A 228,263-nucleotide genomic window follows, 5' to 3' on the forward strand; every position below is an offset into this window, starting at 1 on the left:
CGAGGAAGCCCGCGCGCGGGCCGAACTGGTCCGCACCGATGCCTACCGGGTCCTGGTCGACCTCACCGGACGGGCCCCCGACGGTTCCGGTCTCGCCGACCCGGAGGCCACCTTCGTCTCCCGGTCGACGGTCTCGTTCAGCAGCGGCGCCGGCGAGACGTGGATCGACCTGATCGCCGAGCAGGTCCTCGAGGCGACGCTCGACGGCCAGCCGCTCGACACCGGCGCGTACGACGGGGCGAGGCTCCCACTGATCCTCGGCGAGGGCACCCACGAACTCACGGTCGTCGGGTTGTGCCGCTACTCGCACACCGGCGAGGGGCTGCACCGCTTCCTCGACCCCGCCGACCAGCACCTCTACCTCTACACGCAGTTCGAGGTGGCGGACGCCCGGCGGATGTACGCCAACTTCGAGCAGCCCAGCCTCAAAGCGACGTTCCAACTGTCGGTGGTGGCACCGCAGAACTGGACGGTCATCTCCAACGCGCCGTCCACCGACCCCGTGGTCGTGCCCGAGGACGATGCCCTGCACGGCTGGGACGTCTGGGGCCAGCCGTACGCGCGTTGGGACTTCGCCCCGACCGTACGGATCTCGACGTATCTCACCGCCCTGGTCGCGGGCAACTACCACCGCGTGCACGACACGTACTCCGGCCCGAACGGCGACATCCCGCTGTCCCTGCTCTGCCGCGAGTCGATGGTCCCGCACCTCGACGCGGACCGGATCTTCGCCACCACCAAGCAGGGCTTCGCCGTCTTCGAGGCCGCCTTCGGCACGCCCTACCCGTTCGGGACGTACGACCAGTCGTTCGTCCCCGAGTTCAACGCCGGCGCGATGGAGAACGCGGGCTGCGTCACCCACCGCGACGACTACCTCTTCCGCTCCCGGGTGACGGCCGCGGCGTACGAGAACCGCGACAACACGATCCTGCACGAGATGGCCCACATGTGGTTCGGCGACCTCGTGACGATGTCGTGGTGGGACGACCTGTGGCTGAACGAGTCGTTCGCCGAGTGGGCCTCGCACTTCGCGATGGCCGAGTACCACGAGCACCCGGAGCAGCCGTGGGTGACGTTCGCCAACCAGCGCAAGACCTGGGCCTACCGGCAGGACCAGTTGCCGACCACCCACCCGATCGCCGCGGACATGGTCGACCTGCTGGCGGTCGAGTCCAACTTCGACGGCATCACGTACGCCAAGGGCGCCTCCGCCCTGCGCCAACTCGTCGCGTACGTGGGCCGCGACAACTTCCTCGCCGGGGTCCGCCGCTACTTCGCCGATCATGCATACGGCAACACCACGCTGCAGGACCTGTTCGACGCTCTCGAAGTCGCCTCCGGCCGCGACCTGTCCGGCTGGGCCGCCCAATGGCTGCAGATCCCCGGCGTGAGCACCCTGGCGGCGGATTTCGATTGTGACGCCGAGGGCCGCTTCACCCGCTTCGCCGTTCGCCAGTACGTGCCGCAGGCCTACCCCGTGCCCCGCATGCACCGGATGGCGATCGGCCTCTACAACCGGGTCGACGACCACGCCATCACCCGCACCTCGCGGGTGGAGATCGACATCGATGGCGAGGTGGTCGATGTCGTCGAGCTGGTGGGCGCCCAGCGCCCCGATCTCGTCCTGCTCAACGACGACGACCTCACGTACGCAAAGGTCCGCCTCGACGGTCAGTCGCTGGCGACGGTCGTGCACCACGTCGGCGAGATCGATTCGGCCCTGGCGCGCGCCGTCTGCTGGGGGGCCGCCTGGGACATGACGCGGGACGGCGAGATGCTCGCCGCCGACTACCTGAGCATGGTGCTCGGGGCGGTCGGCCGGGAGACCGATCCGACCGCGGTCCAGCGGACCCTCGGGCAGGCACTCACCGCGATCACCTTCTACACGCCCGCCGAACAGCGCCCCCGGCTCACCCGGGACCTGGAGGTCGGGCTCGCCCACCTCGTCGCCGGCGCGGAGCGGGGCTCGGACCCCCAGCTCACCTTCGTCCGGACCCTGGCCGCCTCGGCCACCAGTGACGCGGCCGCCGAGGTGGTCCGGGCCTGGTTCGCCGGCGAGGAGCCGGTCCCCGGCCTGGAGATCGACACCGATCTGCGCTGGCACCTGCTCACCCAACTCGCGCGTCTCGGCGTGGTGGGCACCGCGGAGATCGACGCGGAACTCGAGCGGGACCGCACGATCAGCGGCGAGCAGAATGCCGCCGCCGCGCGGGCGGCGCTGCCGGACGCGACCGACAAGGCCGAGGCGTGGCGTCTCGCCACCGCCGCCGACATCCCGAACGAGACGCAGCGCAGCATCTGCCTGTCCTTCTGGCGCCCCGGGCAGGAGGAGCTCCTGCGTCCGTACGCCGAGCGGTTCCTCGACGTCATCGAGCTGATGGGCGCCGGCTCGGCCGGTTGGGACAAGAAGGGCATCGCCCTGCGCGAGAACGTGCTCAAGCACCTCTTCCCCTCCCTGATCGCTGATGAGGCGTTCCTGGCCCGGCTGGACGCCTTCCTCGCTGAGCACGAACTGACGACGCCGATCCGCCGGTCCTTGTCGGAGTCCCGCGACGACGCGCTGCGAGCGCTGCACGCCCAGTCGGTGGCCCGTGCCCACCTGGCCACCCGGCAGCCCCACGAGGAACCCTCGCAGCTCGCCATCGGGGAGGAGCCGGGCGACGGATCGGGGGCTCCGGCGGAGGACGTCCCGGCCATCGGCGAGGAATCGACCACCATCGCTGGGCTCCCCCGCGGTGCCGCGGGGGAAGGAGACGGGACCCCGGAGCCCGAGGTCGACGACGATCCCACCAACCAGAACCTGCGCCCGATCACCGAGCCGATCAACAGCGAGGACTGACCGCCGTGCCCTCGCTCGACCGGGTCGTCGCCACGTTGGAGTCGTGGTACCCCCCGGCGACGGCCGAGTCCTGGGACAGTGTGGGGCTTGTCGTGGGCGACCGCAGCCGCCCGGTCACGCGCATCCTGTGCACCGTCGACGTCACCCTGCCCGTCGTCGAGCAGGCGATCAGCACCGGCGCCGATCTGATCGTCGCGCACCACCCCCTGCTGCTGCGCGGCGTCCACCAGGTCACCGCCGACGACCCCAAAGGGGCGATGGTGCTCCGCCTGGCCGAGCACCGGATCGGGCTGTGGGCCGGACACACCAACGCGGACATCGCGCCGGGCGGGGTGGGCGAGGCCCTGGCCGAGGCACTCGGCCTGGTCGACCTGCGCCCGATGGTGGACCGCCCAGCGCGAGGACTCGACAACCTGGTGACGTTCGTGCCACCCGATCACCTCGAGGCGCTCGTCGCCGCCCTCTCCGCCGCCGGTGCCGGGCACGTCGGAACGTACGACTCCTGTCACTTCGCCGCGCCGGGCATGGGATCGTTCCGGCCGCTGGAGGGTTCCTCGCCGTTCATCGGCAGCGTCGGGGAGGTCGAGCACGTACCGGAGATGCGCCTGGAGATGGTGCTGCCCCGGTCACGGCGTGCGGACGTGATCACCGCCCTGCTGGGGGCCCATCCGTACGAGACACCGGCCTGGCACATCGTCGAGACCGCGCCGGGGCTGGCCACGTCGGGCCTCGGCCGCGTCGGCGTCCTGGCGCGGGAGATGTCGCTGGCGCTGTTCGGACAGCAGGTCGCCGACGCGATCCCGGCCACCGCCGGCGGGGTGAGGATCGGCGGCGATCCGCAGCGGACGATCCGCCGGGTGGCGGTGCTCGCGGGAGCCGGGGATTCGCTGCTGGAGGAGGCCCGGGGACTGGGTGTCGACTGCTACGTGACGTCAGACCTGCGCCACCACCCGGCCGGGGAGTTCCTGGAACGTACGCAGCTGGACCCGCATGCACCGGCGCTGGTCGACATCAGTCACTGGGCGGCGGAGTGGACCTGGCTGCCGGTGCTGGCCGAGAGGCTGCGGGGCGCGTTCGACGACGTCGGCGTCGAGGTCAGCACGCTGGTCACCGACCCCTGGTCGGCGACCTTCCATGCCGGGGGCTGAGGACCGAGGGCCGATTCAGCGGTCGACGCTCGGCCGCAGGTGCTGACTGGCCTGGGAGCGCGCCGCCTCCCCGAGCTGGATGATGCCGCCCACCAGGCCGCCGGCGAGATCCCCCGCAGCGAAGCTGGAGGCCATCGTGGCGGTGGCGAAGGCGCACGAGGAGTCGGCCAGGGTGCGTGCCGCCCGGACGCCGGTCACCACCGACACCTCATGGAGCTGCGGGTCGACGTACACGAGAACGGCGCGGTCCCGGTCGGCCAGGGTGGCGTGCAGAGCGCGGGCGCGCCCGTCGACGCCACCCTCGGCCCCGTGCTCGGCGAGGTAGGCGACGAAGGTGTACCCGGAGATCTCCTCGGCCTGCTGGATGGCCCAGGCCACCCGCTTGACGTCACTCGGGGAGAGTCGGTCACCAATGAGCATGGCTACCGCCGGCGCCTTCCTCGGTGTCGGACCCGCTCGTCACCGCGGGGGTCTGCCGTCCGGAGCCGCCGATCATCAGCGGCTCGGTCGGCGGATGGAGGGAGCGATCCTCCTTGCCGATCATCGAGGCCAACTGGATGACCGCGATCACGATGAAGACGGCGGCCGGCAGGAAGAGGATCCAGACCAGCTCGTGCACCAAGGGGACGGCAGGGGCCTGCGGCCAGCCGGGGAGGTTGTCCAACGGGACGAGTCCGGCCGTCAGGGGGGCGATCACAGTCACGAGGTCACTCACGTAATCTAACGTACTGCAGTCGGTGGTCCCGCGGGTGATGCCGATCCAGATCGGCACCCGTGCGGAACCCGCACATGACGATGACGCCCGGAGATGGGTGGGGACGGAGGAGCCGGTGGCTGCGGAGGAACGTACGGAGGCCCCTCCGCGGGTGGTGATGGACGCGGACGAGATCTCCCGAGCCATCATCCGGATGGCGCACCAGGTGCTGGAGAACGACCACGACGTTCCGCGCCTGATCGTGGTGGGCCTGCCCACCCGCGGTGTCCCGCTCGCCCGGCGTCTCGCCGCCGCGATGGAGGACATCGAGGGCCACACCGTGCCCATCGGTGAACTGGACGTCACCTTCTACCGTGACGACCTCCGCCGCCAGCCCACACGCTCCATCGGCCCCACCCGGATGCCGGGCCCGATCGACGACGCGGTCGTCATCCTCGTCGACGACGTGCTCTATTCGGGCCGTACGGTGTCCGCCGCCCTCGAGGCCCTGAAGGACATCGGGCGACCCCGGGCCGTACGGCTCGCCGTCCTGGTCGACCGTGGCCACCGCGAGCTGCCGATCCGGGCCGACGTCGTCGGCAAGGAACTCGCGACCGCCTCCGACGAAAGGGTCGGCGTCCAACTGGAGGAGACCGACGGCGTCACCCGAGTGACCATCTCCCGGCTGCGCAGGGCTCCTGACCCGCTCCCCTGACCGCCCGGTCCCGAACGCCCGGTCCTGAGGGCCGGGTGCACGCCTCGTCCCGTCCGGATCGCCGCCGGGCGCGCGCCGTGGTGATAGCGTGCTCTACCACCTGCTCGGCGGTGGCACGCCCGCCTCTCGCGGCGACTCGACCCTGTCGGCTCAGCCGGCGGACAGGAAGGACCCGACCCACATGACTGTCACGGCACTCAGCGCCAGTGTCCCGGCCCAGCTGCTCATCACCGGGGTGACCCTCCCCGACGGATCCACCGCGGACGTGTACGTGGACGGCCCGGTCTTCGGTGACCCCTCCTCGGCGCCGGCCGACGTGGCACGACTGGACGGTTCCGGACTGATCGCCCTGCCCGGGCTGGTCGACCCCCACGTCCACCTGCGCGAGCCGGGCCGCGAGGACGCCGAGACCATCCGCACCGGCACCGCGGCGGCCGCCCGGGGCGGGTTCACCGCCGTCCAGGCGATGGCGAACACCTCCCCGGTGACCGACACCGCCGAGCTCGCCTGTGCGATGGCCGCGACCGCCGCGGAGCACGCCGCCTGCGTCGTGATCCCCTGTGGTGCGATCACCCAACGGCTGGCCGGTGAGCACCTCGCCGAGCTCGAACCGATCCACCGGGCGGCCGGCACGATGTGCTTCTCCGACGACGGGAAGTGCGTCGCGGACTCCCAGCTCATGCGCGAGGCCTTCGAAGAGGTCCGGGCCTTCGACGGGGTGCTGGCCCAGCACGCCCAGGATCCGCGGCTGGCCGGCCCTGACGCCTGCTGTCACGAGGGTGAACTCTCCGCCCGGCTCGGGCTTCCTGGCTGGACGACGGCTGCCGAGTCGGCGATCGTCGCCCGTGACGTCGAACTCGCCGCTCTCACCGGAGCCCGCTACCACGTCTGCCATGTCTCCGCTCAGCCGACCCTGGACGTGATTCGCGCGGCCAAGGCCCGCGGCGTACGGATCACGGCCGAGGCCACGCCGCACCATCTGCTGCTGACGACCGACCTGCTCGCCGACCTCGACACCACGTTCAAGGTCAACCCGCCGCTGCGGCCGGCCGAGCATGTCGAGGCCCTGCGGGCCGCGGTGGCCGACGGCACGGTCGACATGATCGGCACCGACCATGCCCCGCACGCACCCCAGGACAAGGCCAAGGCCTTCGTCGCCGCCAGCCCTGGGATGGTGGGTCTCGAGCAGTCCCTGGCCGTCGTGATCGACACGCTGGTCCGCCCGGGCCGGCTGGACTGGGCCGGGGTCGCCGACCGGATGGCGCACTCCCCGGCCGCCCTGCTCGGTCTGACGGACCAGGGCCGCCCGGTCGCCCCCGGCGAGCCCGCGAACCTCTGCCTGGTCGATCCCGAGGCCCGCCACGCCGTCGATCCGACGGACACGGAGTCGCGCTCCCGCAACAACCCCTACGCCGGCCGCGATCTGCCCGACCCCGTACGCCTCACCGTGTGCCTCGGGCACGTCACCTACCGCCGCTGACCCTGAAGGGATCCCGATGAGCGAGAACGCCACCCCCGAGAACGAGTCCGTTCCCCAGCAGTCCGCTCCCGAGCCGCCGCAGGACACCCGCACCCCGTACGAACGCATGGGCGGCGCGGAAACCTTCCGGGCGATCGTGCACCGCTTCTACGAGAACGTCCGCACGACCCCCGATCTGCACGCCATGTACCCGGAGGAGGATCTCGGCCCGGCGGAGGACCGGCTGAGGATGTTCCTCGAACAGTACTGGGGTGGCCCCGGCACGTACTCCGAGCAGCGAGGCCACCCGCGCCTGCGGATGCGCCACACCCCGTTCAAGGTGACCCCGACCCAGCGGGACAACTGGTTGGAGTGCATGCACGACGCCGTCGGCTCGGTCGAGATGGACAAGGCGGCCCGCGACGAGCTGTGGAACTACCTGGTCCGCGCCGCCGACTCGATGATCAACGCCTTCGAAGGCGAGGACATGACCCCGCCGCAGGGCCGCAATCTGCTCTGAGAGCCGCTGCTGGCCCGGGACCGGAGGGCCGGAAGCCTTGGGTCCGGGCCCCCGGTGCTCCTAGGCTCGCGGTGTGAGCCGATCAACCGTCCAGTCAGCCGAACGCGTGCGCTCGACCGCCGATCCGGACTGGTGGCGCAGTGCCGTGGTCTACCAGATCTACCCCCGCTCCTTCGCGGACGGCAGCGGTGACGGCCAGGGCGACCTGACCGGCATGCTGCAGCACCTCGACCATCTGGTGTCGTTGGGGATCGACGCCATCTGGATCTCGCCCTGGTACCCCTCGCCGCTGCACGACGGCGGGTACGACGTGGCCGACTACTGCGACATCGATCCCCGCTACGGCACCCTCGCCCAGGCCGACACGCTGATCGCCCGCGCCCACGACAACGGGCTGCGCATCATCATCGACCTGGTGCCCAACCACTGCTCGATCGACCACCCCCTCTTCCGGGCGGCGCTGGCGGCCGGGCCCGGGTCGCCCGAGCGGGACCTGTTCATCTTCCGGGACGGACGCGGGCCCGACGGTGACCAGCCCCCGAACAACTGGCCGGCCCACTTCGGCGGCTCGGCCTGGCAACGCGTCGTGGGGCCGGACGGGATGCCCGAGCAGTGGTACCTCCACCTCTTCGCCCCCGAACAGCCCGACTGGAACTGGACGAACCCCGCGGTCCCCGCGTTCTTCGACGACGTGCTGCGCTTCTGGTTCGACCGCGACGTCGACGGCTTCCGGATCGATGTGGCCGACTCCTGCGCCAAGGACATGGCGCTGCCGGACCTGCCCGCCGGGACCGGCGGGGACGTGGCCGGCGAGACCAAGTACCCCGGTCACCCCTTCTTCGACCGCCCGGAACTGGAGGCCATCCACCGCCGCTGGCGGATGGTGGCGGACGAGTACGCCGACACGCCGCAGGGCCCCCGGATCTTCGTCTCGGAGGCCTACCTCGGTCCCACGCACCGGCTGGCCGCGTACACCACCGAGGGCAGACTGCACATGACGTTCAACTTCGACGCCCTGCTGACCGAGTGGTCGTACGCCTCCCAGCGGGCCATGATCGAGGCGACGCTGGCGGGTTACGGCGCCGTCGGGGCGCCGTCCACCTGGGTGCTCGGCAACCACGACCAGCCGCGGGTGGTGTCCCGCTACGGCCGGACCGCGACGGGGGCCCTGTTCACCGCCGAGGACGGCCTGGGGCGACGCGCCGCGAAGGGACCGGACCGGGACGAGGACCTGGCGCTCGGCCGGCGCCGTGCCCGCGCCGCGGCCCTGCTGGAGCTGGCCCTGCCGGGCGGCGCGTACGTGTACCAGGGCGACGAGCTAGGGCTGCAGGAGGTCGACCTGCCCGATGAGGTGCTGCAGGACCCGATCTGGGAACGCTCCGGCCACACCGTGAAGGGCCGGGACGGCTGCCGGGTGCCGCTGCCCTGGTCGGGCGACCGGCCACCGTACGGCTTCAGCCCCGAGGACGCGACGTCGCCACCTTGGCTGCCGCAGCCCGACTGGGCGGATCGTACGGTCGCCGCCCAGGCCGGTGATCCCGCCTCGTTCCTGACGCTCTACCGGGAGGCCCTGGCGATCCGGCACCGGCATCCGGCCCTGGGCGACGGCACCCTGCGGTGGTCAGCGGACGCACCGGCAGGTGTCCTGGCGTTCGACCGGGAGCCCGGCTTCTCCTGCTGGGTCAACTTCGGGCCCGCTCCGGTGGCGCTCCCCGCGGGGGTGACCGTGCTGCTCACGTCGGCACCGTCGGTCACGGGCGACCTGGCGCCCGATCAGGCGGTCTGGTTCACCTACTGACCGTCGGCCGACGCCCGGCTCAGTGCCCGTACGGACCGCCGGGGTGCACCGTGATCGGGCGCAACGCCTCCCGGACCTGGGCCGAGATCGGCCGCGGGCGGCCCTCTGCGTCGGCGCAGACGAGCACGACCCGGCCGACGCCGTACACAATGCCGCTGCCCGGATCGCCGATGCGGATCTGCAGGCTCATCGACGAGGTCCCGACCCGGAGCACCACGAGCTCGGCCCGGTAGGGCTCGATCCGATAGTGCATCTCGGTGCGGTACTCGATCTCCTGGGCGGCGACGAGCCAGCTCACGTCGGCACCGGGACGTCCCCAGCCCTCGCTGGTGCGCACCTCGTCCAGGGCGGCGACGCGCGCCTCCTGCAGGAAGGTCAGGAAGGCGACGTTGTTGATGTGACCGAAGGCGTCCACCTCGGACCAGCGCACGCGTACCGGGTAGGCGAAGCCGAAGCCCTCCACCCATTCCGCGCTAGGCAGTTCACGGAAGTGCAGCTCCGGCCCGGACCAGTCGTCCAGCCAGCCGCGTTCGGCCTCGGTGAGGCGGCGTACGGTCCCCGTCTCCAGGTCGTAGGGCGCGCAGTCGGTGGTGGCGCGGGCCACCAGGGTGTCGCCCTGGCTGATCTCGTACGCCACCGTGAAGCGGGCGCCGCGCACCTGGGCGATCCACAGCCGGATGACGATCCCTTCCCCGCCGAAGTGGGCCGGGGACAGGTACTCGACGTGCTGGCCGGCGATCGCGATCCCGTGGTCGAGCAGTTCGGGATGCGGGCCGTCGAGGATCCAGTCGACCCGCGCCTCCTGCAGGTAGTCCACGTACACGACGTTGTTCACGTGGTGCTGCGCGTCCTGGTCGGCCCAGCGGACCCGGGCCTGGTAGATGTACTGCGTCACCACGTCCTCGCCGGGTCAGGCGATCAGCGTCAGCGGCCGTAGCCGTTCGCGCAGGATCGCCGGCAGCGGCACCGGGGTGCCATGGGCATCGGCATGCACCAGCACGAGGTGGCCGACGGCGTACGTCACGTCGACGTGCTGGTCGCGGATCCGCAGCTCGAAGGTGACCGACGTCGAGCCCACCCGGAGGATGACGACCTCGCCCAAGTAGGGCTCGATCTGGTAGGTCATCGGCAGCTTGTAGGTCATGTCCTGAGCGGCCACCACCCACGTCCGGGCGTCCCCGGGACGGCCCCAGGGCAGGTCGCGCCGCGGCTCCTCCATCATCGCGATGGTGGCCTCCTGCAGGTACGTCAGGTAACTGACGTTGTTGACGTGGTCGTACGGATCGAGCTCCGACCAGCGCACCCGCAGCGGGTGCTCGTAGCCGAAGCCGGACACCCAGTCCACCGCCGGCTGGGGCAGCGGCCGGAAGTCCATCGGCTCGCCGAGGAACTCCCGCAGCCAGGCGCGTTCCTCGTCCTCCAACCGGCGCAGTCGCTGACCCGCGACGTCATAGGTCGCCAGGACCGTCTTCGCCCGGGCGACGTGGGTCTCCCCCTGGTAGATGTCGTACGCCACGGCGAACCGCGCACCACCCAGATCGGTCACCCACAGGCGGATCATGATCGGGTCGGCGCCGAACATCGACTGCGCGAGGTACTCGATCTGATGCGAGACGACCAGCACCCCTTCGCTGAGCATGGACGCGTGCGGCCCGTTGAGGATCCAGTCGACGCGCGCCTCCTGCATGTAGTCGAGGTAGGCGACGTTGTTCACGTGTCCCTGCGGGTCCTGGTCGGCCCAGCGCACCCGCGCCCGATAGACGTACGGTGTCACGTCAGTCCTCGGGGTCGTAGAGCTTGCCGAGCTTGTCGGCGAAGGCCTCGGCCACCGCGGAGCGCCGGACCTTCAGGCTCGGGGTCACCTCCCCGTCGGCGACGGACAACTCGCGGTCGAGGATCTCGTACCGCTTGACCGTCTCCCACCGCTCGAGATGCGTGTTCGCCCTGGCCATGTAGTGGTCGATCATCCCGCGGACGTCGGAGTTCTGGGTGAGCTCGGCGTACGAGAGCCCCTCGAGGTTGTGGCGCTGCGCCCACTTCATGATCGCCTCCTCGTCGAGGGTGATCAGGGCCGAGATGTACTTGCGCCCCTCCCCCTGGACGAACACCTGGGAGACGTACGGGTTGTTGTTGACGATCGCCCCCTCGACCTTCTGCGGCGCGACGTACTTGCCGCCGGAGGTCTTGATCAGGTCCTTCTTGCGGTCGGTGATCCGCAACCGGCCACGCTCGTCGAGCTCGCCGATGTCGCCGGTCGCGAACCACCCGTCGTCGCTGTACGCGGCGGCGGTCTCCTCGGGCAGGTTGTGGTAGCCGCTGGCCAGTCCCGGGCTCCGCACCAGGATCTCGCCGTCCTCCGCGATCCGGACCTCACTGCCCGGAGTGGGTGCGCCGACCGTGCCGAGGTCGGGATCCCGCGGAATGTCCAGGCAGGCGATCGCGGAGGTCTCGGTCAACCCGTAGCCCTCGATCAGGGGATGCCCGCCGCCCAGAACCAGTTCTGGACCTGCGGATTGAGCTTCGCGGACCCGGACACGAACCAGCGCACCCGCCCGCCCATCGTCGCATGCAGCTTGGAGAAGACCAGCTTGTGGGCGACGGCGTAACGGATCGCCAGCGGCCGCGGCATCGGCCGGTGTGTCGTGATGTAGGGCAGGGCACGCTGCCCGACGGAGAAGGCCCAGCGCGGGATGCGGGAGATGAAGCCGCGGTTCTTCAGGATGACGGCGTTGCGGACCTTCTCGAAGATCCGCGGCGCCCCCGCCATGATCGTCGGCCGCACCTGCCCGAGGCCCTCCACGATCCGGCCGATGTCCCCGTCCACGGCATGGACCAGTCCGCTGCCGAGCTGGATCGCGATCAGGCACTTGCCGAACACGTGGGAGAGCGGCAGCCAGAGGAAGTGGATGTCGTCGTGCGCGAGGATGCCCATCTCCTGGCCGACGCGGTAGGCCTGGTGGGTCCACACGCGATGCGGGAGACGTACGCCCTTGGGCCGCCCGGTGGTGCCGGAGGTGTAGATCAGCGTGGAGAGGGTGTCCGGGCCGGTGGCGGCGATCGCCTCCTCCACGCAGCCGGGGTGCTCGGCGAGCCAGGCGGCCCCCCGCGCGCGGAAGGCGGACCAGGAGATGATCGGGCCGCCCGTGTCGAGGTCCCGGACACCGTCGGGGTCGAGGACCACGACTGTCGTGAGGGCACCCAGCGAGTCGTGGTGGAGCCGGATCTTGTCGACCTGCTCGGCATTCTCCGCGAAGGCCACCCGCGACTCGGAATCGCCGAGGATGTGGGCGACGTCCTGGTCATGGGTGTTGGGGTAGACGGTGGTGGTCGCCCCACCGGCGCACATGATGGCCAGGTCGACGAGGATCCACTCGATCCGGGTGCTGGAGGCGATAGCGACCCGATCCTCGGTGCTGATGCCCAGAGCGAGCAATCCGGCGGCCAGTTCGAAGACGCGATCCCGCGTCTGGTTCCAGCTCAGGGTCGTCCACGCGTCGTCGTCGCCCCGATAGAGATAGGCGGGACGGGAGCCGAACTCCTCGACCGCGGCAAGGAGCATGGTGCCCACCGAGTCCTCGCGGCGGGCCTGGAAGGCCGCGGACAGCGGGTGCAGCTGCTCCATCACAGAGTCGGCCAGATCGGGCATCTCTACTCCTTGACGGGGGCGATCGTCGCACGAGGACACGAACCGGCCCGGACGTGCTCACCGGACCGGCTCTGGCAGCCTATCGTCCGATCGCGCGCCCGGGCCGGGACGCCCCGGGTCCCCCGCCGGATCACCCCGCGATTTGTGGGGCTCCGACAAGGGGACCGTGGTCGGTTTGGAGAATCCGGCCCCTCGGGCCGGACTCGGAAGTCAGCGGTTGAGGGTGGCCTCGAGGGTGACGGAGATGGTGACCTTGTCGCCGAGCATGACGGCGTCGCCCTGCAGCGGGATGTTGAACTCGATGCCGAAGTCCTTCTTGTTGATCACGGTGGTGCCCTCGGCACCCATCCGGAACAGGCCGAAGGCGTCGGGGTCCATCGCACCGTTGAAGGTGGCGTCGAAGGTGACCGGCTTGGTGATGCCCTTGATGGTCAGGTCACCGTTGATCTTGTAGTCGTCGCCGTCGCCGACGATGGAGGTCGAGGTGAAGTCGAAGGTGGGGTGCTCGGCGGCACCGAGGATCTCCGCGGTGCGGATGTGCTCGTCACGCTGAGCCTGGTTGGTGTCGATCGAGGCGACCGCGACATGGGCTTCCACGGTGGCGTCCTTCGGGTCGGCCGAGCCGGTGACGATCGTTCCGCTGACGTCACCGAAGTGGCCGCGCACCTTGCTCATCATGTGACGGATGGTGAAGGCCACCTCGGAGTGCGCGGGGTCGATGGTCCAGGTGCCGGGAACGAGTTCAGTCATGGCGATTCCTTCAGGGTGAGAGGCGTTTCCTGCGTTGCGGTCCAAGACGTTGAACCCTCAACACCAGAAACTCTAGGCGCAAACTATTGAACCGTCAACCGTAAGCGTCGTCGGACAGCCGCCCCGAAGAGCCTGCCGATCGCCCACGAACGACCAGCGTGACGAGTTCCACACCCAGCACCCTCACAGGATCTGGGGCGTCAACTATTGAACAGTCAACGTATCGCCTATGATGAATCCATGACCGCATCCCCACTGACCGACTGTCCGCCCCGCTGGCTGGACGAGCAACAGCAGCAGATCTGGCGCAACTACCTGCGCGGCGTCCACCGGCTCGACGAGTACCTCGACCGGGCGCTGCGACCCTTCGACCTGTCCCTGGCCGAGTACGAGATCCTCGTCTCGCTGTCCGAGGCCGAGGATCATCGGATGCGCATGTCGGACCTGGCGGACGCCGTCCACCAGTCCCGCTCGCGGCTGACCCACACCGTCAGCCGGATGGAGTCGGCCGGCCTGATCGAGCGACTGGCCTGCCCCAGCGACCGGCGCGGGGTCTGGGCCCAGCTCAGTTCCCGGGGTTACGACCTGCTGGTCGAGGCGGCCCCGTGTCATGTGGCCTCGGTCCGGCGCGCCCTGGTCGACGCTGCCGACCCGGACGACTACGAGGCCCTCGGCCGCGTCTTCGCCGCCGTCCTCGCCGTCCCCGACATCACTCCGACCCGCGGCAAGCAGGTCTGACCGGCGCCGCACCCGGCCCGACAGCGGTCAGCCGCCTCGGCGTGGGGCTGAGGCGGCACCCCGTACGGCAGCTCCGTACGGCAAGATGAGCCCATGCGTCTGTCGTCCGTGTTGTCCCGTCGCCGCTCCGTCGCCTCCTCCTCGAAGAGTGGATCGCCGTCGCCGGCGGACCGGTTCGCCGCAGGACTGGAGCGCGAGCGGATCGCCGACCGGTACGACACCAGCACGCTGACCCGGGGCCTCTACTCCTCCGACGGGTCGATCTATCGCCTCGTCCCGACCGGCGTCGTCAGGCCGCGCAGCGTCGACGAGCTGGAGCGGGTCCTCGCCGCGGCACGGTCCGCTGGTGTCACCGTCACGGCACGCGGAGCCGGTACGTCCTGCGCCGGCAACGCCGTCGGCCAGGGCATCGTCATCGACACCCTCAAGCACCTGACCCGCATCGTGGAGGTGGACCCGGGGTCCCGCACCGCGGTGGTCGAGCCCGGCGTCGTGCAGGAGTGGTTGCAGAAGGCGGCGGGACCGTACGGGCTGCGATTCGGACCCGATCCCTCCACCAGCCCCCGCTGCACCATTGGCGGCATGATCGGCAACAACGCCTGCGGCCCACGGGCGCTCGGCTACGGGCGTACGGCCGACAACATCGTCGCCCTCGAGGTCGTCACCGGCACCGGGGAGAAGCTCGTCCTGGGCCCGGCCGATGACCCGAGCACGACCCGGGTCGAGGACTCCCCCACCCTGACCGCCCTCAAGCGGCTCGTCGACACGAACCTGGCCACGATCCGCACCGAGTTCGGCCACTTCTCCCGGCAGGTCTCGGGCTACTCGCTGGAGCATCTGCTGCCCGAGAACGGCTTCGATGTGGCCGCCTTCTTCGCTGGCACCGAGGGAACGTTGGGGATGGTCACCAAGGCGCGGGTCCGCCTCGTCGCCGATGCCCCGTACAAGGTCACCGTCGCTCTGGGCTACCCGACGATGCCCGAGGCCGCCGACGCCACCCCCTCCTGCTCGAGCATCGGCCGGTCGCCATCGAGGGTCTCGACCGGCGGATCGTCGACGTCGTCGCCGAGCGCCAAGGCCCCGCCGCGGTCCCCGAGCTGCCCGGTGGTGACGGCTGGGTCTTCATCGAAATGGTCGGCGACGACATCGACGAGGTGCGGCAGCGGTCCCAGGACCTCGTCGACGCCGCGTTGGCCGCCAACCCCGCCGCACGGGGCGGGATCGTCGAGGATCCCGCGCTGGCCATGCGGTTGTGGAAGATCCGGGCCGACGGCGCCGGCCTTGCCGGGGTCGCCTTCGACAAGCCAGCCTACGCCGGCTGGGAGGACTCCGCCGTTCCGCCCGCGCGACTCGGCTCCTACCTGCGCCACCTCGACGACCTGCTGCACCGTCACGGACTGCGGGGACTGCCGTACGGCCACTTCGGCGACGGCTGCGTCCACTGCCGGATCGACTGGCCGCTGACCGAACCCGGGGGCGCGCAGGCGTACAAGCAGTTCATCGAGGAGGCCGCCGACCTGGTGGCCCGCTACGGCGGCTCGATGTCGGGAGAGCACGGCGACGGCCGGGCCCGGTCCGCGCTGCTGCCGAAGATGTACTCCCCCACGGCGATCGAGCTGTTCGGCGCGGTGAAGCGGATCTTCGACCCGGAGAATCTCCTCAACCCGGGCGTCCTCGTCGATCCCGCCCCGATCGAGGCGGACATCCGCGCCGTCGCGGCCGGCCCCACCCCCTTCCGACGCGACAACCTGCACTTCGCGAACGAAGCACACCGCTGCACCGGGGTGGGCAAGTGCATCGCCGACAGCACGGCCGGTGGCAGCGTGATGTGCCCGTCGTACCAGGCGACCCGCAACGAGAAGGACTCGACCCGTGGCCGCTCGCGGGCACTCCAGGAGATGGTGAACGGCGACCTCTTCACCGACGGCTGGCGCTCAGTCGAGGTCCTCGAGGCACTGGACCTCTGCCTGTCCTGCAAGGGCTGCCGGCGCGACTGCCCGACCGGCATCGACATGGCGGCGTACAAGGCCGAGTTCCTCGACCACTACTACGCCGGCCGGCTGCGGCCGCGCGACCATTACCTGATCGGGCTGCTGCCGATGTGGGGGCGCCTCGTCACCAGCATCCCCGGGCTGAACCGGCTCGCGAACGCGGCGTTGGGGCTGGCCCCGCTGGCCGCCGTGGCGAAGTGGGTCGCCGGCGCCGACCAGCGCCGCACCATCCCGACCTTCTCCCCCGGCCGGTCCACCCGGGCCGCCCGTCGCCAGCTGCACCTGGAGAACGTGCAGCGCCCGCGCACCGCCCGTCACGGTGAAGTGGTGATCTGGACCGACTCGTTCACCGACGTGTTCGCGGGCGGCGCTCTGCCCTCGGTCATCAAGGTGCTGCTCGATGCCGGCTACGCTCCCCGGCTGCTCGGACGCGAGGCGTGCTGCGGGCTGTCGTGGATCTCCACCGGCCAGCTCGACGGCGCGCGCCGGCGGATGCGCCAGGCGATGGACGCCATCCACCCGATCCTCGCCGCGGGCACCCCCGTGATCGGCATCGAGCCCTCCTGCACCGCCGTATGGCGCAGCGACGTACGCGACCTCCTGCCGGACGATCCGCGAACCGCCGACATGGCCGGTGTGCTCACCCTCGCCGAACTGCTGGCCCGCACCCCGGACTACCAGGTGCCCGACCTGACCGGCACCACCCTCGTCGCCCAGCCCCACTGCCACCAGAAGTCGGTGATCGGCTTCGCCGCCGACACCGAACTGCTGCAGCGAACCGGTGCCAACCTGCAGATTCTCGGCGGGTGCTGCGGTCTGGCGGGCAACTTCGGATCCGTCACCGGGCACTACGACGTCTCGGTCAAGGTGGCCGAGCATGACCTGCTGCCGGCGATCGAAGCGGCCGGTCCGGAGGCGTTGGTGCTCGCCGACGGCTTCTCGTGCCGTACGCAGGTGGCCGACCTGGCCGACCGGACCGCCGTCACCCTCGCCGAGCTGCTCGCCGGAGGGCCGCGGCGGGGTTGAGCGTCGGCGGTCGGGCACGGCTGCCGTCGCAACGGGAGCCGTGGGGACGCTCCGACCCCACCCGCCCGCCCCACGCAGACGCTCCAACCACCGGACAGGCCCTCGCGGACGTTCCAGTACCTCGCAACGCTTATGAGGTCCGCGAGGTACTTGACCGTCCGCGAGGGGCGACACACCTGCCAGAACAGCCGCGAGGCCGACCCGACCCGCTGACGCAGCACGCCTCGAGCTCTCGGCCAGCCCCAGAGCCAAGCCCAGGCCCTGGGATGTCGCGCTCCGCGGGGCCCTCGCTGCGTGCCGGGCTCCGGCACCGGGTGCCGCTCGTTCCCACCTGGGGAACACCGGCGCTTGGCACCACCCCCATGCCGTCGACAACTTTTCCCCGCCGGATGTGGCCCGCCAGGGCCGATCTCGAAAGGGTGTCGAGGGACGCCCGCGGACGCCGCCAAGGGCCCACCGCCAGTACTGGCGCGCGGTCTGACCAAGAAGCTCAGCCCGGACATTCCCCTAGGATTGGGCCGGGCAATGGTCAGACCCTGGAAGCCGCGTCATTGCGCGGATCGGCCGGACCAATGTGACGCGGTTCACGGTCCGGCACGAACTCTGCGCGCGCCCGTCGGCCACGACCTACCGTGGAGGAACCGCACGCGTCACCGGCCGAACGGGCAGCACCCGAGGCCAACCTCCGACGCTTCACGGGAGCGTACGTCGATGTACGAACGCTGCCGCGCACCGCTCTCACAGCGGGGCATCCGGAGGACGGACGAGGGCGCCTGTCCCCTGACCCGAAGGACCATCTCGTGTCGAAGAAGTACACCGCAGCCATCGTGGGTTCCGGCAACATCGGTACGGACCTGATGTTCAAGCTGCTCCGCAAGAGCGAGCACATCCAGCCCACCTACATGATCGGCATCGATCCGGAGTCGGACGGCCTGAAGCGCGCGAAGCGCGTCGGCCTCAAGACGTCCGCCGAGGGCGCCAAGTGGCTCCTCGAGCAGGACGACAAGCCCGACTTCGTCTTCGAGGCGACCAGCGCCAAGGCGCACGCGGCCTGGGCCCCGGCCTACAAGGAAGCCGGCATCCACGCGATCGACCTCACGCCGGCCGCCGTCGGGCCCTTCCTCTGCCCGCCGGTCAACCTCGAGTCGCTCACCGACGTGATGAACGTCAACATGATCACCTGTGGCGGCCAGGCCACGACGCCGATGGTGGCCGCCGTCTCCCGCGTGGTGCCGGTCGAGTACGCCGAGATCGTCGCCTCCATCGCCTCGAAGTCCGCCGGCCCCGGCACCCGGGCCAACATCGATGAGTTCACCGAGACCACCTCGGCCGCTCTCGAGGCCGTCGGTGGCGCCAAGAAGGGCAAGGCGATCATCATCCTCAACCCGGTCGAGCCGCCGATGATGATGCGCAACACCGTGTACGCCTCCCTGCCGGCCGAGGCCGCCGAGGCGGGCGACCTGCAGGACGCCGTCAAGGAGTCCATCGCCCGGATGGTGGAGACCGTCCAGTCGTACGTTCCGGGCTACAAGCTCGTCGCCGAGCCGCAGTTCGACCACGCGCGTCCCGAGTGGAACAACTGGGGCCGGGTGACCTGCCTGATCCAGGTCCGCGGTGCCGCCGACTACCTGCCGGAGTACGCCGGCAACCTCGACATCATCACCTCTGCCGCCACCCGCACGGGTGACCTCCTCGCCGAGCGCATGGAGGCCGGCAAGACCCAGGAAGGGGTGCGGGCATGAGCTCCGCGAAGCAGACGCTGGACCCGAACAAGACGTACGCCACCCGCATCATCGACACCACGCTGCGCGACGGCTCGCACGCGGTGCGCCACCAGTTCACGCTCCAGCAGGTCAAGGACGTCACCCGCGCCCTCGACGAGGCCGGCGTCGACATCATCGAGGTGACGCACGGCGACGGCCTGGCCGGCTCATCCTTCAACTACGGCTTCTCCAAGGTCAACGAGATGGACCTGATCGAGGCCGCGAAGGGTGAGGCGAAGCACGCCAAGATCGCCGCCCTGATGCTGCCGGGTCTGGGCACCCTGCACGAGCTGCGCGAGGCGAAGGAGCGCGGCATCGACGTGATCCGCATCGCCACGCACTGCACCGAGGCCGACGTCTCGATCCAGCACTTCCAGGAGGCCCGCAACATGGGCCTGGAGACCGCCGGCTTCCTCATGCTCTCGCACATGATCGAGCCCGACCAGCTGGCCAAGCAGGCCCGCATCATGGCCGACGCGGGTTGCCAGTGTGTCTACGTCGTCGACTCCGCCGGCGCGATGATCCTCGACCAGGTCGGCGAGCGCGTTCGCGCCCTGAAGGACGAGCTCGGTGACGACGCCGAGGTCGGCTTCCACGGGCACCAGAACATGAGCTTCGGCGTGGCCAACTCGGTCTACGCCGTCGCCGAGGGCGCCACCTGGATCGACGGCTCCCTGCGTGGCCTGGGCGCCGGTGCCGGCAACTCCCCGACCGAGGTGCTGGCCGCGGCGTTCGAGCGCCTCGGCATCAAGAACAACGTGGACATCATCAAGATCCTGTCCGCCGCCGAGGACGTCGCCGCCCCGATCATCCCCCGCCAGCCGATGATGGACCGCGCGTCGATCATCCAGGGCAAGGTCGGCGTCTACAACTCCTTCCTGTTCCACGCCGAGCGCGCCTCCGATCGTTACGGCGTCCCGGTGCAGGACATCCTCGTGGAGGCCGGACGCCGCGGGTACGTCGGTGGCCAGGAGGACATGCTGATCGACGTGGCCGTCTCGCTGGCGGCCGGCGGCACCGCCGCCTGATCAGCAGGCCAGATCCCCCGGTCCACGCCAGGACCTGAAGCGCCCGGAGCCGCCTCGGCTCCGGGCGCTTCTGCCGCGAACGACTTGACAATCCCCTCCTGATGACCCTCGCGTCTGAGGGCCACGCCGGCACCCCTTCCCACAAGGTCGCGTCCCGCCTCTCGGGACCAACCCAGAGCCACCACCCCCGCATCTCGTAGTACGACAAATGCCGTAGACCTCCAGTCCAGCCGCCGGACGAAATGTGGCGTAAGTCTCATCCCCTGCCATTGCGCGGATCTACGCGCCTTTCGGGGGCTCGGAGCGGCGCTGAGGGCCCGCAGGGGCGGCCGATGTCACCAGACCTCGCTATCGACAGGTAGTGTGTGCCCCACGGTGCCACCCTGCGGCACTCTTTCCTGTTGAATGCACCATAGAGGGTGCAACTCCGGAGGTGAATGGATGACAACGGGCCAGCGCGACAGCCGTACTGCCGTCGACAAAGCATTAGCGCTGCTTCGGGCCTTCGGCGACGAAGCAACGACGGGTGTCGGCGTGAGCGAGCTGGCGCGCCGTACGGAGCTCAGCAAGTCGACCGCCTTCCGTCTACTCGGCATCCTGGAGCGCAACGGAGCGGTCGAGCGGGCGGGGAGCAACTATCGGCTGGGGCCGATGATCCACGACCTGCCGACCCCGGAGTCCGCTCCGGAGATCGACATGCTCCGCGACGTACTCACGCCGTTCCTCTCGATCCTGTACGAGCAGTCGCGCCAGACGGTGCACCTGGCCGTGCTCCAGGGCAGCGAAGTCGTCTACCTCAACAAGCTGCACGGCTTCCACCGGGTGCCCTCGCCGTCCCGCATCGGCGGCCGGGTGCCGGCGTACTGCACCGGTATCGGCAAGGCGATGCTCGCGTACGACCCCGTGCTCATCGACCAGGTCTGCAGCGGCGAGCTGCCGGCGATCACGCCGCACACCATCACCGATCCGGACAAGCTGCGCCGCCAGCTGGCCCGCGTCAAGGAGCAGGGCATCGCGTTCGACTTCGAGGAGGTGCGGCGCGGCCTGAACTGCGTCGCGGCTCCGGTGATGTCGCCCACGCACACCCCGGTGGCGGCCCTCAGCATCTCCGGTCCGGTCGGCAAGTTCGACCCCCGTCGCTGGGCCACCCCGCTGCGCCAGATCTCCTTCGAGGCCTCCAAGGTCTACGCGGCCCAGCTGCGGGCGCGCCGTCAACGCGCCGCAGTGATGAAGTCGGCCTGACCCGGCCGGCGAACAAGCCTGACAAGCAGAGGGCTCCGCACCGAGATCGGTGCGGAGCCCTCTGCTGGTCCCTGGGTGCGTCCCCGCAAACCCACTGTGGGGTCGTCCCCCGACCGGCAGGATCGGGGGACGACTGAGCTCAGTCCCTGGTGAGACGGCGATGGGTGGCGCGGTGCGGCCGGGCGGCCTCGACACCGAGTCGCTCGATCTTGTTCTTCTCGTAGTCCTCGAAGTTGCCCTCGTACCAGAACCACTCGGCGGGGTCCTCCTCGGTGCCCTCCCAGGCGAGGATGTGGGTCGCGACACGGTCGAGGAACCAGCGGTCGTGGGAGATCACGACCGCACAGCCGGGGAACTCCAGCAGCGCGTCCTCGAGCGACTGCAGCGTCTCGACGTCGAGGTCGTTGGTCGGCTCGTCGAGCAGCAGCAGGTTGCCGCCCATCTTCAGGGTGAGGGCGAGGTTGAGGCGGTTGCGCTCACCTCCGGAGAGCATGGACGACTTCTTCTGCTGGTCGGGGCCCTTGAAGCCGAAGGAGGCCACATAGGCCCGCGAGGGCATCTCGAAGTTGGCGACCTTGATGAAGTCGAGCCCGTCGGAGACGACCTCCCACACGTTCTTGTCGGGATCGATGCCGGCACGGCTCTGGTCGACGTAGGAGAAGGAGACGGTCTTACCGAGGTCCAGCGTGCCGGTGTCGGGCGTCTCCTGGCCGACGATCATCTTGAACAGTGTCGACTTGCCGACACCGTTCGGGCCGATCACCCCGACGATGCCGGCGCGAGGCAGCTCGAAGCTGAGGCCGTCGAACAGCTCGCGCTCGTCGAACGCCTTGTGGACCTGGCTGGCCTTGAGGACATCGTTGCCGAGGCGCGGGCCCGGCGGGATGTTGATCTCGGACGTGTCCAGCTTGCGGTTGCGCTCGGCCTCCGCCGCCAGCTCCTCGTACCGGGCGAGTCGGGCCTTGTTCTTGGCCTGACGTGCCTTCGGGCTGGAGCGGACCCACTCGAGTTCCTTCTCCAGGATCCTGGCCCGCTTCGCGTCCTTCTGGCCCTCGATCTGCAGACGCTTGCGCTTGGTCTCCAGATAGGTGGAGTAGTTCCCCTCGTACGGGTGGAGCTGGCCGCGGTCGACCTCACAGATCCAGCTGGCGACGTTGTCGAGGAAGTATCGGTCGTGGGTGACGGCCAGCACGGCGCCCGGGTAGGACTTGAGGTGGCTCTCCAGCCAGGCGACGGACTCGGCGTCGAGGTGGTTGGTGGGCTCATCGAGGAGCAGCAGGTCGGGCTGCTCGAGCAGAAGCTTGCACATGGCCACGCGGCGACGTTCGCCACCGGAGAGCACGTCGACGATCGCGTCCGGCGGCGGGCAGCGCAGAGCGTCCATAGCCTGCTCGAGCTGGGAGTCGAGGTCCCAGGCGTTCGCGGCATCGAGGGCGGTCTGGAGGTCACCCATCTCGGCCATCAGAGCGTCGAAGTCGGCATCCGGATCGGCCATCTCCATGCCGATCTGGTTGAAGCGGTCGAGCTTGCCCTTGATCTCGGCCACGCCCTCCTCGATGTTCTCCAGCACGGTCTTGCCCTCGGTGAGGGGCGGCTCCTGCAGGAGGATGCCGACGGTGGCGTCCTTGGAGATCATCACGTCGCCGTTGTCGGCCTGGAGGAGACCGGCCATGAGCTTCAGCAGCGTCGACTTGCCGGCCCCGTTGGGGCCCACGACGCCGATCTTGGCGTCAGGGAAGAACGACATCGTGACGTTGTCGAGAACGACCTTGTCACCCAGCTTCTTGCGGACGTTGTGCATCGTGCAGATGAACTCAGCCACGAATCACTCCAGCTTTCTCACGAACGGACCCGGACACGGTCCGGAAGGGCGGGACGGCCCGAGGGCACGCCGTCGCCAGTATGCCAGCGAGAGTGGGGTCGCCCCAATCCTCGCGCCATGCGAAAGGCCGGCACTCGCGCCCGTCCCGGGGTCCGGCATGACACAGCATCGCCAGACCCCGCCCCGCCCGGTCGGCTCAGGCGACCGCCTCCTGGTAGGCGTCCGATCCGCCTGGGGACGCCTCCTCCACCTCCGTCGCCCGCCCCTCGTAGGAAAGGTCGGCGCCCGCTTCCTCGGGCGAAACGCGCTCAAAGGGAGATCCCTCCAACGCGGCCGCCTCGAACGCAGACCCTCCGGGGTAGCCGGAATCGAGGTCCTGCGGGTCATGCTCGACACCGTCCGCCGCGACCGGCGCCGATTCCGTAACGGGCCGGGACTCTGCGTTGCGGCTGCGGCGGATCACCACCACCGTCCCCCGGTTGAGGTCGGGCCCGATCGACAACGCCTCGACCACGTCGCGGGTCTGCACCACCCCGTCCTTGTCCGCCCACTCGTGGGTGCGCACCCTGCCGTGGACGATCACCCCGTCACCGCGCCGCAGCGAGTTGAATGCATTCTCGGCCAGCCGCCGCCAGCACGTGATGCGATACCACGTGGTCGTCCCGTCCTGCCAGGCCCCGTCGCGCTGGACCCTGGGAGTGTGGGCGATCGAGAACTCGGTGAACAGGTGCTGCTCGGTGCCCACCGCGCGTATCCGCGGATCGGCACCCAGGTTTCCGGTGACGGTGATGGTGGCGTCCATGTCTTCCTCCGGTCAGGTCTGCCCCGCATGGGGAGTGGTCTCCCCCGGAGGATGGGACCGGCGACCACGGATCGGCCGGGTCGGACCCGACGTGTGGACACGTGGGTTCGGCAGCCGGCGACCTGTGGACAACGACTCAGTCGGAGGCGACGAGCAGATTGGCGCGCACCCTCTCGTAGCGGTCGAGTTCCTCGTTCACGGGCTGGACGACCAGTTCGCGGGTCACCGTGTCGATCTTGCCCAGCAGCGCCCGGCGGGCCGTGGCGACCTTGCGACGCGCGCCCACCTCGACGCCGATGCGACTCAGCCCGGCGACGACGAGACCCAGGACGACGCCCCCGCCGACCAGTGCGGTGGGCAGCGGAACACCGCGCCACGCCAGGTCGGGCAACGCCGGCATCCGCAGGTAGAGCAGCCCGAAGTCCGCCGCGAGCCAGCCCAGTCCGCCGAGCACGGTGGCGATGAGGAGCCACTGGAGGATCCTGACCACCGTCCACCACCGACGGTTGCGGTGCATCTGCAGGTTCGTCGAGCCGATGGCGCGGTCAAGTTCCTCGGCGAGGTCATCGGTGCGGGACCGCGCCGCCTCCCGGACGGCATCCGCCCACCCGCGGGTCAGTCCCACCGACGCCTCGTCCGCGAGTACGCGCAGCGCCGTGTCGACGCGGGCAGCGGGGACGCCCTGGAACGCCGTGACCGAGGTCCGGGCCACGCCCGTCGGCGCGTGCCGGGTGTCGAGCCCGGACTCGATCTCCCGTCGGGACCGGCGTCGCGGGATGAGGTCCAGGTGGAGTCGGCGCAGCGGGTCGGGACGCAGGGTCGCGATCCAGGACACCGGCGGCCAGCCGGTCGCTCCCCGGCCCGCCGTCGCCACGCCTGTCCGACGGCCTCGGTCACAGCGGGGACGCCGGCCGCGTGAGCGCAGGCCTTGTCGAGGTCGGCGACGGTCCGATCGGTCACTCGTGCGGCGGCCGCGGTGCCGGAGGCCTCGCGCAGGCGGGCCACGATGCTGGCCAGGTCGACCCCGACCCGCTGGGCCGCGGCCTGCTTGTCCCGGACCCTGCCGGCGAGGATGGCGCGCAGCTCGGCCAGGCCCTCGCCCGTGGTGGCCGAGACCGGGTGGATCGGGACGTCCGCCAGCCCCTCGCGGTCCAGCAAGGCCCTCAGGTCGTCGACGGTCCGGCGCCGATCGGCCGGCGACAACCGGTCGACCTGATTGAGCACGACCATCATCACCGGCGCGTACTCGCGCAGCGGGACGAGGTAGTTGTCGTGCAGCGCGGCGTCGGCGTACTTCTGCGGGTCGACCACCCAGACGAGCATGTCGACGAGGCGTACGAGCCGGTCGACCTCCATCCGGTGGCTGACCTCGACGGAGTCGTGGTCCGGCAGGTCGAGCAGCACCAGGCCGTCGAGGCCGTCGTCCTGCCCGCCCCCTCGACATGGTGGCGTCGCTGCACCGCCAGCCAGTCCAGCAGTTCGGCGGTCGGTTCGTCACCCCAGGTCGCGGCCGCCGGATGGGCGGTCGTGGGGCGGCGGACACCGGGCGTGGAGATCTCACTGCCGGCGAGGGCGTTGAAGAGGGTGGACTTGCCCGAACCGGTGGCACCGGCCAGCGCCGCCACTGTCGCCGCCCCGGAGAAGCGCAGCCGCTGCCCGGCACGACCGACGATGGCACGGGCTTCGGAGAGGATCGCCGGATCGACCCGGCCGGACGCGGCGTCCACCGCGGCGTCGAGGGCCCGCAGCCGGTCGGCGAGTCCGGTCTTCGGCGGTCGGGACATCACTGCTCCTCATCGTGGTGGGCCGCATCCGCGGGCTCACCCGGCTCACCGGTGTAACGGGTGTCCGCTCCTGTTGACTCGCCCGCGCTCAGCGCGCGCGGCTCTCCCGGGCTGAGCGAGGCGCGCTCGGGGGCCGCCTCGACGTACGCCCCCTCGATCGGCCCACCGGCAGCGGCGGCCGCGACGTTGCGTGCCGCGTCTCGGATCTCGTCGGCCTGCTGGGGCCGGACCTGGAGGACGACCAGGGCCTGGTGGTAGCGCAGCAATTCCGACGACATCAGGACCTCGATCCGCTCGTCGAGGTCCTCCTTGGCCTTCTTCGCCATCCGCCGGACGTTCTCGTCCCCGAAAACCGCCTCCAGCAGGCTCTGGGCCAGGGCCACCGATCCGCCGGCGATGCCGACCTCGGCCCCGGTCAGGCCGCCGGTCTGGGTGAAGACCAGCACCATCAAGGTGGCCGCGATCCCGTTCACGCCGAGGGCCAGGTAGCGGGCCGCCAGCCGTCGCCGGCCGCCCTCCTCGCTGACCGTCTCGAGGACGGCACGCTGCCACTCCCGGATCATCCGCGCGACCTGGTCATCGAAGTCGTGTGAGGTGCCGGCCAGGTCGACCGACGACCGGTCGAGGACGAACCGCCCGGCAGGATCGCCCCGCCAGGCCGCCTCGGCGCGCTCGGCGGCGGCCCGGCCCTCCTCGATCACCAGAGCCTCCAGCCCGGACTCGACGGCGACCTTGACCTGGTCGGCCTCGGGCGGCTGCCCCCGCAGGGCCGCCATCATCCGGTCGCGCAGCAGGCTGATCCGCTTCTCCACCGCCCGCATGAACTCACCGGTGCCGACGAACTCGTGCCAGCGGGCGAGGACCTCGCCGCGCAGCAGCGTGCCGTCGGCGGTGCGGACGGTCACCGCCTTCACCGCCTGGTCGTACGCGGAGTTGGCGTCGTCGCGCAGCCGGGTGATGGCAGCGACCTGCTCATCCACGGCTGCGGCGATCGCGGGGGCCCTGCGGGTGGCGTCGGTGATCGCGCCGGTCAGCGTGGCGCGGACGACCTCCTGGCGGGACTGCTCGTCGGTGACGAGGCTCGCGAGCCACCCACGGATGGGCGCCACAGCGGCGTTCGGCAGGATCCCCTGGGCGTCGACAGTCGTCTCGGGCACGGCGAACAGCGGCGAGCGGCCCAGACCCCGATGCGCCATCATCTGCCCCAGGTGTCCGGGGATGTCGCGCATGCCGGCAGGGGGCACCCGGTCGAGCACCACGCCGACGACGACCTGACGGTGCGCGGCGTCGTTCAGGAAATCCCAGGGGACGGCATCCGCGTAGCGGGCCGCGGACGTGACGAACAACCACATGTCAGCAGCGGCGAGGAGTTGCCCGGCCAACGCCCGGTTCTCGTCCACCACCGAATCGATGTCGGGTGCGTCGAGGATCGCCAGGCCGCGCGGCAGGGTCGGCTCGGCAACCAGTCGCAGCGCACCCCCTTCGTGCCCCTCACCGGTGGTGCGGGCCAGGCCGGGCAGAATGCGCTGATCGGTGAACCAGTGGGCGTCCTCGGAGTTGTGCACCAGGACCGGGTGCCGGGTGGTCGGACGGATCACTCCGGAGGTCGAGACCTGCCGCCCGACGAGCGAGTTCACCAAGGTGGATTTGCCCGCTCCCGTCGACCCGCCGACCACGACGAGCAGCGGCGCGTCCAGACGGGCCAACCGCGGCAACACGTAGTCGGACAGCTGGTCACCGATGGCGTTGGCCTCGGCCGACGCGCGCTCGGCACCCGGGATCGGCAGCGGCAGGTGGACGTCGGCCACCGCGGTCCGCAGCTCCTCGAGTGCTTCCGCCAGCCGTCCTGTCATGGATCCCTCCTACTGCTCAGGTGGGCCCCAACGCGGATCCACCGGCGAGTACTCGATGCCTGATGATCCTAGCGGGAGGCCGTCGCTCCCCACGCCCAGCGGTTCCGGCCCGGCGGGACGGGACCTCAGTTCGCGCAGGGCACGCCACCAGCGCTGCCAGGGGTACTCGAGTGCCCCCTCACCGACCAACACCGCCGTCGGACGCAACGCCCGCAGCTCCTCGAGCAGCTCGGCTTCACGGCCTTGGGCGGTGGCGTCGACCAGCCCCCGACCCACAGCGTCACGCAGGCCGGCCAACTCGGTCGCCAGGTGCTGCAGGCGCCAGGTCGCGACGTACGTCCCAGGCCCCCGCCACAGCGCGTACCACCGCGCCCGCAGCCGGACCCGCCACCGGCTCAGGGCCACCGCCTCCCGCTCATCCAGCCAGCCGAACCGGACATAGTCGGCGAGCCTGGCGCGCAGGAGCGCCCGTTCCCGGCGCATCCGGGTGATGATCACGCCGACGACGGTGCCCACGAGTGACAGGGCGACGAACCACAGCATCAGCCCGACGGGCGAGTCCGCCGACGCGGTGAAGTTGAAGACCATGTGGAGGAGGGCCGCGACGAGGAAGCCGGTCAGCGGCGCCAGCACCCGCACCCTCTTGCTGCGAGCGCCGAGGGCGGTCGCCAGGCCGATGCCGGTCATCAGGGTGAACAGGGGGTGGGCGAAGAAGGTCATCCCGCCGCGCACCAGGGCGAGCTGGTCCATCGCCTGCTGAGCGTCGACGCCCGTACCGGACGTCACGGACACGTAGCGATAGACGCGGGCGTAGTAGACGATGTTCTCGACGAAGGCGAACCCGGTGCCCGACAGACCCGCCAGTGCCACGGTGGAGAGCCACGAGGTGACCCGGTTGCGCAACAGGATGGCGAGCCAGAAGACAACCGTCGCCTTGGCCGCCTCCTCGACGAAGGGGGCGATGAAGACGGCACCGCGCAGGCTGGTCGCCGGATCGCCGTCGCCGACGACGGACAGGTGGGCCGAGGCCCACGTGTTGATGGGTGCGGCGATCGCCGTCGAGACCAGCCCACCCCAGACGAGCGCGATGGTCCACAGCCACAGTCCCTGCGGGCGCAGCCGGTCGGCCAGGATGAAGAGCACCGCCAGCGGTACGGCGGTGTAGGCCGCCAGCCGTGCCGCCTTCGGGATCACGGCGGTGCCGAGCCCCTGGATGGTTCCCCCGCGGTGGCGTGCTCGGGAACGAAGAGCAGCCAGTTGACCTGGAACGCCGCGACGAAGAGGGCGATCGTGGCGAGGGACATCCACAGCCGCCAGTCACCGAGGACCCGTCGCGGGAGGGGGACCGTACGATCCACCGGCGCCGGCAGACCGTTGCGCCGCCGCTCACGGCGAACCAGGACGTCGCCTCCCGGCTCAGGCACCGCGCCGACCACCACCGTGGGTGGGCGCTCTCCGGCCGGGGGTGGGACGTCGACGGACATAGGGCCAGGCTACCCAGGCAGGAAGAGTTGCCGGGTCGGCGCTGCTGCGGGGAGGCCGTTACAATCGAGCGCACTGCCCCCATAGCTCAGCTGGATAGAGCAGCAGCCTTCTAATCTGCCGGTCGTGCGTTCGAGTCGCACTGGGGGCGCCACAACGGCGCCACGACCGGGATCCCTCCCGGGTCGTGGCGCCGTCTTCGTCACTGATCAGGCGGACCTGATTACAGCTTTGCCCCCACGGTGACGTTCAAGCTCGAGGTCGGATGGCCCTCGACGGCCTGCTCGGCGATGGTCGGCGACTCGTACGGATCGAATCCCTTGTCGCCCTCGATCTCGCCGTGGCCGATGACCATGGCCTCGTCGAACGGATCCTGCTTGGAGAGGACCGCCCGGGCCTTGGCGACGTCGAACTCGCCGACCCACTTGCCGAGGGCCAGGGTGGCCACGGCATTACCGGTGAAGTTGGTCAGGGCGCGAGCCTCGGACATGAACTTGTCGATGCCCACGATCACGCCCATGCCGCCCAGCAGCGCGGGCTGGTGCGACTGCAGGCCGGCGGCGAGCGTCGCCAGACCGGCGCCCGTCACACCCGCGGCACCCTTGGAGGCGATGATCATGAAGACCAGGAGTCCGACCTGCTCACCCAGGGACATGTGCATGCCCATGGCGTTGGAGACGAACAGGGCGGCCATGGTCAGGTAGATGGCGGTGCCGTCCAGGTTGAAGGAGTAGCCGGTCGGCACGGTGACACCCACCACGGGCTTCGAGACGCCGGCGTGCTCCAGCTTCGCCATCAGGCGCGGCAGCGCCGACTCCGACGACGACGTCGCGAAGATCAGCAGGTACTCCCGCGCCAGGTAGCGCAGCAGCGCGAAGATGTTCAGGCCGGTGACGACCTTCAGAATGGTCCCGAGGACGACCACGATGAACAGCACGCAGGTCAGGTAGAAAGCACCCATCAGCAGCGCCATGGCACCGATCGCTGCCCATCCGGTCGCGCCGACGACTGCGGCGATGGCACCGAACGCACCGATCGGCGCGACCCACATCACCATCATCAGGATGCGGAACACGACGCCCTGGACCAGCGACACGAGGTTGAGCAGCGGCTTGCCGGCCTCCCCATCTTCTGCAGCGCGAACCCCACCAGCAGGGCCACGAACAGCACCGGCAACACGGGCAGTGACCCGGGGATGATCTCGAGGAGGAAGGCCGCGGTCGGGTCCATCGTGGCCTTGGCGGACGGGTTGTACGGCGTGAGGTGCAGTCCCACACCCGGGTGGATCACGTTGCCGACCACGAGCCCCAGGGCGAGGGCGAACGTCGACATGGTCAGGAAGTAGATCAGTGCCAGGCCGCCGACCTTGCCCACCGTGGCCGCCCGCGCGATCGAGCCGATGCCCAGGACGATGGTGCAGAAGATGACCGGCGCGATCATCATCTTGATCAGGGCCACGAAGCCATCGCCCAGTGGCTTGAGCGACTTGCCGAACTCGGGGAACAGCAGGCCGACGGCGGCACCGAGCACCACCGAGGTGATCACGGAGATGTAGAGCCAGTGCGTACGATCCCGGGTCTTCTCGGCTTCGGGCTTCGCCGCTCGGGGGCACTTGTGGGAGTCAGCATGCGACATCCTTGTCGTGGCAGGGGACGGGTGGAGGGAGATGACGACGCTCACGGGCGAGGTACTGAGCCGATCTTCGCGGTCGCTGTGGTCTCGGTCACGTTTGCGGTCATAAAGTTCATGACTCGCGTCACAATGGCCCCGCGCCCCCGGTCTGCCGGACCGAGAGCGTGGACAGGCTTGGTCGGATCGGGATGACGGGCCGGAGGGGAGGAACGGTGCGCGCCTGGAGCCTGGCTCGCCGACTGGCGGCCGCGCAGTTGCTGGGCCTGGTCATCCTGACCCTGCTGGCCAGCTGGATCAGCTTCAGCTACACCCGCGAGGGCGTGTACCGGGCCGAGAGCGACCGGGTGCTGGCGACCGCTCGCCTGCTCGCCCAGGAGCAGGAGGTCGTGGCGGCGTACGAGTCGTCTGACCCGTCGCGTGTCCTGGAACCGCTGGCCCTGGAGGCCGCGGATCGAGCGGGCATCAGCTGGGTGACCTTCCTGACCCTTGACGGCACCCGGCTGTCGCATTTCCGCCCCGACTGGGTGGGCACGCACTATCCGGGTCAGCTCGAACCGGCCCTGTCGGGGACAGACTTCGTCGAGACGTCCACCACCGGCACCGCCGGGCCCTCGGTCCGCGCCCTCGTCCCCATCCGGGCTCGCGAGGCGCAGGGAGGAGGGGCTCCGGGACGGGTGATCGGCATCGTCTCGGTCGGCCAGACCGTCTCCCGGCTGGACATCGCCGCCCGCGCCCAGATCCCCACGATCCTCGGGCTGGCCGCGGCGGTGGCAGCGGTGGGCCTGCTGGCCAGTTGGGCGCTCAACCGCTACCTGGACCGTACGACGTTCGGGCTGGGACCGCGGCAGTTGGCGGAGAACTTCACGTTCCTCGACACGGCCCTTCACAACGTCAATGTCGGGATCGTCCTGCTGGCGCCGGACGGGAGCCTGGGCCTCTACAACGATCGCGCCGCGGAGCTGCTGGGACTGCCACCCTCGGCCGGGACCGGGGGCCTCCCGACAACAGCCGAAGTGACGGCTCCGCGGTGGCGGCGCGGGTGGCCGATCTGGACCTGCCGGCTCCGCTCGCCGACCTGCTCCGTTCCCGCCGCGAGGCTCGTGACGAGCTCTTCCTGGCCGGTGAGCGGATCCTCGTGGTCAACCAGCACCGCACCCGCCCCGCCGCCCGGCCCGGACTGCTGCCCTGGCGCCGGGGAGGCACCGCGACCGCCGACAACGGCACCGTCGTCACCCTCTACGACCGTACGGACGTCCAGCGCATGAACCGCGAGTTGGAGTCCACGCGGTCACTGACCGATGCGCTGCGCTCCCAGACCCATGAGCACGCGAATCGGCTGCACACGGTCCTGTCCCTGCTCGAGCTGGGGCGCGCGGACCAGGCGCGGGAGTTGCTGACGGACGGCCTGCACACGGTCGGCACCCCCCTGCACGCGCCGGCGGCCAGCGACGCCGAACCCGCCGTGAGCGCCCTGCTCCTGGCCAAGGCGGCGCAGGCCCGGGAGCGAGGGGTGCGGATGGAGCACCGCGTCGAGATCGACGCCCCGACCGGGATCTCCCCCGGTGATCTGGTGACCCTGCTGGGCAACCTGCTCGACAACGCCATCGACGCGGTGGCCGGCCCCGACGTGCCCGACGGGGACCGCTGGGTCGATGCGGAGGCGAGAGTGGACGGTGACTGGCTTGTCCTTCAGGTCGCCGACGGTGGCCCAGGACCCTCGCCCGCCGACCGGGAGAGGATCTTCGACCTGGGCTGGTCCACGAAACCGGCCGGGCCGGCCGGCCGCGGCATGGGGCTGGCACTGGTGCGCCAGACGGCCCGCCAGCTCGGGGGCCGCGTGGAGCTGGTGCAGGACTCGGGCACCGTCTTCACCGTCGAGGTCCCGATCCGGTCCACCGCTGCCCTCGACGTCGGTCGCTCAGCCTCCGGGAGTGATGACGATGCGTGACAGTACGGTGCTGATCGTCGAGGACGACCGGCTCACCGCCGAGACCTATGCCGAATACCTGGCCCGCGCCGGCGCGTTCGAGGTGGCGCACACCTCCCCCAGCGCCCGCGATGCGTTGGCGTTCCTGGCCGAGCGGCGACGCCGCACCGGCTCCTTCGGGATCGACATGATCCTGCTCGACATGAACCTGCCCGATGGCCACGGCCTCGACGTGCTGGGGCAACTGCGATCGGCCGGCTTCACCGGCGGGGTGCTGGCGATGACCGCTGACACCGAGCTCGAGACGATCCGCCGCTCGATCGCGCTCGGGGTGGTGCAGTACCTGGTCAAGCCCTTCGGATACCAGCAGTTCGCCGAGCGCGTGCGGTCCTTCCGCGACCTCGCCATCGAGATCGAGGGGCCGGGCCGGGTCGACGGCCAGGAGGAGGTCGATCGCGCCTTCGCCAGGATGAGGGCGACGGGACCGAGCGACCTGCCGAAGGGGCTCACCGAAGAAACCCTCACCGCGGTCGTGGCGGTCCTGCAGTCGGCGCAGAGCGCCCAGAGCGCCGGTGAGGTGGGGACCGCGGTGGGCACCTCGCGAGTGACGGCACGCCGCTATCTGGAGCACCTGTACCGGGCGGGCATGGTGGAGCGCTCGCCCCGCTACGGGTCCCCGGGGCGACCGGAGAACGAGTATCGCTGGAGCGGCGCCCGACGAGGACACTCCACCCGCTGAGCCCACACATCGCAGCACCACGCGGGCTGTCGGCGCCCGGGGTCGCACTTTCGCGCCTGCCTCAGGCCGGGGCGGAGGTGGGGTCGAGGTGCTGGGCCAGGTAGTTCTGGGCACCGAGGCGGGCGATCGAGTCGAGCTGGCTCTCGAACCAGTCGGCGTGTGCCTCCTCATCCCGGGCCATCGCCTCGAAGAACGCCGCGGAGGCGTGATCGCCGAGGGCATGGCACCCCTCGGCCCCGTTGTTGAACAGGGCGATCGCCTCCTTCTCCCCCTCGAAGGCGAGCTGCAGGATCTCCTCAGGGGTCTCGCCGATCTGGATGGCGTTCATCTTCTGGACGTTCGGGTGCCCGTCGTACATCAGGATCCGCTGGATGAGTTCGTCGGCGTCCTTCATCTCCGCGATGGAGAGGTCATAGAAGACATGACCGAGTCGGGGCAGACCCCAGTTGTCCAACATCCTGGCGTTCAGGAAGTAGGTGTTCACGACGGTCAGTTCGAGGGTGAGACTGGTGTTCAGCAGTTCGATGACGCGAGGACTAACTGGCTTCACTGACGGCCTCCGACCCTGATGTGACGAGCGTCACAACATGGTCGCACACCACCTTCTTGACGGTAAAGATGCACCCGCCACAGTCCGTCCCCACCCCGGTGGCCCGGCAGACCTGGGCGACAGTCCGGGCGCCACGGTCGACAATGGCGGCGACATCGCGGTCGGTCACGACCTTGCACTGACACACGATCACCGCGTCACACCCTCCGATGTCCATCAACCTCAACCAGAGGTTAGGTTAGCCTAAACTCAGGGTGCGGATCGGAGAGGGTGGGGCTCAAGGGTTCGTGCCGCGCTGCGGGCCGGCCGGGCGGTACGCATCCGGCAGGACGACGCCCTGCGGATCACCCGATCAGGACCTCGACCCCGGTGTCCGCCAGCCGACGGATCACCTCCTTGGGCACCAAGTCGTCGACGACGACATGGGTGAAGTCGGCAATGTCCCCCAGCCGGTGCAGCGCCCCCTGCCCAATCTTGCTGTGGTCGAGCAGGAGCACCCGACGCCCGGCCGCACGGATCATCGCCTGCTTGGCCGTGACCACGCGCTGGTCCTGGTGATAGAGCACGGTGTCGCGCAGGGCGGAGGTGGAGGCGAACAGGACGTCGGCGTACAGATCGGCCAGGTTGTTCTCACACAGCACCCCGAGGAAGGCTGCGTACCGCTCCTCGTACAGTCCGCCCAGGGCGATGAGGCTGATCTCGGGATGCCCGACCAGAGCCTGCATGGCCGGCAGGAAGTTGGTGATCACGGTCATCGGGCCACGTTGGCCGAGCCGCGGCACCACCGCGAGTGCCGAGGTGGAATCGTCGACGAGCACGACGTCTCCCCCGTTCGCGAGTTCGGCCGCCACCGCGGCCATCCGGCGCTTCTCCTCGACGGCCGAGGCGAGACGGTACTGCAGGTCGCTCTCGAAGCGGGTCGAGCGCTGGGCCGAGGCGCCTCCGCGCACCTTGCGCAGCGTGCCGAGGCTCTGCAGCTCGTCGAGGTCACGGTGGACCGTCATCCGGCTGACGTTGAGGGAATCGGCAAGGTCCTCGACGTTGACGAAGCCTTCCCGGCGGACAGCCGCACTGATGTACGCGAGCCTGGCGGCCTTTGTGGGTTGTTTGTCCCCGGACGGCCTGGCCGCCCCGGCTCCCGCCTCGATCGTCATGCGGACCTCCTTGTCTGGCGCCTCGGCCCTCGATGCCAGGCCCCCGATCAGGCGGGCAGTCGCGGCTGGGTGGTGCGGAAGCGCTCGACCTGGTCGAAGTCGACGATGCCGGCATCAGATCCGAGCCCGGTCGCCACCAGGCTTCCACAGGCGAGGCCACGTTCCGCGGCCGTGACCAGGTCGAGGTCGTCGAGCAGGCCGGAGATGAACCCCGAGGTGAAGGCGTCGCCGCAGCCGGTGGTGTCCACGACATCGATGGCGTACGCAGGCAGGACGATCTCGTCCTCGCCACGGACGGCGATGCTCACTCCCTCACCGCCCATGGTCAGCACCGAGCATCCGACGCCCTGGGCGTGCAGCCACGCGATGATGGCCGCACGGTCCTCGGTGCCGACCAGCCAGCCCGCCTCCTCGATGTTCGGCATCAGGTAGTCGATGTAGGGCAAGGAGGGACCGATCAACTCCTGGGCGTCCGGGCGTGGGCTCATCAGGAAGTCGACCGTGGTGATGCAGCCCAGACTCTTCGCCCGCCGGAGGATCCGGGCCATCGGCGGGCCGTCGATGCCCGGCAGGATGAACGCGCCACCGAGGTGGAACACCGTCGCTTCGGCGACGACGTCCCACGGGATGTCGTCCTCACTCAGGGCCGCGTTGGCACCGATGACGTGGAGGGCGGGGCGGGAGCCGTCCCTGCGGATGGGCAGGAGGCTGGAGGACGTCTGCAGCCGTGGATCCACGGTCAGGTGGGTGGTGTCGACGCCGTACCGCTCCATCGTGGTGCGGACGAACTCGCCGATGGAGTCGTCGCCGATCCGGCCCACCGTGGCCACGTCGACGCCCAGCTTGGCCAGATTGACCGAGGGTGCCGCGGCGGTGCCAGCCACCGTGAACTTGATCCTCTCGAGGATGGCGAGTTGCTGTCCCGGCGGGACCTCGGTGAACGGCCACCCCAAGGCGTCGGCGATGTGGGCTCCGAATGAGACGACGTGGGCCATCGGGCTTCCTCCAGGACACGGGCGCCGCGTGGGCGCGAGGCCGCGGGTGGTGCGTGATCCGTCTCCCGACGGCCTCACGGAGCCGCACCGCCGGCCTCATCGCCGTGCGACATCCACTGACCCGAGATGTTATCAACTGAGATAATCACAGGGAAGGAATGTCGGGAATCTCACTCTTCACCCAGGCCGGTCCTCGCTTTAGCGAGCGGTCGCGGGCCAGAGGGGCAACTCGTCATGCCATCGGGAACGACACACCCATCCTGGTTGCATACGTGACAAGTTGTTGTTTACTGTGATTTGTGCGCCGTTCGACGACGAAGGGATGCCCTCATGGCCGCCAGCACCACCCCTCCCCCTCGGAGCCAGAGGTACGCCGTCTGATGGTGGACATCGGACAACGCCTGTGGCGCCGCAACCTCGTCGCCGCCAATGACGGCAACCTGTCGGCGCGTCTGCCCGACGGGACGATCCTCTGCACGCCCACCGGCGCCAGCAAGGGGGCGATGACGGAGGGGATGCTCGCCGTCGTGACCACGGACGGCGATGTCGTCAGCACCGGCACCGGCCGCGGACCGTCCTCGGAGATCGCGATGCACCTGCGCGCCTATCGGGTGGACCCGGCCATCGGTGCCGTGGTGCACGCCCATCCCCCGTACGCCACCGCCTTCGCGATCCGCGGCGAGTCGCTGCGCGGCGACCTGATGACGGAGACCCTGACAGAGCTCCCCGAGGTGCCCCTCGCCGGCTTCGCGACACCCGGCACCGCCGAGGTACCCGATGCCATCGCTCCCCTCGTCCCGGGCCATCGGGCCTGCCTGCTGGAATTCCACGGTGCGCTCACCTGGGGCGCCGCGCTCGAGGAGGCCTATCTGACCATGGAGCGTCTCGAGTCCCTGGCACAGACCACCGCCACCCTGAGGATGATCGGCGGGGAGCGGCGGCTGGGGGCGGAGCGGATCGACCACGTCCGGCGGGTGCTCGCCGGCCGGTGAACCGCTGGCCGTGACCAGACCCACCTCCGGGTGGGCGCCCGCTCCTCGAGGGCCGAGCGGCTGCCACCGGCTCGCGGACTAGGATCGACGCGTGACGAACGAACTGGTATGGATCGACTGCGAGATGACGGGCCTGGACCTGGCCCACGACGAGTTGATCGAGGTGGCCGCGCTCGTCACCGATGCGGAGCTCAACGTCCTCGGCGAGGGCGTGGACGTGGTCATCAAGCCCTCCGAGGCTGCCCTCGAGCACATGGGCGACTTCGTCCGCGAGATGCACACCAAGTCCGGCCTGCTCCCCGAGCTGGCCGACGGCCTCGCGATGATCGACGCCCAGGAGCAGGTGCTGGACTACCTGCGCCAGTTCGTCAAGGAGCCCCGCAAGGCCCCGCTGGCGGGGAACACGATCGGCACCGACCGGGCGTTCCTGGCCAAGGACATGCCCGAGCTGGAGGCGTACGTCCACTACCGCAACGTCGACGTGTCCTCGATCAAGGAGCTGTCGCGGCGCTGGTACCCGAAGACCTACTACTACGCGCCGGCCAAGAACGGGAACCACCGCGCCCTGGCCGACATCCAGGAATCGATCGAGGAGCTGCGCTACTACCGGGAGGCCGTGTTCGTCCACAAGCCGGGACCGGACACGACCACCCTCAAGCGGATCGCCCGTCGGCACCGGGGCACCCTCACCGGTCTTCCGGAGAACGGGGTCGCGGCAGCCGAGTCCGATGCCGATCGGGCCGTGGCCGCCGACGCGGAGTGATCGGCGTTCCCACTCGAGCAGGGGCCACGAAAGGCATCGATCGGCGCCATCGCGTCGATTGGCGTCCGTGATCCAAAGCTGGCTATACTGCTCAAGTTCGCCCGGCCGGGAGACCGGACGGCGACGACAATGGTGGGTATAGCTCAGCTGGTAGAGCACCTGGTTGTGGTCCAGGATGTCGCGGGTTCGAGCCCCGTTACTCACCCCGAAGGTAGGGGCCGTCCCGACACACGTCGGGACGGCCCCTTCGTCATTCCGTCCGATCGCCCGCCCCCGGGCCGATGCGCCGGGTACCGTGGAGGCAGCAGGGTGCGCTGACGCGGAGGCGGTCATGACCACACAGCAAGACATCCGTCCGATCAATGGCGACGCCGGCCCCACCGAACGTGAGGCCCGCAAGGTGACTGAGGCAGCCCGGGAGAAGGAGTGGACGCGCCCCAGCTTCGGGCGCGAACTCTTCCTCGGACGGCTGCGACTGGACCTGATCGAGCCCTGGCCGACGCCCGCCCCCGAGCAGCAGGCGGTCGGGGAGGCCTTCCTCGACCGGTTGGCCTCCTACCTGCGGACCATCGATGCGGATGCCATCGAACGCGATGACCGGATCCCCGACGAGGTGTTCGCCGGGCTGGCGGAGATCGGGGCGTTCGGCATGAACGTCCCCGCCGCCTACGGGGGCCTCGGGCTGGCCCACATCTACTACACCCGGGCGCTCACCCTCGTCGGCTCCGTGAGCCCCTCGTTGGCCGCCATGCTGAGCGCCCACCAGTCGATCGGGGTCCCCCAGCCGGTGGCGATGTTCGGCTCGGAGGAGCAGAAGCGGACCTACCTGCCCCGGGTGGCTGCGGGAGAGGTGTCGGCCTTCATGCTGACCGAGCCCGACGTCGGCTCGGACCCGGCCCGGCTCGCCACCTCGGCGACCCCGACACCGGACGGCAGAGGGTATCTCCTCAACGGCGTGAAGCTGTGGGCCACGAACGGCCCCATCTCGTCCCTGCTGGTCGTGATGGCCAGGGTGCCGGCCCTGGAGGGACACCGAGCCGGCATCACCGCCTTCATCGTCGAGGCTGACTCCCCCGGTATCACCGTGGAGAATCGCAACACCTTCGTGGGCCTGAAGGGACTGGAGAACTCGGTCACCCGCTTCCACGACGTCTTCGTCCCTGCGGAGAACGTCATCGGGGGTGAGGGCCGCGGACTGAAGATCGCCCTGACGACACTGAACACCGGCCGGCTCTCCCTGCCGGCGCTGTGCGTCACGAACGCCAAGTGGGCGGTCGCGACGGCGCGGGGCTGGGGCGCCAACCGGGTCCAGTGGGGTCGCCCCGTGGGCGGACATGAGGCCATCGCCACCAAGATCGGATTCATGGCCGGCACGGCGTACGGCCTGGAGTCGATGCTCGACCTGTGCGCGATGCTCGCCGACGAGGAGTCCAACGACATCCGCATCGAGGCCGCCCTGCTGAAGCTGTACGCCTCGGAGATGGCCTGGCGGGTCACCGATGAGGCAGTCCAGATGCGCGGTGGCCGCGGGTACGAGACGGCGGAGTCGCAGGCCGCCCGCGGCGAGCGCGTGGTCAAGGCGGAGCAGATGCTGCGCGACATCCGGATCAATCGGATCTTCGAGGGATCCAGCGAGATCATGCACCTCTTCATCGCCCGGGAGGCGGTCGACGCCCATCTCAGCGTGGCGGGCGCGATCATCGATCCCGAGGCGACCCGGGAGGAGAAGCTACGGGCCGTCGGTCACGCCACGGGGTTCTACGCGGCCTGGTTGCCGACACTGGTCGCGGGCCCGGGAATGGTCGCCACGGCGTACTCCCGCTACGGGACGCTGGCCGGTCACGTCCGCTACGTCGAGCGGGCGACGCGTCGCCTGGCCCGTTCGATCTTCTACGGCATGGCGCGCTGGCAAGGGGGCATGGAGCACCGGCAGGCAGTGCTGGGGCGCATCGTCGACATCGGCGCCGACCTGTTCGCGATGGCGGCCTCCTGCGTCCGGGCGACAGCGGAGCGGGACGTACGACCCGAGGGGGTCGAGTTGGCGGACCTCTTCTGCCGGCAGGCCCGGGTCCGCGTCGACGCGCTCTTCACCGCCCTGTGGACGAACTCGGACGCCGACGATCGCGCGGCCGCGAAGAAGGTGCTGGCCGGGGAGTACCTGTTCCTCGAGGAGGGCATCCTCCAGCAGGCCGATGACCGGCCCTGGGTCACCACCTGGGAGCCGGGCCCGTCGACCAAGCCGGACCGGCGCCGCCGGCTCCCGCGCCCGAAAGCTCAGTCGAACTCGAAGGTCGGGTAGGAGCGTACGGCACCGCGTCGGGCGACCGTCCGGGTGGCTTGCCGTACGGCCACTGCCGTCGCCTCCTGGACGCCCATGCCGACGGCCAGACCAGCGGCCAGCACCCCCACGAACGCGTCACCCGCTCCGGCGGCATCGACCACGTGGGTCTGCGCGGCCATCACCACCTCCACCGGGCGGCGGGACGGTACGACGACGGCGCCCTCGGCGCCCATGCTGACCACGACCGAGCGTCCACGGCTCGCCAGTTCGACCGCCAGGTCCTCGATGTCACCGACGTCGTGGGTGACCGGGACCCCACACAGGGCGGCGGCCTCGTCCTCGTTCACCACCAGGACCGCGACCTCGGCGTACAGGGCCGGGTCGATCGGCACCACGGGTGCCGGGTTGTACACCAGCCGGCCGGGCCAGTCGCGGGCCAGCCGGATCGTCTCCTCGATGACGGCCGGGCCGACCTGCCCCTGCAGCAGCACGACGGCCGCGGTGGCGAGCCGGTCCGCCACGTCGCGGACCGCCTCCACATCGGTGAGGGCGTTCGCTTCCGGGACGACGACCGTACGCGGTCCGTCGGGGGCTACCACGCGATAGCTGTGACCGGTGCGTGCCTCTGGGTGGACCGCCACGAGTTCGGTGGAGACGCCGAAACCGGCGAGTTCGGCGAGGATCTGGCGCCCGTCGAGATCATCACCGATCGAGGCCACCAGCCGGACCTCCACGCCACTGCGGGCGACGGCCACGGCCTGGTTGGCACCACGGCCCCCGAGCCCGGGCGCTGCGGGGACGGCGGCGACGACCTCCCCCCGATCCGGGACGTGGTCCACGGTCAGCACGGTCTCCACCGACACGCCTCCCACCACATCGACGCGCGTGGCGGTCTCGATGGTCACGGTCGGCCCCCTTAGGTCACAGTGAAGCGGAGTTTAGCCCTGCCTGGTGGCGCTGCCATGGGGGGTTCCGGCAGCGGGAAAGGTCGCTGGACGGACCCGCTCCGACGGTGGTGGAGAATAGGCCCCATGGCTTCCACTCTCGAGCGCCCGGCGACACCACCCCGGCTGAGCGCCACCTCCCGGCTGCGCCTCGCGGCGGCGGTGGGGGCGGGGCAACTGGCCGCTACCCTGTCACGGATCGCGGGCAAGGGATCGGGTGTGTCCGTCCGTGGCCAGGTGATGACGCGGATCGACCCCGACGCCCTCACCAAGCTGCTGCAGGGCCGCCGGATCGCCGCGGTGTCGGGCACCAACGGCAAGACGACGACCACGCACCTGCTGGCGGCGGCGGTCCGCGCGGGGCTCGGCCCGCGGGACGCGGACCGGGTCGTGACGAACGCCGATGGCGCCAACCTGCACTACGGCATCGCCTCGGCCCTGTCGCAGTCGCCCCGCGCGGACATCGCCATCCTCGAGACCGATGAGCGCGTCGTCGCCGACATCGTCCGGCTGGGCCGGCCCGAGGTCCTCGTCCTGCTGAACTTCTCCCGCGACCAGCTCGACCGCAACCACGAGATCAAGAAGCTGGCCCGGTCCTGGCGCGACGCCCTCGCCGCGGCCGGTGACGACGGCCCGGTGGTCGTCGCCAATGCCGAGGAGCCGCTCGTGGTCTGGGCCGCCAAGGCCGCGAAGCACGTCATCTGGATCGACACCGCCTCCACCTGGCAGGAGGACGCCATTATGTGCCCCGAGTGCGGGGCGATCCTCCTGCGTCGCAACCCTCACCCGGAGACCGGCGATCCCGGCGACTGGGACTGCCCCGCCTGCTGGATGAGCGAGCCGATCGCGGTGATCCGGGTGGAGAACGGTCAGATCGTCGACCGCCATGGGGTGGCCCACGACCCGCAGCTCCAGGTGCCCGGCGGCTTCAACGTCGGCAACGCCGCCTGCGCCCTGGCCGCCGCCGAACAGCTCGGCGTGGGCGTGACGGACGCTCTGGCCGGGATGCGGACGGTGACCTCCCCCGCCGGCCGGTTCGCGACGACGCACTTCGGCACCACCTCCGCCCGGCTCCTGCTGGCGAAGAATCCGGCCGGCTGGCACGAGGCCCTGCCGCTGTTGCAGTCCGACACGGTGGTGCTCGCCATCGATGCGGTCGCCGCGGACGGCCGGGACCTGTCCTGGATGTGGGACGTCAACTACGAGCAGCTGGCCGGCAAGAAGGTCATCGCGACCGGCCCACGCGCCCAGGACCTCGCCGTCCGACTCGCCTATGCCGAGGTGGAGTGCACGGTGGTGCCCGACCTCGCCACCGCGCTGACCGATCGCGGTGAGCACGTCGACGTACTCTCGACCTACACCCCGTTCCAGAAGCTGCGCAAGCTCGGAGGCCTGGCATGACCCGCCCCGTCCACATCGTCCTCGTCTACCAGTCCCTGCTGGGGATCTACGGGGACCGCGGCAACGCCACCGTGCTGATGAAGCGCCTGCAGTGGCGCGGCTTCGAGCCCCGACTGACCGTCGCCGAACCGGGCCAACCGCTGCCGGACGATGCCGACATCTACCTCCTCGGCGGCGGAGAGGACGGCGCGCAGACCACGGCCGTCCGCCTGCTCAGCCAGGAGGGGACCCTGCACCGCGCCGCAGAGCGGGGTGCGGTCGTGTTCGCGGTGTGTGCCGGCTACCAGATCCTCGGCACCACGTTCACCATCGGTGAGCGTGAGGAGGTGATGCCCGGACTGGGTCTGCTCGACATCACCACCCGACGCGGCGACGTCCGCGCCGTCGGTGAGATCCTCACCCGGCTGCGGCCGCTACCGGGCGACGTCACGCCGCTGAGCGGGGACGACGCGCTCGTCACGGGGTTCGAGAACCATGGCGGGATGACCACCCTGGGCCCCGACGCGTCGCCGCTGGCCGACGTCGAGATCGGCATCGGCAACGGTGACGGTTCGGCCACCGAGGGGGCGATCCAGGGCTCCGTCGTCGGCACCTACCCGCACGGCCCGATCCTGGCCCGCAACCCCGGCTTGGCGGACTTCCTGCTGGAGACCGCTCTGCGTACCCGTCTCGATCCCCTGCCGGTCGTCCCGATCCCCGGCCTGCGCCGGGAACGGGTCGCGGCCATCCGTCAGGGCGCCCGGGGCTGACCGTCCGACCGACCCAGGAAGACCGCCGTGGACGAGCCCGACGAGGCATTGCCGCCAGTACCCGAGTCCGAGCTGATCGCGCTCTCCGCACTGGTCCTGACCCGGGCCCGACACCGGGAGGCCGCCGCGGTCGTCAGTGACGGGGACGAGCGCTACGAGGTGGCGGTGGCCCCCGGTGACCGGTGGGTGGTGCAGTCCTCGAGCATCGAGTGGATCGGCAACGGCCCCTCGATCCGGGCGTACGACGTCCAACCGTCGGCCGGGGCGCGCCGGCGGATCGAGGAGTACCCGCCGGGCTGGTTCCACCCGGCGCTCTACCTGCTGTGGCCGCACCTGTTGCCGCTGTGGGGACGCCCCGGCGACGAATACCGCCCGATCCGTACGATCGACGGCCTGCACGGCCCGGCCGGCTTGGTCTTCGAACACGTCGACGCGCCGATGGTCGGCGGGGAGTCCCTCGGCCCGTGGGCCCACGTCCTGCTCAACCAGGACCACCAGGTCACCCTGCTCGACTGGGACGGCAGGGTCTGGACTCTGCTGGACATCAACGAATGACCGCGGTCGTCCCGCGCTGTCAGGTCGGTGCCGTTCAGCTGCGTACGGCCCGCAGGTCGGCGGACTCCAGGCCCAACTCGGCGATCTGGGCGAGGTAGAGCTCCGCCGCCGCCAACGCGTCGTCCAGCGCGTCGTGGGCTCCGCTGGGCGGCAGCCCGTAGCGGGCGCGGGCGTTCCACAACCGCAGGTCGTCGCCGCGCGGCTCGTCGTCGAACCCAGGGGCGATCACCCGCCGGTGCAGGCGCATCGTGTCGACGACCGGGGGATCCGTGCGTACGCCCCATAACCGCTGGCAGGCAGCGACCAGGAACCCCACCTCCAGCGGGGCGTGGTGGGCCAGCAGGACCCGCCCGGCGAGGGCGCCGAGCAAGCGCTCGAGTGCCACGGCGAGGGGAACCCCCTGCTGAAGGCGGTCGTCCGTGAGCCCGTGAACGGTGGCGCTCTGACCGACGCCGGTCTCCCCCAGTTCCTCCCCGGAGACGAGGACCTGCCCGGCGCCGCCGAGCCGGATGACCACGCCGTCGATCGGGACCCAGCCGATGCTGAGGATCCGGTCGTGCCGAGGGTCCAGGCCGGTGGTCTCCATGTCGACCGCGAGCAGGGGCAGGTCGGCCAGTGGCGTACGCGCCCCCGGCGGTGGCGTGGTGAGGGCCGTACGCAGGGACCCCTCCGGCAGGGCCGTCGCTGTCCTGCGGAGTCGGCCCTCCGCGCTGAACGGCCAGGCCATCAGGACATCTCCCGGCGACCGGTGGGCAGCGTCATGACACCGCGTGCAGCTGATAGGTGAAGGCCAGCTCCTGCTGGGCCTCCTTGATGATGCGGAACGCGTCGCGCAGGCTGTGCTGGTCGATCGTGGACAGGGAGCCCGGATCGATCACGTTGTCGGCGGGTTCCCCGCGCTCGGCCTGCTCACTATGGTGCTGGTGACGCAAGTGGCTGATGAGTTCGTACGCCCCACGCAGGTCGTCGGCACGTCGCTGCGAGATCCCACCGGTCGCCGCTGCGGCGGACAGCCGGGCGGCGGTGTTGACCTCGGGAAGGCCGGCAGCGAGGGCGTGAACGCGCGCGATCTGCACGATCGGGGCGATACCACCCGCCTTGAGGTCGAGCCCCTTGGTCCCCTGGCCGGCCCGGTCGAGCACGAAGCCCCGGAAGAACCCGATCGGAGGCACCCAGGAAACGGCCTCGCGGGCCAGGCGGGCGAGGAACCGCTGGTTGTCGGCGGTGCCCCGGTGCACGGCGTCGAGCAGCGGTTCGACCAGGTCGGCGCCGGTGATCGCCCGCATGTCGAAGAAGGTGTCGGCGTGCAGGACCGCATCGGAGTCGGGCTCGCTGATCCACCGGGTGAAGACCTGGAACCACTGGGACCGGGAGAGCCGCCAGGCGGGGTTGGTCGCCATGATGTCGCCCGGGCACAGCGGGTAGCCGCACGCGGCCAGCCCGGCGGTGACCCGCTCGGCGAGGGCGGCGAACCATTCGTCGACGGCGGGATCGGGATCCGCGGCCGGATCGGGAGGGTCCGGGAGGACGAGGGCGTTGTCCTGGTCGGACGACAGCCCGAGCTCAAGGCGGCCCTGCGATCCGAGCGCCACCCACGCGTACGGCACCGGTGCGGGGCCGAGATCCGCCTCGGCGAGCCGCAGGAGCGTACGCGTCACGGCATCGCCGACGGCGGTGACGATCCGGCCGATCTCGGCGGCGGAGGCGTCCTGGCGGACGAGTTCGCGGACCACACCAGGCAGCCGGCCCCGCGCGACGATCAGGCTGTCCAGGTCGTCGCAGGCCGCGATGGCGCCGACGATGGCGACCGGGTTCGCCTGCTGCAGGCGCATGATATCGCCGCTGGTGACCATCCCGACGGGGCGGCCGTGCTCGACGACGGGCAGGTGGTGGAAACCCCGCTGCATCATCATCAACATCGCCTCGACGGCCGGGGCGTCGGGGTCGATGGTGATCGGGTCGGCGGTCATGATCGACGACACCGGCCCCTCGGCGGGCAGTCCCTCACCGACGATGAGACGACGCATGTCCCGGTCCGTCACGATGCCGCTCAACGCGTCCCCGGATTCCCCACCGGGCCGGGTGACGAGCAGAGCGGAGACGCGATTCGCGGTCATCAGCCGGGCGGCATCGCGGACGGTCAGGTTTTCGTCGACGCTGACCGGGGCGCGGGAGACGATGTCGCGCAGCGTGGTCCGCAGCACCTCGTGGCCGGCCTCGGGGAGCCTCAATGCCTCGACGGCGGCCTGCAGGCGTTCCGCGGACTGTTCGTCGAAGAAGCGGGCGAAGTCCCGGTACGACGCGAGCAAGCGACGGAAGTCCTCGGGCGTCATCAGCAGCGCCAGACTGTCCTCCAGCGCCGTCATGGTGAACCGCGAGGGCCCGTCGTCGCGGGCGGCGGAGACGCCGAAGGCACCACCCTCACCACAACGGTCGGCCAGTGCCCCGTTGGCGTCGGTGATGTCGACGGCACCGCTGCGGAGGATGTAGACCGCCTCGGTCGGGCGTCCGGCGGGAAGAATGACGGTGCCTCGACGGAAGTAGCGGCCGGTCAGCCGCGCCGGCAGGCTGTCGAGCTCCTCGGGGGGCAACAGGTCGAAGGGGTGATGGGCGGCCAGGAAGTCCCGGATGCCGGTGAGCTCGACGTTCATCGTCCTCCCGTCGCGGTCGCTGCTGTCGCGAGGGGGCCCGGCGCGGGCCCCGTGTCCGCGTCGTGGTCAGCATGACATGCCGGACCACCCGCTGCCACCACTTCGGCAGATCCGCCACTCCGCCCGTCACGACGCACACATGACGGGATCCCGATCAGCGCTCGAGGACGGGCGCTCCTTCGGCAGGGACCCCAGGGAACAGGACGATGACGTCGTCGCGGACCTCGACGCGATGCGTCGGAGTCGGCCAGGTCGCGGGGAAGCAGGTCGGCATCCCGTCAGACAGGCGGAACCTCGCGAGGTGCAGCGGACAGACCACCTCACCCTCCTCGACCCAGCCACGGGACAGCAGGGCCTCCTGATGGGTGCACATGTCGTCCAGCGCGAAGTAGTCGTCGCCGACACGGAAGACGGCGATGTCCTCCTCCGTATGAGTGGTGGACTTCGGCACGACCAGCACTCCCCCATCGGCGACCTCGCCGACGCCGGCGATCACGATGCCCTCGCCCATGTCCTCACACTCCCGCTCCGGCCCCTCCTCGGGGCCCTGTCGCGATCGTACGTGTCCCTGCCGCCAGGCCGTAGGGACGGCTGCACCGTCCGGAACGCACTGACCACCCCCGCCCCAGCCTTGTCCCTTACCCTGGGCGCGCGTCGACCAACGTCAGTCGACCGGCCCCTGGGAGGGGTCCGGAACGTCGAGGACGGCCATGGTGCACCGGCTCACACAGACGAGCTTGCCCGCCTCGTTGGTGATCCGGATGTCCCAGACCTGTGTCGTCCGGCCCAGGTTGATCGGTGTCGCGACCCCGTGGAGAAGGCCCGGCAGACCGGGGCGGACGTGGTTGGCGTTGATCTCCAACCCGACTGCGTACTGCCGGGACTGGTCGAGGGTGTAGGTCGCGGCCCAACTGGCAAGGGTCTCCGCGAACAGGACGCTGGCCCCGCCGTGCACCACGCCGAAGGGCTGCACCGTACGTTGGTCGACCGTCATGCTGCCCAGCAGAGAGTCGTCGGTGGCGCCCGTGATCACGATGCCGAGATGCTCGACGGCTGAGCCGCGGCTGCGTTCGTTGATCACATCGACATCGATCGCATCCTCGTACCAGATCGTCATGGCCCCAGCCTGCCAGCCTGAGGCGGCCACGCGATCACGCTGATACGGAGTTCCGATGACCGGAACTTACCCGGCGTGACAGATCACACGTTCCTTACCGTTGACACGTGACCCTCCTGGACCGCCGCCCTGTCGCCACCGAGATCGAGACCGACTCCACGGTGGTGACCCCGGCACCGTTCGCACCGGTTCGGCCGCAACGGCGGGCCTGGGTCCCGGCGGCCCTGGCGACGGTGACCGTGGCCTGGGGCGGGAACCAGTTCACGCCCCTGCTGGGGCCGTACGAGACGCTGCGGGGATTCGACCAGCTCACCGTCAACATGCTGCTCGGGGCCTACGTCACCGGGATCGTCCCGGCACTGTTCGTCTCGGCGCGGCTGCAGCGACGGTGGCGGCTGCGGACGTTGAACATCATCGCGGTGCTGCTGAGCCTGGCCGGCAGCATCCTGCTGGCCACCGCGGGCGACCACGTCGGCATGCTGGTCGCGGGTCGGGTCCTCAGCGGTCTCGCGCTCGGCGCCGGCATGGTCAACGGCAGCGCGTGGGTCCGCCGGTTGGTCCTCGGACGGGGGCCACTGGATTCCCGGCGGCTCGCCGCAGCGGCCCGGGTGTCGGCGCTGAGCCTGACCACCGGCTTCGGCCTGGGATCGACCGCCGCCGGCCTGCTGGCGTACGCCGCGCCGGCGCCGCTGGTCTCCGCGTACGTCCCGCACATCCTGCTGGCCGTCGTCACCCTGGTCGCCGTCCCGGTCACCAGCCGTGGCGCCGAAGCCGCCGGGGCTCCGGTGCCCACATCGTCGCACAGGACCGTTCCCGGCAGCGGCTCCGGCGCCGGTCAGCGCCGGCTCCTGCTCGCCGTGCTGCCCGTGGCACCGCTGATCTTCGGCTCGCTCGGCCTGGCGTACGCCATCCTCCCGCAGCGCCTCGCCGCGGTCCACGGCCCTGTCTCGGTGCTCTACCTGACGCTGCTCTGCGCCACCGCCCTCACCTTCGGCTTCGGCATCCAGCAGGCGATCCGCCGGGTCCACTCCCCCCTGCGGATGCCCGCCCCGACGATCGGCATGGCGCTGATCATCGCCACCACGGTGGTCGCGGCGTGGCGCCTGCACCAACTCGACCCCTGGACGGTGTGGGGCATGTCCGGCGTCCTGGGCACCGGCTACGGCCTGGTGATCAGCGGATCCCTGGTGCGGATCCAACTGGTCGCCTCCCCGCGCGCCGAAGCCCTCCTCTCCGCCCTGCTCTACGCCCTCGCGTACGCGGGCTTCGGGCTGCCATTCCTCCTGGCCTGGGGCCACGCGGCGTACGACTACGACGTCCTCTTCTACGGCCTGGCCGCCCTCTGCGTCCCGCTGACCGTGATCTCCCACCTCGCCGGACGCGGGCTCCACCCGTACGGCACCGGCGTCGGTGCCCGGACCGCCGGACACTCCCGTCCTGGGCGATGATGGGAGGGTGACCTCGAGGGTGCCCTGATGACCGTCCCGATCCCCGCCACCGCGGTGCCGACCGAGCACGGCCGGACCACGTCGACGCCCTCGATCCTGTCGAAGGCGTTCCTGCTGCTCGAGTGCTTCTCGGCGGAGGACCGCGTGCTCACCTTCACCGAACTGGTGGAGCGCAGCGGGCTGCCGAAGTCGACCGTGCACCGACTGCTCAGCCGGTTGATGTCGCTGGACATCATCGAGGGCCACGACCGCGCCTACCGGATCGGCATGCGGCTGTTCGCCATCACCACCTCGATGCCGGCCTCGAACCTGCGCGACCTCTGCCTGCCCCATCTCGCACGCTTGAACGCCTGGTCGGGCACCACCGTCCACCTGGCCGTGCTCCGCGGCGTCCGGGTCGCCTTCGTGGAGCGGTTGACTGGGCGTGATGAGCTGCCCGCGCCCAAGGCCGGCGACGTCCTGCCGGCACACGGCACCGCCCTCGGCAAGGCCCTGCTGGCCTGGCTCACGGTCGAGGAGCGCGACGGCATCCTGCCCGACCCGCTGCCCCGGTTCACGTCCGCGACCATCACCGACCGCACGGAGCTGGAACGCCAGCTCCAGGCCGTGCGGCACAGCAACATCGCCCTCGACCTCGCCGAATGGCATCCCGGCGTCTACTCCGCCGCCAGTGCCCTGGTGGTGCACCGGCGACAGGTCGGGGCCATCGCGGTCTCCACCCGAAGCGCGGCCGGACTGACCGACGAGCTCAAGGCGGGACTCCTCCAGACCGCCAGAACTCTGAGCGAAGGGGTCCAGGCGCGCATCGACGCCGGCGAGGCCGGATGGACCCCGGTCGAGGACATCCGTCCCTGACGCGGCAGCGGCGGGCCCGGCTCAGCGGTCCTTCAGGCCACGACGGACTCCCAAGCGGGCCCCACAGCATTCACAGAACCGGCAAAGAGTCCCGTCGTTGTCTTGGTGGTGCCAGCACATCACGACTGGAAGGCATCACCATGAAGATCGTCAAGCCCGCTGCTATTGCCGGCGCCACCATTGCCGCCGTGGCGGGCGTCCTGGCGTTGAACCCGACGTCCAGCACGACCACTGCCCAGGGAGGCACCACCGGCTCATCGGGCACGACGCCGTCCGGCTCCAGCTCTGGCAGCTCAAGCAGCTCCGGCTCAGGCAGCTCCGGCTCGTCGCCGAGCAGCTCCGCTTCCTCATCCGCGAGCAGCTCCGGCTCCTCGTCCTCGAGCGGGTCGTCCAGCTCGGGCACCAAGACCGTGACCGGGACAGCGGTTTCCTCCCCCTACGGTGCGATGCAGGTCAAGACCACCATCACCGGCGGCAAGATCACCGCTATCACCTGGGTGCAGCTGCCGAGCGACGGGCACTCGCAGCGGATCAACAGTTATGCCGCCCCGGCCCTCGTCCAGGAGGCACTGCAGGCCCAGTCGGCCAACGTCGACGCGGTCTCCGGGGCCACCTACACCTCGGCGGGGTTCCAGCAGTCGCTGCAGTCCGCACTGACCAAGGCGGGCTTCAACGCCTGACCCGGTCCATCAACGGGCCCGCAGCGAGAGCGCTCAGCGCCCCTCGACCAGCGCCACCAGTGCGTCGGTATCCAGAAGGTCGATGTCGCGGGCGCCATGAAGGGCGATCAGGCCGTCCTTGGCCATCCGGGCCAGTGTCCGGCTGAGGGTCTCCGGGGTGGTCCCGAGCAGCGAGGCGACGTCCTTCTTCGCCAACGGCAGCGTGAGGCGGACCAGGTCACCGCTCCGCTGCGAGGGCAGGTCCAACAGGTAGTCCGCGAGGCGGACATCGATCTCCGCGGAGGTCGAGGCCGCCAGCCGGCGCTCCGTCTCCGACAGTCGCCGGCTCACCGTGTTGAGCATGACGAGCCCGATCCCGGGATGGCGGGCGACCAGACCGGCGAGATCCTCGTGGCGGAAGACGCACATCCGGCTGTCCGTCATCGCGGTGGCCCAGTGATCAGGTCGTTCGCCGGTGAGGAAGGCACCCTCGCCGATGAAGTCCCCCGGCCCGAGGACGCGGATCAGCCGCTCCTGGCCCCGGGGAGTGATGCGGACGACCCGGATGCTGCCGCGGTGCACCACCATCAACTGGGACACGGCCTGACCGGCCCGGTAGATGACCTCGCCCTTCGCCACCGAGGTCGGCACGGCGAGTTCGGCGACCGCTGCCTGGTCCTCCGCCGACAGAGCCTGGAAGATCGGTACATGGCTCACGCAGGTGTCACCGCCTCCGGCCGACGTCGTCATACCTCCAGCCTCCCACCCGGGCTCCGCCACGGTGGTCCGATCAACCTCGGACCCGTTCTGACCGTCGATTGGCCAGCCGCCCCCTGGATTTATACACTACTTCCGTGACTAAAAAGGGAGGCGCGGTGCGGGGCACCGACCTGAGGGCGCTGCGGCGCACCCGACTGGCGATGCTGGTGCCCAGTGGGATCGCGCTGCTCCTCGGTCTCGACGCGGGGCTCCTGCTTCTGGGCCTGCCCGCTCCCCTGGTGGTGACCCGCCTCGCGGACGTCCACGGCATGGTGATGACGGTCGGGTTCGTCGGCTCGCTGATCTCGCTCGAGCGTGCCGTCGCCTCCGGAAGGCGCTGGGCGTACGCCGCCCCGCTGGGCATGTCGCTCGGCGCGCTCGCCGTCCTCAGCCCCGCCCCCTGTGGATCGGCCGCGCGCTGATGCTGGTCGGCGCGGCCACCCTGCTCGCGGTCTACCTGCCGCTGTGGCGGCGCTCGTACGATCCGGCGGTGGCCATCCAGTTCTCCGGCGCCTTCCTCGGCGTCGGCGCCACCGGACTGTGGCTGACCGGCGTGGACATCCCCCGCCTGGTGCCGTGGCTGACCGGCTTCCTGCTCCTCACCATCGCCGGTGAGCGCGTCGAACTCGCCCGGCTCGGCCACCTGACCCTCGACACGGAGCGTCGCGAGCGCCGGGACGGCCAGGCGCTGCTGCTGGCCCTGCTGGTCGTCCTCGTTGTCGCCTTCGCCACCCTCTACCCGGACGGCGGGCTGCCCGCGTTCGGAGTGGTCCTCATCCTCGTCGCGGCCCTCTACGGCAGCCGGGACATCGCCCTGCGCACCGTACGTTCCACCGGGCTGCCACGGTTCAGCGCCGCCTGCCTGCTCGCCGGGTACGCCTGGCTGATCGTTGCGGGGCTGCTGTGGCTGCGGCCGGCGCTGTCAGGTCTGCACTACGACGCCGTGCTGCACGCCACCTTCCTCGGGTTCGTGATGTCGATGATCCTCGCCCACGCCCCGGTGATCCTGCCCGCCGTGTTGCGTCGCCCCTTGCCCTACACCCCGCGTTCTGGGGCGTCGCGGTGCTGCTGCACGCGTCGCTGCTGGTGCGGGTGGTCGCCGACCTGGTCGGCAACGAGCCGGTGCGCGCCGTCGCCGGCACCCTGAATGTGCTGTCACTGCTGGCGCTCGTCGCCACAACCATCGCCAGCAGTGCCGGCGCAACAACCACCATCGCCCGCGGCCAGGAGGCCTGACAGTGCAGATCTCGTCGCCGGACACCACCGCACCGGGCCCCGAGCGGCGCCCGACCGGACGCCGCCGTCGGATGCTGCTGCGCTCGGTGCCGATGTTCGCCTGGCTGGTGGCCGACGTCGCGATCGTGCTGTCCCACCGGTTCGTCCCCGAGCCGCGTTGGCTGATGGTCCATCTGCTGCTGCTCGGCGCGGTCTCCAACGCGATCATCGTCTGGTCCGGCTACTTCACCGACGCCATCCTGCGCGGAACGGGCGACCACGGCCGCCGCGACACCGCGATCCTGGGCCTGCTCAACCTCGGCGCGATCGGCGTCGTCGCGGGGCTCGTCGCCGACAATCGACCGTCGTTGTGGATCGGAGCCACACTGGTGGGGCTCGCCGCGGTCGCCCACGCCGTCACCCTGGCATTCAGGGTGCGCGCCTCCCTCCCGGCCCGGTTCACCATCACCGTGCGCTACTACGTGAGCGCCGCCCTGATGCTGCCCGTGGGCGCCTGGCTGGGAACGCGGCTGGCAGCCGTGCCCGACATGGGTGCGGAGCACGCCCGCTACCTGCTGGCGCATCTGGCCCTCAACCTCCTCGGCTGGGTCGGCCTCACCATCGCCGGCACGGTGATCACGCTGTGGCCGACCATGCTGCGGACCCGCGCCGACGACGCGACCGTCACCGTCGGTCGTCGCGCCTGGTGGCTGCTCGCTCCGTCGACGGTGCTGCTCGCCGCGGGGTCCCTGGCGGGACTGCGCTGGGTCGCCGTTCTCGCCGCCCTCGGCTACCTCGCCGGCCTGGCCCTGATCGCCGTGCCGCTGACGCGCGAGGCCCTGGCCAAGCGTCCGTACGACTTCGGCACCTGGTCGATGCTCGCGGGGCTGCTCTGGTGGGCCGGCTGCGTCGCTGCCGTAGCGGTCGACCTCACCACCGCGAAGGACCTGGCTGCCGGCGTCGAGGGGCTGCACGCGCTGACCGGACCGTTCGCCGCCGGCTTCGTCGCGCAGGTCCTCTTCGGCGCCCTGAGCTACCTGCTGCCCGTCGTCGTCGGTGGCGGCCCGTCGATCGTCCGCAGGACCACAGCCGTCGCCGACCAGGCCTCGGTGGCCCGGGTGGTGCTGGCGAACGCCGCCGGACTGGTCTTCCTGCTGCCGGTGCCCAGCCTGGTCAAGGTCACCACGTCGATGACGGTCTACGTGGTGATGGCCTGGACGATCGGTGTCCTGATCGCGACTGTCATCACGGGTGTCCGACGGGTGCGTCGGCGCGACGGGGTGGCCCCCGAGCCGCCGCGTCCCGAGGACGCGCTCACCCGCCGCCGGCGGGGTCAGGGCCAACTCGCCGCCGCCGTCGGCGTCCTCGCTCTCCTCGTCATGGTGGCCGGCATGGTCGACCCCGTCGCGGTGGTCCGCGCGCCGAAGCAGGCCGCTGTTCCGGGGACCGCGAATGTCACCCCCACCGGGCACACGACCACCGTGGGCGTGACGGCCGCTGACATGAAGTTCACCCCCTCGACGATCCCCGTGCCCCTGGGTGACCATCTCGTCCTCCAGGTGACGAACTCCGATTCCAAGGGCCAGACCCACGACCTCACCCTGGCCAACGGCTTGACCACCGGTCGGGTCGCCCCCGGCCAGACGGCGACCCTCGACGTGGGTGTCGTCAGTGGCTCGATCGCCGGGTGGTGTTCGGTCGCCGGTCACAAGCAGATGGGGATGACCCTGAGCATCACCACCACCGGGGGGTCGGCGTCCTCGACCGGTTCTCCGGCCGCCTCGGGATCGGGCGGGACGGGATCGACCGGGTCGATGGGGTCCATGACCATGGGCCAGACGGCCGCCACCGCCGGTCCCGACGCGGTGTGGAACCGCAACGCCTCCCCGCGGCCGGGTGGACAGCGTACGATCCGACGCTGCCGCCTGTCGGGGAGGGCACCATCCACAAGGCCACGTTCACCGTCAAGGAGGCCCAGCAGGAGGTGGCGCCCGGGGTCACCCAGCAGGTCTGGACCTTCAACGGGACCGTACCCGGCACCACGCTGCACGGGCGGGTGGGCGACACGTTCGAGATCACCCTCGTCAACGACGGCAGCATGGGCCATGGCATCGACTTCCACGCCGGGGCACTCGCGCCGGACGAGCCGATGCGGACGATCCAGCCCGGCGAGAGCCTCACCTACCGTTTCACCGCGACGAAGGCGGGGGTGTGGATGTACCACTGCTCCACCATGCCGATGTCGCTGCACATCGCCAACGGCATGTACGGCGCCGTAGTGATCGATCCGCCGGACCTGCCGCCGGTCGACCAGGAGTACCTGCTGGTCCAGGGCGAGCAGTACTACGGACCGGCGGGCGCCCCGGGCAACGCCGACAAGATCGCCGCCCGCACGCCGGACGCCGTGGTCTTCAACGGTTACCCGAACCAGTACGACCGCACGCCGCTGACGGCGAAGGCGGGACAGCGGGTGCGGATCTGGGTGCTGGATGCCGGACCCAACGAGTCCTTGGCCTTCCATGTCGTCGGCGCGCAGTTCGACTCGGTGTGGAAGGAGGGCGGCTGGTTGCTGCGCTGCGGTCAGGCGCCGGGCCAGGCGAGCGGTGCCTGCACGAAGCCGGGCATCGGCGGCAGCCAGACCCTGGACCTGCTGGCCAGTCAGGGTGGCTTCGTCGAGCTGTCACCTCCGGCCGCAGGCCACTACTCCGTCGTCAACCACGAGATGACGCTGGCGGAGCGCGGGGCCCACGGGGTGCTGGCGGTCACCGGCTGAGGGGCTGGCCGGTCCTCACCACCCCTCGGTGTGCCACCCTTGACGCAGAGGGAGCATCCCGAGGATCGAGGACGCCATGGATCTGCGAGCCTTCTACGTCCTGATGGCCGCCACCAGCTTCACCCTGGTCGGCCTGTGGTGGACGGTGATCCAGAAGCATCCGGACTGGAAGTCCTCCCCTCGGCAGCGGGCTCTGGCGGGTGGCACCTACCTGTCCTTCCTGCTGCCCGGGCTGATGGCGACCTTGGCGCAGGTCGCGCCGGGCACGCCGGCCCTGTGGCGGATCAGCTTCGGCGCCGCCGCGCTCGTCGGCCTCTGGTCGACCGTCCGTCTCCTCCGGACCGACAAGGCCGGGTCCCGGGGCCCGTTCCGTCGCCACCGCTGGGTCGTCACGCTGATCTACCTGGCGATCCTCGTCCTGGGGGTGGCGCCCGAGCTGGCACGGCGGGCGGGTCTGGCACCACTGGCCGTCGGCGGTGTCCTCCTGGTGCTCCTCATCGTGTTGGCCCATGGGCTGACCTGGGAGTTCATGATGGAGCCCGACGAGCCAGTGGACGCGGCTCCGACGCCCCCGAGCCCGACGCCCGGTCCTGACCGGTGATGCCGGTCGCTGCCGGTGCGGACCCGGCCCCACCCGGGAGGTCCTCTGGCATGCTGGCCCCATGCCAACGTCGTCCGTCCTCGCCATCGTCGCCCACCCCGACGACGAGTCCTTCGGCCTCGGAGCGGTCCTCGACACCCTGGTCAGTGGGGGCGCCGAGGGCGGGGTGCTCTGCTACACCCGCGGTGAGGCGTCGACTCTCCACGGCGTGGAAGGTGACCTGACTGAGCTGCGGGTCGGCGAGCTGACCGCGGCCGCTGAGAAGCTCGGCCTGACCCACGTACGGCTCTGCGAGTACCCCGACGGGGACCTCGCCTCGATCGACCGTACGGAACTCGCGGCTGTCGCCGTCGAGCAGGCGCGCGCCCAGCGGGCCGACCTCGTCCTGGTGCTGGACGAGTCGGGCATCACCGGCCATCCGGACCACCGGGCCGCCACCGCGGCCGGCCTGGCCGCCGCCGACGAACTCGGCCTTCCGGTGCTCGCCTGGACCCTGTCACCCCCGATCGCCGACGCGTTGAACGCGGAGTTCCCGGCGGGATTCATCGGCACCGAGGGCGATGAGGTGTGGCAGGTGTCCCGGGAGCACCAGGTGGAGGCCGCCAAGGCTCATGCCAGCCAGGCCCTGCCGACGTCGGTGCTGTGGCGTCGGCTGAAGCTGATGGGCGACGAGGAGCACGTCCGCTGGTTGCGGCGCGCTGCGCGCTGAACCGCACCGGGCCGACGGGCTACGCAACCGCTTCGGCATGAGGCACTCTGGAACGGTGATCAGAGCCCAGGGCCTCACCCGGACCTTCCGGCGTGGCAAGGACGTCATCGAGGCGGTCAGTGCGATCGACGTCGACGTCCGAGGAGGTGAGCTCGTCGCGTTCCTGGGACCCAACGGCGCGGGGAAGTCCACCACCCTGCGGATGCTCACCACACTGCTGCGCCCCACCGCGGGCACCGCGAACGTGGCCGGCTATGACGTCGTCGACGAGCCCGCCCAGGTCCGGGCCCGGATCGGCTACATCGGTCAGGGCACCGGTGGCGGCTACTCGTACCGGGTCCTCGACGAGCTCCACAACCAGGGCCGCTTCTACCACCTCCCGACGTCCGAATACCGGGCCCGTGCGGCCGACCTGATGGAGTCCCTGGAGCTGACGGGATTGGCGAAGCGCAAGGTGCAATCGCTGTCCGGGGGCCAGCGACGCCGGCTGGATGTCGCCCTCGGACTGATGAACCGCCCTCCGCTCCTCTTCCTCGACGAACCGACGACCGGCCTCGACCCGCAGTCGCGGGCCAACCTGTGGCACCACATCGTCACGATGCGGGAGCACTACGGGATGACGCTGGTGCTGACCACCCACTACCTCGACGAGGCCGACAACGTCGCCGAGCGCGTGGTGATCATCGACCACGGCCGGATCGTCGCGGACGCCTCGCCGGCCACCCTCAAGCGCGACCACGCCGACGACCTGATCACGCTGCAGGTCGCGACCGGCGACGGCACGATCGTCCGCGAGGCGCTCCTCGGATTCCCCGGCGAGATCACGGTGGACCCTGGCGCCGACCCGGCCGGCCAGGTCCGCGCCAGGATCTCCACCATCCACGGTGACCGGGTGCTGCCCGCCGCCATCGAGCGTCTCCGGGACCACGGCCTCGCGGTCCAGGCGGCGGACCTGAAGAAAGCGACCCTCGACGACGTCTTCCTCAACCTCACCGGGCGCAGCCTGCGCGAGGAGGCCCGGGCATGAACGAGGGGACCGTGCAGAAGTTCATTGGCGACACCACCGCGGTGTTCGTCCGCGAGATCATGCTCTTCCTTCGCGACCCCTTCTCGCTGGTGTTCTCCCTGCTGCAACCCCTGATCTTCCTGGCCCTCTTCGGACCGCTGCTGAGTGGCGCCGTCGGCGGGATGGGTGGGCCGGTGGCCCTCGGCACCAGCCCGCTGCAGTGGTTCGTGCCGGGGGTGATCGTGATGATCAGCCTCTTCGGGACGTCGATGACGGGATCCAACCTGCTCTACGAGCTGATGACCGGATCGTACGAGCGGGTGCTCGCCACCCCGCTGGACCGCTCGGCGATCCTCGTCGGCCGGGCCCTCAAGGAGTTCGCGCCGCTCTTCGTCCAGGGCCTGATCATCGCGATCGCCTGCGTCCCGTTCGGCTTCCGCCTCCATCCGTTGCACCTGCTGGCGGGCCTGATCCTGCTGGGCGTCTTCGGCGTCGGCATCGGTGCCCTGTCGTACGCGCTGGGGCTGGCCAGCAAGGGACGCGAATGGGTCTTCTGGGGCGTCCAGCAGACGCTGTTGTTCCCGTTGCTGATCCTGTCCGGGATGATGCTGCCGCTGGAGGCCGGGCCCGCGTGGATGCAGGTCGCCTCCCGGTTCAGTCCCCTGACGTACATCGTGGAGGCCGAACGCGCGCTGGCCAGCGGCACCTTCGCCAGCGGCGCCGTCCTGTGGGGCGTCGTCGCCGCGGCGCTGACGGCGGCGGTCGGTCTGGCCGTCGGCATCCGCAAGACCCGGACGACGATCTAGCCGCGCCCAACCGCGAAAGAATCACCGCCGCGAGGGAGGACCACGAAGGAGGACCATGGTGTCCATGCAGACCCTGTACGAGGCCGCAGGCGGCGCGGAAGGAATCCGACGACTGGCCGACGCCTGGCACCTGCGGGTGATGGCGGACGAGGTCGTCAGCCACGCCTTCAGACACGGATTCCATCCAGAGCACACCGAACGGCTTGCCGCCTACTGGTCTGAGGCCCTCGGCGGCCCGACCACCTACACCGATCTCTACGGCGACGAGACCACTGTGGTCCGCCTCCACAGCGGAAACGGGGACCACGAGGAGATGGACCAGCGCGCGATCGCGTGCTTCGACCAGGCGCTGGCGGACACAGGCATCACGGACGCGCCACTCGCGAGGGCGCTGCACGACTACTTCGCCTGGGCGACGACCACCTCGATGGCCGCCTATCCGGTGTCCCCTGATGAAGTGCCCGAAGGATTGACGATCCCCCGCTGGTCCTGGGAGGGACTTCTCCCCTGAAGGTCCCACCCTCGCAGTCCCCCACTCCCTTCACTGGAACGACAGTAGGGGCGGGCGCAGACGGCCCAGTCGGAACCGATCTCAGTCTTCGCCGATCTGGACCTTGATGAAAAGGTCCGTACCGTTCTGATGCGGCCAGCGTGGGTAATCGTGGTAGTGAAGATGCTGGAGCACGACGCCGGGACTGACCCCGATCTTCATCGCGAAGACCTTCACATCATGCTTGGATTTCAGCTGATTCAGCTCCGGTCGGTAGCGCGCTGGAACAAGCGCGTCCTCTGCGAAGCGGTTGGCCTCTTCCTCACGGACATCGACGGCCTCCACCCCGTCCCGCTGTTCCACGAAACCCTCGTTGGCGTGAAGCAGGACGTGACCCAACTCGTGGAAGAGAGTGAACCAGAGGGCGCCATCGTTCTTGCCGCGAGCACTCAGGACCAGGATCGGCTGTCCGCCACTCCAGTAGGTCGCGCCATAGGCCCGGCACCCCTTCACTTCGGCCAGGGGAATAACGTGTACGCCAACGCCCGCCAAAGCCCTGATCCACGCGCCAGGATCGCTCTGCAGTTCCCGAGAAAGGCTGCGCAGGCTGGGCAGCAGCTCTTGGAGCCCGTCGCGGTCAAACGGGGTATTCAACGGCTCATGCAAGCGATGAAGCTCGGCTGTCCGAAGCCACGTGCTCACGCTGGCCTCGTTGACCTGAATGGCAGCGGACTGCCGGAAGGCCAAGGCGAAGTGGTTCCGCGGCGCGAGCAGCGCGTCCGGGTCGGCAACCTGGAAATACGCCATGAGCTGGAGGATGAGTTGACCCGGCTTCCGACGGTTCCCCTTGATTACCTCGCGCTCACGCAGGTACGTAAGGCTGGGACCGAACAGATCCAGGATGTCGCTCCGTAGGGCGTACTTCTCCTCCAGGCCAAGCCGTGCAAGCTCACTCCGATACGTCGCCTCGAGGGCCAGCCACCGTTCGGCCGGCACCCCGGTGACCAACTCCAGCTTGGTCGCGAACTCCGTGCTCACGGGCGCCCCAGAGATCACCGTGCTGATGTGCTTGCGAGATACGCCAGTCCGACGTGCCAGCTCGGCCTGCGTCATCTCATGATCCTCGAGCCACTCCTCGACGTACTCACCCGTCGGCACGGCGAGGTCCGGCTCAACCTCGTAGTAGTCCACTGATTCATCCATGTCATTCACCCCCTAGTGCTCGTATGCGTGGCCGATCTCCTTGATCAGCCAGTACGGTTCGCCGTCGTTCATCAGTTCCACGATGATCCGGAAGTCACCACTCACCCTTCCAGCCAGACAGCCCGGCCAGTCGTGGAGCACTGGGTGCCAGTTCCCAGGTCCAGCCCTAAGCTCCGCCTCCGACGAGCAGGACTTCAACTCGTTGATCCGGAGCAGAAGGCGTCTCGCAGCTTGAGCACCGAGCTGCTTGGTCCGTGCCGCATCGTCATTGGCAAGGCGCTCAAGGCGCTTGTCGACAGCCCTCACTCTTACCACCATCGGGCTGCCTTGTTACCCGATAGGTAACATTGTGCCACCTTCCACTCGGTGTCACTCGGCGTAGGCGCTGACGGTTGCCCGGAGTGCGTCGACGTGGTTGTAGATCTCTTCGACTCGATCGATCGGGATGCGGGTCTCGTTCTTCTCGCCGTCGAACAGGCCGAGGTACTTCTGCTTGCGATTGAAGTGCAGGCGGCAGATCGGCTTGCGGTTGTTGTCGTCGAGCAGGACCCCGAAGTACGACTTCGTGTCGCGGTGGGCGATCCGGTCGATAGGGACTTGGGCGGCGACGATAGCTCGGACGATGTTGTAGGCCTCGATCTCCTCAAGGGTCGTCTCGATCCCCCGGTCCACGTCGGCTTCATCCTCGGTGTCGTCGAGCGTCGTCGTGGTGTCCGGGACGGGAACGGCCGCGCCAATGGCAGGCCCTTGGCCTTGGAGGGCGGACTTGAGCCGCTCGTTCACCCGGTCGTTGATGTATTGCGTCGCGGCCTTCCGGGTGATCCCGAGGAAGAACTCGCGCATCTTCGCGGTCAGCGACCCTTCGTAGACCCGTGTGGCGAACAGGCGCATGAAGTCCTCGTCGGGGTCGGCAAACTCGCGAGCGATCTCGGCCTTCAATGCCGAGACGTACTTCAGCTCCTCTGCCGCAATGAGGACGGACTCCAGGTCGAACGTGGACTTGGTGAGCTTCTTCAGCTCAGGCAGCGTGTACGGGTCGACGTCGAAGAGGTTGAGCCGGAGGAACGGCTTCTCGTCCATGATGTTCGACTTGTCGAGGTCGGTGTAGAAGTTCCAGTACTGCCCGTTGGTGAGGACCCCGATGCGAGCGTTCGACACGTGGAAGTAGCGGACCAGCTGCCCGGCGTTCTCCAGGGTCAGCGGCGTGCCGATCTGCTTCGCCTCGATGAGCATCTGGACCACGCCATCGCGCATGATCGCGTAGTCGATCTTCTCGCCCTTCTTGATCCCGATGTCACAGATGAACTCGGGCACAACCTCGGCCGGGTTGAACACGTCATAGCCAAGCACGCGACTGATGAACGGCATGACGACCGCGTTCTTCGTCGCTTCCTCGGTCTGCAGTGTGTCCCGGTACTCCGAGACCTTCGACGCCAGATCGCTCAGTGCATCCTCGAACGCCACGATGCGTCCCCCTTGTGTTGTACTCAGCCCGGACAGTCCGGCCTGCCCTGGTCTCTTCTCCGGCCTCATCCTGCCCCTGATGGGGCCGTTGCTCCTGCGCCTTGGGCGGGCGGCGCGGGCCTGGTGACCGGACGTCACCTCGTACGGAGGATCATCGTCATTGTCTGGATCCTCGTCCGCTGGCTGGCGCTGTCCGGTCACGTTGGTGCTGGTGGGGCGGAGTCTCCGCTCCGACCACTTCCCTGCCGCGTGTCTCGCGTGAGGAGTTGCTGGACGAAGGTCACCGACCCGTTGTCGTGTCGGCGCCGTGTCGTACGCTCATCGAGCATTGCCCCGCCGCCCGGGGGATCGAAGGCATAGGCTCTTCTGATCGGAACTTCGTGATGGAGGGCTGTCCATGCCGGAGACCCAGGAGACGCATCTGCGTCAGGGACGCCAGACGGTCAAGCTCGGCCTGATCAAGGCGGCACACGACCTGTTCCCCGAGGAGCGGCTGAAGACCTCGTACTCGATCCTGGAAAGCATCTTCTGCCATCTCGTCGACTCGGACCTGTCCACCCGGGAGGTGGCCCGGATCGACGAACTGCTGCGGGCCTGGGTGGCGCGGGACGAACCGATCCCCCTCGTCGGGCGTGAGGGTGGCTTCTACGTGTACGACGTCGACGGCCTCGTGGTGCACACCCTTTACCCGCCCTCACCCGCCCTTCGGCGGTCGAGCCGTTCACCCTGGTCCCGTTCTCGCACGGCTTCATCGTCGACTTCGGCGACATCGACAAGGGCGCCGACGCCCCGCTGATCCCGCCCGTCAAGCTGGAGGCGGCCTACGCCGAACGGCGCAGATGGCTCACCCTGGTCGGCATCGAAGTGGTGGCCGACGTCAACGCCTTCATCCGGTCCGGACGGCACCTGGAGCTGATCGGGATCGCCGAGGCCCTGCACGAGAAGAAGATCTCTCTCATCGCCGATTCGATCCTCACCCAGCAGCGGGCGCTGCGCGCCCTGCTCATCGCGGGCCCTTCCTCGTCGGGCAAGACGTCATTCCTGAGCCGGCTCAACACCCAACTGTTCGTCAACGGCTTCCGGCCGGTCGGGCTGTCGCTGGACAACTACTACCTCGACCACGACCGGACCCCGGTGGACGCCGATGGCCTGCCCGACTTCGATGTCCCGCAGGCCTTCGACCTGCCGCTGCTGCGTGACCACATCCGCCGACTCGTCGACGGTGAGCCCGTCGACGTCCCGGAGTTCGACTTCGTGACGGGGCGCCGCACCGACCACCGTACGACGCTCCAGGTCGGGCCGAACGAGATCCTCGTCATCGAGGGCATCCACGCGCTCAACCCGGCCCTCGTCGGCAGGATCGACCGCAATCGGCTGTACAAGATCCACGTCAGTGCGCTGGGCGGTCTGAACGTCGACCTGGTCAATCGGGTGCCCACCTCCGAGATCCGGCTGATCCGCCGGATCGTACGCGACGACCGGGACCGCGGGACCCCGGCCGAACAGACCCTCGAGCGATGGGCCAGCGTGCGCCGCGGGGAGTATCGCAACATCTTCCGCTTCCAGGAGGATGCCGACGTGATGTTCAACTCGAGCATGGTCTACGAGCTGAACGCCCTGCGTCGCCCGGCCGAGGCGGTGCTGCAGCGGATCGGAGACGACAGCCGGGTGCGGGACGCTCGCGACCGCCTGCTCAACCTGCTCACGTTCTTCGACCCGATCGACAGCTCGAAGGTGCCGTTCAACTCGCTGCTGCGGGAGTTCATCGGCGGCAGCATCTACTTCGACCCGTGACCCTGCCGGGACCGACCCTCAGCGGTGCCGCCCGGCGATGTCGCGGCCGATGAGGTCCTTCATCACCTCGGTGGTGCCGGCGTAGAGGGTCTGCACCCTGCTGTCCCGGAAAGCCCGGGCGATGGGGTATTCCTCCATGAAGCCGTAGCCGCCGAAGAGCTGCAGCAGTCGCGACACCGCGGCGACGGCATGCTCACCGGCCCACCACTTGGCCTTGGCCGCCTCGACAGGGGACAGCACCCCTCGTTGAGCCGTTCCACACACCGCTCGAGGTAGCAGCGCGTCACGTCCAGATCCGTCTCGATCTCGGCGAGGGTGAACCTGGTGTTCTGGAAGTCGCCGATCCGCTGCCCGAAGGCGCGGCGGGCGAACACGTGCTCCTCGGTCCAGCGCAGCGCTCCGGTCGCCTCGGCCCAGCTGATCGCTGCCTGCGCCAGCCGCTGACGGGGCAGCAGGCCGCGCAGGTGGGTGCGGCCCTCCCCCACTCCTCCCAGGACGTTGTCGCCCGCGACCCGACAGTCGGTGAAGAAGACCTCGACGGTGTCGGCTGCGTGCAGGCCGAGCTTGTCGAGATGGCGGCCACGCTCGATCCCCGGGGAGTCGCCGTCCACCGCGAAAAGGGTGAGGCTCTGCCCGCCGTCGGTGCTGGCGGCCACCACCAGGACCTCCGCCGCGGCGCCGTTGGAGACGAAGGCCTTCTGTCCGTTGAGCACCCAACTGTCGCCGTCGGCCACCGCCCGCGTCCGGATGGACCCCAGGTCGGAGCCCGCCCCCGGCTCGGTCAGCGCGGTCGCACCCACCGCCTCCCCCGCGGCCATGCTCGGCAGCCATCGCCGCCTCAGGTCCTCCGAGCCGAGCGACATGATCGCCGGCAGGGTCAGGTCGTCGTGGGCGGCGAACGCCGTGTTGAGCGACGCGGCACCGGCGACGCCCAACTCCTCGATCACCACCAGGCGGAACCGCCAATCGCGCAGCCCCATCCCGCCGTACTCGGGGTCCACCTCCAGGCCCAGCAGTCCTCGTTGCGCCGCCGTCCGCCACATAGCCGGGTCGACGCGCCCGTCGGCCTCCCACTGCGCGTAGTGCGGGCGCACCTCATGGTCGACGACATCGCGCACCAGGTCGCGGTAGTCGTCCTGTTCGGGTTCGAAGAAGGGCATGAGACGAGGCCTCCGGGGGAACGGGCTAGCGGGTGACGCGGCCGGTGAGCCCGGCCAGACTGCGGAGAATGACCGGGCGTGCCGCCGCGACGGCCGCGGCGCTCACGAGGAGGACGCCCACCAGCACGTAGACCCCGGCCAGCGACTCGCCGTCGCGGGCGGCGAACATGTGGTCAAGGGCGCGGACGACACCGGTCGAGGCCACCAGCGTGACGTGGATGACCACGAAGAGGACGAACAGCACCATCACCGCGGCGTGCAGCGCTCTGGTGCGTTCGACCGTGAACCAGCGGTCGAGCTTCGGCCGGGGCGGCCACCACAGTGACATCCGCAGTCCGGTGAGGGCCGCGACCGGCGCCAGCACGAAGACGACGCCGCCGTAGGCCAACTGCTGCAGGGCGTTGTAGACCAGCCAGCCGTTCGGCTCCGGCCAATGTCCCGACAGGTACTGCAGGGCGACCGACAGCGCGTTTGGGACGACGTCCACAGTCGTCGGGACCAGCCGGACCCACCGACCGCTGAGGATCAGCAGGACGACGAACACCAGGCCCGTGAGCAGCCACACCAGGTCGAGCGCGACGTGGAACCACTGCTCGACGGTGACCCGCTCCCCCTTGCGGCGGCCGGTACGCGGGGTCCAGTGCCCGCAGGGACGACCACCGCGGCGCAGCACCAGACCCGAACGGATGATCTGCACGAGGAGGAACAGGTTCGCCGCGTGCAGGACCGCCACCCAGGCGGGCGTCCCCCGGTACGACGATCCGGCGGCGACGCCCGGGTAGCGTCGCACGAAGGCCGCCACCGCCGGCCAGGTCCAGACCCATCGTGCCGCCACCACCGCGAGGACGAGCGCCCCGAGGCCGACACCGACCGCTGCGAGGATCCGGACCCGGGCGGCGCGCCGCGTCCCGGCAACGGTCGTGCCGATCATCGCAGGGCCTCCCGGCGGGCGCGGATCTCGTCGATCAGGGCCGGGACCACAGTGTGCACGTCGCCGACCACCCCGAAGTCGGCGACCTCGAAGATGGGGGCCGTCGGGTCGAGATCGACCGCCACCACCGTCCGCGACCCGGACATCCCCGCCTGGTGCTGCATCGCGCCGGAGATCCCCAGCGCCACGTACAGGTCCGGGGTGACGGTCACCCCGGACTGACCCACCTGCAGGGCGCGGGTCGCGTAGCCGGCGTCCACCGCGGCCCGGGACGCCGCGACGGCGCCGCCCAGCTCGTCCGCCAGTCGCCCGGCGAGCGCGAACCCGTCGACGGACCCCATCCCCCGCCCGCCCGCGACGACCACGGGGGCCGAGCGCAGGTCCGGACGCGAGGCGACGGGGGCGGTCGGCGCGACCAGCCGCACCTCCTCGATCAGACGTGGATCGGGATCGATCTCCACCCGTACGACGCGGGGGCGCGCAGCGGGCAGTACCTCGCCCAGCGAGCCCGGGCGCAGCGTGATCACGGCCGGACCGGACACGACGCCCGCGACGACCCTCCAGGCACCGCCGAGGACGGACTGGGTGGTGGTGAGAGCGTCGCCGCCGGCGATGTGGACCACATCGGTGAGCAGGCCGCCGCTCAGATCCAGGGCGACCCGGGCGGCGACCTCACGTCCGCACCGGGTGTGCGGGAGGATGACGGCCGCGGGCGTGGCGAGGGCCGCGGCCGCCAGGATCGTGGCGGCGGCGGGGACCGCGGTCCCGGGCCTGGCCAGCGGGTGGGTGGCGAGGACCACGTCGGTGGCCCCCGCCTCTGCCAGGCGGGCCAGGAGGGGATCCGGGTCGCCGTCGGTGGCGACGACGGCGACCGGCTCTCCCACCCGGGCGGCGCCCGCCAGGACCTCGGCGGCGTCCGCGGTCACCCGACCGCAGGCGTCGAGCTCGATGAAAGCCAATGCTGTTGGCACGTTCTCCCCTCAGATGAGTCGACGATCGGCCAGGAAGGTCGCCAGGCGCGCGGCCGCGGTGCCGTCATCGGTCACCTTCACGCCGGCGGCCCGTCGGCGGCGACGCTCGAAGGAGAGGACGACGGTCCTCGGATCCGGGCCGCCGATGCCCAGGTCCGCCGCATCGGTCGTGGTGAGTCGCTTCCGTCTGGCTCCGAGCACGCCGCGCAGCGTCGGCGGGCGGCCCTCGGGCAGTTGGTCGGTGATGGTGATGACCGCCGGCAGGAGGACCCGCAGGGAGACGGTCCCGAGGTCGGTCAGCCGGGTTCCGGTGACCTCCCCCTCCCCCAGGTCCACCGACGCGAGGTCGGACAGGACAGGCCACCCCAACAGGTGCGCGACCAGCGCGGGGACCACCCCACCGGCCCCGTCGCTCGACGCCCGGCCCGCCACGACAAGGTCCGGCTCCTCGCGGCGCACCGCTGCGGCCAGCACCCTGGCCGTGCGGATCTGGTCGGCGCCGGCCCACTGCTCGTCACAGAGGTGGACACCCCGATCGGCCCCCATTGCGAGGGCGGATCGTACGGCGTCCCGGGCACCGCTCGGACCCATCGCCATCGCCACGACCTCCCCGGAGCGGGTGGCCTCGCGATGACCGAGCACCAGTTCCAGCGCGCGCTCGCCGATCTCGTCGAGGACCTGCTTACCGCCCGTGCGCAGCATCCTGCCGCCGGGATCGAGATCGCGGGAGTCGTCGCTGTCGGGCACCTGCTTGATCAGGACGACGCTACGCATGGTTGCGGCTCCTTCCGGGACGACGTCGTCAGCTGCCGCAGCAGGGCGGGAACCACGGCGTGCAGGTCGCCGACGACGGTGATGTCGGCGCCGGACACCACGGGGGCCCGTACGTCGCTGTTGACGGCGACGATGAGGCCGGCGTCGCGGACACCGATCATGTGCTGGATCTCCCCCGAGATCCCGAGCATCAGGTAGAGCCTCGGGGCGATCCGGCGCCCGGAGACCCCCAGGTAGCGGTCGCGCGGCAACCAGCCGAGGTCTTCGGCGACCGGGCGGCTGCAGGCGACCTGGGCTCCGAGCGCCTCGGCGAGGCGTTCGACGTCGGTGAGGAAGGCCGGGTCGCCCAGTCCGCGCCCGACGCCGATCACGCGGTCGGCGCTGGCCAGGTCCCGTTCGATCCGGTCGGGTGGGGCGTTGACGGAACAGCTGATCGCCAGCGGGGTGGCCTCGACGCGGTGGACCTCGACCGGCCCGTGCACGTCGGCCGGCCCGTGCACCTCGCCCAGAACGTCGTCCGTCTCGGCCGACCGTGGGGTGCTTCCCTCCACCACGAGGCAGGCCGGTCCCGCCGCTTCGTCATGCTCGACGGCGATCCCGCCGTACACCAACCGCGTCGCCACGACACCCTCGCGGGTGGCGCTGACGTCGACCACCGGCGCCAGCAGGGGCGCCCGCAGGCGGGCCGCCACGGCGCCCAGGACGGTGCGGGAGGTCGGACCGTTGCCGGCCAGTGTGACGCGGGCCCCCTCGGTGGCGAGCAGGTCGGCCACGGCGATCGACCAGGCCTCGGCGGGGATCTCGGGTGTGGTGGGGAACCACTCGACCCGGTCGGCGGTGCGGGCCACCCGACGGGCCAGGTCCGATGTCCCGACCACGACGGCCGAGACGACGCCGCCGAGTCGGCGGGCCGCTTCCAGCAGTGACTCGGGGGCGCAGTCCTCGGCCACGACGAGCCAGGCATCGATCCTCACAGCATCCCCCTCGTCGCCAGCTCGGCGATCAGTTCGGTGGCCGCCTGGTCGGCGTCGGCGGCGGGGATCACCCGTCCCAGGCGGTGCCCGGTCTCGACATGGGCGCGACCGCGGACGACCACGGGGGCGATCGGCGGCACGGCCAGAGCCTCGGCGGTGACCGTACGGGACGGGCGGCGCGACGCGGCCAGGATGTCCGCCAGCCCCATCTGGCGGGGCGTACGCGACGCGACCGAGACGGACAGGACGGCGGGGCCGTCGACGCGGTAGCGGCGGGAGGTCCCGTGGGCCTCGCTGACGACCCACAGGCCGGCATCGTCGAACCCGGCGTCCAGCACGTCGACGAGCACCGGCCAGCCCAGGGACCCGGCCAGGCACGGCCCGAACATCCGGGTCCCGGTGTCGGAGGCGGCGCTGCCGATCACCACCACCCGGACGTCCCCGAGGTCGCGGACCGCCGCGGCCAGGGCGGTGGCCGCCTGCGTGGTTCCCGGCGCCTGGGGCATCCGTACGATCAGCGCCTCGTCCAGTCCGCGGGCCAGCCCCGCACCCGCGGCCTGGGGTGCCGCGGTGAGGTCGTCCCCGACCGTGATCCCGACGAGGCGATCCCCGCTCGCCTCCGCGAGCTCCTGGGCGAAGGCGATCGCGACCCTCTCGCTGTCCCCGACGACGCGGTGTGCGCCCGGCCAGCTGACGGTGCCGTCCGCTGCCACCGTCGCTTCCTTCGGCGGGGCCACCCAGAGGTAGCCGACGACGACGGTCATCGAGCCTCCCCCTGACAGTCCTCGGGAAGGGGCCCCTCCTGGGCGATCAGGGCGGCGATCTGGGCCCGCAGGACGGCCTTGCGGACCTTGCCGCTGGGCGTCATCGGGAGCGCCTCGACACACTCCACCCGTTCGGGGGTCTTGAAGCGCGCCACCTCCATCATCCGGAAGAAGGCTCGGACGCTCTGCAGGCTGGGCGCGTGCGCGTCGGGCTGCACCACGATGAACGCGCAGCAGGACTCCCCGAGCCTCGGATGGGGCATGGCGACGACCGCGACGTCGCGGACCGCCGGGTGCTGGAGCAGGAGCTCCTCGACCTCGCGGGCCGAGATGTTCTCCCCGCCTCTCAGGATGGTGTCCTTGATCCGCCCGGTGACGCGGATGTACCCGTCGGTGTCCATCACGGCGAGGTCACCGGAGTAGTACCACCCGTCGGCGTCCAGCGCGAGGGCCGTACGGTCCGGATCAGCCAGGTAGCCGGCGAACACGGCGGGACCACGGGAGGCCTCCTCGCCCTCGACCCCGGGCGGCAGGGTCCGGTGGGTCACCGGGTCCACGATGCGGATCCGGGTCCCGGGGACGGCGCGCCCGTCAGTGTGGATGACCCGTTCGACCGGATCGCCGGGGCGCGTCATGGTGTGGGGGGCACTCTCCGTCGAGCCGTAGACGGAGTGGACGCGGACGCCGAGCTCGAGCGCTCGTTCGACCAGGCAGGAGGGCACCGGCGCGCCACCGCAGCAGATCCGGGCCAGACCCGGGTGGAACCCGTCGCCCTGCCGCGCGGCCGCGAGGATCTCGTCGACGATCGTGGTGGATCCCATCGTGCAGGTGGCCCGCTCGGCGTTGATCAGCCGCAGGGCATCGGCGCCGCAGAACCGGTCCTGCAGGATGACGCTCCCGCCGACCATGATCGGCATCACCAGGCCGTGCAGGTAGCCGGTGGCATGGGCGAGGGGCGCCGGCATGAACATCCGCTCACCGCGGCACAGGCCGAGGGCCTCCACGAAGCCCCGTTCACTCGCCAGCACGTTGTTGTGGGTCAGCATCACGCCCTTGGGCCACGCCTCACTCCCCGAGGTGAAGAGCACGGCGGCCACGTCGCTGCCGCCGCCGGGTGTGCAGGCCGTCTCCGGCAGCGGCTCACCGCTCATCGCCTGGTCCAGCGTCCCGTACGCGTCGTCCTCCCGCGCGTCCGCGCCCACGGTCAGGATCGTCCGCAGCCACGGTGAGCTCGCCTGGAGGCGCCGCAGGTCCTCCCAGTGGTCGATGGACCGGAACCGGCCCACTATGACGAGCGCCTTCGCGCGGCTCAGCTCCAGCAGGTACCGCAGTTCGTGGAAGCCGTACTGCTGGAGGGTCGGATTCGCCACCGCCCCGAGTTTCAGGCACGCGACGATCACGGCGACGTACTCGGCCCAGTTCGGCAGCACGACCGACACGACGTCGCCACGGCCGACACCGGCCGACCTGAGCGCACCCGCCAATCGCGCGGCCCGGTCGTCGACCTGTCGGTAGGTCGCCCGGTTGCCCCGGCAGTCCACGACCACCTCGTCGTCGGGGCAGGTCGCCAGATCGGCACGCCACAGGTCATACAGGCCGGCGTCGCTCCACAGCGAGGCGGCGCGGTACTCGGCGTCGAGGGCGGGACTGATCATGGGGACGATGATGCTCCCGGCTGTGGGATGGTCCCCAGGAGGGGTGGTGGCGGGGGTGCTGCAGATCATCGTGGGTCACTCACTCCACCGCGCCTGCACCGCCCGCGCCGAGCGCACCACGTAGCCGCAGGTGAGCAGCACCACGGCGAGCAGGGCCAGGCCGACCCCGAACACCGCGGAGAAGCCGAACCTGGTCCCGAGCGTGGCCCAGAAGACCGACGCGAAGGCAGCGATCAGGTTGAACACCATGCTGACCCGGGAGTAGATGATGGGGTACTCGCGCACTCCGAACACCGTCCTGGCCAGCACCGGGACGAGGACCAGAGCAGTGGCGTAGAAGAATCCGAAGATGAACGCACCGGTGTAGAGCAACGGCAGCGAGCCGGCGCCGAGCCAGCACAGCAGCACACCGGCGACGGCCGCGGAGACCGCGAACAGCAGGGCGTTACGCGGGCTCCTGTCCGCGACCAGGCCGATGGTGACCTTGCCGATCGCCTGCCCGGTCATCATCAGGGAGGACATCACTCCCCCGACCACGACCCGGTCCCACGGCACGTCCGTGAGGGTCTTCGCGTACGCCGGGAACTGCATCGCGATCAACACGGCGATGTTGATCACACCCGCGCCGAGGCAGAGTGCGTAGAAGACGGGGCTGCGCATGGCTTGCGCGGCACTGAGTCCCCGGGGAGCCGGGGCCTTCCCGGTGGCACCCAGGTCGGTGCCGTACGGCAACAGGCCCACGTCGGCGGGGCGGCCGCGGACGGCGAACAGGGTGAACGGCAGCGAGGTCAACAGCGCGATGACGGCCCACAGGCGATAGAGGCCGTGGAAGTCCCACCCGGACTTCGTCAGGACCGTGAACACGGCCGACCACAGTGCCCCGCCGACGCCGGTGAACGCCATGCAGACACCGATCAGGAGACCGGCCCGTCGGGCGAACCAGCGGTTGATCAGGGTGGGGACGGCCAGCCAGAGGATGAAGATCGTTCCGGCGCCCATCACGATCCCGGCGAGGTAGAACACCCAGATCGAGGTCGCGACGCTCATCAGCAGGAAGCCGCCGGCGACCAGCAGTGCGGCCGCCGACAGGACCAGCCGTATGTCGAAGCCCTGCAACACCTTGCCCGCCAACGGGGACATGGCGGTCATGGTCAGGTACATGACGGTGATGTAGCCGGCGAACTGCGGCTGGGTGACGCCCAATTTCTCGGCGACGAGCGGCTGGAACAGCCCCCAGGTCGAGAAGGCCAGGGCGGAACAGCCGAGGGTGAGCATGCAGCCCGTGACGACGACGAGCGTGTGCCGGATGCTCAGTCCGGCCGGGCGCGCGGCCTGCCGCGACACTGTCGGAGCACTCATGGTTCGACTCCAGATTCTGAGGGAGGGTGGGATCAGACGTGGTCGGGGATCAGGTCCGGTGCGGGATCCGCTTCGGTGGGGCGTCGGGGACCACCTGGCGCCGGGAGCGGAACAGCGTGTCGGGAACGGCCTCGCCGTGCCACACCAGGACGGCGCCGCTGGCTTCGAGATCGGCGATCTGCTCGGTCGTGTAGCCGAGCTTCTCGAGGTAGTCGACGGTGTGGTAGCCGGTCGGCTTGGACAGCAGCAGCGGCGGGTCGCCATAGCTGCCGAACCGGATCGGCGAGGTCGCGATGGAGCGGGGCCCGTACGCCTGGTACTCGACCGTCCGCAGGGCGTCGTTGGCGTGGGCCTCCTCGTCGACGATGACGTCCTCGTAGTGGAAGAGGGCCTGGTGCGGGACGTCCTGCTCGGTGAGGAGGGTCGTCCATTCCTCCATCGGTCGGGTCCGGAAGGCACCTTCCAGCAGACCGATGACGTGCGGTGCCTTGCCGGAGGCCTTCAGCGCCGGCAGGCTGTTCACGGACTCGTCGCCGGCGTATTCGTCCAGCCCGAGGATTCTCATCATGGCGCCGAAGTACTTGTCGTACTGAGGCTGGCAGAGAAGTAGCCACTTGCCGTCGGCGGTCTGGTAGGTGTTGTTGAACGGGTTCGGCACCTGCGTACGCGACTTGGGATAGGTCGCCCCACTCTGGGTGGCCAGGATCCCGATGGAGCCGCCCCACAGAGCCGTGTGGTAGAGGTTGCCCACCACCTTCTCGCCCTTGCCCGTGCGCGTCCGGTTGAACAACGCCGCGAGGATGCCGGCCGCCATGACGACGGCATGGTTGTAGTCCCCGAAGGCCTGCGGCGGGATCGCGGGTTCCCGACCGGCTTCCGGGAACGAGGCGGCGACACCTCCACGCGCGGCCCAGGCGACCGCGTCGAAGCCGGGGGCGTCCCGGTTCGGGCCCCACTCACCGTAGCCGCGGTTCTGTGCCCAGATGAGCCGCGGGAACTCCTTGGCGAGGGCCTCCTGGTCCAGCCCGAGCCGCTCCAGGGCCTGGCTGCGCAGGCTGGTCATGAAGACATCTGCCCGGGCGAGCAGTTGCTTCATCACCGTCATGCCCTCGGGGCGCTTCAGGTTCAGCGCCACCCAGTTCTTGTTCGTGTTGTTCAGGTCGAGGGTGGGGTCCTCGGTCGCGGTCCGGTCGATCCCGAAGCCGGGCCCCTGGGTGCGCTGGGCATCACCGTGGGGCGGCTCGACCTTGATCACCTCGGCGCCCATCTCGGCGAGGATGCGGGCGGCAGCCGGTGCCGCGACCCACTCGCACAGCTCGACGATCGTCACACCGGCCAGCGGACCGAAACCGTCCAGGCGGTCGGTTACTGTCATTGGAAATTGCCTCTCTTCTGCGGGGGGATTCGCGTGCCCACCGTGTCGGCCCGGTCAGTTACCGAGTCGGCACGAGAGCACGATGTCGCCCTCCGGTCGTTCGCGGGGGACCAGCATCAGTCGGCCGACGGCGCGTCCGGTGGTGGTGAATTGCTCGACCGAGTCGGACTCGGCGAGACGGGCGATGTTGTGGGCGGTCGGGGGGAAGAGCTGCACCTCGCCGCGGCCGGCGGCGTCGAGTACGGCTCGGGCGGAGGTCCAGCGGACGCTGATGGCCTCGGTCGTCAGCGCCGTCGCCGTCTGGCCCTCCGGGGTGCGGGCGGCGAAGAAGTACGTGTCGTAGCGGCGTGGTTCGAACTCCGGCGTCACCCAGTGGTCGCGTAGCCCCAGCAGGTCGGAGCGCAGCACGAGGCCGTGCCGGATCAGCACCTCGGCCAACGAGGCGCGGTGCGAGGCGAGCCGGCGGATCTCCTGCTGCCACATGGGTGTGTCGAGACCCTGCACGACGTGGTCACCGTCGACGCCGGCGAGCAGGACGCCGCTCTCCTCGAAGAGCTCCCGGACCGCGGCGACGACGATGGCCTGGGCATCCAGACGATCGCAGCCGAGGAGCTCTGCCCACTCGCGCGGGTGCGGGCCCGCCCAGGGGATCGGCTCACCGTCGCGCCGGTCCACCGCTCCCCCGGGGAAGACCATCGCGCCGGGCGCGAAGGCCATCGACATCGAGCGGTGCAGCATGAAGGTCTCGGCTCCCCCGCCGAGGAGGTCGGGCCATCCCGGGCGGACGAGCATGACCGTGGCGGCGAGTCGCGGGGTGGCGACGGTTCCATGCCCCGTGAGGTGAGCGCGGGCGTCGTCCTCGAGCGAGGACGGGCATGGCACGGTGAGGACGCCGTCGGCCGTCACCAGCCACCCGGGAAGAAGTTCTCGGGCCGGGGGTCTGCCGAAGGCCGCCCGCTCCACCGTGTCGTACCCGTCACCAGTCATCGTCGCTCGCCCCGGCTCTAGTAGTAGAAGCCGTTTTTGGCGTATTCCTTCAGGATCCCGCGACCCGCGATGTGCACCATGATCTCGATCGTGCCGCCGCCGATCTGCATGCCCCGACAGTCCAGCATCAGTCGGGAGACGCGGGTCTGATCGGTGAACCCGAGTCCGCCGTACAGCTGCAGGGCCTCGCTGCAGACTTCGGTGAGCGCCGGGGCGGCGTACCGCTTGAGCATCGCGGCGTCGTTGTTGACGGGCAGTCCGTTGTCCATCTTCCAGCAGGTCCGGTAGAGGAAGTTGCGCGAGTTCGACAGCTTGATCTGCATGTCGGTGATGTGTTCCTGGACCAACTGGAAGGTCTTGACCCCCTGGCCGAAGGCCTCGCGCTGGTTGACCCACTCCGCGGCGTCGTCCATGGCGGCCTGGGCCTCCCCGAGCAGTTCGGCGATCAGGACGGCCCGCTCGAACTCGAAGTTCTTCATCAGGTTGTACAGGCCCTTGCCACGCTCGCCCAGCAGGGCGGACTCCTCCACGACGACGTCGTCGAAGTGCACCGTGCAGAAGGGGGCGATCTGCATGCCGATCTTGTTGAGCTTCTCGATGCGGATCCCCGGCGTGGAGGTCTCGACGAGCCACATCGACATGTTCTTGTTCTCGCGGCTGGGGTCGTCGTCCTTGGCCACCACGATCAGGCCCGGCGACCACTCGCCGTTGGTGACCCAGGTCTTGGCTCCGTGGATGTGGATCCTGCCGTCGGCGTCCCGGGTCGTGTAGGTGCACATGCCTTGGTTGTCCGAGCCGGCGTTGGGCTCGGAGATCGCCAGGGCGTATTTCGGGATGCCGAGCTCGAAGTAGTAGTCCATCGCGTCCCGGATCTGCTCAGGACTGCCGAACTCCAGGATGTCGAAGTTGATCAGGGCGTTGGGTGCCATCGGGATGTTGCCGCCACCGTGGCAGAGTTCCTCGATGGCCAGGCAGAGGGTGAGCTTGTCGCACGGCGTGCCGCCGTACTCCTCCGGGATGCCGAGCTTGCCGAAGCCGGCATCGACCCAGGACTTCGCGACCTGCTGTTCGATGCCGCGGTTCGCGTACCACTCCTGGATCTTGTGCTCGGGCATGTTCGTCCGACACCATTCGGCGATGCCCTGCTTCATCAGGACCTGTTCATCGGTGAGGCTGAAATCCATCATGAAATTGCGCTCCTCGTACGGAGATGGGTGTTGTCAGGGGGGAGGGGATGGGCTGACCGCAGGTGGGTCCGCCGGTGGGTCAGACGGCCATGGCGGCGCAGTAGCCCTCGGAGATGGCCTCGAGGGTCCGCTTGACCTTGCCGGTCGGGGTGCTCGCATCCCCGATCAGGTGAACGGAGTCGAACGACTGGCACAGCTGCCGGTAGAGGTTGTCGTTGGTCTCGACGCCGAGCGTCAGGATCACGGTGTCGACCTCGAGGTGATCCTGCTGGCCGGATTCGATCTCCTCGACGAGGATCCCGTGGGCGGTCACCTCCAGGAGTCGGGTCCCGGTGCGCGTCTTCACCCCGCCTTCGGTCAGGATGTTCAGCTCGGGGCGGCGATCGATGATGCCGATCCCGTTGCCCAGCTTCGGGCTCTCCTCGATGATCGTGACGTCGCGGTCCCGCATGATCGACATGGCGACCTCGCAGCCGGCGAACCCGCCGCCGATCACGGCGACCCGCTTCTTGATCATCAGCGACGTCCCCATGCCCCACCGCATCAGGCCGGGGTTGGCGTGCATCATCCGCAGCCCGAGACCGGCCGCGTTCCAGATGATGCCGTGACCGGGCGGCGTGTGCCCCTCGACGAGCTTCTTGAGGTCCCCGCTGGAGATGACGTTCTTGCGGTCGAGACCGCGGACGCCCTTCGGATTGATCACCGACCCGCCCGGGGAGACGATGATCTCGTCCGGGGCGAACTGGCGGATGACGTCGACTGTCGCCTCGGTGTTGAGGTGCACGTCGATCGGGAGCCGCGACATCTCGTTGCGGTACCACCTGACGGTGGGCTGCAGGTTCTCGTTGAGGACCTGGGCCATGGTCAGTGCGCCGCCGAGTCTCGCGTTGCGCTCCAGCAGGGTGACCCGGTGACCGCGCAACGCCGCCACCCGCGCGGCCTCCATCCCGCCGGGACCACCACCGATGACCACCACGCTCTTGCGCTTCCCGGTGGGAAGCGGCCGCGGGACGGCGCCGAAACCCAGCTCCGGATGCGCCACCTGCGCGTTGACCGAGCACTGCACCTTCTTGCCGACGAAGATGTTGTCCAGGCACCGGGAACACACGATGCACTCGCGGATCTGTTCGGGGTGACCAGCCTCCGCCTTGGCCGCGAACTCGGGATCGGCGATGAGCTGGCGAGCCATACCGACCATGTCGGCATGGCCCTCGCCGACGATGGACTCGCAGCGGTCGATGGTGTTGATGCGGTAGGACGCGATGACCGGCACGCGGGAGACCTGCTTGCACTGGCGGGCCATGTCCACGAAGGCCGCCTCCGGCACGAACTGGTTCACCAGCAGCCGCGGGGCCTCGTGGAACCCTGCCTGGATGCTCCACGCGGCGACGCCGTGGCGTTCGACGATGGGGATGATCTGGCGGGTGTCGGACACCCGGTTGCCGCCCGGCATGAAGTCGTCGGCCGAGATGCGGACCATGACGGGGAAGTCGTCGCCGCACCGCTGGTGGATCTCGTCGAGGATGTCGGTGAGCAGGCGGGTGCGCTTCTCCAACGTGCCGCCGTACTCATCAGTGCGCCGGTTGGAGAAGGACGACAGGAAGCGGGACACCTGATAGCCGATGCCGGCATGCACCTCGACCACGTCGAAGCCGGCCTTCTGGGCACGTACGGCGGCGTCGCCGTACTGCTTGATCATCAGCTTGATCTCGTCCAGCCGCAGTTCCCGCAGATGCTTGACGAACGGTCCGCCGGGTCCGTCGGACGGGCCGACCGCCTCAAGAGGCTGGCTCGCGTCGGCGCGCCACTCGTAGCAGATCTGCAACTGCACGCAGGAAACCGAGCCCGCGCCGCGGATGGCGTCCGCCACCCGTTGCCAGCCCTCGATGAACCGGTCGTCCCAGATGCCGGCCGCCTTGCCCGCCGTCGGGTACTGCGTGGTGCATCCGGACAGATCGCAGACGTACGCGGATCCGATGGCCGTCAGCCCGACGCCGCCACGGGCCCGCTGCTCGTAGAAGTCGACGAATTCGTCGGTGATCTGGTAGTCGTCGACCAGACCGGTTGTCATGGGCAGAAAAGCGATGCGATTCTTGACCCAAACCTTACCCAATTGCAGCGGTGTGAAAATGTGTGGAAATGTATTGCTCATGTCACCAGCCTCCAGACGGACAATCCCAGCCGAGAACGACGATCGTCGATTCCGCTCGCGCTCGGCGTGAGCAAATGATCACTTGTTCTCGAAAACGATCGGCGAACGGTCGCGCATGCCGATGACGCCGTTCATCCCGTCTTCGGTGTTCGCCGCCAGGACCTGGTTACGGTTCTCCAGCTTGACCACGGACTCGAAGCTCGCACCGTCCAGCGAAGCCAGCAGGACTTCCCGGGTGAGCCGCAGCCCGAACGGCGAGGTCCCGTCGACGATCTCCCGGGCCAGGGCCAGCGCCGCGGGGAGCACCTCGTCGTCGGGCAGCACCGAGGAGGCGAAGCCCCAGTCGGCGAGCTGCCGCGCACCGAAGCGCCGGCCGGTCATCAGGATCTCGGCCGCCCGGGAGTAACCGACGATCTTGGGCAGGTAGTAGGCGCCGCCCATGTCGGTGCCGGTGTATCCGATGCTCAGGTATCCGGCGTTCATCCGGAACGACTCCCCGAGGATCCGCAGGTCGCAGGAGCAGGCCAGCGACAGGCCACCCCGACGGCGTAGCCCTTGAGCGCCCCGATGATCGGCTGCTCGAGCCGGCGCATGTTCACGATCTGCTCCGAGCACATCCGCTGCATGATGAAGAAGTCCCGCTGGACGCGCCCCATTCCTTCCGGCGGGTCCAGCGCCAGGTCCTTCAGGTTGAAGCCGGCGCAGAACGAGCGGCCCTCGCCGGTGAGGACGATCGCCCGGCACCGGGTGTCCCAGCGGACCTTGGTCAGGAAGTCGTTGAACTCGCTCATCTGGGCGTACGACATCGCGTTGAGGTTGCCCGGGTCGTTGAACGAGCAGACGAAGACCGGCCCGTCCGTACGGATGATCAACTTCTCGTAACCGGAATAGTCCGGCTCCGGGAGGTGATAGGCCTCAGTCACGACGTCTTTCGTCGCACCAGGTGGAACGTTCATTGCAAGCCTCTTCTCGTCACAACAGAATGGAGGAGAAGCAGGGCGAGGAACAACGTTCGAGGGATTCCGACGACCAGTGGGATCGTCGAAAACTTCGACAGAATGCAAGGTATTCCTGACGCGCCGGCAACCTCCAGCAGCACCTCTATAGTGACGCTACGGCGAGGAATTCGGCAGGGGGTCTCCGTTGCTTATGTCGAGATATACACATGCCGATTTCCGCAACGCCGACACGTGCTGGCGGACGGGTCAGTCGAGCTGTGGCGGGGTCCAGGCCGAGTCGATCAGGTCGACGACGCGACGGGTCGGCCCCTCGCGTTTGGCATCGGCAGTACGCCAGGCGACGCCGAGAGGGAACCTGAAGCCCGGATCGGTCACGGGCCGCAGCTGGAAGGCCGGATCGTCGAAGATCCGGGCCGATCCGCCGGTCCGCGGGTGGAGGGTCAGCGCGAGTCCGCCGCGGTAACGGATGTGGGCGGCGAGCTTGACGTGGTCGAAGTCGGGCAACTGGCCGATGTCCACCACACCGTGCGCCCGCAGGTTCGCGATCATCACCTCCATCGCGACGGGCTCCACGGCAGGAGAACCGATGGTGAGCGTACGTCCGGTGAGGTCGTCCAGACTCAGCGTCTCCCGCTCGCCGAGCGGATCCCCCTCCGCATGATCACCCAGGTCACGAGCTTGACCAGCGTCCTCGTCGACAGTCGCGGGCGCCCGATCGGCAACTGGACCAGGGCGACCGTCAGGTCCCCCCGCTCCAGGGCGGACAGCAACTCGGCCCCGCTGCCGAACACGACCTCGACATGCGACCCCGGCATCCCCTCGACGATCATCCGCTCGAACGACTCACACGCCAGCGGAGGGCACAGCTGCGAGACACCGAGCCGGACGGCGCGCTCGGGTGCGGCGCGGGTGACGGTGTGCGCTCTGGCCTTGAGGTGATCCACATCCCTGAGCACGCGCCGAGCGAGCGGAAGGAGCTCCCGTCCGAGGGGGGTCAACTCCACATGGTGATAGTCGCGGACGAAGAGTTCGCCGCGGAGTTCGCGCTCCAGCTCCTTGACTGCCCGACTCACCGGTGAGGCACTCCGGTGGACGCGTTCTGCTGCGCGGCCGAAGTTCAACTCCTCGGCAACGGCGACGAAGCACTCGAGCAGGTCCAGGTCCACAGGGTGACACTAGTTGGTGGCGAATCGGGGGCCGGAGGGAGTCGGACGGGTAGTGCTACCCGACCCCACGCTGACGGCGACGCTCCACGATCATCGTCCGCACCCACTCGCCGGAAGGAGCCCAAGCGGTGTCGGGCGGACCTGCCCACGACCCCGAGCACGAACCCGACCACCCGGACGACCAGCAACGGCAGCCCCAGCACGCCTGGAAAGAGCCACGGCACAAAAAGGTGCGGGCTCGACCGACGCAGCAAGGAGGGGCCACGTCCACGGCCGGTCAGACGACCGCTGCACCGAGTGGCCGACCCACCTGTGGTTGGCCCAATTCGTCACCTGACCCACGAGGCCCTCCCGACAGATCCGCCGCACCGACCGCGGCCTCCGGATACCGCGGGAGTACTTCGTAAGGGCTCAACATAGCGATGACTGGGGGCTATGATGCGTAATGTCCAACGTAGATGCTGCAGTTTCGAGGAGCTGTGAAATGGCACACGTCGAGAACGACCTGGCGAGGATCAAGGGCATCGGACCGAAGCACGCAGAGGTGCTCAAGAGCATCGGCGTGGACTCCGTGAAGGAGTTGCGGCACCGCAACGCCGAGAAGCTCAAGGAGATGATCGAAACTCGGCACGGTAAGGTCATCGGACTGTCTGTGGCAGAGTGCGAGGATTGGATCAGTCAGGCGAAGGCGCTGGACAGCTGACCCCCGGCTTCTTATCGCCTCTACGATTGCGCCTCTGACTTCGAGGCTGCATGCCGGGCAGCCACGCAAGCCCGAATAACTCAGTCTCAGCACGCCCGACACAGCGAGCGTGGCGTTCTCCGACAAGACCGAACTCGACGCGGTGAGGCCCAGCTTCTTCTTCTTGAAGAAGCTGGGCCTCACCGCACCGGACGCCCTATCTTGACACCCCAATCCCCGATGGTTGATCAGACACTCAAAGGGCCAATCGCGAGGGCCGGGTCACCGTAGACCGTCCGGTTCAGGGCGTGATCGAGATGGCCATGCGCCATGGCTCCATGCAAGCCAACCCCTGTCCGCGACGCGGGAGCGGTCTCGGTCCCGGTCCCGGTAAAGGCAGCACGGGCACTGACGGAACCCGACGGCCCCACCCTCCTGAAGGCCCTGGGGGCCGGTCAGGAGACCCGGCGGCTCGACCTGGTGGATCTGTGCGCCCTGATGCTGGGAACCGGCGGATGCCGCCAGTTCCCTCACCGATGACCCTCCATCGGCACGTGCCCCGGTGGAGTTTGCGGGCAGTGAACGGACACCGGCCCCGACTCCCTTAGGAGCCGAGGCCGGTCGTTCCGCGTCGTAGCGCGGATCTGGTACACCGCCAGGGACTTGAACCCTGAACCCGCTGATTAAGAGACCGACGTCCACGGCGTCTGATGGCTCAGTGGCCGCATCTCGTGCGTTCTCTTCTCTCCGCGATATGCCCAGTTTCGTGCCGTTCGTGACAACGCCTGTGACATCGCCGCACATCTCTTAGACAGCATGCGCACCGCCAGCCAGGACCTTTCCGAAGCGTTCGGCGGCCCGCCGGGCTGACTCGTCCGAGCTGGTGACATAGAACGTCAAATGGGTGTTGACCTCGTGGCCGAGCAGACGGGCGACGGCGGCGGGAGCCTCGCCAGCCTCATGGAGGGCTGTCGCGATGCAGTGGCGAACAGAGTGAAGGCGAACCTCCGGCACACCGGAGTCCTTGCACAGGGCCCGGAATCGACTGCCGTAGGCGTCGGGGTGGACCGGCTCCCCCGCTCCATTGATCACAACGAGCCCTGCGGTGGGTCGTCCTTGGCGGAGCCATTCCTCCCGCAGGATCTTCACGGTGCCGGGCTGGAGGGCCTCTACGGGCACCTCGCGGCGTGAGGCTGCCGACTTCGGCGCGTCCACGGTTGTCGTGTGCGTTTCGCGGGCAACCACTCGCCCCGCCTCGACGCGCACGGTCCCTTGGTCGAGGTCCACCGCCCGCCAGTCCATACCGAGCACCTCTGACCGACGCAGTCCGCAGCACGTGAGCCGCCACGCCGCCGCCAGGGGGTCCGCGTCGGCGGCCTTCACGAACTTCCCGAGCTCCGCGACCGTCCATACACGGAACTCTGTGTGGTCCTCGGCAGTCCTCCGAGGGGGCTTCACGCCGTCCACCGGGGACTTGGGCAGGAGACCTTGGCTGACCCCGAAGTCGAAGACCTGCCGAAGCGCTTGCAGGGTATACACGATGCTGCGGTGCGAGATGCCCTTGCCCCGTACGCCGCCGGTCGTCGGCCACGAGGCCACCCAGCGTTCAACCTCGGCGCGAGAGATTGACTGCACGCGCCGGTCGCCGTGTTGGGTCGTGATCGGCTTGAGCACCTGGCCGTAGCCCTCCCGCGAGACCGGGCGAATGTCGCGACGTGTGGCGAGCCACTGCTCGACGAGCTGGTCGAGCGTGACGGTGCTGGAGGGTGTGAACCGCCCGCCGCGCACCGCGTCGCGGGTGTGGTCAACGGCTGCTCGCGCCTCCTTCAAGGTGGCGAAGCGGCGCCGGACCTGGCGGCGCCGCTCACCGGGCGGGCTGACAGTGAGGACCACCTCGTACCGATGTTCGCCCGTCTTCGTCGTGACGAGTCTGATCGGCTCGTCAGCCTTCGGCTTCGTGATCCTGGGCATTTTCCCTCTGTCTCATGTGTGCGGCGCGGTTTCGCTCCTGCCGCGCGCGCAGTTCTGCTCTTGTCTCGGGGATGAGGCGCTTCACCCGCGCCTCTCTTATCCAGTTGTCCACGGTGCGGACGTTGCGCCCGTAGTGGGCCGCAAGCTCGTGACGCCCCTCGCCGAGCGTGAGCATGCGGTGCGCCACCTCGCTCAGCGGGGGCTTGTCGCCCCGCTGGCCTTCCTCGACGGGCTCGGTCCCGGAGGAGGGCTCCCCCGCCAGGATGAACGCCACGCGCCCCCGCTTAGTCACGTTCGCCAGGGAGGCGGTCACGCGGCGGATTCGTTCGGTGGGCAACCGACGCAGCGAGTTCTGGTCGATCTGGTCACCAGCCACCTCGACGCTGAGGTAGTCGAGACGAGCGTCCTGGCCCACCGTGGCCCGGTAGGTGACGCCGCGATCACGGTCACGGATCTCAGCTCCGTAGTGCCAATGCGCCGCGTGCCATGCGGGATCCAACCGCTCCCTAAGCTCCATCTCCCGCCCGTCGGGCCCCGTCACCGGCACGATGCCCGGATCAGGCGGCTCCTCGTCGTATCGGCCCCACGGCGTCACCGACCAGCTATCAGGTAGTGCCATACCACCACCTTACAGATACGTACTACACATGTCTTACATCCTTGCCACGCATTTTGTGTTTGGAAACGTGCGTACTCGAGGCTACCCTAGAGCCAGCGGAGCTGTATAGGCCCGCACGAAGCCCCACAGGAGGAGAAGTGCCCAGGGATGACACCCAGACCCAGCCCGTCTACCGCGTCACCGGCGACCTGGACGGTCGCCGTGGCATCGCCGAGCAACTCGGCGTTCAACCGCAGAGCATCTACGGGCTGATCCACCGGGGAGAACTGCGGGCCGTCCGCATCGGAACGACGATCCGCGTCCCCCAGAGCGCCATCGACGACTTCCTCGAAGGCCGGTGACCGGGATGAGCGAGATGGAGCCGACCAGGAACGAGACCACCGCGTCGCCCGCACCGCAGGGCGGCGAGCAGGCCCCTCGACGCAGGAAGTCCGTGCCCGGACCACACAAGTCCTACGAGGCACTCAACGAGGCGAGACTGCGGGCGGCGGCGGGAAAGAGGAGGCCATCGCGCCTCCCAGGCAGCGTCCGCCTCGCGATGGAGTGGATCGAGACCCTGCCCCCAGACAGCCTGGTCAAGCTGGGCAAGGACGGCAACCCCGAGGAGGTTCGAGCTGCGGCAGACAAGTTCCGTGCCGTGGCCGACTGGCTGCAATACGCCGCGATCATTGCGCATGCCAGGGACCGCTTCCCGGAGCGGTAGGGCTCAGTAGACCAGCGGGGAACAGCTCGAAGGCCGAGGGGCTCGGGCCCGCCCAGGTGGCATCGCGAGCACCTCTCAACCCCCGATCTGACGACCTGTCAGGCGGAGCGAACCCTTCTGCCCTAGCCACAGGGCGGATGAACGGGCCGATGTCACGGCGCCTGTCACCGCCCGAGCCGCAGAAGCACCGAACCCACACAGAAGGAACAATCCATGGGCACACCATCCGGGCCGCCGGGGAGCATCGACGAGCCCGACGGGCAAGCTGTCATCAAGTCGGCGAAGAGGCCCCATCTCCGGGACTACACCCCCACCCAACTCACTCCCGGTGACAAGAAGTCCGGGCGAGTACCCACCCGCAGCAACCACATCGGAGAACTCTCATGATCGAAACCGTCGACTACCGCCCCACGCCGAGCGACGAAGACCTACTCGGCCCGGTGACCTGCCGTGCCGTCCCGGGTCGAAGCTTGCCGGAGCTGGTGCCCCCGCTCCTGCACACACCGGGAGCGGAACAGTGACCCCGTCGGCCTCCGAGACCGTATTCATTAGTCCTGCGCTAAACCAAGCCATGAACAACGTCCTGGGCCTGGCAAAGCGCTTGGATTTCGATGATCCATGGCCGGTCCTCGTTGCCGTCGTTAGGGCCATGGCGCTGGAGGATGCAACCGAATTGCACCGCGAGGTGTGGGCGTTGCTCTACGTAAAACGCCCAGGAAGGCGGACTATTGATATTCCGCTCAGCGCCGAGATTTTCGTCGAGGAGTGGCTCGTCTCAGCGGGTTGGAGTCTCGAGGACTTGGATCCCGACCGAGTCATGGAACTGCGCCGAGTGGAGGTCGCCGACCCTGAGGAGACGAACCCCCACAACAAGACACCATGAACGGAGCGGCGGACGGAGGCTCCCCACGAACCGGCGCGGCGCTGGCCGCTCGGACGGGAACCACCCTGGCAGAGCTAATGGCGCTCCCGAGCCATTCGACCCCACTGCTGCCATGCAGTATCAGCATGCCGCGCGGGGCCGTGACGCCGAGATCGTCGCCGCTCTATCCGAGGTGGCGCGAGGTGATGCGGCTGCAAGTGGTACGGACTGACACCGAGTTGCGGCGAGTGGAATCTCCTGTAGGATAGAGCAAAATAAAATAGGCACGAGCAAGCGATGGACCCGGGTTAAGTGGCCTGGGTCTCGGAAGATCGAATGGCGTCGGCGCAAAGATGTCTACCCTGCGTAATGGCTCCTCGGCAAGATCCGAGGTAGCGGGATGAATAAGTAGCGCAAACCGACCATGCCGGACCGTTATCGAACCAAATTCGGGCGTGCATACCACTGCAACTTTTCGGAGTTGGTATGCCCAAAAAATTGGTCACCATGCAAGTCGCCGCAGATGCCTATGGCCTGTCGGTTCGAACTATCCGGTCGTATGTCGCACAGGGGCTGATCACTGGCTACCGCATGCCGGGAGGCCGTGCCATTCGGGTCGAGATGAACGAGATCGACCGTGCCATCACGACGATTCCTACGGTCGGCACTATCGCAGGCCCTGAGGGCCGGTCATGATGATCTCCGACGATGGCGCGGCCCCCATTGGGACGGGGGCCGACGCGGCAGCGGGTATCGAGAACCACCACAATCATAGCTACCAGGAAGGCTGCCTCCCTGCTTTCGGGCGACTTCTGGAGGTTCTGGGCATCGCCCCGGATGAGCGGGTGTCCGTGTGCTACCGGAGACCGGACGGCGCCTTAACGGCCACGCTGGGTACCGCAGGAGATGCCCAGGCTCGCGCCGACGCGCAGGCCGGGCGGGCTGACGTGTGGTTCGGCGTCAACCCGATCTCGGCGTCCGCTGAGCTCGCCCCCGGCCAGCGCGGAAGGGCGGCGGATGTCGCACGGATCGCCGCACTGTACGTCGATCTGGACTCCAAGGCGCTCCCAGGCGGCCTTGGGTCGGAGGAGGGGTGCCGCGAGCTCCTGGCAGACATCTGCGGCCTGCTCGGAGGGCGCCAGCCCGCCGCCGTCGTGCGGTCCGGCACAGGCGGCTTGCATCCGTATTGGCTTCTTGAGGCGTACACCCCCGGCGATCATGAGCGCGCGGTCCGGCTGCTCCGCCGGTTCGGGGTGATGGTCAGGTCGGTCGCGATGGCGCGTGGCGGCAACGTGGACTTCGTGAGCGAGCCTGCCCGCGTCCTTCGCGTGCCGGGGACGGCGAACCTCAAGCCCGGTGGCGGGCCGGTGATGGCCGAGTTCATCGAGGACGACAACCCCGACGTCGTGGTGGACCGCCTGACCCTGGATGAGCTGGAGGTGCTGCTGGAGGCGTCCGGCGTGCGCGAGGAGCCCACGGGTGCGGGGGGCGCGGGCACGGGGGAGGTCGTCTCGATGGCGGACTGGCCGGAGGGGACGACCTGCGCGTACGCGGCTGCGATGATCTCCGGCTGGCCGACCGACAGTCCCGGCGAGGGGGTTCAGCGGCGTCAGTGGTGCCTAGCGCAGGCTGTGCGGCTGTTCGAGGCGGTGCGGCTCGGCTGCCTGTCCCGGGATGACCTCGCATCGGCGACCACGGTGCTCGGTGATCGCTTCACCGCCCTGCACCAGGCGGCGGGGCTGATGCCAGACCCTGGTGAGTTCCACGGCATCATCGCGTGGGCGCAGACCCACGTGGAGCAGATGACCGAGGAGTACGTCCGGGCCGACTTCCAGCACCGCCATCTTGACGGCACAGCGCAGGGTGGCAACGCTCCGGCGTCGTCCCAGACACGAGGAGGCGGCGGGAACACCGGCAGGTTGTCGGTCGCCGCGATGCTGGTTGATCTCGCGCAGGCCCGCTACTCGTTCGGCTGCACCCCCGACGGTGAGCCCTTCGCCGTCAAGGGGAGCGGCCATGTCGTGAGAATGCTGCGCGGTGGTCATAAGTCGCTGCGGTCAGAGCTGGCCAACGAGTATCGGAAGGTGTCCAGAAAGGTCGCGTCCCAGTCGTCGTTAACCGACGCCCTGACGACCATCGAGGGGCTCGCGCAGGAGGCCACCTCCACATCGCTCGCCCTGCGGCTGCATGAGCACGAGGGCGCGGTGTGGATCGATATGGGCGATGTCAAGGACCACGTGATCCGGATCGCCGAGGGCGGATGGGAGGTGCGGGACAAGGCGCCCGTCCTCTTTCGCCGCACCGAGCTGACCGGCGCCTTCCCGATGCCTGTACCGGGCGGCTCCATCGAGTGCCTGTGGAAGATCCTCAACGTGGCGGAGGCGGACAGAGTCTTGGTGCTCGGTTGGCTGGTCGCCGCGCTGCTGGCCCCGCAGGTCCCTCACGCCATCCTCGCGTTGTTCGGGGAGCAGGGCACGGGCAAGTCGGTAGCGACGAAGTTCCTGGTACGGCTGGTGGACCCCTCGCCGGTCGAGCTCCGTAGACCTCCGCGCGATGAGGCGGTATGGCCAACGACCGCGTCGGGGTCGTGGGTCGTCGCGCTCGACAACCTGTCGGCGATCCCTCCCTGGCTGTCGGACACCTTGTGTCGAGCAGCCACCGGCGACGCTGACGTGCAGCGCCAGCTCTACACGAACGGTGGGCTGGTGGTGTTTAAGTACCTCCGAGCACTCATCCTGAACGGCATCGCCTTGGACGGGGTGAGGGGTGACCTCGCCGACCGGATGGTCGCCATCGACCTCGACGTCATCCCCGCCCAGGCACGGATGACCGAAGTGGCCCTGGCCGCTTTGTGGGACAGCGTCTACCCCTCGTTGGTCGGTGCGCTGCTCGATCTGGCCGCCAAGGTCCACCAGGCCCTGCCCTCCATCACCCTGGCGGAGGCCCCCCGGATGGCCGACTTCGCCATGGTGCTCGCGGCGCTCGACCAGCTCAACGGCACCGACGGACTGGGGCGGTTCCTGGATCGGTCCTCCAGCATGGCCGCCGACAGCCTCGACGACAACCCGTTCATCGCCAGGATGATGGACCAGGTCGTGACGCCTTTCGACGGCACCGCCAGGCAACTGCTGGACCTGGTGACCCACGGGCCGGACGGCACCATGACCATCGCCCCGACCGCGCCACAGCGGGGCTGGCCAGGCAACCCAAGGGCCGTGACCAACCTGCTCGTGCGTAACCGACCGGCACTGCTCGGTGCTGGCTGGACCGTCGAAGACTTGGGCAACGACAACAAGGACAAGACCAAGCGCTGGCATATCGTCCCGCCGACCAGCGGGGCGGGCGGGTCAAGCGGCGCGGGAGGCGGGTCAGCCATGAAGCGTTGACCCGCCTGAAAACATCCCTCCGACTACGGGAGACGGGTCTGGCGGGTAAGGCGGGTCAGAATCCCGGCCCCTCTCCCCTTCGGGGGTCATGCGGGGCAAGAGCCCCTGCTCCCTCTGTTGAAGTCGAAAGAAAGAGGTAGAGAGCCAGACCCTCCAGGCCGCCCCCCAACGGGAAAGGAGACAGCCAGGGATCAACACCCGCCACACCCGCCTTACCCGTTCTCCCTAATCAGAGGCAGGAAATGTGGCGGGTCAGGCGAGGATCGGTGACCCGCCGACGCCCCCGGTAACCCGCCAGCCCGCCGGGGCCCCGGCAAGAAGTGGCCACATCGAGGTATCAGCCATGCCGAACCAACTCAGGCCGTAGTACGTACGGACGCCCTTGAAGGAAGGCCCTCTCATGAACGCTTCAAATCGGCGGGACAGGCCGTGGGACGCAGACATCCCCGACCCGGCCTTCGCGGCCCGCTACCCCCACGCCCGCCAGTGTGACGCGCCGTCCCGGCAGACCGGCCAACGCTGCCGCCTCCCCGCGATCCCCGGCGGGACGGTCTGCGCCCGATTCCACGGTGGACAGCTCCCCAACGTCCGGAAGGCCGCCCAGCTCCGTCTGCTCCAGCTGATCGACCCGGCGATCACCGTCCTGGCACGGGAGATGGCGACCGCCGAGCGGTCCGCCGACAGGCAGCGGGCGGCGAATTCCATCCTCGACCGGGCAGGCATCCCCCGCGCCCCGTCGGCGCCCGACGCCGAGGTGGCTCGGGCGGCGCTCGTGGAGCGGCTCCTGGCGATGCGCGCCAGCCACACAGCAAAGCCCCATGAGGAGCTCGAAGGACCAGCACGAAGAACACCGGAGGTGTGAAATCCACCGGGACTACTGGGATGGAAACATGTGATGAGCGACTGGAAGAACCTGACCAAGGACCCACAGATCAGAGTGTGGTTCGGGCCCGACTCGGACGTGCCCTACGTCCCTCGCGGCATGGCGCAACTGTTCTATGTGTGTGACCCCTAATCCTCGGAAATGGATGGCTGCTGTGGCACTGGCAAGAGCCGTGGTCTGAGGACTCCGAACTGGACGAGTGGTTCATCTCCGGCGACCTATTCGATGTCGATTGGGTGGTCGAGGAGGCCAAGAACTACTTGCGCCGCTACTACCGAGAACGGCTGAAAGAGCACGGCCCAGCGGCAGACTGACGCCCCCCGGCAACCGTTCTCGGAGCTGATGACCGAGTCGGGCCGTAAGGCTATTGGGCCCGACGCGTGCGACACCACGGGCTGGCACGCGTTGGACCGGGATCGACCCCCAGATAGGCTAACTTGCCAGCTGACCAAGTGAATCGCGATTTGACCTGGAGACGCCGGGGCCGTAACCCGCGTCGCTGGGCACCAACCAAGCGGCAAGGAGACAGTTCTGCGATATGACCGAAGACTGCGCGAAACAAATCGGCTACAAGATATTCAAATGGCTCCTTCTCTTAATCCTCCTCCTTGTCGTTTTGCTCGTGGCATACGCGTACGCAACTTTTCCATTGCAAGTGGATTATGTGGAGGACGCAACAAAAGCCACCCCCGAACAGTGGGCAAGTCTGTCAAAAGCCCGAGCCGAGTGGGCGTCAGCACTGAAAGACCTCGCTCAGACTTTCCTGCTAGCGCCGGTCCTGCCGCTGCTCGGTACCACCATCGGGTACATCTTCGGCAACCGCAGGAGCGGTCCGGGTTCTCAGCCGGAGTAGCTGGAGCCAGCAACCAAGAAGGACTGGGTTGGGGCAGGTAATCAGGTCCTCGAAGGACCTAGGCCTAGTAGCCGTGCCCATAGTCGCCGAGGAGGCGTTCGAGGTGGCGGTCTGGACTTCGGCGCGTTCCGGACACCGAGCCCCCGTCGTGGTTCACTACGGCCATGACGGGACCCCTGTGGTTGGACGACCGAGGTCCGCTGGGCGGTGCCCCCGATGGCGGTGGTCCGACGGCACCGTCCCGCTCCTCGATCCCGAACGGGCCCAGGCCATCCGGTGGAGCTACCAGGCACTCCACGAGTGCCTGGTGCGATGCCACGACAATGAGAACTACGGACGCAAGATGTGGGCCAGCGCGGTCGAGGGCGTCTGGTGGGTGCTTGCGCTCGACGAGAGCCTGACCCAACACCTGAATCATCACGTGCCGTACGCGGTTGCGCGGGGCGCGTGTCCCGAAGGACAGGCTGTGCAAGGAATGACGTGGCTGAGACACCGCCACGCCCACGACCTCTCGGTAACGGGCTTCGGGGGACCCAAGAAGCCGTTCTTCTCCTCTGGGCCCGGCGTCTTCTACATCAGCCCGAACAACCGCTGGAAGGCCTCCAAAGACGTTCTGGTGAAGAAGGACCGCATGCCACACCTGCGCCCCGCGTACGACGCCCACGTCGCCGGTTATCCCGTGGAGGCGCCCCTGGCCGCTGCTCTTGCGTGGTTCACCCGCGTCTTCGAAGCGAGCGGCATAGATCCCGACGACCCCGAGGGCACGGACGAGTCCGTCATGTGAGTCAGACCAGACCGGACCCCATGGATGTCTGGGCAGAAAATCGCGATGGCCACGATCCTGCATCGCGACGCTCGATCACGGGAGCTTCCGAGTCGATCCGACCTTCCCACCGACGGGCGAGACCCACGAGGAGGCTGAACGCCCGGCTACGAAGACTGGCGGTCCGTCTCGCCCTTGCCCTCGTCGGGCTGCGGAGTCCGCGACGGCGCGGGGTGCTTGGCGTCCCACTCCTTACGTCGCCGGATCTCCTCCTTGTCAAACTCGGACAGGCCGTACTTGCGCCGATGCGCGTCGTTGGCCTCGCGGGCGGCTTGCATGAATCGAACATACTTTTCATTGTTCATGCTGTCCCCTCCTCGTCCCTCGTCGAGCAAGCAGTCCAAGTCGCGGTCGGCGCCCTTGTTCGATTCTGCGCGCGGGGGCAAGGCAGGACGCCACGTGGGATCCCCCAGCCCCGTACGGGAGGACGATCAGTCCGTTGGGGAGTGCTGCCAGTTCCAGAGGCCCAAGCGGCCCTTGGCGCGGATCGGGTGGGCATACGCGATGGGGTCGGCCAGGACCCAGGCGTACAGCCCTCGACCGTAGTCGCCGAGGAGGCGTTCCAGGTCGGTGGGCCGGTAGGCGCTGGTCTCGACCACATCGACGAGGGTGACCTCGCCGAGGATCGCCCCACGTTGATCCGACCAGGTCAGGCCGTTCGGATCGGGCTGGCCCAGGGCGCGGCGAAGGGGCTCATCCGCGACGAACATGCCCGAGGGCTCACGACGGCAGGGGGCGTCGGCGGCCCAGGTCATCCCGGCGTGGATGGCGAGTTGGCCACGGTGGGCAGTCGTCCAGGTGCGGGTCTCGTGGTGCTTGATCCCCGCCATGATGAGGCGGGCCCATGGCTGGCGGACGGTCAGGGTCTTCATGGTCGGCTCCGTCGAGCTCTCGTCGGATGATCTGGAGGGGGCAGGGGCGGTCGCGGCCACGCCCTGGGGTCGGGTGGTGGGAGCCGACGGACCTATGTCGCCTGAGACGCTGCTGCACGGCGGATGACCGCCGCGAGGGCTTCGTAGCCACGGCTCACCAGCGAGGATCCTCAGTGTGGCCCACGTCAAGGACTTCTGGCCGACCGCCTCGATCTGCGCCCTCGACATGGCGTGGAAGCGCCGTTGGCCGACGTGGCGGGCACCTGGTTGCGGTGTCCTGGTCGAACAGGTGCTGGGCGCGGGTTCGATTCCACAGGTCGTGGAAGGCGTCGGGGTCGGTGGCGTGGGCGATGTGGACGACGGTGTAGTAGGGCCGGGAGGCGGAGCGAGGATGGCACGAGGGCCCCTCCTAGGAGAAGGCCCTCGTATTCGTTAGCTCAGGGTGGCCAGCGGAGCCGCCATGGCTCCAGCGCCCACCGCCCAGATGGTTTCGAACAGGTACTGCACGAACTTCTTTGGACTACGGGACTGGCGTGAACCTGACCTCTTCTTAGTGGCCATAGCGACCTCCTTCTGGTTGGTCCGACTAAGGATTTCACCGAGAAAGCGGATGAGCGTCAAGCCGAGGAGCATCGCTGTCCAACCCCCAATGCCGAAAAGGGATTTGAACCCTCCTCCGCTGGCAGCCAGAGCTAACGACACGTTCAGGCTGCCAGCCCTGGAGTTCCCCGTCAAGGTCCGCCATCCCGTCGGAATCCTCGGTTCCGGTAAGTTGCTTCGCCATAGGTGCGCTGCCCCAGTCGTCGGCGATGTTCCTGATCCTGCCGCGCGAGGGCACCTGTGACCGAATCGGTCGCCCGAAGGTTGCGGGGGAGGAGGGCGCAGAAGTCCGCACCACCCCCGACAGCCACATCTCGACGACGAAGGTGCCGTGTCAGCTGGCGTCGTAGCTCTGCTGGACCAAGGGAAGCGCCCTCTGCAACTCCTCGGAGGTGGTTACCCGCAGTTCGAGGTCACCGGTCCCGAAGTGCCCGATGTGGCGGACGTCTCGGCTGAACCCCGGTTCGAGGACGACGGTGTCGGGGTCCACCTTGAGGTACAGCAGGAGGTTCTGGGATTGGGGGTGGACCTCCACGCAGACGAAGTTCTTCAACCGCCGGTAGGCGAAGTAGAGCTTGAGGGTCTTCTTGGTGACGTCGTCACCAAGTGCTTCGAGGTAGGCGTCGAGTTCGAAGAAGAGGTCCTTGAGCCCTTGGGGCGATTGGTCGAGCAGTTCTGTCACCGTCTTCGACGGAGTCGCCGATGCGGACTTGGTCCCGTTGGCCGGGGAGGGCGCGTCTTCGGCACGGCCAGCCTCGACCTTGGTGGCCGAAACGGCTTCGACGGCGAGGAGCTCACCCCCGTAGTCCCAGTAACGCACCAGCTCGATGCTGCGTCGCATCTGCTGGATGGCGTACTCGTCATAGCGGGTGAAGCCGCTGGCGACACAGATCAGGCGCGGGTTGCGCCAGTCGATGGCCTCTGCTGCGTCCCGCCCGAGGCGGTTCATGACCAGGAGCTGGAACTCCGCTCGGTGATCCACAAGCCAGTCAAGGTAGAACAGGCCCTGGTTGATGACGTTCTCGTTGGTGGCCCGCTTGTACTCGAAGATGACCGGCGAGTTGTTCTCGTCCAGCCCGAGAGAGTCGATCCGTCCTCCGTGGCGGACGCCGGTCGAGTACTCCGATGCGAGGAAGCGACACCCGAAGATCGTTTCCATGCTCCGCTCGATGACCCTCTGGAGCGATCTCTCCAGGGCGACGGCAGTCCCTGGCAGCTCCTGCGCGACACCGTCGCTGATCCGGAACAACTTGAGGTCACTCACAGGGGGTCTGCCTTCCAACTAGCTAGCGACCGTTCATCAGCTCGTAAAACATTCTGTCCGAACCTGGTCAGCGTAGGGTTGCGAACGAAGTCGCGGGCTGGAGCTTGACGTGAGGCCCACTACACAACCCTGCCCGGGATGGCGTGGGCGCGCACCGCGTTCAGCGTATCGATGATGACGTCGAGGTCCTGGTCCGAGAAGACCATGTCCGGACCCTGGGGTGCATGCTCGGTGAAGGGCGCCTCGTACAACCTGCTCGGCTCCATCACCCCGTTCGCAGTGAGCTCGCTGATGATGAGGTTCACGAAGTCGATCTGGGCGGCGGTGTAGGTGGCGCCGCCGAGGTAATGGTCGAAGGCCTGGGTGGCGGCCTGTCGGTCCAGGCCGACCAGGGACCGGATGAACAGCCCCAGGCCCTGGGCCTGTTCCTCGGCGCGCTTGATGTCGTCAGGGCTGCCCGCGCCGCTGGCCACCAGCAGCTCCTGCAAGTCAGCAAGGTCGGTAGCGGAGAGCTGGAGGTTGCCCTTCAATCGTCGTAGGGCGGCGTTGTTGTCGTGCTCCTGGAGGTACGCCCGGGCCTTCGCCTTGAAGCGCGCCCAGTTCGTGCCCGCCGCCACCCACGGCAGCTCGACGGCCTTCTGGTCGCCGAGGGTGTCCTCGAAGTCGGTGTAGACGATGACACGTTTGGTCTTCTCGATGAACCGGACCAGGCCTCGGAGGCGGCGGCGGGCGAGTTCGAGCATCGGCAGGGTGACATCGATCCACCACTCCTCACCGGCTACCTCGTCGAGGAGCTGCTGCTGGGCCGCGACGGTGGGAATGGCGGTCTGGCCCAGCAGCGCAGCGGCGATCTGCTGGACCTGCTCGCGGAGGCGCTCGGCGAGCAGGGTGTCGCCGTCGAGCTGAGCAAGCTGGCGACGCAGCATCAGCAGGTCGAACCGCTTGGCCTGCTCGTCGTCGTCACGCACGGCGGACGGCAGCCCCGCCAGGTGGGTGGCAATGTCGGCGGCGGCGTCGGGAGTGAGCTTCGCCCAGGGATCCCACTCGGCGTAGGTCTCGACCCACTGCCGGTGCGGGCGGACGACGAAGTTGTCCAGGTTCATCCCGGACACGATCTCGTGCAGCAACCTCGCCGTGTCGGCACGCAGGCCCGCCAGGCTGTCCGTCCCGTCGCCGTCCACACCGCCGTCAGGGGGCTGGTGGTGGCCCTGCGCGTCGAGCGCGGAGAGCAGGCCGAGGCGGGTCTCGAAGAGCCGCTGGCCCAGCGACTTCTGGAGCGAGCCCTCCGAGATCGGCCCGGTCTGGGAGAAGAACTCCAGGTTCCCGCAGAAGTCGAACAGGAAGAAATTCGCCTTGTCCTCCCCCGGCCCGTACAGGTCGGGGCGCAGCCGGGTACCGCGCCCCAGCATCTGCCAGAACTTCGTCTTCGAGCGCACCGGCTTGAAGAAGACCAGGTTCACGACCTCAGGCACGTCGATGCCGGTGTCAAGCATGTCCACCGAGATCGCGATGTGGGGAGCCTTGTCCGGGTCAGAGAACGCGTCGATGAGAGTCTGGGCGTACTCGGTGGCGTACGTGATGACCCGCGCCACCTCCCCGCCGTACTCGGGGTAGGAGTGGTCGAACCGCTCACCGATGAACTCGGCGTGGCGCTGGTTCTTGGCGAAGATGATGGTCTTGCCGATCCGGTCACCCCCCGCGACCCTATGCCCGTTGGTCATCAGCGTGGCCAGAACCTTGTCCACGGTGTCGGCGTTGAACAGCCACGCGTTGATCTCGGCGGCGTCCACCTCGTCCGGCACCAGGCCGTCCTCGGACCATTCCAAGGCGTCCCACTCGTCCTTCTCGTCATCGGGAAGGTCGTCGTAGCGGATGCCCTGGCGTAGGAACTTCAAGGGCACCGAGACCGCGACCGGCGGGACCAGGAAGCCCTCCGCGACGGCGTCCTCCAGGCTGTACACGTCGGTCGGCACGCCCTCTTCCAGGTGGAACAGGCTGTAGGTGTTGCGGTCCACCTCGTCCTTCGGGGTGGCGGTCAGACCGACGAGGTACGCGTCGAACCAGTCGAGGATCGCCCCGTACTTGGCGTAGAGGGACCGGTGGGCTTCGTCCACGACGACGAGGTCGAAGTAGCCCGGCCCGAACCGCCGCAGGCCGCCGTCGGTCTCGTTGATCAGGCCCATCATCGTCGGGTAGGTGGAGACGAACACCCTGCCGTCGGTGACCTTCTCCGTCACCAGGTTCACGGTCGTCGCCGAGGGCAGGTGGGTCTTGAACGCGTTGACGGCCTGGTTGACCAGAGCGACCCGGTCTGCCAGAAACAGCACCCGCTTCACCCACCCGGCCCGCATCAACTGATCCACCAGCGCGATGACCGTCCGGGTCTTCCCACTTCCGGTGGCCATCACCAGCAGCGCGCGGCGCTGGTGGTTCTCCAGGGTGGTGTCCACCGCCCGGATCGCGTGCTGCTGGTAGTGCCTGCCAGCGATCCGGGCGTCGATCACGGCGGTGGCCAGCGGCTTGCGCGACGTGCGGCGCTGGACCATCAGTGCCAGCTCGGCCTTGGTGTGGAAGCCGTGCACCTTCCGTGGTGGGTACCCGGCGGCGTCGTCCCACACCCAGTGCTCATAGCCGTTGGTCCAGAACACCACGGGCCGCTGGCCGGTCATCGCCGCCAGGCAGTCGGCGTACAGCTTGGCCTGCTGCTGGCCCACCTGAGGGTCCCGGCGGGTCCGCTTCGCCTCCACCACGCCCAGCGGCAGACCGTCGTCACCCCACAGCACGTAGTCCACGTACCCCTTGCCGCCAGCGGTCGGCATCCCGACGACCTCGACCTCCCGGTCACGCGGGTCGTCCAGCGCCCAGCCCGCCTCGCCCAACAGCACGTCGATGAACAGGTCCCGCGTCGCGGCCTCGTCGTAGTCATGGGTGTCCGGCACCCCGGCCTTCGCGGCCTGCGCGGCAGCGATCTGGGCCCGCAACTGCTCCAGCTCGGCCTCCAACGACAAGTTCGTCGCCCTGGCCGCCGCCAGCAGCACGTCCTGCTCGTCGAACTTCATCACCAGCGCGTTCAGCTCGGCGTTCGACAGCGGCACCGTCCCGGTGTCGGCGCCCTGCACGAGCGCCGGGTCGAACCGCAGACCCTGCGGCACCCTCGCAGGGTCGGTCGAGTACCGGAACGCGACCCAGTACGCGAGGTGGTGCACCTCGCGCAGCACCTGCAACGCCCCCTGCTCGACCAGCCTCCCGGACGCGTGGGCAGCGGCGTTACCCGCCTTGCGGACGGCGTTGAACTTCAAGACCAACTCCTGGCCCACCAGGTTCCTGAACGCGGTGGCGTTCATCTTCGCCGCCAGGTCGTCCTGGTACGGCAAAGGCAGCCCGGCCACGTCATAGAGGAAGCCGACAAGCTGCTCCACCACCCGCCGGGCATAGATCACCGATGCACGCGGGTCCGACCGCACATACCGCTCCGCCCGGACACACTCCTCGAACAGCACAGGCCACTCACCGGCTATGAAGTCAAAGTTGCTCGCCATAGAACCGTCCCCCTCAGCCCCGTTCCATTCCTCCAGTCGCCACCCAGCTCACAGTCTGGCCGAGAACGCGGTGGCCTGAAGTGAATCAAGGCCAGCCTCCAGGCAATGCAGCTGCGCTCCGATCAGGCGGCGATGCTGCTCCAGCCGCTCCACCACACGTGCGTATTCCTCCTGCAGTGACATCGGAGGGACCTCCACCCGAAGCTTCAGCAGCCTGCCCTTGGAGATGTTCGGCATCGAGCCAGCAGCCCCGCCAGCGAGTGATCGCACCTCTTTGCGCTTGGACGGGTACATCAGCAACTGATGGAGGTAGGAAGCTGTCAACATCTGAGGTTCGCCGAGCCTCAGGCGGAATATGAGGTCCGGGAGCAGCATGCGTTTTGGCGTCTCTCGCACCAGCACGACCGCCCCCACGAGCGAATACGTGTTCTTCCGTGAGAAGAGCAGGTCTCCGGGGCGCACTTCGAGGTTCTGACCAGGGGCGGTCCCCTCCGGGAGGGCCTTGTTTTCACTGGCGTTGTATCGCCCATAGGTCACCGCACTCAGCTTCAGTACCCCCCACTCACCGGGAGTCGCCGGTCGGCTGAGGCAGACGGGACTCTTCCCGCTGTCGATGCCGTCCAGTACTTCGTCGAGCTCCACCCGAGGCCAGCCCTTGGGGTTCTCGATGGGGTCGCCGAACATGTCCAGGAAGATGGCCTGGGTGAGGTCGTCGAGGAGGGTGAGGGTCTGGCGGCGCTTGGCCCGCAGCGCGTCCGCCTGGTCCAGGATCGCTGCGATACGCCGCTGCTCCGCTAGCGGCGGGAGGGGATCTGCAAGTCGTTGAGGAAGACGAGCGGGACGCGTCGTTGACCAGCACTGCCAGTCATGCGTCGCTCACCGGCATCGAGGACCCGCTGCTGGCGCAGGTAGTGAAGGACGTACCGAGGGTCCAGTCGGTCAGCGTGCGGACGTACGACGTGAAACTCCGTTGATCCGACCCCGATCCCTTGCCTCAGGTGCGCCTGCCCGATCTTGCCATTCTCGAAGCAGGGCGTGATCTTTGCCACGAGAACGTCTTGGTCGCGGAAGATGGTGTACCCCTTGGACACCTCAGAGAATGGTCGGTCCGTCCCAGGGCCTGCGATGCCCTGTTCGGCATCGAGGTCCGCCATGGGGACGAAGGAGATCGGCAGGTCGAGCGCAGGCCGCGTGGATTCCCGTGGGTTCAGGTCTGCCACCTCGCCGAGTCTGACTCTCGACCACGTCATCGCAGCATCGCCTTGAGGTCGCCCAGCCCCCGCTGGATCTCGTCTTCGAGTTGTTCGAGGTCGGCGATGATGTCGAGGGGGTCGCGGTGCTCGACGTGGTCGTGGACGATCTCGCGGTAGCGGTTGAGGGAGAGGTCGTAGCCCTGGGCGGCGATGTCGGCCTTGGGCACGCAGAAGCTCTGCTCGGTCCGGGCACGGTCGCGCTCGGTCGTGGTGCGCTGCGCCCAGCGGGTGAGGGCGTCGGGCAGGTTGTTCTTGGCGTGGTCGTCGTCGGTGAGCGGGGTCTTGGGGCGGGGGCCGAGCTTGTCCTCGGCCAGCAGGGGCGAGCGCTTGTCGTCGAGGCTCCAGCCGTCGGCCTGGATGTCGTAGAACCACACCTCATCGGTGCCGCCGCTGTCGGTCTTGGTGAACACCAGGATGGCCGTGGACACCCCGGCGTAGGGCCGGAAGACCCCGGAGGGCAGCTTGATGACCGCATCGAGCTTCTGGTTCTCGACGAGCCTCTTGCGCAGGGTCTTGTGTGCGGTGCTGGAGCCGAACAGGACCCCGTCGGGCACGATGACGGCGGCCCGTCCGCCGGGCTTGAGGAGCTGCACGAACCGCGCCAGGAACAACAGCTCGGTCTTCTTGGTCTTGACGATCTTGAGGAGGGCCTTCGCGGTGGACTCGTAGTCCAGACTCCCCGCGAACGGCGGATTGGCCAGGATCAGGGAGTACGCCCCGGCATCGGCGCTGGCATCCTCCGAGAGGCTGTCCTTGTAGGAGATGTCCGGGTTCTCCACGCCGTGCATCAGCATGTTCATCGACCCGATCCGCAGCATCGTGGAGTCGAAGTCGTAGCCGTGGAAGGTGCTGTGGTGGAAGTGATGGCGCTGCTCGGCGTCGGTCAGCACCGACGGGTGCTCCCGGCGCAGGTACTCGGCGGCGGCGACGAGGAACCCGGCGGTGCCGCAGGCCGGGTCGCAGATCTCGTCGTCGGGGGTGGGTGCGGTCAGCTCCACCATGAACTGGATGATGTGGCGCGGGGTGCGGAACTGCCCGTTCTGCCCGGCGGTGGCGATCTTGGCCAGCATGTACTCGTAGAGGTCGCCGTTGGTGTCGCGGTCGGCCATCGGCACGTCGTCGAGCATGTCCACAACCCGCGCCAGCAGCGCAGGGGTCGGGATAGTGAACCGCGCGTCCCGCATATGGTCGGAGTAGGTGGATCCGTCGGCCCCGAGGGTGCGCAGGAACGGGAAGACCTGCCTGTCCAGGAGCTTGTGCATCTCCTCGGGTTCCAGGTTCTTGAACCGCGACCAGCGCAGGTGCTGCTGCCCCGGCAGGAAGACGGGCCTCTCCACCGGGCGGCCCAGGCGGTTGGCCTTCTTCTCGGCCAGCGTCTGGAGGTCGTCCAGACGGCGCATGAACAGCAAGTAGGTGATCTGCTCGATCACCTCCAGGGGGTTGGCGATGCCGCCCGACCAGAACGCGTCCCAGACCCGGTCGATCTTGCTCCTCAAGTCCCCTGTGATCACCTCCGCAGGCTATCGGCCATCCCAGACACAGGTGGGCACGGCTCGCGGAGTCACAGCGATCCCGCCCACGTCGAGGCACCGATCACGGCGTGGCGCCAGGCGATGGGGGCGCGCGGTGGCCGACGCTCCTGGAAGGTCATCAATCACGAGATTAGCCACGCCCTGACGCAAAGTCCTGAGAGTTCCTTTATGCAGGCGGGAAGGGTGCCACAGGAACTTGGATGACGACCTCTTGGTGTTCGACAACCCATCTGGTCATGCGTGGGATCACCCAGAAGGAGTAGATGCCGAGCGTCACGATCATCAGCAGTAGCCACTTGATCCACTGACCGAAGAGGCCGATGGCGCTGCCGGTGAATCGCATCGGTGCCCCGTTGACGAAGGTGTGGTTGGCCTGCCAGCGGTAGCGCATAACCACCGCCCACGGATAGCAGATGCCGAGGGTGAGCACGGTGACGAGGAAGGCAAGAATCTGCATCCCGAGGAAGCTTCCCGCGCCCCCAGTGAACTTGAACGTCAGCGGCACGGCCCACGCCGTCGGGCTGGCAACTGGGGCAGCAGGCTGGGGCAGCGTGGCCGGAACCGGAGGCTCGCCCGTCACTCCGAAGATTTGATCCGGCGCTGCCGGTCGCGCCTGGGTTGCCGTTGGCCCAGACTCAATCACCGGACCCGGATTGGACCTTCGCGGGCTTGGGTCGCCCGGGCCCGGCCCACCATACGGGCTCGGCTGCTGGGCACCTCCGCCAGACCAAGAGCTCTCCGACATCTCTCCCCCTCGTCAATCCGATGACTCCGACACGTCCGAGCGTGGCATCTTCCAAATTTACCTACGAGACAGGCCGAGGAAGTGGTCAAATCGAGTGTTCACCCGAAATTGGTGGGGTCCTCTCCAGGGCGCTACGGCGGTGTGGCGACCGGCCTTGCCCAAGCAGCTCCTGGACAGCCCCAAGCGGCCTGCGGGAGCTGTCCTGCGCTCCCTTGTCCAGGACGGGTGGTGCGAGGCCGCCGCGCGTTGCCACCGGCCCCAGCTCGCCCTTCATCTGGGCCGTGACACGCCCGCTTGGGCTGATCATGTCGCCGGGTTCCTGGAGGACGACCGACGGGGAGACAGTCTCGGATCAGGACTGCGGGAGCGGGGTGACGGCGCTGGCCGCCACCCAAGCGATGACCAGCGACTGCGGACCATCGGTCAGAAAGGCCACCTGGGCCACCCACGCCCCTTCGCCGTCGCGGGCCCACTCCAGCAGGAGCCCGGGATGATCGTGTCCGTCCACGTGGACGGTGACGTGGCGAACCTTGCCGCCTTGGCCAGGACGGCGCGATCCGGCGCGGTCGGCCAGCGAACCGAACTCCGAGACCTTGCGGGACATGGCCCCAGAGTATCCCCGATTCGAACAGAGATTTGATTGTGGATTAGGGCTGCCGACAGTCAGCTCATCGACTCCCCCGCTCTCCAGATGGACGACCGTGGGGTGGGCGCAGCCCTGCCACGGGGACGGGACAGGGGGCTCCGGCGCCGGTGCCGCGCGGAGTGGGGCCAAGCTCCTCCCGCCCCGTCTCAGGGCCTCCAGGAGGGCCCTGGACCCCGCGTCGGTGTCGGCGGTGCCGGACACAGGGCGTTCGTGGCGCCCACGCCCACCTAACTCCTCCCCCTGGTCGCCAGGCGCCGCCCCCGAAGGCCACGTTGCTGGGAACCTCTCGACGACCACCGGCGGGGCGCCGACCCCCGCGCGAGGGCCAGGGACCGTAACACCCAGGGGCGATCCACCGGGAAAAATGTGACATCGCGTGACATCGTCACGAAAAATCGCCCCCACCAGGAGACCCGGTGAGGGCGATCATTCTTCCTCCGACCAGGCCTTTCGCCCAGTCCTGCTTGGTACACCGCCAGGGACTTGAACCCTGAACCCGCTGATTAAGAGTCAGCTGCTCTGCCAGTTGAGCTAGCGGTGCGCGCGAGAAGAAACTTTAGCAGCCGACCGCTGAACCACCAAATCGGCGTGATTGCGTGGGTTCAGAGGTAGAGACCGGTGGTCTCGACATCCCCGCCCTCGGCACTCACGGCGTGCAGGTCGCGTTCCCTCAGCAGGATGAAGTCGCGCCCCTTGAGCTCGACCTCGGCACGGTCCTCGGGATCGTAGAGCACCCGATCACCGACCTTCACGGTGCGGACGTTGGGGCCGGAGGCGACGACGGTCGCCCAGCTCAGCCGCTTGCCGATGGCCACGGTGGCGGGGATGACGATGCCGCCGCCCGACCGCCGCTCACCCGCCTCCCCTTCTGTGGAGACGAGCACGCGATCATGCAGCATGCGAATAGGCAGACCGCCGGCCCCTGCGGTACCGGCGGTCGTGGAGGGGGTGCTGTCCGGCAAGACGTCAGCCCTTCTTGACGGTGATCTTGACGGGTGCCCCGTTGAGGGCGGCCACCTGCTTGCGGGCGACCTTGAGGGCCTTGCGCTTCTGGCCGCTACGCACCACCCCGCGCAGCGTCGTCATGGTCACAAGGATGCCCACGGCTGCGCCGGCGATCATCGCGACCCGATCCACGCGGACGCCGTTGTCGTCGACGAACTGGCCCTTGACGGCCTTGACCTGGGCGTCGGCGAAGGCCTTGGCCTGGTCGATCGTCTGGTTCTTGATGGTCGTCGGATTCACTTCCTTGGCCAGTTGCGCCAGGGAGGCCTCCAGTCGGGCGCGGGCCTCGGCGATCTCCGCCTTGATCTGCGACTCGGTCCGGGGGTACAGGCGCTCGCGGGTCTCGGTGGCCACGGTGACACTCCTTGGTCGGTGATGGTGGGGTACGCACGGGCGGCTCCCAGACGAAGGACTCCGCGCAAAAGGCGTACGGCCGAACAGGGACAGACTATTGCAGCCGGGCGAGGACCACTACCGGACCGGCACATCATCGACGCCGGCGTCAGCATCACGAACTAGGCTGACCGGCATGCAGAATCAGCTGGAGAAGGGCGCCGTCGCCCCCGCGTTCACCCTGCTCGATGCCGATGGCACCAGCGTGTCGCTGAGCGACTTCGCCGGCAAGCGCGTCATCGTCTACTTCTACCCCGCCGCCATGACCCCGGGCTGCACGACCGAGGCCTGCGACTTCACGACCTACCGTCCCGACCTGGAGACCGCCGGGGTCGCCGCGATCCTGGGCATCTCCCCGGACCGCCCCGAGCAACTGGCCAAGTTCCGCGACAAGGAGTCGCTGAGCGTCACGCTGCTCTCCGACCGGGACAGGACCACCCTCGAGGCGTACGGGGCGTACGGCGAAAAGATGAACTACGGCAAGACGATCATGGGCGTGATCCGCTCGACCTTCACGGTGGACGTCGACGACAAGGGCGTGGGCCACATCGCCGACGCCAAGTACAACGTCAAGGCCAAGGGACACGTGGAGCGGATCCTGAAGGAGCTGCAGGTCTGACACAGGCGGGCGATGGTCCGTCGCGGACAGGATGGCCTGCGCGTCCCGATGATCGGGCACAATGGTCCCTGCTCCGGCCGGAGTGGTGGAACTGGCAGACACGCAGGATTTAGGTTCCTGTACCGCGAGGTGTGAGGGTTCGAGTCCCTTCTCCGGCACCCTGGCGACCGGGCCCAGTGAGAACCGGCTCATGGAGGAACCCGCTCAGTTCATCGCGCAGGCCCCGCTGGGGACGGCGGTGATCTGGTGGGCACCTCGATTGACAGTCCCGGCGGTCTGGGTGATGGTCAGCGCGTAGCCGGTCTGGGGCTCCCACTGCGAGCGCGCGAAGACGGTGCCGGCCACCTTGCCGTCCCGGGTCAGGACCGGGCCGCCGGAATCACCGTGCTCCACGTTGGTCCGCAAGGTGTAGATCTGGCGGACGGTGCCCGCAGTGCCGTAGATGTCGTCTCCGCTGGCCTGCGTCGTGTTGCTGACACGGCCCGGTGACAGGGTGAAGGCCCCACCCCCGGGGAAGCCCGCCACGACGACGTCGGACTGGTCGGCCACCGCGGTCGTGGTGGACAGCGGCTGACCGGTCAGACCGGGAACGTAGAGCACGGCGACGTCGACGTCGGGGTCGATCGCCACCAAGGTGGCCTTGAGCAGCCGGCCCTTTCCGCCGGGCTGGACCCGATACTCGGTTCCGCCGGCCACGACATGGGCGTTGGTCACGACGCGCTCGTTCGCCGATACCCATCCGCTGCCGAGCACCTCGCCGCCACAACCGACGGAGATCACCTTGATCACCCGGGAGGCCGCGGCCTGCACGGCGGGGGAATCGGTGCTGCTGGGATCGGGGTCCTGCACGGGGAGCGTCGGTTCGGCGGACGGCGACGAGAACGCCCTGGGGGACACGGCTTCCTTCAGGCTCCGGCCGAGCTGCGACGCTGTGGCGCGCAGCGGAGGCGGCAGAACCGCCTCCACCCCCTTCACGACCTGCGCGTCGGCCATCACGCCGGTCCAGGACGACGGAGCGATCGGGCGTACGGCGGTGGCCACCACGCCCAGCACCAGCACTGTGACGATGGCGGCTCCACAGGCTCCCAGCGCCCGGTCCGCGGCGCGGACGACGGCGCCCCGCCGGGGGCGCAACCAGGCACTCAGTCCGCCCGACACCACGGACCCGAGGAGGGCTCCCACCAGGACCACCAGGACCAGCAGCAGGCTCTGCTCGCCGGTCGCCAGTCTCCCGGTGCCCGACCAGGAATGCAGCCGCGACCAACCCCACAGTCCCAGCGCACCGCCGCCGACGGCCCCGACCATTTCGAGCCCTCCAGCGAGGATGCCGCGCGCCCAGCCGCGCGCGGCGGTGCCGAGCACGGCGAGCACCAGGACCACGTCCAGGAGCAGCGAAGCCCACGCAGCATCCTCCATGGCCTCATCGTGACAGGGTGTTCCAACAGATGAAGCCCAAAGCGAGTTCCAGGCCTGCCGACCGGCTCGGCGATGCCGTCAGGACGCCCGGGGTCGCCTCCGACTTACCTGGTAGGCGCCCCATCAGGCACCGTCTCCTCCCACCTCGCCTCGTGCCGTCTCGCCTCAAGCGGGCCCGCGGTCTCCGGCACCACCTCGTCGGACTCCAGGAGCGGTGGCCGACGCGCCGGCAGTTGCGACACGATGATCCCGGCCAGCATCAGGGCGGCCCCCAGATAGCCCATCGGCACCATCCGCTCACCGAGGAACAGCGCCCCGCCGAGGGCGCCGAACACCGTCTCCAGGCTCATGATCAGAGCAGCGTGGGACGGCAGCGCGTCGCGTTGGCCGACCACCTGCAGGGTGTACGCGACGCCGACGGAGACCAGCCCCGCGTACGCGATCGGGCCGAGGACGGTGGACAGGCCGGTGAACGGGTGGGGCTCGACCAGGAGGGCGGTCACCGCGGCGTACGCGCTGTTCGCCACGAACTGCGCGACCGACAGTCGCAGCGGATCGACCCGCCGGGAGAACCTGCTCACGGCAAGGATGTGGCCGGTCCAGAAGAAGGTGCTGGCCAGGCAGAGCACGTCGCCGGTGTTCATCGCCCCCGGCCCGCCGGTCATGGTCAGCAGATAGAGACCCGCGACGGCCAGGCCCGCCCCCACCCAGATGGCGCCGCGGATGCGATGGCCCAGCAGCACGCCGACGAGCGGCACCGTGACGACGTAGAGGGCGGTGACGAACGCGGCGTGCCCAGCGGTGGTGAACTGCAGCCCGATCTGCTGCAGCGACGATCCCGCGAAGAGCAGCACGCCGATCAGCAGACCGGGCCATACGACCGCCACCCAGCGGCGACGGCGTTCGGCGGTATCGAGGTGGTCACGGCGATCCAGCCAGCCGATCACCGGCAGCAGTGACAGCGCTCCCAACAGGAACCGCGACGAGTTGAAGGTGAACGCGCCGACGTGCGCACCGGCGATCTGCGCCACGAACGCGAAGCCCCAGATGGCGGCCGCGAGAAGCAGCAGCAGATTGGCACGGGTACGGCGGGAGGAAGCGGCGGCCTTCACCGATCGATCCTTTCACGAGGCCTCGCGGCGCCCCCGCGGCCACCACCCCTACCCACTGAACGGTTGTATGGGTGGCTATACAGTCGTACAGTGGAGTCATGGAGACGCCAGAGAGCGACCTGACGGCCAGGGCCCGGATCCGGGACGCCGCCCTGGTCGAGTTCGGGCAGCGCGGCGAGAAGGGCGCCACCATCCGGACCATCGCCGCGCGTGCAGGGGTGTCGCCGGGACTCGTCCAGTTCCACTTCGGCACCAAGTCCGGCTTGCGGGCCACCTGCGACGCGTACGTCCTCGAATACCTGCGCACCGAGGTCGACCTCGGCATCGACCAGGGCGGGATCGGCGACCCGGCCTTCGCGGCGGAGGCGCTGCGGACCGGGCCGCCCGTGACCCGCTACCTCGTCCGGGCCCTCATCGACGGCTCCCCCGGCGCCGACGCGATGTTCGACGAGGTCGTCGACCTCACCGCGCGCTACCTGCGGGCGTCGGACCCGTCGGTGCCGCTGCGCGCCAAGGCAGCCGTGATGGTGGCCATGAAGCTCGGCATCTCGGCCTTCGCCGCGCAGCTGTCCCGCAGCTTCGGGGTGGACCTCTACTCCCCCGAAGGCATGTCCCTCAGTGGCCGGGCGCAACTGGACCTGCTCAACCCCGAGCTCTCCGAGCCCGGCATCTTCGAGCAGGCCAGACAGTCCCTGCCCGCCACCGACCAGGAGCAGTCATGACCTCGTCCGATGCTGTGATCCGCACCGAGCAGCTCAGCAAGACCTTCGGGCGGACCCGCGCCCTCGACGGCCTGGACCTCACCGTCGCGCCGGGGGAGGTCCACGGCTTCCTCGGTCCGAACGGTGCGGGCAAGACGACGACCCTGCGCATCCTCCTCGGCCTGCTACGTCCGAGCGCCGGCTCCGTACGCGTCCTTGACCTCGATCCGTGGACGGACCCGGTGGAGGTGCACCGCAGGGTCGCGTACGTCCCCGGCGACGTCGTGCTGTGGCCGAGCCTCTCCGGGGGTGAGGTGATCGACCTCCTCGCCCGGCTCCGTGGCAGCGTCGATCGGCAACGCCGGGATGCGCTGCTGGAACGATTCGAGCTGGACCCGGCCAAGCGGTGCCGCGATTACTCCAAGGGGAATCGCCAGAAGGTCGCTCTGGTGGCGGCCTTCGCCGCCCCGGTGGACCTGATGGTGCTCGATGAGCCGACGTCAGGGCTGGACCCGCTGATGGAGCGGGTGTTCCGTGAGCTGGTGGACGAGGTCCGGCGGGCGGGTCGTACGGTCCTGTTGTCCAGCCACATCCTCTCCGAGGCCGAGGATCTGTGCGATCGGGTGAGCATCATCAGGGCGGGCCGGGTCGTGGACTCGGCGCCCTTGGCCCAGCTGCGCGGCGCCCATCATGCTCTGGTCGACGCGACGCTGGCCTCCCCCGCCGACCCGAGTGCCTTCGCCGCACTGGCCGGGGTCGCGGAGCTGGAGGTGAGGGGAACGTCCGTCCACTGCCGGGTCGAGCCGTCGGGCCTGACGCCGTTGCTGAGGCTGCTCGCCGAGATCGGCACCCAGAGCCTGACCTGCACCCCGCCCTCGCTCGAGGACGTCTTCCTCGCCCACTACGAACCGGAACTCACGCGATGAACAGCCAGGAACTGGCGGGCTTCCGCCACCTGTTGCGCCTCGTGCTCCGCCGCGACAGGATCCTGCTGATCACCTGGACGGTGGGCATGACCGGGCTGGTCGTCGGCATGGTGTCGGGGGTCCGCGCGGGCTACCCGACCCAGCAGGCGATGGACGCCTTCGCCGCCTCGGCCATGGCCAACGCCTCCGAGCTCTCGCTGCGTGGCCCGATCTTCCAGGCCTCCGTGGGCGGCCTACTGGCCTGGACGCTGGCCTCGTCCGGCTCCCTGGTCAATGCCGTGATCGGCCTCCTGCTGGCCGTCCGCAACACCCGCACCGACGAGCACGCCGGGCGCGCCGAGATCCTCGGCGCCGCCCCGGTCGGACGGCTGGCCCGGCCGGCCGCGGCGATCGCCGCCCCGAGCCTCACCGCCGTGGCGAGCGCCGTGCTCAGCTTCGCCGGCTTGGTCGCCCAGGGACTGCCACCGGCCGGCTCCGCCCTGCTCGCGGCGATCCTGGCGGCGAACGCGATCCTCTTCTGCGCCCTCGGCGTGCTGGCCGGCCAGGTGGCCGAGTCGCCCGGCGCTGCGCGGGCATTGGGGTTCGGCATCCTGGGGGTGGCTTTCACCCTGGCCGCCGTCGGCGACCTGGCCGGCACGGCGCTGGTCTGGGCCAGCCCGCTCGGCTGGGCGCGGCACGCGCAGGCCTTCGCCGGTGACCGGGGCTGGGTGCTGCTCCTCCCCGCGGTGTCGGCGGTCCTGGTGACGACGCTGGCCGGTGTGGTCGCCCGGCGTCGCGACCTCGGCAGCGGCCTGCTCCGGCCACGGCCAGCCCCGGGGGCCGCCGCGGCCTGGCTCTCCTCGCCGATGGCGTTGGCCTGGCGTCGGCAGCGCTGGGCCCTGGTCGGCTGGACGGGTGGCCTGGGGGCCCTGGGGCTGCTGATGGGCTCGGTGACCGGGTCCCTCTCCGCCCAGCTCGACACCCCGGCCTTCCAGGAGTTCGCTCGCCGGGTCGGCGGCGGGGTCGGCGTCGGTCGCGCCTTCTTCCTGTTCATCCTCTACGTGCTGGCGCAGGTCGCGACGGCGGCGGCCCTGGCCGCGGTCCTGCAGCTGCGGACCGACGAAAGCTCCGGGCTGGCCGACCTGATGTTCACCACGCCGGTCCCGCCGTTGCGGTGGGTGGCCGCGCAGGCTGTCGTGGCCGTCGGCGTCGGGGCCGGCGTGGTGGCCGGTATCGGCTTGGGCGCCTCACTGTCCTCCGGGGACTGGGGCGTCCTGCTGCTGAGCCTGGGCTACCTCCCGGCCATCGTCTTCCTGGTGGGCCTGGCGGTCGGATTCATCGGCTGGCTGCCCCGGGCGGCGGCGGCCCTGTCGTGGGGCTTCCTGGGAGTCCTGCTGCTGTTCGACCTGCTCAGCGAGTTCGGGCTGATCGGGGCTGCCACGATGGACCTGTCGCCCTTCGCGTTGCTCTTCCGCGGGCTCGTCGGGGCTGGCTCCTGGGCCCTGGCCGCTGTCGGGCTCAGCCTGGCGGGTGTGCTGATGGGCGCGCTGGGGGCGTTCGGGATGCGGCGCCGCGACGTCACCAATGCCTGAACACCCAGCGCAGGTACCACCACTCTCCGGCCCGCTGGACCATCCCTGGCCGCTTCCGGACGACCAGAGGCCTGCCGGAGATCGGGTCGCGAGACAGCTGGCCCCGGTCGTGCCCGTGGTGTCCCGAAACGTCTTCTCGTCGTGGCGTCATGTCCGCACCTCCACGTTGATGACCGGATACCCGGTGGCGCCGTCGGGAATCACATCCTCCACCTCGTCGGTCTGCACCTGGCCCGCCATGTCGTACGCTCGCGCCCGCAGTCTGTGCCGACCGGGCGTCGCCTCCCACGGGAGGTACCACTGGCGCCAGTAGTCCAGCCCCACGTCCGGGCCCAAGGTCGCTTCCTGCCACGGGCCTTGGTCCACCTGCACCTCGACCCGGGCGATCCCCCGATGGGTCGCCCAGGCCACCCCGGCGATGGGCACCTGGCCCGCCGGCAGCGTGCCGGTCGGGGTGTCGATCCGGGCGGCCGTCTTCACCGGGGCATGATCCGCCCACCCCCGATGGGTCCAGTAGGCGCTGTCCGCGGCAAAGGTGGTCACTTTCAGTTCGCTGAGCCACTTGGTGGCCCCCACATAGCCGTACAGGCCCGGCGTGAGGAGGCGCGCGGGTGCTCCGTGGGTGGCGGTCAACGGCTTGCCGTCCATCGCGACGGCGATCATCGCGTCCCGTCCGTCGAGCAGCACCGCGAGAGGCGTCGACGCGGTGAAACCGTCCACGGAGCGACTCAGCACCATGTCCGCGCCCGGATCCGGCGCGGCGCGACGCAGCAGGTCGGCAACCAGGACACCGGTCCAGCGCGTGCTGCCACAGTAGGGGCCACCGACAGGATTGGAGACGCAGGTGAGGGTGATGTCCCGCTCGACCAGCGGCATCGCGAGGAGCTCGGCCAAGGTCAAGGTGTACGGCTGGGCGACGCGCCCGCCGATGGTCAGCTTCCACGACGAGGGGTTGGGCGTCGGCACCGACAGGGCGGTGTCGACGCGATAGAAGTCACCGATCGGCGTGACCAGGGGCGTCACTCCGCGCACCGAGGTCTCCAGTCCGGCGGGCAGGGGCGGCGGAGGCGAGGCCACCGGCGGCAGCACGACGGGCTGGGGCGCCGCGACACCCGGCGAGAGCCCCTGTCCGGGGACCAGGGCATCGGCCGCCCAGGCCAACAGCCCGGCGCCCGCGGCGATCCCGGCGCTGCCGGCGAAGAAGGCCCGGCGGTCCATCCACCCACGCCGCGGACCAGGACCAGCGACCCCTGCGTCACTGCCGGGGGCGACGCGGATCGGGGGCAGGCGACCCCCCGCCCGGACAGCCCTCGGCGACAGACCCCGGTCCACCCAGCGCAACTGGGCCAGCAGGGCGGCACCACCGACGAGGGTGGTCAGCAGGCCGGGAAGCACGGACACGACGCCCGCGGCGGGGCGACTGACGGCAGCCAGCACCAGGACGACGCCGAGCACGGTCACCACCGCGACACCGGCTGCCCGGGACCGGGCACCCACGAGCCCTGCCATTGCGGCGAGGACAGCGGTGACCACGAGGATCCCCAGCGTCAGGGCGAGCTTGTCGTGCGACCCGAACGTACGGATGGCGAACTCGCGGGCCACCTGCGGGGTGAGATCGACGACGCTCGCGCCGACCGCGAGGATCGGGGACGCCGCCGGCTCCGTGAGGGCCGCCACCAGCTGCCCCACAGCCACACCCAGCCCCGCGGAGGTCACGCCGACCGTGGCCGCGACGACCCTGTCCATATCTGCAGCGTACGGCCGGGTGACCCGGATCACAACGCCACCCCGGGGGGAGCGGCCCGTGCGGGCACTCGCGGGCGACGCGATCTCGCCGGCGCGCCTCTTGACCACACCCCTCGAGGTAGTGATCCTGATCACATCAGCACCCGTCGGGATGGCCGCCGCGGAAGCGTACGCCTCCCGATCCGATGACATTGCGACGCGAGGATGGCAGCCATGCCCGAAGCGGATCTGGTCATGCAAGGTGGCGGCGTCAAGGGCATCGCCCTGATCGGCGCGGTGGAAGTACTGGAGGAACATGGCTACACGTTCCATCGTGTCGCCGGCACCTCAGCGGGGGCGATCGCGGCATCACTGGTCGCCGCTGGCATCCCCGCCCAGCAGATGGTCAAGATCCTCAAGGAGGCCGACTACGAGAGGTTCCAGGACGGCTCCTGGTGGGACAACACCCTGATCGGCAAGGTCGTCGGCCTGGTGACACACAACGGCATCTACCGCGGCAACTACCTACGCAGCTGGCTGAGCGAGCAACTCACCACGTACGGCACCTACGGGAAGACCGGCACGTTCGCCGACCTCGCCTACCAGGACCCCGATCCGGAGCACCACCCGCTCCCGATGGAGCGGCAGTTCCGGTTGATCGTGGCGACCTCGGACATCAGTTCCGGCCAGCTGCGCTACCTGCCGTGGCACTACCCCGCCTTCGGTAAGGACCCGTCGGGGGAACTGGTCGCCGACGCGGTGCGTACCTCGATGTCCATTCCCTTCTTCTACCGACCGGTGCGCTGGACGACCAAGGACGGGCAGCCGACCTGGTTCGTCGACGGCGGCATGCTGTCGAACTTCCCGATCGACGTCTTCGACGCGCCGCCCGGGGTCAAGCCGCGGTGGCCGACCTTCGGGATCATGCTGGGGTCGAAGCCCGACGCCAATCTCGGCGTCACGAACCCCGTCAAGGGAACGCTGAGCTTCGGCTTCGCCCTGCTGCGGACGATGACGGGCTTCTACGACCGGATGCACATCGGCTCGGACGACGCGACCGATCGGACGATCTTCATCGACACCGGCAAGATCCGCACCACCCAGTTCGACCTCTCCCCCACCGACCGCGACATGCTCTACCAGAACGGCCGGACGGCGGCGGAGAACTTCCTGAACGGCGTCGACGGCCGCCCCGGGTGGGACTTCCAGGCCTACATCGACAAGAACCGCAGTTGAGCCACAGGCATCGTCAGCCCGGCCGGCCCGCCGGCCGGGAACCGACCTCCCACGCCTCGACGTCGCCGTCGACCACCCGGAACAACGGATGGGCCTCGGCGTGGTCGAGCACGGGCAACCACGCGGGAGCCCGCACCGACACCTTGGCGCGCAGGTGCTCCAGTTCGTAGTCGAGTTGCCCCCTCGTCACCGGAAGGGTGACCCCGCGGCTGGGCGCGGCGCTGATGCGCGAAGCGTCGAAGCGGTAACCGCGTCGCCCAGCCTCGGCCGCGAGGCCCTCCAGGTAGGCCGCCACACCGCCGGCCGGATCGTCCAGGGCCCTGAAGCGCGTGAGTTGGGGGTGGTGCTGGTACCCGCGGGTACGGCCCAGGAGCACGGCCTGGGCCAGCAGCCCCTCCCGCCAGCAGGCGACCAGGGCGGCTCGGTCGAGCAGACGGGGATGGAGGCTCCACAGACGCACGTGACCCACCCTACGGGGGTACGGAAGGGTCCGTCAGAGCCCGTCGAAGACATCGGCGAGCAGTCGCCGCGGCGGCAGCGGCGGCGGCCACACCACGGTCGCCCACTCACGCCCCATGGTCCGCTGCACACCGAAGATGTCGACCGGCTGGTCGACGAGGACGTGGAGTTGGCTGCGGTGCTCGAGGATCCCACTGGCGACCCGATCACGGACCGCGCGGCAATCGACGACCAGCCCGACCTCGTCGTCGGGGACGCCCCGCCAGTGGTACATCCGGGTGGGGTCGAAGACCGGCAGGTCCACCGCCCGTCGTCGCCGCTGCCAGCGGTTGAAGACCGACAACGGCAGGACGTGGTGCAGCAGTCGTTTGAAGCCGGGGGTGCCGTTGCCCGCCAACCGCGCGAACGCGAGATCGGTGGCCGCACCGATGGCGATGTGATCCGGGTGACCGGTGATGCCGTCGGGACCGAACGTGGCGACCACGTCCGGCGTCTCCTCCTCAAGGACCCGTGCGATCCGGTCGGCCAGCTCCGCCTGCGGGACCTCCGCCACCCGGCCGTCGGGGAAGCCGAGCCACTCCAGGCGGTCGGGTGGACGCCCGACGGCGCGCCAGGCGGCGGCGCACTCAGCGCGCCGTACGGCCCCCAACGTCTCCCGACTGGCGGGGAAACCGTCCCTGATGTCGCCGGCCTCCCCGTCGGTGGCCTGGACGAGGATGAACCGGAAGTCGCTGTCGAGGGCGTGCTTCGCCACCGTCCCCGCCCAGGTCAGGGCGTCGTCATCCGGGTGGGCCACCACCACCGCGAACGTGCGGGCCATAGGACCAGCGTGCCACCAAATCCACGAAATGTGACCTGGCACACATTTCACTCGTGTGACCGAGAGGGATGGCACCGCCCCTAGGATCGTGCCATGACCCAGTCGCCGCCGTCGGACACCCTGGAGGCCGTCCTCTCCCGGCTCGGCGACTCCCTCCCGGAACTGACCGACGAGACCTGTCTACGGATCTACCGCGACCTGGCCTCCTACCAGAGGGTCGTCGAGCGCGAGGCGCTGGAGTCCTCGGTCGCCCGCAACCTACGGATCGCCCTCAATGCTCTCCGCGTCGGGACCGCACCGACCAGCCGCAGCCTCGTCGAGGCCGACACCACCGCCCAGGAGCGCCACGCGGTCGGCGTACCGGTCGAGGAGATCATCCTCGGCTTCCGGGTCTCGATCTCCCTCATCCATGAGCGCTTCATCGATCTGGGGCTCTCCCTCGGCCTGCCGGTGGATGCGGTGATCACCGGGTCCCGGATCCTGTGGGACGTCAGCGACGCGTTCACCACCCGGGTCGTCAGCACCTACCACGACCTCGAGGTGACCGCGGCCCTGGCCGACGCCCGTCGTCGTGCCGCCGTCGTACACGCCCTACTGGAGGGCCGATGGCCCGCCGACCCGGCGGCGTACTCACTCGATCCGCAGACCCGGTACGCGGCGGTGCGCTGCGAGCTGCCCGGAACTGTCGACGGCGAGGCGGTGCGCCGCCACCTGGAGGCATCGGGGAGCGACGGTCCGGCACACGCCCTGGTCGTCATCGACGACGGCGCGTGCATCGGGATCGTGGCGCGACATCCGGTGGCCCTCAACGCCCCCGGCACGTCCGGTCTGGCGGTCGGTCTGGGACCCTTCGTCCTGCCCGAGGATCTGCCGCGGTCCACCGGGATCGCTCAGCAGGCCCTGCGGCTGGCCCGCCGACTGGGTCGGAGCGGCATCCTCGGGCTGGAAGAATTGGGCTGGCGGCTCGCGGCTGCCACCCGCTCGGATGTGGGGCGCCTCTATGCCGACAGGTTCCTCGCCCCCGTCGCGGCCGAGGGTGAGTTCGGCCGCGAGATGCTCGACGCCGTCCGGGCCTGGCTACAGCACGGCCGCAGCATCCCCCGTGCCGCCGAGGCGCTCACCGTGCACGTGAACACCGCCCGCTACCGCCTGCGCAGATACCAGGAGCTCACCGGCTGCGACCTCGACGACCTCGACGACCTGATCGGTCTCGCCTGGGCCCTGGAGTTGGGCGAGCTCGACGACCCTACGTTGTAGACTTCTACAACATAAACCCGGTCAAGCATGGACTTTCGTCCGTCGACTCGGGACACCGGGCGAGACTAGCGTTGAGTCTCGGACATCCGTTGGAGAACCGTACGACGTGGTGCGGTGTCTTATCCCCCAACCGACGGGTCCGGAAAGGGCCACAGGTGACCAAGGTCAGCGAGACCATCGCCCCCGTACTGGCCGGCATGGTGCGCGACGGCATGACCATCGCCGTCGGCGGCTTCGGACTGTGCGGCATCCCCACCGACCTCATCCGGGTCGTCCGTGATTCCGGCGCCAAGGACCTCACCATCGTGTCGAACAACCTCGGCATCGACGGCAAGGGTCTCGGACTCCTGCTGGAGAACAACCAGATCTCCCGGGTGCTCGCCAGCTACGTCGGCGAGAACAAACTCTTCATGCGCCAGTACATCGACGGCAGCCTCGACGTGGAGTTCGTCCCGCAGGGCACTCTTGCCGAGCGCCTGCGGGCCGGCGGCGCCGGCATCCCCGCCTTCTACACCCGCACCGGTGTCGGCACCCTCGTGGCGGAGGGCAAGCCGACCGCCGAGTTCGACGGCGAGACGTACGTCCAGGAGCGCGGCATCGTCGCCGACATCGCCCTGGTGCACGCCCACACCGCGGACGAGGACGGCAATCTGCGCTACCGCCTGACGGCGCGCAACTTCAACCCGCAGGTGGCGATGTGCGGGCGGACGACGTTCGCGGAGGCGGAGCACATCGTCCCGCTCGGCGCACTCGCCCCGGACGACGTCCACACCCCTGGGGTGTTCGTGCACCACGTGACTCCCTCGACCACCAGCACCGACATCGAGCAGCGCACCGTCCGGCCCCGTCCGGCCCAACTCATCGAGGAGGTCGTCCGATGAGCTGGACGCGTGACGAGATGGCCGCCATCGCCGCCGACGAATTGCGGGACGGCGACTACGTGAACCTGGGCATCGGCATGCCGACCCTGGTGGCGAACAACCTGCCCGACGGTGTCCGGGTCGTCCTGCAGAGCGAGAACGGCATCCTCGGCATGGGCCCCTTCCCGTACGAGGGCGACGAGGATCCCGACCTGATCAACGCCGGCAAGCAGACCGTCACCCTGCAGCCGGGCGCGGTGATCTTCGACTCGGCGATGTCCTTCGGGATGATCCGGGGCGGCAAGATGGCCGCCGCCATCCTGGGCGCCATGCAGGTGTCGGGCTCCGGCGACCTCGCCAACTGGCAGATCCCCGGCAAGCTGGTCAAGGGGATGGGCGGAGCCATGGACCTGGTCGCCGGCACCCGCCGGGTCATCGTGATGACCGAGCACGTCGCCAAGGACGGCAGCCCCAAGATCGTCCACGAGTGCTCCCTGCCGCTGACCGGCGTCGGCGTCGTCGACCGCATCATCACCGACCTGGCCGTCTTCGACCTGACCGACGACGGCCTGGTGCTGCGCCGGCTGGCCCCGAGGTGACCGAGGACGACGTGCGCCGTCGCACCGAGCCCGCCTTCGCGGTCGACCTGTCCTGAAGCTCCCGCGAGCCCCTGAAGCTCGCCGCGAGCCCCTGAACCTCCGTACCTTCCCTGTCGCAAGGAAACCCCCATGAGCCTCGTCATCGTCATCGCTGCGCTGGCCTTCCTGATGTGGATGGCCTACAAGGGCCACAGCGTCATCCTCTTCGCACCGATCGCGGCACTCGCCGCGGTCCTGCTGACCCATCCCGGTCTCGTCGCGCCCGTCTACTCGGGACTCTTCATGGACAAGATGGTCGGCTTCATCAAGAGCTACTTCCCGGTCTTCCTCCTGGGCGCGATCTTCGGCAAGCTGATGGAGATGTCGGGCTATGCCCGGTCGATCGTCAGCGCCGTGATCAAGGTCGTCGGCGCCCGCAGCGCCATGCTGACCATCGTCCTGGTAGGGGCCCTGCTGACGTACGGCGGAGTCTCGCTGTTCGTCGTCGTGTTCGCCGTCTACCCCTTCGCCGCGGAGATGTTCCGTCAGGGCGACATCCCCAAGCGCCTCATCCCCGGCACCATCGCGCTGGGCGCCTTCACCTTCACCATGGACGCCCTGCCCGGGACGCCGCAGATCCAGAACATCATCCCGACGACCTTCTTCCGGACCACCGGTTACGCGGCGCCGATCCTCGGGACGGTGGGCGGACTGTTCGTCTTCGGCCTGGGCATGCTCTACCTCGAGCGGCAGCGTCGCAAGGCTGTGGCGACCGGCGAGGGCTACGGCGAGGGCCACCTCAACGAGCCGCACGTCTTCATCGACGAGGGTCGCAGCCCGCACCCCCTGCTGTCGCTGGCGCCGCTGGTGATCGTGGGCGTCGCCAACCTGGTCCTCACCACCCTGATCCCGCGCTTCTACGGCACCGACACCGCCTTCCAGTCGACGGTGGTGGGCAAGCCCGCCCCGGTGACCGTGCCCACCGCGGCCAACGTGGCCATCTGGGCGGTCGAAGGCGCCCTCGCGCTGGCCATCCTCTTCATCGTGGCCACCGCCTTCCGGACCATCCGGGAGCACTTCACCGAGGGCGTGAAGCCGGCGATCGCCGGATCCCTCCTGGCCACCATGAACACCGCCTCCGAGTACGGCTTCGGCGCGGTGATCGCGTCGCTCGCCGGCTTCGGCGTCGCCGCCCGCGGGCTCACCGCCATCCCCGACCCCTGGTCCGGGAAGCCGTCAGTGTCAATGTCCTGGCCGGCATCACCGGCTCGGCCTCCGGCGGTATGAGCATCGCCCTCGCCGCGATGGCCGACTCCTTCATCCAGGGCGCCAATGCGGCCCACATCCCGCTCGAGGTCATGCACCGGGTGGCCGCGATGGCGTCCGGCGGCATGGACACCCTGCCGCACAACGGCGCGGTGATCACGCTCCTGGCGGTCACCGGCCTGACCCACCGGCAGTCCTACAAGGACGTCTTCGCCATGACGGTGATCAAGACCCTGGCGGTCTTCCTCATCATCGGCCTGTACTACCTCACCTCCCACCTCGCCTGAGCCAGGCCGGATCCCCACGAAGGAACCCCTCCATGACCATGTACCCCCACTTCCACGACGGGCGCCGCGCTCTGGTCACCGGCGCCGCCTCGGGTATCGGCCGGGCCGCCGCGATCAAGCTGGCCGAAGCCGGCGCCCACGTGGTGGCCGTCGACCTCAACGCCGAGGGCCTCGATGCCCTGGCCGCCGAGGTGGCCGGCATCGAGCCGGTGCCGTTCGACCTGTCCCAGCTGGACCGGATCACCGACCTGCCCCATGACGTCGACATCATCGTCAACGTCGCCGGCATCCAGACCGTCAGCCCGATCGAGGACTTCCCGGTCGAGCGCTTCGAGCTGATCATGCGGGTGATGCTGCACGCCCCGTGGTACCTGATCCGCCAGTCGGTGCCGCACATGTATGCGCACAACTGGGGCCGGATCATCAACCTCTCCTCGGCGCACGGCCTGCGGGCCTCGGAGTTCAAGTCGGCGTACGTGACCGCCAAGCACGGGCTGGAGGGCCTGTCCAAGGTCGTCGCGCTGGAGGGTGGCCCGCACGGCGTCACCTCCGTCACAGTGAACCCCGCCTACGTGCGTACGCCGCTGGTGGAGAAGCAGATCGCCGAGCAGGCGATCGCCCACGGCATGGCGGAGGACGAGGTGATCACGAAGATCATGCTCGACCGGGTGCACGTGAAGCGCCTCGTCGAGCCCGAGGAAGTGGCCGAACTCGTGCTGTTCCTCACCGGACCAGCCTCGGCCTCGATGAGCGGCACGTCGTACCCGATCGACGGCGCCTGGACAGCGTACTGAGCCCGGAACAGACAGGGAGATCATCATGAAGACGAGCAACGACCCGATCGTCGTCCTGGGCTACGCCCGTACGCCGGTGGGCAGCTTCGGCAAGTCGCTGGCGAACGTGCCGGCACATGTGCTGGGCGCCACCGCCGCCACCGCCGCCCTGGAGCGGTCCGGGCTCACCCCCGCCGACCCGCAGGAGTGGATCATCGGCTGCGTCGGCTCCACCGGCAACGACGCCTACATCTCGCGCCGCGTCGCGATCGCCGCCGGTGCCCCGGCGGAGTCCACCGCGATGACGGTCAACCGGCTGTGCGGATCGGCGATGCAGGCCATCGCCCTGGGGGCCGCCGAACTGATGGTCGGCGAGTCCGACATCGTCGTGGCCGGCGGCGTGGAGAACATGTCCGCCCAGCCGTACCTCGACTTCTCGGCGCGCTCCGGCGCCACACTGGGTGATCGCCGGCTGATGGACGGCACCAGCTCTATGGTCACCGACCCGTTCACCGACCAGCCGATGGGCATCACCGCGGAGAACGTCGCCGCTCGGTTCGGAGTCTCGCGACAGGCCCAGGACGAGTTCGCCGTGGAGTCGCAGCGACGGGCCCAGGCGGCGCTGGCCGATGGGGCCGTCACCGCCGAGATCGCGGCGGTGACGATCCCCTCCCGCAAGGGCGACATCGTGGTCGACACCGACGAGCACCCGCGCGCCGGGATCACGGTGGAAAAGCTTGCTGCCATGCGCCCGGTCTTCGCGAAGGACGGGACGGTGACCGCGGGCAATGCTTCGGGGATCAACGACGGAGCCTGCGTCCTGGTGCTGACCAGGGCGTCGGTGGCGGCCGAGCGTGGCCTGACCCCGCTGGCGGAACTGGTGGACTTCACCAAGGTCGGCATCGAGCCGGAAATCATGGGCTACGCCCCGAAGCCGGCGATCGAGAAGATCCTGGGCCGCAACGGCATGAGCGCCGGCGACCTCGGCTGGATCGAGCTGAATGAGGCCTTCGCGGCCCAGGCCGTCCCGGTCATCCGCGACACCGGCCTCGACCCTTCCGTGGTCAACCCGCTGGGCGGCGCGATCGCCTGGGGCCACCCCATCGGCGCCACCGGAGCCATCATCAGCGCCCGTACGATCGAGAACATCCGGCGCCACGGGCACGAGTTGGGCATGGCGACGATGTGCATCGGTGGCGGGCAGGCGGTCGCCAGCATCTGGCGGGCCCTCTGATCCTGCCTGGGCGCCGTTGGGCCTCGGCGAGGTGGGGCTTCGGAGGCACACTGGAAGGGTGACCACTCGGCTCGAGGCCGCGTTCGCGGCAGTGCCTCGCGCGGACTTCCTTCCGCCTTCGGTGCGCGATTTCGCCCACGTCGACGAGCCGCTGCCCATCGGCCACGGCGCCACCAACTCACAGCCGTGGACCGTGCACTACATGCTCCGCCACCTCGACGTACGGCCCGGTGATCGGGTCCTGGACGTGGGGAGCGGGTCCGGGTGGACGACCGCGTTGCTCGGCCACCTCACCGGCGAGACCGGCTCGGTGATCGGGGTGGACCTCGAGCCGGATCTCGTCGCCATGGGCCGGGCCAACCTCGGGCAGAGGTTCGCCTGGGTGCGGTTCGAAGTCGCGGTTCGCGGCGTCCTCGGGTGGCCTGACGAGGCGCCGTACGATCGCATCCTCGTCTCCGCGGACGCCGGCCGGGTGCCACCCGAGTTGGAGGAGCAACTCGCGGTCGGTGGACGGATGGTGCTGCCCGCCGCCCAGGCGATGGTGGTGGTCGAGCGCGGTGAGTCGGGGGAGATCACCCGCACACCCACCGACGGCCGGTTCTCCTTCGTTCCCTTGCGCTGACCATCGGTGTGACACAGGTGACACCGTCTGCCAGCGATCCGGGACCCGCGTACCTTCTGGATCAGGGGATCCATCGAGGAGGCTGTGATGGTCAAGCGAGTACTCATCGGGGTGGCGATCGGTGTCGGCCTCGCGATCGTCTCCCAGATCCTCCTGCTCGGGATCTCGATGCTCGCCGGCGCCGTCGGTCTGCACGTCTACGAGTCGGCTCCCACCGCCGCCGCCAGTGACCCCGCCTGGGTGCAGAGCATGAATCTGCTGTTCCTCCTGACCGCGATCCCGATGCTCATCGTGACCTACGTCGTGGGGCTGCTGATGAGGGTCGCCGGGCTGGGTGATGGCGCCGTTCTGGGCGTTACCTGGGCGGTCGTCGTGCTCCTGGTGTTCGTCGTCATCGGTCTCGGGAACGGGACGATCGCCATCCTGACGACGCTCGGTGCCTGGGTGTTCTTCGCCGCCGTCCTGGTCTGCCCGGTCCTCGCGGGGCTACGGCCCCGGCCGGCCCGGGCCGCACGGGCGGTCTGAGCGGCCCAGTCACGCTGAGCAGCCCGGTCGGGCTGAGCAGCCCGGTCGGGCTGAGCAGCCCGGTCGGGCTGAGCGGCGAGCCCGCCTGAGTCAGGGCCGACGACCGCGGTCAGGAACGCACCAGATCCTGGGGCGCCGCAGCCCGGGGACGCAGACTGGTGAGCACCACGCCGCCGATGACGAGCGCACCGCCGACCACTTCGGCCCAGTGCAACGCCTGTCCCATCAGGACGGCGATGAGCGCCGTGAAGACGGTGATGAGGTTGAGGTACACCCCGGCCCGCGCCGGTTCGATGACGCGGAGGGCGCGGTTCCACAGTAGGTAGGACAGCACCGACGGAAAGACCGCGATGAAGGCCAGCGACCAGCCACCGGACGCCGTCACCGGCCCATGGAAACCGTTGACCGCGACGAAGGGCGCCATCACGAGCATGGTGACGAAGGCCTGCACAGCCGTCGACGTGACCGGCGGCATGGTGGGGGCCTTGCGGCCGACGATCGTGTACGCGGTCCAGACACCGATCGCCCCGAGCATCAACAACTCACCCGGCCCGAGGCGCAGCCCCGCCAGGGCCAACAGGTTCCCCCGGGTCAGGACGAGCAGCACGCCGACCAGCGCCACCATGACTCCCGCGATCCCCCGCGAGGTGAGGGGTTGGCGCAGGAACATCGCGGCCGCCAGCAGGATCAGCGCCGGATTGAACGCGTTGATCAAGGAGGCGTTGAAGGCATCGGTGAACTGCAGCGCCGCGTAGAGGAACAGGTTGTAGCCGGCGAGCCCGGTGAGGCTGAGGGCGAGCAACCACGGCCAGTGCCCGAGCACCTCCCGCCAACGGGGTCGTTCGGTGAGCTGGGCGATGACGACCAACGGCAGGAGGGCGATCGCCCAGCGGGCCAGGACGAGACTGGCAGGATCCATTTCGCGGACGGCTACCACCCCGAGGACGTAGTTGCCCGCCCAGAAGAGCGTCGCGGCCACCAACGACAGCCCGGCGACCAGACGGCGACGATCCACGATGTCTTCCCCTCACGACGGGTCCCCGGTCGGGGGCCTCACGACCGGTCAAGTGTCGCACCGGTCGGGCGGGCGCCGTTCTGCCATCCACCGCCGCCCGGTCCCGCGTCCCGGCTGAGGCTGTCTTTCAGGCGCGACGCCGTACGTACGTCACGAAATCGAAGCCCTCGTGTCCCTCCCGCGCGCTCTTCAGCCACACGTTCGGGTCCACGGCAGGGAACGTTGTATCCCCCGCCGGCGCCCTGTGCACCTCGGTGAGTTCCAGCCGGTCGATCCGCTCCCAGGCGAGCCGGTAGATCTCGCCGCCGCCGAACACCCAGACGATCTTCCCCGGAGCGGCATCGGCCGCAAGATCGAGAGCCGTGTCCAGATCGTGGGCGACGAGGACGCCGTCGGCCCGCCAGGTGGGGTCGCGGGTGAGGACGATCGTGGTCCGGCCGGGGAGTGGACGGCCGAGGGTGTCGTACGTACGCCGCCCCATCAGCAGGACATGCCCCATCGTCAGGCGCTTCAGCCGCGGCAGGTCCCCCTCGATCCGCCACGGGATGTCACCGTCGGCGCCGATCACGCCGTTGTCGGCGACCGCTGCGATCGCCACCAACTCCGGGGCCGCCGGGTGCGCGTCCCCCGACGCTCCGGTCGGCCCACTCACACCGCCACCGGAGCCTTGATCGCCGGGTACGGGTCGTAGCCGATCACCTCGATGTCGTCGAGGGTGAACCCGTCGATGTCGCGGACCTCCGGGTTGAGCTTCAGCCGTGGCAGCGGTCGGGGCGTACGGCTCAGCTGCTCGTGCACCTGGTCGAGGTGGTTGAGGTAGATGTGCGCGTCGCCGAACGTGTGGACGAAATCGCCCACCTCGAGGTCGCAGACCTGGGCCACCATGTGGGTGAGCAGAGCGTACGAGGCGATGTTGAACGGCACCCCGAGGAACATGTCCGCGGAGCGCTGATAGAGCTGCAGCGACAGCCGGCCCCGCTCCTCCCCCTCGGCCGGGGGCGCGACGTAGAACTGGAAGAAGGCATGACAGGGCGGCAGTGCCATCTGGGGGATGTCCGCCACGTTCCAGGCGGAGACGATGTGGCGACGGGAGTCGGGATTCGTCCTGATCGCCTCGATCACCTGAGCGAGCTGGTCGATCGAGCCGCCGTGCTCGGGATCGGGCCAGGAACGCCACTGGTGCCCGTAGATCGGCCCGAGCTCGCCGTCCTCCCTGGCCCACTCGTCCCAGATGGAGATCCGGTGCTCGTGCAGCCAGTCGACATTCGTCGAGCCCTTGATGAACCACAACAGCTCACCGAACACCGACCGGGTGTGCACCTTCTTGGTGGTCAGCAGCGGGAAGCCTTCGCGCAGGTCGAAACGCAACTGGGCACCGAAGACGCTGAACGTCCCGGTCCCGGTGCGGTCGTCCTTGCGTACGCCGGTGTCGAGGATGTGCTGGAGCAGGTCGAGGTACTGCTGCATGGGGTCCCCTCAGTCCGTCCGCTCGGGATGCTCGCGCAGCCCCTTGATGAACGACGCCATCGCGCGGACCGCCTTGCCACGGTGACTGATCGCGTCCTTCTCGTCCGGCGTCAGCTCGGCGGTCGTCCGGGTCTCGTCGAGTGGCTGGAAGATCGGGTCGTAGCCGAAACCGTTCTCCCCGCGCGGTGCCCGGGTGATCCGGCCCTCGACCTCACCGCGCTGCAGGAAATCCTGCCCCGGCGTACGCCCCGACGGGTCGGCCGCCAGGTCCGGTAGGACCAGCGCCATCGAGCAGACGAAGCGGGCCGTCCGTCGTTCCTCGGGCACGTCCTCGATCTGGTCCAGCACCAGGTGCAGGTTGGCGTCGTCGTCGCAGGCCGGTCCGGCCCACCGGGAGGACCGTACGCCGGGCATCTTGTTGAGGACGTCGATCTCCAGCCCGGAGTCGTCCGCCAGCGCGGGCAGACCGGTGTGTTCCACCGCGACGCGGGCCTTGATCAGCGCATTGTCATCGAAAGTCGCGCCGTCCTCGGCCGGCTCCGGATAGCGCTCGAAGTCGCCGAGGCCGAGCACCTCGATCTCCAGCCCGGTGTCCGCCAGCACCCGGCGCAGCTCGACGAGCTTCTTGGCGTTGTTCGTGGCGAGCACGACCTTCTCGAGCATGCCGCTGGTCACTTCCCGACGGGAACGGCCAGGCCGAGCGCCGCACGCTGCAGGTCGCGCAGTTCGGCGTTGCCCTTGGCGGCCAGGTCCAGCAGGTCGTTGAGCAGCCCACGATCGAAGGGCTCCCCCTCGGCCGTGCCCTGGACCTCGATGAACCGGCCGTCGCCGGACATCACGACGTTCATGTCGGTGTCAGCGGTGGAGTCCTCGTCGTACTTCAGGTCGAGCATCGGCGCGCCGTTGACGACCCCGACCGAGATCGCCGAGACCGAGTCCTTGAGCGGCTCGCCGGCCAGCAGGTTGCGCTCCCGCAGCCACGAGACGGCGTCGTGCAGCGCGACGTAGGCGGCGGTGATCGAGGCGGTGCGGGTGCCACCGTCGGCCTGCAGCACGTCGCAGTCGATCATGATGGTGTTCTCGCCCAGCGCCTTGTAGTCGATGACGGCGCGCAGGCTGCGGCCGACCAGACGCGAGATCTCGTGCGTACGTCCGCCGACGCGCCCCTTGATCGCTTCCCGCTGGGTCCGCTCGTTGGTGGCGCGGGGCAGCATGGCGTACTCCGCGGTCACCCAGCCCAGACCCGAGCCCTTGCGCCAGCGCGGGACACTGGGTTCCACGCTCGCCGCGACGAGCACCCGGGTGCGCCCCGCCTCGATGAGGACCGAGCCCTCCGCGTGGTCGAGCCAGTTGCGGGTGATCCGGATGTCACGGAGCTGGTCGAGGGCGCGGCCGTCCGTGCGCGTGGGGGTTGAGGTCATGGGCCTCAGGTTACCCGGGCCCCCGTGCCGCCCCGAATGCTGCTCGGGTCGGGGAGGTTCGGGTCGGGGAGGTAGGGATGGAGAATCACGTGATAGGGCAGCCCTATAGATGACCAGCGCCCTACCTGACAGGCCACCGGGTTGCCTCCTCGGGACGAGCCATAGGGCTGCCTCAGTGTCATTTTGGGTGGTGCCGCTGTTGACGCGGTGGTTGGATCCGGATCACTGGTCGGCTGACTCGTAGGGGTGCTGCCTGCATGGCGTTCATAGGTTTTGTCGCCGGTCAGTGTGAAGGACCGGCCGGCGTGACTTGATAGGAGCGTGGCACCGCCCCCACTGAGATGTGTCCGCCGACCGGCCCGACCGTCCCTCACTGATCAGGGTGAAAGGAGGCAACCACCATGGTTGTCGTCGGAGCCGATGTTCACAAGCGCAGCCACACGTTCGTCGCGGTCGACCAGACCGGCCGCAAACTGGGTCAGCTGACCGTCGAGGCCATCACGGCAGGGCATCTGAAGGCCCTGAGCTGGGCCCGCCGGGAGTTCGGTGACGAGCTGGAATGGGCCATCGAGGACTGTCGCCACCTGTCGTCGCGACTCGAGCGTGACCTGTTGGGCGCCGGGCAGACGGTGGTCCGGGTCCCGCCCAAGATGACGGGCCAGGCCCGCGCGATCGCCCGCACCCGTGGCAAGTCCGACCCGATCGACGCGCTGGCCGTCGCCCGGGCCGCGCTGGCCGAGCCGAACCTGCCCAGGGCTTGCCACGATGACCAGGCCCGGGAGCTGAAGCTGCTGGTCGACCGGCGCGACACGCTGATCACCCAGCGCACCGCCACGATCAACAGCCTGCGCTGGCGGGTCCATGAACTCGACCCCGAGTACCCGATCAAGCCGTCCGGCCTGGACCGGGCCAAGCACCAGCAGGCGCTCGCCGCTTGGCTGGCCGCGCAGACGGGCATCGTGGCCGAACTGGCCACCGACGAGCTGGAGGACGTGATCGCCCTGACCGGGCGGATCAACGTGCTGGAGAAGAGGATTGCTGCCCTGGTCGCCCAACGGGCCCCTGAACTGGTGGCGCTGCCCGGTTGCGGGGCGCTGACCGCGGCCAAGCTGGTCGGCGAGATCGGGGCCCTTGACCGGTTCGACAACGAGGCCCAGCTGGCCCGCCATGCCGGGATCGCGCCGATCCCGGTCTGGTCGGGCCGGACCGAGGGCCGGGTCCGGATGACGCGCTCGGGCAACCGGCAGATCAACTGCGCCATCCACCGCATCGCGGTCACCCAGACCCGGCTCAAGGACAGTCTGGGTCGGGCCTACTACGACAAGAAGAAGTCCGAAGGCATGTCCAACCGCGAAGCCCTGCGCTGCCTCAAACGCCACCTCATCCGCCTGGTCTTCACCACCCTCAAGAACGCCCGACGATCAGCACCCCAGCCCTGTCTGCCGGCCGCCGCTTGACATAGGAGAAACCTATAAGCGAATTTTCGAACACCAACTCCCTGCTGCGGCGCCCGCAGCTCAGAAGCCGATCACCGCTCCGGGGGTTGCCTGGACCAGGACCCCGTCGAAGGCGCGTCGTGCCTCGACCAAGCGCTGGGCCGGGTCTTCCCAGGCGGGGACGTGGGTGAGCACCAGGGTCTCGACTCCCGCGGCCGCAGCCGCCTCCCCCGCCTGTCGCCCGGACAGGTGCAGGTCGGCCGGCAGTCCCGCCATGTCGGGGAAGGACGCCTCGGCGAGAAGGACGCGGGCGCCACGGGCGAGATCATTCAGGGCAGGGGTGGGGCCGGTGTCACCGGAGTAGACGAGGGCTCCGCTGGGGCCGTCGACCCGCACCGCGTACGTCTCGACGGGGTGCGCGACCCGCGCGAAGGTCAGGGTGAAGCAGCCGACCGACAGCCGCGTGTCCCCGGCGATCGCCCGGAAGTCGAAGGACCGCTCCAGCTGGGCGTCCCGGGGGTCGTCGACCTCGGCGGCCCGCGCGATCCGGTCGTACGCCCCGGCCGGCGCGTACGTGGGAACAGGTCGCCACGGCGCGCTCGAGGAGTAGGCCGCGGCGACGTCCCAGGCGGTCAGGTCGAGGCAATGGTCGGCGTGCAGGTGGCTGAGCACGATCGCGTCGATCGCCCGCGGATCCACGTGGCGCTGCAGAGGCCCGAAGGCGCCCGACCCCAGGTCCAGCAGCAGCGTCGTCGTCGCCCCGTCCACGGTGGCCCGGACGAGATAGGCGGAGGCGGCAGCGTCGGGCCCCGGACCGGACCCGCTGCAACCGACGACCACCAGCTCGGCCACGGCGCCACTCACAGGAACTGCCCGACCGACTCGATCAGGCCCTGGCCCATCAGCCGTTCCCCGATGCTGCGGAACTGCTCGGGCTGCCCGGTGGTGAGGAAGGCACGGGTCCCGAGGCCCGACTGGTCGTTGAGGAGGTCCTGGTCGGTCAGCGTCCGGTAGACGGCACGGGCGCAGGCGTCGGAGCTGGAGACCAGCGTGACGCCGTCGCCCATCACGTACGAGATGACGCCGGTGAGCAGCGGATAGTGGGTGCAGCCGAGGATGAGCGTGTCGACCCCGGCGTCCTGCAGTGGCCGCAGGTAGCCGCGGGCGATGCGCTGGATCTCCGGGCCGGTGGTGATCCCCCGTTCGACGTAGTCCACGAACTGCGGGCAGGCGCGGGTGCGCAGGTGCACATCGGGCACGGCGGCGAGGGCATCGGCGTACGCGCCGGAACGCGCGGTCGAGGTGGTGCAGATGACGCCGACCTCACCGTCGCGGGAGACCCGGGCAGCGGTGCTCGCGGCCGGGGTGATCACCTCGACGACGGGGACGTCGTAGCGTTCCCGGGCGTCGTGGAGCACGGCGGAGGAGGCGGTGTTGCAGGCGATGACCAGCATCTTCACGCCGCGGTCGTAGAGGTGGTCCAGGCACTCCAGAGCGAACTCACGCACCGACGCCAGCGGTTGCGTGCCGTACGGGGCGCGGGCGGTGTCCCCCAGATAGACGATGTCCTCGTGCGGCAACTGGTCGACGACAGCGCGCATCACGGTCAGGCCGCCGAACCCGGAGTCGAAGATCCCGATCGGCGCTGTCCTGTCGCGTGTGGTCACCGAACGAAGATAGCGCGCTCCCTGCCGGACCTGCCTCCCGGTTCCGGGCTGCTCACAAGGCGCCGAGCAGCGTCTCCTGCACATACGCGAGCCAGTCGTAGACCTCGAGCATGAAGTCGCGCGCCTTGGGTATCACGGCGTCCGGATCCCCCAGCGGGTGCTCGTCACTGATACCGAGCCGCTCCGCCACGACGAGGCGCAGGGCGGTGAGGGTACGGAGCCACGGCTCGACCTGGTCGGAGGGGATGCGGACGGGCAGCCGACCCTGATCGCTCGCCTCCAGGCCGGCCATCACGATCAGGGCTTCCTCGATCTTGCGCTGGCGCTGGTCGGACTCGGTGTAGCGACGGAACTCCGCCGAGGCCTTGTCGTCGTCCCGATAGGCGTCGGGGAAGAGCCGCAACAGCACGGGGTCGGTGGGCCGCTGCGCCTCGGGCCGGTGGGCGTCGAGCTCCTGCTCCCAGAGCGCGAAGGGATCATCCGCCTGCGCCTCCTCCGTCTGATCGTTCCCAGAGCCTGAGACGGGCGCCGCCGGCCGCCGCAGGTCCACCGGATCACCGAACAGCTCGTCCAGGTCGTGGTCTGGGTCTGCGTCGTCCTCTTCCGGCTCCTCGAGGTCGGGATCGGTGAAAGCCTCGGGGCTGAGCAGGTCGATGAGCTGGCCGCACAGCGACGTGAGCAGCCCGACCTCGAACTCTTCCATCACCGACTGGTAGGCCTTGCCACGCTTGCGGAACCGCTTCACCCGATCACTCCGCCCGCCCGAGCGTGGCCCACAGGCCGAACTGGTGCATCGCGTTCACGTCGCGCTCCATCTGCTCGCGGGTGCCCATCGCCACCACGGCCTTGCCCTCGTGGTGCACCTGGAGCATCAGTCGCTCGGCCTTGTCACGGGCGTAGTGGAAGTACGTCACGAAGACGTGCGTCACGTACGACATCAGATTCACCGGATCGTCCCAGACCACGGTGGTCCAGGGCAGTTCGACGACGGCTTCCTCGGCGGGGCGCTCGATGACCGCCGTCCCGCCGGCGGGAGACGTCGGGTCCTCAGCAGCGGTCATACCGGACAGTGTCTCACCGACGCGGCAACCGAGCACATCCACCGCTCCCCAGGATCGGAGTCCCGCGAGGTTGCCCGCGGCCCCTGCCCCGGCAGGGGCGACGCCTGACCCGTGGCCAGCGCGGTGATCGACGCCACCAACTCGTCACCGGACGTTCATCGGCTGGACGTTCCACTTGCCATGGAGCGACAACATGCCGCGGGCAGTCTTCATGAGGCCCCCTGAGAACTCAATAAGAAACACGTCTGGAAGGACTCCTCCGTGCCGAACCCCAAGCGCTGGCTGGCAGTGGCTGCGATCGCCGCCACCCTGCCTGCCGTCATCACTCCCGCCGCCCAGGCCGCTCCGGCCGGGACCATGACCGGTCCCTCGTCCTCCGCCTCCCCCTACCTGCTGCCCGTCGCCCCCGGCGTGACCAACACGTCCGTCCTGACCGTCGGCGACAAGGCGGCCAATGGCTACTCGATGGTCGGCATCCCCGACGGTCTGGGCGCGTACGACAACGGCGACGGGACCATCACGCTGCTGATGAACCACGAACTCGGCGCCGACAAGGGCGTCCCCCGGGCCCACGGGGCCAAGGGCTCGTTCGTCTCGCAGTGGGTGATCGACAAGAACACCCTCGAGGTCAAGTCTGGTTCAGACCTGATCACGACCTTCGTCCGTGCCGATACGAGCCTCGGCTCGGCCATCTCCCGCCTCTGCTCGGCCGACCTGCCGAAGAAGTCGGCCTTCTTCAACACCGCCACCGGCAAGGGCTACGACGGGCGCATCTTCATGAACGGTGAGGAGGACGGCTCCACCGGCCGCGCCTTCGCGCACGTCGCCACCGGCGCTGAGGCCGGCACCACGTACGAGGTCGCCGCCATGGGCAACTCCTCGTGGGAGAACGTGCTCGCCAATCCGGCCACCGGCGACAAGACGGTGGTGATCGGCACCGACGACTCCACCCCGGGCCAGGTCTACGTCTACGTCGGTGAGAAGAAGGACTCCGGCACCGCGGTCCAGCGGGCCGGCCTCACCGGCGGCACCCTGTTCGGCGTCAAGGCCGAGGGAGGCCTGAACGAGTACGACAAGAGCACCGGGACCGGCACCGCCAGCTTCCCGATGAAGGGCGGCTTCACCCTGGCCTCGCTGGGCGATGCCTCCACCTACGACTACAAGACGACGCAGGCCGAGTCCGTCGCCAAGGGTGTCACCGAGTGGTGGCGTCCGGAGGACGGCGCCTGGGACGCCAAGAACCCCAACGTCTTCTACTTCAACACCACCGCGAGCCTGAAGGGCCCTTCGCGGACCTGGAAGCTGACCTTCGCCGACGTCACCCAGCCTCAGCTCGGTGGCACCTTCGAGGCCGTCCTCGACGGCACCGAGGGCCAGAAGATGTTCGACAACATGGCGGCCGCCGACAACGGCAAGCAGCTCATCCTCAACGAGGACCCGGGCAACACGCCCTACCTCGGCCGGGTCTACAGCTACAACCTCGGCACCGATCGCCTCACCCCGATCCTCGAGCACGACCCCTCGCGCTTCTCCGCCGGAGGCAGCCAGTTCCTGACCTCCGATGAGGAGTCGTCCGGCACGATCGACGCGTCCGAGTTCTTCGGCCAGGGCAGCTACCTGATGACCACCCAGGCCCACTACGAAATCTCCGGGGAGCTGGTCGAGGGTGGCCAACTCCAGCTGGTGCGCGTCCCGTGGACCGACAACGGGAACGGCACCAAGGGCACCCGCTGACCTCCAGTTCCCGGGCACCGGATGGGCCGGTGTCCTGAAGACGGCCGGCTCGACCCGACGACCGCCGAGGTCTCGCTGCGTGGGGGACCTCGGCGGTCGTCGGTCGGCACGGCGGCACTAGGCTGCCCCCGTGACCAGTTCTGCGCTGTACACCGACCACTACGAGCTGACGATGGTCGAGGCGGCGATGGCGTCCGGCACCGCCTCGCGCCGCAGTATCTTCGAGCTCTTCCCGCGCCGACTGCCCAGTGGACGTCGTTACGGCGTGGTCGCCGGAGTCGGGCGGGCCATGCAGCTCCTGCGCGACTTCCGCTTCGGCGACGAGGAGCTCGCGTTCCTCCGGGATCACCAGGTCGTGTCCCCGGCGGTCCTCGACTGGCTGGCCGACTACCGCTTCAGCGGCGATATCTGGGGCTACCCGGAGGGCGAGATCTACTTCCCGGGCTCGCCACTGATGATTGTCGAGGGCAGCTTCGCCGAGGCCTGCATCCTCGAGACCGCGATGTTGTCGGTCTACAACTACGACGCCGCAGTCGCCTCGGCCGCGTCCCGGATGACACTGATGGCCGGCGACCGCCCCTGCATCGAGATGGGGGCCCGCCGGGCCAACGAGGAGGCGGCGGTGGCCGCCGCCCGCGCCGCGTACATCGCCGGGTTCGTGTCGACGTCCAACCTTGAGGCGGGACGGCGCTTCGGGATCCCGACCGCGGGCACCGCGGCCCACTCCTTCACCTTGCTGCACGACAGCGAGCGGGAGGCCTTCGAGGCGCAGCTCACCGTCCAGGGCAAGGGCACCATCCTGCTGGTCGACACCTACTCCATCGAGGAGGCCGTCCGTACGGCCGTCGACCTGGCCGGCCCCGAGCTGGGTGCGGTGCGCATCGACTCGGGTGATCTGGCGATCACCGCCCGTGACGTACGCGACCAGCTCGACGCGCTGGGCGCCACCCGTACCCGCATCATCGTCACCTCCGACCTGGACGAGTGGCAGATCGGCGCCCTGTCGGCGGCGCCCGTCGACGGGTACGGGGTCGGCACCAACCTGGTCATCGGCTCCGGCCATCCGACCTGCGGCTTCGTCTACAAGCTGGTCGCCCGCGCGGCCTCGTCCGACCCGGATGCCGAACTGGTGCCGGTGGCCAAGCTGTCCGCCAACAAGGCGACCGTCGGTGGGCGGAAGTACGCCATGCGCCGCTACGACAACGACGGGATCGCGGAGGCGGAAGTGATCGGTGTGGGGGTGCAGCCCCAGGGAGACCAGAACGACCGCCCGCTGCTGCACCGCCTCGTGGCCGAGGGCGAGATCGTCTGGCAGGACGACCTGGCGGCCGCCCGGGAACGGCACCGCGCCGGCCTGGCGGAACTGCCCCGGGCCGCCCGGAAGATGTCCCAGGGCGACCCGGTGATCCCCACCCTGTACGAATCGGACTACGCCTGAACAGTCCTTGCCTGAGGGGTCCTCACCTGAGGGGTCCTTGCCTGCGGCGCGGGCGGGCTGTCACTGCCCGCGCAGGACCTCCGCCAGCGCTTCGGCCCGCTCATCCGCGAGAGCCTCCTCCAGCAGCACGGGGCGCTGGGTCGGACCGGACAACGGGATGCGCCAGTTCGGGTACTCCCAGGCGGTGCCCGGCTGGTTCTGGATCCGGGTGTCGCCGACGAGGTCCGTTAGTGCCACGTTGAGAAGTCGTGCCCGGCTCTGCACGAGGTAGCCGTACAGTCCCTCGACCGCCTGCCGCAGGGCGTGCTGGTCAACCGGCGTGACCGCCGTGGACTCGGGCGGCACGCTGGCAGGCTCGGCCGACTCCGACCGGGCCGCCGCGGTCTGCTCCGTTGACCCGGGATCGGCGGGATCGCCCTCCGCCTCGCTCCGGCTGGCCAGTTCCGCCGCCGTGCGCAGCGCCCGGACCCGCCGCGCCTCGAGTTGCTCGGCGGTGAACAGCTGGAAGTCGGCCGGCAGCAGCCCGCGGTGGCGACAGGCGTCGAGGAAGATCCGCTGCTCGTGCTCCTCGACAGCGAGCTCCTCGTCCACCGGACGGGTCAGCACCCCCAGCTCCTGACGCAGCTGGACGTGGGCCATCTGGAGGTAGCCCGAGGTGGGCGGCAGGTCGTGTGTGGTGACCGAGGCCATGCAGGCCTCCCGATACCACTCGGGCTCGAGGGGCAGTCCGGCGTGGTTCTTCTCCCACCACAGGATCGAGGTGCCGAGCACCCCGCGGTCCCGCAGGTAGTCGCGAACGTACGGTTCGACGGTGCCCAGGTCCTCCCCCACGATCACTGCATCGGCCCGCTGGGCCTCGAGGGTCAGCACCCCGACCATCGCCTCGTGGTCGTAGTAGACGTACGTCCCCTCGGTGGCGGGCCGGCCCTCCGGGATCCACCAGAGCCGGAACAATCCGATGATGTGGTCGACGCGCAAGCCACCGGTGTGCCGCAGCAACGTCCCGACCAGGGCCCGGAACGGCGCGTACCCCTGCCGGGCCAGCACGTCGGGACGCATCGGCGGCTGGCTCCAGTTCTGGCCGTTCATGTTGTACGGATCCGGGGGTGCCCCGACGGTCACGCCGCGGGCATAGAGCTCGGGGTTGGCCCACGTCTCGGCCCCGAACTCGTTGACGCCCACCGCCAGATCACCCATGACACCGATCGGCATGCCGGCTGCTGTGGCGGCGTCCTGGACATTGCCCGCCTGCTCGTCCAGCACCCACTGCAACCACATCTGGAACTCGACCTCGTCGGCATGCTCCGCGGCCCACAGGTCGAGCTCGGCCGAGTGCACGTCGCGCAACGGCGCGTCCCACAACCGCCAGTCGGCCCCGTAGGTCGTGGCGAGGGCCATCCAGCGGGCGAAGTGGACCAGCCCTTCCTCCTGCTCGAACCGGTAGCGGCGGTAGGCCTCGTCCCGCTCGGGGGTGCGTTCGGCCTCGTGCACGACGCGGAGGGCCTTCATCTTGGCGGGCCAGACCCGGTTGCGGTCGATGTGCTCCCAGGTCTGCGGGTCGTTCTTCACCTGCCGGCGCCGCTTCGAGATCCGCGAGCGCTGGGCACGGGTCAGCGTGCGGTACTCGGGGATGTCCTCGATCCGCAGGTAGACCGGATTGCCGAACCGGCGACTGGTCGGCAGGTAGGGAGAAGGCTCCTGCGGCACTGTCGGTTCGGCGGCGTGCATCGGGTTGGTGAGCACGTACCCGGCGCCTCGGACCACGCACCAATCGACCAGCGATGCCAGGTCACCGAGGTCACCGATCCCCCAGGAGGCGTCGGATCGTACGGAGTAGAGCTGCACCATCGGGCCCCAGGTCCGCTCCGGCAGCTCGAGCCGGTCGGGCGCGACGATCATCGGTGCCCAGACCGATCGGCCGTCCCATTGGGCGCGGATGCGGTGGTAGCCCAGGGGCAGCCCGGTCGGCATCCGGAAGGATGCCTCGCCGAGGGTCACCCCGTCGACGACGCGCGGCGACTCCCAGTTGTCGACCTGATCGGCCGGGACGATCTCACCGCCCTCGAGGACCACTGTCACGACGATCGGCTGCCCGTGAGGGACGTGCACGTTGACGACCCGTTCCTGGGACTGCCGCATCACCACGACGTACGGCAGCACCCGCAGCCACCTGTCGTCCTTGCGCTTCTCGATGGCGGCGGCCGCCGCCTCCGGCGTGCTGGCGTCCACTCCCATCACCGCGAGCACCGAGACCAGGGTCTCCGCCGACACCTCGTTCAGATGACCCATGGTGTCGTAATAGCTGGTCGCGATGCCGTGATCGCTGGCCAGCTGATGCAGTTGGGGGCTCGGTGCTACCACGATATTCCTTGCCAGAACGGTGACCGGGGGGCGCGGCGAGGCGCCGCAACAGCCCCGCAGTCCCTCACCCTATCCCGTGTGCCGCCCGGCGCGGCATCCTCGACCGGGCCCTGCCGCCGGGTCCGGGCAGACGCCCGGGTCAGCGGGTGCGAATGACCTGGGTGCGGGCAGCCTTGTCATGGAGGGCCTGTCGCTTGCGGTCCCAGACGGGCCAGAGGCCGTCGACGTAGCGGAAGGCCGCCAGGGCGACCGCGACGCCCAGCACGGACAGGGCGAGGCCGGAGATCTCGGGCAGCACCCACACGATCGCCCGGAGCGCACAGGCCCCCCAGCCGAGCTTCTCCGTCGCCTGGCCGCGGTCGGCCGGCACCACCTTGAGGCGGAGCAGTAGCTTGCCGGGGGTGGCGCCGAGGAACCGGGTGAACAGGACGTAGTAGACGAACCAGATGGCCATCGGGGCCAGCGTGGCCCACAGCGCCGGCCAGAAGCCCATCACCCCGACAGGGGTGGGCAACGACCCCAACATCGCCGCCGGATCGGTCACTGCGCCGTTCAGCAGGCCCTGCTGCCACGCGACGAGTGCCTCGTTGTACGGGGCCATCAACCCCGCCGTGGCGACGCCCGTGAGGATGCCCAGCAGGACCGAGTCGATCAGGAATGCGACGAGCCGCTGCCACCAGCCGGCCAACTGCACGCCGTCAGCGGTCGTCGGACCCGTCTGGTAGCCCTGGTATCCGTAGACCGACCGGCCGTAGTCCTGCTGCCCGTAGGGAGAGGGAGAGCCGCCCTGCTGGCCGTACGGATAGCCGCCCTGCTGACCGTACGGGTAACCGCCCTGCTGGCCGTACGGGTACCCGCCCTGCTGCTGGCCGTAACCGTTCTGGCCATAGCCCTGCTGGCCGGCCTGCCCATAGCCCTGCTGGCCGTTTTGGCCATAGCCGGTCTGGCCGTAACCCTGCTGGCCATAGCCGGTCTGGCCGTAACCCTGCTGGCCAGCCTGACCGTAGCCCCTGGCCGCCTCAGCGACCCGGACCTGCTCGGTCCAGCGCACGCCGTCCCAGTAGCGCTCCTGGTGCGTCGGGGCGGCGGGATCGGGATACCAGCCGGCGGGAACGAGGGGGCGATCGGGCACGTTGTCAGTCACGCCCCCAGCCTACGTGGAGCCGGTCCCAGGCCGGCGCCCCTGCCCAGCCGTCAGCGCGGGCCTCCACCGGTGATGGCCCACTGGCGGATCAGGTCGATGCGCTTCTCCAGCGTCTCCTCGTCCGCGGCTGCGGACGGTGGTCCCCCGGTCGTCTGCACGAGTTTGTTGTGGATGACGCCGTGCGGCAGGTCGGTCCGGTGGTTCCAGGCCGCGACCAGGGAGTTCAGCTCCTTGCGCAGGGCCCGTAACCGCTGGTGGGTGGCCTGTTGGCGGACGCGCCCCGCCGGATCCTCCTGTCCCCTGGTGGGGCTGGTCTCGCTGCGGGCGATCTGGTCGGCCTGGCGACGTTGCAGCAGGTCCTTCACCTGTGTCGGATCGAGCAGGCCGGGCAGCCCGAGATACTCCTGTTCCTCGGCCGACCCGGACATCGTCGTCAGCCCGAACTCGCCCCCGTCGAACAGCACCTTCTCGAAGTCCGCCTCCGAGGCCAGGGCCTGGAACTGGTGCTTCTCACCGTCGATGTCAGCGTCGGCCGTGTTCTGCTCCCGCTGGGCGTCGGCCAGCAGGTCGGTCTCGTCCTCGGTCCTGCGCTTCAGCGCGTGGTCGCGTTGCACCTCCATCTCGGAGGCGTACGTCAACAGGCGCGGCACGCTCGGCACGAAGACCGTCGCCGTCTCCCCCCTCCCCCGGGCCCGGACGAAACGACCGACCGCCTGGGCGAAGAACAGCGGGGTCGCCGTCATCGTGGCGTACACCCCGACCGACAGGCGGGGTACGTCGACACCTTCGGAGACCATCCGTACCGCGACCATCCACCGGTCGGTGGAGTCGGCGAACGCGCTGATCCGCTCCCCCGACTTGGGCTCGTCGGACAGCACGACGGTCGGCTTCTCGCCCGCGATGTGGTGCAGCATCCGTGCGTACGCCCGGGCGGTGGTCTGGTCGTTGGCGATCACCAGGCCGCCGGCGTCGGGCACCGCCTGGCGGACCTCGCTCAACCGGGTGTCGGCCGCCCTCAGCACGGCCGGGATCCACGCACCCTGGGGATCGAGGGCGGTGCGCAGTGCCTGGGAGATCATGTCCTTGGTCATCGGTTCACCGAGGCGCGCGGTGACCTCGTCGCCGGCGTTCGTCCGCCAGTGCATGTCGCCGGAGTACGCCATGAAGAGCACCGGCCGTACAATCCCGTCAGCCAGCGCCTCGGCGTACCCGTAGTTGTAGTCGGGGCGCGACCGCATCGTCCCTTCCCCGTCCGGCTCGTACGTCACGAACGGGATGGGGTTGGTGTCGGAGCGGAACGGGGTGCCGGTCAGCGAGAGCCGCCGCTTGGCCGGCTCGCACGCCTCCCGGACCGCTTCACCCCAGCTGAGGGCGTCGCCCGCGTGGTGGATCTCGTCGAAGATCACCAGGGTGTTGTGGTGCTCGATGCGGATGCGCAGGGCGTTCGGGTTCACGGCCGCACCCGCGTACGTCAGGGCGGTGCCGACGTAGTGCTTGCCGGCGGCACCGCCCTTGGCACTCCCCTCGGGGTCGATCAGGAGGCCGACGCGGTCGGCAGCGGACGCCCATTGAGTCTTGAGGTGTTCGGTCGGGGTGATGATCAGGATGCGGTCGACGACGCGGCGGTTGAGCAGGTCCGTCGCCACCGTCAGCGCGAAGGAGGTCTTGCCGGCGCCGGGGGTGGCCACGGTGAGGAAGTCGCGTGGTTCCTCCTCGCGGTACTGCCGCAGGGCCGCCGCCTGCCAGGCGCGCAGATTCTTCACCGTTCCCCAGGCGGCCCGGTCCGGGTAGGCGGGTGAGAGGCCACGCGACCGCAGGTCGGGGGCTTCGGGGAAGAGGGCACTCACTGGCCCCATGGTAGGCGGCCGGGGATGTACGTCCAGCCTCGCGAGCCCCGGTGTCCCACGTCCTCCCGGCAAGCAGGCGCCTGCCTGCCCACCTGGAGGAGCACTGATCAGGCCGGAACAGGGACCCGATCGGCGTCGCGGTCGGTGTCCACGCGCGCCACCGAGCCGGTGATCGACTGCGGCCTGGCCAGCGGGTTGAGCACGGGGCAAACCCGTTCCACCTCCGACTTCAGGAACTCCAGCCGCTCGTCCTCAGCCGGAGAGGCGACCTGGACCTCGTAGTGGATGTCCTGGAGCTCCACCGGAACATCGGGGAACTCAGGCAGTCCCCCACGCGGGTCGAGTCGCGCGGTCAGGCCCACGGCGAGGGAATCGAGCTCGATGTCGAACTCCGCGGCCTTGATCAGGTAGATGTGCGTCAGGCAACTGCCCAGCACGCCCAGCTGGATCTCGGGCGAGGAGGGGCCCAGGTCGTAACCGGCGAAGTCTGCCGGGCTGTCGCTGATGATGTGGTGGTCACGGATGCGGATCCGGCGGACACCGGAGCGGCCCTCGGCCGTCACCCGGGCGCTGATCTGCATCGACGGGTGGCCGGCCTCGGCGGCCGCCGACCGGCGGGCGAGCAGGGCGGCCTTCTTCTGGACGAGGTACTCACGCAGCGTGCTCATCATGTTCTCATCTGTGGGGTGGGGCGTGTGGTCGACGCAGGAACGCGCCGGAAGAGTGGGAAGTCAGGTGTGGTCTGGAGGGCGGGCGGTCGAAGGACGCGAAGCGCCTCAGGAGAGGACGATCGAGCCCTTCGGTCCCGAGACGACGGCGGTCAGACCCGGGCGGCCGGCCGCCACCGGCAGGTCGACACCGAGAGCGGTGAGGACGTGGGTCGCCGCCGCCGGATTGGTATGACGGAGGGTCAGCGACTCCAGTCGGGCGGCGGGAAGTCCGGAGGACGCCGGGTGGGCGGTTTGCCCCCAGTCGATCAGGAACGGCACCACCCCGTCGAAGGGTGCGGGATGGCGCGACGCGAGGCGCCACCTCAGCAGTGTGCCCTCCGGTGTACGGCGCGAGACTGGCCAGGGATCCCCCAGGTCGGCCCCGGCCCGGCGGGCCGCCACGGCGGCCTCATCGAGGTCGGCCGGGTGCACGGCCCAGCCTCGCAGCACAGGCTCGTCGAGTTCGTTCAACCCGAACGGCTTCGCCTCCGTCGATCCGTCCGACGCGTCGGCTTCGGCCTCGTCATCGGGCCCGATGATCTCCAGATAAGAAGTGTCACTGAACGAGATCAGGTAGTTGCGGGTCCCCCGCCCCGGGTGCCGGCCACCCGGGGTGGCGCGGACGCCGATCGCCTCCTCCAGGGAGGCCACGGCGGTCGGGAGATCGGGGGTGGCGAACACCAGGTGGTCGAGGTGGTGAGGGATGGCTCCGGTGGGCTGCGGGGGCATGACACGTCCCCCCATTCGATAAGCAGATTTTATCTAGTTGCCTATATATGCTTATACTCTACCGTAACAGTAGGTTTTCGGGAGGCGTTCCTCCCCGAACCTGTCCGAGAGGCAACGATGAGAAACTCCCGAGCTGCGGCCGGCGCCGTGGTCGCCGACATGTTGGACCGGGTGGCCCTGCCCGCCGGGACGGCCGCCCGCCATCCACGCGAGCTGTCGGGGGGCCAGCGCCAGCGGGTGGCCATCGCCCGCGCCCTGGTGCTGGAACCGAGCGTCGTGGTGCTCGACGAACCGGTCTCCGCGCTCGACGTCACGGTGCAGGCCCAGATCCTGCGGCTACTGGAGCGGCTGCAGCGCGACCTCGGCCTGACCTACCTGTTCATCTCGCATGATCTTGCCGTCGTCCGCCGGATCGCCGACACCGTCTCGGTGATGCGCGCGGGGCGCATCGTCGAGACCGGGCCACTCGGCCAGGTCTTCGACGACCCCCGTTCCGACTACACCCGAGCACTGCTCGACGCGATCCCCGCCCGGGGGATCCTGCCCGTCCGCCCCACCGTACTGCCCAGCTCGGTCACCCGACCGCCCCTGGCCACCGCCCCTCGAACCCAGGAGTCCCCAGCATGACCGCACCAGCCCTCGGCTTCTTCACGCGTCTCCTCGAGGACGCCCCGGCCGCCGACCGGTACCGCTACGCAGTGGCCCAGATCCAGCAGGCCGAACGGTACGGGTACCGGTCAGCCTGGGTCGCCCAGCACCACTTCCACGAATCCGAGGGAGGGCTCCCCTCCCCACTGGTCTTCCTGGCGCACGCCGCGGCCCGGACCAGCCGGATCCGTCTCGGCACTGGCGTGATCACCCTGCCCATGGAAGCGCCCGTACGGTTGGCCGAGGATCTCGCCGTGCTGGACCGGCTCGCTGACGGCCGGGTCGAGGTGGGCCTGGCCTCCGGCGGCACGCCGGGTTCCTTCCCGGCGTTCGGGCACCGGTTCGACAATCGCCACACCGTCTACTTCCGCCACCTGCAGGACCTGCTGGACGCCTGGGAGGGGCGCGGCGTCGCCGGCACGGAGAACCGTCTCTACCCCTCCGGCGGCACCCTGCCCGAACGCCTGTGGCACGCGACGTTCTCAGCCGACGGCGCACGCCGAGCCGGTCGGCGAGGTCTGGGTCTGATGCTGTCCCGTACGCAGCCCCGTCCGGAGGGCGACCCGCACGCATCCCTGCCCGAGCTGCAGCATCCGATCATCGACGCCTACCTGGAATCCCTGCCGCCGGAGGTCTCCCCCCGGATCATGGCCTCGCGGACGCTGTTCGTCAGCGAGGACCGTGCCGAGGCCCAGGAGTACGGCGAACAGGGACTGCGCCGCGGAGTGGAACGGCTGCGCTACCTGGATCCACGGCTCGCCTCCGCGCGGCTGGAGGACCTCACCGCCGTAACCGACACCCATCTGGGCACGCCCGAGGACGTGATCGCCTCACTGGCGACCGACACGGTCCTGCAGCGCGCCACCGACGTGGTCTTCCAGGTGCACTCGGTCGACCCGCCCCACGAGGCCACACTGCAGTCCATCGCGCTGGTCGCCGAGCGCGTGGCCCCGCACTTCGGCTGGAAGGTGGCCACTCCGGCCTCCGCCCCCGAGACCGATCGGCAGGCAGCATGAGCGCGCCGGTGACGCCACGACACGTCGACGTCGACGTCGACGTCGACGTCGACGTCGTCGACCGACTGGCGGGGATCCGGCCGGGCAGCCGACTCGACGACGTGCGGCGACGCCGCCCCATCGCCCGGGAACAGACCCAGCACGCCTACGAACTGCTCTTCGGACCGGGCGCGGGTGGGCTGTTCTCCCGCGCTGAACGCCTTGCCGTCGCCACCTTCGTCACCGCCCTGCATGGGGAGACGAGGATCGCCGACCACTACGCCGCCCTGCTGGCCGAGGTCGAACCCGAGTGGGTCGACCCGCTGCGGGCTGAGGCCGACCGGGCCGCCGGGAGGGGCCCCTGGGGCACCTATCGCGAGCCCGGCCTCGCCGACGAGAGTGTGCCGGGGCCCGCCTACGTCGCCGCGCCAGGCATCCACGACCGACTCGGCGGACGGCTCGCGGGCGCCCTGACCCATGCCCACCTGCTCGTACTGCATCCCCGCGATGCCTCCCCGGAGGCGTTGGCGTCGCTGGCCGCAGCCGGCTGGTCCCGATCCGGAATCGTCACCCTGTCCCAGGCCGTCGCCTTCCTCACCTACCAGATCCGCCTCGTCCACGGCCTACGACAGCTGGCCATCGAAGGAGACTCATGACCACCCCGACCGAGCAAGCGGCACTGGCGGAGCAGGCCGGGACACCACCGATCCCCCCGGTCGTGCACCCGAGCCTCGAGCGCCCCGACGCCTTCACCCAGGACCAGCTGGGCTGGGTCGCGTGGCTCGAGCCCCGCTCCGCAGCCGACCTGACCGAGGAGCAGCAGGCCGGCCTGCTGCAACGCTCCCGGGCCGCCAGCCCCTACTTCCGACTGCTGGCAGAGGACCCGCCGGTACTGGCGGCTCGTACGCACACCGACTTCGACATCTTCCACTCCACCGAGGACGGCCTGCGCCGGGGCGAACGCGAACTGGCCGCGGCGGTTGCTTCCCGGGTCAACGGGTGCGTGTTCTGCGCCTCCGTGCATGCCCGTTTCGCGTCGCATCACTCGGGACGCCACGACCAGGTCCAAAGGCTGCTCGATGAGGGTCCCACGGCCCTCATCGACGACGATGATCCTGCGTGGTCCGCCATCGCGGCGGCGGCCGTCGCACTCTCGGGGACGCCGGCAGGATTGGGCGCGGAGCACGTGGCCGCCCTGCGTGCGGCAGGTTTGGCGGACCTGGACATCTTCGACCTGGTCAACGCCACATCCTTCTTCGCGTGGGCGAACCGTCTGATGCTGTCGCTGGGTGAGCCGGAGGTGATCGGAACGTAGACTCGTGCCATGACCCAGCATCTGAGCCCTGGCGCCGAGACCCTCGTCGACGAGCGCGTCGAGCAGGAGGAGGACCTCCGGTACGAGGAGGGCGACCATGAGCGCTTCTCCCACTACGTGCCGAAGGAGCGCCTGACCGAGGCCATGGTGATGGGCACCCCTGTCATCGCCCTGTGTGGCAAGGTCTGGGTGCCCTCGCGCAACCCCGATCGCTTCCCGGTCTGCCCCGAGTGCAAGGAGATCTGGGAGACCCTGCAGGACGACAGGCACTGACCCGGTGACTTTCCCTCTCGACGCCCGACGGCTGTCCGGCGTGGTCGCCGTCTGCGCGCTGCTGCTGGCCGGCTGCGCCCAGGGGACCGGTTCGGCGACCTCCACCGCCTCGGACACTCCCGCGACCACCGATCCCGCCACCACCTCGGCCACCCCCAGCAGCAGCACGTCGGCGCCAGCCGTGAACGTCCGTCAGGTCGGTGCAGTGCTCGACGTGAGCAGCAGCGATCGCTATCGCTTCGCGTCGCCGACCGGCAACATCGTCTGCCAGCTGGACAAGGATGCCGTCCAATGTGCCGCCGCGGATCGCCAATGGACCCCGACGCCGACCGGTAAGGACGACTGCAAGGATCCGAACGGCGACGTGGCGCTGAGGTCCGACGGCCGGGCCGTCGTGGTCTGTCACGGCGACTCCATCGGCCAGAGGACGGACAAGAAGACGTCCGCCACGGTCCTGGACTACGGCCACGCCGTGAAGAAGGGCGACATCATGTGCCTCAGCCAGACCAACGGCGTCACCTGCTCCAGCAACGTGAACGGCGCCAGCATCTTCCTGTCCCGGGAACGTTACGAGGTCAACGGGAGCTGACGCCTGGCCGCGGCTCGACCCGACATCGGTGGGGTCGAGCCTGGCGGCTCAGCGACTCGCCGACACCCCGGCCCGCACGTACGCCACGACGGAGGCCACCGCCGCCTCGACCGCCATGCCATGCTCGATCAGCGGAACCACGCCGTTGATCGCACCCCAGGAGATCGCGGTCAGGACCGCGACGTCCCCGCCACCGACGGCGGCGATCGCCGCCGACAGGGGGGCGACGAGCTCCTGGTGCAGCTGGCGCAGCCGCTCCTGCTGATCGGGGCCGAGCGTGGCGACATCGACGGACGGATCAGGAGCATGCCCGTCGGCGGCTCCCTGCAACATCGTCCGGATGATCGCCTCCAAGCGCGCCGCCGGCTCCGGTCCAGCGGCCTCGAGGGCTGCGGCGAGGGCGGCGTTGACCTGCACGAAGGTCTCCTCCACCGCCAGGGCGACCAACTCGTTGCCCGACCTCGCGTACTGGTAGACGCTGGTCCTCGCCAGCCCGGCCCGCTCGGCCACGGCGGCGGGCGTAACGGCCGAGGCACCCTCGGTCGTGAGCAACTCGACCGCTGCCGCCACGACCTGGCGCTCCTTCATCGCACGATGTTCGGCGACCGTCGCGGCGGAGATCTTCGGCACCGCCCCATCTTCCCACGGATCCAGCCACGGCAGCGATGCACATCACTCCATTCCGGTTTTACCAACACACCGTCGGAATGTTACCGTCGACTCGTCAGTAAGATCGTCCCGCCACGCCTGAGTGGCACCGTCAGGGAGACCCCATGTCCGACCCCACCACTCCCACTCCCCGCATCCCCACAGGTGCCGCCGGTGCCACGGCCGCTCCGCCCGGTGACTTCACCGGCACCCCCCACCGGTGGTGGGGGATGGCCGCCATCGCGCTGGGCACCTCGTTGGTGATCATGGACGCCACGATCGCCAACGTCGCGCTGCCGGTCGTCATCGACGACCTCCACATGAGCGCCACCCAGGCGCAGTGGGTCAGCGCCGTCTATGCCCTGGTCTTCGCGTCACTGATGCTCACCTCGGGCCGGTTCGGGGATCTCTTCGGCCGCCGGATGATGTTCGTGGCCGGCCTGGTCGTCTTCATGGGGTCCTCCCTCGTCGCCGGTTCGGCGGGCAGCCCGGAGGTGCTGCTCGCGGCCAGGTTGGTGCAGGGTGTCGGGGCCGCGATGGTGCTTCCCGCCACCACGTCGACGATCAACGCGATGTTCACCGGCAAGGACCGCAGCATCGCCTTCGCGATCTACGGCTCGGCGATCGGTGGCATGGCGGCGGTGGGCCCGCTCGTCGGTGGCTGGCTCGCCACCGACGCGAGCTGGCGCTGGGCCTTCTGGCTCAACATTCCGTTCGGGATCGCCGCGGTGGTTCTGGCCACCCGCTACCTGCCGGAGACGCGGGATCGTACGTTGCGCCGAGGCATCGACTGGTCCGGGACCGTGCTCGCGACGCTGGGTCTCGGCGGCATCGTCTTCGCCCTGGTCGAATCCTCCTCGTTCGGTTGGCTGCACCAGGCGGACGGCTCGCTGTCCCCGGTGCCGTTCGCCCTTGCCGGTGGTGTTGTCCTGATGGGCCTGTGGGTCTGGGCCGAACGGATCCGGCACCGTCGCGGGGCCATCGTCCAGGCCCACCTCGGGCTGTGGCGCATCGCGAACTTCCGGCACGGGGCCATCGCCTCGATGGTGATCACGCTCGGGGAGTTCGGCATGCTGTTCACCCTCCCCCTGGTCCTCCAGGGCGCGCTGGGCTACGACGCGCTGGGCACCGGGTGGCTGATGATGGTGCTGGCCGTCGGGACGTTCGTGATGTCGGGCGCGGTCCCCCAGCTCACCCGTCGGATCGGCGCGCGACGAGTGGTGCAGTTCGGCGTCTTCGTCGAGGCGATCGCGGTGGCCGGGCTGGCCCTGGCGCTTCCCGGCACCGCCTGGTCGATCGGGGCCTGCCTCTTCCTCTACGGCCTCGGCGTCGGGATGGCGACGGCGCAGGTGACCAGCGTCTCCCTCGCCGAAGTGCCGGTCGGCCTGTCCGGGGAGGCGTCCGGCATGCTCACCACCGTTCGCCAGATCGGTTCGGCACTCGGGGTCGCGGTGCTCGGTGGTCTGCTGATCAGTTCACTCACCCAGGGCACCCAGTCGCGCCTGGATGAGGTCCCACTGCCGGCGGCCGCCCGGACGGCGGTGGTCAGCGCGGTGCACGACTCGATCGGTGCGGCGATCCCTGCGCTGCAGCGTGACGCCCGGACCACTGCGGCGGCCCAGCTCGCGGCGGAGGCCTTGGTCGACGCGGCCAGGATCTCCACCGGCGTCGCCGGCGGCATCCTCGGGATCGGTTTCCTGGCCACTCTCGCCCTGACCGAGGTGTCCGCCGAGGAGACGATGCGCCGGCGCGGACGTACGGAGAGCGCCGTCGAGGCCTGAGCCACGGAGTAACTCCCGGGTGCGAAGGGCCAGGGGTGGGATGGCCTGCCACGCCCGCAGAGCTGAGGTTCTCGCGTGAGGGCCCTGAACAACTGAGGGGAATTGCGTAACTGAGGAGGAAAAGCGGCCAGAAGGTCCTCAGTTGTGCCTATCCCCTCAGTTGCGCGAATGGCCCTCGCCCTGGTCACGGTGAGTCCCTCAAACGCTCAGGGAGCCGGGAAGGTCGAGGCCTCGATCGGCGCCATGTCCACGCTGACCTTCATCGCCGACCGCCCAGCCTCGCCGTAGATCACGCCCCGCACCGGGGCGACATCGGAGTAGTCCCGGCCCCAGGCGACGGTGGCGTGCGACTCGTCGACCGGCCGGTCGTTGGTCGGGTCGAGGTCGTACCAGCCGGCCCCCGGCACCCAGACCCCCGCCCAGGCATGTGTCGCGTCGGCCCCGATGTTGCGGGGCCGCCCGGGTGGGGGGATCGTGGCCAGGTAGCCGGAGACGTACCGCCCGGCCAGTCCCACCGAGCGCAGGCAGGCCACCATCAGCTGGGCGAAGTCCTGACAGACCCCCGCCCGGATCCGCAGCACCTCGTCGACCCGGGTCGTCACGGACGTGGCGCGAGGGTCGTACGCGAAGTCGGCGTGGATCCGGTGGTTCAGCTCCTCGACGGCCTCCCCCAGCGGCCGGCCGGCCGGGAACGACGGGGCCGCGTAGGCGGCGACCTCGGCACGGATGTCCACCCGCGGCGACGGCAGCGTCAGGTCGACGGCACGCCACCAGTCGGACACGTCGCGACGGCTGTCCGGCCGGCACCGTTCCCACGGCTCGGCGAGGGCCTGCGGCTCGACGGTCTGCGCGCCCACGGTCAGGTCCGTCGTGCCGACGATGACCAGGTCCGTGTGCGGCGCGGTGACGTGGTACCAGGTGCGGGTGTTGCCGTACACATCGACGTACGTCGCCCGATCCGAGGGGACCGGCGTCACGTCGATGCGGTGGCCGAGGAGGTGCTGACGGCTGTCCTCCTGCGGCGCCAGATGATAGAGCCCGTAGCTCGAGGTGATCCGTCCCTCGTAGTGGTAGGCGGTTTCGTGGCGGATGCGGTAGGTCCTCACATGCCACCCCCACCGGGACCGGGCGGCCGCTCGGCGGCGACCCAGAGCGGGCGCGGCTGCGGCTCACGGCGCAGGTAGGACTCGGCGATCGACTCCGAGACGCGGAACAGCCTCGAGCGCAGGTCTGCGAGGTAGTCGTCGACGCAGTGGACCGGATTGGGACCCGGTGTCGGTGCCTGCGGCAGGGCCGATCCGGCCTCGTCAGCAGCCGGGGGGACGAGGGCCGGTTCACCGTGGCTCACCCGCCGCACGGCGGTGGCGGTGGTGAGGTCGGCGAGGTCCGCGAGCAACCGCTGGGGCCGGCCCGTGGTGGGGGCGTGCGGCAGGCGACCGAGCGCCCGCTGCAGCCGCTGCACCTGGAAGGCGACCGAACGCGGATTGCTCGGGTCGGCCACCAGCAGGTCCAGCACCGCGGCGACCTCGGGGCGCCCGCCATGTCGACGGCGGTGGGTCACCACGCTCTCCGCCGCCGTCATCGCGGCATTGAGCACCATCTGCTGCGGCGGGAGGGACCAACGGCCGTTCCCGTCGGCGGTCGCCCCGGCTCGCAGCGCCGGCATGGAGAAGCTGTACTGCAGCAGGCCGACCACCTGGACGGCACGTTCCACCGCTCGCCCCGAGTCGAGGAGTTGCCACCCCGCGTCGCGGACCATGTTCTCCGCGGTGATCCCGTTGAGCGCCAACAGCGCGACGAGGCTGCGTTCGGCGGCATCCGCGAGCCGACTCGAGTCGTCGGGGGCCGCGCGGCGCAGTTCGTCCAAGGCGCGCTCGGCCCCGGCCAGGACGACCCAGACGTCGGAAGAGAGCTGGTCCCGGACACCGTCGGCCGCATGGCTGAGTCTCGCCAGGGACCTGGCGACGGTGCCGCGCCGCGACCGGTTCACCAGCTGCGTCCGCAACTGGCGCAGGGCGCTGCTCCCGTCGTTGGGCCTGGGTGTCGACGTGAGCGCATACAGCGCATCGAGCAGTACGTCCACCGGTGACCCGGGCCGGCAGACCATGTTCATCTCGACCAGCACGTGGTGGGTGGCGCTGACGAGTCGGACGATGTCCTCGGCCCGTTCGGCATAACGGCCCATCCAGTACATGTCGTCCAGCACCCGCGGCACCATCGCACCATTGGTGGCGATGAGGTCGGCGACGACGTCGTCCTCGGCATCGGTCATGGCCGGCAGGTCGCTGCCGACGATCCACAGGTCCTTGGTGGGTCGTCCGGAGATGGCGGCCGTGCCCGGCGTCGTCGCCTTCGGCTCGGCGACGACCTCTCCCAGGCCGCCCGGGAGGGCGGCGTACGAGGTGCCGCGGCGGATCAGGTAGCCGGTGAGCTGGAACGGCGCGGTGACGATCCTGCCGTCCCGGATCGTCGGGCTCGTCGACAGCGGCAGCGGCTGCTGACCGACGTAGAGGTGGGGCTCCGCCTCGAGACGACGGACCAACTCGTCACGCTCACCGGGGCCGAGCAGGGGACCTTCCCAGGTGCGGCCGGAGCCGATGTGGGCGACCCGCAACTCGGCCAGATGCGTACGCACATGACTGCGGGCGGAGTCCTCGCCGCACCACCAGGTCGGCAACGAGGGCAGCCGCAGCGGCTCGTCCAGCAGCACATGGCAGATGACGTCGTCGAAGGCCATCAGGCCCGGATTCTCCAGCACCCCGGTGCCGAGCGCGTTGACCACCGACACAGCGCCGCGCCGGACCACCTCGGTGAGTCCCGCGACGCCGAGCCGGGAACCGGGCTGCAACTCGAGGGGGTCGGTGGCGCGAGCCGCTACGTGGCGGAAGATCACGTCGACCGGCTCGAGCCGCCCCAGCGACCGCAACCACACCCGCCCGTCACGGACGACGAGGTCGCTGCCCTCGACGAGGGGGAAGCCGAGCCGACTCGCGAGGAAGGCCTGGTCGAAGGCCGTCGCGGCGTGGGTGCCGGGAGTGAGGACGACGACATGAGGGTCCTCGACCTCGCTCGGGCCGGACTCGACCAGCGCCGCACGCATCGCCTGGTAGAAGGGGGTGAGTCGGATCAGGTCCGCCTCGCGGTAGAGCTCGGCGTGCACCCTGGACAGGACCCGCCGGTTCTCCATCGCATACCCGGCGCCGACCGGGGCCTGGGTCTCCTGGGCCCGGACCAGCCAGCCGCCCTGCGGATCACGCCCGATCGTCGCCCCGGCCATGAACAATCCGCCCGCCTGCCGCGCCCCGACCAACGGGCGGAGGTAGCCGGGGTGGCCCATCACGACCTCGGGCGGCAGGACGCCGTCGGCCAGCAGACGCTGCTCCCCGTAGAGGTCTGCGAAGACGGCCGACAGCAGCTCGGCACGCTGCACCAGCCCGGTCTCCAGCTCACGCCACTCCCGGGAGTGCAGGACGAGGGGCAGCGGGTCCAGACGCCAGGGCTGCGGCTCGGCGACGTCCTCGTCGTCGTCAGTGTGTCCGCCGTCGTCGGCGACCTGGGTCGTCCACGGGCGGTAGGTGACGTTGTCGTCCGCCAGGCGCCGGTCGATCTCCCGCTGCCGGACCGACCAGTCGAGAGACGCCTCCGTCAGTGCGTCGAGCTCGGCCCACCCCACCCGCAGCGTGCCGTCCGGGGCCCGGAACTCGTCGTACGGGCCCGGAGCGGGGCCGGGCCCCGCGGAATCCATCGTCAATCCCTCAGTAGCGGTAGAAGTCCGGCTTGAAGGGTCCCTCGACCGGCACGCCGAGGTAGTCGGCCTGCTTCTGCGTCAGGGTCGACAGGTGCACACCGAGCGAGGCGAGGTGGAAGCGAGCCACCATCTCGTCGAGATGCTTGGGGAGCCGGTGGACGCCGATGGGGTACGCGTCGAGGTTGGTCCACAGCTCGATCTGGCCGAGGACCTGGTTGGTGAACGAGTTCGACATCACGAAGCTGGGGTGCCCGGTGGCGTTGCCGAGGTTGAGCAGTCGCCCCTCCGACAGCACGATGATCGCGTGCTCGCTCACCTCGGCCCCGGACTCGGTGCTGCCGGCGGGGAAGACCCACTCATCGACCTGCGGCTTGACGGTCGTCCGCCGCACGCCCGGCCAGGCCGCGAGACCGGCCATGTCGATCTCGTTGTCGAAGTGACCGATGTTGCCGACGATCGCCTGGTGCTTCATCAGCGCCATCTGCTCGGCGGAGATGACGTCACAGCAGCCGGTGGCGGTGACGAAGATGTCGCCGACACCGATCACCTCGTCGAGGGTGGCGACCTGGTAGCCGTCCATCGAGGCCTGCAGCGCACAGATGGGGTCGATCTCGGTGACGATGACCCGGGCCCCCTGGCCGCGCAGCGACTGCGCGCAGCCCTTGCCCACGTCGCCGTAGCCGCAGACGACCGCGACCTTGCCGCCGATCAGCACGTCGGTCCCCCGGTTGATGCCGTCGATCAGGGAGTGCCGGATCCCGTAGATGTTGTCGAACTTCGACTTGGTCACCGCGTCGTTGACATTGATCGCCGGCCACAGCAGCGAACCGTCCCGCGCCGCCTGGTAGAGCCGGTGCACGCCGGTCGTGGTCTCCTCGGTCACGCCCTGGATGCAGCCGGCGACCGCGACCCAGTCGACCGTCCCGTCCTGGAGCGTGGACCGCAGGACACCGAAGAGCGCCCGCTCCTCGTCCGACTGCGCGGCGGCGGGATCCGGCAGGGTGCCGGCCTTCTGGTGCTCGGCCCCGAGGTGGACGAGCAACGTGGCGTCGCCGCCGTCGTCGAGGATCATCGTCGGCAGTTCGCCGCCGGGCCAGATGAAGGTCTGGGTGGTGGCCCACCAGTACTCGTCGAGGGACTCCCCCTTCCAGGCGAACACGGGCTGGCCGGCCGGCGCCTCCGCCGTCCCGTCGCCCACGGCGATCGCCGCGGCGGCGTGGTCCTGGGTGGAGAAGATGTTGCAGGACGCCCAGCGGACCCGAGCTCCGAGAGCGACCAGGGTCTCGATCAGCACCGCCGTCTGGATGGTCATGTGCAGGGAGCCGGCGATCCGGGCTCCGGCCAGCGGCTGCTGGGGGCCGTACGTCTCGCGCATCGCCATCAGGCCCGGCATCTCGTGTTCGGCAAGAGCGATCTCACGGCGGCCGAAATCGGCCAGGGTCAGGTCAGCGACGCGGTAGTCCATGGTGGGCAATGCTACAAGGTGACTGTGCGGGGCCCTGCCGGTGCGCCACCATGCGTCGGGGCCCCGGTCGATCGACCGGGGACCCGACGCCAGCAGGGAACAGGCGAGGCTCAGCGCACGGCGCCGGGGCCGGGCCGCGGCCCGGTGTCGCCCCCGCGGGCCTGGCCCTTGACTGTCTCCGCGCTGGACCGGGCATCCTCACGTACGGTGTCGACGCCCGACTGGGCCGTGTCCTTCACCGAGGCTGCGGCGTCCTGGGCGACGGGCTTGACGTTCTCCACCGACTCCTGGACGACGCTCTTGGCCTCGTCGACCAAGGGAGCGGCCTGCTCCTTGACCCTGGACGCGGCCCGGCGCTCGGCCTCCGAGGCCGGCATGAGTGCAGCCACCACTCCGCCGAGGCCGAAGGCGATCAGGCCGAGGGCGAGCGGTGCGCCCTGGGTCCGGCGGCGGATCTCCTGCGGAGCATGGGCAGCAGCGTCGCGGACGTTCGCTGCCACCTCCCCGGCGCCCTCCTTGGCCCTCTGCACCGTCGAGGGCTCACCCGCCGAGGCGTAGGGGTCCTCGCCGGAGCGTGGCCCGGACGGACGGCCGTACGGCGCCCCGGTCCCGGCCGTCACCGGGTATCCGCGCTCGTCGTAGTAGTCGTAGTAGTCGTTGTCGTCGTACTCGTCGTCCGAGCCGAAGAGCCGGGCGCGCAGTGACCCGGCCGACGACCGGACCTTGCGCACCTGGCGCCGGGCGATCTGGCGGGGGCTCGCCTCGTCGGCCAGGGCGTTGACGTCATAGCTGAGATTGGCACGGGTGCGATCGATGTCGCGCCGGATGTCATCGGGGTCGTTGGTGCTCATCGGTTGTTCTCCTCGTCACCCTTCAGGGCATCAGGGATCTGGGTGAGGCTTTCCTTGGTCTGCGGCACGCCGGGTGCCTTCTTCATCTGGGACCGTCCGACGGCCACGAGGATCGCGGCGATGATCGCCCAGATCACGGCCACGATGAGGCCGGCGGGGGCGAGGGCGGGCTCGGCGGCCGTGCCGATGGCCCGGCCGATCACCCACCAGAGCGCCAGGGAGAGGAAGGTGACGACCATCAGCCCGCCGACCGCCGCTCCGGCGAACATGCCGGCGCCGGCGCCGTAGTGCTTGGCCGTCTGGGAGGCCTCCGCCTTGGCGAGGGCCACTTCCTGACGCATCAGGGTGGACAGGTCCTCTCCCAGGTCGCCGACGATCTCCCCGATCGAGCGCTCGTCACCAGGGAGGCGCGGGCTGTCGGGATCGCTCCCGCGGGCCTCAGGGGTGACCGGCTGGTACGGGTGGCTCATCGCGGACCCTCCTGACTTCTCCGGGGATCACGCGGATCCGGGATGCCGGCCCCGGTGGACGTGGGCCCGGTCGACTCGGAGGTCACCTCCGGGTACGTGTCGGAGTAAGGGTTGTACGAGGCGGTCTCGGGGAGGCGAGGGCCGGGGGTGCCGACTCCGCCCTGGGCCCGCTCGCCCGCTCCGACTCCGCCGTACGTGGAGCCGTACGTGGAGCCGTACGTCTGGGAGGAGACGGACGATGTCTGCTCCGGGTAGGTGGGCCGGCGGGTGATGGGCCGCTCGGGCGCGCCCTCCTGGAGGGCTCGGGCGAATCGGCCGACGACGAGGCCGGCGCCGGCTGCCGCGGCGAGGAACGACACCGGGTTGCGCCGGGCATAGCGTCGGACCTCGGTGAGGGCCTCGTCGGGCCCGTGGTTCTCCAGCCAGTCGGCGATCCGCCGGCCACGGTGGGCGAGGTCGCCGACCAACTGGCTGGCCACCCCCTGCTGCTCGGATGCTCCGGCCATCTGGCGCAACTCGTCGGCGATCTCCCGGAGGCTCCCGCCGATGCGGGTCATCTGGGTATCCGTCTGGTCGCGGGCCTCCGCGAGGCTCTTGTCAGCGAGGCGGCGCACCTGCGTGCCGGCCTCGTCGGTCACCTGCTGGACCTGGTCTCCCGCTGTCGACGCGACCCGCCGTGCCTCATCCTTCGCGGTGTCTGCGGTGGCGCCGGCGTCGGGCCGGGAATTGCCGCCCCCTTCGCGGGCGGGACTCACCTCACCACCTGTGGCGCCGAAGGCGGCCGTAGGCGGGTAGCCGGTGGGGCTGGTGGGATCGGTAGGGGTCGTCATGGCGTCTCCGTTCCATTCGCGGCGCCCTTCGGCGCCGACTCCACCCTCTTGCCCCCTCTGGGACGTCCAAAACCCCTGAAAATGAAAAAAGGGAGGAGGAGGGGGAAGGAGAACGCGACTCAGTCGATCGAGGACGCGCCCAAGCCGATCCCGAGGTAGGCGGCGGTGAAACGACCGCGCTGCAGAAGCATGACGTAACGGGCGAGGGCTTCGCTCTCGCGCGCCTCGATGGTGTCCGTGCGCACGTCCACCCGGCTGCAGGCCGTACGCAACGAGGCGACGGCCCTGGTCACGTCGGAGCGGGTGTCGCCGTCGTCGAGGATCACCAGGCAGGGGCGCCGATCGGCCTGTGGCCCGTCCTCGAACGGATCGGCGAACGGATCGGCGGGCTTGGTGGCCTCGATCACCGCCATCAGGTCGTGCGCGTCGGCGGACAACGCCGCTCGGCCGCTGACGGAGCGGAGGTCGGAGGCGACCCTGCGGCCCGCTCTGGCTGCCAGCACGGAGCCTCCCCAGACCAGCGGCTGGGCATCGGCCAGGGCGCAGGCCAGTTCCTTGGCCGGATTGGCCGACAGGTCCACGTACGGGGAACACGCCTCCGCCACCATGTCCGCGGCATCGGCGATGGACTCGACCGAGACCGGCGGCCCGAGCCGCATCTCATGCAGGGCGGCCAGCACCACCATGACCGCGGCGAGCGGGTCACCGGTGGAGGTGGGGATCAGGGTGGTGCTGCGCGACGCGGCGAACTCCGCCACGGACGAGACCTCGGGGGCGGTGATGACGATCCGGGCGCCTCGCCGCGAAGCCTCCTGCGCCGTTTCGATCAGGGCGGGGTCGGAGCCCTCGGAGGCCAGGATCAGCACCAGGTCGAGCGGGCCGACCCAGCCGGGAAGCCCCTGCCGCGGCCAGGCGACGAACGGGACGGGGCAGGTGGGCTCGAGAACGGCCCGGATGAGCCGGGCATCGGTCCCCACGGCGATCACGGCGCGGGGCCGATCCGACTCCGCCAACCCGAAGATCCGCGCGGACGCGCCGAACCACTCGCTCCGCAGCCGGGCGCCGCTCTCGGCGAGTCGGCGCAGACCCTCGTCGTACCTCAGCAGCACCCTGCGGTCATCGAGGCGGGAGTCGTCGAAGTCCGCCATCGTCGTCGGAGTCCTACTCGCTCTGGTCGCCGTGGTGGCGGCCGGTGTCCACTCCGTGGGGGTTGCGGGCCTCGTCGACCAGCAACACGGGGATCCCGTCCCGCACCGGATAAGCCAGACCACACCCGTTGCCGGTGCACACCAACTCATGGCGATCGTGGTCCACCGCCAAGGGCGAATGACAGTTCGGGCATGCCAGCACGTCGAGCAGTGACGGATCCAGATCAACAGCCATGTCAGTCTCCTCGCTGCCTGCCGGTGTCGGCGGGCCGTATCTGTCAGTCTAGGAGCGCTCCGTGGGTCGCGGAGCGCTCCGGAACGGTGGCACTCAGTTGCGGACGAGCCCGAGGACCTCGTCGCGCAACGATTCCATCGTGGCGCGATCGGCGGCCTCGACATTGAGCCGCAACAGGGGCTCGGTGTTCGAGGGACGCAGGTTGACCCGCCATCCGTCGCCGTGGACGGTCAGTCCGTCGATCCGGTCCTGCCTGCCGCGACCGTCGAACGCCTTGGCGACCACGTCCATCGAGGCCTGCTGGTCCTCGACGTCGGAGTTGATCTCGCCCGAGGCGACCCGCCGGGCGTACTTACCGACCAGCTGGGACAGCGGCTGGTCGGAGTGCCCCAACAACGAGAGCACGTGCAGCCCGGCCAGCATGCCGGTGTCGGCGAAGTAGAAGTCGCGGAAGTAGTAGTGCGCCGAGTGCTCGCCGCCGAAGATCGCGTCCTTCTCGGCCATCAGGGCCTTCACGTACGTGTGGCCGACCTTGGAGGTCACCGTCGTGCCGCCGTTCTCCGCGACGATCTCGGGGACCGACGCCGAGGTGATCGTGTTGATCACGATGGTGGCTCCCGGCTCGCGGGCAAGCTCCTGCTCGGCGATCATCGCGGTGATCGCCGACGGGTCGACGACGGCACCGGTCTCGTCGATGGCGAAGCACCGGTCAGCGTCCCCGTCGAACACGAGCGCCAGATCGGCGCCGGTCTCGACGACACGATGCTGGGCGTCCACCAGGTTCTCCGGGATCAGCGGATTCGGCTGGTGATTGGGGAACGAACCGTCGAGTTCCCCGTACAGCACGTCCACGTCGAGGTTGAGCGGGCCGAGCACGCTCGGCGCGGTGTGGCCGGCCATGCCGTTGCCGGCATCCACGACGACCTTGAGCCGGCGGATACCGTCCAGCGGGACGAGGGCATGCAGGTGCGCCGCGTACTCCGCGAGGAAGTCCTGCTCACGGTAGGACCCACTGGTCTCGGCCGCCGTGGCGATCGCCGCAAGATCCAGTTCCTGCGCGTCGAGCTCCTGGGCGTCGTGCTTGAGTCGCAGGAGGAACTCCGGCGTCACCGGCCGCGCCCCGGCCAGACAGAACTTCACGCCGTTGTACCGGGCCGGGTTGTGCGAGGCGGTGAAGGTGATCCCGGGCAGGTCGAGATGACCGGAAACGAACCACAACTCGTCGGTGGAGGTGAGCCCGGCGCCGATCACCCGAGCACCCTCACTGCGGGCGCCGGCGATGAACGCCTTGGAGAACTCCGGGCCGCTGGTGCGCATGTCACGCCCGACGACGAACTCCACCGGCTCTCCCCCCGCCCCCTTCATGAGTCGGGCGTACGCGACGCCGAGAGCGGTGGCACCGGCGGTGTCCCACTCGGGGGTGTCCCCCGAGGTCACGCCGCGGATGTCATTGGCCTTGAAGATCTGATCCTGAAGCATCGTCGGCGATCCTATCCTCTCGTGGCGGCGCTATGCCCGCCGGTCCGTTGATCCGTACGGGTCGAGCTCAGGACGGTCGGTGCGACCCACGCACCGGCACGGTCCGCTCACCACCGGCGGAATCCTTGAGCATGGTCAGGTGCCCCTTGTGAGCCACCTCTCGGACATCGGCCCGATCGGCGAAATCCCCCGGGCCGACCGGCTCGTCCTCGGCGAGACCGACCCGGCGGATGGCATCGGCCAAGGCCATCAGGTCGTCGACATCCGGCTGGCCGGGTTCCCCGGTCAGCGGCAGGCGGATCACGTCCCACCCGCGGGGAGCGGACAGCCGCTGCGAGTGCTCCAGACAGAGGTCGTACGCCGACGGCTCGGAGCGCGCGGACAGTGGGCCGAGCACGACCTGCTGGTCCGCGTACGCGAAGGTGAGGGTCGCCACCGCCGATCGGCCGCAGCCCGATCGCGTACACCGCCTGGTCGTCACCTCACGAACGGTACCCCGGACTCGCCCCGTTCCCGCTGAAGGGGGCGGATCGTGTCGTGGCGACGCATCCTAGGACGCCGCCCCGGGCCCGGCGGCTATCCTGACCAGCATGTCGAGCTCCTACCGCTCGCGCCGGCGTGACCGGCACGGCCGTGGCCTCCGCGGCCCGCTGGCACTACCCAACCCGTGGACCGGGCAGCCGGTCGACGCACCACGGCGCCCCGACGATCGCGAGTTCTTCGCCGACGTGCTGGCCGAGGCCATCACCGCGATCGCCGCAGCCCGCCCCCAGGTGCTCGACGGGATCTCGGTCGGGATGGAGGACGTCCCGGATCTGCCGGCCTCGTGGGCGCACGACAGCGTGCCGCTCGCCGCGGCTGTCGAGTCGGCCGACGGCCGGGCCGCCGAGGTGGTGCTCTATCGCCGTCCACTGCAACGACGAGCGGCCTCGCGCGAAGGTCTGCGGATCCTCGTCCGTCGGACCTTGGTCGAGCAGCTGTCGGTGGTGACCGGCCTGTCCGCCGAGGAGATCGACCCGGAGGGCCGGACGGACGACGATGAGGACTGACGGCCGACCCTCACCCACGTGAGCGCACAGTTCCTCACTGATGGGGGCCCTGTTCCTTGCCGAGAGTATTGCCGGACGATTATCCCCGAAAACGGCGAGAAGGCACCCGAAAGGGTGCCTTCTCGATAACTCGATTTTCTCGAGTTCGCCGTTCGACGATTTCTGGGAGCGTGCCGATCACACGATCTGCTTCTTGATCTTGCGGCGTTCCCGCTCGCTCAAGCCACCCCAGATACCGAATCTCTCATCATGCGCCAAGGCGTAGTCGAGGCATTCCGCGCGTACTTCACAGGATTGGCAGACTGCTTTCGCCTCACGGGTCGAGCCGCCCTTCTCGGGGAAGAAGGCCTCGGGGTCCGTCTGCGCGCAGAGGGCCTGCTCCTGCCAGCCCAGAATGCCCTCGTCCTCACCTCCATCGAGGACGGTCAGCCACTCGTCCATGCGTTCCTCCTGGTTTCCCGGATGAACTGCCCGCGGGGGGATTCGGACAGCCGCTGTCGTGTCGGTGGCCGGACCTGGAGACCGGCCTCGGTCTGGTTGCTCGATTGGACCAGGGCCCGATCGAGCAACATATCGAATCACATCGGAGGGATTACACTGGTGTGATCCCTTGGTGTGAGACCGACATTACGGCATCGCCAGCGCACGACGCAACGCAGAACGACAACAAGTCAGTGACATTCCCGCGTGTCGGATGGCGGTGCGGTGGGGATACATGCTCGCACCCACCCGCGGAGGGTCCGGAGCGCTCAGGCCCTGTCCGCTGGCGGCGTACCCCACAGGTCCGGGTCGATCTGTCCCGCGGGTGGACCTGGCTTGGCCGCCGGACCGGATTCGCCGCCCGATGGGGCGTCCTCGACGCGATCCCGATCCCAGCCGAAGGGAGTCGTGGTGTCCCCCCAGGCGTCGGCCTCCTTGCCGTGCGCGGCATCGACCGCCGTCTGCCAGACGGCTCCGGCGGTGGGATCGGGCCGTACCACCTCGGACTGGCCCCCGACCGACGGGGACTCGCCGGGGATTCGTCCCTGGGACGGCTCGACCACCTCACCGCCGGGCGACGCCGCTGCGCCTGCGCCCCCGCCGACTCGCCCGCCGGCCGCGAAGACCCCTCGCCGATGACCCCGGCCTGCCCCTCCTGCAGAGCGGCTCGCCGGGCCGCGCTCGCCACCGTTCCCATCGCCACGCAGAGCAGGACGGGCACCACCGAGGAGACGACGATGTCGGCCACCTGGAGAGCCCGGTCGCCGGTGGTTCGCAGCTGCGGCGACCAGAGGCCGACGATTCCCGCCACGATCGACGAGCCCGCCGCGACGGAGCCGACCCAGGTGGCGAGCCGGGTCAGCCGGACCGCATTCTCCAACCGAGGCCTGACCCACACATCTGCGCCCACGAAGAGCAGGAGCACGAGGAGCACGGGAACGGAGACGAGGTCCTGGGCGTGACGGCCCACCGCCTCCACCGGATGGACCCCAGCGGTCATGGCGACGACCATCCGGACGATCCCCAGCACCCACCAGGCGATCAGCAGGCCGATCACGACCCGGGTGAACGGCCCGCGCCGCTTGCGCACCTGCGACAGCACATCGGGCATGACACTCTCCTCGGGAAAGGCTGGATGTGGTGGGCGATCCGCACCGATCAGACGAAGGCTTCGCCCGCCTGCTCCCGGACAGCCGCCACCAGCTGCTTGATCCGCTCGGTGTCGCCCTTGGGGCAGACGAGCGTGACGTCGGCCGTACGGACAACGACCATGTCGGAGACGCCCACCGTGGCCACCAGGTGACCGTCGTCGGTCCGGTTGATCACCAGCGTGTCGTGCGAGTCGAGATGGACGACCGACCCCTCGCCGGCGTTCCCGTCGGCGTCATGGGGCAGCTGCTCGGCCAGGGCGGGGAAGCCGCCGATGTCGTACCACTGGATCGGCAGGGCCACGGCCAGCACCCGGGCGCTGCCCTCGCCGCGCGAGACCGGTTCCATGATGGCGTAGTCGACGCTGATCTTGGGCGCCTTCGGGAAGAGCTCCTCGACGCGGGAGGGATCGGCGGCGATGGCCGTGACGATGTCGTACGACTCGGGGGCGAGGACCTGCAACTGGTCGAGGAAGGTCCGGGCACGCCAGACGAACATGCCGGAGTTCCACCAGTAGTCACCCGACGTGAGGTACTGCTCGGCGGTCACCCGGTCCGGCTTCTCCCGGAACTCGAGGACGGAGGTGACGTCGTCGAATCCCTCGATCTCGTCGCCACGGTGCAGGTAGCCGTACCCGGTGTGGGCACTGGTCGGGACCACGCCGAAGGTGACGAGGGCTTCGGGCTGGGCCTCGACGACGTCGTACGCCAGGGCCAGGCGCTCGCGGAAGGTCTCCAGCGGCCGCATGATCTGGTCGGCGGTGACCACGGCGACCGAGGCCTCCGGGTCCTGGCCGGCGAGGACCGCCGACGGCCACGCCACCGCGTTCAGCGAGTCCCGGCCGATCGGCTCGCCCAGGATGTGGGCGGGATCGATCTCGGGCAGTTCCGATTCGACGACGTCGCGGTACGACGCGCCGGTGCAGACCCACACGTGGTCCGCGCCGACGACCGGCTCCACCCGCTCGTAGGCGAGCCGCAGCAGACTCTTGTCCCCCACCAGGGGGAGCAACTGCTTCGGCATTCCTTTACGCGACAGCGGCCACAGCCGCGTCCCCGACCCACCGGCAACGATCACAACATGACGCATGGCGCCAGATTAGGGGATCTCGGTACTGTTCTGCGCATGCGCACCGCCGGATCGCTGTCCCTGGACCACTGCCTGCGGGATCGGGTACGTCACCGCGGCGGCGATCCGCTGGTCACCTACTACGCACCCAGCAGCGGCGTACGCATCGAATTGTCGGCCCGGACCTTCGCGAATTGGGTGGACAAGACCGCCAATCTCATCGTGGACGACCTCGATGTCACCGAGGGCGACGTGGCCGTCCTGCCGCTCGTCACGGACCATCCGGGCCACTGGAGCAGCCTGGTCTGGATCGCCGCCCTGTGGCAGGTGGGCGTGCTGGTCCGCGACCCACGGCAGGCCGATGGTGCGCCCGACCTGGTCGTGACCGGCCCCGAGGAGTACGACGACGATTTCGCCGGAGCGCGGGCGCTGGCGGCGCGGGCAACAGTCGCCTGCGCCCTGCACCCCCTCGGGCTCGGCTTCCCCCGGCCCGTCGCGCCCGGCGTGGTGGACTACGGGGCCGAAGTGCTGTCCCAGCCGGACGTCTACGTGCAGGCGCCCGCATCGCCGGGCGCCCCGCTGTGGCAGGCCGCCGGGAGCAGCCTGGACTGGGCAGCCGTGCGCGGCGACGCCGAGCGCCTGCTCGCCGATCCCAGCGTCGGCGATGTCACGTACGGACGGCGGCTGGTGCGCCCGGGAGAGGCGTACGCCACCGTGCTCGCCGCGCTGGTGGCCCCGCTGCTGGGCGACGGGTCGGTCGTGGTGGTCGACGGGCCGGTCGACGAGGCCGCGCTGGCCGGGATCGCGGCGGCGGAGCGCATTACCGCCTGACCAACAGCCGCCTGAAACAACATGCGCCTGGACCTCATACCCTGGGCCTCCTCAGGCCGATGGGCGGCGCTCCCCCAGCCCGACCAGGAAGCCCAGTCCCCAGCAGATGTGCATGGTGGCGAAGACGAACGGCAGCCGCACCCGGACCTGCCAGGGCATCTCGCGACGCAGGGCGGCGGCGCCGCTGACGAGCATGCCGAGGTAGGCGAGCGGGGCGAGCCAGCCGAGCTTCATCCAGTTCACCCGGTGGTAGCTGCCGTGGCCACCGATGGCGAGCCCTCCCGCTACGCCGAGCACGGCGAGCGGCGGCGCGAGGTAGCGCGCGTTCAGCGTGTCGGGATGGCGTCGGACCACTTCGCGGCGCCACTTGCCGGTGTCGTAGAACTGCTTGGCCAGCGCCCGGTAGGTGGACCGCGGCCGGTAGGTCACGCGCATCGCCGGGGTGAACCAGACGACCTCACCGGCCTGCCGGAGCCGGTAGTTGAGCTCCCAGTCCTGGGCACGATGGAGCGTCTCGTCGTAGCCACCGACGGCCTGCAACGCCGACTTGCGGAAGCTGCCGAGGAAGACCGTGTCGGCGGGTCCCTCCGCAGAGGTGCGCAGGTGGAACGTCGACCCACCCAGTCCCAGTCGGCTGGTGTAGGCGACGGCGACGGCCTGCTCGAAGCCGGTGCGGCCCTGCGCGTCCATGATGCCGCCGACGTTCGCGGCGCCGGTGCGCTCGAGCGTCTCGACAGCCGTGCCGATGTAGCCGTCGCCGAGCTCGCCGTGGCCGTCGACCCGGACAATGATGTCGTAGCGGGAGGCGGCGATGGCGAGGTTGAGGCCGGCCGGCGTACGACCGGTCGGGTTGTCGACCAGACGCACCCGGGGGTCGGCGGCGGCGAGTCGCTCGGCGATCGCGTGGGTGTCGTCCCGGCTCGGCCCGACGGCGACGATGACCTCGAGGGTGCCCCGATAGTCCTGTGCCAGCACGCCGCGAACGGCCTCCTCGAGGTGGCGCGACTCGTTGCGTACGGGCATCACGACACTGACCGGGGGATGCTCGCCCACCTCCGCCACCGGAGGGGTCCCGGACGGCGCGGTGGCCGGATTGGTGGCGGAATCCTGCGGGAAGACGGTCATCTGGTCCTCACTGGTCACGGTCGGGCGCGTACGGCACCCTACCGGGAACGGGCTGGCCTACCGGGCCGAGGCTACCCGGCAGACCGCCTCGAGGTTGTCGACCTCCGGGCCGGGCGAGGCACTGGCCGATGGCGTTGCCGATGCGGCCGCGGAGGGGCGGGGGCGGCCTTCGCGTCGCTCGTCGCGGCGTTGGTCGTCGTGCCCGCCGCCTTGGTCGGGGCGGCCTTCGACGGGGAGGGCGCGGACGACGGGGCGGTGCGTGCAGCGGCCGCCTGGCGGTCGAGGTCCTCCGCGATGGCGATGTGGTCCTTCACCGTCGCCTGCAGAACGTCGTACTTCGGGTTACCCGGGTAGATCAACGGCGGCACGAAGCTGATGCTGCTGATCGGCAGGGCCCGGGCCTTGAGCGCCAGGTCGGAGAGACGGCCGATGTCGCTGGGGGGCACGTCGGTGGCCACGATGTTCCCGCCCGCCGTGGCCAGGGCGTCGAACTTCGCCACCACTGTCACCGGGTCGGCCTGGTGCAGGACCGCCGTCATGACGCACTTCTGTCGCTGCATGCGCTCGAAGTCGTTGGCCCCCTGGCGGGAGCGGGCGAACCACAGCGCGTGGTAGCCGTCGAGGTGGACGCCGTCGCCGGCCTTGATCCAGCCGAGGATGGGGGACGTCCCGCCACCGATCGGGACGTCCTTGCGGATGTCCAGGGTGATGCCGCCCAAGGCGTCGATCAGGCCCTGGAAGCCGGCCATGTCCACCATCGCGTAGTAGTTGATGGTCAGGCCGGTGGCTCCCTCGACCGCCTCCTTCGTGGCCCGGGCACCGGGGTCGGCCACCCCGGGGTAGAGCTTGCGATTCTTGGCGGCGGCCTCGGTCGCCGTGGTGTAGACGGCGTTGAGCAGGCAGGCATGGTCGGCGCAGCTGAAGCCCTGCGGATAGAGCGCGTGCATCGGCGAGCTCACCGGGAACGGGACGTCCTCCAGGTTGCGCGGCATCGAGAACAGCACGGTCCGCCCGGTGACCACGTCGATGCTCGCCACGGTCATCGAGTCCGGCCGCAGTCCCACCCGGCTCGCACCGGCGTCCGCACCGAGCAGCAGGATGTTGACCCGCCCAGCGGTGGCCTTCCCCGAGCCGCCACCCGCGAACACCGTGCCGAGCAACTGCGCGCCACTGGCTGCCGTCCGTACGCTCACGCCGAGGACGGCCGCGACCAGCACGATGAGGGACAGTGTCACGGCGGCGAAGGCGCGGCGGTGCCGGGGCTCCATCGCCGGGGGGTAGGTCAGTCGCCAGGTGTCGATCAGCAGCACGATCCAGCCGAGGCCGCCGAGCGAGGTCGCGACGATCAGCAGGCTGAGCACCAACGGATTGGCGACCACCGTCAGCAGGGCCGACCAGGAGATCACCCCGATGACGGCGAGCACCGCCACCATTCCGAGGATGATCCCCCACACCCGCAGGGCGACGATCCCGACCCCCCGATGGCCGGCCACCACCTGGGCGGATCCGGGCGCGACGGCGCTCAACAGCAGCAGGCCGACGCCACGGCGCACCCGGATGCCCTCAGCGGCGCGCTGAGGGTCGGGCGATGATGCGCTCGGGCGTCTGGTCACGGCGAGAACTTTCGAGGAGCGGAGCGGCTCTCCGGAGCGGTTCCGACACTAGACAGGGCCCGGCCACCCCGCCGGGTGCCACGCCGATCGGCGGCGAAGCTCACGCTGCCGTCCCGTACGCGGCCCGTCCGGGACGCGTTCAGGGCTCACTGGGGTGGGTCCGGGTAGTTTGGCAGTCATGGCAGGACGCGACGACCTCGACTGGCTCTACGGCCGGAACGACGACGCGCCGGATCCCTCCCGCCCGTTCGGAGAGGACCCGGCGCCCTCCCGTGCGTCCGCCCGGGCCGATGGCCGTCGTGACCGCCGCGAGGATCTGCCGCCCGCCCCGCCGTCCCCACCCCGCTCCGCGCTGCGCGGCGGACCCTCACCCCGGCCGTCCGCGCCCGCCGGGCGCCCACCCGCGCCCGCCGACCCCCGGCCCAACAGCCTCGGTTCCCGGCCCGCCGGCGGCGGCCCCCGGATCCCCACGATTCTCGGCCGCGGACGTGCCGGCCGTCCCCGCTCCACCGTCCCCCGGGGGCGGCGGATCCGTCGACGCGTCCTCACGGTGGTCGCCGTGCTGCTCGTCTACCTGCTGGCGTTCCCGGCATGGGCGTGGTTCGGCTCCGCCCGGGTGAACGCCACCCCGGCGGGCCAACGCCCGGGCCGACAGCCGGGCATCACGCTGCTGCTCACCGGGTCGGACTCCCGGGTCGGTCTGACCGCCGACCAGACCCACGCCATCGGGGGTGGCAGCTCGGACAGCGGGCGTACGGACTCGATCATGCTGCTGCACGTGCCGGTGGTCGGGGCGCCCGCCCTGGTCTCGATCCCTCGCGACTCGTACGTCGCGATCCCGGGCCACGGCAAGAACAAGATCAACGCGGCGTACGCGTTCGGGGGCCCGGATCTCCTCGCCCAGACGATCGAGCAGGACACCGGCGTACGGATCGACGGCTATGTCGGTCTGGGATTCGAGGGATTCGTGAGCATCATCGACTCCCTCGGCGGGATCCCGATGTGCCTGGACTCGCCGATGAAGGACCAGGACGCCCACGTGGACCTGCCGGCCGGATGCCAGACGCTCAGCGGGGCCCAGGCGCTGGGGTACGTCCGGATGCGGCACGCCGATCCGCTCGGCGACATCGGCAGGGTCAAGCGCCAGCGGGAGATGGTCGGTGCCACGGTCAAGAAGGCCGTCTCACCCCTGACGGTGATCAACCCGATCCGCTGGATCGGGCTGAACAACGCCGTCCGCGGGGCGGTCAGCCGGGGGAAGGACACCGGCCCGCTGGACGGAAGCGCACTGCTGTACGGTGCGGCGGTCATCGGAGGGGGCGGTGGCCACACCATCAGCGTGCCGACCTCGAACACCAACTACCGCACGCCCGTGGGTGATGCCGTGCTGTGGGACGAGGCCAAGGCAGCGATCGTCTTCGGGGCGATGAAGACGGGTAACACGACGAATCTCGGTCAGTTCGACAAGAAGGACTGACCGGGTCGGTCACTTCCCGCGGACCTTGGCACCCTTCGCCTCGGCGGTCTGGCGGAGCTGGTCCTGGAAGGCGAGCATCCGGGCAGTGAGCTCCGGGTCGGCCGCCGCGAGGATCCGGACGGCCAGCAGTCCCGCGTTGCGGGCGTTGCCGATCGCCACCGTCGCCACCGGTACACCGGCGGGCATCTGGACGATCGAGAGCAACGAATCCATCCCGTCGAGATACTTCAGCGGGACGGGCACGCCGATCACCGGCAGAGGCGTCAGGGCCGCGAGCATGCCGGGCAGGTGCGCCGCACCCCCGCCCCGGCGATGATCGCCTCGAGCCCCCGCTCGTGGGCGTGGCGCCCGTACGCCACCATCGCCTCCGGCATCCGATGGGCCGACACGACGTCCGCCTCGTACGCCACGTCGAACTCCTGCAGCGCGAGCGCCGCGGCCTCCATCACCGGCCAGTCGGAATCGGACCCCATCACGATGCCGACGCGGGGCTGAGTGGTCATGCGATCTCTCCCATCAGGTAGCGGGCGGCGTGCAGGGCGCGGGCCCGGACGTCCGGCAGGTCGTTACCGTACGCGGTCACGTGCCCGACCTTCCGCCGCGGCTGGACCGTCTTGCCGTAGAGCTCGACCTTGAGCTGCGGGTCGCGCGACATCACGTGCAGCAGGCCGGCGGCCAGGTCCTCGCGGGAGCCGCCGAGCACGTTCTCCATCACCGTCCACGGGGCGCGGGCCGCCGGGTCACCGAGGGGCAGGTCCGCGACGGCGCGCAGGTGGTTCTCGAACTGCGAGGTGTGGGCCCCGTCGATCGACCAGTGCCCGGTGTTGTGCGGCCGCATCGCCAACTCGTTGACGAGGATGCGGCCGTCCCGGGCCTCCATGAGCTCGACGGCGAGCACACCGACCACGCCCAGTTCCCCGGCGATGCGCAGGGCCAACTGCTGGGTGGCGATGATCCGGGCCTCGTCCAGCCCGGGGGCCGGGGTGACGGTCTCGGCGCAGATGCCGGCGTCCTGGAACGTCTCCGAGACGGGATAGGCCACGCCCTGGCCCGAAGGGGACCGCACGACCAGCGCGGACAGCTCGCGGGTGAAGTCGATGAACTCCTCGGCAAGGATGCGGACCTCGCCGCTGGTCCCCGAGCCGGCGGTGGTCCCACCCCCGACCTCTCCGGAGGCCACCGCATCGAACGGCACGGTCGCCTCGGCCGGGCCGTCGATCTTCCAGACGCCCTTGCCGTCGTAGCCGCCGCGGGAGGTCTTGGCGATCACCGGCCAGCCGATCCGGTCTCCGAAGGCGACCAGCTCGGCCGCGGTGGCGACCACCTGGTACGCCGGACAGGGCGCCCCGAGCTGCGCCATCGCCTCCCGCATCACGACCTTGTCCTGGGCATGGACGAGGGCCGCCGGTCCGGGGCGTACGGCGACGCCACGCTCCTCCAGCGCCTCGAGGATGGTCGTGGGGACGTGCTCGTGGTCGAACGTCACCGCGTCACAGCCCTCGGCGAAGGAGAGCACCGTCGCGGCGTCGGTGTAGTCACCCACCACGACATCGTGGGCGACCTGTTCGGCGCTCACCCCGGGGGCCTCGGCCAGCAGCCGGACGTGCAGCCCCAGGCGGGTCGCCGGACCGTACATCATCCGGGCCAACTGGCCGCCGCCGATGATTCCCACTACGAAAGGTCGCGCTCCACTCACGATCGACAAGGCTACCCGGATGCCCTCCGGTCGACCGCCGGCTCGGAACGCGGATGTGAGAGTATGCACCCGATGACCGAGAACCAGCCGCAGACCACCGACCCCACCCCTGTCGAGACAGCCCTCGGCGGCGACCAGGCGGGGCTCATCGCGCGCGAGCAGGACGTGCTGGCGCACCCGGAGCGCTACCGGATCCTCACCGGTGACCGCCCCACCGGATCCCTGCACCTGGGTCATTACCTCGGCACCCTGCAGCGCCGGGTGCAACTGCAGGACGCGGGCGTGCCGACGGTTCTGGTCATCGCCGACTTCCAGGTCATCACCGACCGTGAGGACCCGGGCGACATCCAGCGCAACGTCTTCGAGATCCTCAAGGACTACCTGGCCTGCGGGATCGACCCGGAGAAGACGATCACCTTCACGCACTCGGCGGTCCCGGCCCTCAACGAGCTGATGCTGCCGTTCCTGTCCGTGGTGAGCCTGCCGGAGATGGAGCGCAACCCGACGGTGAAGTCGGAGCTGGCGGCGTCCGGGCAGAAGACACTGAACGGACTGCTGCTCACCTACCCGGTGCACCAGGCGGCCGACATCCTCTTCTGCAAGGGCAACCTCGTGCCCGTCGGCCGCGACCAACTGCCGCACGTCGAGCAGACCCGGGTGGTCGCCCGCCGGATCAACGAGCGCTACGCCGGGGGCCGGACGATCCTGCCCGAACCGCAGGCGCTGCTCTCCCCGGCACCCCTGGTCCTCGGCACCGACGGCGACAAGATGTCGAAGTCGCGGAACAACTTCATCTCGATCTCCCACACGGCCGACGAGACCGCCAAGCTGCTGCGCAAGGCGAAGACGGACGCCGACCGGCACATCGCCTACGAGCCGGAGACGCGCCCCGAGGTCTCGTCCCTGGTGCTGATCGGTGCCCTGCTCAGCGGGCAGGAGCCCGAGGACTTCGCCGCGGCGCTGGGTGACCGCGGCGGCAAGGCGCTCAAGGACGCCGTCACCGAGGCGGTGAACGAGCACCTCGCCCCGATCCGGGCCCGCCGACTGGAACTGGCCCAGGACATGGGCTACCTGCGGCAGGTGCTGCGGGACGCCAACGAGAAGGCGAACGCCCTGGCCGACGCCACCCTGGCCGAGGTCAAGGACGCGCTCGGGATGGTCTACTACTGATGTGAAAGTCTTCCCTGCCAAGGGGCAGGCTCAAGCGCCGCCAGGCTGGATGCCTGACGGCGCTTGTTCGTTCACCGTGGTGGCGGGGACCAAGGGGTTCCGGCCCCATGCATTCCAGAGGCTGCGGATGGTCGGCCGGGCTGCGGATGGTCGGCCGACCTGATGGTTCGGTCGACATCCAGGAAGGTCGGCCAACGTCGGATGGCTCGCCGCGCCCCCACCAGCACCGACCCCGGACCTCAGCCCAAAGCGACGTCGGTCGTCACACCCCGACGACGGTCACTCAAACCCCCGGCGTCAGTCAACCGCGGAAGCGGCCTCCCGGACCGGGGCCTGGGTCGGCCGGAAGATCAACCACCGCTGCATGGAGAAGTTGGCGACCGTGGCGGCGCCCTGGCCGAAGACGAAGGAGATCGTCTGCACGGCCAGCCGCGGCAGGTGCTCCTGGGCGATCAGCGGGAACAGTTTCGCGAAGATCCCGACCTGCAGGGCGAACGTCACGACGTAGGTGAGCATCGTCAGGATGAAGCGGCGCCTCGACGGCTGGGCCTTGAAGGTGAAGCGGCGATTGAGCGAGTAGGCAGTGATCGTCCCGACGATGAACGAGGCCGCCTTGGCCGGGGTGTAGCCCACTCCGACCGCCATCAGGATGAGCAGCAGGCCGAAGTCCACCACTGCCGACATCACACCGGTGCCGAAGTAGCGGATCGCCTGCTGGACCAGCCCGACGTGCTCCACGTCGGGGTGATGACCGCGCGCCTCGGGGTGCACCGCGGTCTCGCCGGTCTCCAGCGACGTCTCGCCTGTCCTGGATCCTGCTGTGATGGATTCCGCCGTCATGGCCTCCGCCGTCGTCGGTCCGGGGGTGGATGTCCCGGGCGTGGTCGATCCGGGCCGTGTCGATCCGGATCTTGTCGCGCGAGGGGCCGTCCGCGGCCCACCCGAGAGGTCCTTGTCAGGCCGTTCGGCCTGGCTGCTCCCGGGGTTCGTCACCCGGACAGCCTAACCCGGGGCCCAGCCGGCCCCCTATTCAGCGCCTCGGTGCACGTCGCGTTTTCTCAGCGTGCGGCACGGCCTCGAGGAGCGGCCGTGTGAGGTCGGTCACCGCAGATGGGTGACGTCGCCGGCGGCGAAGGCCTCCACCCCGTCCTCCGTCCGCACCAGGACCGCCCCCGAGGTGTCGATCCCCACGGCATGCCCGATGACGGTACGTCCGAGCCGTCCGGGCACCTCCAGCAGCACCCGTACGTCACGGCCGATGGTCGAGCACTGCTCCTCGTAGACCCGGCGCATCTCCGCGAGGCGGCCCTCGTCCCACAGCAGGTACATCTGGGACCAGGCACCGAGCACCTCCGCGATCAGGTCGACCCGGTCCACGTCCGCACCGCACAGGGCGAGCGAGGTCGCGGTGGGCACCGGCAGCTGGTCCTCCGACAGCGACACGTTGATCCCGAAACCCACGACGCAGCCGGGGCCGTCAGGGCCGTCCACCCGCTCGGAGAGGATCCCGCAGACCTTGCGGCCACCGATGAGGACGTCGTTGGGCCACTTCAGCATCGCCTCCACCCCGGTGGCCCGGCGGATCCCCCGCGCGATCGCCACCCCCGTGAAGAGGGAGAGCCACATCCACTCGGGCAGCGGGCGGTGCGGCCGGACGCCCAGCGAGATCGCCACCGCGGTTCCGGGCGGCGCCTCCCACCGACGGTCGAAGCGGCCACGGCCGGCGCTCTGGTGGTCGGAGACGCGGACCAGGCCCACGCCCGTACCGGCCCGCATCCGGGCCGCGACGTCGGCGTTGGTCGACCCTGTCGAGGCGACGACCTCGACGTTGTGCCATAGTCCGGCACCCACGCCAAGGCCCGTTCCAGAAGCGAGAACCCGCTGTCGGAGGCGTTCTTCATCGGTACGTGGGGAATCCGCCATGATCGCCAGCCTACCGGCGCCCGCTGAATCCTCAGCTGACCGGCGGAGCGCTCAGTCAGGCGCTACAGTCGGCGCCAAAGCCCGCATCCCTGCCCGACGCCGTACGACCGTGCAGGGGGCGGGAGCTACATCGTAGTAGGCACCCGAGGCGAAGGTTTCAAAAAGTATGGACGTCGACATCCACACGACAGCAGGGAAACTCGAGGATCTGAAGCGGCGCATCGAGGAGGCTGTCAACGCAGGCTCCGCGGCCGCCGTGGAGAAGCAGCACGCAAAGGGCAAGCAGACAGCCCGCGAACGCATCGACGCTCTGCTGGACGAGGGGTCCTTCGCCGAGCTGGACCAGTTCGCCCGGCACCGCTCCCACGCGTTCGGCCTGGAAGGGAAGCGTCCGTACGGGGACGGCGTCGTCACGGGCATCGGGGCGATCCACGGTCGCCCGGTGTGCGTCTTCTCGCAGGACGTGACCATCTTCGGTGGCGCCCTCGGCGAGGTGTACGGCGAGAAGATCGTCAAGATCATCGACTTCGCCCTCAAGACCGGCTGCCCGCTGATCGGCATCAACGAGGGTGGTGGCGCCCGGATCCAGGAGGGCGTGGTCTCCCTCGGCCTCTACGGCGAGATCTTCCGCCGCAACACCCTGGCCTCCGGCGTGATCCCGCAGATCTCGCTGATCATGGGTGCCGCGGCCGGCGGTCACGTCTACTCCCCCGCCCTCACCGACTTCACCGTGATGGTCGACCAGACCTCGCAGATGTTCATCACCGGCCCCGCGGTCATCAAGACCGTCACCGGCGAGGACGTCTCACTGGAGGACCTGGGTGGCGCCCGCACCCACAACACCAAGTCGGGCAACGCCCACTACCTGGCCGCCGATGAGGCCGACGCCCTCGAGTACGTCCGCGAACTGGTCTCCTACCTGCCGCAGAACAACCTCGAGGACCCGCCGTTCTACGACGAGGTCGCCGACCTCGGCATCAGCGAGACCGACCTCGCCCTCGACACCCTGATCCCGGACTCGCCGAACCAGCCGTACGACATCCGTCGGGTGATCGAGGCCGTCCTGGACGACGAGGAGTTCCTCGAGGTCCAGGAGCTCTTCGCGCAGAACATCGTCGTCGGCTTCGGCCGCGTCGAGGGTCGTACGGTCGGCATCGTCGCGAACCAGCCGATGCAGTTCGCCGGCTGCCTCGACATCGACGCCTCGGAGAAGGCCGCCCGCTTCGTCCGCACCTGTGACTGCTTCAACATCCCGATCGTCACCTTCGAGGACACCCCGGGCTTCCTGCCCGGCACCGACCAGGAGTGGAACGGCATCATCCGCCGCGGCGCGAAGCTGATCTTCGCCTACGCCGAGGCGACCGTCCCGCTGATCACGATCATCACCCGCAAGGCCTACGGCGGCGCATACGACGTGATGGGCTCCAAGCACCTGGGCGCCGACGTCAACCTCGCCTGGCCGACCGCCCAGATCGCCGTGATGGGTGCCGAGGGTGCGGTCAATATCCTCTACCGCAAGCAGCTGGCCAACGACTCCGACCCGGAGACGCTGCGCAAGACGCTGATCGACGAGTACAACGACACCCTGGCGAACCCGTACGTCGCGGCGGAACGTGGCTACATCGACCAGGTCATCCAGCCGCACGACACCCGCCAGGAGATCGTCCGCGTGCTGCGCCTGCTGCGCACCAAGCGCGAGAGCCTGCCGCCGAAGAAGCATGGGAACATCCCGCTGTGAGCACCGACACCGACGTGACCACGTCTCCGACGGCCTTCCGCGTCATCGGCGGGAACCCCTCGGAGGAGGATCTCGCCGCGATCACCGTCGTGTTCGCGACCATGGCGGGTCCCGACGCCCTTCCGGGCACCGGCACCCAGCCCCGCCACTCCCGGTACAACTCGTACTGGCGAGCCGTCCGGCGCACCTTCGCGACCGGGCGGGAGACCTGGAACTCGGGTCTGCGCCAGTTCTAGTCTGTCGGGCGTGACACCACGCACCCACGATCGAGCCGGGGAGACCGCTCCGCGACCGGGCCACAGCCTCACCATGAGGCACCGGCTGGTCCTGGGGTCGGCCTCCCCGGCTCGTCTGTCCACCCTGCGCGCCGCGGGACTGCATCCCGAAGTGATCGTCTCCGGGGTGGACGAGGACGGCGTCGACGCCGCCGGCCCGGCGGAGCTCGCCGACCTGCTGGCCCGGCTCAAGGCCGAGGCCGTGGTGACCGAGCTCCGGGCCCGGTCCGCCGGTGCCGGGCCGGCCGCCCCCACCGCCCCCGCCGGCACCACGATCGTGATCGGGTGCGATTCCGTCCTCGACCTGGACGGCGTGGCGTACGGCAAACCGCACACCGCCCAGGTGGCGCGGACCCGCTGGCGGATGATGCGGGGCGCCACCGGCGTCCTGCACACCGGCCACCGGGTGGTGGTACTGACCGGCGACGAGCTCGTCGAGACGGCAGCCGTCTCGGGGACCGGCAGCACCGTCGTCCATTTCGGCACTCCCTCCGACGAGGAGATCGACGCGTACGTCGCCACCGGCGAACCCCAGCGGGTGGCGGGGGCCTTCACCCTCGACGGGCTCGGTGGCGCCTTCGTCTCCGGGGTCGAGGGCGACCCCCACAACGTCGTCGGGATCAGCCTGCCGCTGCTGCGGCGCCTGCTGGCCGGTCTGGGGATCAAGTGGGTGGACATGTGGCAGTAGGCTGACGCCATCATGAGTTCGACGCCCGATTCCGGAATCGCCCCGCAGCTGACCGACGCGCCCGCCCGCCCCCGCCGCTTCCTTCCGGCGTGGCTGCGGGCCATGAGACCCAAGCAGTGGATCAAGAACGTCCTCGTCCTGACCGCCCCGCTGGCTGCTGGTCGCATCGGTGAGCCAACCGTCCTGCTCGCCACCCTCCTCGCGATGGTGGCGTTCATCGCGGTCTCGGCCGCCATCTACCTGCTCAACGACATCCACGACATCGAGGCGGACCGCCAGCACCCGAAGAAGCGGCTCCGTCCCATCCCGGCCGGCGAGCTGCCGATCCCGCTCGCCTGGGTCCTCGCCGGACTGACCGGCGTCGGCGGCCTCGCGCTCGGCTTCTCGGTCTCCCCCGGTCTCGGCATCACGCTGACCACCTACGTCGTCGTGCAGTTCCTCTACTCCTATTTCCTCAAGGACTTCCCGGTCATCGACCTGGCGGTCGTCGCGTCCGGCTTCCTGCTGCGGGCGGTCGCCGGTGGCGTCGCGAGCGACATCCCGCTCAGCCAGTGGTTCCTTCTGGTCGCCTCCTTCGGCTCGATGTTCATGGTGGCCGGCAAGCGCTACTCGGAGATGCGCCACCTCGGCCCCGAGGCGGGGACCCGCAAGTCGCTGGCGTCCTACACCGAGAGCTACCTGAAGTTCGTCTGGGAACTGGCGGCCGTGGCCGTGGTGATGTCCTACTCGCTGTGGGCCTTCGACCAGCGCCTGGGTGGCTACACCAAGGGGTTGTGGGCCGGCATCTCGATCTTCCCGTTCGCCATGGCGATGCTGGAGTACGCCTTCCGGATCGACCGTGGCGAAGGCGGCGCCCCCGAGGACGTCGTCCTGCACGACCGAGTGCTCCTCGTACTCGGCCTGGCGTGGCTGGTGACCATCTGCCTCGCCGTCTTCCTCTGACCCCCAGGAGATCCCCTCATGATGGACGCGACCGCGAACCCCCGCACCTTGCTGCTGCTCGGTGGCACCTCAGACATCGCCTTGGCCATCGCCCGCGCATACGCCGCCGAGAGCCCGGCCCTGGACGTGGTGCTGGCGGCCCGGCCGACCGAGCGTCGCACGGCGGCCGCGGAGTCGCTGCGGGCCGAGGGTGTCGCGGTGCGTGAGGTCGACCTCGACGCCCGCGCAACGGACACGCACGCCGCAACGATCGAGGAGGCCTTCAGCGGGGGTGACATCGACATGGCCGTGGTGGCGTTCGGCGTGCTCGGCGATGCCGAGGGTGCCTGGCAGGATCCGCAGCAGGCGCTCGAACTGGCCGAGGTCAACTACACCGCCCCCGTCCACCTCGGTGTCCTGCTCGCCGGACGGATGCGCCAGCAGGGCCAGGGCCAGATCGTCCTGCTCTCCAGTGTCGCGGGCGAGCGGATCCGCCGCTCCAACTTCGTCTACGGCTCCACCAAGGCGGGTGTCGACGGCTTCTACCGCGGCATCGGCGAGGCACTGCGCGGCTCCGGCGTGAACGTGCTGGTGGTGCGCCCCGGGTTCGTGAAGTCCAAGATGACGACCGGCCTGAAGACGGCCCCGCTCGCGGTGACCCCCGACGAGGTGGCGGCCGAGGTGGTCGACGGCGTCCGCGCGCACCGTACGGTGATCTGGGCGCCGAAGCTGTTCCAACTGGTCATGCTGGTGCTCCGCCACGTCCCGCAGCCGATCTTCCGCAAGCTCCCCTTCTGAGCGGGCCGAAGCCGCTCGAGATCGCTCCTGACCAGGAGCGTGCCGCCCGCGCCGGGGACTCCGGCGGGGCGGCGGTTCCGTTGCGAGGACGGGACGCACCCGCGGGAGGCGGCGTATCCTCCCGATGACCCCCATGGCTCGGCTGCCCCGAGCCGAAGAGAAGGCAGACGCAGTGCAAGTGGACCTCAATGCGACGATCGGCGACACCATCCGGGTCGAGGCGCTCCAGCACGATGAGGCCGTGCTCCCGTACGTCTCGAGCATCACCATCCCGGCGGGCCTGCACGCCGGGACGCCGCGCGTCATCCTCGCCGCGATCCGCCGCGGCCTGGCCGCGGGTGTGCGGCTGGGTGCCGGCGTGGGCTACCGGGACTTCCTGGGGGGTGGCGACCGCTACGTCGACGTCGCGTTCGAGGATCTGTACGCCGAACTGATCTACCAGATCGGGGCCGTCGACTCGCTCGCCTTCACCGAGCAGGGGCGGCTCTCCTACGTCCGTCCCAGCGGGGCGCTGGCGCGGATGGCCGGTCGCCGCAAGGACCACGCCGAAGCCATCCTGCGGGCCATCGCGTCGTACGACCCGGAACTGCCCCTGGTCGTCCACCACCTGTCGCCGCTGCTCGGGATGGCCCGTGACGCCGGCCTGGAGGTGATCGTGGAGTATTCGGCCAGTTCGCTGGAGCGGATGCGCGCCTCGGTGGGCCGGATCGCGGCCGACGGACATCCGGAACAGTCCGTGTCCCTCCATCTCGACCCCGTCACGGCACCGGTGGTGGTCCGAACTCTCCGTGAACTGGGTCACACTTTCGGGGCTCCCCTCACGGCACGGCGCGGGATGTGATTTTCGGCGCACCGGCCTGCGGAACGACCCTTGTCGGTGGGTTGAACAAGCGCTCACTCCGGGCCCGGACAACCCCTAGACTCTGGCCTGACAGTGCCGTCATGGCCGGGGAAGCCGTCGGGCGGTTCAGAGTGGAACCCAGGAGGAATAGTGCCCATCAGCAAGGTGCTCATCGCGAACCGAGGGGAAATCGCGGTCCGTGTGATCCGCGCAGCACGTGACGAGGGAATTGCCAGCGTCGCCGTCTACGCTGATCCGGACGCCGATGCCTTGTTCGTGAAGCTCGCAGACGAGGCGTATGCGCTGGGTGGCGCGACGCCCGCCGAGTCCTACCTCGACATGGGCAAGATCATCGACGTCGCTCGCCGCAGCGGAGCCGACGCCATCCACCCGGGCTACGGCTTCCTCGCCGAGAACGCGGACTTCGCCCAGGCCGTCATCGACGCAGGCCTGATCTGGATCGGCCCTTCCCCGCGGTCGATCCGTGATCTGGGTGACAAGGTCGCCGCCCGTCATATCGCTCTCAAGGTCGGCGCACCGCTGGTTCCCGGTACGCCGGACCCGGTGGCGAACGCTGACGAGGTCGTCGCCTTCGCGCGTGAGCACGGCCTGCCGATCGCCATCAAGGCTGCCTTCGGCGGCGGCGGGCGTGGCCTCAAGGTCGCCCGTACGCTCGAGGAGGTCCCCGAGCTCTTCGAGTCGGCCACCCGTGAGGCCGTCACCGCCTTCGGCCGTGGTGAGTGCTTCGTCGAGCGCTACCTCGACAAGCCGCGCCACGTCGAGACCCAGTGCCTCGCCGACCAGCACGGCAACGTCGTGGTGGTCTCCACCCGTGACTGCTCGCTGCAGCGCCGCCACCAGAAGCTCGTCGAGGAGGCCCCGGCCCCGTTCCTCAACGAGGACCAGATGAACCGCCTCTACGAGTCCTCCAAGGCGATCCTCCGTGAGGCCGGCTACGTCGGCGCGGGCACCTGCGAGTTCCTGGTCGCCCAGGACGGCCTGATCTCCTTCCTGGAGGTCAACACCCGCCTCCAGGTGGAGCACCCGGTGTCGGAGGAGGTCTCGGGCCTGGACCTCGTCCGGGAGATGTTCCGCATCGCCAACGGCGAGGAGCTCGGCTACGGCGACCCGGAGCTGCGCGGTCACTCCTTCGAGTTCCGCATCAACGCCGAGGACCCGGGCCGCAACTTCATGCCTGCCCCGGGCACCGTCACCGAGTTCGTCGCCCCGCAGGGTCCGGGCGTCCGCTTCGACGACGGCTACCGCAAGGGGATGACCGTCCCGGGCTCGTTCGACTCCCTCGTCGGCAAGCTGATCGTCACCGGCGCGACCCGCGAGCAGGCGCTGCAGCGCTCCCGCCGCGCGCTGGACGAGCTGGTGCTGGAGGGCATGCCGACCGCCATCCCGTTCCACAAGGTCGTCATCGATGACCCGGCCTTCACCGCGGCCGACGGCAAGTTCGCCGTCCACACCCGCTGGATCGAGACCGAGTTCGACAACCAGATCCCGCAGTACGACGGCGCCCCCGGCGAAGGGGGCGAGGCCGAGGAGAAGCGGACCGTCGTCCTCGAGGTGAACGGCAAGCGCGTCGAGGTCAGCCTGCCGGCCGGTCTCGGCAGCATGAGCGGCGGCACGAACGCCGCCAAGAAGCCGAAGCGCCAGAAGTCCAAGTCGGCCGTCAAGGAGGCCTCCGGCAACTCGGTGACCGCACCGATGCAGGGCACCGTGGTCAAGGTGGCCGTGACCGACGGTCAGGAGGTCACCGAGGGTGACCTGGTGGTGGTGCTCGAGGCGATGAAGATGGAGCAGCCCATCAACGCGCACCGCACCGGCATCATCACCGGCCTTGCGGTCGAGGGTGGCCAGACCGTCCAGTCCGGCGAGGTGATGTGCGAGATCATCGACGCCGAGTGATCCTGACGGGCCCCTGACGGGGCTCGCTGGACCGACGTCCGACCGGGCCGTCGTCCCGTCCTCCCAGCGAGGACGAGGCGGCGGCCCGGTCGCGTCCGCCGTACATGGCCCGGGACGAGGAAGCGCCCGGGCGAGGTCCTGATGACCCCACCCGGGCGCGTCTCAGCAGCCCGGCGTACGCGACTCAGTTGGTCAGCTGGGCGGTCGCGGTCTGGCCGTGCGTGTGCAGGCGGCGGGCCGCCTCCGCGATCGAGCCCGACAGAGACGGGTACACGGTGAAGGCGTGGGAGAAGTCGTCGACCGAGATCCGCTGGGCGACCGCCAGCGAGACCGCGTGGATCAGTTCGGAGGCCGTCGGGGCGACGATGACACCACCGACGATGATCCCGGTCAGCGGCAAGCAGAACAGCTTCACGAACCCGTCGGTGAAGCCCTGCATCTTGGCGCGGGCGTTGGAGGCCAGCGGCATCATGACGACCTCGGCGGTCGAGTGGCCTTCGTCGATGTCCTTCTGCGTGACGCCGACGGTGGCGATCTCCGGCGCGGTGAAGATGTTCGAGGCGATCGTCTCCTGGCGGAGCTGGGGAACGGCATCGCCGAGGGCGTGCCACATCGCGATCCGGCCCTGCATGGCAGCGACCGAGGCGAGGGCGAAGACGCCGGTGCAGTCCCCCGCCCCGTAGACGCCCCGGGCCGACGTCCGCGACACCTTGTCGACGGTCACGTAGCCACGCTTGTCGAGCTCGACGCCCGCCTCCTCCAGGCCGATACCGGCGGTGTTCGGGATGGAGCCGACCGCCATCAGGACGTGCGACCCGACGACCTCACGGCCGTCCTCGAGGCCGACCACGACACCGTCACCCTCACGGCGGGCCGACACGGCGCGGGCGCGGCTGATGATGGTGATGCCGCGGCGCTCGAAGACGTCCTGCAGCACGCGGGCGGCGTCGGGGTCCTCGCCGGGCAGCACCATGTCGCGCGACGACACGAGAGTCACCCGGACACCCAGGGCGTCGTACGCGTTGGCGAACTCGGCGCCGGTGACGCCGGAGCCGACGACGATCAGGTGCTCGGGCAGCTCGGTCAGGTTGTAGACCTGCGTCCAGTCGAGGATCCGCTCCCCGTCCGGCATCGCGTCCGGCAGGACCCGAGGGTGTGCCCCGGTGGAGACGAGGATGACGTCGGCCTCGAGCCGCTCCTCCCCGAACTCGGTGGTCGCGACGACCGCGCGGGTGCCCTCCAGACGGGCCTTGCCGCGGACGATGCGTACGCCCTCCTTGACCAGCCGCATGGCGATGTCGCCGGACTGGGCTTCGGCGAGCTGGATGACGCGGGTGTTCACGGCAGCCAGGTCCGTGGTCACCGTCAGGGTGAGGTCCTCGTCACCGGCCGGGGAGTAGAGTCCCTGCCCCGAGGCCTGCTCCATCGTGGACATCACGTTCGAGGTCGCGATCAGGGACTTCGACGGAACGCAGTCCGTGAGGACCGCGGAACCTCCTATCCCGTCGCTGTCGACCAGGGTCACCTCCCCACCGAGTTGCGCCCCCACGAGGGCCGCTTCGTAGCCGCCTGGTCCTCCACCGATGATCACAACCTTGGTCACATCGGGCATTCTTCCATGAGGTCGCGGTCTGCGCGGCCTCACGACCCTCCCGGTGCCGTGACACGGATCGCACGGGCCTGCGGTGCCACAGGGCGGCACCGCGGTCGTCGCCCGCGGGCCGTGCGGCACGTGGCAGACTCTCGCCCATGAGCCCCGAGACGACCGCGACGACCGGCGCGGGCTCCCCCGTGCCGGCCACCCCGGATCCCCCTCCCCGGATCGATCGCCCGGTGCCGGGGCAGCGGAGAGCGGCTCCTGGCAGGACGTCGCCGAGCGTGCCGCCGCGGCCATGCTGACCGGCCTCGCGATCGACCACGCCGATGTGGCCGTCGTCCTGGGATCCGGCTGGGCCGATGGACGTGACGCCCTCGGCACACCGCTGGCCAGCATGGCGCTCGAAGGACTCCCCGGGTTCCGGGCCCCGGTCGTCGCCGGGCACGGGGGTGAGGTGCTCGCGATCCGTACGGCCACCGGAGCGATCGCCCTGCTGTTCACCGGCCGTACGCACCTCTACGAGGGCACCGGCGTCGAGGCCGTCGTCCACGGCGTGCGGACCGCCGCGGCCGCCGGGGTACGGACCCTGGTGCTCACCAACGGCTGCGGGTCCGTACGACGCGACTGGGAGCCGGGCACCCCGGTCCTCCTCCGGGACCACATCAACCTGACCGGCGCCACGCCGCTGCGCGGCCCGTCGTTCGTCAGCATGTCCGACGCCTACTCCCCCGCCTGCGGGCGGCGCTGCGCCGGCTCCGACCGGAGCTGCCGGAAGGGGTGTACGCGCAGTTCCACGGCCCGCAGTACGAGACACCGGCCGAGGTCGAGTATGCGCGGCGGATCGGTGCCGACCTGGTCGGGATGTCGACCGCGCTGGAGACCATCGCCGCCCGCGAGCGGGGCCTGGAGGTCCTCGGCCTGTCCCTGGTCACCAACCAGGCGGCCGGGGTGGCCGACCGGCCGCTGGACCACGCCGAGGTGCTGGCAGCCGGCAGGGCCGCCGGACCCCGACTGCGGTCGCTGCTCGCCGACGTGATGGAGGTGCTGTGACCGCCCTTGCCGGCCTCCTCGACCGGGCGGCGGCCTGGCGGGCGGAGGACCCCGACCCGCACACGGTGGCGATCCTCGACGGCCTGGTCACCGCCGCCCGCAGCGGGGATGCCTCCGCCCTGGCCGAGTTGCACGCGGCGTTCGCCGGCCCCTCGAATTCGGGACCGCCGGCCTGCGCGGTCCCCTCGGGCCGGGCCCCGCCCGGATGAACCGGGTCGTCGTCAGCCGGGCAGCCGCCGGTCTGGCGCGCTATCTCCTCGACAACGGACAGGGAGGCGGGCGCGTGCTGGTCGGCCACGACGCGCGTCACGGGTCCGCGACCTTCGGGCGCGACACCGCCGAGATCCTGGCCGGCCACGGGCTCGATGCGGTGCTGGTGCCGCAGCCGGTCCCCACCCCGGTCGTGGCGTACGGCATCCGCGCGCTCGGCTGCGTCGCCGCGGTGGTCGTCACCGCCTCCCACAATCCCGCCGCGGACAACGGCTACAAGGTCTACCTGGGGGACGGATCGCAGATCATCCCGCCGGTCGACGGCGAGATCGCGACCCGCATCGCCGCCGCGAGCGCCGAACCGCTGGCGAGCCTGCCGCGGGCTGCGACCTGGCGCACGGCCGCCCCGCAGCTGCAGGAGGCGTACGTCGCACGGGCCGCCTCCCTGCTCAGCGAGCCCCGGCCCCGCGCGCTGGCAGCGGACTCCGGGCGCCCGCTGCGGTGGGTCTACACGCCGCTGCACGGTGTCGGGCTGGCGACCGTGCAGCGGGTCATCGACGCCGCGGGGCTGCCCGCACCGACGGTCGTGGCCGAACAGGCCGAGCCCGATCCGGACTTCCCCACCCTCCCGTTCCCCAATCCGGAGGAACCCGGAGCCCTGGACCTGGCGCTGGGCCTCGCCGCACGCACCGGGGCCGACCTGGTCATCGCTCACGATCCCGACGCGGATCGCTGTGCGGTCGCGGTCCACGGACCGGACGGCTGGCGGATGCTGCGAGGCGATGAGCTCGGTGTCCTGCTCGGCGCCGACCTGCTCGAGCGCGGGGTGCGCGGGACGTACGCGAACTCGGTGGTCTCCTCCACCCTGCTGGCGCGGATGTGCGCGGCGGCCGGGGCACCGCACACCACGACACTGACCGGGTTCAAGTGGATCGGCCGCGTGCCGGACCTCGCCTTCGGGTACGAGGAGGCCCTCGGCTATTGCACTGATCCGGAGGCGGTCTCCGACAAGGACGGGATCACCACCATGGTCCGGGTGCTCGACCTGGCGGGTCGGTGCGCCGACGCGGGTGGGACGCTGAGCGATGTCCTCGACCGGGTGATGCGCACCCACGGCCTCCATGCCACCGACCAGCTGTCCTTCCGGTCCGAGGAGACCGAGCTCATCGCGGGCGCCATGCGACGACTACGCGACGCGGCGCCGGCGACCCTCGGCGGAGAGCCGGTGCGGACCGTCGACCTGCGTGAGGGGACGCCGGATCTGCCACCCACCGACGCCGTGCTCCTCGAGGCACGTACGTCACGGGTGGTGGTGCGCCCCTCAGGGACCGAGCCGAAGCTCAAGTGCTACCTCGAGGTGCGGGCCACACCGGAGGAATCGACCGACCTCACCACGGCCCGCGAGCGGGCCACCGGGCATCTGGCGGGTCTGAAGGCCGAGATCGCCCTGCTGCTGGGGCTGGACGGCTCCTGACCCGAGCGGCGTCGCGGCGTGCCACCCAACCGACGAACACCCAACCGATGAACACCCCGGGGTCGGGCCGCTGAGCGGCCCGACCCCGGGGTGCGTACGTATCAGCGCGTCCGGTTCAGTGGACGATGGCCTCCCCGGCCCCCAGACCGGTCATGGAGCGGACCTCCATCTCGGCCTGCAGCGCCTTGTCGGCCTTGTTCTTCGCCGTGACCGTGCCGAGCCAGCCCATGAAAAACGCCAGAGGGAGCGCGACGATCGTCGGGTTGGTCAGCGGGAACCAGGCGAAGTCGGCGTGCGGGAAGAACGCGGACTTGTCCCCGGAGATGGCCGGCGAGAACGCGATGAGCACCACAGAGGTGATCAGGCCGGTGTAGATCGACCAGACCGAGCCACGGGTGTTGAACGAGCGCCAGTACAGCGTGAACAGGATCGCGGGGAGGTTCGCGGCAGCCGCGACGCCGAACGCCAGCGAGATCAGGAACGCGATGTTCTGACCGTTGGCGAAGATCCCACCGATCACGGCCAGGATGCCGATGATGACGGAGGTGGCGCGAGCGACCCGGACCTCGGAGGCGGCGTCGACCTTGCCGCCCTTCAGGACGTTGTTGTAGATGTCGTGGGCGAAGGACGCCGACGCGGTGATGGTCAGGCCGGCGACGACCGCGAGGATGGTCGCGAAGGCGATGCCGGAGATGATGCCCATCATGATCTCGCCGCCGAGCTGGAGGGCCAGCAGCGGGGCCGCCGCGTTCGCCTTGCCCGGGGCGCCGGCGATGAGGGTGTTACCCATCCCGCCGGTGTTCTGGCCGACGAGCCAGATGGCGCCGTAGCCCAGGAGGAAGGTGACGATGAAGAACAGGCCGACCAGGTTGATCGCCCACACGGCCGAGCGGCGGGCCTCCTTGGCCGTGGGCACGGTGTAGAAGCGCATCAGCACGTGCGGCAGGCCCGACGGGCCGGTGACGAGCGCGATGGCCAGCGAGATGAAGGACAACTTCGTGGCCCAGTCCTTGCCGTACTGCAGGCCGGGCTTGAGGATGGCCTCGCCGCCGGTGTGGTGGGCGATGGCGTCCCGCAGCAGGTGCGAGACGTTGAAGTTGGCGTAGACGAGGACCCACAGGGCCATCACCGTCGCGCCGGTGACCAGCAGGACGGCCTTGATCATCTGCACCCAGGTGGTGCCCTTCATGCCGCCGATGAGGACGTACGCGATCATGATCGCGCCGACCACGACGATGACCAGGTTCTGCCCGATCGTCGACTTGATGCCGAGCAGGAGGGCGACCAGGCCGCCCGCGCCGGCCATCTGGGCCAGCAGGTAGACGAAGGAGATGACCAGGGTCGAGATCGCCGCGGCCGTACGGACCGGCTTGGCATCCATCCGGAACGACAGCACATCGGCCATGGTGTAGCGGCCGGTGTTACGCAGCGGCTCCGCCACCAGGGTGAGGGCGATGATCCACGCGACGAAGAAGCCGACGGAGTACAGGAAGCCGTCGAAACCGTTGATCGCGATCGCGCCGGTGACGCCGAGGAAGGCGGCCGCCGACAGGTAGTCACCGGTGATGGCCAGGCCGTTCTGGCGACCCGAGAAAGCGCCGCCGCCGGTGTAGAAGCTGGCGGCGGCCTTCTTGTCAGCATTACGGCTGACCGAGATGACCACACCCATCGTCGCGATCACGAAGACGGCGAAGATCGAGATGTTGATGAGGGGGTTGCCGAACTGGACGGCTTTGGCGGTGTCGAGCAGGGTCAGCATCACAGGGCCGCCTTCTTTTCCAGGGCCTCACGCAGGGCGGTGGAACGGGGGTCGAGGTTCTTGTTGGCGTGGCGCACGTACGCCCACGTGACGAACCAGGTGCTGGCGAAGGCCAGCAGGCCCAGGGGCACGCCCCACGGGATGTAGCTGCCGGCGATCCGCGCGCCCATGAAGGCGGGCGCGTACGTCGACAGCAGGACGAACACGAAGTAGTACCCCACGAAGGTGATCACCATCGGGAAGGCGAACCGCACGTGCGACGTGCGCAGGGCCCGGTACTCGGCGGAGTTCTGGACAGCGATGAAATCGATGCCCTCAGGATCGTGATGCCCGTCGCGGTCCTTGTCCCAGATCTCAGGGAGGGGTGCGTGGTGCTTCGGGAGATTGGCCTCCACTTCCGGCAATTCGGAATGGGGCGATCGGGTGTGCGGCGTCATTGTCGCTCCTCATGAATCAGCGGGGTGACTGGGCCCCGTTGGTTGTCCTTAGAGATTGGCTGTAAGCCGGCTCACAGGTCAACTCGGGTACCACACAGGAGTCCGTGATCTCAGTCACATGCATAAGGGCGTGCGGAGGCCGTGATAATGTCAGGAGAACTATTTCCCCGGGAGTCCGCGCCACATGGCGGGCTGAGAGGGTCGAGCGCCACGAGGTCCACAGCCTCAGGGCTGGTCGGCCGACCGGACGAACCTGACCGGATCATGCCGGCGTAGGGAGCTGATCTCCATGACAGTCGAATCACCGCAATTGTCGACCACCGAGCCCGGTGGCGTGGACGGACGAGGCGTCGAGGCGCCACTGGTGCTGAGCACCGAGCCACCGCGCACCCTCGGGGTGTGGGCACAGACCGCCCTGTGGGGCAACCTCGGCATCTCGCTCTTCGGGCCCCTCACCGGTGCTCTGATCGGCCTGTCGGTCGGCTCTGTCGGCCTGGGCCTGCTCGCCACCGTTGTCGGCTGCGCCATCGGCGCGGTCATCCTCGGCGGCTCCGCGACCCTCGGCTCGGTCACCGGGGCACCCTCGATGGTCGCGCTGCGCGGACTGCTCGGACGGCGCGGCTCGACCGTGCCGACCGTGCTCAACATCCTCCAGAACATCGGCTGGGGGACGATGGAGCTGATCGTCATCTCCACGACGGCGGCGACGATCCTCGGCGCGGGCTGGCGCTGGCCGTTCGTGCTGCTGGCCGGGGCGGTGACCACGACGATGGCCGTACGCCCCCTCGGATCGGTGAAGCTGCTGCGCACCATCATGGTGTGGCTGGTGCTCCTGTGCTCGGCCTACCTCTTCGTGATGGTGCTGCGCCAGCCGTCGCACCCGATCGACCAGACGAACGTGATCGGCTTCTGGCCCGCTGTCGACCTCGCCGTGGCCGGTGTGGTGTCGTTCGCCCCGCTGGCCGCCGACTACTCGCGGCACTCCCGTTCGACGAAGGCGGCCTTCACCGGCGCGGCCGTCGGTTACGGCCTCGCCGCGATCGCGTACTACGCGCTGGGAGTGTTCGCCATCGCCCACCTCAACGGCGACCTGTCGGACGCCAAGCTCATCGGCGCCCTGGTCGGGCTGCCGGCCGGCGGCGTCGCCCTCTTCATCCTGATGGTGGACGAGGTGGACGAGGCGTTCGCGAACATCTACTCCACGACGATGTCGGTCCACAACCTCGCCCCCTCCATCGACCGCCGGGTGCTGTCGATCGGCATCGGCATCCTCTGCACCCTGCTGGCGGGACTGATGGATTTCTCCCGCTACCAGAGCTTCCTGTACCTCATCGGGTCGGTCTTCGTGCCGCTCTTCACGGTGGCCGTGGTCGATTTCGCGCTGATCCGACGCGGCGCCTGGGACGTCTCCGACCGAGCGCCGTTCCGATGGGCCCCGGTCGTCGCCTGGCTGGTCGGCTTCCTGGCCTACCAGCTGATCTACCCGGGTGACATTCCCGGCTGGTCGGACCTCTGGACCGCAGCCGCTGAGGCAATCCACTTCACGGCGCCCAGTTGGCTCGGGTCCTCGGTGGGATCGATCGTCGTGTCGGGCGTGGCGATGGCGCTGCTGGGACAGCTCGGGCGCGGGCGGTCACGGCTGCAGGCCTGAGCCGTAACGCTGCCCTGCCCTCACCGACAGCCCTTCCGCTGCTCTTGGCTTGATATCTGCCTGCCGTCCGCTCGCCATCGGCCTGCCACCCGGCCTGCCGTCCGCTCGCCATCGGCCTGCCACCCGGCCCGCCGTCCGCTCGCCATCGGCCTGCCACCCGGCCCGCCGTCCGCTCGCCATCGGCCCTCGGACAGTAACCGTTCACGTGTCTGAAGAATGTCTGAGGCTGATCGTACGGTTGGGGACATGGAACGGGAGTGGGGGACCCGGACCGGCCAGGCGATGGCCGGGATCCTGGGATTGCTGGACGGGCTGCTGGACGGGCCCGACGAAGACCGGGCGCTCGCATCTGATGCGGAGCGGCTGGCCATGACAGAAGCGGCGATCGAGGCCGCGGATCGGCTGCGCATCCTGGCCGGCGTACTGGTCGCCGAGACCGAGGCCCACGGCTCGGATCTCGCGGTGACGGGGCTGGGGGTGGTGAGCTGGCTCGCCGACACCCGCCGGATGACCAGCCGCGAGGTGTGGGCCCTGGTGCACGAGGGCCGCGATCTGGCCGCCCTGCCCGCACTACGCGCGGCCGGCCTGGCCGGGAGGGTCTCACCGCCGCAGGTCCGGTCCATCAGCCGAGTGCTCGCCCAGTTGCCCGACGAGCTCGGCACCGAACAGCTTCGGCAGGCCGAACTCGACATGGTCGCGTACGCTACTGAGTTCGATTCCCAGGGCCTGTCGACCCTCTCGGAGCACCTACTGGAGGTACTCGCCCCGAGATCATCGAGGAGCAGGAGGCCAAGCGGCTGGAGCGCGAACTGCGCCGCGCCCGCAAGAACCGGGAACTGATCCTCACCGACGACGGCCACGGCTCGGTCCAGATCAAGGGCAAACTGCCCGTCCTGGCCGCCCAGACCCTCATCACCCAGATCGACGCGCTGGTCGAACGCGACCGCCGACGCGCCCTCGACGCCCTGGACCCCTCGCCGAGGAGCTGACCCCGACGATGCGCCGGGCCGACGCGCTGGTGGCGCTCGCCGAGGCCGCGGCGCTGCACGGCGACGCCCCGCTCCACGGCGGTGACCGTCCGCGCGTGGTCGTGACCATCCCCGAGGAACGACTGCGGGACAGGGCCGCGACAGGCGGACTGATCGCCACCGGGGAACGGATCGCACCGGCTGACCTGCGCCGTCTGTGCTGCGACGCCGACGTCCTACCGGTCGTCCTCGGCGGGGAGGGTCAGGTGCTCGACGTGGGTCGTGAGCATCGCCTCGTCACACCGCCGATCCGCACCGCCCTGACCGTACGCGACGGCGGCTGCGCCTTCCCCGGCTGCGACCGGCCACCCGCCGCCTGCCACGCTCACCACATCATTCCCTGGCAGGAAGGCGGACCGACCTCGCTCGACAATCTCGTCCTGGTCTGTCCCCACCACCACGGCATCGTGGAACCGGCAACCGACACCAGCGCAAGACGCTGGGAGATCCGCCTGGGAACGGACGGCATTGCCGAGGTCCTCCCGCCCGTCCATGTCGACCGGAGCCGCCGACCGCGGCGCCATCAACGGTTCCGACTCCCTGACGTCGCCTGAGCGGGGGCGGGAATGCTGTCGCCGGCCGGTGCGCCGGCCGGAACTTTGTCGCGCCCCGGTGCGCCGGCCGGAACTTTGTCGCGCTCCGGTGCGCCGGTCGTACCAGCGCTCGAGGCGCCCGGCTCAGTCGGCGACGATCGGCGCCCACTCCGGTCCCGTCTCGCCCAGCGCGTCGTCGAGCTTCGCGAACAGCGGCTCGGGCTTGGCCAGCGGGGTTCCCGGCGTGATCGGCAGGGACTTCCACACGGCGGCGGCTGAGGCGTAGTCGCCCATCAGCACGGAGTAGTCCGGTCCACCCTCCTCGGAGACCGTACGGATCTCGGGCAGTGCGGCCCAGACTCCTTCGCCGCCGAGCATCTCGTAGATCTTCTGCGAGGCGTGCGGCATGAAGGGGGTGAACATCGTGTTGCAGTCGGCGACCACCTGCAGCACCGTCCACAGCACGGTGTCGCGCCGGGAGGGATCGTCCTTCAGCTTCCACGGCTCGGTCTCCGAGAGGTACTGGTTCGCCAGGCCGACGATCCGCATCACCTCGCCGATGCCGTGCTTGAAGTGGCTGTGGGACAGCGCCTCGCCGACGATGTCGAAGGCCGCCCGGGAGGCCTCGAGCAGCGTACGGTCCACCTCCTGCAGGTCGCCCGGCTGCGGGATGGCGCCGACGTTCTTCCAGGCCATCGAGACGGCGCGGTTGACCAGGTTGCCCCACTGGGCGGCGAGTTCGGTGTTGTTCCGGCGGACGAACTCCTCCCAGGTGAAGTCGGTGTCCTGGTTCTCCGGGCCGGCGACCGCGATGAAGTAGCGCAGGGCGTCCGGGCCGAACTCCCGCAGGAAGTCACCCACGTAGATCACATGGCCGCGGGAGGAGGAGAACTTCGAGCCGCTCATCGTCAGGTATTCCGACGACACGACCTCCGTGGGCAGGTCGAGCAGACCGAACGTGCCCAGCTCACCGCCGTGGTCACCCTGGCCGTTGTGGCCGAGCAGGATGCCGGGCCAGATGACCGAGTGGAAGACGATGTTGTCCTTGCCCATGAAGTAGGAGGCCGTCGTCTCCGGATCCAGCCACCACGCCTTCCACGCCTCGGGGTCCCCGCTCCGGAAAGCCCACTCGATGCTCGCCGAGAGGTAGCCGATCACCGCGTCGAACCACACGTAGAGCCGCTTCATCGGCTCGTCCCGCCACCCCTCCAGCGGCACGGGGACACCCCAGTCGAGGTCGCGGGTGATGGCCCGGGGCTTGAGGTCGTCGATCAGGTGCTGGGAGAACTTGATCACGTTCGGACGCCAGTCCTCGCGGGTCTTCAGCCACTCGGTCAGCGACTCCGCCAGCGCCGGCAGGTCGAGGAAGAAGTGCTCCGTCTCGACGAACTGCGGGGTCTCCCCGTTGATCCGGGAGCGGGGATCCTTCAGCTCGATGGGGTCGAGCTGGTTGCCGCAGTTGTCGCACTGGTCACCGCGGGCGCTCGTGTAGCCGCAGATCGGACAGGTGCCCTCGATGTAGCGGTCGGGCAGCGTACGACCGGTGGAGGGGCTGATGGCGCCGCGGGTGGGCCGGGCCACGACGTAGCCGTTGCGGTGCAGGGAGAGGAAGATGTCCTGGGTCACGCGATAGTGGTTCTTCGTCGTGGTCCGGGTGAACAGGTCGTACGAGAGCCCCAGCCCTTGCAGGTCCTCGACGATGACGCGGTTGTACTTGTCGGCGAGCTCGCGGACCGCGACGCCCTCCTTCTCCGCCTGCACCGAGATCGGCGTGCCGTGCTCGTCGGTGCCGGAGACCATCAGCACCTGGTGGCCACTCATCCTCATGTACCGCGAGTAGACGTCGGAGGGTACGCCGAAGCCGGACACGTGGCCGATGTGGCGAGGTCCGTTCGCGTACGGCCAGGCAACAGCGGTCAGCACACGGGATGAAGTCATGGGCCCCACGATATCGCCCGGCACGCCGGTCCCAATGACCGCGATACGCCCAACGCGCGGGTGTGAGCGTTCACATCACGTTCGGAAGGCCCCGCCCCGTACCCACGGTGCTGCCATACTCGCCCCATGGAGAGCTTCGTCGTGCACATCGACCGCAAGCGGTGGGCGGACATGCGACGTAATGTCCGCCTCGGGCTCGCCGGCTCGGTGGTGATCGGCTTCGGCGGCGGCGCGTGGTTGACCATCGCCGGAATCGTCGGCGCCCGACAGACGAGCCTGGTCCCCGGGATCCTGCTGCTGTTGCTCGGTGTCGGAGCGGCCTGGTCATTGCTGCAGAGGAAGCACCAGACGATCAGCGCCAGCGGCTCACCCGTGCTCTTCTCCCTCGACCACGCCGGCCTGCACCTCGATCCGGGCGAGGGAGCGGACCCTCTCGAGCGCGACTGGGACGCATTCCGGATCACCTGGCCGGAACGAACGGGGAGCTATCTCGAAGTGTCCCCCGCCGACGCCCCGGCGCGGCGCTGGCCCGTGCTCGTTACCGACGCGGCCCGCCCCGCCCTTGCGGCTGCCATCGCCGAACTGTCGGGCGGGTCCTCGACCCTCGGAGACGATTCCCACCCCGCTCCCCGCCCCGCCCGCTGAAGCAGCCAGGTCGGCCCGTCAGTGCGGCCAGGTGTGCGCGACGTGCCCGGCGATCCTCTCCTTGGTGTCGTCGTCGACGAATGCTGCCCGGACAGCCCGATCGACCGTGGCCCGGACGTCGTCGAGCGTCCAGCCGAACGTCTCCACCAGGAGCGCGTACTCCCGGCTCAGGGTCGTCCGGCTGACCAGCCGGTTGTCGCACGAGATCGTCACCTCGAAGCCGAGCCGGTGCAGGCGGTCCACCGGGTGCTCCGCCAGCGAGGCGGCGACGCCGGTCTGCAGGTTGGACGAGGGGCAGACCTCCAACGGGATGCGCCGGCTCCGCACCAGGGCGGCGGTCTCCCCCAGCACTGGCTCCGCACCGGAGAGGTCAATGTCCTCGATCAACCGGACACCGTGCCCGATGCGCTGGGCGTGGCACACCTCGACGGCCTCCTGGACCGACTCCGGGCCGACCGCCTCCCCGGCATGGATGGTGTACGGGATGCCCTCGCGCTCGAGGAACCGAAACGCGTCGAGCTGCCGGCTCGGCGGGAAACCGTCCTCGGCCCCGGCGATGTCGAATCCGGCGACGAGGTCCTCCTCGTGCCGGGCGGTCAGTTCGGCGATCTCCAGGCCCCGATCGGCGTGGCGCATGGCGGTCAGTAGTTGCCGCACGATGATCGGGTGCCCGTCGCGCCGGGCCGCGGCCATCCCGTCCTTCAGGCCCCGGCCGACCGCAGTGACGGCGGCGGACAACGACAGGCCGCGGCGCAGGTGCTGCTCCGGCGCCCACCGCCCTGACGCCAGTCCGCCTGACGCTCGTCCGCCTGACGCTCGGCCGTCGCTGGCGCCGGCCTCTCGCCCGCCCTCCCCGGCGACACCGATCCCGCCTTCCGCGCCGTCGCGATCCGGTCCAGGTCGGCCGAGCCGAAGGCCCGCGGCAGGAGTTCCGTCAGCGGAATCGGCCCGTCCCCGCTCTGCACCAGCATGCCGGGGTCGGCGTGCTCCGCCAGCAACTGCCGGCAGCGACCACAGGGCATCAGGAACGTCCCCGCTCCGTCGACGCAGACGAACGCCACCAGGCGTCCGCCTCCCCCCAGCACGAGGGATGACACCAGGCCGCACTCCGCGCACAGCGTGACTCCGTAGGACGAGTTCTCGACGTTGCAGCCCGCCACGACGCGTCCGTCGTCGACGAGGGCGGCGGCACCCACCGGGAACCTCGAGTACGGGGCGTACGCCCGCTCGCAGGCGTCCACCGCCGATCGGCGCAGGCCCGCCCAGTCGACGGCGATCATCGGGTGTCCTGGAGCGAGTGGGCGATGGACGGCTGGTCGGCACCGGCACCCGACCCGTCGGGCCGGGCCTGGTAATGCGTGGGTGTGGCGGCAAGCCGACTGAGCACCTTGACCCCGACCTGGATGCATCCCTCGTCCACGTCGAAGCGCGTCTGGTGGATGTCGGGCCAGTCGGCTTCGGCCACGTCGCGGGGCCGCACCCCCAGCCGGGCCATCGCCCCGGGGACGGCCTGCAGGATCCAGGCGAAGTCCTCCCCGCCCATCGACTGGGCGGTGCGGGCGACGGACTGCGGGCCCAGTTGGCGTTCGGCGGCATCCACCAGCCGGGCGACACCGCGCGCGTCGTTGACCGTGGGCGGGATGCCGGAGTCGACATCGACGTCGACCTCGACACCGAACGGGGCGACGATCGAGGTGATCAGATCCGGCAGGATCGACACTGCCCGCTTCCACCCCGGCACATCGAGGACGCGGAGTGTCCCGCCCAGTTCCCCGGTCCGTGGGATGGCGTTCTCGACGCTGCCGGACCGTACCCGCCCCAGATCAGGGACGCGCCGCTGCGCGGGTCGATCCGCCGGCTGAGCAGGAAGGGGGTCTCGGTGACGACAGCGCCGAGGGCACCGATGATGTCCGCCGTGAGGTGGGGGCGCGAGGTGTGCCCGCCGGCCCCCCGCAGGTTGACGTTGACCTTGACGGCCGCCGAGGTGATCGCCCCGCGCTTGACGGCGATCTGGCCGACGATGGTCCGCGGATCGCAGTGCAGGGCGTACGCCTCCCGGACCCCGTTCAGGGCTCCCGCGCGGATGACGTCCGGCGCGCCGCTCGGGGTCGACTCCTCGGCCGGCTGGAAGATCAACCTCACTCCCGTACGGAGCAGCCCGCGCTGGCGCAACTGCACCAAGACGTGTCCGACGCCGAGGATGATGGTGGTGTGCACGTCGTGTCCGCACGCGTGGACGATGCCCTCGTTCCGCGAGGCGTACGCCACGTCCTTGGCGTCACTGAGTGGCAGGGCGTCCATGTCGCCGCGCAGGGCGACCATGCCCTTCTCCGGCACCCAGTCGTCAGCCACGATGTCGCAGGTGAGCCCGGTGCCGACCGGCAGGACCTTCGGGTCCAGGCCGATCGACGACAGCGAGTCGGCGACCCGCTGGGTGGTGCGCCGCTCGGCGTGGCCGAGCTCGGGGTGGGCGTGCAGGTCGCGTCGGAAAGCGATCATCCGCTCACTGATGGCGGCGGTGGCCACCGCGATGGCGGGACCGGGATCCACCTCCGGCGTGATGGGTGAGGCGGTCATTGGCCCAGCCTATCGCCGCCGCCCTGTCCCCGACAGGCCACCGGACGAGACGGCATCCAATCACCTCCACACAGGCCGACGGCCGCCCTCCGCAGGGGAGGACGGCCGTCGGACGATCCCGGCTGTCGGGGCTGTCGGGGTGTCGGCTCAGGAGCCGGCGGCGTCGCTCGGGGTGTAGGTGCCCCAGACGTCGCGCAGAGCGTTGCAGACCTCGCCGATGGTGGCCTTGGCCTGCAGCGCCTCCTTCATCGGGTAGAGGAGGTTGTCGGAGCCTTCGGCGGCAGCCTTGATCTTGACCAAGGCTGCCTCGACGGCATCGTTGTCGCGGTTGGCGCGGAGGGTGACCAGGCGCTCGGCCTGCTGCTCACCGATCGTCGGGTCGACGCGCAGCGGCTCGTACTTCTCCTCCTCGTCGATCGTGAACTTGTTCACGCCGACCTGGATGCGCTCGCCGGAGTCGATGCCCTGGGCGTACGCGAACGCGGAGTCCTCGATCTCGGCCTTCTGGAAGCCCTGCTCGATGGCCTTGACGGCCCCACCCATGTCGTCGATCTGCTTGATCAGCTTCCAGATCTCGTCCTCGAGCTCGTCGGTGAGCTTCTCCACCACGTAGGAGCCGGCCCACGGGTCGACGGTCTTGCAGACGTCCGACTCGTACGCGATGACCTGCTGGGTCCGCAGCGCGAGCCGTGCGGCCTTCGGCGTCGGCAGCGCGATGGCCTCGTCGAACGAGTTGGTGTGCAGCGACTGGGTGCCACCGAAGGTGGCGGCCAGCGCCTGCACCGCGACGCGGACCAGGTTGACCTCGGGCTGCTGGGCGGTGAGCTGCACGCCGGCGGTCTGGGTGTGGAAGCGCAGCATCTGCGACTTCGGCTTCTGGGCGCCGAAGCGCTCCTTCATGATCTTCGCCCACACGCGACGGGCGGCGCGGAACTTCGCCACCTCCTCGACGATGGTGGTGCGAGACACGAAGAAGAACGACAGCCGCGGCGCGAAGTCATCGACGTTCAGGCCGGCCTTCATCGCGGCCTCGACGTAGGCGATGCCGTCGGCCAGGGTGAACGCGACCTCCTGCGCGGGCGTCGCGCCAGCCTCCGCCATGTGGTAGCCGGAGATGGAGATGGTGTTCCACTTCGGGATGTTGTCGTGGCAGTACGCGAAGATGTCGGAGATCAGTCGCAGCGACGGGGACGGCGGGAAGATGTAGGTGCCGCGGGCGATGTACTCCTTGAGTACGTCGTTCTGGATCGTGCCGGTGAGCTTGTCAGCGGTGGTGCCCTGCTCCTCGGCGACGAGCTGGTAGAGCAGCAGCAGCACGGCGGCCGGGGCGTTGATGGTCATCGAGGTGGAGACCTTGCCCAGGTCGATGCCGTCGAACAGGACACGCATGTCGTCGATGGAGTCGATCGCCACACCGACCTTGCCCACCTCGCCCTTGGAGATCTGGGCGTCGGAGTCGTAGCCCATCTGCGTCGGCAGGTCGAAGGCCACCGACAGGCCCATCGTCCCGTTCGCGATCAGCTCCTTGTAGCGCTGATTCGATTCGCGCGCGTTGCCGAAGCCGGCGTACTGACGCATCGTCCAGGGGCGGGTCGTGTACATCTTGGGGTACACACCGCGCGTGAAGGGGTACTCCCCCGGCGCTCCCAGCTTGCTGGCGGGATCCCACCCTGCCAGCGCGTCAGCCGAGTACACAGCCGCGAAGGGAGTCCCGGTTTCGGTCTCACCAATTCCACTCATGGGCCTGAGCCTACCGGTGGCTGTCCCGGCCCGTACGGGCGATCCCCCCTTTCCGTACGGCCTTTCGGGGGCCTGTCCAGCTGTTGTGACCAACCTCACGAAGGCCGCGTTTTCCGGGTCCCGACCGGTCAGCCCACCTGCCGTACGAGCGCCTCCGCAGCACTGACGATGGCGATCGTCTCCTGGCGCCACTCGGCCTCCTGGCTGCGGTGCGGACCGGTCGCCAGGCTGATCGCCACGCCGGCCGCGCGGAGCCGCAGCTCGGTCGGATCGACCCGTCGGTCGAAGACCGGCGTCCATTCCGTCAGCAGCCGCTGCAGGTGCGCCGCCTGGGGGATGTCCATCCGCTGGATCGTCGACAGGTGCGCCAGCAGGCAGCCCAGGTCGTCGGCGCGCCGGCCGGGACCGATCCCGTCAATGTCGAGCACCCCGCAGATCCGTCCACCCGCGACGTGCACCTGACCCTCGTGGAAGTCGCCGTGGGTGGCCTCGTCGCCCGGCGCCAGGCCGGCGAGTCCCTGGCTCACCTGGTCCGCCAGCCAGAGCAGTCGTTCCTCGAGCTCCGGCATCGCACGGGCGACCACCTCGACGTAGTAGTGCACCGACTGGGTCCACGGCACGCGCCGCGGCAGCCGCGCCACCACGGGCGGGAAGGCGTCGAGCACCGCGATCAGATCCTCCGCGGTGCAGGGGGAGTCCTCGCGGAACAGCGCGGTGGACAGGGGCAAGCCGGGCAGCCCGGCCGACACGACGACCGAGTCGTCGGTGAGCACGAGCACTTCCGGCACGTCGATGCCGGCCCCCCGCAGCATCCGGTGCCGGTCCATCGTCTGCACCGCTTCCGCCGCGGTCTGGACCTTGAGGTAGAACCGGCGGCTGATCCCCTCGGCCTGCACGTCGGCCCGCAGCACGGCGCGTTGCCGGGGGCGGTAGCCGACCACGTCGAGGCGTACGTCCGCCGGCGCGATCACCGGCCGCGGCCCCGAGAGCGCCCCCGCGCGCGGCGTCCACAAGCCGAAGTCGTTGACCAGTTCGGCCACCCCCTCCGCGTACGCGGCGGTGCGCAGTCCTGGCAGCTCCGGGTCCTCGGGGTAGATCCAGACGGTCACCTCCTGGCCGTACGGATCGTGGTAGACGGGGGCGCTCGCCCGCTCCGACTCGTCCGGTCCGCCCACCCGGGACGTCACCCCGACGACCTCGGTCGACTCTCCCCAGGGCCAGGCGACGTGCGCCCGGTAGGTCGCCGTCGTCGCGCGGCCCGGCTGGTGGTCGACGTGGTCCATCCGCCAGCGCAACAGCGTGCCGCCGGCGTCGCGTACTGCCGCGACCAGGATGTCCACCACCGCCCGGGAGCTGAGCAGCAGCCCACCGTCCGGGTCGTCCTCGTTCATCCGTCCCCCTTCGTCCCCTCACCCCGGCGCTCACGCACCGGGAGAACCGTCACGGCCTGGCGCCGTCCTCTTCGTCGCCCGACGCACCGACGCCCCCGGGTCCGGGGCCGTCCGGCGCGGGTGATCCCGACGCCTGCCGGCTGGGCGCCTGCGGCCCGTCCATCTCCTCGGGACGGAGCTCCGCAGCGCCGCGGGTCCGTCCGGTGCCGGGCGCCGCGGCCCGGCGGATCAGGAACCGCGCGGCGCGCCGACCGTCCATCTCGAGCACGGACACCTCGACCTTGCGCTGCGACTCCGGGTCCTCGGCCAACTGCAGTTGCGCCTCCGTGCTGTCCCCCACCGAGGGGATCGCCCCGATCCGGTACATGAACCAGCCCGCGAGGGTGTCGTACGGCCCCTCCGGGAGCACCATCCCCGTCTCGTCCTCGAAGTCCGCCAACGAGGTCAGGCCGTCGATCTCCCTCGTGTTGGGTGCGGTCGGCGCCTCCTCCTGGACGATGTCGTACTCATCGGTGATCTCCCCGACGAGCTCCTCGACGAGGTCCTCCATGGTCACCATCCCGGCGGTACCGCCGTACTCGTCGCGGACGATCGCCATGTGACTGGACATCCGCCGCATCTCGGCCAGCGCATGGATGACGTTGACCGTCTGGGGGAAGTTCACCATCGGCCGGACGAGCTCCTCCACCGGGGTCGCCCGCTGTGCCCAGCCCGGATCGAAGAGGTCGCGGACGTGCACGAAACCGAGGACGTCGTCGGGCGAGGCGCCGGTCACCGGGTAGCGCGAGTGCGGCGCTCCGCTCAGCTCCCGGACCGCCTTGTAGACCGGCGTGTCCCCGGGCAGGAAGTCGACCTCGGTGCGCGGCACCATCACCTCGCGCAACGTACGGTCGCCCGCCCCGAACACGTCCTCCAGGATCCGGCGTTCCTCGGCACCCAGGCTCGCCGAATCGGAGACCAGCGAACGCAACTCCTCCTCGGTGACCTCTTCACGCCCGGCCTCGGGCCGCCCGCCGAGCAGCCGGACCAACGCGTTGGTGGAGACCTCGAGCACCCAGATGACGGGCCGCGCCGCCCGCGCGATCCCGTCGACGGTCGGCCCCAGCGCCATCGAGAACGACTCGGCCCGCTGCATCGCCAGCCGTTTCGCGGTGAGTTCGCCCAGCACGATCGACACGTAGGAGATGGCGATGGTGATCAGCACCAGCGAGAGGGTCGAGGCCAGGCCGTTGGGCAGACCGATGGCCTCGAGCGGTGGCGTGAGCCGAGTGGCGATCGTCGCGCCACCGAAGGCCGAGGACAGGAAGCCGAAGAGGGTCACACCGACCTGCACGGCCGACAGGAAACGGCCGGGATCCGACGCGAGATGAGCGACCTTCCGGCCGCGACGGCCTCGCAGCCGGATCTGTTTGATCTGGCTCTCACGCAGGGAGATGAGGGCCATCTCCGCAGCCGAGAAGAAGCCTCCGCACAACGTGAAGAAGAGGACCAGGAGGATCTCTCCGACCAAGGGACTCAACGCCGCACGCCTCCCCACCACGCCGGCGCGGGCCACGGCCCGGGCGGACGTTCGCGCGGAGAGGCGCCCGTACTGTGGTGATCCGTCACGCGCACAGGATATCGGCACCCGCCGGGGAAGACACGGATCGAGGGACGAGGCGGACGCAGCCGCAGTCCCGCCACGGGGGGAGACGACCCCCTGGGGGCCGCGCTTTCTGTTTCAATCGACGACGTGACGACCCTCCCCCACTACGGCATCCGCACCATCGGCCGGCGGACGTTCGACTTCGATCGGCAGGCCGCCGTGATGTCGGTGGTCAATCGCACTCCGGACTCGTTCTGGGACCGCGGCCGCACCTACCGGCTCGATGCCGCCGTCGATGCCGCCCTCGCCGCGGCGGCAGACGGCGCTGACTGGGTCGACATCGGCGGGGTGCCGTTCTCCCCCGACACCACGCCGGTGTCGGAGGCCGACGAGATCGACCGGGTGGTCCCGGTCGTGGAGCGGGTCAGCGCCGGGAGCGACGTGGTGATCTCGGTCGACACCACCCGCGTCGCGGTCGCCGAGCGGGCGCTGGCGGCCGGTGCCTCCGTGATCAATGACACCTCCGGGCTGGCCGACCCCGCGCTCGCCGAGCTGGCCGCCTCGACCGGCGCGACGCTGATCATCACGCACTGCCTGGCCGCCCCGCACGCCCAGCACCCGCGCCCCCACTACGACAACGTCGTGGCGGAGGTGGCCGCCTTCCTGGCGGCCCGGCTCGAACGGGCCCGCGATCTCGGGGTGCGTGACGAGCAGATCGTCCTCGATCCGGGCCACGACCTGAACAAGAACACCCGGCACACCCTGGAACTCACCCGGCGCTTCGGCGAGATCGTCGCCCTCGGGCTGCCTACCCTGGCCGCCGTCTCCAACAAGGACTTCATCGGCGAGGCACTCGGGCGGGAACGCGACGAGCGGACGTACGGCTCCGTCGTCGCCGCCACCTGGTGCATCCAGCAGGGCGCCCGGGTGATCCGCATGCACGACACCCGCGCGGCGGTCGACACCGTACGCCTCTGCGCCGCCATCGCGGGCACGCGGGAGCCGGCGTACGAACGGCACAACCTCTGACCCTTCCCCACCCGGCATCCGACGCCGGGGACGACGAACGGCCGGCCCCCGGGGCAGTCCCGGGATGCCGGCCGTCGCGCAGATCCGCCCGTCAGTTCAACGGGTTCACGCTGTCGCGCTCACGACGTCGCGACGACGCACCCTCAGCCGAGTCCGAGGCGGGTCGGCCAGAGGCCGAAGGCGTTGCCGAGCCCATTCGCCTTGGTGGCCGAGGTCACCACACCGGTCTTCTCGTCGAGGATGACGGTCGGTGCCAGCCGGTGGCCGAAGTTGAACATGCCGTCGATGCCATTGGCCTTCTCGTCGAAGGAGGAGTCACCGATCCGGCCGGTCTGCCAGTTGTCCTCGACGAAGCGCAGGATCGAGGACTGGTCGGTCAGGGTGTGGTCGACGTAGTTCGTCTTGGCGTAGGGCGAGATGACCAGCAGCGGCTGGCGCGGGCCGTATCCGCAGCGATCCTGGTAGCCCCCCATCACCGCAACGCCCTGGGCGGCGGCGTCCGTGCACCAGGCCGCGTCGTCGGCCGAGGTGGAGGCGTTCACGACCGGAGCCTTGGCGTGGTCGTACCAGCCGTCGGAGTCGTCATAGGCGATGACGACGGCGGTGTTCTGCCAGTTCGGGGAGGTCTGGATCTCGTTGACGGTCTTCGCGATGAAGGCCTGTTCGTCCAGCGGGTCGGAGTAGGCCGCGTGGCCGTCCTGCGACATCCCGGCCTTGAGGAAGCTGACGGCCGGCATGTTGTCGCTGCGGACCACCTTGTCGAAGTCGGTCAGGTCGTACTGGTGGTTCGCCTGACCGTTGTGGCCGATCTCCGCGTCGCTGGCGGGCGCCAGGTGGTGCGGGTTCGAGGTCGACGCGTAGTACTGGAACGGCTGGTGGTGCGGCGAGTAGTCGACGACCGTGTTGCCGGCGACGTTGGTGTGCGAGTTCAGGCAGGCGGCCGGCGTCGTGGCGGTGGCTGCGGTGCTTGGGCGGAAGCCGCCCTGGAACCAGCCCCAGCTCACGCCCTTGTCGTTGAGCAGGTCGCCGACGTTCTTGCCGTCCATCGACGCCAGCGGGTGCGTCGACGCGTGGGAGTTGTTGGAGCAGTCGTCGTAGACCGGGTCGGGGTCGTTGATGACGGTGCCGACACCGTTGGCGTCGGGGACCCGCACGGTGTAATCGCTGGCGGGGGCTTGATCTGGGTCTTGCCGTCGGCGGACCACTCGCGGACGCCATGGGTCTGGCCCGAGATGAGGTTCAATGCACCGGGCGTCGAGGGCCCGAAGACGGTGCTGTACGAGTTGTCGCTCATGGCGTACTGCTGGGCGTAGTTCCACAGACCGGTGACGGTGTTGCCGTCGTAGTAGCCCATCACCAGGCCGACACCCTTGGCACCGTACGCGTTGGGGGTGGTGCAGGTGTCCTTGGAGGTGGACTCGACCGCCTTGTCCATCGCGCCGCCGTCGTACGCCTTCTGCTCGTTGGTGTACGTGTGGTCCTGGTCGCAGGTGACGGCCTGGGCGGGCGAGAGGCGGAAGGGCTGCACGCTGTTCGGGTTCTGCGGGGCGAGCAGGCCGGCGTTCTGGAGCGTGTCGATGTGCGTGCTGGTGCCCGGGCGCGCCTGGAACGCCGGGGCGGCGAGGCCGGTCCCCTGCTGCTTCTCACCGGCGGTGTTCGCGGCGTTCGGGTAGGTCGCGAAGTAGTGGTCGAAGGAGACGTTCTCCTGGAAGATCACCACGACGTGCTTGATCGGCGTGGTGGTGTCGGGCGTGTTGCGGGGTGCGGCCGAGGCCTGGACCCCACTGAAGGCGGTGGCGGCCAGACAGACCGCCCCCACCCCGGCCAGCACCCGCGTGGGCTTGTGCCTGGTGGACATGAGCTGCTCCTCACGTGGACGGGGCCGGCAGGTCCGGGCCCCCAGCGGGCGAAGCTACGCGGATCCTCCGGCGCGGCGGGATACCCCCACGCCAGGTTTCCGCGTGAATTCACGGGTCGTTGGGCAGACGTTGCCCCAACTCACAGACGGGCACCCGATCAACAGTCCATACCCAGCAGGATCTCGCAGTCCTCCAAGGATCCCCGTGGATGCCGTACCGGGCCGTACGCCTCCTCAGCCCCCGGCGACCTCGCTCGCCGCGCACCGAACGACGTCGTGGCGTACGGCACAGTCAGCTAGCCTGACGGGGTGACTGAGGGGCAGAGCGTGACAGGGTTCGACGAGACCGCCGACCAGTGGGTGGTCACGTTGAGCTGCAAGGACCGGCCTGGCATCGTGCACAAGGTGTCGGGCGCGGTGGTGGGCGCCGACGGCAACATCACCGAACTGCAGCAGTTCTCCAGCCAGGACACCGGTAACTTCTTCATCCGGCTGCAGTTCGCGACCGCCCTGCCGCAGAGCGCCATCGTCGGCCAGCTGGCCCCGGTGGCCGACGAGCTGGGCGCGACGTGGCAGATCGACGTGGTCGGGCGTCCGTTGCGGACCCTGATCCTCGCCTCGAAGGCCGGGCACTGCGTCCAGGACCTGCTCTTCCGCACCCATGCCGATCAGCTGTCGGTGCACGTTCCCCTGGTGTTGTCCAACCATGAGAACCTGCGCGAGCTGTCGGACTTCTACCACGTCCCGTTCGAGTCGCACTACGTCGTCCCGGAGACCAAGGCCGACTTCGAGCGGCGCGTCATGCAGGTGGTCGAGGAGCAGGGGGTGGAGCTGGTGGTGCTCGCCCGCTACATGCAGATCCTCTCCCCACAGCTGTGCGACTTCCTCCAGGGACGCGCGATCAACATCCACCACTCCTTCCTGCCCGGCTTCAAGGGCGCGAATCCGTACCGTCAGGCCCACGCGCGCGGCGTGAAGCTCATCGGTGCCACGGCGCACTTCGTCACGGCCGACCTGGACGAGGGCCCGATCATCGAGCAGAACGTCGTCCGGGTCGACCACGCCGACTCCCCGCGGCAGCTGATGGCGATCGGTCAGGACATCGAGTCACGGACGCTTTCGCAGGCGGTGCGGCTCTTCTCCGAGCACCGCGTGCTGCTCGACGGGGTCCGGACGATCGTCTTCCAGTGAGCGTGGCATTCAGGCCTCGATCCCAGGATTGGCGCGTGGTCAGACCATTTGACGCGGCAACGACGCGTTGACCCCCTCCACCCCCTCGGAGGCAATTCGGGGGGTGCTAGCGTCAGCCACGTACGGACCCGTTTCCACGGGTACGCCATGACCAACGAGAGGGAGGACAACAGTGTCCCAAGCCCCCGTCAAGGTTGCTGTCACCGGCGGTGCCGGTCACATCGCCTACAGCCTGCTCTTCCGCATCATTGCGGGTCAGCTCCTCGGCAAGGAGACCCCCGTCGAGTTGCGGCTCCTCGAGATCACCCCGGCCATGAAGGCCCTCGAGGGCGTCGCAATGGAGATCGACGACTGCGCCTCGCCCCTGGTGTCCAACATCGTGATGTCCGACGACCCCAACGTCGCCTTCGACGGCGCGAACATCTGCCTGCTGGTCGGTGCCCGCCCGCGCGGCAAGGGGATGAACCGCTCCGACCTGCTCGCCGCCAACGGCGCGATCTTCGCCCCCCAGGGCAAGGCCATCAACGACCACGCCGCGGACGACGTCCGGGTGCTCGTCACCGGTAACCCGGCCAACACCAACACGCTGATCGCCCGTACGCACGCCCCGGACGTCCCGGGCAGCCGTTTCACCTCGCTGATGCGCCTGGACCACAACCGGACCATCGCGCAGCTGTCGAAGAAGACCGGCGTCCCGGTCGGCGAGATCAAGAAGGTCGCGGTGTGGGGCAACCACTCCGACACGCAGTACCCCGACATCACCAACGCGACGATCGGCGGCAAGCCGGCGACCGAGGCCGTCAACGACGCCGAGTGGCTGGAGAACACCTTCATCCCCACCGTCGCCAAGCGCGGCGGGGCGATCATCGAGGCCCGTGGCGCGTCCTCGGCCACCTCGGCCGCCAACGCCACGGCACAGCACATGCACGACCTGATGCTGGGCAGCCCGGAGGGCGACTGGGTCACCATGGGCGTGACCTCCGACGGATCGTACGGTGTCCCGGAGGGCCTGACCTTCGGCATGCCGTGCACCACGAAGAACGGTGAGTTCGAGATCGTCCAGGGTCTCGAGTTCAGTGACTACGGCAAGGCCAAGCTGGCCGCCACCATCGAAGAACTGGAAGCTGAGCGCGCCGCGGTCCACGAACTGGGCCTCGTCTGACACTGCGAGCTTCCCGGTCACAACGGCGTGGCAGGGCAACGCGAGAGGGGTGGGAACCTACGGGTTCCCACCCCTCTCGCGTTGCCGAGGCGTCAGGAGCGGACCAGCACCATCACGATGATGCCGACGCCGATGGCCAGCATCCACAGCACGTCGAAGATCCGGCCGCGGACGAGGAGCAGCCCCGCCTGCCGCGACGGGAGGCCGAGGCGCATCAGTGCCCCGATGATCATCCCGGCCCCGATGAGGGAACTGCCGAGCTGCCACAGGCCGAAAGCGATGACGACCACCCCGGCGGCCATGATCGTCACGACGACCGCCAGCCAGGTCCACCGCAGCCCGGGGTCACGCCGGGTCCGTTCCCGTCCGACGAAGGGCACACCGGCCGGAGGCACGGCACCCGGTGCGGGCGGGTCGGGGATGAGCGGGGCGTCCGGGCCCAGCGGCCGACCCACCCCGAGCTCCTCGGACCGACCCTCGGCGTGGCCCGGGTCGGGGTCGGCGCCGGAGTCACCGGTGCCGGCGCGGCTCGCGTCCTTCACCGGGCCAGCTTCTCCGCCCGCTCCACGACGTTCGCCAGCAGCATCGCCCGGGTCATCAGACCGATCCCACCGGGCGTCGGGGCCACCTTCGAGGCGACCTCCCAGACCGACGGATCGAAGTCCCCGACGAGGCCCGCCTCGGTCCGGGTCATCCCGACGTCGACGAGCACCGCGCCGGGCCGGATCATGTCCCCGGTGATCAACCCAGGGCTGCCGGCCGCCCCCACCACGATGTCGGCGCGGCGGGTGTGCTCGGCGAGGTCGCGAGTGCCGGTGTGGCAGAGGGTCACGGTGGCGTTCTCAGTGCGCCGGGTGAGCAGCAGGCCGAGCGGACGACCGACGGTCGTGCCACGCCCGACGATGCAGACCTCGGCCCCCTTGAGCGGGACGTCGTTGCGGCGCAGCAGGTCGACGATGCCCCGCGGGGTGCAGGGCAGCGGCGCCTCGACGCCGAGCACGAGCCGGCCCAGGTTGGTCGGGTGCAGACCGTCGGCGTCCTTGTCGGGGTCGATCTGCTCGAGGGCCCAGTTGTCGTGGAGGTGGGCGGGCAGCGGCAACTGGACGATGTAGCCCGTGCAGGCCGGGTCCTCGTTGAGCCGGGCGATCTCCTCGGCGAGGCGCTCCTGGGAGGTGTCCTCGGGAAGGTCGACGCGCAGGGAGGCGATGCCGACCTCGGCGCAGTCCCGGTGCTTGCCGCGTACGTACGCGTGGCTGCCCGGATCGTCACCCACCAGCACGGTACCCAGACCCGGCGTGACGCCCTTCTCGGCGAGCGCCGCGACGCGCGCCTTGAGGTCCTCCTTGATCGCCGCCGCGGCGATCTTGCCGTCCATCTTCGTTGCCGTCATCGGGCTCCTCCTCCGCCGGGTGGTCGAAGTACGGCGTACGTCCGGGGCCGTACGGCGCACGCGCTCAGCCTAGTGGGCGGGCCCGACCACGGTCAGACCCGCCCACCGTCGACCGCCCGGCGCGACGCCCGGTCGAGGCAGTCCCCGGAAGGGGTGCTCAGTGGAAGAAGTGCCGCGTCTTGGTGAAGTACATCGTCACGCCGGCCGCTTTCGCCGCCTCGATGGTCTGGTCATCGCGGATGGAGCCGCCCGGCTGGACGATCGCCTTCACCTTGGCATCGATGAGGATCTGCGGCCCATCACTGAACGGGAAGAAGGCGTCGGACGCGGCCACCGAACCGACGGCCCGGTCACCCGCCCGCTCCACCGCGAGCTTGCACGAGTCGACCCGGTTGACCTGTCCCATGCCGACGCCGACCGAAGCCCCGTCCTTGGCCAGCAGGATCGCGTTGGACTTCACGGACCGGCAGGCCTTCCAGGCGAAGACCAGGTCCGCGAGCGTGGCCTCGTCGGCCGCGTCCCCGGCGACGAGCTCCCAGTTCGCCGGGTCGTCGCCCGCCGCGTCGATCCGGTCGGGGTGCTGCAGCAGCGCGCCGCCGGAGATCGGCCGCAGATCGACCGGCCGATGCGCGTACGCCGGAGCGGTGAGCAGCCGGATGTTCTTCTTCGCCGACAGGATCTCCAGCGCGCCGTCCTCGTAGCCAGGGGCGATCAGCACCTCGGTGAAGATGTCCTTGACCTTCTCGGCCATCGCCACCGACACGGGCCGATTGGTGGCGATGACGCCGCCGAACGCCGACAGCGGGTCACACTCATGCGCCTTGGCGTGCGCATCGGCGATGTCGCTGCCGACCGCGATTCCGCAAGGGTTGGCGTGCTTCATGATCGCCACGGCCGGCTCGTCGAAGTCGTACGCGGCGCGGTAGGCGGCGTCGCCGTCGGTGTAGTTGTTGTACGACATCTCCTTGCCATGGTGCTGCACCGCCTGGGTGAGACCCTCGGGCCCGTCCTCGCTGGCATAGAGCGCGGCGGCCTGGTGGGAGTTCTCGCCGTAGCGCAGGGTGCCCTGCTTCGTCCAGGACCCGCCGATCCAGGCCGGGAAGCCGTCACCCGCGGAGGAATCGGTGAGCACCGACCCCATCCAGGAGGCCACCGCGATGTCGTACTCGGCGGTGTGGACGAACGCGGCCGCGGCGAGCTGCTGGCGCTCGGCCAGGGTGAACCCGCCCTCGGCCAAGGCCCGCTTCAGCTCGTCGTACTGACCGGCTGAGGTGATGATCGCCACGCTGGGGTGGTTCTTGGCCGCGGCGCGGACCATCGACGGCCCACCGATGTCGATCTGCTCGACGCATTCGTCCGGCGTCGCCCCCGACGCGACGGTCTCCCGGAACGGGTAGAGGTTGGACACCACGACGTCGAACGGCGCCACGCCCAGCTCGACCAACTGGTCGCGATGGGAGGCCAGCCGGCGATCGGCGAGGATGCCCGCGTGGATCTTGGGATGCAGGGTCTTCACCCGGCCGTCCAGGCACTCCGGGAATCCCGTCACGTCCTCGACCGGGATGACCGGGACGCCCGCCGCGGCCAACTTCTTGGCCGTGGACCCGGTCGAGACGACCTCGACGCCGGCCTCGGCCAGGGCGCGGCCGAGATCCTCCAGACCTGTCTTGTCGTAGACGGAGACCAGGGCTCGCTTGATGGGCAGCCGCTCGGAGGGGACGGACATGGGACCTTCTTCCGTGGGTGGGTGGGACATGGGAGATCGGAGGGTCAGGCGAGGGGGTGACCGAGCGCGGCCCGGTCGGCGAGGCCGGCGACGGCGTCGATCAGGAGCCGGCGCTCCTCGACCTTGATCCGCTCGTGCAGGGTCTCGACGGTGTCGTCGGGCAGCACCGGGACCGCCGCCTGGGCGATGATCGAGCCGGTGTCGACACCCTCGTCGACGAAGAACACCGAGGCGCCGGACACCTTCACCCCGTACGCCAACGCATCCCGCGGCCCGTGCGTGCCGGGGAACGACGGCAGCAGGGCGGGGTGGGTGTTGATCATCCGGCCACCGAAGCGGTCCAGGAACGCGGGGCCGACCAACTTCATGAAGCCGGCGCTGACGACGAGGTCAGGGGCGTACGCCGCCACCGCGTCGGTGAGCGTACGGTCCCAGGCGGCGCGGTCGTCCCCCTTGCGCAGCGGGACGACGAAGGTGGGCACCCCCGCGGCACGCGCCCGTTCCAGGCCGTACGCGCTCTCCCGGTCGGCTCCGACGGCGACGATCTCGACGTCGTGGGCGCCGGCCCAGGCGGGGTCGGCGCAGGCATCGAGCAGGGACTGCAACAGAGTGCCCGAGCCGGACACGAGGACGACAACCGAGAACGCCACGGAGGGCAGCCTACTCAGCCGCGCCCGTCCGGTCAGCTCTGCCCGTCCCCGTGCTCGTCCCGATCGGCGTCACCGGCGCCGACGTCAGGCACACCCACGCCGATCCCCGCCACCAACTCCCCCGCCTGCTCGGTCCCGGCCAGTTCCCGCGGGGCCAGCAGCGTGCCGCTCACCTCCAGCGGGGCGCTGGCTCGCGCAGCCCGGCGCGCGGACAGCCACCGGGCGATCCCGACACCGAGTCCGGTGACCAGTCCCCCGCAGGTCGTCAGGGTCACGGCCAGCACCAGCAGCTCCAGCGGCCGGGGACCCAGTCCGACGAGCCGGGCCACGCCGAGGTCACCGCGGGTCATCGTCCCGATCCCCGCCGTCAGCAGGCCGAGCAACAGTCCGACGCAGCCGCCGAGCATCGTGCCCGTGTCGGGGCGGGTCCAGTGCGTCCCCCGCAGATACACCCAGGCAGCCAGGCCACCCGCCACCACGCCACCGGCGAGCCAACAGAGGCCCAGATAGCTGCCGGGACCGGGCGTCGGTAGGGCTGCGGTCACGGGCCAGGCGGGCAACAGGCCGAGGTGGGTGTCGCTCGGCGACACCAGTCCGCCGTCCCCGAGGTCGAATCCGGCGCCCAGCGCGTAGCTCACCGCCCACACCACGAACGTGGGCAGGAACGCCGCCTGGGCGAGGACGGCTCCCAGACCACCCGCCGCGCCTCCGCCGAGGGCGGCGGTCAGTACCGCCACCTGACCGCGGTGCTGCACCAGACCGGTGACCAGCGTGGCCGAGCCGAGGACGCCGAGTGCGAGCAGTCCGACGGCAAGCGACCGGGGCAGCTGATGCCCCCAGCCGGGCCACCAGGTCCCCAGCCGCCAGCGCGAGATCCGCGCCCTGGCCCACCAGACACCGACCATCCCGAGCAGGAGGGCTCCACCGAAAGCCGCCCCTGCCTGGCGAGGCTGGCCGACGGCGAGGCCCACGGCGCCGACGACCGTGGCGTACGTGAGGGCGACGAGTCCGCCGCGGAGGAGCCGGATCGGTGTGGGAGTGGCGTCGGAATCCTGGAGACGGCGCATCACCTCGGCGCTCACCTGGGACATCAGCCACACCAGCAGCAGGGTGATGCCGGAGGGGACCACGGTCCACCGCGTCCCGGCGGCGTAGAGGCCACCGCCGTGCCCGGCGAGCCAGAGCTGGGTAGCGGTCCCCATGACGGCCCCGTACGACCCGAGCGGCGAGGTCAGCCAGGCGAGGGAGGCGAGGGCGGTGAGAGCGACCCAGCCGCAGGCAGCCGCTGCAGCCCCCGCGGTCAGGATCCCGATCCAGGCGGGCCGACCGGCTCGAGGAGCCAGCGGCAGGTCGGTGGGCGGTAGCTCCGGGCGGACACCGGTCACGCCCTCGAAGAGGTCGTCCTGCTGATGGTCAGACGTCCGCAGGCGGTCGTCGCGGGGCGTACGGCGGGTCCCGCCGGGCCGGCCGAGATCGGGGCGCGTACGGGGTGGGGTCTTCCGGTTCTGACTCATAACGCTTCCATGCTGTCCTGCGAGGCGGGGGCGGGTCGCCAAAGACACGCCCTGCCGGGTAATGTCGAAACGACCAGTGACCGTCCGTCACGACGGGTGCGACGACGCCCCCAGGCGTCGATCCGCCCACCCTCAGGCCGGGTCCACGCGCCGGACGGAGAGCAGGACCGGAAGGACTGAAGTGGACGACAACGTACCCGAGGTGCCTCGGCCCCGTCGTGCGGCTGCCCCGCCGCCCGAGGAAGGTCCGAAGCCCCCGGAGAGCGCGGCCGCCGAACGCCCACGCCGGGCACGGCGAGCGCTCGGCCCGCTGCCCGGCGAAGGGCATTCGGGTGGCCCCGCGGGTGCCTCGGAGCCGTCGCGCCCGTCGGCCCCCTCGACCCCGTCTGTGCCCGGCGCCAGCCCCTATCGGCCGCTCAGTCCCGCCCGTCCGCTGAGTCCCACCAGCCCCACCGGCCCGACCCGCGCCGCCGGAACACGGCGCTCGGACGTCCCACCGGCCCCGCAGCCGAGCGCCGGCCGCGGCTGGCAGAGCGCCGGTACACCGGGACTGCCGACCAGTCCGACCTCCCCGTCCGGACCTGCCCGCCCCGCAACCCCGTGGCAGACCTCCACCTCGATGACGCCCGTCGTCGGTGCGTCCCCCGCCCGGGTGACTCCCCCACCCGCCTCGCCACCTCGGGCACCGCAGGCACCGGCGAGCAGTCAAGGCCCCCTGCCGCAGTCACTCACGGAGACCGGCATCACCGCGGCCATCACGGCGGAGCAGGAGCAGTGGCGCCCGCCGACCAGTGGGAGCTCGGCTGCGTCTCCCACTGCTCCCCGTCCTGCCTACGACACCACCGGTCTGACGCCTGTCACGCCGGCCCCGGACACGACGAGCACCATCCCCGCGGTCGAGAGCACCGGATCGATCCCGGCGGCCGACAGGACGGGCACCACCCCGGCCACCGGCACCGGTTCGGCCGGAACCACCCCCGCGCCGACTCCTGACGCCACCGCCCCGGCACCCCCGCCGCAGGCGCCGGCACCGCCGGAACGGGCACCACCCCACCACGGGGCAGGGGTCCCTCCCGCGCGCTGGACGGCGGTAGCGGAGGCGGTCGGTTCGCCACTCGTACGATCGTCCTCGGGGCCGTCGCCGCGGTCGTGGTCGTCGGCGTGATCGTCGCCACGGTCCTCTTCCGGGTGCGGACCAACGGCAACCTCAGCGCCGGGGGGCCCACCACCACCGCGGCACCGATCCTGTCGGCGGCCTCGCTGCTGACGGCGGCTGACGCGCACCGGCTGGACGACAAGGCCTCCTGGACGGAGACGCTCACCCAGGACCGGGTGGACGCCAACACGCCCCGGCCGAACTGCCTCACCATCGACGCGAAGGCGCTGCCCTTGGCCCAGGCGACCATGGTCCGCAGCATCCAGGCCGGCAGCGACCCCAACACGGTCGTGCTGAACGAGGCGCTGCAGTACGCCTCCACCGAGGCCGCGACGACGGCCGCCTCGTTGCTGACCAGCCAACTCGGGGCCTGCGACCGCCCGGTCAGCTACCTCGAGGGCGGCTGGACCCTTGGCAACGTCGGTGACAGCGCCGCCGGAGTGTCCGCGGTCGTCCAGGACAAGACGTCGGTGCACCACACCGTGATGTTCAGCCGTAGCGGTTCGGTGATCACCATCGTCGACGCCAGCAACCCGAACACCACCCCGGACGCCACGGTGGTCGTCGGCCTGCTCGGGACCGCGGTCGGACACACCTGTCAGGCCGCGGGGGCAGCTGCCCCACCAGCCCGTCCGCGACGGGCTCCGTGCCGCCCAGGACCGACCCGAATCCCGCCTTCCTCGCGAATGCCGACCTCCCCCGCATCACCCTCGGCACCGGCCGCTGGGGCGGCACGGAGGTCGGTACCCACTTCGACTTCTTCGGCAGCCAGTGCGAGGGCAAGGATCTCGCCAACGTGGCGGGGCCGAGCGACCGCAAGCACCGGGCGTACCTGCTGCAGGAGGACGCCGCGGCACCGCAGACCTTCGGCGTCGACGAGTACATCCTCACCTTCCCCGACCGTGGATCCGCCGACCAGTTGGTCAAGGACGTCAGTGGTTCCCTCGACGGGTGTGACAAGGCGATGCTGACGGCCAAGGTCGACAAGACGGACAACATCTCCGCCAAGGGCGCCGGCGGCAAGGACATCACCGGACGCACGTGGGTGATCACCCAGCAGGTCAACCAGACCACGAAGCAGCGCTACCGCATCGCCCTGGCCCAGGTGGACAACTCGGTGATCTACCTGCTCGTCCCCACGGGTGAGTCGTTCGACTTCAACAACGGTCAGTGGAGGGCCGTCGGCGAGCGCGCGGGCGCCCGACTGAGCAGCACACTCTGACCCACGGTCCGCCCCGCCGGAAGGCGGCGGACGGCGACGACAGGAGGGGCTCCCGGGTTTCCCCGGGAGCCCCTCCGTGCGTGGCCGGGTGTCCCCGGCCGGTGAAGCGTCAGACCGTCACAGACCCAGCTGCGTGATCAGCTCCTTGGCCAGCTCGGCGGTCTGCGAGGGCGTGTTGCCCACCTTGACGCCGACGGCCTCGAGGGCTTCCTTCTTGGCCTGGGCGGTGCCGGCGGAGCCGGACACGATGGCACCGGCGTGGCCCATCGTCTTGCCCTTCGGCGCGGTGAAGCCGGCGACGTACGCCACGACGGGCTTCGTCACGTGCTCCTTGATGTACGCGGCGGCCCGCTCCTCGGCGTCGCCGCCGATCTCGCCGATCATCACGATGACCTTGGTCTCCGGGTCGGCTTCGAAGGCCTCCAGCGCCTCCACGTGGGTGGTGCCGATGATGGGGTCACCACCGATACCGACGGCCGTGGAGATGCCGATCTCCCGCAGCTCGAACATCATCTGGTAGGTCAGGGTGCCGGACTTCGAGACCAGGCCGATCGGGCCGGGGCCGGTGATGCCGGCCGGGATGATGCCCGCGTTCGACTCACCCGGCGACTGGATGCCCGGGCAGTTCGGGCCGAGGATGCGGCTGGTGCCCTTCTCCTTGGCGTACGTGTAGAACTCGGCGGTGTCGTGGACGGGAACACCCTCGGTGATCACGACGATCAGCGGGATACCCGCGTCGACGGCCTCGATGACCGCACCCTTGGTGAACTTCGCCGGGACGAAGATGACCGAGACATTCGCCCCGTCCTTCTCCATCGCCTCGGCGACGGTCCCCCGGATCGGGACCGACGCGTGGCCACCGGCCCAGGAGAAGGCCAGCGACTCGCCGGCCTTCTTCGGGTTGGTGCCCGCGACGACCCGGGCGCCGGAGGCCAGCATCAGCTGGCCGTGCTTGCGGCCCTCCGAGCCGGTGAGGCCCTGGACGACGATCTTGGAGTTGGAGTCGATCAGGATGGTCATCAGTTCTTGCCTTCCGGGGCGTCGCGGAGATCTTCGACGGTCGCGGTGCCGGCCGCCAGCTGGGCGGCCATCCGGGCTCCGCCGTCCATGGTGGTGGCGACGACCACGACGCCGGCCAGACGCTCGCGCGCCTTGCGCAGCACCTGACGGCCGCCGGCGGCGTTGTTGCCGTCCAGCCGCAGCACGATGGGCTTGTTGGCCCGCTCACCGAGGAGCGCCAGCGCCTGGACGATGCCGGTGGCGACCTGCTCGCAGGAGGTGATGCCGCCGTACACGTTGACGAAGACGCTCTTGACGTCCGCGTCGGACAGGATCAGCGACAGGCCGTTGGCCATCACCTCGGCGGAGGCGCCGCCACCGATGTCCAGGAAGTTCGCCGGACGCGGGTGGCCGGGCAGGTCCTCGCCGGCGTACGCGACGACGTCGAGGGTGCTCATCATCAGGCCGGCACCGTTACCGATGACGCCGACGTTGCCGTCGAGCTTGACGTAGTTGAGGCCCATCTCACGGGCCTTCTGCTCCAGCGGGTCGACGGCCGAGATGTCGGCCAGCGCCTCGTGGGCGGGGTGACGGAACGAGGCGTTCTCGTCGAGGGTGACCTTGCCGTCGAGGGCGATCATCGAGCCGTCGCCGGCCTTGATCAGTGGGTTGACCTCGACCAGGGTCGCGTCCTCGTCCCGGAAGACCTCCCAGAGCTTCTGGAAGATCGCCTCGAGCGCCGGGCGATCGGCCTCGTCGAAGCCGGCGGCAGCCGCGATCTCGGCCGCCTTGGCCTCGTCGATGCCGACCAGCGGGTTGATGCCCACCCGGGCGAGCTCCTCGGGACGCTCGACGGCGAGGGTCTCGATGTCCATACCACCACTACGGGAGCACATCGCCAGGTACTGACGCTCCGAGCGGTCGACCAGGATGGAGAAGTAGTACTCCGCGGCGATGTCGGCGCCCTCGGTGACCATCACCCGATGGACTGTGTGGCCCTTGATGTCCATGCCGAGGATCTGGCCGGCCAGCTCCTCCGCCTCGTCGGCGGTCTTGGCGAGCTTCACGCCGCCCGCCTTGCCGCGGCCGCCCGTCTTGACCTGGGCTTTGATGACTGCCGGCCAGCCGAGCTCTTCAGCGACCTGTCGGGCCTCAGCGGGAGTGGTGGCGGTCTGTGCCCGCATCACCGAAACGCCGTAGGACTCAAACAGGTCGCGGGCCTGATACTCGTACAGATCCATCGCGATCCTTTCGACTTGACGGGCAGCGCGTACGCGCCGCCCTCGCCCCGGCGTCGACGCGCGGGGCTGCAACGCGGTTGAGTCTAAACCTGCCGAATCCGGGACACGGGGCGCCCCTCCCCTCCCACTGAGGTGACCCTTGGTTCAGGCCGGAAACGACGAGAGCCGGCCGGCGATTCCCGTCAGGGACTCGCCGGCCGGCCGGTGAAAATCGGTGTCGTACGCCGCCCCGGGCCACTCTCCCGACTCGGCGCACCGCCCGTCGTCAGGCGGCGTTCGAGTGAACGTTGTCCTTGACCCACGCCACGATGCTCTCCATCGTGGTGCCGGGGGTGAAGATCTGCGCCGCACCCATGTCGTACAGGGGCTGGATGTCCTCCTCGGGGATGATCCCCCCGCCGAAGACGACGATGTCAGCGGCGTCCTGGGCCTTGAGCTGGTCGAGGACGTCCTGGAACAGAGTCAGGTGCGCCCCGGAGAGGACCGACAGACCGATGCCGTCGGCGTCCTCGGCGATCGCGGTCTGCACGATCTGCTCCGGGGTCTGGTGCAGACCGGTGTAGATGACCTCCATGCCGGCATCGCGAAGGGCCCGGGCCACCACCTTGGCACCGCGGTCATGGCCATCAAGGCCGGGCTTGGCGACTACCACTCGAATCCGTGCGTTCGTATCCACGTGCCATAGCGTAGCCGGGCGGCACTTCGCGCGGGGGGCGACCCCGACATCTCCGACCGGTGCGATCGGGCGGATCGGCACGCCCCCGGCACCCGCCCGGGCACGGCAGTGGCGGTCCGGCCCACGGCGACCCCCGACGGACGCTGGGAAACGACATCCGAGCTGTCCCCCACCCCTACGGGAATCGTGATCTTGATCACATGTCGTCTCGTTGCAGGCGGCCGATTGGTCATCTTTTGGTGATCAGTGTTACCGCTCACTGGACCGTCGATTTGGCGTGTGCTTTACCAATCCGTTATGTTCTGCACGGCGCGCGGGATACCCACAAGGTACCTGCACCACGCTGGTAGCCGAAGCAAGGAGAACACGTGTCAGCGATTCCGGCCCCCTCGTCACTTCCCCGACGAGCTGTCGCCGTGGAGACGTCGGGCCCCGGACTGGCATCCGCCCGCGACTCCCTGCTCGCCCTGCGTGACCGCTTCCAGCAGACCGGCGCCGAGAGCAACGGTCGCTACGCCGAGATCGGCATCGCCGAGGAAGCCGGCATCAACCGGAACACCCTGAACACCACCCTCGCTGCCCTCACGGTCTCCGCGCTCGGCCTGGCCGTCGCGGGGGCCGTATCGATGACCTCGAACGCACAGGCCGCGAACCCGGAGGCCGTTCTCGAGTCCCAGCAGCAGACGAACACTGCGGCGAGCGTCGCGCAGCCGGCCCCGGTCAGCAGCCCCGACACCTCAGCCGGCGGCGGCGCCGCCAACATCCCGGCCGGGAACGCGCCCCAGAGCGGCGCCCTGGAAGGCCGCTCCGCCGATCAGACGTCGCGTACGGCGGTCCGCACCGAGCTCGATGCCGCCATGAGCGCCCAGCTCGCCACCCAGCGATCGCAGCTGATGTCCGCGGCCAACGACACGGCCTCCGAGGCGTCCCGCTCGCAGGCTCTCGCCTCGCGGTCCGCGCTGCTGTCGGCCCAGGTCAACCAGGTGAAGGCCGGCGCGCAGGCCACCCCTCAGGGGACCCTCAGCGTCAATGCCGCGAAGGCCTCCACTGACGCTGTCGTCGCTTCCAGCGGAGGGGCTGCCACTCCCCTCAAGTCGGGGACCTACACCCTCGGCGCCTCGTTCGGCGCTGTCGGCTCGTGGTCGCGCTACCACACCGGCCAGGACTTCCCCGCGCCCATCGGCACCCCGATCTACGCGGCAGCCGACGGCGTCGTGGGCCCCTCGAACGGTGGCGGCTGGGCAGGCACCCACGTGGTCATCGACCACTCTGGCGGCGGCGCCACCCTCTACGCGCACATGTCCCGGAAGGTGGTGAACCCCGGAGCGCAGGTCAAGGCAGGTCAGCTGATCGGTTACATCGGGGTGACCGGGCGTTCGTTCGGTCCCCACCTGCACTGGGAGTACTACCCGAAGGCCTCCACGGTCGGCGATCCCTACACCACCGCGAACCCGGTCACCTGGCTGGCTGCCCGCGGCGTCAGCATCTGACCCCTCCGCTCAGCATGCTGAGCCCTCGGCATCAGCATCTGACGCCGAGGACGCTCGGTCACCGACCGATGGGTCAGAGCTTCTCCATCGGCGCGTGACGCAGCGACAGCCGCTTCACCCCCAGCGAGCCGAAATCGACGTCGGCCTTCGCGTTCTGCCCGGCGCCCATCGTGGCGACGACCGTGCCCAGCCCGAACGAGGTGTGCAGCACTCGGTCCCCGAGAGCGACGGCATCGACGTGCGGACCGCGTGGCGCCTGCCCGGAGCCGAAGATACGACCTCCCTCGGTCCGGTCCCGGGCCGAGGACGTGCGCGCCGCTGCCCGGATCTCCCAGGTGGATCCGGGTTCGACGAGCCGGCGCCAGTCCAGCAGGTCCTCCGGCATGTCGGCGATGAACCGGCTGGGCGGGTTGTACGACGGCTGCCCCCACTGGGTCCGCACCACCGCACGGGTGAGGAACAGGCGTTTCCGGGCCCGGGTGATGCCGACGTACGCGAGGCGACGTTCCTCCTCGAGCTCGTCCGGATCGTCCAGCGCTCGCATGTGCGGGAACACGCCGTCCTCGAACCCGGTGAGGAACACCGTGTCGAACTCCAGCCCCTTCGCCGTGTGCAGCGTCATCAGGGTGACCACGCCCTCCTCATCCCCCTCGGGGACCGAGTCTGCGTCGGCCACCAGTGCGATCCGCTCCAGGAAGGCGGGCAGGGAGTCGTCCGGTTCGGGAGCGCCGCCGCCGAGGCCCCCGAGCTCCGCCGGGACCCGTCCGTGCTCGTCGGCACCCTCGGCTTCACTACCTGCCCGGTCGTCCGGGCGGTCGGGATCCGACGCCACTGGGGTGCCCGTCTCCGGATCGATCGGTAGGCCGGACTCGTCGTCAATGTCGACGACGTGCGCCTGGGCGACGAACTCCTCGGCCACCGCGACGAACTCGGTGAGGTTCTCCAACCGGCTCTCGTCCTGCAGGTCGGTGGAGTTGCGCAGCGCATCGACGTAGCCCGAGGCCTGCAGGATCGAGGCGAGGATCTCGTCGGCCGCGGCACCTTCGGCCATCAGGGTGCGGTGGTCCGCCATCATGGTGGCGAATCCCCGCAGGTTCGACGAGGAGCGGGTGGCCAGTCCCTCGATCTCGTCGAGCCGCTCGAGGGCCGACCCGAAGCTGATCCGCTCCCGGTCCGCGAAGTGCTGGACCTGCTCCTGAGCCCGGTCACCGATCCCCCGCTTCGGCTCGTTGATGATGCGGCGGACGGAGACGTCGTCGTGCGGATTGGCGATGGCCTTCAGGTAGGCGATCGCGTCCCGCACCTCCTTGCGCTCGTAGAACCGCACCCCGCCGACGACCCGGTAGGGCAGCCCGACCCGGATGAACACGTCCTCGAACGCCCGGGACTGGGCGTTGGTCCGGTAGAACACCGCCGTCTGGCCGTACGTCGTGGTGCTGGCATCGACCAGCCGGTCGATCTCGTCGGCGACGAACTGCGCCTCGCCGTGCTCGGTGTCGGCGACGTAGCCGTCGATCCGGTCACCGGTGCCCGCGTCGGACCACAGCCGCTTCTTCGGGCGGCCGGGGTTCTTCGCGATGACCGCGTTCGCCGCCGACAGCACGGTCTGGGTGGACCGGTAGTTCTGCTCCAGCAGGATCGTCCGGGCGCCGGGGAAGTCCTTCTCGAAGGCGAGGATGTTACGGATGGTGGCCCCGCGGAAGGCATAGATCGACTGGTCCGAATCGCCCACGACCATCAGCTCGGGTGGATCCATCGGCAGGATGCCCGCTTCCGCCAGCGCCTGCTCATCGGTCCGCGGGTCGTTCGGACCGCACAGCTCCCGCACCAGGGCGTACTGGGCGTGGTTGGTGTCCTGGTACTCGTCGACCAGCACGTGGCGGAAGCGGCGCCGGTACTTCTCCCGCACCTCCGGGAACTCGCGGAACAGCCGGACGGTCTCCATGATCAGGTCGTCGAAGTCGTACGCCTCCGCGGCCCGCAACCGGCGCTGGTAATCGGCGTACACGCCCGGGTAGACGTCCTCCTGGCCGCGCGGGGCGCGCTCCGACGATCCTTCGGGGCGGATGAGCTCGTTCTTGCAGGCCGAGATCCAGTTCAGCAGGTCCCGGGGCTGGTAGCGCTTGGGGTCCAGCTCCCGTTCCCGGCAGATCATCTGCATCAGGCGCTTCGAGTCGGCCGTGTCGTAGATCGAGAAGGTGGACGAGCGGTCGAAGTGCGCGATCTCGGCCCTCAGGATCCGGACGCAGGCGGAATGGAAGGTGGACACCCACATCACCCGCGCCCGGGGACCGACCAGGTCGACCACCCGGGAACGCATCTCCGCGGCAGCCTTGTTCGTGAACGTGATCGCCAGGATCGAGCCTGGATGCACGTCCCGCACGCCGACGAGGTAGGCGATCCGACGGGTCAGCACCCGAGTCTTGCCCGAACCGGCGCCGGCGACGACGAGCACCGGCGCGCCGGCGTGGATGACGGCCTCCCGCTGGGGATCGTTGAGCCCGTCGACGAGATCCTCGGCACTGATGCGGTGCCGGGCACGACCCCCCGGCCGCGGCTCCCCCCTCGTCGCACCGGGGGCCGCGGGTCGCGGCACGTCCGCGCCGGCCCGCTCGTCGGGCGACGGGGCCGGGCGGCCGCGTCGGCTGGGTGCACCGGTGGCGGCACCGAAGGCGGGAAACAGGGTCGGCGATTCAGCTTCGTTCATGGCATCGCCCAGCCTAGAGGGTGACTCCGCTATTTTGGTTGGCATGCCAGAGCGTCGAGCCCTCGCCAGGACCGGGCGTACGCAGTCCCCGCTGAACGAGCTCCTGGAGAGCCCGCTGCCCCCGATCCGGCGTGCGCTGGCCCGGCTGTTCGCGATCGTGGCGCTCCTCCAGGCCGTCAGCATCGCAGGGCTCCAGGTCGCCGCGTACCTGCGCAAGCGCCGGGCCGGACCGGTGACCTTCCCGCGCACCCCTCCGGAGGCGTTCTCGACCGCGGAGGGCACCGCGGCGATCTTCACGTACGGCCAGGACCTCTACGACGACATGCTGGCGGCCATCCGCTCGGCCCGGGAGTCGATCTACTTCGAGACCTTCATCTGGAAGGGCGACGCCGTCGGGGAGGAGTTCAAGCAGGCGTTCATCGACGCCGCCGAGCGTGGCGTGGACGTGTACGTGGTGTGGGACAAGTTCGCCAACCTCGTCGTCGACCAGGACTTCTACTCCTTCCCACCCTCGGTGCACGCCCGGCAGCATCCGTTCTACCTGCGCTGGCCACGGATGTGGCGCTGGGGCAAATTCGCCCGCAACCACCGCAAGGTGCTGGTCGTGGACCTCGAGACCGCCTGGGTGGGCGGCTACAACATCGGCTCGCTCTACGCGAACGACTGGCGTGACACCCACGTACGGCTCACCGGACCGATCGCCCCCGACCTCGCCGACGCGTTCGTCGACTACTGGAACGCCATCGGCGGCCCCCGCGGCGTGCACCTCGACGAGCCTCGGGAACGGGCCTGGCACAACGCCTCCCGGGTCCACCGCAATGTCCCCATGTACGCCACGTACCCGATCCGGGGCCTCTACCTGGAGGCCATCGATCGCGCCAGTCAGCGGATCTGGCTGACCCACGCGTATCTCATCCCGACCACGACCTCCTCGACGGCATTCTCAAAGCCGTCGCGCGGGGCGTCGACGTCCGCGTCATCATTCCCGCGGAGTCCAACCACATCGAGGCCGACTGGCTGTCCCGCGGCTTCTACGGCACCCTGCTGCGCAGCGGCGTGCGGCTGTTCCTCTACCAGCACGCCATGGTGCATTCCAAGACGGCGACGATCGACGGGGAGTGGGCGACGATCGGCACGGCGAACCTCGATCGTCTCAGCCTGGTGGGGAACTACGAGATCAACGTCGAGTTCCTCGACCCGGCGGTCGCCCGGCGGATGGAGACGATCTTCGCCAACGACCTGACGAACTGCCGCGAACTCACGCTCGAGGAATGGCAACGCCGACCCCTGATGGCGAAGGTGTCGGAGGAGTTGCTGCGCCCGTTCCGGCCGCTCCTCTGAGCGCCCGGCGAGGGTGGCGCTCCGGTGCCGCTCCGGACGACGAGATCCCTGAGGGCAGGCGTGCCGGTCTCCTGGGCAGGTCATGGTTCTCCCGCACGACACACCGGTTGGAGCGCACAAGTGGCGTGGATTACACCCTGCCCTCCTAAAGTGGAGGTATGAGTACAGCATTTGTCGTTCCGCTCGTGACCGGACTCGGCCTGAGCTGGATCAGTGTCATCATCATCGGCCTCATCGCCGGTGCCATCGCCAAGGCCATCCTCCCGGGCAATGACCCGACCGGATGGATCATGTCCCTCGTTCTCGGTGTTCTGGGAGCCTTCGTCGGAGGCTGGATCGCCCAGATGTTCGGGTACGGCGGCGGCGGGTTCTTCTCGCCGTTGGTCTGGGTCTTCGCCATCATCGGCTGCGTCATCGTCCTCCTCATCTACGGTCTGATCACCAAGCGAAGGGTCTGAGCCCCGCCAACCACACACGAGCCCCGGCCGGAGATTTCCGGTCGGGGCTCGAGGTTTGTTCTCGGTCAGACCAGGCGCGTCAGACCAGGCGCCGGTCGTTCGCCCAGCGCGCGAGCTGGTGACGATTGGACAGTTGGAGCTTGCGCAGCACACTCGACACGTGGGTCTCGACGGTCTTCACCGAAATGAAGAGCTCCTTCGCCACCTCCTTGTAGGAATAGCCACGCGCGATGAGCCGCAGCACGTCCCGCTCGCGGGGCGAGAGCTTGTCCAGCTCCTCGTCCACGCTGGCCACGTCGATGGACCCGGAGAAGGCGTCGAGGACGAACCCCGCGAGCCGCGGTGAGAAGACAGCGTCCCCACCGGCAACCCGCTCGATCGCCTCGATCAACTCGTCGGCGTTGATCGACTTGGTGACATAGCCCCGGGCTCCGCCACGGATCAGGGAGATGACGTCCTCCGCGGCATCCGACACGGACAGCGCCAGGAAGCGTACGTCGGGGTGTCGCTGGTGCACCTGCCGCAGCACCTCGACGCCGCCACCACCGGGCAGGTGCACGTCGAGGAGCACCACGTCCGGATCCGTGTCCAGGATGATCCGTACCGCACCCGGTGCATCCGCGGCCTCGCCGACGATGCTCACCCGCGCCCCGATCTCGTGCTTGACGCCCGCGCGGAACATGTCGTGGTCGTCGACCACGACCACCCGCAAGGGCTCGGTGCGCAGACCCTCGCGGGCGGGCGTCCCCTCGGGGTCGGTCTCGGGCGTGCGTGGATCCGGTTGCTGCGTCGTCATCGTGTCATCTCCAGTCGTACGTCGGTCCCCTGGCCGGGCGCCGAGCGGATCGTGGCCCGGCCCCCGTGTCGCTCCATGCGTTCCATGATGCTGCGCCGGACTCCCTGTCGGTCGTCGTCGATCGCGGCAAGGTCGAATCCCTGGCCACGGTCGCGGACGAACACCTCGACGGTATCCTCCAGCACCTCGGCGTAGACGTCGACCCGGTCGACGCCCGCATGCTTCGCCGCGTTCACCATCGCCTCCCGGGCCGCCTTCACCAGCGAGTCGAGGTCCGGCGTCATCGTGGTGTCCCCCACCGTGACCAGCTCGATGTCGATGTCGTGCTCCTCCTCCACCTCGAGCGCGGCGCGGCGCACCGCGGCGCCGAGCGTGGTGTCGTCGGGCGGGCGACCGTAGAGCCACTCCCGCAATTCCCGTTCCTGTCGGCGGGCAAGTCGGGCGACGGCACGGGGATCACTCGCCTGGCGCTGGATCAGGGCGAGTGTCTGCAGCACCGAGTCGTGCAGGTGGGCGGCCATGTCCGCGCGCGCATCCGCGCGGATCTTCTCCTCACGGATCCGGTCGAGCTCGGCACGGGTCCGGAAGAACCACGGCGCACCGACCACGGCCACGCCGCCGAGGCTGAGGATGAGCACCATCATCAACTCCGACGTGCCGCCACGACGGGCCTGGTCGGGAATGACGAGGACGAACGCGGTCGCCAGGAGCAGCAACCCGGTCAGGGCGCCCAGCAGGGATCCGAGCCGATCCACCCGGGAGCGGTCCACGCCGGCAGCGCCGCGATTGCCCCGCCAGGTCCCCATCGAGTCGGCTTCGCGCCAGATCACCGCGACGCCGGCACTGGCCAGCATCACCGGCCAGAACACTCGCCACGGCATCCCGAAGCGGGTCATCTGGACCAGCCACAGCACGCCACCGCCGAACAATGCCATCGCCAGCGCCGAGCCCATGTCGATCCGCCGCTTCAACCGGGTGGGGACCGTACGGGCACCGGTCCGGGCAGCCGATTCCAGGCCGGGTGCCGCCAGCCGCGGCGGCTCCGGGGGCAACGCCACCCACAGCACCGCGTACACCACGGCGCCGACGAACTGGGTCATCGTCAGTCCCACGAACGCCAGCCTCAGCAACATCACCGGCCAGCCGAGGTGCTGGCTGAGCCCGGCGCAGACCCCTCCCAGCCACCGCCCCTCATCGATCCGGTAGGCGCGGCGGGCGGCTTCCGGGGCGGCCGACGGCCCATGGGGCCGGACCCCGTGCCGTCGAGCAGGCACCTCGTGGGGGGCCTGACCGGGAGCGGGCGCGCCGCCGGCGGACCCGGGCGAGTGCGCGGACTGCTCCGCATCGCCGCCCGGGTCGCCCGTGGGGCCCGCGAGTTGATCCATAGTGGTTCCAGCAAACCACGGGCAGCTGACAACTCCGCGCCCGGGAGGAGTTGTCCCGGCCAATATGGGGGATGTGCCCGATGGTCCACGACGCGGGCGCGAGACAGGATGGTGGTGTGGAGCCGGTGATCACCATGCATCGACCCGCGACCGGATCACCGATCGCGGGCGTCTGTGCTGCCATCGCCGACCGCACCGGGATCGATCCGCTGATCATCAGGGTCGCCGCGGTGGTGCTCGCGGTGAGTTCCGGCATGGGCGTGGTGCTCTACCTGACCGGCTGGCTGCTCATCCCCCTCGAAGGCCACGAGCGCGGGCCACTCCTCGAGACCTTCCCGGCGCTGAGCCGTGCCCCACGCTGGGCGCTGATCAGCGCCGTGGCCGTCGCCGTCGTCGCAGTCGCGGCCGCCCTGGGCAGCGTCACCTCCCTGTCGTTCTTCCCAGCCGTCGTCCTGGGCCTCGTCTACTACTTCGGTGTCCACCAGCCGCGGCGTCAGCGCCGGGTGCCGGAAGCCTCCGCCCCTCCGGTCGTTCCGCCGGATCCCACCGGGCAGCGTCCGGCGGGGCCGGTACCGCCGCCCCAAGGGTTCGGCCAGGTCCCCCCGGTGATGCCGGCACCACGATTCGGTCCCGCGCAGCCGTTCGGGGCCCCTCCCCAGGTCCCTGCCTCGGAGGCCGAGACCCCCACGGCGGTGCGCCCCGCGGCCCCGCGGCCCGCGACCCCGCGCCCCGGCCCGGCCCAGCAGGGCGCTCCCACGTACTACGACCACGCGATGCGCGCCTACCTCACCAATCCCGACCCCATTGGCCTCTACGCCCCGCCACCACGTCCCCGGGCGCCTCGGCTGCCCGACCCACAGCGGGTCGGCAAGCGTACGCTCGCCCTCGTCACCCTGACCTCAGTGGGCCTGCTGTGGACCTTCCTGTCCCTGCTCGCCTCGACCGGACATCCGGTGCCCGCCTTCGTCTGGGCCGCCTCGGCCCTGCTCGTGGTCGGCGCCGCACTGGTCATCGGCGCCTGGGTCGGGCGACCGCGGGGGCTGATCGCGGTGGCAGTGATCCTCGGACTCCTCGCCACGGCGGGCGCCTACCAGCACGATCACCCGCATCTGATGCAGCAGCCGGGCGCTGCCGCCGCACCGATCGCGCTGGCCTACACCAGCGACCAGAGCGTGCCGGCGGCGGACGCCTGGGACTTCGGCCGCGTCACCGTCGACCTCTCCGGTCTGGACACCACCCGGAACATCACGTACGACGCCCACATGGGGGCCGGCTCGCTGACGATCCTGGTGCCGAGCGACGCGCGCGTCGTCGTCAACGCGAAGGTCGGCATGGGCACGCTGCAGGTGGGTGACCAGTACGCCACCTCGTCCCAGGAGACCGCCACGACCCGCGTCCTGTCCTCCGGCGGCACCGGGGCACCGACCGTCACCGTGAACGCCGCCACCGACCTCGGCGAACTGGTGGTGAAGGCGCCATGAGCGGTCGCCGCACCCCGCCCCGCCGCTCCCGGCGCCGCACCGATGTATTGTCGCTGGTCCTCGGACTGCTGGCGATCATCTACGGCGCTGCCATTCTGTGGACGCGGATGGTCCACCCCTTCGACCGCGAACTGATCAGCATCGCGGCGCCCGCAGCTCTCGTCGTCATCGGTGTCATCGGCCTGCTCGCCGGGGGCAACCGGAGCTGACTACCGCTACGTCGGGACGGCAAAGGGGACGGGCCACGCGGCCCGTCCCCTTTTCACTCTCCGCCCCCTGGTCGGAGGCGAGGGCTCACTCCCACTCGATGGTGCCCGGCGGCTTGCTCGTCACGTCGAGGACCACCCGGTTGACCTCGCGGACCTCATTGGTGATCCGCGTCGAGATCCGCTCCAGCAGGTCGTACGGGAGTCGGCCCCAGTCGGCCGTCATGGCGTCCTCGCTGGTGACCGGTCGCAGCACGACCGGGTGGCCGTACGTGCGGCCGTCGCCCTGCACGCCGACGGAGCGTACGTCCGCGAGCAGCACCACCGGGAACTGCCAGATGTCACGGTAGAGGCCGGCGACCTCGAGTTCCTCGCGCGCGATCGCGTCAGCCCGGCGCAGGATCGCCAGGCGCTGCTCGGTGACCGCCCCGATGATGCGGATGGCGAGGCCGGGGCCGGGGAAGGGCTGGCGCCACACCATCGCCTCGGGCAGGCCGAGCTCCGTACCGACGGCGCGGACCTCGTCCTTGAACAGGGTGCGCAGCGGTTCGACCAGCTTGAACTGCAGGTCGTCGGGCAGCCCGCCGACGTTGTGGTGGGACTTGATGTTCGCGGCGCCCTCGCCACCGCCGGACTCGACCACGTCCGGGTACAGCGTGCCCTGGGCGAGGAACTCGATCGGCTCGTCGGCGTTGAGCTCTCGGGTCGCCTCCTCGAACGCCCGGATGAACTCGCGGCCGATGATCTTGCGCTTGGTCTCCGGGTCGGTGACCCCGTCCAGTTCACGCAGGAAGACGTCCGCGACGTTCTTCACCACGAGCCGCACGTCGGTCGCCGCGACGAAGTCCTGCTCGACCTGCTCGGCCTCGCCCTCACGCAGCAGGCCGTGGTCGACGAAGACGCAGACGAGCTGGTCGCCGATCGCCTTGTGCAGCAGGGCCGCCGCGACGGCGGAATCGATGCCGCCCGACAGTCCGCAGAGGACTCGCTTGTCGCCGACGAGCTCGCGGATGCCCGTCACCGCGTCCTCGACGATGTTCGCGGGGGTCCAGTCGGAGGTGCACCCGGCGATGTCGTAGAGGAAGTGCTCGAGGATCTTCTGACCGTGCTCGGAGTGCATCACCTCGGGGTGCCACTGCACGCCGGCGAGCTGGCGGTCCAGATCCTCGTACGCCGCCACCGGGGCACCGGCGGTGCAGGCCAGGGCCGTGAAGCCCACGGGAGGAGCCTGCACGGAGTCGCCGTGGCTCATCCAGGTCCGGAAGCTGGCCGGGACATCGCGCAGCAGGGTGCCCGCCGTCATCACCGTGGTCTCGGTGCGTCCGAACTCTGACAGGCCGGTGCGGGCAACGTCGCCACCGAGGGCCGCCGCCATCGCCTGGAAGCCGTAGCAGATGCCGAACACCGGGATGCCGGCCTCGAAGAGCGCGGCGTCGACCTGGGGCGCCCCGTCCGCGTACACCGATTGCGGGCCACCGGACAGGATCACCGCCTTCGGATGCCGCGCGGCGATCTCGGCAGCGGTGGCCGTGTGCGGCATGATCTCGGAGAAGACCCGCGCCTCCCGGACACGACGTGCGATGAGCTGCGCGTACTGGGCACCGAAGTCGATCACGATGACGGTGTCGTGGGTTTCCGCCCCCGCGGCGCCGGTCGCTGTCTGCTCTGCCATAGGCCGAAGTCTATGACCTCGCCCCCGCGGCAGCGGCGGCGACCGCCGGGCGGCACAGCACATATAGGCGACTTGAATAGAGACCATAAGTTGCTGTATTACTTGGCTATGGCGCTTTACGAGAACATCACCCAGGCTGTGGGGAACACCCCGCTCGTCCGCATCAACCGCCTCTTCGGCGACACCGCGGCCAATGTCTTTGCCAAGCTGGAGTTCTACAACCCCGGTAGCTCGGTCAAGGACCGCATCGGCGTCGCGATCATCGACGCGGCTGAGGCGTCCGGCCAGCTGCAGCCCGGCGGCACGATCGTCGAGGGCACCTCGGGTAACACCGGTATCGCCCTCGCCCTGGTCGGCGCGGCCCGCGGCTACAAGGTCGTCCTCACCATGCCTGAGACCATGTCGGCCGAGCGTAAGGCGCTGCTGCGCGCGTACGGGGCCGAGCTGGTCCTGACCCCCGGCAAGGAGGGCATGAAGGGCGCCGTGGCCAAGGCCGAGGAGATCGCCGCTGAGCGTGGCGGCATCCTGGCCCGCCAGTTCGAGAACCAGGCCAACCCGGAGATCCACCGCAAGACCACCGCCGAGGAGATCTGGAACGACACCGACGGCGGCGTCGACATCCTCGTCGCCGGTGTCGGCACCGGCGGCACCATCACCGGTGTCGGTGAGGTGCTGAAGTCCCGCAAGCCCGAGGTCAAGATCGTCGCCGTCGAGCCGGCCGACTCACCGCTGCTGACCGAGGGCCACGCGGGCCCGCACAAGATCCAGGGCCTGGGCGCGAACTTCGTCCCCAACATCCTCAACCGCGAGGTCATCGACGAGGTCCTCACCGCCACGACCGAGGAGTCCGTCAGCTACGCCCGCGGCGCCGCCACCCAGGAGGGCATCCTGGTCGGGATCTCCTCCGGCGCCGCCCTCAGCGCCGCCGCGAAGGTCGCCGCTCGGCCCGAGAACGCCGGCAAGAACATCGTCGTGATCATCCCGAGCTACGGCGAGCGCTACCTGTCCACCATCCTGTTCGAGGGCCTCGTCTGAGACTCACCAGGACCGGCGAGCCCGGGTCGGGAACCATCGGTTCCCGACCCGGGCTCCTGTCATCCCGGTTCCCGTCGTCCCGGCCGGGCAGAACCGAGGACGCAGCGTACGGCGCCCGGGCTCAGCCCTTGGCCGCCTGGATCTCCGAGACGCGTTCCTCCTCGGCCAGCGCCGTGAGTTCGGCCCCGGCGTCGGCGTCCCGCGTCAGGTTCCTTCCGTCGGCGGGATCGAAGACGTGCACCGTCCGGGTGTCCACCCAGAGCTTGGCGGGCCGCCCGCCCCGGATCCTGCTCGCCGAGTCGAGGGTGACCACGACGTTGGAGGGCATCTCGTCCTGGTCGAGATCGCGGGCCAGCTCGTTCATCAGGGTCTGCACCTTCGGATCCTGCTGGTAGTCGAGGTAGCCGTACTGCTCGTTGCCGAGCCACTCGGTGTGGCTCATCGTCGTCTCGAACGTGGTGCCGTGCGACCGGACGTTGTCGTCGACCAGGGCGTCGTCCTCGAAGAACTCCGGCCGGATGCCCAGGATGACGGTGTCCTTCCCCCGGGCCGCGGCAAGGACGCGATCCGGGACGGCCAGGGGGCCGAGGGGTGTCCGCAGGCTGTTCCCCTCGACCGTGGCGGCGAGGAAGTTCATCGACGGTGAGCCGATGAACCCGGCGACGAACAGGTTGACCGGCTGCTCGTACAGTTCGCGCGGGCTGCCGACCTGCTGCAGCAGGCCCTTCTTCAGTACGGCCACCCGGTCCCCCAGGGTCATCGCCTCGGTCTGGTCGTGGGTGACGTAGACCGAGGTGGTGCCGAGGCGGCGCTGCAACTGGGCAATCTGCGAGCGCATCTGGCCGCGCAGCTTGGCATCCAGGTTGGACAGCGGCTCGTCGAAGAGGAAGGCGTCGGCCTGCCGGACGATGGCCCGGCCCATCGCGACGCGCTGCCGCTGGCCACCGGAGAGGTTGGCCGGCTTGCGGTCGAGGTGGTCGCGCAGGTCCAGCATGTCGGCGGCTTGGCGTACGCGCCGGTCCAACTCCGAGTCCGCGAGCTTGTTCTTGCTGAGCCGCAGCGGGAAGGCGATGTTCTCGTAGACGGTCAGGTGAGGGTAGAGGGCGTAGTTCTGGAAGACCATCGAGAGGTTGCGGTCCCGCGGCGGGATGTCGTTGACCCGCTTGCCGTCGATCGTCAGGTCTCCGGAGGTGATGTCCTCCAGTCCGACGATCATCCGGAGCAGGGTGGACTTGCCGCAGCCGGACGGGCCGACGAGGATCATGAACTCCCCGTCGGCGATGTCGAGGCTGACGCCCTTGACGGCGGTGAAGCCGTCATCGTAGGTCTTCACGAGATTGTTGAGGGAGATTCGGGCCATGGCGGATTTCCTTGACTGTGAAGGGGCTGACGTCGGGTGGACAGGGCGTCAGCCCTTGACCGCGCCTTGGGTGAGACCGGAGACGATCTGGCGCTGGAAGAGCAGCACGACGATGACGATCGGGATGGTGACCACGATCGCCGCGGCCGCGATGGCTCCGGTGGGCTCCTCGAACTGGGAGGCGCCGGTGAAGAACGCCAACGCTGCGGGTACCGGTCTCGCCGCCGAGGTCGACGTCAGCGAGATGCCGTAGACGAAGTCGTTCCAGGCGATGAAGAAGGCGATGATGGCGGTGGTGAAGACCCCAGGCGCCGCGAGCGGGACGATGACCTTGCTGAACGCCTGCCAGTTTGTCGCCCCGTCGACCTGGGCCGCCCGCTCGAGGTCCCAGGGGATCTGCTGGAAGTAGGCGGCCAGTGTGTAGATCGAGATCGGCAGGGTGAGCGAGAGGTACGGGATGATCAGGCCGGGCCAGGTGTCGTACAGGCCGACCCGACGCCACAGATTGAACAGCGGAGTGGTGAGCGAGATGATCGGGAAGATCGACACCCCCAGGGCCGTGTTCAGCACGAGTCGCTTCCCCGGGAAATCGAGCCTGGCGATGGCGTACGCGCAGAACGTCGCCAGCACCACCGCGATGGCGGTCGCTATCAGCGAGATGCCGATCGAGTTGCGCAGCGCCGGGAGGAAGAGGCTCTTCGCGGCGCCGGCGAAGAGGCTGGCGTAGTTGTCGCCGACCCAGTGGGGCGGCAGGAAGGTGCCCGAGGTGACGTCGGAGGACGACTTGAACGACGTGAACAGGATCGAGGCCAGCGGCCACAGCGTGTAGAGCAGGACCACGATCGCGACCAGGCCCCAGAGGACCTTCTGCTTGGTGGAGAGGCTGGTCATGTCACTTCACTCCTCGTCCGGCCAGGTCCACCCTGAAGCCCTTGATGGCGATCACGGAGATCAGGATCACGAGGAGGAACAGGATGACGGACACGGCCGAACCGAGCCCGATCTCCAGTCGCCCGATCGAGGTCCGGTAGGCCAGTAGCGACAGCGCCTCGGTGCCGTACGCGCCGTTGGTCATGATGAAGATGTTGTCGAAGATGCGGAAGGCGTCGAGGGCCCGGAAGAGGACGGCGACCATGATGGCCGCCCTCATGTTCGGCAGGATGACCCGACTCATCCGCTCCCACCACGTCGCCCCGTCGACCTTGGCGGCTTCGGTCAGTTCACTCGGGACCTGCGCCAGGCCGGAGAGCAGCAGCAGGGAGATGAAGGGGGTGGTCTTCCAGATCTCGGACGCCATGATGACGAACAGGGCCGGCCCGGTCGAGCCGAACCAGTCGAACGACGGTCCGATGCCCGGCAACCAGGCGAACCACTTGTTCACGTATCCGGAGTTGATGTCGAACATGTAGAACCAGGCGAAGGCCGAGACGACGGTGATGGTGCCGTACGGGATCAGGATGACCGTACGCAACCAGCCCTTCAGCCCGCGGATCGCGTTGTTCATCACGAGCGCGAGCAGGAAGCCGAGGACGAGTTCCACGGCGACGGTGACGACGGTGATCAGGGCGGTGACGCCGAGATCACGCCAGAAGACATGGTCGCTGAGGACCACACCGTAGTTGGCCAGGCCCACGAAGCGTCGCTCACCCGGGGCGGTGAGGCGATAGTTGAACAGCGAGTCGTAGATGGCCTGGAGGATCGGGTAGATGGTGACGGCGACCATCACGATGAACGCGGGCCCGGCGAGCGTCCAGCCGAGGCGCCGTTCGCCCCGGGCCCGCTCGGTCACCACCCGTCGTGAGGTCCTCGCGGCGGGTGCAGCGGTGTCGACAGCGGTGCTCATAGCAGTCGTTCCCCCTTCAGGACGGCTTGGACGAAGTCCTGGGTGTCCTTGGGCGTACTGGCCGAGACGGAGGACAGTGGCGTCCAGCGCTGCTGGATCGAGGTGCTGATCTCGTTGTAGTACGGGGTCTGCGGCCGCGGCTTGGCCAGGTCGAGGGATTCCCGGATGGTGTCAGCCATCGGGTACTTGGCCCGTACGGCCGGATCGTCGTACGCCGTCTTGTCCGCCGGCGGGTTGCCGTTGGAGACGAAGTAGTACGCCTGGTTCGCCGGGGAGACGATGCACGACACCGCCTGGTAGGCGAGATCGACGTGCTTGCTCTTCGCCCCCACGCCCAGCACGATGCCCCCGAGCGGGGGCGCCGTCGGCTGGTCGGCCTTCACCCGCGGGTAGAGCGCCCACCCCATGTCGTCCACGAGGGACTGCTGGACGCTCCCCTGCTTCACGGCGCTCTGGGTGGCCGCGTAGACGAAGGGCCAGTTCACCATGAAGGAGCCCTTGTCTGCCTGCCAGTTCTTCATCGTGATGCTTTCGTTCTGGGTGGTGATACCAGGACCACCCAGGCCCTTCTGACCGATCGTCCCGATGATCCGAGCGGCTTCCGTCCCGGCGGCGCTGTCCAGTCCGAGCTGGTAGTCGGCACCCGACGCCTGCGGGTTCGTGATGATGTGCTGGCCCTGCGATTCGTAGAGGGCGTTCACCCACACGGTCATCGATTCCGACCGGATCCCTTGGACGCCGAGTTGTTTGCCGGTCTTCTCCGCTGCGGCGATGAGCTGGTCCCAGGTGACGGGCTGCGACATGTCGAGGCCGGCCTGCTGGGCGACGGACTTCTTGTACCAGAGCAACTGGGTGTTGGCCCAGAAGGGGACGGCGACGATCTTCCCCTTCCAGGTCGCGCCCTTGACCGCGCCCTCGACGGCATTCTTCGTCGAGGAGGTGGCCAGATCCTGCGGCACCGGAGCGAGGAAGCCCGGCTCGGCCAGTTCCGGCATGAACGGCGGGTCAAGACTCATGATGTCCAGGGACGAATCCCCCGCAGCGAGCCGCCGTGCCAACTGCTCACGTTGCGAGCTCGCATCGCGGGGAAGGAGCGAGGTCTGGATGGTGTACTTGCCACCCGAGGCGGACGAACACCTCTGGGCGATCTGTGCCTGACCACCGTCGTCGGGGTTGATGTACCAGGTGAGGGTGGGGGACGAGCCCCCTTGATTGGTCGAGCAGCCGCTCAGCGCGACGGTGACGGCCATGCCGGTCGCCACAGCCATCGCCAGCGCCCGCCTTCGTCGCGTACGCGACGTACGAGCCTGATCCATGTGCAGTCCTTCCACACCGTTGTAGAGAGGTCAGCGTCGGGGGTCTACAAAGGAGCTGCAGTGATGTGAATCACTGTGCTCCTGTTCTGACTTTTCCCACGTTCACGCGCAATGTCAAG

208 protein-coding genes, 4 tRNA genes and 13 pseudogenes (1 of these 225 only partly in view) are annotated in these 228,263 nt (G+C 69.7%); 100 read left to right on the forward strand and 125 right to left on the reverse strand.

Annotated features, from left to right (window positions below):
- Together pepN and Rai3103_RS00220 are read left to right on the forward strand one after the other, a co-directional pair.
- Positions 1-2,839, forward strand: partial view of an aminopeptidase N gene (gene pepN / locus Rai3103_RS00215; protein ID WP_153570878.1) — the 3' portion only. 23 nt of this gene lie to the left of the window's left edge; the window shows 2,839 of its 2,862 coding nt (coding positions 24-2,862); its start codon lies beyond the left edge, outside the window; the stop codon is at positions 2,837-2,839.
- A 5-nt stretch (positions 2,840-2,844) separates the two neighbouring features.
- Positions 2,845-3,987, forward strand: coding sequence for a Nif3-like dinuclear metal center hexameric protein (locus tag Rai3103_RS00220; RefSeq protein ID WP_153570879.1), 1,143 nt, complete (start codon positions 2,845-2,847; stop codon positions 3,985-3,987).
- Between the two features lie 15 nt (positions 3,988-4,002).
- On the opposite strand, the gene Rai3103_RS00225 is transcribed toward Rai3103_RS00220, so the two are convergent.
- Both Rai3103_RS00225 and Rai3103_RS00230 read right to left on the reverse strand, forming a co-directional pair.
- Complete coding sequence (locus Rai3103_RS00225; RefSeq protein WP_153570880.1) at positions 4,003-4,407, reverse strand: DUF5130 family protein; 405 nt, start codon at positions 4,405-4,407, stop codon at positions 4,003-4,005.
- A complete protein-coding gene (locus Rai3103_RS00230; protein WP_153570881.1) occupies positions 4,394-4,702 on the reverse strand; it encodes a hypothetical protein in 309 nt (102 codons plus the stop codon). The genes Rai3103_RS00225 and Rai3103_RS00230 overlap by 14 nt, the downstream gene beginning before the upstream one ends.
- A 115-nt stretch (positions 4,703-4,817) precedes the next feature.
- On the opposite strand from Rai3103_RS00230, the gene pyrR reads away from it, so the two are divergent.
- The 4 genes from pyrR to Rai3103_RS00250 all read left to right on the forward strand — a co-directional run bounded on the left by pyrR (position 4,818) and on the right by Rai3103_RS00250 (position 9,173).
- Complete coding sequence (pyrR, locus tag Rai3103_RS00235; RefSeq protein WP_228489031.1) at positions 4,818-5,396, forward strand: bifunctional pyr operon transcriptional regulator/uracil phosphoribosyltransferase PyrR; 579 nt, start codon at positions 4,818-4,820, stop codon at positions 5,394-5,396.
- Between the two features lie 181 nt (positions 5,397-5,577).
- Positions 5,578-6,876 carry a dihydroorotase gene (locus tag Rai3103_RS00240; protein WP_153570883.1) on the forward strand — a complete coding sequence of 433 codons (1,299 nt, stop codon included), beginning with the start codon at positions 5,578-5,580 and terminating at the stop codon, positions 6,874-6,876.
- 16 nt (positions 6,877-6,892) lie between these two features.
- Positions 6,893-7,375 carry a globin gene (locus Rai3103_RS00245; protein WP_153570884.1) on the forward strand — a complete coding sequence of 161 codons (483 nt, stop codon included), beginning with the start codon at positions 6,893-6,895 and terminating at the stop codon, positions 7,373-7,375.
- Positions 7,376-7,448: 73 nt separating this feature from the next.
- The gene (locus Rai3103_RS00250) at positions 7,449-9,173 is read left to right on the forward strand and encodes a glycoside hydrolase family 13 protein (protein ID WP_228489032.1); all 1,725 of its coding nucleotides are present in this window, start codon (positions 7,449-7,451) and stop codon (positions 9,171-9,173) included.
- A gap of 19 nt (positions 9,174-9,192) precedes the next feature.
- On the opposite strand, the gene Rai3103_RS00255 is transcribed toward Rai3103_RS00250, so the two are convergent.
- The 5 genes and pseudogenes from Rai3103_RS00255 to Rai3103_RS00270 all read right to left on the reverse strand — a co-directional run bounded on the left by Rai3103_RS00255 (position 9,193) and on the right by Rai3103_RS00270 (position 13,569).
- Entirely contained in the window at positions 9,193-10,068 is an 876-nt protein-coding gene (locus tag Rai3103_RS00255) for an acyl-CoA thioesterase (RefSeq protein ID WP_194793198.1), read from the reverse strand.
- A gap of 15 nt (positions 10,069-10,083) precedes the next feature.
- Complete coding sequence (locus Rai3103_RS00260; protein ID WP_153570886.1) at positions 10,084-10,947, reverse strand: acyl-CoA thioesterase; 864 nt, start codon at positions 10,945-10,947, stop codon at positions 10,084-10,086.
- A 1-nt stretch (position 10,948) separates the two neighbouring features.
- Positions 10,949-11,512, reverse strand: coding sequence for a hypothetical protein (locus tag Rai3103_RS18870; RefSeq protein WP_422396051.1), 564 nt, complete (start codon positions 11,510-11,512; stop codon positions 10,949-10,951).
- A 27-nt stretch (positions 11,513-11,539) separates the two neighbouring features.
- Positions 11,540-12,819, reverse strand: a pseudogene (locus Rai3103_RS17175) (AMP-dependent synthetase/ligase); the annotation flags it as partial.
- Positions 12,820-13,029: 210 nt separating this feature from the next.
- Positions 13,030-13,569, reverse strand: a complete 540-nt coding sequence (locus Rai3103_RS00270; RefSeq protein WP_153570888.1) for a YceI family protein — start codon at positions 13,567-13,569, stop codon at positions 13,030-13,032.
- Positions 13,570-13,809: 240 nt separating this feature from the next.
- On the opposite strand from Rai3103_RS00270, the gene Rai3103_RS00275 reads away from it, so the two are divergent.
- The 6 genes and pseudogenes from Rai3103_RS00275 to Rai3103_RS00295 all read left to right on the forward strand — a co-directional run bounded on the left by Rai3103_RS00275 (position 13,810) and on the right by Rai3103_RS00295 (position 21,357).
- A complete protein-coding gene (locus Rai3103_RS00275; protein WP_153570889.1) occupies positions 13,810-14,307 on the forward strand; it encodes a MarR family winged helix-turn-helix transcriptional regulator in 498 nt (165 codons plus the stop codon).
- Between the two features lie 93 nt (positions 14,308-14,400).
- Positions 14,401-14,931: pseudogene (locus tag Rai3103_RS18640) on the forward strand (FAD-binding oxidoreductase); the annotation flags it as partial.
- A 425-nt stretch (positions 14,932-15,356) separates the two neighbouring features.
- Positions 15,357-17,324, forward strand: coding sequence for an FAD-binding and (Fe-S)-binding domain-containing protein (locus Rai3103_RS00280; protein ID WP_338420116.1), 1,968 nt, complete (start codon positions 15,357-15,359; stop codon positions 17,322-17,324).
- A gap of 800 nt (positions 17,325-18,124) precedes the next feature.
- On the forward strand, positions 18,125-19,066 hold the full coding sequence (locus tag Rai3103_RS00285; protein WP_153570890.1) for an acetaldehyde dehydrogenase (acetylating): 942 nt from the start codon (positions 18,125-18,127) through the stop codon (positions 19,064-19,066).
- Positions 19,063-20,115 carry a 4-hydroxy-2-oxovalerate aldolase gene (dmpG, locus tag Rai3103_RS00290; protein WP_153570891.1) on the forward strand — a complete coding sequence of 351 codons (1,053 nt, stop codon included), beginning with the start codon at positions 19,063-19,065 and terminating at the stop codon, positions 20,113-20,115. Before Rai3103_RS00285 ends, dmpG begins: the two co-directional genes overlap by 4 nt.
- A 441-nt stretch (positions 20,116-20,556) precedes the next feature.
- Positions 20,557-21,357, forward strand: a complete 801-nt coding sequence (locus Rai3103_RS00295; protein WP_153570892.1) for an IclR family transcriptional regulator — start codon at positions 20,557-20,559, stop codon at positions 21,355-21,357.
- Positions 21,358-21,496: 139 nt separating this feature from the next.
- Here the strand turns inward: Rai3103_RS00295 and ettA are convergent, their stop codons facing one another.
- The 6 genes and pseudogenes from ettA to Rai3103_RS16855 form a co-directional block, all read right to left on the reverse strand.
- Positions 21,497-23,179, reverse strand: coding sequence for an energy-dependent translational throttle protein EttA (gene ettA / locus Rai3103_RS00300; RefSeq protein WP_153570893.1), 1,683 nt, complete (start codon positions 23,177-23,179; stop codon positions 21,497-21,499).
- 196 nt (positions 23,180-23,375) lie between these two features.
- Positions 23,376-23,981 (reverse strand): single-stranded DNA-binding protein, encoded by a 606-nt coding sequence (locus Rai3103_RS00305; RefSeq protein WP_153570894.1) that lies wholly within the window; start codon positions 23,979-23,981, stop codon positions 23,376-23,378.
- 136 nt (positions 23,982-24,117) lie between these two features.
- Positions 24,118-25,765 (reverse strand): annotated as a pseudogene (locus Rai3103_RS18645) (GTPase).
- Positions 25,765-27,618, reverse strand: a complete 1,854-nt coding sequence (locus Rai3103_RS00315; protein WP_153570895.1) for a dynamin family protein — start codon at positions 27,616-27,618, stop codon at positions 25,765-25,767. The pseudogene Rai3103_RS18645 and the gene Rai3103_RS00315 overlap by 1 nt, the downstream one beginning before the upstream one ends.
- Positions 27,619-27,627: 9 nt before the next feature.
- Positions 27,628-28,812, reverse strand: coding sequence for a PrsW family intramembrane metalloprotease (locus tag Rai3103_RS00320; RefSeq protein WP_194793201.1), 1,185 nt, complete (start codon positions 28,810-28,812; stop codon positions 27,628-27,630).
- Positions 28,809-29,102 (reverse strand): hypothetical protein, encoded by a 294-nt coding sequence (locus Rai3103_RS16855; protein WP_194793202.1) that lies wholly within the window; start codon positions 29,100-29,102, stop codon positions 28,809-28,811. Before Rai3103_RS16855 ends, Rai3103_RS00320 begins: the two co-directional genes overlap by 4 nt.
- A 75-nt stretch (positions 29,103-29,177) precedes the next feature.
- Between Rai3103_RS16855 and Rai3103_RS00325 the strand changes: the two genes are divergently transcribed.
- A tRNA-Arg gene (locus Rai3103_RS00325) sits at positions 29,178-29,254 on the forward strand.
- A gap of 69 nt (positions 29,255-29,323) precedes the next feature.
- Here Rai3103_RS00325 and Rai3103_RS18875 read toward each other — a convergent pair.
- Positions 29,324-30,735, reverse strand: a pseudogene (locus tag Rai3103_RS18875) (cation:dicarboxylate symporter family transporter).
- 209 nt (positions 30,736-30,944) lie between these two features.
- Between Rai3103_RS18875 and Rai3103_RS00335 the strand changes: the two are divergent.
- From Rai3103_RS00335 to Rai3103_RS00345, 3 genes are read left to right on the forward strand one after another with little or no spacing between them, the layout of a single operon-like run.
- The gene (locus Rai3103_RS00335) at positions 30,945-31,997 is read left to right on the forward strand and encodes a sensor histidine kinase (RefSeq protein ID WP_194793203.1); all 1,053 of its coding nucleotides are present in this window, start codon (positions 30,945-30,947) and stop codon (positions 31,995-31,997) included.
- A complete protein-coding gene (locus Rai3103_RS00340; protein ID WP_153570898.1) occupies positions 31,994-32,680 on the forward strand; it encodes a sensor histidine kinase in 687 nt (228 codons plus the stop codon). The genes Rai3103_RS00335 and Rai3103_RS00340 overlap by 4 nt, the downstream gene beginning before the upstream one ends.
- Positions 32,673-33,398: a response regulator gene (locus tag Rai3103_RS00345; protein WP_194793204.1), complete on the forward strand. Its 726-nt coding sequence runs from the start codon at positions 32,673-32,675 to the stop codon at positions 33,396-33,398. The genes Rai3103_RS00340 and Rai3103_RS00345 overlap by 8 nt, the downstream gene beginning before the upstream one ends.
- A 61-nt stretch (positions 33,399-33,459) precedes the next feature.
- Here Rai3103_RS00345 and bfr read toward each other — a convergent pair whose 3' ends face one another.
- From bfr to Rai3103_RS00365, 4 genes are all read right to left on the reverse strand, one after another.
- The gene (gene bfr, locus Rai3103_RS00350; protein WP_153570900.1) at positions 33,460-33,948 is read right to left on the reverse strand and encodes a bacterioferritin; all 489 of its coding nucleotides are present in this window, start codon (positions 33,946-33,948) and stop codon (positions 33,460-33,462) included.
- Positions 33,935-34,165: a (2Fe-2S)-binding protein gene (locus Rai3103_RS00355; RefSeq protein WP_228489035.1), complete on the reverse strand. Its 231-nt coding sequence runs from the start codon at positions 34,163-34,165 to the stop codon at positions 33,935-33,937. Before Rai3103_RS00355 ends, bfr begins: the two co-directional genes overlap by 14 nt.
- Before the next feature lie 127 nt (positions 34,166-34,292).
- Positions 34,293-35,102: a DeoR/GlpR family DNA-binding transcription regulator gene (locus tag Rai3103_RS00360; protein WP_153570901.1), complete on the reverse strand. Its 810-nt coding sequence runs from the start codon at positions 35,100-35,102 to the stop codon at positions 34,293-34,295.
- Between the two features lie 47 nt (positions 35,103-35,149).
- Complete coding sequence (locus Rai3103_RS00365) at positions 35,150-36,097, reverse strand: carbohydrate kinase family protein (protein WP_153570902.1); 948 nt, start codon at positions 36,095-36,097, stop codon at positions 35,150-35,152.
- Between the two features lie 380 nt (positions 36,098-36,477).
- Here Rai3103_RS00365 and Rai3103_RS00370 point away from each other — a divergent pair, with 380 nt between their 5' ends.
- From Rai3103_RS00370 to Rai3103_RS00385, 4 genes are all read left to right on the forward strand, one after another.
- Entirely contained in the window at positions 36,478-37,089 is a 612-nt protein-coding gene (locus Rai3103_RS00370) for a class II aldolase/adducin family protein (protein WP_153570903.1), read from the forward strand.
- 91 nt (positions 37,090-37,180) lie between these two features.
- On the forward strand, positions 37,181-37,852 hold the full coding sequence (orn, locus tag Rai3103_RS00375; RefSeq protein WP_153570904.1) for an oligoribonuclease: 672 nt from the start codon (positions 37,181-37,183) through the stop codon (positions 37,850-37,852).
- A 132-nt stretch (positions 37,853-37,984) separates the two neighbouring features.
- A tRNA-His gene (locus Rai3103_RS00380) sits at positions 37,985-38,057 on the forward strand.
- A 126-nt stretch (positions 38,058-38,183) separates the two neighbouring features.
- Complete coding sequence (locus tag Rai3103_RS00385) at positions 38,184-40,151, forward strand: acyl-CoA dehydrogenase family protein (protein WP_153570905.1); 1,968 nt, start codon at positions 38,184-38,186, stop codon at positions 40,149-40,151.
- Here the strand turns inward: Rai3103_RS00385 and Rai3103_RS00390 are convergent.
- On the reverse strand, positions 40,127-41,038 hold the full coding sequence (locus Rai3103_RS00390) for a ribokinase (RefSeq protein ID WP_153570906.1): 912 nt from the start codon (positions 41,036-41,038) through the stop codon (positions 40,127-40,129). The two genes, Rai3103_RS00385 and Rai3103_RS00390, sit on opposite strands and share 25 nt — an antisense overlap.
- Positions 41,039-41,317: 279 nt before the next feature.
- Between Rai3103_RS00390 and Rai3103_RS00395 the strand changes: the two genes are divergently transcribed.
- From Rai3103_RS00395 to Rai3103_RS00405, 3 genes are read left to right on the forward strand one after another with little or no spacing between them, the layout of a single operon-like run.
- Positions 41,318-42,478 (forward strand): MurT ligase domain-containing protein, encoded by a 1,161-nt coding sequence (locus Rai3103_RS00395; RefSeq protein WP_228489371.1) that lies wholly within the window; start codon positions 41,318-41,320, stop codon positions 42,476-42,478.
- Positions 42,475-43,227 carry a type 1 glutamine amidotransferase gene (locus Rai3103_RS00400; protein ID WP_153570908.1) on the forward strand — a complete coding sequence of 251 codons (753 nt, stop codon included), beginning with the start codon at positions 42,475-42,477 and terminating at the stop codon, positions 43,225-43,227. The genes Rai3103_RS00395 and Rai3103_RS00400 overlap by 4 nt, the downstream gene beginning before the upstream one ends.
- Before the next feature lie 27 nt (positions 43,228-43,254).
- Complete coding sequence (locus Rai3103_RS00405) at positions 43,255-43,782, forward strand: hypothetical protein (protein WP_153570909.1); 528 nt, start codon at positions 43,255-43,257, stop codon at positions 43,780-43,782.
- 34 nt (positions 43,783-43,816) lie between these two features.
- Here the strand turns inward: Rai3103_RS00405 and Rai3103_RS00410 are convergent, their stop codons facing one another.
- From Rai3103_RS00410 to Rai3103_RS00425, 4 genes are all read right to left on the reverse strand, one after another.
- Positions 43,817-44,509, reverse strand: a complete 693-nt coding sequence (locus Rai3103_RS00410; protein ID WP_153570910.1) for an exonuclease domain-containing protein — start codon at positions 44,507-44,509, stop codon at positions 43,817-43,819.
- A 31-nt stretch (positions 44,510-44,540) separates the two neighbouring features.
- A complete protein-coding gene (locus Rai3103_RS00415; RefSeq protein WP_153570911.1) occupies positions 44,541-46,433 on the reverse strand; it encodes a DUF294 nucleotidyltransferase-like domain-containing protein in 1,893 nt (630 codons plus the stop codon).
- 154 nt (positions 46,434-46,587) lie between these two features.
- Positions 46,588-46,944, reverse strand: coding sequence for a non-heme iron oxygenase ferredoxin subunit (locus Rai3103_RS00420; protein ID WP_153570912.1), 357 nt, complete (start codon positions 46,942-46,944; stop codon positions 46,588-46,590).
- 153 nt (positions 46,945-47,097) lie between these two features.
- Positions 47,098-47,550, reverse strand: coding sequence for a hotdog fold thioesterase (locus tag Rai3103_RS00425; protein WP_153570913.1), 453 nt, complete (start codon positions 47,548-47,550; stop codon positions 47,098-47,100).
- 107 nt (positions 47,551-47,657) lie between these two features.
- Between Rai3103_RS00425 and Rai3103_RS00430 the strand changes: the two genes are divergently transcribed.
- Both Rai3103_RS00430 and Rai3103_RS00435 read left to right on the forward strand, forming a co-directional pair.
- Positions 47,658-48,998, forward strand: coding sequence for an MFS transporter (locus Rai3103_RS00430; RefSeq protein ID WP_153570914.1), 1,341 nt, complete (start codon positions 47,658-47,660; stop codon positions 48,996-48,998).
- 27 nt (positions 48,999-49,025) lie between these two features.
- Positions 49,026-49,853, forward strand: a complete 828-nt coding sequence (locus Rai3103_RS00435; RefSeq protein ID WP_153570915.1) for an IclR family transcriptional regulator — start codon at positions 49,026-49,028, stop codon at positions 49,851-49,853.
- Between the two features lie 70 nt (positions 49,854-49,923).
- Here Rai3103_RS00435 and Rai3103_RS17190 read toward each other — a convergent pair whose 3' ends face one another.
- The gene (locus tag Rai3103_RS17190; RefSeq protein ID WP_228489036.1) at positions 49,924-50,256 is read right to left on the reverse strand and encodes a hypothetical protein; all 333 of its coding nucleotides are present in this window, start codon (positions 50,254-50,256) and stop codon (positions 49,924-49,926) included.
- 43 nt (positions 50,257-50,299) lie between these two features.
- On the opposite strand from Rai3103_RS17190, the gene Rai3103_RS17195 reads away from it, so the two are divergent.
- Positions 50,300-50,533, forward strand: coding sequence for an FMN-binding protein (locus Rai3103_RS17195; protein ID WP_228489037.1), 234 nt, complete (start codon positions 50,300-50,302; stop codon positions 50,531-50,533).
- A 33-nt stretch (positions 50,534-50,566) separates the two neighbouring features.
- Here the strand turns inward: Rai3103_RS17195 and Rai3103_RS00445 are convergent, their stop codons facing one another.
- Positions 50,567-51,229 (reverse strand): Crp/Fnr family transcriptional regulator, encoded by a 663-nt coding sequence (locus tag Rai3103_RS00445; protein ID WP_228489038.1) that lies wholly within the window; start codon positions 51,227-51,229, stop codon positions 50,567-50,569.
- A gap of 137 nt (positions 51,230-51,366) precedes the next feature.
- On the opposite strand from Rai3103_RS00445, the gene Rai3103_RS17200 reads away from it, so the two are divergent.
- The 9 genes and pseudogenes from Rai3103_RS17200 to Rai3103_RS00485 all read left to right on the forward strand — a co-directional run bounded on the left by Rai3103_RS17200 (position 51,367) and on the right by Rai3103_RS00485 (position 58,892).
- Complete coding sequence (locus tag Rai3103_RS17200; RefSeq protein WP_228489039.1) at positions 51,367-51,693, forward strand: hypothetical protein; 327 nt, start codon at positions 51,367-51,369, stop codon at positions 51,691-51,693.
- Complete coding sequence (locus tag Rai3103_RS00450; protein WP_228489040.1) at positions 51,693-52,418, forward strand: hypothetical protein; 726 nt, start codon at positions 51,693-51,695, stop codon at positions 52,416-52,418. The genes Rai3103_RS17200 and Rai3103_RS00450 overlap by 1 nt, the downstream gene beginning before the upstream one ends.
- 2,052 nt (positions 52,419-54,470) lie before the next feature.
- A pseudogene (locus Rai3103_RS18880) lies at positions 54,471-54,719 on the forward strand (multicopper oxidase domain-containing protein); the annotation flags it as partial.
- A 6-nt stretch (positions 54,720-54,725) separates the two neighbouring features.
- Positions 54,726-55,259: a cupredoxin domain-containing protein gene (locus tag Rai3103_RS18100; protein ID WP_239022369.1), complete on the forward strand. Its 534-nt coding sequence runs from the start codon at positions 54,726-54,728 to the stop codon at positions 55,257-55,259.
- A gap of 76 nt (positions 55,260-55,335) precedes the next feature.
- Positions 55,336-55,860 carry a hypothetical protein gene (locus tag Rai3103_RS00465; RefSeq protein ID WP_194793205.1) on the forward strand — a complete coding sequence of 175 codons (525 nt, stop codon included), beginning with the start codon at positions 55,336-55,338 and terminating at the stop codon, positions 55,858-55,860.
- A gap of 61 nt (positions 55,861-55,921) precedes the next feature.
- Complete coding sequence (locus Rai3103_RS00470) at positions 55,922-56,569, forward strand: PIG-L deacetylase family protein (protein ID WP_153570920.1); 648 nt, start codon at positions 55,922-55,924, stop codon at positions 56,567-56,569.
- 55 nt (positions 56,570-56,624) lie between these two features.
- Complete coding sequence (locus tag Rai3103_RS00475; RefSeq protein WP_228489042.1) at positions 56,625-57,596, forward strand: ATP-binding cassette domain-containing protein; 972 nt, start codon at positions 56,625-56,627, stop codon at positions 57,594-57,596.
- Positions 57,593-58,381, forward strand: a complete 789-nt coding sequence (locus Rai3103_RS00480; RefSeq protein WP_153570922.1) for an ABC transporter permease — start codon at positions 57,593-57,595, stop codon at positions 58,379-58,381. The genes Rai3103_RS00475 and Rai3103_RS00480 overlap by 4 nt, the downstream gene beginning before the upstream one ends.
- A gap of 55 nt (positions 58,382-58,436) precedes the next feature.
- The gene (locus Rai3103_RS00485) at positions 58,437-58,892 is read left to right on the forward strand and encodes a group II truncated hemoglobin (protein WP_228489043.1); all 456 of its coding nucleotides are present in this window, start codon (positions 58,437-58,439) and stop codon (positions 58,890-58,892) included.
- An 81-nt stretch (positions 58,893-58,973) separates the two neighbouring features.
- Here the strand turns inward: Rai3103_RS00485 and Rai3103_RS00490 are convergent, their stop codons facing one another.
- Positions 58,974-60,062 carry an ImmA/IrrE family metallo-endopeptidase gene (locus tag Rai3103_RS00490; RefSeq protein WP_194793206.1) on the reverse strand — a complete coding sequence of 363 codons (1,089 nt, stop codon included), beginning with the start codon at positions 60,060-60,062 and terminating at the stop codon, positions 58,974-58,976.
- Between the two features lie 381 nt (positions 60,063-60,443).
- Positions 60,444-61,538 carry a type I restriction enzyme HsdR N-terminal domain-containing protein gene (locus Rai3103_RS00500; RefSeq protein ID WP_153570925.1) on the reverse strand — a complete coding sequence of 365 codons (1,095 nt, stop codon included), beginning with the start codon at positions 61,536-61,538 and terminating at the stop codon, positions 60,444-60,446.
- 397 nt (positions 61,539-61,935) lie between these two features.
- Between Rai3103_RS00500 and Rai3103_RS17205 the strand changes: the two genes are divergently transcribed.
- Both Rai3103_RS17205 and Rai3103_RS00505 read left to right on the forward strand, forming a co-directional pair.
- Positions 61,936-62,334, forward strand: a complete 399-nt coding sequence (locus tag Rai3103_RS17205) for a hypothetical protein (RefSeq protein ID WP_228489044.1) — start codon at positions 61,936-61,938, stop codon at positions 62,332-62,334.
- 71 nt (positions 62,335-62,405) lie between these two features.
- Positions 62,406-63,332 (forward strand): uridine kinase family protein, encoded by a 927-nt coding sequence (locus tag Rai3103_RS00505; protein WP_228489045.1) that lies wholly within the window; start codon positions 62,406-62,408, stop codon positions 63,330-63,332.
- An 18-nt stretch (positions 63,333-63,350) separates the two neighbouring features.
- Here Rai3103_RS00505 and Rai3103_RS00510 read toward each other — a convergent pair.
- The 15 genes and pseudogenes from Rai3103_RS00510 to Rai3103_RS00580 form a co-directional block, all read right to left on the reverse strand.
- Positions 63,351-64,492: pseudogene (locus Rai3103_RS00510) on the reverse strand (acyl-CoA dehydrogenase family protein).
- Positions 64,493-64,517: 25 nt separating this feature from the next.
- Positions 64,518-65,423 (reverse strand): cytochrome b/b6 domain-containing protein, encoded by a 906-nt coding sequence (locus Rai3103_RS00515; protein WP_153570926.1) that lies wholly within the window; start codon positions 65,421-65,423, stop codon positions 64,518-64,520.
- A complete protein-coding gene (locus Rai3103_RS00520) occupies positions 65,420-66,394 on the reverse strand; it encodes an electron transfer flavoprotein subunit alpha/FixB family protein (protein ID WP_228489046.1) in 975 nt (324 codons plus the stop codon). Before Rai3103_RS00520 ends, Rai3103_RS00515 begins: the two co-directional genes overlap by 4 nt.
- 9 nt (positions 66,395-66,403) lie before the next feature.
- Positions 66,404-67,168, reverse strand: a complete 765-nt coding sequence (locus tag Rai3103_RS00525; RefSeq protein WP_153570927.1) for an electron transfer flavoprotein subunit beta/FixA family protein — start codon at positions 67,166-67,168, stop codon at positions 66,404-66,406.
- Positions 67,150-68,142, reverse strand: a complete 993-nt coding sequence (locus Rai3103_RS00530) for an electron transfer flavoprotein subunit alpha/FixB family protein (RefSeq protein ID WP_153570928.1) — start codon at positions 68,140-68,142, stop codon at positions 67,150-67,152. The genes Rai3103_RS00525 and Rai3103_RS00530 overlap by 19 nt, the downstream gene beginning before the upstream one ends.
- Complete coding sequence (locus Rai3103_RS00535; RefSeq protein WP_153570929.1) at positions 68,139-68,906, reverse strand: hypothetical protein; 768 nt, start codon at positions 68,904-68,906, stop codon at positions 68,139-68,141. Before Rai3103_RS00535 ends, Rai3103_RS00530 begins: the two co-directional genes overlap by 4 nt.
- Positions 68,903-70,561 (reverse strand): AMP-binding protein, encoded by a 1,659-nt coding sequence (locus Rai3103_RS00540; RefSeq protein WP_194793207.1) that lies wholly within the window; start codon positions 70,559-70,561, stop codon positions 68,903-68,905. Before Rai3103_RS00540 ends, Rai3103_RS00535 begins: the two co-directional genes overlap by 4 nt.
- 75 nt (positions 70,562-70,636) lie before the next feature.
- Positions 70,637-71,920 carry an MFS transporter gene (locus Rai3103_RS00545; protein WP_153570931.1) on the reverse strand — a complete coding sequence of 428 codons (1,284 nt, stop codon included), beginning with the start codon at positions 71,918-71,920 and terminating at the stop codon, positions 70,637-70,639.
- Positions 71,921-71,969: 49 nt separating this feature from the next.
- Positions 71,970-73,295 carry a CaiB/BaiF CoA transferase family protein gene (locus tag Rai3103_RS00550; RefSeq protein WP_153570932.1) on the reverse strand — a complete coding sequence of 442 codons (1,326 nt, stop codon included), beginning with the start codon at positions 73,293-73,295 and terminating at the stop codon, positions 71,970-71,972.
- Positions 73,296-73,349: 54 nt separating this feature from the next.
- A complete protein-coding gene (locus Rai3103_RS00555) occupies positions 73,350-74,282 on the reverse strand; it encodes an NUDIX hydrolase (protein ID WP_153570933.1) in 933 nt (310 codons plus the stop codon).
- Positions 74,283-74,299: 17 nt separating this feature from the next.
- Entirely contained in the window at positions 74,300-75,469 is a 1,170-nt protein-coding gene (locus tag Rai3103_RS00560) for an acyl-CoA dehydrogenase family protein (protein ID WP_228489047.1), read from the reverse strand.
- A 79-nt stretch (positions 75,470-75,548) separates the two neighbouring features.
- The gene (locus Rai3103_RS00565) at positions 75,549-77,621 is read right to left on the reverse strand and encodes an oxidoreductase (RefSeq protein ID WP_153570934.1); all 2,073 of its coding nucleotides are present in this window, start codon (positions 77,619-77,621) and stop codon (positions 75,549-75,551) included.
- Positions 77,622-77,699: 78 nt separating this feature from the next.
- Positions 77,700-78,577: pseudogene (locus Rai3103_RS18885) on the reverse strand (enoyl-CoA hydratase/isomerase family protein).
- Between the two features lie 249 nt (positions 78,578-78,826).
- Positions 78,827-79,153 carry a hypothetical protein gene (locus Rai3103_RS00575; protein WP_153570935.1) on the reverse strand — a complete coding sequence of 109 codons (327 nt, stop codon included), beginning with the start codon at positions 79,151-79,153 and terminating at the stop codon, positions 78,827-78,829.
- A 47-nt stretch (positions 79,154-79,200) separates the two neighbouring features.
- Positions 79,201-79,746, reverse strand: a complete 546-nt coding sequence (locus Rai3103_RS00580) for a LysR family transcriptional regulator (RefSeq protein ID WP_153570936.1) — start codon at positions 79,744-79,746, stop codon at positions 79,201-79,203.
- A 484-nt stretch (positions 79,747-80,230) separates the two neighbouring features.
- Between Rai3103_RS00580 and Rai3103_RS00585 the strand changes: the two genes are divergently transcribed.
- Together Rai3103_RS00585 and Rai3103_RS00590 are read left to right on the forward strand one after the other, a co-directional pair.
- Entirely contained in the window at positions 80,231-80,449 is a 219-nt protein-coding gene (locus Rai3103_RS00585) for a DUF4332 domain-containing protein (protein WP_194793208.1), read from the forward strand.
- 94 nt (positions 80,450-80,543) lie between these two features.
- Positions 80,544-80,654 (forward strand): annotated as a pseudogene (locus Rai3103_RS00590) (hypothetical protein); the annotation flags it as partial.
- Positions 80,655-81,235: 581 nt separating this feature from the next.
- Here the strand turns inward: Rai3103_RS00590 and Rai3103_RS00595 are convergent.
- Entirely contained in the window at positions 81,236-82,399 is a 1,164-nt protein-coding gene (locus Rai3103_RS00595) for a tyrosine-type recombinase/integrase (protein WP_153570939.1), read from the reverse strand.
- Positions 82,371-83,018 (reverse strand): hypothetical protein, encoded by a 648-nt coding sequence (locus tag Rai3103_RS00600; RefSeq protein ID WP_153570940.1) that lies wholly within the window; start codon positions 83,016-83,018, stop codon positions 82,371-82,373. The genes Rai3103_RS00595 and Rai3103_RS00600 overlap by 29 nt, the downstream gene beginning before the upstream one ends.
- 137 nt (positions 83,019-83,155) lie before the next feature.
- On the opposite strand from Rai3103_RS00600, the gene Rai3103_RS16860 reads away from it, so the two are divergent.
- The 6 genes from Rai3103_RS16860 (at position 83,156) to Rai3103_RS00630 (ending at position 87,969) form a co-directional block, all read left to right on the forward strand.
- A complete protein-coding gene (locus tag Rai3103_RS16860; RefSeq protein ID WP_194793209.1) occupies positions 83,156-83,359 on the forward strand; it encodes a helix-turn-helix domain-containing protein in 204 nt (67 codons plus the stop codon).
- A gap of 5 nt (positions 83,360-83,364) precedes the next feature.
- Entirely contained in the window at positions 83,365-83,721 is a 357-nt protein-coding gene (locus tag Rai3103_RS00610; protein WP_153570942.1) for a hypothetical protein, read from the forward strand.
- Positions 83,722-83,934: 213 nt separating this feature from the next.
- Positions 83,935-84,108, forward strand: coding sequence for a hypothetical protein (locus tag Rai3103_RS00615; RefSeq protein WP_153570943.1), 174 nt, complete (start codon positions 83,935-83,937; stop codon positions 84,106-84,108).
- 184 nt (positions 84,109-84,292) lie between these two features.
- The gene (locus Rai3103_RS00620) at positions 84,293-84,604 is read left to right on the forward strand and encodes a hypothetical protein (RefSeq protein WP_153570944.1); all 312 of its coding nucleotides are present in this window, start codon (positions 84,293-84,295) and stop codon (positions 84,602-84,604) included.
- Positions 84,605-85,090: 486 nt separating this feature from the next.
- The gene (locus tag Rai3103_RS19160) at positions 85,091-85,279 is read left to right on the forward strand and encodes a helix-turn-helix domain-containing protein (RefSeq protein ID WP_479685353.1); all 189 of its coding nucleotides are present in this window, start codon (positions 85,091-85,093) and stop codon (positions 85,277-85,279) included.
- The gene (locus Rai3103_RS00630) at positions 85,276-87,969 is read left to right on the forward strand and encodes a hypothetical protein (protein WP_153570946.1); all 2,694 of its coding nucleotides are present in this window, start codon (positions 85,276-85,278) and stop codon (positions 87,967-87,969) included. The genes Rai3103_RS19160 and Rai3103_RS00630 overlap by 4 nt, the downstream gene beginning before the upstream one ends.
- 252 nt (positions 87,970-88,221) lie before the next feature.
- Here Rai3103_RS00630 and Rai3103_RS00635 read toward each other — a convergent pair whose 3' ends face one another.
- On the reverse strand, positions 88,222-88,371 hold the full coding sequence (locus Rai3103_RS00635) for a hypothetical protein (RefSeq protein ID WP_153570947.1): 150 nt from the start codon (positions 88,369-88,371) through the stop codon (positions 88,222-88,224).
- Between Rai3103_RS00635 and Rai3103_RS00640 the strand changes: the two genes are divergently transcribed.
- The 3 genes from Rai3103_RS00640 (at position 88,370) to Rai3103_RS00650 (ending at position 90,489) form a co-directional block, all read left to right on the forward strand.
- Complete coding sequence (locus tag Rai3103_RS00640; RefSeq protein WP_153570948.1) at positions 88,370-88,831, forward strand: hypothetical protein; 462 nt, start codon at positions 88,370-88,372, stop codon at positions 88,829-88,831. The two genes, Rai3103_RS00635 and Rai3103_RS00640, sit on opposite strands and share 2 nt — an antisense overlap.
- A gap of 559 nt (positions 88,832-89,390) precedes the next feature.
- Positions 89,391-89,705, forward strand: a complete 315-nt coding sequence (locus Rai3103_RS00645; protein ID WP_153570949.1) for a hypothetical protein — start codon at positions 89,391-89,393, stop codon at positions 89,703-89,705.
- Between the two features lie 475 nt (positions 89,706-90,180).
- Positions 90,181-90,489 (forward strand): hypothetical protein, encoded by a 309-nt coding sequence (locus Rai3103_RS00650; protein WP_153570950.1) that lies wholly within the window; start codon positions 90,181-90,183, stop codon positions 90,487-90,489.
- A gap of 146 nt (positions 90,490-90,635) precedes the next feature.
- On the opposite strand, the gene Rai3103_RS00655 is transcribed toward Rai3103_RS00650, so the two are convergent.
- From Rai3103_RS00655 to Rai3103_RS00710, 12 genes are all read right to left on the reverse strand, one after another.
- Positions 90,636-90,833 (reverse strand): hypothetical protein, encoded by a 198-nt coding sequence (locus Rai3103_RS00655; RefSeq protein WP_153570951.1) that lies wholly within the window; start codon positions 90,831-90,833, stop codon positions 90,636-90,638.
- 126 nt (positions 90,834-90,959) lie between these two features.
- The gene (locus Rai3103_RS00660) at positions 90,960-91,400 is read right to left on the reverse strand and encodes an ASCH domain-containing protein (RefSeq protein WP_153570952.1); all 441 of its coding nucleotides are present in this window, start codon (positions 91,398-91,400) and stop codon (positions 90,960-90,962) included.
- 934 nt (positions 91,401-92,334) lie between these two features.
- A complete protein-coding gene (locus Rai3103_RS00665; protein ID WP_153570953.1) occupies positions 92,335-93,264 on the reverse strand; it encodes a DUF5655 domain-containing protein in 930 nt (309 codons plus the stop codon).
- 119 nt (positions 93,265-93,383) lie between these two features.
- The gene (locus tag Rai3103_RS00670) at positions 93,384-96,803 is read right to left on the reverse strand and encodes a DEAD/DEAH box helicase family protein (RefSeq protein ID WP_153570954.1); all 3,420 of its coding nucleotides are present in this window, start codon (positions 96,801-96,803) and stop codon (positions 93,384-93,386) included.
- A 48-nt stretch (positions 96,804-96,851) separates the two neighbouring features.
- On the reverse strand, positions 96,852-97,487 hold the full coding sequence (locus Rai3103_RS00675; RefSeq protein WP_153570955.1) for a restriction endonuclease subunit S: 636 nt from the start codon (positions 97,485-97,487) through the stop codon (positions 96,852-96,854).
- A gap of 110 nt (positions 97,488-97,597) precedes the next feature.
- A complete protein-coding gene (locus tag Rai3103_RS00680) occupies positions 97,598-98,023 on the reverse strand; it encodes a restriction endonuclease subunit S (protein WP_153570956.1) in 426 nt (141 codons plus the stop codon).
- 26 nt (positions 98,024-98,049) lie between these two features.
- Positions 98,050-99,567 carry a type I restriction-modification system subunit M gene (locus tag Rai3103_RS00685; protein ID WP_153570957.1) on the reverse strand — a complete coding sequence of 506 codons (1,518 nt, stop codon included), beginning with the start codon at positions 99,565-99,567 and terminating at the stop codon, positions 98,050-98,052.
- 187 nt (positions 99,568-99,754) lie between these two features.
- Complete coding sequence (locus Rai3103_RS17210; protein WP_228489048.1) at positions 99,755-100,093, reverse strand: DUF898 family protein; 339 nt, start codon at positions 100,091-100,093, stop codon at positions 99,755-99,757.
- 592 nt (positions 100,094-100,685) lie between these two features.
- Positions 100,686-100,937 (reverse strand): hypothetical protein, encoded by a 252-nt coding sequence (locus Rai3103_RS00695; protein ID WP_153570959.1) that lies wholly within the window; start codon positions 100,935-100,937, stop codon positions 100,686-100,688.
- A gap of 507 nt (positions 100,938-101,444) precedes the next feature.
- Positions 101,445-101,520 (reverse strand) — tRNA-Lys (locus tag Rai3103_RS00700).
- A 61-nt stretch (positions 101,521-101,581) separates the two neighbouring features.
- On the reverse strand, positions 101,582-101,878 hold the full coding sequence (locus tag Rai3103_RS00705) for a GroES family chaperonin (RefSeq protein WP_153570960.1): 297 nt from the start codon (positions 101,876-101,878) through the stop codon (positions 101,582-101,584).
- A 67-nt stretch (positions 101,879-101,945) separates the two neighbouring features.
- Positions 101,946-102,338, reverse strand: coding sequence for a DUF3618 domain-containing protein (locus Rai3103_RS00710; protein ID WP_194793210.1), 393 nt, complete (start codon positions 102,336-102,338; stop codon positions 101,946-101,948).
- 175 nt (positions 102,339-102,513) lie between these two features.
- Here Rai3103_RS00710 and bcp point away from each other — a divergent pair, with 175 nt between their 5' ends.
- Both bcp and Rai3103_RS00720 read left to right on the forward strand, forming a co-directional pair.
- A complete protein-coding gene (gene bcp / locus Rai3103_RS00715; RefSeq protein WP_153570962.1) occupies positions 102,514-102,996 on the forward strand; it encodes a thioredoxin-dependent thiol peroxidase in 483 nt (160 codons plus the stop codon).
- A gap of 76 nt (positions 102,997-103,072) precedes the next feature.
- Positions 103,073-103,154, forward strand: a tRNA-Leu gene (locus Rai3103_RS00720).
- Between the two features lie 46 nt (positions 103,155-103,200).
- Here the strand turns inward: Rai3103_RS00720 and Rai3103_RS00725 are convergent.
- Together Rai3103_RS00725 and Rai3103_RS00730 are read right to left on the reverse strand one after the other, a co-directional pair.
- Entirely contained in the window at positions 103,201-104,412 is a 1,212-nt protein-coding gene (locus Rai3103_RS00725) for a MarP family serine protease (protein ID WP_153570963.1), read from the reverse strand.
- A 104-nt stretch (positions 104,413-104,516) separates the two neighbouring features.
- On the reverse strand, positions 104,517-105,524 hold the full coding sequence (locus tag Rai3103_RS00730) for a DMT family transporter (protein ID WP_153570964.1): 1,008 nt from the start codon (positions 105,522-105,524) through the stop codon (positions 104,517-104,519).
- A gap of 98 nt (positions 105,525-105,622) precedes the next feature.
- On the opposite strand from Rai3103_RS00730, the gene Rai3103_RS00735 reads away from it, so the two are divergent.
- The 3 genes from Rai3103_RS00735 to Rai3103_RS00745 are packed head-to-tail and all read left to right on the forward strand — an operon-like array spanning position 105,623 to position 108,722.
- Positions 105,623-106,246 carry a TetR/AcrR family transcriptional regulator gene (locus tag Rai3103_RS00735; protein ID WP_153570965.1) on the forward strand — a complete coding sequence of 208 codons (624 nt, stop codon included), beginning with the start codon at positions 105,623-105,625 and terminating at the stop codon, positions 106,244-106,246.
- A complete protein-coding gene (locus tag Rai3103_RS00740; protein WP_153570966.1) occupies positions 106,243-107,151 on the forward strand; it encodes an ABC transporter ATP-binding protein in 909 nt (302 codons plus the stop codon). Before Rai3103_RS00735 ends, Rai3103_RS00740 begins: the two co-directional genes overlap by 4 nt.
- On the forward strand, positions 107,148-108,722 hold the full coding sequence (locus Rai3103_RS00745; RefSeq protein WP_153570967.1) for a hypothetical protein: 1,575 nt from the start codon (positions 107,148-107,150) through the stop codon (positions 108,720-108,722). Before Rai3103_RS00740 ends, Rai3103_RS00745 begins: the two co-directional genes overlap by 4 nt.
- A 147-nt stretch (positions 108,723-108,869) precedes the next feature.
- Here Rai3103_RS00745 and Rai3103_RS00750 read toward each other — a convergent pair whose 3' ends face one another.
- Positions 108,870-110,468, reverse strand: a complete 1,599-nt coding sequence (locus tag Rai3103_RS00750) for a molybdopterin-dependent oxidoreductase (protein ID WP_153570968.1) — start codon at positions 110,466-110,468, stop codon at positions 108,870-108,872.
- Positions 110,469-110,681: 213 nt separating this feature from the next.
- Here Rai3103_RS00750 and Rai3103_RS00755 point away from each other — a divergent pair, with 213 nt between their 5' ends.
- Positions 110,682-111,683, forward strand: coding sequence for a patatin-like phospholipase family protein (locus Rai3103_RS00755; RefSeq protein ID WP_228489049.1), 1,002 nt, complete (start codon positions 110,682-110,684; stop codon positions 111,681-111,683).
- 13 nt (positions 111,684-111,696) lie between these two features.
- Here the strand turns inward: Rai3103_RS00755 and Rai3103_RS00760 are convergent, their stop codons facing one another.
- Positions 111,697-112,143, reverse strand: coding sequence for a pyrimidine dimer DNA glycosylase/endonuclease V (locus Rai3103_RS00760; protein WP_153570970.1), 447 nt, complete (start codon positions 112,141-112,143; stop codon positions 111,697-111,699).
- Between the two features lie 33 nt (positions 112,144-112,176).
- On the reverse strand, positions 112,177-112,962 hold the full coding sequence (locus tag Rai3103_RS00765; RefSeq protein ID WP_153570971.1) for a PIG-L deacetylase family protein: 786 nt from the start codon (positions 112,960-112,962) through the stop codon (positions 112,177-112,179).
- Positions 112,963-113,055: 93 nt separating this feature from the next.
- Between Rai3103_RS00765 and Rai3103_RS00770 the strand changes: the two genes are divergently transcribed.
- The 9 genes from Rai3103_RS00770 (at position 113,056) to Rai3103_RS00805 (ending at position 120,364) form a co-directional block, all read left to right on the forward strand.
- Positions 113,056-114,219, forward strand: a complete 1,164-nt coding sequence (locus Rai3103_RS00770) for a PucR family transcriptional regulator (protein ID WP_153570972.1) — start codon at positions 113,056-113,058, stop codon at positions 114,217-114,219.
- Positions 114,220-114,374: 155 nt separating this feature from the next.
- Positions 114,375-115,100 (forward strand): CoA transferase subunit A, encoded by a 726-nt coding sequence (locus Rai3103_RS00775; protein ID WP_153570973.1) that lies wholly within the window; start codon positions 114,375-114,377, stop codon positions 115,098-115,100.
- Positions 115,097-115,678 carry a 3-oxoacid CoA-transferase subunit B gene (locus Rai3103_RS00780; protein WP_228489050.1) on the forward strand — a complete coding sequence of 194 codons (582 nt, stop codon included), beginning with the start codon at positions 115,097-115,099 and terminating at the stop codon, positions 115,676-115,678. The genes Rai3103_RS00775 and Rai3103_RS00780 overlap by 4 nt, the downstream gene beginning before the upstream one ends.
- Before the next feature lie 129 nt (positions 115,679-115,807).
- On the forward strand, positions 115,808-116,944 hold the full coding sequence (locus Rai3103_RS00785; protein WP_228489051.1) for a GntP family permease: 1,137 nt from the start codon (positions 115,808-115,810) through the stop codon (positions 116,942-116,944).
- Positions 116,941-117,210, forward strand: a complete 270-nt coding sequence (locus tag Rai3103_RS17215) for a hypothetical protein (protein WP_228489052.1) — start codon at positions 116,941-116,943, stop codon at positions 117,208-117,210. Before Rai3103_RS00785 ends, Rai3103_RS17215 begins: the two co-directional genes overlap by 4 nt.
- A 32-nt stretch (positions 117,211-117,242) precedes the next feature.
- Complete coding sequence (locus Rai3103_RS00790) at positions 117,243-118,004, forward strand: SDR family NAD(P)-dependent oxidoreductase (protein ID WP_153570974.1); 762 nt, start codon at positions 117,243-117,245, stop codon at positions 118,002-118,004.
- A gap of 25 nt (positions 118,005-118,029) precedes the next feature.
- Positions 118,030-119,217 (forward strand): thiolase family protein, encoded by a 1,188-nt coding sequence (locus Rai3103_RS00795; protein WP_153570975.1) that lies wholly within the window; start codon positions 118,030-118,032, stop codon positions 119,215-119,217.
- 58 nt (positions 119,218-119,275) lie between these two features.
- Positions 119,276-119,839 (forward strand): protein-L-isoaspartate O-methyltransferase family protein, encoded by a 564-nt coding sequence (locus Rai3103_RS00800; protein ID WP_153570976.1) that lies wholly within the window; start codon positions 119,276-119,278, stop codon positions 119,837-119,839.
- 87 nt (positions 119,840-119,926) lie between these two features.
- Positions 119,927-120,364, forward strand: a complete 438-nt coding sequence (locus tag Rai3103_RS00805; protein ID WP_153570977.1) for a hypothetical protein — start codon at positions 119,927-119,929, stop codon at positions 120,362-120,364.
- A 109-nt stretch (positions 120,365-120,473) separates the two neighbouring features.
- Here the strand turns inward: Rai3103_RS00805 and Rai3103_RS00810 are convergent, their stop codons facing one another.
- From Rai3103_RS00810 to rph, 5 genes are all read right to left on the reverse strand, one after another.
- Positions 120,474-121,379 (reverse strand): DMT family transporter, encoded by a 906-nt coding sequence (locus Rai3103_RS00810; protein ID WP_228489053.1) that lies wholly within the window; start codon positions 121,377-121,379, stop codon positions 120,474-120,476.
- 127 nt (positions 121,380-121,506) lie between these two features.
- Entirely contained in the window at positions 121,507-122,031 is a 525-nt protein-coding gene (locus tag Rai3103_RS00815; protein ID WP_228489054.1) for a dihydrofolate reductase, read from the reverse strand.
- On the reverse strand, positions 122,028-122,846 hold the full coding sequence (locus Rai3103_RS00820; protein ID WP_153570978.1) for a thymidylate synthase: 819 nt from the start codon (positions 122,844-122,846) through the stop codon (positions 122,028-122,030). Before Rai3103_RS00820 ends, Rai3103_RS00815 begins: the two co-directional genes overlap by 4 nt.
- Positions 122,847-122,855: 9 nt before the next feature.
- Complete coding sequence (gene rdgB, locus Rai3103_RS00825; RefSeq protein ID WP_153573537.1) at positions 122,856-123,509, reverse strand: RdgB/HAM1 family non-canonical purine NTP pyrophosphatase; 654 nt, start codon at positions 123,507-123,509, stop codon at positions 122,856-122,858.
- Between the two features lie 8 nt (positions 123,510-123,517).
- Positions 123,518-124,267 (reverse strand): ribonuclease PH, encoded by a 750-nt coding sequence (rph, locus tag Rai3103_RS00830; RefSeq protein WP_153570979.1) that lies wholly within the window; start codon positions 124,265-124,267, stop codon positions 123,518-123,520.
- A 401-nt stretch (positions 124,268-124,668) separates the two neighbouring features.
- Between rph and Rai3103_RS00835 the strand changes: the two genes are divergently transcribed.
- Positions 124,669-125,724 (forward strand): IS110 family RNA-guided transposase, encoded by a 1,056-nt coding sequence (locus tag Rai3103_RS00835; RefSeq protein ID WP_153570980.1) that lies wholly within the window; start codon positions 124,669-124,671, stop codon positions 125,722-125,724.
- 60 nt (positions 125,725-125,784) lie between these two features.
- On the opposite strand, the gene Rai3103_RS00840 is transcribed toward Rai3103_RS00835, so the two are convergent.
- From Rai3103_RS00840 to clpS, 4 genes are read right to left on the reverse strand one after another with little or no spacing between them, the layout of a single operon-like run.
- Entirely contained in the window at positions 125,785-126,555 is a 771-nt protein-coding gene (locus Rai3103_RS00840) for an MBL fold metallo-hydrolase (protein WP_153570981.1), read from the reverse strand.
- 8 nt (positions 126,556-126,563) lie between these two features.
- Positions 126,564-127,370 (reverse strand): glutamate racemase, encoded by an 807-nt coding sequence (gene murI / locus Rai3103_RS00845; protein ID WP_228489055.1) that lies wholly within the window; start codon positions 127,368-127,370, stop codon positions 126,564-126,566.
- Positions 127,371-127,422: 52 nt separating this feature from the next.
- On the reverse strand, positions 127,423-128,115 hold the full coding sequence (locus Rai3103_RS00850; RefSeq protein ID WP_153570983.1) for a DUF2017 domain-containing protein: 693 nt from the start codon (positions 128,113-128,115) through the stop codon (positions 127,423-127,425).
- Positions 128,116-128,119: 4 nt separating this feature from the next.
- Positions 128,120-128,431, reverse strand: a complete 312-nt coding sequence (clpS, locus tag Rai3103_RS00855; RefSeq protein ID WP_153570984.1) for an ATP-dependent Clp protease adapter ClpS — start codon at positions 128,429-128,431, stop codon at positions 128,120-128,122.
- Between the two features lie 261 nt (positions 128,432-128,692).
- Between clpS and Rai3103_RS00860 the strand changes: the two genes are divergently transcribed.
- Together Rai3103_RS00860 and Rai3103_RS00865 are read left to right on the forward strand one after the other, a co-directional pair.
- Positions 128,693-130,165: a hypothetical protein gene (locus tag Rai3103_RS00860; RefSeq protein ID WP_153570985.1), complete on the forward strand. Its 1,473-nt coding sequence runs from the start codon at positions 128,693-128,695 to the stop codon at positions 130,163-130,165.
- 130 nt (positions 130,166-130,295) lie between these two features.
- On the forward strand, positions 130,296-131,603 hold the full coding sequence (locus Rai3103_RS00865; RefSeq protein WP_228489056.1) for a nicotinate phosphoribosyltransferase: 1,308 nt from the start codon (positions 130,296-130,298) through the stop codon (positions 131,601-131,603).
- A 60-nt stretch (positions 131,604-131,663) separates the two neighbouring features.
- Here Rai3103_RS00865 and malQ read toward each other — a convergent pair whose 3' ends face one another.
- From malQ to Rai3103_RS00890, 5 genes are all read right to left on the reverse strand, one after another.
- The gene (gene malQ / locus Rai3103_RS00870) at positions 131,664-133,964 is read right to left on the reverse strand and encodes a 4-alpha-glucanotransferase (RefSeq protein WP_153570986.1); all 2,301 of its coding nucleotides are present in this window, start codon (positions 133,962-133,964) and stop codon (positions 131,664-131,666) included.
- Positions 133,965-134,103: 139 nt separating this feature from the next.
- Positions 134,104-135,108 carry an RDD family protein gene (locus Rai3103_RS00875; RefSeq protein ID WP_153570987.1) on the reverse strand — a complete coding sequence of 335 codons (1,005 nt, stop codon included), beginning with the start codon at positions 135,106-135,108 and terminating at the stop codon, positions 134,104-134,106.
- 50 nt (positions 135,109-135,158) lie between these two features.
- Positions 135,159-136,964 carry a DEAD/DEAH box helicase gene (locus Rai3103_RS00880; RefSeq protein WP_153570988.1) on the reverse strand — a complete coding sequence of 602 codons (1,806 nt, stop codon included), beginning with the start codon at positions 136,962-136,964 and terminating at the stop codon, positions 135,159-135,161.
- A 98-nt stretch (positions 136,965-137,062) separates the two neighbouring features.
- Positions 137,063-137,626, reverse strand: coding sequence for an OsmC family protein (locus Rai3103_RS00885; RefSeq protein WP_228489057.1), 564 nt, complete (start codon positions 137,624-137,626; stop codon positions 137,063-137,065).
- A gap of 105 nt (positions 137,627-137,731) precedes the next feature.
- The gene (locus tag Rai3103_RS00890; protein ID WP_194793211.1) at positions 137,732-138,394 is read right to left on the reverse strand and encodes a VOC family protein; all 663 of its coding nucleotides are present in this window, start codon (positions 138,392-138,394) and stop codon (positions 137,732-137,734) included.
- Between the two features lie 117 nt (positions 138,395-138,511).
- Between Rai3103_RS00890 and Rai3103_RS00895 the strand changes: the two genes are divergently transcribed.
- Genes Rai3103_RS00895 through Rai3103_RS00920 form a run of 6 tightly spaced genes read left to right on the forward strand, consistent with a single transcriptional unit; the run spans position 138,512 to position 142,214 of the window.
- Positions 138,512-139,021: an ATP-binding cassette domain-containing protein gene (locus Rai3103_RS00895; protein WP_194793212.1), complete on the forward strand. Its 510-nt coding sequence runs from the start codon at positions 138,512-138,514 to the stop codon at positions 139,019-139,021.
- The gene (locus Rai3103_RS00900) at positions 139,018-140,058 is read left to right on the forward strand and encodes a putative FMN-dependent luciferase-like monooxygenase (RefSeq protein WP_153570990.1); all 1,041 of its coding nucleotides are present in this window, start codon (positions 139,018-139,020) and stop codon (positions 140,056-140,058) included. The genes Rai3103_RS00895 and Rai3103_RS00900 overlap by 4 nt, the downstream gene beginning before the upstream one ends.
- Positions 140,055-140,693, forward strand: coding sequence for a CMD domain protein (locus Rai3103_RS00905; protein ID WP_153570991.1), 639 nt, complete (start codon positions 140,055-140,057; stop codon positions 140,691-140,693). The genes Rai3103_RS00900 and Rai3103_RS00905 overlap by 4 nt, the downstream gene beginning before the upstream one ends.
- Positions 140,690-141,352 (forward strand): alkylhydroperoxidase domain protein, encoded by a 663-nt coding sequence (locus Rai3103_RS00910; RefSeq protein ID WP_153570992.1) that lies wholly within the window; start codon positions 140,690-140,692, stop codon positions 141,350-141,352. Before Rai3103_RS00905 ends, Rai3103_RS00910 begins: the two co-directional genes overlap by 4 nt.
- A 9-nt stretch (positions 141,353-141,361) precedes the next feature.
- On the forward strand, positions 141,362-141,625 hold the full coding sequence (locus tag Rai3103_RS00915) for a DUF3039 domain-containing protein (RefSeq protein WP_194793213.1): 264 nt from the start codon (positions 141,362-141,364) through the stop codon (positions 141,623-141,625).
- 4 nt (positions 141,626-141,629) lie between these two features.
- A complete protein-coding gene (locus tag Rai3103_RS00920) occupies positions 141,630-142,214 on the forward strand; it encodes a DUF6636 domain-containing protein (RefSeq protein WP_153570993.1) in 585 nt (194 codons plus the stop codon).
- A gap of 48 nt (positions 142,215-142,262) precedes the next feature.
- Here the strand turns inward: Rai3103_RS00920 and Rai3103_RS00925 are convergent, their stop codons facing one another.
- The gene (locus Rai3103_RS00925; RefSeq protein ID WP_153570994.1) at positions 142,263-142,844 is read right to left on the reverse strand and encodes a TetR/AcrR family transcriptional regulator; all 582 of its coding nucleotides are present in this window, start codon (positions 142,842-142,844) and stop codon (positions 142,263-142,265) included.
- Positions 142,845-142,987: 143 nt separating this feature from the next.
- Here Rai3103_RS00925 and Rai3103_RS00930 point away from each other — a divergent pair, with 143 nt between their 5' ends.
- Positions 142,988-144,643, forward strand: a complete 1,656-nt coding sequence (locus Rai3103_RS00930; RefSeq protein ID WP_153570995.1) for an MFS transporter — start codon at positions 142,988-142,990, stop codon at positions 144,641-144,643.
- Positions 144,644-144,849: 206 nt separating this feature from the next.
- On the opposite strand, the gene Rai3103_RS00935 is transcribed toward Rai3103_RS00930, so the two are convergent.
- The 10 genes from Rai3103_RS00935 to Rai3103_RS00980 form a co-directional block, all read right to left on the reverse strand.
- Complete coding sequence (locus Rai3103_RS00935; protein ID WP_153570996.1) at positions 144,850-145,749, reverse strand: transglutaminase family protein; 900 nt, start codon at positions 145,747-145,749, stop codon at positions 144,850-144,852.
- Positions 145,746-148,388, reverse strand: a complete 2,643-nt coding sequence (locus Rai3103_RS00940) for a circularly permuted type 2 ATP-grasp protein (RefSeq protein ID WP_153570997.1) — start codon at positions 148,386-148,388, stop codon at positions 145,746-145,748. Before Rai3103_RS00940 ends, Rai3103_RS00935 begins: the two co-directional genes overlap by 4 nt.
- A gap of 10 nt (positions 148,389-148,398) precedes the next feature.
- Positions 148,399-149,856, reverse strand: a complete 1,458-nt coding sequence (gene ahcY / locus Rai3103_RS00945; protein WP_153570998.1) for an adenosylhomocysteinase — start codon at positions 149,854-149,856, stop codon at positions 148,399-148,401.
- A 110-nt stretch (positions 149,857-149,966) separates the two neighbouring features.
- A complete protein-coding gene (locus Rai3103_RS00950) occupies positions 149,967-150,707 on the reverse strand; it encodes a DUF3618 domain-containing protein (RefSeq protein ID WP_153570999.1) in 741 nt (246 codons plus the stop codon).
- A complete protein-coding gene (locus Rai3103_RS00955; RefSeq protein WP_153571000.1) occupies positions 150,704-151,177 on the reverse strand; it encodes a phage holin family protein in 474 nt (157 codons plus the stop codon). Before Rai3103_RS00955 ends, Rai3103_RS00950 begins: the two co-directional genes overlap by 4 nt.
- Positions 151,174-152,007, reverse strand: coding sequence for a hypothetical protein (locus Rai3103_RS00960; RefSeq protein ID WP_153571001.1), 834 nt, complete (start codon positions 152,005-152,007; stop codon positions 151,174-151,176). The genes Rai3103_RS00955 and Rai3103_RS00960 overlap by 4 nt, the downstream gene beginning before the upstream one ends.
- A 119-nt stretch (positions 152,008-152,126) precedes the next feature.
- Positions 152,127-153,155 (reverse strand): SIS domain-containing protein, encoded by a 1,029-nt coding sequence (locus Rai3103_RS00965; RefSeq protein ID WP_153571002.1) that lies wholly within the window; start codon positions 153,153-153,155, stop codon positions 152,127-152,129.
- A 13-nt stretch (positions 153,156-153,168) separates the two neighbouring features.
- A complete protein-coding gene (locus Rai3103_RS00970) occupies positions 153,169-153,390 on the reverse strand; it encodes a Trm112 family protein (RefSeq protein ID WP_153571003.1) in 222 nt (73 codons plus the stop codon).
- Positions 153,391-153,483: 93 nt separating this feature from the next.
- Positions 153,484-154,869, reverse strand: coding sequence for a phosphohexomutase domain-containing protein (locus Rai3103_RS00975; RefSeq protein ID WP_153571004.1), 1,386 nt, complete (start codon positions 154,867-154,869; stop codon positions 153,484-153,486).
- Positions 154,870-154,936: 67 nt separating this feature from the next.
- On the reverse strand, positions 154,937-155,350 hold the full coding sequence (locus Rai3103_RS00980; RefSeq protein WP_153571005.1) for a DUF3499 domain-containing protein: 414 nt from the start codon (positions 155,348-155,350) through the stop codon (positions 154,937-154,939).
- Between the two features lie 109 nt (positions 155,351-155,459).
- Here Rai3103_RS00980 and Rai3103_RS00985 point away from each other — a divergent pair, with 109 nt between their 5' ends.
- The gene (locus Rai3103_RS00985; protein ID WP_153571006.1) at positions 155,460-155,918 is read left to right on the forward strand and encodes a metallopeptidase family protein; all 459 of its coding nucleotides are present in this window, start codon (positions 155,460-155,462) and stop codon (positions 155,916-155,918) included.
- Positions 155,919-156,095: 177 nt separating this feature from the next.
- Here the strand turns inward: Rai3103_RS00985 and Rai3103_RS00990 are convergent, their stop codons facing one another.
- The gene (locus Rai3103_RS00990) at positions 156,096-156,359 is read right to left on the reverse strand and encodes a WhiB family transcriptional regulator (protein ID WP_153571007.1); all 264 of its coding nucleotides are present in this window, start codon (positions 156,357-156,359) and stop codon (positions 156,096-156,098) included.
- 1,197 nt (positions 156,360-157,556) lie between these two features.
- On the reverse strand, positions 157,557-158,636 hold the full coding sequence (locus Rai3103_RS00995) for a mannose-1-phosphate guanylyltransferase (protein WP_153571008.1): 1,080 nt from the start codon (positions 158,634-158,636) through the stop codon (positions 157,557-157,559).
- A gap of 36 nt (positions 158,637-158,672) precedes the next feature.
- Between Rai3103_RS00995 and Rai3103_RS01000 the strand changes: the two genes are divergently transcribed.
- On the forward strand, positions 158,673-159,446 hold the full coding sequence (locus Rai3103_RS01000) for a TIGR03089 family protein (protein ID WP_194793214.1): 774 nt from the start codon (positions 158,673-158,675) through the stop codon (positions 159,444-159,446).
- A 51-nt stretch (positions 159,447-159,497) separates the two neighbouring features.
- On the opposite strand, the gene Rai3103_RS01005 is transcribed toward Rai3103_RS01000, so the two are convergent.
- Positions 159,498-160,469, reverse strand: a complete 972-nt coding sequence (locus Rai3103_RS01005) for a glycosyltransferase family 2 protein (RefSeq protein ID WP_239022474.1) — start codon at positions 160,467-160,469, stop codon at positions 159,498-159,500.
- Positions 160,470-160,642: 173 nt separating this feature from the next.
- A complete protein-coding gene (locus Rai3103_RS01010) occupies positions 160,643-162,184 on the reverse strand; it encodes an LCP family protein (RefSeq protein WP_153571010.1) in 1,542 nt (513 codons plus the stop codon).
- A 178-nt stretch (positions 162,185-162,362) separates the two neighbouring features.
- On the opposite strand from Rai3103_RS01010, the gene Rai3103_RS01015 reads away from it, so the two are divergent.
- Positions 162,363-163,661 (forward strand): LCP family protein, encoded by a 1,299-nt coding sequence (locus tag Rai3103_RS01015; protein WP_153571011.1) that lies wholly within the window; start codon positions 162,363-162,365, stop codon positions 163,659-163,661.
- Positions 163,662-163,670: 9 nt separating this feature from the next.
- Here the strand turns inward: Rai3103_RS01015 and purE are convergent.
- Positions 163,671-164,164 (reverse strand): annotated as a pseudogene (gene purE / locus Rai3103_RS01020) (5-(carboxyamino)imidazole ribonucleotide mutase).
- A complete protein-coding gene (locus Rai3103_RS01025; protein ID WP_422396016.1) occupies positions 164,161-165,357 on the reverse strand; it encodes a 5-(carboxyamino)imidazole ribonucleotide synthase in 1,197 nt (398 codons plus the stop codon). Before Rai3103_RS01025 ends, purE begins: the two are co-directional and overlap by 4 nt.
- 72 nt (positions 165,358-165,429) lie before the next feature.
- On the opposite strand from Rai3103_RS01025, the gene trpS reads away from it, so the two are divergent.
- Positions 165,430-166,527 carry a tryptophan--tRNA ligase gene (trpS, locus tag Rai3103_RS01030; protein ID WP_153571013.1) on the forward strand — a complete coding sequence of 366 codons (1,098 nt, stop codon included), beginning with the start codon at positions 165,430-165,432 and terminating at the stop codon, positions 166,525-166,527.
- A gap of 297 nt (positions 166,528-166,824) precedes the next feature.
- On the opposite strand, the gene Rai3103_RS01035 is transcribed toward trpS, so the two are convergent.
- Positions 166,825-167,367: a GtrA family protein gene (locus Rai3103_RS01035; RefSeq protein ID WP_153571014.1), complete on the reverse strand. Its 543-nt coding sequence runs from the start codon at positions 167,365-167,367 to the stop codon at positions 166,825-166,827.
- A 261-nt stretch (positions 167,368-167,628) separates the two neighbouring features.
- Entirely contained in the window at positions 167,629-168,378 is a 750-nt protein-coding gene (locus tag Rai3103_RS01040; protein WP_228489059.1) for a biotin--[acetyl-CoA-carboxylase] ligase, read from the reverse strand.
- A 238-nt stretch (positions 168,379-168,616) separates the two neighbouring features.
- Here Rai3103_RS01040 and Rai3103_RS01045 point away from each other — a divergent pair, with 238 nt between their 5' ends.
- The 7 genes from Rai3103_RS01045 to Rai3103_RS01075 all read left to right on the forward strand — a co-directional run bounded on the left by Rai3103_RS01045 (position 168,617) and on the right by Rai3103_RS01075 (position 175,625).
- On the forward strand, positions 168,617-170,188 hold the full coding sequence (locus tag Rai3103_RS01045; RefSeq protein WP_153571016.1) for an acyl-CoA carboxylase subunit beta: 1,572 nt from the start codon (positions 168,617-168,619) through the stop codon (positions 170,186-170,188).
- On the forward strand, positions 170,185-170,424 hold the full coding sequence (locus Rai3103_RS01050) for an acyl-CoA carboxylase subunit epsilon (RefSeq protein ID WP_228489060.1): 240 nt from the start codon (positions 170,185-170,187) through the stop codon (positions 170,422-170,424). The genes Rai3103_RS01045 and Rai3103_RS01050 overlap by 4 nt, the downstream gene beginning before the upstream one ends.
- 73 nt (positions 170,425-170,497) lie before the next feature.
- The gene (locus Rai3103_RS01055; RefSeq protein WP_153571017.1) at positions 170,498-171,151 is read left to right on the forward strand and encodes a Maf family protein; all 654 of its coding nucleotides are present in this window, start codon (positions 170,498-170,500) and stop codon (positions 171,149-171,151) included.
- A gap of 12 nt (positions 171,152-171,163) precedes the next feature.
- Positions 171,164-172,093: a decaprenyl-phosphate phosphoribosyltransferase gene (locus Rai3103_RS01060; RefSeq protein ID WP_153571018.1), complete on the forward strand. Its 930-nt coding sequence runs from the start codon at positions 171,164-171,166 to the stop codon at positions 172,091-172,093.
- Between the two features lie 18 nt (positions 172,094-172,111).
- A complete protein-coding gene (locus tag Rai3103_RS01065) occupies positions 172,112-172,870 on the forward strand; it encodes a decaprenylphospho-beta-D-erythro-pentofuranosid-2-ulose 2-reductase (protein WP_153571019.1) in 759 nt (252 codons plus the stop codon).
- A 172-nt stretch (positions 172,871-173,042) separates the two neighbouring features.
- The gene (locus Rai3103_RS01070; protein ID WP_194793215.1) at positions 173,043-173,711 is read left to right on the forward strand and encodes a LamB/YcsF family protein; all 669 of its coding nucleotides are present in this window, start codon (positions 173,043-173,045) and stop codon (positions 173,709-173,711) included.
- A gap of 147 nt (positions 173,712-173,858) precedes the next feature.
- Positions 173,859-175,625, forward strand: a complete 1,767-nt coding sequence (locus Rai3103_RS01075) for an acetyl/propionyl/methylcrotonyl-CoA carboxylase subunit alpha (protein ID WP_228489373.1) — start codon at positions 173,859-173,861, stop codon at positions 175,623-175,625.
- 184 nt (positions 175,626-175,809) lie between these two features.
- Here the strand turns inward: Rai3103_RS01075 and Rai3103_RS01080 are convergent, their stop codons facing one another.
- Positions 175,810-177,228 carry an NAD(P)H-quinone dehydrogenase gene (locus tag Rai3103_RS01080; RefSeq protein ID WP_228489061.1) on the reverse strand — a complete coding sequence of 473 codons (1,419 nt, stop codon included), beginning with the start codon at positions 177,226-177,228 and terminating at the stop codon, positions 175,810-175,812.
- 289 nt (positions 177,229-177,517) lie between these two features.
- Here Rai3103_RS01080 and Rai3103_RS01085 point away from each other — a divergent pair.
- Positions 177,518-178,272: pseudogene (locus Rai3103_RS01085) on the forward strand (purine-nucleoside phosphorylase).
- Positions 178,269-179,956: pseudogene (locus Rai3103_RS01090) on the forward strand (phospho-sugar mutase). Before Rai3103_RS01085 ends, Rai3103_RS01090 begins: the two co-directional pseudogenes overlap by 4 nt.
- A 115-nt stretch (positions 179,957-180,071) precedes the next feature.
- Here Rai3103_RS01090 and Rai3103_RS01095 read toward each other — a convergent pair.
- Positions 180,072-181,715 carry a solute symporter family protein gene (locus Rai3103_RS01095; protein ID WP_153571022.1) on the reverse strand — a complete coding sequence of 548 codons (1,644 nt, stop codon included), beginning with the start codon at positions 181,713-181,715 and terminating at the stop codon, positions 180,072-180,074.
- Complete coding sequence (locus Rai3103_RS01100; protein WP_153571023.1) at positions 181,715-182,152, reverse strand: DUF485 domain-containing protein; 438 nt, start codon at positions 182,150-182,152, stop codon at positions 181,715-181,717. Before Rai3103_RS01100 ends, Rai3103_RS01095 begins: the two co-directional genes overlap by 1 nt.
- Before the next feature lie 289 nt (positions 182,153-182,441).
- On the opposite strand from Rai3103_RS01100, the gene Rai3103_RS01105 reads away from it, so the two are divergent.
- From Rai3103_RS01105 to Rai3103_RS01115, 3 genes are all read left to right on the forward strand, one after another.
- Positions 182,442-183,803 (forward strand): purine-cytosine permease family protein, encoded by a 1,362-nt coding sequence (locus tag Rai3103_RS01105; protein WP_153571024.1) that lies wholly within the window; start codon positions 182,442-182,444, stop codon positions 183,801-183,803.
- A gap of 246 nt (positions 183,804-184,049) precedes the next feature.
- Positions 184,050-184,643, forward strand: a complete 594-nt coding sequence (locus Rai3103_RS01110) for a DUF222 domain-containing protein (RefSeq protein ID WP_194793216.1) — start codon at positions 184,050-184,052, stop codon at positions 184,641-184,643.
- 157 nt (positions 184,644-184,800) lie between these two features.
- On the forward strand, positions 184,801-185,385 hold the full coding sequence (locus Rai3103_RS01115) for an HNH endonuclease signature motif containing protein (RefSeq protein WP_153571026.1): 585 nt from the start codon (positions 184,801-184,803) through the stop codon (positions 185,383-185,385).
- 123 nt (positions 185,386-185,508) lie between these two features.
- On the opposite strand, the gene metG is transcribed toward Rai3103_RS01115, so the two are convergent.
- Positions 185,509-187,302 carry a methionine--tRNA ligase gene (gene metG / locus Rai3103_RS01120; protein ID WP_153571027.1) on the reverse strand — a complete coding sequence of 598 codons (1,794 nt, stop codon included), beginning with the start codon at positions 187,300-187,302 and terminating at the stop codon, positions 185,509-185,511.
- Between the two features lie 126 nt (positions 187,303-187,428).
- Between metG and Rai3103_RS01125 the strand changes: the two genes are divergently transcribed.
- The gene (locus Rai3103_RS01125) at positions 187,429-187,947 is read left to right on the forward strand and encodes a hypothetical protein (protein ID WP_153571028.1); all 519 of its coding nucleotides are present in this window, start codon (positions 187,429-187,431) and stop codon (positions 187,945-187,947) included.
- A gap of 18 nt (positions 187,948-187,965) precedes the next feature.
- Here Rai3103_RS01125 and Rai3103_RS01130 read toward each other — a convergent pair whose 3' ends face one another.
- The 7 genes and pseudogenes from Rai3103_RS01130 to Rai3103_RS01155 form a co-directional block, all read right to left on the reverse strand.
- Positions 187,966-188,685 (reverse strand): adenosine deaminase family protein, encoded by a 720-nt coding sequence (locus tag Rai3103_RS01130; protein ID WP_194793217.1) that lies wholly within the window; start codon positions 188,683-188,685, stop codon positions 187,966-187,968.
- 128 nt (positions 188,686-188,813) lie between these two features.
- Positions 188,814-189,224 (reverse strand): annotated as a pseudogene (locus Rai3103_RS01135) (cytidine deaminase); the annotation flags it as partial.
- A complete protein-coding gene (locus tag Rai3103_RS17220) occupies positions 189,224-189,667 on the reverse strand; it encodes a M20/M25/M40 family metallo-hydrolase (protein WP_422396017.1) in 444 nt (147 codons plus the stop codon). The pseudogene Rai3103_RS01135 and the gene Rai3103_RS17220, both read right to left, overlap by 1 nt.
- The gene (locus Rai3103_RS01140) at positions 189,646-190,524 is read right to left on the reverse strand and encodes an amidohydrolase (protein WP_228489062.1); all 879 of its coding nucleotides are present in this window, start codon (positions 190,522-190,524) and stop codon (positions 189,646-189,648) included. Before Rai3103_RS01140 ends, Rai3103_RS17220 begins: the two co-directional genes overlap by 22 nt.
- Before the next feature lie 147 nt (positions 190,525-190,671).
- Positions 190,672-192,264 (reverse strand): acyl-CoA mutase large subunit family protein, encoded by a 1,593-nt coding sequence (locus Rai3103_RS01145; RefSeq protein ID WP_153571030.1) that lies wholly within the window; start codon positions 192,262-192,264, stop codon positions 190,672-190,674.
- 128 nt (positions 192,265-192,392) lie between these two features.
- The gene (locus Rai3103_RS01150; protein ID WP_153571031.1) at positions 192,393-193,655 is read right to left on the reverse strand and encodes a phosphotransferase; all 1,263 of its coding nucleotides are present in this window, start codon (positions 193,653-193,655) and stop codon (positions 192,393-192,395) included.
- 49 nt (positions 193,656-193,704) lie between these two features.
- Positions 193,705-195,174 carry a hemolysin family protein gene (locus tag Rai3103_RS01155; protein ID WP_153571032.1) on the reverse strand — a complete coding sequence of 490 codons (1,470 nt, stop codon included), beginning with the start codon at positions 195,172-195,174 and terminating at the stop codon, positions 193,705-193,707.
- A gap of 213 nt (positions 195,175-195,387) precedes the next feature.
- On the opposite strand from Rai3103_RS01155, the gene folP reads away from it, so the two are divergent.
- Positions 195,388-196,269, forward strand: a complete 882-nt coding sequence (folP, locus tag Rai3103_RS01160; RefSeq protein ID WP_228489063.1) for a dihydropteroate synthase — start codon at positions 195,388-195,390, stop codon at positions 196,267-196,269.
- 143 nt (positions 196,270-196,412) lie between these two features.
- Here folP and Rai3103_RS17225 read toward each other — a convergent pair whose 3' ends face one another.
- Both Rai3103_RS17225 and Rai3103_RS17230 read right to left on the reverse strand, forming a co-directional pair.
- On the reverse strand, positions 196,413-197,315 hold the full coding sequence (locus Rai3103_RS17225) for a phospholipase C (protein ID WP_239022411.1): 903 nt from the start codon (positions 197,313-197,315) through the stop codon (positions 196,413-196,415).
- The gene (locus Rai3103_RS17230; protein WP_228489064.1) at positions 197,270-198,127 is read right to left on the reverse strand and encodes an alkaline phosphatase family protein; all 858 of its coding nucleotides are present in this window, start codon (positions 198,125-198,127) and stop codon (positions 197,270-197,272) included. The genes Rai3103_RS17225 and Rai3103_RS17230 overlap by 46 nt, the downstream gene beginning before the upstream one ends.
- Before the next feature lie 309 nt (positions 198,128-198,436).
- Here Rai3103_RS17230 and purU point away from each other — a divergent pair, with 309 nt between their 5' ends.
- Entirely contained in the window at positions 198,437-199,318 is an 882-nt protein-coding gene (gene purU, locus Rai3103_RS01170; RefSeq protein ID WP_228489065.1) for a formyltetrahydrofolate deformylase, read from the forward strand.
- 172 nt (positions 199,319-199,490) lie between these two features.
- Positions 199,491-200,480, forward strand: a complete 990-nt coding sequence (locus Rai3103_RS01175) for a malate dehydrogenase (protein WP_153571033.1) — start codon at positions 199,491-199,493, stop codon at positions 200,478-200,480.
- 92 nt (positions 200,481-200,572) lie between these two features.
- Here the strand turns inward: Rai3103_RS01175 and Rai3103_RS01180 are convergent, their stop codons facing one another.
- From Rai3103_RS01180 to Rai3103_RS01205, 6 genes are all read right to left on the reverse strand, one after another.
- Positions 200,573-201,022 carry a DUF3017 domain-containing protein gene (locus tag Rai3103_RS01180; RefSeq protein ID WP_153571034.1) on the reverse strand — a complete coding sequence of 150 codons (450 nt, stop codon included), beginning with the start codon at positions 201,020-201,022 and terminating at the stop codon, positions 200,573-200,575.
- Positions 201,019-201,870: a bifunctional methylenetetrahydrofolate dehydrogenase/methenyltetrahydrofolate cyclohydrolase gene (locus tag Rai3103_RS01185; protein ID WP_153571035.1), complete on the reverse strand. Its 852-nt coding sequence runs from the start codon at positions 201,868-201,870 to the stop codon at positions 201,019-201,021. The genes Rai3103_RS01180 and Rai3103_RS01185 overlap by 4 nt, the downstream gene beginning before the upstream one ends.
- 157 nt (positions 201,871-202,027) lie before the next feature.
- Positions 202,028-203,596, reverse strand: coding sequence for a bifunctional phosphoribosylaminoimidazolecarboxamide formyltransferase/IMP cyclohydrolase (gene purH, locus Rai3103_RS01190; RefSeq protein WP_153571036.1), 1,569 nt, complete (start codon positions 203,594-203,596; stop codon positions 202,028-202,030).
- Positions 203,597-203,640: 44 nt separating this feature from the next.
- Positions 203,641-204,246, reverse strand: coding sequence for a phosphoribosylglycinamide formyltransferase (gene purN / locus Rai3103_RS01195; protein WP_153571037.1), 606 nt, complete (start codon positions 204,244-204,246; stop codon positions 203,641-203,643).
- A 32-nt stretch (positions 204,247-204,278) separates the two neighbouring features.
- Positions 204,279-205,760, reverse strand: a complete 1,482-nt coding sequence (locus Rai3103_RS01200) for a cell division protein PerM (RefSeq protein WP_153571038.1) — start codon at positions 205,758-205,760, stop codon at positions 204,279-204,281.
- Between the two features lie 831 nt (positions 205,761-206,591).
- Positions 206,592-206,735 carry a hypothetical protein gene (locus Rai3103_RS01205; RefSeq protein WP_153571039.1) on the reverse strand — a complete coding sequence of 48 codons (144 nt, stop codon included), beginning with the start codon at positions 206,733-206,735 and terminating at the stop codon, positions 206,592-206,594.
- Positions 206,736-207,562: 827 nt separating this feature from the next.
- Between Rai3103_RS01205 and Rai3103_RS01210 the strand changes: the two genes are divergently transcribed.
- Positions 207,563-208,138, forward strand: coding sequence for a sensor domain-containing protein (locus tag Rai3103_RS01210; RefSeq protein WP_153571040.1), 576 nt, complete (start codon positions 207,563-207,565; stop codon positions 208,136-208,138).
- Positions 208,139-208,255: 117 nt separating this feature from the next.
- Here the strand turns inward: Rai3103_RS01210 and sucD are convergent, their stop codons facing one another.
- The 3 genes from sucD to Rai3103_RS01225 form a co-directional block, all read right to left on the reverse strand.
- Complete coding sequence (gene sucD / locus Rai3103_RS01215; protein WP_153571041.1) at positions 208,256-209,158, reverse strand: succinate--CoA ligase subunit alpha; 903 nt, start codon at positions 209,156-209,158, stop codon at positions 208,256-208,258.
- Complete coding sequence (gene sucC / locus Rai3103_RS01220; RefSeq protein ID WP_153571042.1) at positions 209,158-210,378, reverse strand: ADP-forming succinate--CoA ligase subunit beta; 1,221 nt, start codon at positions 210,376-210,378, stop codon at positions 209,158-209,160. Before sucC ends, sucD begins: the two co-directional genes overlap by 1 nt.
- 265 nt (positions 210,379-210,643) lie before the next feature.
- The gene (locus tag Rai3103_RS01225; protein WP_153571043.1) at positions 210,644-211,054 is read right to left on the reverse strand and encodes a coenzyme B12-dependent isobutyryl CoA mutase small subunit; all 411 of its coding nucleotides are present in this window, start codon (positions 211,052-211,054) and stop codon (positions 210,644-210,646) included.
- A 368-nt stretch (positions 211,055-211,422) separates the two neighbouring features.
- Here Rai3103_RS01225 and Rai3103_RS01230 point away from each other — a divergent pair, with 368 nt between their 5' ends.
- On the forward strand, positions 211,423-212,544 hold the full coding sequence (locus tag Rai3103_RS01230; protein ID WP_153571044.1) for a M23 family metallopeptidase: 1,122 nt from the start codon (positions 211,423-211,425) through the stop codon (positions 212,542-212,544).
- 73 nt (positions 212,545-212,617) lie between these two features.
- Here the strand turns inward: Rai3103_RS01230 and Rai3103_RS01235 are convergent, their stop codons facing one another.
- A complete protein-coding gene (locus Rai3103_RS01235) occupies positions 212,618-215,251 on the reverse strand; it encodes a UvrD-helicase domain-containing protein (protein ID WP_153571045.1) in 2,634 nt (877 codons plus the stop codon).
- Between the two features lie 157 nt (positions 215,252-215,408).
- On the opposite strand from Rai3103_RS01235, the pseudogene Rai3103_RS18890 reads away from it, so the two are divergent.
- Positions 215,409-216,592: pseudogene (locus tag Rai3103_RS18890) on the forward strand (phospholipase D-like domain-containing protein).
- 158 nt (positions 216,593-216,750) lie between these two features.
- Positions 216,751-217,050, forward strand: coding sequence for a GlsB/YeaQ/YmgE family stress response membrane protein (locus Rai3103_RS01245; RefSeq protein ID WP_153571046.1), 300 nt, complete (start codon positions 216,751-216,753; stop codon positions 217,048-217,050).
- Between the two features lie 79 nt (positions 217,051-217,129).
- Here the strand turns inward: Rai3103_RS01245 and Rai3103_RS01250 are convergent, their stop codons facing one another.
- Positions 217,130-217,846: a response regulator gene (locus tag Rai3103_RS01250; protein WP_153571047.1), complete on the reverse strand. Its 717-nt coding sequence runs from the start codon at positions 217,844-217,846 to the stop codon at positions 217,130-217,132.
- On the reverse strand, positions 217,843-219,231 hold the full coding sequence (locus Rai3103_RS01255; protein ID WP_153571048.1) for an ATP-binding protein: 1,389 nt from the start codon (positions 219,229-219,231) through the stop codon (positions 217,843-217,845). Before Rai3103_RS01255 ends, Rai3103_RS01250 begins: the two co-directional genes overlap by 4 nt.
- Before the next feature lie 116 nt (positions 219,232-219,347).
- Between Rai3103_RS01255 and Rai3103_RS18315 the strand changes: the two genes are divergently transcribed.
- Positions 219,348-220,712 (forward strand): PspC domain-containing protein, encoded by a 1,365-nt coding sequence (locus Rai3103_RS18315; RefSeq protein WP_194793218.1) that lies wholly within the window; start codon positions 219,348-219,350, stop codon positions 220,710-220,712.
- Positions 220,709-220,921: a hypothetical protein gene (locus Rai3103_RS01265; protein WP_153571050.1), complete on the forward strand. Its 213-nt coding sequence runs from the start codon at positions 220,709-220,711 to the stop codon at positions 220,919-220,921. Before Rai3103_RS18315 ends, Rai3103_RS01265 begins: the two co-directional genes overlap by 4 nt.
- An 85-nt stretch (positions 220,922-221,006) precedes the next feature.
- Here the strand turns inward: Rai3103_RS01265 and guaA are convergent, their stop codons facing one another.
- On the reverse strand, positions 221,007-222,590 hold the full coding sequence (gene guaA, locus Rai3103_RS01270; protein ID WP_153571051.1) for a glutamine-hydrolyzing GMP synthase: 1,584 nt from the start codon (positions 222,588-222,590) through the stop codon (positions 221,007-221,009).
- Between the two features lie 108 nt (positions 222,591-222,698).
- Between guaA and cysK the strand changes: the two genes are divergently transcribed.
- Positions 222,699-223,625: a cysteine synthase A gene (gene cysK / locus Rai3103_RS01275; RefSeq protein WP_153571052.1), complete on the forward strand. Its 927-nt coding sequence runs from the start codon at positions 222,699-222,701 to the stop codon at positions 223,623-223,625.
- A 121-nt stretch (positions 223,626-223,746) separates the two neighbouring features.
- Here cysK and Rai3103_RS01280 read toward each other — a convergent pair whose 3' ends face one another.
- From Rai3103_RS01280 to Rai3103_RS01295, 4 genes are read right to left on the reverse strand one after another with little or no spacing between them, the layout of a single operon-like run.
- Complete coding sequence (locus tag Rai3103_RS01280) at positions 223,747-224,985, reverse strand: ABC transporter ATP-binding protein (RefSeq protein ID WP_153571053.1); 1,239 nt, start codon at positions 224,983-224,985, stop codon at positions 223,747-223,749.
- Positions 224,986-225,033: 48 nt separating this feature from the next.
- Entirely contained in the window at positions 225,034-225,876 is an 843-nt protein-coding gene (locus Rai3103_RS01285) for a carbohydrate ABC transporter permease (protein ID WP_153571054.1), read from the reverse strand.
- Between the two features lies 1 nt (position 225,877).
- The gene (locus Rai3103_RS01290; protein WP_153571055.1) at positions 225,878-226,828 is read right to left on the reverse strand and encodes a carbohydrate ABC transporter permease; all 951 of its coding nucleotides are present in this window, start codon (positions 226,826-226,828) and stop codon (positions 225,878-225,880) included.
- Positions 226,825-228,144, reverse strand: coding sequence for a sugar ABC transporter substrate-binding protein (locus Rai3103_RS01295; protein WP_153571056.1), 1,320 nt, complete (start codon positions 228,142-228,144; stop codon positions 226,825-226,827). Before Rai3103_RS01295 ends, Rai3103_RS01290 begins: the two co-directional genes overlap by 4 nt.
- Positions 228,145-228,263: the final 119 nt, after the last annotated feature.

This window comes from Raineyella fluvialis, assembly GCF_009646095.1.
Taxonomy (GTDB): domain Bacteria; phylum Actinomycetota; class Actinomycetes; order Propionibacteriales; family Propionibacteriaceae; genus Raineyella; species Raineyella fluvialis.

Coding starts and splice junctions, on each gene's coding strand:
- Rai3103_RS00225 (WP_153570880.1), bottom strand. CDS start 4,407: ATGCTCATTGGTGACCGACTCTCCCCGAGTGACGTCAAGCGGGTGGCC.
- Rai3103_RS00240 (WP_153570883.1), top strand. CDS start 5,578: ATGACTGTCACGGCACTCAGCGCCAGTGTCCCGGCCCAGCTGCTCATC.
- Rai3103_RS00245 (WP_153570884.1), top strand. CDS start 6,893: ATGAGCGAGAACGCCACCCCCGAGAACGAGTCCGTTCCCCAGCAGTCC.
- Rai3103_RS00270 (WP_153570888.1), bottom strand. CDS start 13,569: ATGACTGAACTCGTTCCCGGCACCTGGACCATCGACCCCGCGCACTCC.
- Rai3103_RS00275 (WP_153570889.1), top strand. CDS start 13,810: ATGACCGCATCCCCACTGACCGACTGTCCGCCCCGCTGGCTGGACGAG.
- dmpG (WP_153570891.1), top strand. CDS start 19,063: ATGAGCTCCGCGAAGCAGACGCTGGACCCGAACAAGACGTACGCCACC.
- Rai3103_RS00295 (WP_153570892.1), top strand. CDS start 20,557: ATGACAACGGGCCAGCGCGACAGCCGTACTGCCGTCGACAAAGCATTA.
- Rai3103_RS00305 (WP_153570894.1), bottom strand. CDS start 23,981: ATGGACGCCACCATCACCGTCACCGGAAACCTGGGTGCCGATCCGCGG.
- Rai3103_RS00315 (WP_153570895.1), bottom strand. CDS start 27,618: ATGACAGGACGGCTGGCGGAAGCACTCGAGGAGCTGCGGACCGCGGTG.
- Rai3103_RS16855 (WP_194793202.1), bottom strand. CDS start 29,102: ATGTCCGTCGACGTCCCACCCCCGGCCGGAGAGCGCCCACCCACGGTG.
- Rai3103_RS00340 (WP_153570898.1), top strand. CDS start 31,994: ATGAACCGCGAGTTGGAGTCCACGCGGTCACTGACCGATGCGCTGCGC.
- Rai3103_RS00345 (WP_194793204.1), top strand. CDS start 32,673: ATGCGTGACAGTACGGTGCTGATCGTCGAGGACGACCGGCTCACCGCC.
- Rai3103_RS00355 (WP_228489035.1), bottom strand. CDS start 34,165: ATGGACATCGGAGGGTGTGACGCGGTGATCGTGTGTCAGTGCAAGGTC.
- Rai3103_RS00360 (WP_153570901.1), bottom strand. CDS start 35,102: ATGACGATCGAGGCGGGAGCCGGGGCGGCCAGGCCGTCCGGGGACAAA.
- Rai3103_RS00365 (WP_153570902.1), bottom strand. CDS start 36,097: ATGGCCCACGTCGTCTCATTCGGAGCCCACATCGCCGACGCCTTGGGG.
- Rai3103_RS00370 (WP_153570903.1), top strand. CDS start 36,478: ATGGTGGACATCGGACAACGCCTGTGGCGCCGCAACCTCGTCGCCGCC.
- Rai3103_RS00385 (WP_153570905.1), top strand. CDS start 38,184: ATGACCACACAGCAAGACATCCGTCCGATCAATGGCGACGCCGGCCCC.
- Rai3103_RS00395 (WP_228489371.1), top strand. CDS start 41,318: ATGACGCGGATCGACCCCGACGCCCTCACCAAGCTGCTGCAGGGCCGC.
- Rai3103_RS00400 (WP_153570908.1), top strand. CDS start 42,475: ATGACCCGCCCCGTCCACATCGTCCTCGTCTACCAGTCCCTGCTGGGG.
- Rai3103_RS00410 (WP_153570910.1), bottom strand. CDS start 44,509: ATGGCCTGGCCGTTCAGCGCGGAGGGCCGACTCCGCAGGACAGCGACG.
- Rai3103_RS00415 (WP_153570911.1), bottom strand. CDS start 46,433: ATGAACGTCGAGCTCACCGGCATCCGGGACTTCCTGGCCGCCCATCAC.
- Rai3103_RS00420 (WP_153570912.1), bottom strand. CDS start 46,944: ATGGGCGAGGGCATCGTGATCGCCGGCGTCGGCGAGGTCGCCGATGGG.
- Rai3103_RS00425 (WP_153570913.1), bottom strand. CDS start 47,550: ATGACGATCTGGTACGAGGATGCGATCGATGTCGATGTGATCAACGAA.
- Rai3103_RS00435 (WP_153570915.1), top strand. CDS start 49,026: ATGACCGTCCCGATCCCCGCCACCGCGGTGCCGACCGAGCACGGCCGG.
- Rai3103_RS17195 (WP_228489037.1), top strand. CDS start 50,300: ATGCAGGTCAAGACCACCATCACCGGCGGCAAGATCACCGCTATCACC.
- Rai3103_RS00450 (WP_228489040.1), top strand. CDS start 51,693: ATGCTGGTCGGCGCGGCCACCCTGCTCGCGGTCTACCTGCCGCTGTGG.
- Rai3103_RS18100 (WP_239022369.1), top strand. CDS start 54,726: ATGTCGCTGCACATCGCCAACGGCATGTACGGCGCCGTAGTGATCGAT.
- Rai3103_RS00465 (WP_194793205.1), top strand. CDS start 55,336: ATGGATCTGCGAGCCTTCTACGTCCTGATGGCCGCCACCAGCTTCACC.
- Rai3103_RS00470 (WP_153570920.1), top strand. CDS start 55,922: ATGCCAACGTCGTCCGTCCTCGCCATCGTCGCCCACCCCGACGACGAG.
- Rai3103_RS00480 (WP_153570922.1), top strand. CDS start 57,593: ATGAACGAGGGGACCGTGCAGAAGTTCATTGGCGACACCACCGCGGTG.
- Rai3103_RS00485 (WP_228489043.1), top strand. CDS start 58,437: ATGGTGTCCATGCAGACCCTGTACGAGGCCGCAGGCGGCGCGGAAGGA.
- Rai3103_RS17205 (WP_228489044.1), top strand. CDS start 61,936: ATGCCGGAGACCCAGGAGACGCATCTGCGTCAGGGACGCCAGACGGTC.
- Rai3103_RS00515 (WP_153570926.1), bottom strand. CDS start 65,423: ATGATCGGCACGACCGTTGCCGGGACGCGGCGCGCCGCCCGGGTCCGG.
- Rai3103_RS00525 (WP_153570927.1), bottom strand. CDS start 67,168: ATGCGTAGCGTCGTCCTGATCAAGCAGGTGCCCGACAGCGACGACTCC.
- Rai3103_RS00535 (WP_153570929.1), bottom strand. CDS start 68,906: ATGACCGTCGTCGTCGGCTACCTCTGGGTGGCCCCGCCGAAGGAAGCG.
- Rai3103_RS00540 (WP_194793207.1), bottom strand. CDS start 70,561: ATGATCAGTCCCGCCCTCGACGCCGAGTACCGCGCCGCCTCGCTGTGG.
- Rai3103_RS00545 (WP_153570931.1), bottom strand. CDS start 71,920: ATGAGTGCTCCGACAGTGTCGCGGCAGGCCGCGCGCCCGGCCGGACTG.
- Rai3103_RS00550 (WP_153570932.1), bottom strand. CDS start 73,295: ATGACAGTAACCGACCGCCTGGACGGTTTCGGTCCGCTGGCCGGTGTG.
- Rai3103_RS00555 (WP_153570933.1), bottom strand. CDS start 74,282: ATGACTGGTGACGGGTACGACACGGTGGAGCGGGCGGCCTTCGGCAGA.
- Rai3103_RS00560 (WP_228489047.1), bottom strand. CDS start 75,469: ATGATGGATTTCAGCCTCACCGATGAACAGGTCCTGATGAAGCAGGGC.
- Rai3103_RS00565 (WP_153570934.1), bottom strand. CDS start 77,621: ATGAGCAATACATTTCCACACATTTTCACACCGCTGCAATTGGGTAAG.
- Rai3103_RS00585 (WP_194793208.1), top strand. CDS start 80,231: ATGGCACACGTCGAGAACGACCTGGCGAGGATCAAGGGCATCGGACCG.
- Rai3103_RS00595 (WP_153570939.1), bottom strand. CDS start 82,399: ATGCCCAGGATCACGAAGCCGAAGGCTGACGAGCCGATCAGACTCGTC.
- Rai3103_RS00600 (WP_153570940.1), bottom strand. CDS start 83,018: ATGGCACTACCTGATAGCTGGTCGGTGACGCCGTGGGGCCGATACGAC.
- Rai3103_RS00610 (WP_153570942.1), top strand. CDS start 83,365: ATGAGCGAGATGGAGCCGACCAGGAACGAGACCACCGCGTCGCCCGCA.
- Rai3103_RS00615 (WP_153570943.1), top strand. CDS start 83,935: ATGGGCACACCATCCGGGCCGCCGGGGAGCATCGACGAGCCCGACGGG.
- Rai3103_RS00620 (WP_153570944.1), top strand. CDS start 84,293: ATGAACAACGTCCTGGGCCTGGCAAAGCGCTTGGATTTCGATGATCCA.
- Rai3103_RS19160 (WP_479685353.1), top strand. CDS start 85,091: ATGCAAGTCGCCGCAGATGCCTATGGCCTGTCGGTTCGAACTATCCGG.
- Rai3103_RS00630 (WP_153570946.1), top strand. CDS start 85,276: ATGATGATCTCCGACGATGGCGCGGCCCCCATTGGGACGGGGGCCGAC.
- Rai3103_RS00640 (WP_153570948.1), top strand. CDS start 88,370: ATGAACGCTTCAAATCGGCGGGACAGGCCGTGGGACGCAGACATCCCC.
- Rai3103_RS00635 (WP_153570947.1), bottom strand. CDS start 88,371: ATGAGAGGGCCTTCCTTCAAGGGCGTCCGTACGTACTACGGCCTGAGT.
- Rai3103_RS00645 (WP_153570949.1), top strand. CDS start 89,391: ATGACCGAAGACTGCGCGAAACAAATCGGCTACAAGATATTCAAATGG.
- Rai3103_RS00650 (WP_153570950.1), top strand. CDS start 90,181: ATGACGTGGCTGAGACACCGCCACGCCCACGACCTCTCGGTAACGGGC.
- Rai3103_RS00655 (WP_153570951.1), bottom strand. CDS start 90,833: ATGAACAATGAAAAGTATGTTCGATTCATGCAAGCCGCCCGCGAGGCC.
- Rai3103_RS00660 (WP_153570952.1), bottom strand. CDS start 91,400: ATGAAGACCCTGACCGTCCGCCAGCCATGGGCCCGCCTCATCATGGCG.
- Rai3103_RS00670 (WP_153570954.1), bottom strand. CDS start 96,803: ATGGCGAGCAACTTTGACTTCATAGCCGGTGAGTGGCCTGTGCTGTTC.
- Rai3103_RS00675 (WP_153570955.1), bottom strand. CDS start 97,487: ATGTTCGGCGACCCCATCGAGAACCCCAAGGGCTGGCCTCGGGTGGAG.
- Rai3103_RS00695 (WP_153570959.1), bottom strand. CDS start 100,937: ATGTCCCGCAAGGTCTCGGAGTTCGGTTCGCTGGCCGACCGCGCCGGA.
- Rai3103_RS00705 (WP_153570960.1), bottom strand. CDS start 101,878: ATGCTGCATGATCGCGTGCTCGTCTCCACAGAAGGGGAGGCGGGTGAG.
- bcp (WP_153570962.1), top strand. CDS start 102,514: ATGCAGAATCAGCTGGAGAAGGGCGCCGTCGCCCCCGCGTTCACCCTG.
- Rai3103_RS00725 (WP_153570963.1), bottom strand. CDS start 104,412: ATGGAGGATGCTGCGTGGGCTTCGCTGCTCCTGGACGTGGTCCTGGTG.
- Rai3103_RS00735 (WP_153570965.1), top strand. CDS start 105,623: ATGGAGACGCCAGAGAGCGACCTGACGGCCAGGGCCCGGATCCGGGAC.
- Rai3103_RS00740 (WP_153570966.1), top strand. CDS start 106,243: ATGACCTCGTCCGATGCTGTGATCCGCACCGAGCAGCTCAGCAAGACC.
- Rai3103_RS00745 (WP_153570967.1), top strand. CDS start 107,148: ATGAACAGCCAGGAACTGGCGGGCTTCCGCCACCTGTTGCGCCTCGTG.
- Rai3103_RS00750 (WP_153570968.1), bottom strand. CDS start 110,468: ATGGACAGGGTCGTCGCGGCCACGGTCGGCGTGACCTCCGCGGGGCTG.
- Rai3103_RS00755 (WP_228489049.1), top strand. CDS start 110,682: ATGCCCGAAGCGGATCTGGTCATGCAAGGTGGCGGCGTCAAGGGCATC.
- Rai3103_RS00765 (WP_153570971.1), bottom strand. CDS start 112,962: ATGGCCCGCACGTTCGCGGTGGTGGTGGCCCACCCGGATGACGACGCC.
- Rai3103_RS00770 (WP_153570972.1), top strand. CDS start 113,056: ATGACCCAGTCGCCGCCGTCGGACACCCTGGAGGCCGTCCTCTCCCGG.
- Rai3103_RS00780 (WP_228489050.1), top strand. CDS start 115,097: ATGAGCTGGACGCGTGACGAGATGGCCGCCATCGCCGCCGACGAATTG.
- Rai3103_RS00785 (WP_228489051.1), top strand. CDS start 115,808: ATGAGCCTCGTCATCGTCATCGCTGCGCTGGCCTTCCTGATGTGGATG.
- Rai3103_RS17215 (WP_228489052.1), top strand. CDS start 116,941: ATGAGCATCGCCCTCGCCGCGATGGCCGACTCCTTCATCCAGGGCGCC.
- Rai3103_RS00790 (WP_153570974.1), top strand. CDS start 117,243: ATGACCATGTACCCCCACTTCCACGACGGGCGCCGCGCTCTGGTCACC.
- Rai3103_RS00795 (WP_153570975.1), top strand. CDS start 118,030: ATGAAGACGAGCAACGACCCGATCGTCGTCCTGGGCTACGCCCGTACG.
- Rai3103_RS00805 (WP_153570977.1), top strand. CDS start 119,927: ATGGTCAAGCGAGTACTCATCGGGGTGGCGATCGGTGTCGGCCTCGCG.
- Rai3103_RS00820 (WP_153570978.1), bottom strand. CDS start 122,846: ATGCAGCAGTACCTCGACCTGCTCCAGCACATCCTCGACACCGGCGTA.
- rdgB (WP_153573537.1), bottom strand. CDS start 123,509: ATGCTCGAGAAGGTCGTGCTCGCCACGAACAACGCCAAGAAGCTCGTC.
- rph (WP_153570979.1), bottom strand. CDS start 124,267: ATGACCTCAACCCCCACGCGCACGGACGGCCGCGCCCTCGACCAGCTC.
- Rai3103_RS00835 (WP_153570980.1), top strand. CDS start 124,669: ATGGTTGTCGTCGGAGCCGATGTTCACAAGCGCAGCCACACGTTCGTC.
- clpS (WP_153570984.1), bottom strand. CDS start 128,431: ATGACCGCTGCTGAGGACCCGACGTCTCCCGCCGGCGGGACGGCGGTC.
- Rai3103_RS00880 (WP_153570988.1), bottom strand. CDS start 136,964: ATGGGGCCAGTGAGTGCCCTCTTCCCCGAAGCCCCCGACCTGCGGTCG.
- Rai3103_RS00885 (WP_228489057.1), bottom strand. CDS start 137,626: ATGATGAGCACGCTGCGTGAGTACCTCGTCCAGAAGAAGGCCGCCCTG.
- Rai3103_RS00890 (WP_194793211.1), bottom strand. CDS start 138,394: ATGCCCCCGCAGCCCACCGGAGCCATCCCTCACCACCTCGACCACCTG.
- Rai3103_RS00895 (WP_194793212.1), top strand. CDS start 138,512: ATGAGAAACTCCCGAGCTGCGGCCGGCGCCGTGGTCGCCGACATGTTG.
- Rai3103_RS00900 (WP_153570990.1), top strand. CDS start 139,018: ATGACCGCACCAGCCCTCGGCTTCTTCACGCGTCTCCTCGAGGACGCC.
- Rai3103_RS00905 (WP_153570991.1), top strand. CDS start 140,055: ATGAGCGCGCCGGTGACGCCACGACACGTCGACGTCGACGTCGACGTC.
- Rai3103_RS00910 (WP_153570992.1), top strand. CDS start 140,690: ATGACCACCCCGACCGAGCAAGCGGCACTGGCGGAGCAGGCCGGGACA.
- Rai3103_RS00915 (WP_194793213.1), top strand. CDS start 141,362: ATGACCCAGCATCTGAGCCCTGGCGCCGAGACCCTCGTCGACGAGCGC.
- Rai3103_RS00930 (WP_153570995.1), top strand. CDS start 142,988: ATGTCCGACCCCACCACTCCCACTCCCCGCATCCCCACAGGTGCCGCC.
- Rai3103_RS00940 (WP_153570997.1), bottom strand. CDS start 148,388: ATGGATTCCGCGGGGCCCGGCCCCGCTCCGGGCCCGTACGACGAGTTC.
- ahcY (WP_153570998.1), bottom strand. CDS start 149,856: ATGGACTACCGCGTCGCTGACCTGACCCTGGCCGATTTCGGCCGCCGT.
- Rai3103_RS00950 (WP_153570999.1), bottom strand. CDS start 150,707: ATGAGCACCAACGACCCCGATGACATCCGGCGCGACATCGATCGCACC.
- Rai3103_RS00955 (WP_153571000.1), bottom strand. CDS start 151,177: ATGAGCCACCCGTACCAGCCGGTCACCCCTGAGGCCCGCGGGAGCGAT.
- Rai3103_RS00960 (WP_153571001.1), bottom strand. CDS start 152,007: ATGACGACCCCTACCGATCCCACCAGCCCCACCGGCTACCCGCCTACG.
- Rai3103_RS00965 (WP_153571002.1), bottom strand. CDS start 153,155: ATGGCGGACTTCGACGACTCCCGCCTCGATGACCGCAGGGTGCTGCTG.
- Rai3103_RS00970 (WP_153571003.1), bottom strand. CDS start 153,390: ATGGCTGTTGATCTGGATCCGTCACTGCTCGACGTGCTGGCATGCCCG.
- Rai3103_RS00975 (WP_153571004.1), bottom strand. CDS start 154,869: ATGCTTCAGGATCAGATCTTCAAGGCCAATGACATCCGCGGCGTGACC.
- Rai3103_RS00985 (WP_153571006.1), top strand. CDS start 155,460: ATGTCGAGCTCCTACCGCTCGCGCCGGCGTGACCGGCACGGCCGTGGC.
- Rai3103_RS00990 (WP_153571007.1), bottom strand. CDS start 156,359: ATGGACGAGTGGCTGACCGTCCTCGATGGAGGTGAGGACGAGGGCATT.
- Rai3103_RS00995 (WP_153571008.1), bottom strand. CDS start 158,636: ATGCGTCATGTTGTGATCGTTGCCGGTGGGTCGGGGACGCGGCTGTGG.
- Rai3103_RS01000 (WP_194793214.1), top strand. CDS start 158,673: ATGCGCACCGCCGGATCGCTGTCCCTGGACCACTGCCTGCGGGATCGG.
- Rai3103_RS01005 (WP_239022474.1), bottom strand. CDS start 160,469: ATGCCCGTACGCAACGAGTCGCGCCACCTCGAGGAGGCCGTTCGCGGC.
- Rai3103_RS01015 (WP_153571011.1), top strand. CDS start 162,363: ATGGCAGGACGCGACGACCTCGACTGGCTCTACGGCCGGAACGACGAC.
- trpS (WP_153571013.1), top strand. CDS start 165,430: ATGACCGAGAACCAGCCGCAGACCACCGACCCCACCCCTGTCGAGACA.
- Rai3103_RS01035 (WP_153571014.1), bottom strand. CDS start 167,367: ATGACGGCGGAATCCATCACAGCAGGATCCAGGACAGGCGAGACGTCG.
- Rai3103_RS01045 (WP_153571016.1), top strand. CDS start 168,617: ATGGACGTCGACATCCACACGACAGCAGGGAAACTCGAGGATCTGAAG.
- Rai3103_RS01055 (WP_153571017.1), top strand. CDS start 170,498: ATGAGGCACCGGCTGGTCCTGGGGTCGGCCTCCCCGGCTCGTCTGTCC.
- Rai3103_RS01060 (WP_153571018.1), top strand. CDS start 171,164: ATGAGTTCGACGCCCGATTCCGGAATCGCCCCGCAGCTGACCGACGCG.
- Rai3103_RS01065 (WP_153571019.1), top strand. CDS start 172,112: ATGATGGACGCGACCGCGAACCCCCGCACCTTGCTGCTGCTCGGTGGC.
- Rai3103_RS01095 (WP_153571022.1), bottom strand. CDS start 181,715: ATGCTGACCCTGCTCGACACCGCCAAAGCCGTCCAGTTCGGCAACCCC.
- Rai3103_RS01100 (WP_153571023.1), bottom strand. CDS start 182,152: ATGACGCCGCACACCCGATCGCCCCATTCCGAATTGCCGGAAGTGGAG.
- Rai3103_RS01105 (WP_153571024.1), top strand. CDS start 182,442: ATGACAGTCGAATCACCGCAATTGTCGACCACCGAGCCCGGTGGCGTG.
- Rai3103_RS01110 (WP_194793216.1), top strand. CDS start 184,050: ATGGAACGGGAGTGGGGGACCCGGACCGGCCAGGCGATGGCCGGGATC.
- Rai3103_RS01115 (WP_153571026.1), top strand. CDS start 184,801: ATGCGCCGGGCCGACGCGCTGGTGGCGCTCGCCGAGGCCGCGGCGCTG.
- metG (WP_153571027.1), bottom strand. CDS start 187,302: ATGACTTCATCCCGTGTGCTGACCGCTGTTGCCTGGCCGTACGCGAAC.
- Rai3103_RS01125 (WP_153571028.1), top strand. CDS start 187,429: ATGGAGAGCTTCGTCGTGCACATCGACCGCAAGCGGTGGGCGGACATG.
- Rai3103_RS01140 (WP_228489062.1), bottom strand. CDS start 190,524: ATGACCGCCTCACCCATCACGCCGGAGGTGGATCCCGGTCCCGCCATC.
- Rai3103_RS01145 (WP_153571030.1), bottom strand. CDS start 192,264: ATGAGTGGAATTGGTGAGACCGAAACCGGGACTCCCTTCGCGGCTGTG.
- Rai3103_RS01150 (WP_153571031.1), bottom strand. CDS start 193,655: ATGAACGAGGACGACCCGGACGGTGGGCTGCTGCTCAGCTCCCGGGCG.
- Rai3103_RS17225 (WP_239022411.1), bottom strand. CDS start 197,315: ATGGACGGCAAGAACGTCGGCGACCTGCTCAACGACAAGGGCGTGAGC.
- Rai3103_RS17230 (WP_228489064.1), bottom strand. CDS start 198,127: ATGTCCACCAGGCACAAGCCCACGCGGGTGCTGGCCGGGGTGGGGGCG.
- Rai3103_RS01185 (WP_153571035.1), bottom strand. CDS start 201,870: ATGACGGCAACGAAGATGGACGGCAAGATCGCCGCGGCGGCGATCAAG.
- purH (WP_153571036.1), bottom strand. CDS start 203,596: ATGTCCGTCCCCTCCGAGCGGCTGCCCATCAAGCGAGCCCTGGTCTCC.
- Rai3103_RS01200 (WP_153571038.1), bottom strand. CDS start 205,760: ATGAGTCAGAACCGGAAGACCCCACCCCGTACGCGCCCCGATCTCGGC.
- sucD (WP_153571041.1), bottom strand. CDS start 209,158: ATGACCATCCTGATCGACTCCAACTCCAAGATCGTCGTCCAGGGCCTC.
- sucC (WP_153571042.1), bottom strand. CDS start 210,378: ATGGATCTGTACGAGTATCAGGCCCGCGACCTGTTTGAGTCCTACGGC.
- Rai3103_RS01235 (WP_153571045.1), bottom strand. CDS start 215,251: ATGAACGAAGCTGAATCGCCGACCCTGTTTCCCGCCTTCGGTGCCGCC.
- Rai3103_RS01245 (WP_153571046.1), top strand. CDS start 216,751: ATGAGTACAGCATTTGTCGTTCCGCTCGTGACCGGACTCGGCCTGAGC.
- Rai3103_RS01250 (WP_153571047.1), bottom strand. CDS start 217,846: ATGACGACGCAGCAACCGGATCCACGCACGCCCGAGACCGACCCCGAG.
- Rai3103_RS01255 (WP_153571048.1), bottom strand. CDS start 219,231: ATGGATCAACTCGCGGGCCCCACGGGCGACCCGGGCGGCGATGCGGAG.
- Rai3103_RS01265 (WP_153571050.1), top strand. CDS start 220,709: ATGAGCGGTCGCCGCACCCCGCCCCGCCGCTCCCGGCGCCGCACCGAT.
- guaA (WP_153571051.1), bottom strand. CDS start 222,590: ATGGCAGAGCAGACAGCGACCGGCGCCGCGGGGGCGGAAACCCACGAC.
- cysK (WP_153571052.1), top strand. CDS start 222,699: ATGGCGCTTTACGAGAACATCACCCAGGCTGTGGGGAACACCCCGCTC.
- Rai3103_RS01280 (WP_153571053.1), bottom strand. CDS start 224,985: ATGGCCCGAATCTCCCTCAACAATCTCGTGAAGACCTACGATGACGGC.
- Rai3103_RS01285 (WP_153571054.1), bottom strand. CDS start 225,876: ATGACCAGCCTCTCCACCAAGCAGAAGGTCCTCTGGGGCCTGGTCGCG.
- Rai3103_RS01290 (WP_153571055.1), bottom strand. CDS start 226,828: ATGAGCACCGCTGTCGACACCGCTGCACCCGCCGCGAGGACCTCACGA.
- Rai3103_RS01295 (WP_153571056.1), bottom strand. CDS start 228,144: ATGGATCAGGCTCGTACGTCGCGTACGCGACGAAGGCGGGCGCTGGCG.